The sequence below is a fragment of the Gardnerella sp. c10Ua_31 genome, from assembly GCF_055700915.1.
Genome location: NZ_JANUYG010000003.1, coordinates 57,672 through 255,369, shown reverse-complemented (window position 1 = coordinate 255,369; position 197,698 = coordinate 57,672). Strand labels below are relative to the sequence as shown.

Here is a 197,698-nt window from a genome sequence, read left to right as displayed (position 1 = left end):
ATTGTCTTGGAATACTATTTTTCCCACCCTCATTTATCACTTGGTTCTGATGTCGAACCCAATCCTGAGTACCATCTACGTTAATCCTAGTATGCCAATCGTTACCATACATGTCTTTACCAACATGAAAATGCTCATCGTTTGCCAATTCAGTTAGCATCTTCCTATTTTCTGGCGTATCTGGTAGGTGTCCTTCTCTTTCTTCAAAGATATGTTTTATCTGGGAATCATTCTCAGGCAACTTTATCCTTCCCTTAAATTCATCTGGAATATTATCAGGATTATCGCCATACGTTCCCTTATATAAATCGCTCTGTCCTGCCCCCATTAGTTTTTTCTCACTATGCTAGTCCAATCTTCATATTCAACAAATTGAGTTTTCAAATATTTCTCTTTAATTTCATCTGGAATTTTACTATACACAAGAACTACTTCAGGCTCCAATTCTTCCATCATAGAGTCCATACCAGCTTCAAAATAGTATCTGTTAACTCTGTTCTTCAATTGACCATAACTACCAACAGAAACAATTGAGTGCTTCTCAACACCTAAAAATGCGATCTTTTCAGGCAAAAATTTTGTAGTATATGTCCTATCATCACCCCATCTAACACATGGTATTACATAAATACCATGCTTTTGAAAGCAATATCCAATTGCTCTGTTTCTATAAATATTAGTAATCTGAAGAGATAAAGGCATGTCTCGATATATAGAACAATCAGGAGAAATAAATCCCTCATACTGCTTTAAAATTTCAACATATTCATTTGGATGAGCAAGCAAATCACTGAATTCTGTATCATTCTCATATTCACAGACAGCAAACGTTTTTATGTCAGCCTTGCCAATTTTGCTGAATGGCACAAGTTTATCCGGGATAATAAGATTCTTGGGTTTTTTAATTATTGGAATTTCAAAAATACCATCAAACTCAGCATCTTTAACAAGTTCTGGATTGCAACCATCAGACAGCAGACCTGCGTTACGCACACCACTATCAACCACTGATTTTTTCTTTGTTTTTCTCTTCTTTTTTGCCATAATATCTATTCCTCACTTCTCTTATATCCATACTTTTCTTTCTCACAATTAACATAACTAATACTAAAAAGACTCAGCCCTTCTCACCGTTAAGCTAACATCTTTCGTTTTTGCTACAAACTTCCTACTATCAGCCACATGAACAACTCCCTTGTTAATAAATGCTTTAAGTATAAATACCTTAACTATATAGTTAATGAATGCCTTAATTATAATTGGCAAATAAGCATATTAACAACCCAAAAGCGCGTCCAATACACCGTCTTTTATTTCATTATTTTGCTCAAAACTTCTCTAAAAAAATATCGTTTAGGTTCAACTAACAATAGCCTAACCAATAATAAATATGTTATTGCATCATGCAGTTGTTATTCATGTATCAGCCTATCTTATAGACTTAAATAACATGTATTTCAAAGAGAAGAGAATTAAGATTTTGTGCATCTTTATTTGAGCATATTTGTACATTTTATATGAACACTAACAAACCAGCTTTCTTTTGAATACACTGCAGCCATCACTTTCTCCAAGAAATTCAAAATCATTTTTCAGCGCAATATGTTTTGAGATTTCCTGATTCGAATCACACTCAATAACCAAGTTTTTCCCTATCTCTGAACTACGTTCTATAAAGACTTTTGTTAAATCATTGGCATATCCTTTTCCCCAGTATCTTTTATTAAGTATCCAACCAAGTTCAAAGGAGTCTTCATCATACTCATGAAATATTACATATCCGATAAACTTATGACTAAAATCTTCCACCGCATAAATCAAAGGAGGGTCAATCAGTGCAACACTATTTAGAAAATCCGCTGTTTTTTCCAACGAAAAAAGCGGTTCTACAAATTCCATGACATCTTCATCTGAAAGTAGATTATAGAGTTCCGTTAGATCATTATTAGTAAATTTTCTTATCTTTAATCGTTCAGTAATCATACTGCACCTCCTTCTCTCTTCCTATTGTTTTCTTACATTCTATGATACGTTAATTTAATTGTTTCAATATTGATGAAAAGTACTGGTAGCATAGCTACACTTTTTAACGATAGAAAAAGCTATCGTTAAAAGGTTTAAGATTGGCTTAATAGCTTGATTTCTGAGCATAAAAACAAAAAAACAGCCTAGAGATGATTCCCCTAGGCTGACTTTTGTAACATTTCAAACGCTCACATTCTTTTGGCTTTTACGATGCCCTTTCAATATTCACACTAATCTCTGATTTAAAAGTTACGCTGAACTTATCCTCGTAAACTTTTATTTTCTTGATGTACTTTCTTACCAGCTTCTCTTCATACTCACTAATATCGTGACGCTCACTTTTCAGAAAATCTTCCATTTCTCTGGTTCGTCTTTTAGCATCTTCTTGACCTGCTTTTTCTATAAGAAGCTGCTGTTTCTTACCTTTAAGCTCATCAATCTCATCAGCAGTTTTCGTGTAGTCTTTTTTAGCTTTAAGCAAGGTTAGTAGTATCGCTTGTTTATCTGCAATTCTTTTATCAACCGTTTCAAGCTCACTTAAGTTGTTGCCCGCGATAATTTCTCTAATATTGTTATTCAACATGTCTAATACTTCATCCGATATACTAAACACCTTGTTTATGGCTTTCACTGTAGCAGACTGCAGTTCGTTCTCTTGTACTGTCGGAGCATCGCAAGCACTAGGACCGTTTTCCACTCTGGTGCAACAACGCCAGACAACAGAATGCACTCCTCGGTTGTTCCAAGCAATTCTTCTGTAAACATCCCCGCATTTAGAACAAACACACAGGCTGGATAGAGCGTACTTACTGGAATAAACTCTCCTTTTTTTGTTCTCCTCACCGCTAAACATGTTGGCTCGTCTTAACATTTCTTCTTGAACTTTAAAGAAAATATCTCTTGGAATAATCGAAGCGTGACTATCTTTTACATAATACTGTGGTTCTGTTCCATCATTTTTTATACGAACATGGTTAATAAAATCTGTCGTGATGGTTTTTTGTAAAAGAGCATCACCAATATATTTTTCATTTTGCAAGATGGTTTTAATATTAGACAAGTGCCATTTTAAATGCCCGGCACCGTTTTTAATACTGTCTTTTTCAAGGCCCTCCGCTATGTCTCTAAGACTTGCTCCTTCTAAATATTCTCTATAAATCCTTCTTACGACTTTTGCTTCCTTTTCAAGAATTACAAGTTACTTGAAGATTATAATAAAAAGGATTTGTTTGATGGTGAAGATTTTTTGAAAAATAGGGATAAAACTAAATTAACTTCAAAATCTAAGGCATTAAAAATAAAAATATAAAAAAACTAATTATAGGATTGAATATAGCAACAAATGATAGATAGTAAAAATCTATCGTCTTTTTAGTTTAAGAAATTATAAAAAGCAAAGTACGCTTGACAAAAAAAGCAAAGCGAGCTATACATTATATGTAAAGTTAGCTTGCTGTTGGAGGAGGAAAATGAAAAATGCAATTTCTCAATTAAGAAAACAGCATAAAATAACTCAAGAAGAATTGGCAAATGAAGTTGGAGTAACAAGACAGACCATAACTTCCATTGAAACTGGGAAGTATATAGCGTCACTGCCGTTGGCTTTTAAAATTGCTAAGTTTTTTGATATGAGTATTGAAGAAATATTTAGTATAGAAGAGGATGATTAATATGAACAAATTAGAAAAATATAAAAAAGAAATAGGATTTAGAATTAGTATTTTAGTCTTATTATGTATGGTTGCCTTACTCGCAGTTATTATTGGAAATTTTTACTTAAAATATAAATTTCCATTAAAAGAAGATGTGACATATTATGTAGCAGTATTTTTTATTGGACTTGAACTTGTATCTGTATTCTACATGTCAATGCTTGGTAGAGCATATAGAAATAGAGATATATTGGAGAAGATGCATACTAAAGAAACAGATGAAAGAATGATATTAATAAGGATGAAGTCAGGATCAAATATAATACCTATATTTTCAATGGTTATTGTAACAGTTTCTTTAATTGTAGCATATGTAAGTTATGAAGCCTTTTTAGCGTTAATAATAGTTGCATTTGTACAAATAATATTTTCTAAATTATTAAAAGTATATTGGTCAAAAAAGATTTGAAAATATCATAGTAAAGGTATTAGACGATAGACAGTTAAAACTCTATCGTCTTTTTTTATACTCAAAATTAGGAGGTAAAAATGGTAAGGATAAGAAGCCACACTTAAAACAATTTAATATATAAGACATTTAGCGATTGAAATATAAGTTCAGTCGCTTTTTTAATTGAAATTTATAGATTAAGGAGAAGAAATTAATGGATAGAGAAATGATAATTTAGCTGCCTAATCTTCGATTGTCGCTTGCCCGTTCATGAGCATAGGTAAAAGCCAATCACGGAGAGCTATCAAAGCTCTATTTTCGCGTTGATTAGACGATATAGTCGTATAAGCAGGCATAGCAATTCTATTAAACACCTTAAGTTCAATCTCATTTGGAATATAAATGGGTCGATTATTAACTAGTGGTTTATCACAAGAAAGTACAGCATCACCACTAATGAAAAATGGGTATTATCCATTGAGATCTTTAGCTACTCCGACTTTAATGGTAGATTTCTTCTCTTCACTGATAATGTCACCAAGCTTTCCGTTTGACTCTCTACGAAAGAATTCGTCACACAACTTCGCCGGTAACGAAAGGTTGGTTATTCACAATCTAGTAAAAGATTTGAATTAAGCCAGTTGGCAACACCATCGTTGTTGTTGGAGTCGCAAACCTCGTCTGCAATCGCAAGCAACCGAGGACTACTATTCGCTACCGCTACACCGTATCCCCCTGCGCGGAACATGTCGATATCTATAATATCGTCTCCAAAAACGACTGTGCGACTAGGCTTTACACCCAAACGATTGCAAATAACGTTCAAAGCATGCCCCTTGTTTGCAAGAGGATTCGTAAGCATCCACAAAACATCTTCGCTAATGTGTAGCGAAAAATCGGTTGGAAGAATGCTCTGAAGTTTTTCCTTCTCACTCTCTCGAGGAACAATAATAATCTTGTCTGCTGTGCCACGCGGAACATTAGAAAAATCGGTAATAACAAAATCCTGCTCGTTCCAAAGCATACGAACATCAAAATTAGTGTAACGAACATCGTTCATAACAATGCCAATGCGAAGCGTAGGAATCTCGTTAAGCAAGCGCAAACACACACTACAAGCATGTTGAGAATCAAATCCAAAACGCGTAAGAGTATCAAGGCTTCTTTGCGAAGTAAGCTCACCTATCGTGCTGTGAGCACAGTCAAAATCAATAAGAGCACCATTAAGGTACGCGCAAACTTGAGCATTCAAATCGTGAATAAAATCAAAAGCACTTCCAACAGGTCGGGCCGTAATAATCGCAAGCGGAATTCCGCATTCACTCAAACGCTTAGAAGCGCTAACAGTTTCTTGGCTTAAATATCTGCTTTCAAAAGCATTAGCATCATGAAGCATAGTGCCATCAAGATCTGCTACCACAAGAGAAGGAGAAAAATGAAGCATAACAATAACCTAATGTATTTTAATTAGTCTAACATCTTCTAACATCTTAAAAAGCATAGCAAAATGTACACCTGCTCTGCTTATAAAACAAAAGCGCGCAATCTTTCGACTACGCGCTTAAAAGAATACTTAGATAAGTGAGAACTTAGTCATAAGATTCAAGGCAACAATAACAGCCACCCAAATCAAAGCTATAATAACAGTCCAACGATTCAAGTTCTTTTCTGCAACACCAGAGCTACCAGCGTTCTTCGTTAAACCGCCGCCGAACATATCGGAAAGGCCGCCGCCCTTGCCCTTGTGCATCAAAATCAACAATGTTAACAAAATGCTGGTGAGCACAAGCAACACTTGCAAAACAATTTTCACAGCGGACACAAGTAACCTCCTGTTTTTGGTACTCTGTAAAGCATAGTAAAAGCCATTGACCTATGCGCTAAATATATGTTGAATCAGAACTAAATAAGTGCTAAATCATTCACTAAATAAGCGCTAAAATCATTCGCGATTTTTATAAGACGCGAGTTTAACAATAGAAGCAAGCTCTTCAACTTCTAAAGACGCTCCTCCAATAAGGAATCCATCCACATCTGGCTCACTAATTAAGCTTGACGCATTAGAAGACGTTACAGATCCGCCATAAAGAATACGCACAGAATTTGCAACATTATCGTCAAAAGTGCGTCGCAAATCGTCCCTAATCGCAAAAGCTGCCTCTTGAGCAGATTGAGCTGTAGCAACCATGCCAGTTCCAATAGCCCAAACTGGTTCGTACGCAATAATCAAACGTGCTGCCTGCTTAGAGTCTAAGTCGCGAGTAACGTCGTGAACTTGACCAACCGCAAAATCAAGCTCTATACCTTGCTTGCGCTCCTCGAAGCTTTCGCCAACGCATAAAATTGGTTGCATTCCAGCTGCAAGAACAGCGCGCACTTGGTCAACAATATTCGCATCGTCTTCTGGATGATACTTTCTACGCTCGGAATGGCCTACAATCACCATTGAGCAGCCAAGACTTGCAAGCATATCTGCAGAAACGTCTCCAGTAAACGCGCCTTGAGTTGTAACGGAAACAGCTTGTGCTCCGTAAAGAATAGGAATATTACTGGATTCAACTAAAACTTGTACGCTTCTTAAGGATGTAAACGACGGCATAAGCGCAATATCGCATTTTTTGCAATCAAAGTGAGAATCGCAAAGCATCCACCAGAATTTTTGAATAAAATGAGTGGCTTCAAGGTGATTGAAATTCATTTTCCAATTACCTGCAACTAGCGGTTTTCTTTTACAAACCATAATCACCCTTAAGAATTGTTATAAAGATAAAATTAACATTATGCCGACCTCGATTTACAAAATGAATTCATAAAATCGAAGCCGGCACAATATCTTAAATTTATTTACTCAAGCACGCTCAAGCCTGGAAGAGTCTTACCTTCCAAGAACTCGAGAGAAGCGCCGCCACCAGTGGAGATGTGCGAGAAGCCATCTTCCGCAAATCCAAGGTTACGAACTGCAGAAGCGGAATCACCACCGCCAACAATAGTGAAAGTGCCGTTCTTAGTGGCGTCAACCAAGCCTTGTGCTACAGCACGAGTACCAGCAGCAAACTCTGGAACCTCAAACACGCCCATAGGGCCATTCCACACAACAGTCTTGGAATCAACAATCTTATCGTGGAACAGCTTTTGAGAATCAGGGCCAATATCTAAGCCCATCTTGTCTGCAGGAATAGCATCCGCTGGAACAACTTCTGGAGCAACTGGAGTGTCTCCTGCTGGGAAGCCGGCGTTCACAACAATATCGGTTGGAAGAACAAGCTCTACGCCATTCTTCTTAGCGGTTTCAATGTATCCCTTAACTTTCTCGAGCTGATCTTCCTCGAGCAAAGAAGTACCAACTTCGTGACCCAAAGCCTTGAGGAAAGTAAACACCATTCCGCCGCCAATAACAAGGCGATCAGCCTTAGAAAGCAAGTTTTCAATAACGCCGAGTTTATCGGAAACCTTAGATCCGCCAAGAACTACTGTCAAAGGACGCTCTGGATTTTCGGTTGCGCGAGAAAGTGCCTTAACTTCCTTTTCAACAAGCAAGCCAGCAGCAGCTGGAAGATCGGCAGCAACATCGTAATTTGAACCCTGGGCACGGTGAACAACACCGAAACCGTCGGAAACAAAAACTTCTCCAAGAGCAGCAATCTTCTTAGCGTATTCAGCGCGCTCAGAAGCATCCTTGCTGGTTTCTTCGACGTTAAAGCGCACGTTCTCAAGCAAAACAACGTCGCCATTGTTCATTGCAGCAACCTTAGCTTGAGCATCTTCGCCGTAAGTATCTGCAGCCAAAGCAACATTTACACCAAGAAGTTCACCTAAGCGAGCTGCCACTGGAGCCAAAGAAAGCTCTGGAACAACTTGACCCTTTGGACGGCCAAGATGAGCCATTAAAATAACCTTGGCACCCTGCTCGCGCAAAGCTTTAATCGTTGGCAAAGCAGCCTTAATACGACCGTCGTCTGTGATAGTCGTGCCCTTAAGAGGAACATTAAAATCGGCACGAACGAGTACGCGCTTGCCGCTCAAATCTCCCAAATCTTTAAGTGTCTTCATTGGTATCCTTTCCAAACCATGATTCAACCAATCATGATGGCGAATTTAACAAGAAAAAAGACGAAAGCAAAGCTAAAACGTCTATAAATTCCACAAACGATTATACCGCATATGCGCAACAAGCACGCACAAAATCAACAGAAATATGTACATAAAAATCAACACAAAAATCGCGCGATAAAAAAAATGCCGCATACTTTGTGTATACGGCATTTAATCAAAGTTAGTAGCTACAAAAGTTAATTCTAGAGTTAATTCTACATTCTAGATTTTTCGACTTTAGCGCAAAGTTGCAAAAGTCTACGAATTCGACCAGCAACAGCATCTTTTGTGATTGGAGGATCTGCCAAATGACCAAGCTCTTCCAAGCTTGCATCACTGTGCTTAAGTCGCAACTTGCCTGCCATCAAAAGATTTTCTGGAATATCGTCTCCAAGAACGTCGAAAGCGTGACGAACCTTTTCGCAAGCTTCTGCAGCAGCCTTAGCACTCCTGCGCATATTTGCATCATCGAAGTTTGCTAAACGATTAGCTTTTCCTCTTGCTTCGCCATCAGAACGCTTGCCAGTCCATTCTCTAGAAGACCTTGGAGCACCAATCAAATTAAGCATACGCTCAATTGCGTCTGAATCACGCAAAGTAACGCGCTCGGAGCTTTTAACTTTACGAGCCTTTGCGCTTACACCCAAACGTGCAGCCATAGCTTGTAGAGCTGTTGCAGCTTCGTGAGTTGGGCAAACAATCTCTAGATAGCTAGCTTTTCCAGGATCCGATATAGCACCGTGAGCTATAAACGCTCCCCTCCACGCGGCTTTAATTTGTGCAATGCTTCCGCTAACAATTTCTGGAGCTAAGCCTGCAACAATGTGCATACGTCGATCCAGAAGACCAGATTGCAATGCTAAAGCTGCGGCTCCTCGATCAACAAGAACCTCGTAACGAGTAACAACACCCGTAGGCGTTTGACGAGAAGCTTGAGAAATCTTAGCCTCCCGCTGGAAATAAGTCTCAAGAACGTCTACGAGCCATTGTGCTGCATTTTGCGAATCAAACTGTGCTCTAATTACAGCTTGATTATTAACTGGCCTTAAACCTCCAGCAAAACGCATCATCGCTGCAGCTTGAGCCATAATAACCGCTGGTTGGTCACTATTATTTGCGACGAGTTCGTTCTTTACGTCGTCAAGAAGAGCCAAGGGAAACCTCCTATTTTGTTCTTCTTAAAGTATGCGTTGGGATTCTTGCAAGATGCCATTGCACGATGCTAAAAACATCTACATGCTCGGCTTTCTGTAGTACCCAATGACTTGGACATTTTACCTTTTAATATTGCTTTTTATATTACATAACACCGTAGGAGAAAATGCATTATTTGTTAAATCATGCTCTAGATCTCATCTCTCTAGCAGACACTGTAACTTGCAATCCTCTAGATTTTAATCGTTTTGCAAGCTCTATGCTAATAGCTACAGACCTATGCTGGCCTCCTGTGCATCCAATTGCAATAGTTACATAGTGCTTATCTTCTTTTGCAAAACCATCGATTGCTGTAAGAAGAGCTTTCTCGTAGGAATCTAAGAATTCCATTGCGGCTGGGTTTTTAAGAACATAATCGCTAACAGCTTTATCTTTGCCAGTTAAATCTCTAAGTTCTGGAACCCAAAATGGATTTGGCAAAAATCGCATATCTGCCACAAAATCGGCATCCATAGGCATTCCGTACTTAAATCCAAAACTAAAAATATGCACAGATACAGTAGAAGACCCTTTTCCAAGCAAGCCTTCGTAAAGCTTTGTTGAAAGTTGATGAATACTAAGAGTAGAAGTATCGATAATAATATCCGCGCAATCCTTAAGATGACTTAAAAGCTCGCGCTCTTCTAAAATGCCATCAATAAGTCTCCCGCCGCGTTGCAAAGGATGCGGCCTGCGCACAGACTCATATCGCTTAATAAGCACAGAATCGGAAGCGTCTAAAAATAGTATTCGAGTTTTTACGCCCAAATCATCTATGTGACCTAAAACAGCAAAAAGATCGTCAAAATATCCACGCGATCTTACATCAATCACTGCTGCAAGCTTATGCACTTTAGAGCCAGAAGACGTCATCATATCTACAAGCGGAATAAGCAGCTTTGGAGGAAGATTATCAATAACATACCATCCCATGTCTTCCAAAGCATTTGCTGCATGAGATCTGCCAGCGCCGCTCATGCCAGTAATGAGCATTACTTCAAAATCGCTTGAAACATGCGCATCTTGGCTACTTAAAGAAGCATTATTTGATTGCAACTTAAAAACGGAATTATGAGATTGCATTTCTAGATTATTCTCATCGCTCATAATGCCTCCTGCAATGCTTTTTCCATGCGACTTCTTATGTAATCGTAATCTGTAGCCTTGATGGATTTATGTTTGATTATACAAGAATCATCGCTTGAATCATCGCTTGAATCATCATTCGAATGCCTATACTCAAAAGTCATAAGTTTTACTTGATCCAATGCCTGGTGTAAAAGCATTTCTTCTCCACCAATACCAATGCCATATTTTCTCCAAACTTTAAGCATCTGGCTTGGTCGAGGACTGTAAACAACGTCTAGCAAAGCTCCTAAATGTTTTATTGACTTTTCTTTGCAATATTCGCACAAAGCGAGCGCTAATCCGTCTGCTACATGAGCTGGAACAGTGCTTATAACAATATCTGCGTTTGCAATTGCTTCAATTGCATCCAACGAAGAAATAGATTCTAGAATGTGAGATTTATCACATTCTTCTATATCTTGTAAATCGTCAATTTGTAAATCGCGCGGTTGTAAAGGCTCAATCGCAGGGAATTCTATACCGCAAACAGGCTTGTAATCGCGCTTGTTTTTAATCTCAAAATTCTCTGGCTCTATTCTTCTGCTATTTGGAAAATCCGAGTTATATTTATCTACTAAATCGTTAAATCTACTAACGCCTTTAACAGTTTTACCATCGCTTTGCAATCTTGCAACAACACTAACTTTGCTCAATTTTGAGCCTTGCGCAATTTCTATTAAAGCTGCCATTGCAGAAGACGCTGTGTTTCCGCTGCCAATAATAACCGCACTTTTTGCGTTTAATATTTTAGATTTTAGAGCGCGCATTAACGCCATTACAATCCCATTTACGTCTGTGTTACAAAGCTCAATCGTCTCAGGATTTTCTATGCATGGCTTTTTACTAAACACAGCAGTATTTGCAACTCCAAGCGTTTTTGCCCAATAGTCGCAAGCTACACCTAGGCTCATAATCGTTTTTTTAAGTGGCATTGTAAGGCTTAAGCCTTTCCAAGAATCGTCAAGATTTGCAATAAAATCTTTTAAGTCTTCTTCGCTAACTTTTTCTTTACTATAATGCCAATTATTTAATCCCAATGCCTTATATGCAGCATTGTGCAAAACTGGAGACAGCGAGTGCGATATAGGATTGCCCAAAACCGCACAATTGTAGCATTTTTCAACCATTTTAACCTCTTTATTTATAAGTCTTTATTTGTGAGACTCTATTAACAAGTTTATGCGATTTTACAAATCCTTAGGATCTACACTAAATTTTAATTCGCCACTTTTTCGCATTGCAAAATGCTTTGCGCATTCTTTTTTCAAACGATTAACTAATTCATCTCTATATTCTAATGGCACTCTTACAACTGCCTTAACTCTATCGTTTAATTCTTCAAATCGTTGAGAATTTTGCTCGCGCAATGTTGAAGGAGGCTTCATTGGAACAATTCCAAGTAAAGGCGGAAGATATTCGGACTCACTCGAATCGCCAGAATCTTCGCTCGAATCGCCAGAAACCACAGAGTTATTATTTTTAGTTTCGACTTTTAACATTGGAAGATTGCTAGAACTATCTAAATTGCCATTTTTGCTTGCGACTTTTGCAATGTCTTCACTAATGTCTTCACACGCATAATCGCCCATTGCACCAATCGCATTAAGCGTATCTACAACAGCTTGCCTAAAACCCCATATTCTTGCAACGCAAACAGACGGAGGCAAAAGCGCATCTTCTCTTTCTTTAAGCTCTTGTTTAGAAAGAATCGAAGAATCCCACTCCTCTAACGATTTAGCGAGAACATCATAAGTTTCTCCCAAAATAAGCACGCTTCCGTCTCTGCTTTTTGGAGCACACATAGAAGCCGCTTTCATCCACGCGTTCAAAGTGTCTATTCGAGCATCTAATCCCGTGCTGTAAAGACTCGTCCACGCGTCTAAAATCGCAACAAGACCATATTCCCCGCAAGAATCTTTAGAATTGCTTAAAACACGCGGTTGTGATCCAAGCGCACTAATAACAATCATCGGCTTTTGCTCAACCCACTCAACAACACCGCTTTTTTGTTTTGCAGAAGAAACAATAATTGGAACATCCTTAAAAAACTTAAACACTTCTTTAGCTGTAAAATTAACGCCTATATGAACAGCTTCAATCGCTCCAGAATTACTAGAACAATTCGAGCATTTCCAACCTATTGCAATACTTCCACACCACGCGCATTTAGGAGCAGAACCGTCTAAGGGCAAGTCAAGCGGACCAGTGCAACGTTTGCAACGAGCAATACAATGGCACTTTTTACACGCAGCTTTTTGAATAGCACTGTCTTGGCATGTGGCAAGCAAAACAGGCATTTTAGCGTCTAAAGTTTGTCTAATCGAAGTTAGCGCAGTGTACGGTATTCTAGAACCTACACTCGGGTCGTTTATTTTAGTCAAATTATTTGAATTTAAAAGACGAACCCAAGGACTTGCATTTTGAACAACAGACTTAAAAGGCGTAACTTCTACTAAATGGCCACTAACCAAAGGAGCTAATTTTTTGTTTTCAACTTCGCTTTGACTAATAACGCTTCTTGCAAAAGACATTGAAACAAATACGCCATTATGATTTTTTGCGCGCAATCGCATAACGCCTCTAGCTTGTGCGTAAGGCATCATGCCGTCTGCATACTGATATGCGCTATCTTCTACAATCACAAAAAGCGCTTGCGACTCAACTGGCGCATACATTGCAGACCTTGTTCCTAAAACGCACGGAACAATGCCCTTTTCTATAGCTCTCCACGCTCTATATCTATCTGCTGGAGAATCATAAGCGCAAAGACGAGCAACATCTCCACTTAAAGCGCCATTAGAATTTTGTGACTTTTTATAAGGCTTAAGACCGTAAACCATAAGCGAGCGCATAACATCGCTCACTTCTCGAATCGTAGGCAAAACAACAGCAACTTGACGACCAGCGCTTATAGCATTTGCAATAATCCACGCTAAATCTTGCGCCCATCTAAACGCTCCTGGCAAAGCATCTACAAGAAAAGCTTTGTAATTATTCGTTGTACTTAACGTAAAGTCATCTTTAGAATGCAAATAATAAGGTTTTTGAACGTTTTCTAGCGCTTGTTTTAACAAATCCGCGTTTTTGTAAGACGCAAACATGCGAGCATCGGTTGTTTTTATAAGATTTTCCGATTCGCTATATTGATTCTGTTGCAAGTCATCTTTTGATTTTAGGCTTTTGCGAAAATCGCTAGTCCATTTTTGCCTTTTAGACATGTGAATATCGTCTAAAAAATTCTCTTTATCTACGCCAGCGATTCTTTTGGGCAAAGCGAGCCGAATAATATTCGCTCTAGTTCCACCATAAGCGTTAGCGATTGACGAAATATCTTGCATAAAAGATTTAGATGCAACTTTTTCGCTAGAAATAATTTTTTCAATAAACTTTAGGGAGGATTTTGGCGTTTCACTAGAATCGCTTCTGCTCCATATTATTCCGTTAACTCGTCTTGCGCCGAATTTTACGCGAACCATAACCCCTGGCTTTGCGTCTTCATCTTGCGATTGGCTAACAATGTAGTCGAAAGTTTTTCCAAGATGAGGTGCTTGAACGTCTAAAACAACATGCGCAATCGCACAGTTACTCGCTTGGATTGGTGTTGAACCACCCTTTTTGCGCCTGTGCGATTTTTTCGCTAAACCTTCTAAAGAAGGCTGCAACGAAGACTGTTCAAGCATTAATAATCCTTATAAAATTAATCCTTATAAAACTTCAAATCATTTTTTTAATGATTTTACCTCATTTTTAATCTGTTCAACACGATTCAACTTTTCCCAAGGAAACTCAACATCACTTCTGCCAAAATGACCATAAGCAGAAGTCTTAGAGTAAATTGGTCTAAGCAAATCAAGCTCGTCTATAATCGCAGCTGGTCGCAAATCAAAGACTTTGCGAACGATTGCAGAAATATCCGAACGCGTAATTCCGTTGGCTTCTGTTCCAAAAGTTTCTACATTTACGCTAACAGGCTCCGCAATACCAATTGCGTACGCGACTTGCACTTCTACTTTATGAGCCAAACCTGCAGCAACAAGATTCTTAGCAACCCAACGTGCAGCGTATGCCGCAGAACGATCTACCTTACTAGGGTCTTTTCCAGAAAAAGCTCCGCCACCATGATGAGCGGCTCCACCATAAGTGTCTACAATAATCTTTCTGCCAGTCAATCCAGAGTCTGCAGCAGGACCGCCTAAAACAAACGACCCTGTAGGATTTACAAGCATTCTATAATCGCTATAATCAACGCGATTTTCTAAGACTTTACTAAGAACAGGCTCTACAACGTTTTTAACAAGCTGTTCTCTAAGCCAATCAACGCTTACATTAGGGCTATGTTGAGTGGAAATCAAAACAGTATCTAAGCGAATAGGCTCTAACTTTTCGTTATACTCGATTGTTACTTGTGTTTTTCCGTCTGGTCGAAGATTTGGCACAATTCCAGACTTTCTAACATAAGATAAGCGTTGAGCAAGACGATGAGCAAGATAGATTGGAAGAGGCATATAAGTGTCTGTTTCGTCGCTAGCATAACCAAACATAACGCCCTGGTCGCCTGCTCCTTGATTTTTGTAGCGTTCTTCTTTAGACGCAAGATTTTCGGATTCTAAATCTAATCTAGAAACACCTTGATTTATCTCCGCGCTTTGCTCAGTTAGCGAAACCATTACTCCACAAGAATCAGCGTCTAAGCCAACCGAAGAACTGTTGTATCCAACTTCGCGCACAACTTTTCTTACGATTCCAGGAATATCTGTGTAAACTTCTCCCCTAACTTCGCCAAAAACAACAAATTGGCCTACGCAAGCGCAAACTTCAACAGCAACATGCGCATGGGGATCTTGACGAAGCATGTCGTCTAAAATTGCATCTGCAATCTGATCGCAAAGCTTATCTGGATGACCTTCCGTAACAGATTCTGCAGAAATAAGTTTAGACTCTTTCATAATTCCCCTTTATAACTTTATAACTTTATAAATCAAGCTAACTCTCTAATCAAGCTAACTCTATAAATCGCGCATTAAAACAATCGCAGCCGCATACCCACACGCGATTGTAAGCGCAAGGATAATACGGCTGCAATTAAACGAAAAAGAAAACTCAGTTTCCTTCGTTCACATCGTCTTCACCAAGATTCTCTACTAGCAAACCCTTATTAATCTCGCGGAATGCAATAGAAAGAGGCTTTTCTTGGTTCTTATACTCAACAAGAGGACCAACGTTTTGCAACAATCCCTCGTTAAGCTGTGTGAAATAAGAATTAATCTGCCGTGCTCGTTTTGCGGCAAACAAGGCAAGCGCATACTTGGAATCCGCATGCTGCATTAAATCATCAATAGGCGGATTTGCAAGTCCCGTAGGTGTTGGCTTAGTGCCCAATGCCATAATGTTCTCCATATTCTATGGTGCCACAATAGTTTCCAAATAATCAATTGTAAGCTATTGCAAGGATATTCAAAACACTAATCAAAATTAAACTAAAGTGATTGGAACTAATCTAAACTAATCTAAACTAAAACTAATCAAGATTAATCTAAATCGTATTCTTTAGCGATTATATTCCAAAGCTCGTCCGCAGCGCGATTAGCATCGTCATTAACAATCACAAAATCAAACTCACTAGACGCAGCCATTTCCACTTTTGCTGTTTGCAAACGCTTAGCTTGCTGCTCAGGAGTTTCTGTGCCTCTACCAATAAGCCTACGCTTAAGCTCTTCAAAGCTAGGAGGAGCAATAAACACGTACACAACTTCCAAACCAAGTCTAGAAGCCTCTTGCTTTACTCTTCTAGCTCCTTGAAGATCAATCTCTAGAAGCGTTGGAACGTTTTGAGCAAGATGATCCAAAACTGGTTTAAGAAGAGTACCATAGTGAGCCATACCGTGAACAAGAGCAGTCTCTAAAAATTCGCCGTTCTTCTGCCTTCTAGCAAACTCTTCTTCGTCAATAAACCAATAATGAATGCCATTAAACTCGTCGTAGCGAGGCTTTCTGGTAGTAGCAGAAACAGAAAGCCAAATATTAGGGTGTTTTTCGCGCAATACCCCCTCAACAGTGCCCTTACCAGCAGCAGTAGGACCAGTAAGAACAATCAATCGCCTTTTAATGGATTGCGTACTTTGTGTATTGTCTAAACTAACCATATTTGACTCTCTTAAATCATTTTTATGAATCCATTAAAGCTTGACGAATATCCCAAGCTATTCGTTCAGTTGCATTAGATAATGCACCAATATCTGGACCGTGCGAAGCAATAGACCTAGAAACAGTTACTAAAACGTTTCCGTGAGTTCCAGCAAAAACCGTTTTCAAATCGTTAGCTTCCGCACCCTGCCAGCCGTAGCCTGGAGAAAGAATAGGGCCAGTAAAACTCGTTAAATCGATTCCACCGCCATTCATCCAATCTCCAATAGTGGCTCCAACAATCAAACCAACAGAGCCCATGCCATTTGTATTGTTGTTAAAAGTTTGAGCAGTTTGAGCAATGCCATGAGCAACAGTTGTACCGCGGTAAGAACCAGTCTGGCGAATAGCAGTTTGCAAGCTAGCGCCTTCGCGATTAGACGTTAACGAAGCAATAAACACACCCTTGCCATTATTAAGAGCCTCATTAATCAACCCACCCATTGATCTGGCTCCATAATACGGAAGAAGCGTAATTGCATCTGTAAGAAGAGGAGCATCTGGCTTAAAATAAGCGTCTGCAAGAGCGGAGATTGTTGTAGACAAACCACCATGACCACAATCAACAATAGTGATTACATCCATTTGCCTTGCAGCGTACAGCACTCGTTCGAGCGCCGCGAAACCCTTAGACCCGTAGCGCTCGAACATGCTTGATTGGAATTTTACGGCAGCAGCTCTGCCGTTCATGGCTTGAAGCATACGCATGGATAACAATTCTGCTCCTTGAGCATCCATATTGTATCCCCAATTAAGCAGCATCTTGCGGTGCGGATCTATGCCAACGCATAATGGCCCATATTTTGCCATAGCGTTTTTTAGACGCAATCCAAAATCGGATCTTTGCGCGCGCAATTCCTGCTCTCGTATGCTTTCGGTCATGTATTAAGCCCGACTTTCTTCGTTTTCTGCCTTCTCGATTGCAAACAGTTGCTTTGCATGCTCCTGAATGCTCATCACTTGGTAATCGTTGTTCTTAACGGCTTCTATAGCCATAAGAACTGGTGCAAACTCCGTAATTGTAGTAAATTGCGGAAGGTCTGCTGCAACAGCAGCTGCACGAATAGCATAACCATCCGTACGCGACCCTCTTGAATTCGGCGTGTTCAACACCATATCAATCTTACCATTCTCAATCAGCTCAACCACGTTTTTGCCGATTCTTTCGCGCGAAGGCACGTCATTTCGCACATCCTTCGCCGTGTCGCCTTGGCTTGAGAGCTTGTCAACAATAACGGAATCAATGCCATAGCGTCTAAGAACAGATGCCGTACCTTCTGTAGCCCAAATCGTAAATCCAAGTTCTACTAAGCGCACTGCAAGTAACGGCAATTGCCTCTTATCTGCATCGCTTACAGACACAAACACGTTGCCGCTTGTAGGCAAACCGCCCTTGTATGCTGCAAGCTGACTCTTAGCAAAAGCATGTGGGAAGTCTCGGTCGAAGCCCATAACTTCTCCAGTAGAACGCATTTCTGGACCAAGCAAAATATCAACTGTTCTACCAACAGGCGTGCGGAAACGCTTAAAAGGCAAGACGGAAGCCTTAATAGCAACCTGCTGGCCTGGGTGAATATCTCCACCATCTCCCTTTGGAAGAAGAAGACCACGCTTTCGCTGCTGTTCGATTGTTTCTCCAGACATAATTCGAGCAGCAGCTTTAGCAAGAGCAACACCCGTAGCTTTAGAAGCAAACGGAACAGTTCTAGACGCTCTAGGATTTGCCTCAATTACGTACAAAGTGTTTGCCATAAAAGCGTATTGAACGTTAATAAGACCACGAACCGAGCATCCGCGAGCAATCGAAAGCGTGCCCTCGCGAAGGCGGCGAATTTGATCGTCGGAAAGCGTGCTTGGAGGAAGAGTGCAAGCAGCATCGCCAGAGTGCACACCAGCCTCTTCAACATGCTCCATAATTCCGCCAATATAAAGCTCATTGCCGTCGTAAAGTGCATCAACGTCAATCTCAATAGCGTCTTGCAGGAACTTATCAATCAAAAGCGGCGAAGGCAAACGACCAGAAACAACAGTGTCTGCTCTAGCTTCTTGCAAAGCGCGATCCACGTATTTTGCAAGCTGAGCATCGTCGTACACGATTTCCATGCCACGACCGCCAAGCACGTAGCTTGGTCGCACAAGAACCGGGTATCCGATTGCGTGAGCAGCATCTTTAGCTTCTTCGAGGCTTAAAGCCGTACCGTAGCGCGGAGCATTCATGCCTTCTTGGCGAAGAACCTCACCAAAAAGCTCGCGATTTTCCGCCAAATCAATGGCCTCAGGCGTAGTACCCAAAATTGGAACGCCTGCAGCTTTAAGACGAGCCGCGAGTGAAAGCGGAGTTTGGCCGCCAAGTTGCACAATCACACCTTTAACTGGGCCAAGCTTCTTTTCTGCTTGATAAATCTCAAGCACATCTTCGAAAGTAAGCGGCTCAAAGTATAGGCGATCCGACATATCGTAGTCTGTAGAAACTGTTTCAGGATTGCAATTGACCATGATTGTGTCGTAATCCTTACCCAGCTCTTGCACAGCATGAACGCAAGTGTAGTCAAACTCAATACCCTGGCCGATTCTATTTGGACCAGAGCCAAGAATGATCACAGCTTCGCGATTGCGCGGCTTAAGCTCGCTTTCTTGAGCGTAGCAAGAATAGTAGTAAGGCGTTACAGCGTCAAACTCGGCAGCACAAGTGTCAACCGTTTTGTAAACAGGATGCAATCCATACGCCCAGCGAAGCTCTCGAACCATGTTTTCGCCTTCGTCTCCAAGATTACGCAAATGCGCAATTTGAACATCCGAAAGGCCAGCAAGCTTAGCGCTCTTTAACACTTTTGGCGTCAAGTTTTCTGCTTCACGAACCTCTAAAGCTGTTTTATTGATTAACGAAAGCTGCTCAACAAACCATGGGTCGATTTTTGTTGCGTCAAAAATCTGCTCTGGAGTTGCTCCGCCCCAAAGCGCGCGCTGAATTTGCAAGTAGCGATGCTCTGTTGGCGTGTGTATTTCTTCAAGAAGTCTATTAACTTCTTCTTTACTCGGGCGCTCGCCGTCCCAGTTAAAGCATGCGTGGCGCTTATCGATTGAGCGCATTGCTTTTCCAAGGGACTCCTGGAAGTTTCCAGCCAAAGCCATTGCTTCGCCAACAGACTTCATAGAAGTTGTAAGCGTAGTGTCTGCTCCAGGGAACTTTTCGAAAGCAAAGCGCGGAATCTTAGTTACAACATAGTCAATCGTTGGCTCAAAGCTTGCAGGAGTCGAACGCGTAATATCGTTTTGGATTTCGTCCAAAGTGTATCCGAGCGCAAGTTTTGTAGCGATTTTTGCGATTGGGAATCCTGTTGCTTTAGACGCGAGCGCCGAAGAGCGCGAAACTCTAGGATTCATTTCGATTACGATTATGCGGCCAGTCTTAGGGTTGATTGCGAATTGAATATTGCATCCGCCTGTGTCAACTCCAACGCCTCGAATAATCGCAATGCCAATATCTCGCATCTTTTGATACTCGCGATCTGTTAGCGTAAAGCATGGAGCAACAGTAATCGAGTCTCCTGTGTGAACGCCTACAGGATCAACGTTTTCTATTGGGCACACAACAACAACGTTGTCTTTAGAATCTCGCATAAGCTCCAGCTCAAATTCCTTCCAGCCTTCAATGCCTTCTTCAATAAGCACTTCGTCTGTTGGAGAATAGTGGATGCCTGCTCCTGCAATGCGGTGTAATTCTTCTTGATTGTGAGCAATTCCAGAGCCTAAGCCGCCCATTGTAAAGCTTGGACGTACCACTACTGGGTATCCAAGCGTTTCAACAATTTTGTCTACTTCTTCGATTGAGTGAGCAATAAATGATTTTGCGCTTTCTGCTCCAGCTTTTTCTACGACTTTCTTAAAAAGCTCACGATCTTCGCCGCGGTCGATTGCTTCCAAAGATGCGCCAATAAGCTCCACATTGTACTTTTTTAGGATTCCTGCACGCCCCAAGTCCATTGCAGCATTAAGCGCAGTTTGGCCGCCTAGCGTTGGAAGAAGCGCGTCTGGCTTCTCTTTAGCAATAATGCGCTCCAAAATCGCCGTGTCTATTGGCTCAATGTATGTTGCGTCTGCAAGCTCTGGATCCGTCATAATCGTAGCAGGATTAGAGTTTACAAGGATTACGCGGATTCCTTCTTCGTGAAGCACTCGGCAAGCTTGCGTTCCCGAATAGTCGAATTCTGCAGCCTGACCAATTACGATTGGGCCAGAACCAATCACCATTACAGACTTAATATCATCGCGTTTTGGCATTATAAATTCCTTTTATCTCTTTATACCTACTATTTTTCGCTCTTATTCTTGTGATTTTGCATAAGTTCTACAAAGCGATCAAACAAGTATGATGCGTCGTGAGGTCCTGCGGCTGCTTCTGGGTGATATTGCACAGAAAAAGCTGGAATATCAAGGCATTGCAAGCCTTCTACAACATTGTCGTTAAGATCTATATGAGACACTATTACGCGACCAAAATGGCCATTTTCGTAAGGCGATTGAACAGTCTTGCCAATAGGAGCATCTACAGCAAATCCGTGATTATGCGCCGTAACTTCCACTTTTCCAGTAGTCACGTCTTTTACAGGCTGATTTATGCCACGATGACCAAACTTAAGCTTGTATGTTCCAAAGCCGAGCGCGCGACCAAGCAATTGGTTTCCAAAGCATATTCCAAAGAATGGGTAGCCAGCATCTAACACGTTACGCAATAATTCCACTTCGCGATTTGCTTGAGCAGGGTCTCCAGGACCATTCGAGAAGAACACGCCATCTGCGTTAAGCGCTTGAAGCGACTCAAAGCTTATTGAGGAGCTTACAACGTGCACACGGCATCCACGCTGTGCCAAACGGTGAGGAGTCATGGCTTTTATGCCAAAGTCAACAGCTACAACAGTGTAAAGAGGCTCTTTGCCTTCATAATCTCCGCAAGGCTCAATCGTATAAGCTTCTTGCGTGCTAACTTCGTCTGTTAGTCGCAAGCCTTGCATTTGAGGAGTTTCTTTAATCTCATTTACAAAAGATGCAACTGTGCGAATTGCTCCAGTATTTTTGTCTATAAGAGCATCATTAGAAAAAATGCCGGCACGCATAACGCCAACTGAGCGTAAATGTCGTACCAGCATTCTTGTATCAATACCACTGATTCCTACAATACCTTGTTTTTCTAAATCATCTTCCAAGGAACCAGTAGCTCTCCAATTGCTAACATTTGGACTTGGAGCTTTTACAACGTATCCTGCAACCCATATTTTTGACGACTCTGGGTCTTCGCCGTTTATTCCCGTATTTCCTATGTGTGGGAACGTTTGAACAACTATTTGTTGATCATAACTTGGATCAGTAAGTGTTTCTTGGTAACCAGTCATTCCTGTAGAGAACACGATTTCAGCGCGTGTAGAACCTTTTGCGCCAAATGGTTTACCAACGTAAACTTGCCCGTCTTCCAATACTAATACTGCATCATCAGTGCCGAATCCGGCGAAGGTGTCGTTATAGTCCACCTTAACCCCCTTATGGCTTTAGGTTATTCGTGGCAAGTCTACTCATATTGGCGGACGGCGACGCGCCGATGTATTACAAAACAAAAATCCGCCTACTTTTACAAGCAAGCGGATTTACATGTTTTACGACTATTTTGCAAAACTAAAATCTGGATCTAAATCTGACTTTACAAAATACTAATCGTTTTCTTGCGATTCTTGCGATTCTTCTGCTTCACCAGATTCACCAGATTCACCATTAAACTTAGCCAAGCAAGCGTCTTTGTCGGAAACAATTGCGCTTAAAAGACCATGAATAAAGGTGATTGCTTCATCGTCACTATATGTTTTAGAAAGAGCAATTGCCTCATCAATCGCAACTTTATCTGGCACTTCGTCGTTTAGAAGAATCTCCCAAACAGCAATGCGCAAAATATTGCGGTCAATAACCGCCATTCTTCCAACTTTCCAGCCTGTTGAATAGCGATTTAAGGTTTTATCAATCCTATTTCTGCGCTCTCCTACTCCGCGAATAATATCAACAGCATAATCCGGAAGAGGAGTTTGCGCGCCTGGCTCTTTCAAACGTTCGTCGAGTAAAGAAAGAATATTCTGACTTTTCTCGTCTGCCTCATAAAGAGTGTTCAATGCCCTCTTTCGAGCAGTGGAGCGTGCCATATTAGCGTCCTTTTTATAAGTTTCTACTAGTTTTCGCGACCAAGGTAAGAGCCATCACGAGTATCGACCTTAACCTTTTCGCCTTCACCAACAAAGAGTGGAACCTGAATTTCGGCACCAGTTTCCACGGTTGCAGGCTTAGTACCAGCGTTAGAACGGTTACCTTGCAAGCCTGGCTCAGTGTGCGTAATTGTCAAAATTACAGACGCTGGAAGCTCTACGCTCAAAGGAGTGCCATCATGGAAGCTAACAATGCAATCAGTTCCTTCAAGAAGATACTTGCTTTGATCTCCAACCAAATCCTTAGGAATGTACACCTGGTCGTAGGTTGTCATATCCATAAACACAAAGTTATCGCCGTCTTCGTAAGAGTATTGCAAAGTACGGTTATCAACGGTCTCGAACTCCATCTTCATGCCGGCGTTAAAAGTCTTATCGACAATCTTGCCCGAGAGCACGTTCTTAATGGTGGTACGAACGAAAGCAGGGCCTTTGCCTGGCTTTACGTGCTGGAACTTAACAACAGTCCAAAGCTGACCTTCAAGGTTCAAAACCGATCCATTTTTAATATCATTGGTAGTCTGTGCCACGAGTTATCCGTTTCTTTCGCTAATAAAGCTGCAATTTGCGCAGCTAAGAAATAAACCTTGCTTATTATGCCACAAAGCGTCAACTAATTAAAATAACAACTAAAATAACAACCGCATTTAACGCAATTATTCGTTACTCTGATCGTTTTGTTCCGAAGACTCTGAGTTTTGACTACGACCCATTGGAATATAGCCACCTTGATCATCCTTAGGATGCGGAGCATCAAAAGGATACCCATTGCCATCTCTACTTAAAAATCTATCGCTCACTTTTTTAATTCTATCTTCGTACTGGCTTATAACAGCTTTTATTTTTTGATAAGCCTGCTTTAACTCTGTATAATTATTGCTGCTTTTAGCAAGAGCATTCCCAGCATCATTAATAGCATTTTCTAGGCTTTTAGAAGCATCAGCTAAAATAGGCAAATTTTTAGCTTTTTCTACAAGCTCTCTAGCTTTTTTAACAAGATTTAACAATTGATCACCAAAAGCAGTTCTGCTAGTTTTTAGTAAATTCTTTGCATGCGTTTTAACAGAATTAGCATCTTTGTGCAAAGAATCCAATTTGTCTGAAAGCTTATTTTCAACTGTTGTAGAATCGTAAGAATCCGCGCCAAGTGGGCATGATGGAATATCATCGTTTAAGTCATCATTAGCGTAGCTTAAAGAAGTTTCAAAATCGTCCGCTGAGTCTTTAGCAGCATCAAAATCTTCATCAAAATCAGCAGCTTTTATATTAGAAGCATCTTTAACATCTTGACTTGATATAATTTTTTTAAGCTCTTCTTTAGCATTGATTACTTTTTTGCGCAATTGAACGCAATTTTTATAAGGCTCACTTGCTTTTAGATTAGGCTTAGAGTTATTAGCAAATAATACAAACCCTAATCCAACAACAACTCCGATTGATATAAGAGATACACAAACAATAACAGCAATAGCCTTTTTATCGCTTAACAAGGAGTTGTTTGAATCATCATTAGAAGATCCAAAAATATTTTCTTGCTCATACTCATCTTGATTATTAAAGGAAGCGATATCATCCAAATCTTCTGATTCTTGGTACTTATTATTGCTGTTTTCCATATTATGAGATTAATACAATCTTTTGATATTTTTACTCACATATAAAAGCATCATTATAAAACACTAATTTATAATTATTTTTACAAAAAAAGAACATAAACTAACATATTATCTTTACTTTATTCATAAAGACTGATATATTTAACATGTTCTAACAAGAACGAACATACGCATGATTTAACAGAGAAGAGAAACCATGAGAAAAAATATATTCGCATCTTGCTTATCTTTAGTAATAATTTTCTCACTAACACCAACTCAAGCCATTGCTCGCGAAAAATTAAACACTGGGCTAACGCAGTATAACAAATCTGTTGCATCTAATCCAAAAAACAAAGAAAACGCACTAAACACTTGGCATGAAGCAAAATATCAGGGATTCCTTGACCCAACTCCTACTGGACTAAAGTGGAAGTTTGACGAATCCACTAATACTCTTGAAATATCAAAAATTAACGGAACAGATTTTGCATCTAACTCAATTGAAAAGATTATTTCGTCTAATAAAAACAATCCAGATGGCGTAAATCTTGATACATCTAAAGTCAAAGTCATAAATATTGTTCAATCAGGCGATCAAACTGAAAATGCTGGAAAAATCCAACTTGGCAACGGTGCTAGCAATCTGTTTTCAAACTTTGCAAATCTAGAAACAATAAACAATTTGGATTTATTTGACACTTCTAATGTAGAAGATATGTCTGGAATGTTTTCTTCAACTCCTAAGCTAAAAAACATTAATGGAACTAAAGACTGGGATACAAGCCGCGTAACAGATATGAGCAGCCTGTTTGAAGATAGCGGAATAATCAGCATAAATCCAATATCTAACTGGGACGTTAGCAACGTTGAAAACATGCAGCTAATGTTTAGAAACACAAAAAATTTGCGCACAGTTCACGGATTAGACGAAAAGTGGAACACTAACAACGTTACAGACATGACTAGCATGTTTGAAGGCAGCGCAATCGAATCTGCAGACGGCATTAGAAACTTTAAAACGCGCAATGTTCATCATATGAACAACATGTTCTACCAAGCAAAGAATCTTTCAAACGTTAAGGGAATTACTTGGGACAACACCTACTGCGATGAAGCAACTGGAATGTTTGAAGAAAGCGGATTAACAACTAGCGAAGGCTTAGAAGTGTTTACAAACAACAATCTAGCTTCAATGGGAAGAATGTTTATGAACGCCAACAAGCTAGAAGACATTAAAGCGCTTGAAAACTGGGATATTAGCAATACTAACGACATTGGAAAAATGTTTACTGGAACAACCTCACTTAAAGAAGCCAACCTTGGAAAATGGAAAACTTCTTATGTTTCAAACATTGTTGGTCTTTTTGACAACAGTGGCGTTAAAAAGATAACTGGCTTAGAAAATTGGAATACAAAAAATGTTTGGAATATGGGAAAAGCATTTTCAAACACTACTAATTTAACACAAATACCAGGAATCGAAAATTGGAACACTTCTAGCGCAACAGACATGAACGATATGTTTGCAAACTCTTCTGTAACGTCTCTAGATATTTCTAAGTGGGATTTAACACAAGCTCTTAATATTCAAACCGGTTCATTAAACCAAGGTGTTAAAAACATGTTTGGCGGCAGCAAAATCGTTGATATTACCATTCCATCTGGCGTTAATCTCGAACAAACAAATCTTTCGGCACTTAATGACATTTGGAAAGAAGCAGGCACACAAAATGGAAATCTTCTTATTAAAGAAGGTGGATTCTCAAATAGTGCAAAAGATTTAATAGAAAATAACGCAAAACAAAGCAAAGAAAGCGGCTCTAGAAGATTCTTACGCGGATACTTTATGGCTACAATAAAACACGGCGATGCTAATATTAATTGCTTAGTTAATACGAATGGAAAACATAATTTTGTTGATGCAATTGTTAACTGTAAAGATTCAAATAATAAAATAACTGACTTCCGAAATCTAGGTATAGAAAAAGCAAACGCAACTTTATCTACAATTCTAGGCTTAAAAGACGAAGTGATTACAGATTGGAATAATGGGAACTCTGCTTTTAATACAGATTTAAGCAATCTTGATTTAAGTAAAGATTTTAATTTGACTGTTAAAACTAAAAGCATTCAAAAGGAAACTTCAAACGTTGTTGAGCCTAGTAGATCTGAATCTTCGGACCATGATTCTGATTCTGATTACAGTTTGAACAAATTATTATTCATTCCTTTTAATAAAGATGATTACAATTATAGTAGTTATAATCAAACCAGTGTTGATGCGAAAACATATACTGCAGAACAACAAAAGGTTGCAGAACCTAAAACTGCAGAATCTGCTAAATCGCAACAAGAAAATCAAGATACTTCTTACAAAGCAGAAATCGCCAACAAAACTGCAACAAATAAGAATCAAACCGAACAAAGCAGCAACTCAATCAGCAATAATGCTGATTACAAAGATTTGCAAAGCAATAATTCTAAAGAAAACAACTCTAAAGATAATGATTCAAGTAAAAGCGTAAACAAAAAGAAGGACGCACTAACAAATAACAGCTATATTGCGAAATCAGCCTCTTCAACCAATAATACGCATGTATTAGCTATTGCTATATTAGTTGTATTTGTTGTTGCAATTGCTGGAATTGCAACCTTTGTTTTAAAGAAAAACTAAAACATTTGCAATAGTTTTCCGCAAAATGTTGTACCACACACCGTGTTTTGCAACATTTTGCGGAAAACTTTAAGATCTTTTATTAAAACGCAATATATCAAGCGCCGTATTGAAGAAGATATTTAGCAGCGCAATCTGCCAACTGCTGATTCATTACGGGCTCCCCGTTTGAATTAATAATCCTCTTAGCAGCATCGAAGATTTCGCGCACGTTTGCAATTGGAAGCACTGGGAATCCAAACTCTTGCTCTACTGCTTTTACTGCAGAAAGATCACTGTCTTTTGTGCGCTCCATTCTATCTACTGCCAAAATCAAGCCAACAACTTGCACGTTTGCTTCTGCTTTAAGCTTTGGCAAAGTTTCGCGAACTGCAGTCCCAGCAGTCATAACGTCGTCAACCAGCAACACATTCATGCCGTCTTTTAGCGGCTTTCCAACCATCATTCCGCCGTCGCCGTGATCTTTTCGCTCTTTTCTATCAAAAGTAAAACCAACTGGCATATTGTAATTATTCGTTAAAGCCATAGACGTAGAAACTGCCAGCGGAATGCCTTTATAAGCAGGACCAAAAACTGTGTCAATATTGTTAGAAAGAATACCATCTTTGATTGCTGCAATAATTCTTTGAGCGTAATAATCGCCAAGAGAAGCAATTTTCATGCCGTCGTCAAAAGCACCAGCGTTAATAAAGTAAGGCGATTGGCGACCAGACTTAAGCGTAAAATCACCAAATTTAAGTGCGCCCGAATCAAGCAAAAACTTTGTAAAATCCTCGTGTAATTGTGCCATAATTAACTCTCCTTGTTAAATCTGTCTTGAATGAATTGTCTTAGTAAATTGTCTTAAATAATGCATTAAATGTCATCGCCAAGTTTTGCCTTCTTTAAGCAAAGACGCAAGCTTTGGCCTAGAATCAAGCAAATCATCCAACTCACGCGCAATGCGAATCGGAGCAGTTGGGTCCACAAGAGCGGCCGCCCCAACTTCTACAGCATTAGCGCCAGCATACAAATATTCCAAAGCTTTCTCTCCAGAATCAATGCCACCAATACCAATGATTGGAATATCTGGCATAGCTTGACGCACTCGCCACACAAATCCAAGTCCAATCGGGAAGATTGCAGGGCCAGAAACACCGCCCGTACGGTTTGCAATAATCGGCTCGCCTGTGCGAATGTCAATTCTCAATCCAACTAAAGTATTAATCATGCTTAAAGCATCTGCGCCAGCATCAACAGCAGCTTTGCAAATCGAAACAATATCTGTAACATTTGGCGTCATTTTTACAATCATCGGCTTATCTGTCATTGCGCGAAGTCGCTTAATTAAACGATGCAATGCAACTGGGTCTGTGCCAACACTCATTCCGCCATGAGTTACGTTTGGGCAGCTAACGTTAATCTCTAGCATATCTGCCGCGGAATCCGCAAGCTTTTCAACAACTTGCGCATAATCTTCGTCACTGTGGCCTGCAACATTTGTGATTACAAGCGCCCCAAGCTTTTTTAACTTTGGAAGCTCGTCTACTAAATAGTGATCAACTCCAGGATTTTGCAAACCAACAGCATTCACCATTCCAGAAGGCGATTCTGCAGTGCGCGGAGAAGGATTACCCTCCCAAGGAACTGGGGAAACACCTTTTGTACAAATTGCTCCAAGTTGGCTAACGTCATAAAAGTGCGCGCAAGCTGCAAGTTGGAACGTTCCAGACGCTGTTCCAACCATGTTTTTCCACTCAACTCCCGCAACTTTAGTTGAGTGCTTCCAAACGTGGCTTGTGTCAAATCCAAGAGTTGATGCATTGTTTTGCGCGCTATTTTGCGCATTTTCTAAAGCTTTATTCATTTCGTTACTCATATCTTTTTACTCCCAGCCTTTATTGTTTCCAGTATTTGTTCTCAGACTTTTATTTACTCCCAGCCTAATCTTTCAGAGTCAAATACTGGCCCTTCGTTACAAACTTTAAGTCTGCCTTCCAAAGTATCTACAACGCAAGCAACACAAGTGCCATAGCCGCATCCCATTCTTGCTTCTAGGCTTAGTTGGCATTTAACGTTACGCTCATGCGCCCAATGAGCTACAGCTTTCATCATTGGCATAGGCCCGCAAGAAAGAATAACAATAGGCAAATCGCCATTAAAATCAAAATGATTTTCTTGCTCTAGCTCATTAAGCAAAGTAATAACAGTTCCTTGCGCATTGCTAATGCTATAAACGTTATCAACGTATTCCTTCATAAATGAGTCAGCAAAATGATTATCTCTGTATCCAAGAACGGCCGTAACCTTGCAATCCTTATTTTTTGCAATCGCTTGCGCAGCACAAATCAAAGGAGGAACGCCCAATCCTCCGCTTACAAGAACATAGTGCGCTGGCTTAGAAATATCAAAACCCAATCCTAATGGCCCTAAAGCGTCTACAGTGTCTCCTGCTTTAAGCTGCGCAAACTCGGCAGTACCCTTACCAATTACAGCAAAAATAAGAGTAAAAGTATCTCCATCAACGCTTGCAACACCAAATGGCCTAGGAAGCATAGTTGTAGAATCTGGAGAATATAAGTTAACAAATTGCGCAGGAGTGGCCGTTTTAGCAATAGCATCATCGCGCAAAACTAAGCGATACACACCTTCGTCAAGCTTTTGATTATCAAGAACTTCTATTGGGCGCCTTCCTAAAAGACGGCTATATTTTGGCTTACTAGAATCTGCACCCGAATAGTCTAAAGAGCTTTCACGAATAGTAAATATAAAGCTTCTAGAAGATTTTCTAGTTTGAATAAACATGCCATCACTCATGTATTTGCCCTATCTTGTGTAGTGTGTAACTTTATTTGTTTAGCTTTATTTATTTATGTATTTTCGCTTGTAATTTGTAACTTGTTAGTTATAGATTATATTCACATTTATTTAGCTATATTCACTTATAAATCGCCTGCCTTAAATCATCTCGCATATTAATAGCAGCACAAGCAGAAGAATTTGCAACAATATCTAGAATGTCATCTAAAGAGATTGAAGATTCGTGCTTTTTATAAGATTCACTGTTTTTCCAAGCGCCAATAATTCCGCGCGAAGAGTTTACTATTGCGCCACTGCCGTCTTTATCAAACATTCCAGCAACATCTTTAGCTGTTCCACCTTGCGCTCCATAACCTGGAACAAGGAAGAAAGTATGCGGCATAAGTTCACGCAACCGCTTGCCTTCTTGCGGATGCGTTGCTCCAACAACCGCTCCAACTCTAGAATATCCGTGATTCCCAATGTTTGATTCGCCCCAATTTTCAATCAAACTTGCCATATGCTCGTAAACTGGCCTGCCATCTTCAACAACAAGCTCTTGCAACTCTTTGCTAGAAGGATTAGACGTGCGCAAAAGCACAAAAATGCTCTTATTGCGCGAAATTGCTTCGTTTACAAAAGGCATAACGCCATCCGACCCCATATACGGGTTTACAGTAAGCGAATCCTCGTGCCAAACATCCTTTGTGCTAGAGCTTTTTAGAAGATTAAGCAAAGACTCGTCAAAATCGTAAGAATCATCGCTAAAATACGAATCAAGATTAGCAAATCCTCGCAAATGCGCAGCATATTGAGCTGCTGTAGAGCCAATATCTCCTCGTTTTGCGTCTCCAATAACAACTAAGCCTTTGGATTTAGCATAATCACAAGTCATTGTGTAAGTGTCAATTCCAGCAGGGCCAAGCGCCTCATACATTGCAATCTGTGGCTTAACAGCTGGAACAATATCGCAAATCGCATCAATAATTGCTCGATTAAACTCAAAATAAGCAGCACCAAGCAACGTTTGCAAAGCTTCTTCACTCTCTACTTCTTGCAAAACTTCATTTGCTAAGCCGTTTAAAATTTGCGCAGGCAAAATACCAGTCTTTGGGTCTAATCCAACAACAGTAGGATTTTGCTTTGATGCAATCGCTTCTACTAACTCGTCCATTTTTCTCCCATTTTTACTATTTTTTACGACTTACTCACGCGACTTACACATACGACTTATTAAATACGCGACTACATTCTAGAAAACGCAATTTGCGATCCAATAATAGTTGCCACTGGTCTGCCCTTTAATTGCCACCCGTCAAATGGCGTATTTCTAGCTTTTGAATGGAACAAGCTTGAATCCACACTCCACTTTTCGTTCATATTAATCAACACTAAATCAACGTTTTCTGGGTGCTCTGTGCTGCTTAATCGCAATGTACGCCTAATCGCACACTTGGAAGACACGTTTAGCAAAGCAGAAACATCCGTAGGTCTGCGGCTCATTAGTTGCATTGGATTAACAGACATTAGCTCAATTAAGTGCTTATCATCCGTGTAGCCTGCATCCACAAGCACTTTTCTACAAACCGCATACGCGCACTCTAAGCCAATAATGCCATTAGGCGCGCTCGCAAAGTCGCCAGCCTTATCTGTAACTGTATGCGGAGCGTGATCAGTCGCAATCATGTCTATAGTTCCATCTGCGATTGCACCAAGAGTAGCCTGTCTATCTGCTTTAGACCTAAGTGGCGGATTCATTTTTGCGTTAACGCCATACTTAAGCACATCTTCATCGCAAAGAGCAAGATAATGCGGAGCTGTTTCACAAGTAATAGGCAAACCTTCCTTCTTAGCTTTGCGAATCGCTTCAAAAGCAGCTGCAGTACTCACATGCTGGAAGTGCACATGAACGCCACTAACTCGCGCAGCATCAATGTCGCGCTTAACAATCGCAAGCTCCGTAGAAGCAGGAATTCCGCCAACGCCTAAAATCTTAGCAACTGGGCCTTCATTTACTGAGCCAGAATTGTGATGCTCACAATGTTCAAGAAGAGGCAATCCTGTTTCTTTAGCGATTTTTAGAACGTCTTGCAAAATCGAATCTGTAACTGCAGCACCATCGTCACTAATAGCAACTACAGGATGCTTCTTCATCGGAGACGTTTTTTGACTATCTTCGATTCCAGGAACATACTTTTTCCACAAATTAACGTTGCTAGGATCAACGCCACTTCTTCCGCCCGATGCGCAAACGCTTAAATCGTAGCGAACTGGCAATTTTACGCCATATATGCAACCGTATCTTTGCAAGTAGTCAATCACATTTTCCACGTCGAAAGGAGCATCATTCCAAGGCTCGCCATCAACTGCTGGAATAGTATTCGGCATAATCAAAACTTGCGTATATCCGCCTGCGGCCGCAGCATTGCCGCCAGTCATCATCGTTTCTTTATCTGTTTGACCAGGATCTCTAAAATGCACGTGTGGGTCTGCAAAACCAGGAGCAACAATCCAATCACTCGCATCAATTTCTCCGCATATTCTGGCATTTGGCTCAATTAAAGCATCTTGCCGCACACCTTCTACGATTAAATCAATGCGCTCGCTAGTATCCCAAACTGCAATATTTTGCAAAGTTAAGGTTCGTGAGTTGTTCATATTGCTCCTAGTTCGCTCAAGGTTTTTAAGTTATTAGATTATTTTAGATTACTTTATATTTCAATTGCGTTAATCGCGCTTATTTTTGCGTTTTGACTGCATTCAATCTGCATTCAATTTGCATTCAATTTGCACCCAATCTGCAATCAATCTGTTATGCTTCTTCGTCGCAATACAAGCATCGATACACGTTTGCGTCAGAATCGTCCTTATAGAACTTTTTGACTAATGATAATTCACTATTTGTTATGCAGCGAATATTAGGACATTTAAGATCTTTAGGAGCATTTTTGTCTTCTTTATGAACACGAGGATTAGCGAGCGAAATTCCATTAGCATCGTAAGCTTGCGATTCGTCTTTAGGAACATTCACAAAATCTGTTGGTTCGTAGCCCAAAAGCTCGTCTCCAAGAACTGAGCTTTCAAGAGCCATTCGCATAAGCATGCCATTTTTAACTTGCTCAAAGTATGCTGCACGAGGATCCGCGTCAACATCAACCGCAATCTCGTTAATTCTAGGAAGTGGGTGAAGAACAGCAGTATTCGGCTTTGCTTTTTGCAATTTTTCTTCCGTCAAAATGTAAGTATCTCTAAGTCGCAAGTATTGATCCCTGTCTGTAAAACGCTCTTCTTGCACACGAGTCATATAAAGAACGTCTAAACTTCCAATAACTTCCATCAAATCGCGAGTTTCCTCGTAAGAGCACGATTCAGTTGCGTTTATGCGATCAATAACATATTGCGGAGTTTTAAGCTCATCTGGACTAATCAGCACAAAATGAACGTTTCCAAAGCGGCATAAAGTTTCAATAAGCGAGTGAACTGTGCGGCCGTATGTTAAGTCTCCGCAAAGCCCAACTGTTAAATTATTCAGTCTGCCAAATCGTGCAAGAATCGTTGCTAAATCTGCAAGAGTTTGAGTAGGATGCATGTGGCCACCGTCTCCTGCATTAATTACTGGCGTGCTAACAGCTTGCGTTGCTACAAAAGCGGCGCCTTCCTTAGGGTGACGCATTGCTACAACATCTACATAGTTTGATACCACTTTTAACGTGTCGCTAACTGTTTCGCCTTTACTAGCGCTAGAAAGTTGAGCGCCTGCAAAGCCAATCACCTTGCCACCTAAGCGAAGCATTGCTGTTTCAAAGCTTAATCGCGTGCGCGTACTCGGCTCATAAAAAAGAGTGGCCAACACTCTGCCATCGCAAGTGTGGGCCACTTCTTTTCTGTGCGAATCAATGTATCGCGCTTTATCTAAAAGCATTCGTATTTGTTCTGTTGAAATATCGTCTAAAGTAACAACGCTTTTGCCTGCTAACGATTGAGCAATTGCGCAACGAGAAAAAACTTGATTGGAAGAATCAGAAAATGCGTTCGTCATAATAAAACCGCTTACCTTTCGCTAGTTGGCAAACGGCCGCGATTGTGCGCGACCTACGTAATATTACTGATTAGCTTTGACGAAACCTATACTCGGAGTGGCGAACAACTATAACTTATTATGCAACATTTAATAAGTATTTAATCCAATAAATCTATTTGTTCCAATACAGTTTGTTGATTACATTTACCATAAGTAACCTTCAAAATATAAACTGTATTTTTTTCTAAATCAACTCTGTAATAAATAAGAAAATTCTTTACAACAATACGACGCACACCAAGTGAATTCCACGGCTCATACTTAACTACAGGCGCAAACTGAGGAAAAAGAGATAGTCTTTCAATATTAAATTTAATGATATTAATAATTCTGGCAGAAGTTTTCTTAGAAATATTAGATGCAATATAATCTCTTATATTTTTTAAATCATTTTCTGCATCTTGAGTAACAAGAATATCAAAAGAACTCATTACAAGCCCTTTTCTAACTCAGCAAAAACATCTTTATATGGTCTAGATAAACCAGAAGCTGACTGCTTGTAACTATTCATAAGTTTTGCAGCAAAATCAGTAGAGAATAATTCGTCATTTTCTTCTAAATTTTCACTACTGACTGTTTGCTTTATACGTGAAGAAACATCAGAATAAAAAACTGAAGACTTAGCTCTTTCTTTTACATCAATGCTTATCATTGAATTTTTCATTAAAAATCACCTCCCATCCTGCAATTATAACTTAAAGAACAGAATGCAACAATAAATTCGAAGCTACAAAATATGACTAGATTGCGACTGTAAACTTAGCGACAGTAGAACAGACGAGACATAACTTCGCGGCATTGACGCATAACAGCCATTAAATCGTTTTCAAAAACGCGACCCTGGTTTGGATCGTAGCCAAGATAAGTGGCGATTCCGCCTAAAGAATAAGAGTCTGTTGGAATAACATCCGCACGCTCAAGTGAGCCAGACCACAAGAAGTTCGCATTTCGCACTGCAGAACACATATGCCAGCAGCGCTCCAGCACGTTTGCATCTTCATCTTCAATCAAATGCAATTCTTTAAGCGCTTTCAACGCTTGCATTGTGCCAACCGTGCGCAAAGACTCGTATTTTCCAGCGTATTGCAATTGCAAAAGCTGAACAGTCCACTCAACATCGCTTAAACCGCCGCGCCCAAGCTTCAAATGTCTGTCTCTGCTAACTCCTCTTGGCAAGCGTTCTGCTTCCATACGCGCTTTAAGCTTACGAATTTCCGCTAATTGGGATTCGCTAAGAGGCTCCAATGAATAGCGCAAGTCGTTTACTACTCCACTTAGCAAGGCATCCGCCAACTCTTTAGAACCTGCAGCAAAGCGCGCGCGCAAAAGTGCCTGATTTTCCCACGTACTTGCCCACTTTTGATAGTAGTGCTCGCACGATTCTAGTGAGCGCACAAGCGGCCCATCTTTACCTTCTGGTCGCAAATCTAAATCAACCATGATTTTTGGCTCTAAAGTAAGAGTACCTTGCAAAATATTTCGCAATATGTCTACAGTAGTTTGCGCAAAACGGTGAGCAAGATTAGCTCCAGAATCATCGCCAGAATCGCAACCGCAAATATCTTGTGTAGGCTTATAAACAACCATCATATCTGCATCAGAGCAGAAGTTAACTTCCCTACCGCCATAACGTCCGAGGGCAATAATTGAAATCGAAGCTTTGCTCTCATCTAGGCACATTTTGCGAGACGCATCTTTCATAGCCCATTGCAAAGCAGCATCAAGAACAGCGTCAAATACGTCACTCATTGCTTGCATCGAAGTATCATCGTCAATAATCCCACACATCCAAGCAAGAGCTACTCGCTCAATTTCTTGCCGTCTTAAAGCGCGCAAAGATTGAGCAAAATCCGCAATACTGCTTGAATATCTTGCAACCATTGCTCGCGTTTGCATATCTAAGCTTTCTCTGCCTCTTGGCGCAAGCGTCGAGTCGTCTCCAAGCCAAGTTATCGACTGTATGGACTTCATCATTGCATCGCCTAAATAGCGCGAATCAGACAAAACGTGGCAAAGCCGTTGAGCTGCGCTAGGAGAGTCACGCAAAAATCCAAGATACGTGTTTTTCCCACCGAAGAGCTCGGAAAGTCGCCTAAAAGCAAGCAAACCCATGTCGGGATTTTGACCTTCTCCAAGCCATTTCAACACTGCAGGAAGCAAAATTCTGTGAATTTTAGCAGCACGCGAAAGTCCCTCAGTAAGAGCTTCAACATGCATTTGTGCAGCTTTTGCATCTGCAAATCCGATTGACGCAAAGCGAGCGCGAGCAGCCTCTGCAGACAACACAATAGGATCCGCATCCGTTTGCGCATTAATCGGAAGCATTGGGCGGTAATAAATATCTTTATGCAAGTGTCTAATTTCTCGTCGCGCTTTGTCGAATCGCGCAACAAGCTCTTCTGGCTTAAGTCTAACAGCTCTAGCAAGACGCCTAATTTGCTCGTTACTGTTAAGATCTTCTACACTAATGCTTCTTGCGCGATCTAACCCACCATTTCCTTGCGCACCTAAATCTGGGAATAAATGCGTACGTTGCATATTCCACATTTGCTGGCGATGCTCGAGCACGCGCTCAAAACGGTAGTGTTCTGCCAAAATCGCAGCTTGCGATCTAGAAACATAACCTCCAGCAGATAATGCGTTAAGCGCGCCTAGTGTATCTCTAACTCGCAAAGACGTGTCTTCGCTTCCGTGCACAAGTTGCAACATTTGCACAGTAAACTCAACATCGCGCAATCCTCCGCGACCAAGCTTCATGTCTAAATCTCTATGAGACGCAGGAATCAAAGACTCCACTCGCTGTCTCATATGTTGGCAATCTGCAACAAAGTGTTCACGACCAGACGCTTTCCAAACAAGCGAATCTGCCATTTGTCTATAATCTTTACCAAGTTGCATATCTCCTGCAGCTGGCCTCGACTTTAGTAATGCTTGAAACTCCCAGCTACTTGCCCACTTTTCGTAGTATTCTCTGTTAGATTCCAATCGCCTAACAAGCGGACCATCTTTGCCTTCTGGCCTTAGCGCAGTATCAATTTGCCACAATGGAGGCTCCGCACAACCCATAACAACCGATTGACACACTTTTTGCAAAACAAGCGCAATAGAAGAGCCAACTCGCAAAGCTTCATCTTGTTTAACGCCATTAGTTGGCTCTACTACATATATTAAGTCAATGTCGGAAACGTAGTTTATTTCTCGCGCTCCCAATTTTCCCATTGCTATTATTGCAAACTTGCAACAGCAAGATCCAGAAACTTGCCCGCGCGCAATCGCAAGAGCCGCCTCTAAAGCAGCATCCGCAGCATCCGAAAGTTTACAGCTTATATCTGGCTGCAATTCTACAGGATCTGCGCTTGCCAAATCGTATGCCATAATCGCAGCAATATGCTGGCGATATCTCGCTCTAAGCGCACAAACAGCTTGTGCAAAACCCATGGAGCTTATTGGAACAGTGCACGAATCGCAATTCTTGTCATCATCTTTTTCTTCATTTACTACTGTTGCACTGTACGATTGAACAGCTTCTAGTAAATCCGAAACACGCTCTTCTAAAGTCATATGTAGCAAATGATTTGGGTCATTTGCGGCAGCGCTTATTAAGTCTTCGCGTGTTCGCATTAGCATTGCAAACGCTTTAGATGCTCCAAGAACTTGCATTAAAGACGAAAGCGGACTTGTTATTAGTGAATTATTAGAGTTTTGAGCAATATTTTCAACAACTTTTTTATGCGATTGATATATGTCGTTAAACGCTAAAATTGCATAATCTGGATCTTCGACTCTGCTTATGCTTTCTAAAATTTTAACCGTGTTTATTGAATTATTTGCACAATTTTTGCAAACATCTTCTATAACTTTACGAGCAGATTCCGGTCGCGCAAACCCTGCTTTAACTAGGCTTCTATACGATAAGTCATTTTCTTGAGCAAAATTTAAACTATTTTTTGAACGATTTTGCAAATCATCTTTTAAGCCCACGTTCAAAATCGCGCTGAAGCCATTGCTTAAATCTCCAGCATTACTTGATTCTTTGCTCATAACGCCACTGTACATTGTGGTGTCGTACAACAATATTTTGCACGGCACCACAAGTACGATTTGCACAATCTACACGATTTTAGTAAAAAGTGGCTTAACGTTTGACCAAATGCTTCTAGTAACTCCAGGACGATTCATTGTGTACAAGTGTATTCCATCTACACCTTCCGCAACTAAATCGTTAATCTGTTGAGACGCAAATATGCTTCCAGCGTCTTGCAAAACTTCTGGATTACTTCCCCATCGCTCAATCATTGCTAAAACTGGCTCACTCATTTTAGAAGAGCACATTTTTGTCATTCGCTTAACTTGATTTGCATTTACAACAGGCATAACTCCAGCTTCAATCGGAACGTTAATGCCAGCTTTTCTAGCTAAATCCCTAAAGTGCAAAAAGTCATCGTTATTGTAAAAAAGTTGCGAAATCAAGTGAGTTACTCCAGCATCAACTTTTCTCTTTAGATTATCAATGTCTTCTTGCAAAGTAGCAGCTTCTGGATGTTTTTCTGGGTAGCACGCACCCAAAATAGGCAAATCTGGTCGCTGTGAGCGAATATACGACACTAAATCGCTCGCGTGATTAAACACTCCAGTAGCATTCTGACTTTCAATAACGTCTCCGCGCAAAGCTAAAACGCCACTAACGCCTGCCTTATCAAACATATCTAAAGCTTCGTCAACATCGTCATAATCCAAGTATCTTGCTGTTAAGTGAGCAACAGTTTTAATACCATACTCCGATCGAATAGTGTTGGCGATTCTAGCAGTAGCAGTTCGATCCGAAGATTTTCCCGTTCCGTAAGTTACAGATATAAAATCTGGATCCAAACCCCTTAAGCCGTCTAAAGTGTCGTAAATCGTTCCTATTGGAGATGTTCTTTTAGGCGGAAACACCTCTAGTGAAAACTTTGGTTTGTACGTCATTTTAGACCGCCACCCAATTCGCTTCTAACCTTTTTGGCTGCCGAAACAAGATTTTGCAAGCTAACCCAAGTTTCTGCATTGCCACGAGTCTTCAAGCCACAATCTGGGTTAATCCAAAGTTTGCTTGCTGGCATTTTGTGCAAAATCTCGTGAATCCTATTAACAATTTCTTCTTCGCTAGGAACGCGAGGAGAGTGAATGTCGTAAACGCCAGGACCCGCTTCTGTTTCAAAGTTCGCGTTATGAATAGCGTCCAAAACAACTAAATCTCCGCGCGAAGCTTCAAACGATATTACGTCCGCATCCATTGCATCAATGTCTAGAATAATGTCGTTAAACTCCGAGTAGCACATATGCGTGTGGATTTGCGTAGTGGCCTCTACAGCAGAGTGCACAAGACGGAAAGCTGCAATCGCCCAATCCAAATACTTCTTATGCCAATCAGAACGCCTAAGCGGAAGCTTTTCGCGCAAAGCTGCCTCATCGATTTGAATTACGCGAATTCCAGCACGCTCCAAATCTAAAACTTCGTCTCGAATAGCAAGAGCCAGCTGCTGCGTTTGCTCCTCGTGCGTAATATCTTCTCGAGGCCAAGACCAGTTAAGAATCGTAACAGGCCCCGTTAGCATGCCCTTCATAACATGATTTGTGCGGCTTTGAGCATATGCACTCCACTCTACCGTGATTGGCTGCGCTCTAGAAACGTCGCTCCAAACGATTGGAGGCTTTACGCATCTAGTTCCATAAGACTGCACCCAAGCGTTTTTTGTAAACTTAAATCCGTGCAAATGCTGGCCAAAGTATTCAACCATATCGTTTCGCTCAAATTCGCCATGCACAAGAACGTCTAAGCCAATGCGCTCCTGGTGTTCTATGCACTCGTCTATTTGCTTGGCAATAAACGCGTTGTATTCTTCTTTGCTAATTTCGCCTTTTCTAAAAAGCGCTCGAATCGATCTTATTTCTTTTGTTTGAGGGAAAGATCCGATAGTTGTTGTAGGCAAATCAGGCAAGCCTAATGCTTCTTTTTGTAATTTTTGGCGCTCCGCGCGAGATGGCTTTCGCTCAAAATCTTCTGGCTTAAGGCTTGCGATTCGCGCTTTAACGTTTTCGTCTACTTTTACTCTAGACCCATCAAATAATGCCTGATTTTGCGCTAATTCCTTGCTATTTTTAAGCTCATCATCATTCAAAACGCAAAGTTGAGCAATTTCGCTTACTTCCTTCAACTTTTCTACAGCAAACGCAAAATGCTTTAATACGTCTTCGCCAAGCTCTTCTCCATCCGTGCTAAATGGAACGTGCAAAAGCGAGCATGCCGTAGAAACAGCTATGCGATTAGTAACGTTTTTTTGCAAAGCATCTAGCAAGCCAAGACTTTGCGCGTAGTCATTTTTCCAAATGTTTCTGCCATTTACAACTCCTGCAAAAATAGTTGTTTTCTCGTTTACTCCATATTTTTGCAAAGCTTCAAGGTTTTCTTCTTTGCCTTCTACAAAATCTAAGCCAATTGCATCAAAAGCTAAATCGTTTAGTGTTTTGTACGAGTCTAAAATATTGCCAAAATACGTGTTAAGCAAAATCTTAACGTTTTCAGCATTCTCTGTGCTTTCAAGTCTGCTTTGAAGAATCGGCTTATATAAGTCGCTAAAAATCCTTAAATCGCCATCTTCTTTATCTAAGCACAAATATGGTTCGTCAAATTGCATCCATTTTGCTCCAAGACTTGCAAATCGTTTTACAATATCGCAATATGCGTTTGCTAATGCTTCAATCGTTTCTTTGTTTGCTTCTAATTCTTGAGCTTGAGGATTGCGAGCAAGCTTTAAGAAGGTGTATGGGCCAATTAGCACTGGCTTTGTTTCAATTCCTAGTGCTTTTGCTTCATTAAACTCGTCGAATGGTTTTGTGCCATCTAAATGCAAATTTTGCGGATTTTCTACTTCTGGAACAATGTAGTGGTAATTAGTTGTAAACCACTTCTTCATTGGAAGAGCTGTTACATCCCCTCTATCCCCTTGATATCCGCGCGCGATGGCAAAAAGCGTATCTTCTGCATTTTCAAACTTTAGATTCTTGTACCGTTCTGGCACTGCACCAAGCAGGATTGCTGTGTCTAGCATTTGATCGTAGTAGCTAAAATCGTTGCTTGGTATGAGTTCTATTCCAGATTCTGCTTGAATTTTCCAATGCTTTTTGCGCAAGTCTTTTGCAACTTGTCTTACTTCTTCTAGAGTTGCGTCTTTTTTCCAATAGCGTTCAATAATTTTTTTAAGCTCGCGATTTGCGCCGATTCGCGGGAATCCCTGTACGGATGTAAGAACAGTATGCATATATCCTCCAAATAATTAACAACCTGATTCAGCCTAGCAAACATTTGGCTTAATGAGGTCATTACCTATTTTGGGGTGTCGTTATAAGCTAAACTTATATGCAGATTTATGCATATGATTTATGCAGATTTATACAAATGATTCGCGTATATTTATGCAAATTTTATAAGGATTTTATGCAAATTTATGCGTATTTTACTACTCAAAATCCTTTGGACTTATAACACCCAATGCTTTTGCTCCGCGAAGTCCGCACGTTGCAAAAGGAGAGTCGGAAACTAGCACAACAATCGAAGCGTTAGAAAGCCCAAGTCTCATTGTTCCTAAAACGTCTGGGTCGGAATCTGGGGAAGAAAGCCATTGCGCAGCCATCGACATTGTTGGCTCATGGCCTATAATCATTGTTATTTTAGATTCACTCCTAATCTCACAAAGCTCATCCATTACAGATTGCATTCCGCCATCATATAAGCTTTTTCTTGATGCAACTATTGGCGAATCTCCAAACTTTTTAAGCATTTTATGCATTGTTTGCTCTGTGCGATTTGCACTTGAACAAACAATATAATCTGGAACAAGCTTTAAAGATTTCAATCCTTTTGCCATGATTTTTGCTTGTTTTATGCCTTTATCGCTAAGGTCTCTTCCCCAATCATCTCCCATTGTTGGCGGCACCGCTTTTGCGTGGCGCATTAGTAGCAGCACATATTTTGCATGCTTTACTTTTTTAACGATTTTTTTAATTGACGCCGCCATTTTAATCTCCTCAGTCTTCAGTTAAGCCTTATTAGGCTTTGGATTTGAGTTAGGCAATTGTGCGATTTGCAAATCTAAATCTCTAAGGACTTTTCTAAGTTTTCTATCAGATATATCTCTAAGAGACAAGTCTTCTAGCTGTTCTGCGCGCTCTTCGGTAGTTAAATCATCAATATCGCTAACAGTATCTTTTGTAGCACGCTCGCGCTTTTTTAGTGCATTAAATCCTTGAGCCATTGCGCGCGAAATAACCAAAAAACCAGTATGACCTATCATTGCGTGATCTGGTCTAACTGCTAAATCTTGAGCTTTCCAAGTTCTTTCTAACGTTTCTTGAATCTCTGGCTCCGTCCAAACTCCAGAAGCACGCAAACTTTGTGCCATTCTAGACATTTGCGTTGTGGTTGTTACGTACGCAACTAATACGCCACCTGGAGCAATAACTCTATAAGCTTGTTCAAGCCTGTTCCAAGGATCAAGCATGTCTAGCATAATGCGGTCAAAATAGCCTTCTGGAAGAGACTTTGCTACTGTGTCAAAATCTCCAGTTAAAAGATTCCACCATTTTGGACTTTCGCCATAGTAAATCGTTGCGTTTAGTTGCGCGATTCTAGCAAAATCAGGTCTAAGCTCTATTGTTGTAAGCTCGCCACTTTCGCCAACAGCGTCTAAAAGACTTAAGCTCATTGCGCCAGAGCCTGCTCCCGACTCTAAAACGCGCATTCCAGAGCGAATATCTCCTAAAGAAATCACTTGTGCAATATCTTTTGGATACATTATTTGAGCGCCTCTTGGCATAGATAAAACGTAATCTGCTAATCGCGGACGCATAACTACATAATCCCATCCGCCTATTGCGCGCGCCGCCATCCAGGGCTTGTTTGATTCTTTAGATGCGTCAAGTTGCTTATTACTGCGCTCAAAATCACGTTTTGTGCTAACTGTTGTTACTACAACGCCTTGAGTTTTGCCAATAACATCGTCGTGCAAAATAATGCCATGCTCGGTTTGTGTAACTCCGCCTTTAACAAGCTGTGCTGTGATTCGCTTGCCTTTTCTATCGGTGAATTGGATTTTTTCACCAACTTGCAAAACTCCTCTACGCGCATAGCTTTCGTACACAAAACACCTCGCTTATTTTTAGAACGACTTTTACTATTATAAGCTAACGGTTGTAAGTGGCATTGCTGAATCGATTGCAAAATCTGGAGCAGACGGACGAACTCCTGCTTCTACCAAATTCACGCCAAGCATTGCCACCATTGCTCCGTTATCTGTGCAAAGCTTAAGCTGCGGCAAACGAACTTCGATTCCGTGCTCTTTTCCTTGCGCAAGCAAATGCTCTCTAAGCTGCGAGTTTGCAGAGAATCCGCCACCAATCAGCAAAGTTTTAGAACCGTATTGCTCGCAGCCCATCATAGCTTTGCGCGAAAGAACATCTGCAACAGAGTTTGCTAAAGACGCACAAACGTCGTCTACTGGTATTTCTAAGCCTTGTGCTTGGCGAGCTTCTACCCAACGCGCAACAGCTGTTTTTACTCCCGAAAAACTAAAGTCGTAAGGATGCTCTTTGCCAGAACGACCTTGCGTAAGTCCTTGCGGAACCTTCAACGTATTTGGATCCCCAAGGCGCCCGTGCCTATCAATATGCGGCCCTCCTGGATAAGGGAATCCAAGCAATCTAGCTACTTTATCAAAGCACTCGCCAGCTGCATCATCTAATGTTGTTCCAACAACGTCTATGCTGCGCGCAATATCGTTCACGTGAAGAAGTGAAGTGTGTCCGCCAGAAACAATAAGCGCTAGAACGTCTTTAGGTACGTCTCCAAATTGCAATTGCGTTACTGCAATGTGTCCAATAACGTGGTTTATTCCATAAATCGGCTTTTTTGCGGCACTCGCTAGTGCTTTAGCGCCAGAAATACCAACAGCTAAACATCCTGCTAATCCTGGACCCGCGCTTACTGCTATAGCATCAATATCGCTTAAATCCATATTTGCATCTGCTAACGCTTTTGATACAACTGGCACAAATGCTTCTGCATGCGCGCGCGATGCGATTTCTGGTATAACACCGCCGTAGCGTGCGTGTTCTTGCATTGAGGATGCTACAACGTTAGAAACTAATGTTCTTCCTTTAACGATTGCGGCTGCTGTTTCGTCGCAAGTTGATTCAATGCCTAAAACTATTGGCTCGCTTGTTTTATTCATTGTTTCACTCATTGTTATCCTCACTTTTAGCACTGTTATAAGCTTCGCTAGATTCTTCTAAGTTTTTTGAGTTTTCTAAATTTTCTAAGTTGTCTAAGTTGTTTAAGTCTTCCATTTGCGCACACATTGTATATGCGTCTATTCCTTCTGGCATGTAGTATCTTTTTCGTAATCCCATTTTTGTAAAACCGAATTTTTCATACAGTTTTAACGCTGGATTATTGTTTACTTTAACTTCTAAAAGCATTCGTTTTGCGCCGATTGATTTTGCATTTTCAATCATAGTTTTTAGAAGATTGCTTGCAATTCCTCGCTTTTGATACTCTTTTGCAACGCCTATTGTCATTATTTGACCGTCGTCACCATCAAACCAAAATCCTGCATACCCAGCTACCGTATTTGTGTTTAGATCAACATCTGCATAATACGCGCGCATCGGTGCTTGTAACTCTTGCAAAATCATGTTCTTGTTCCAGCATCCTGGCCCAAACAAGTCTGCTTCGATTTTTGCAATTTGAGAAACTATTGCTTCATATTTTGCACAATCAATTTTCTCTATAGCTCTGCTTTTACTATTTGATACACAAGCTGGATATTTTGAGCGAGTTATGTCTACAATCATATGCGTACTTCGCTTGAATCCTATTTTTCCGCTACTTCTGCCACTTTTGTAGCAGCGCCAGACCCTAAAACATGCTTCAACGGGTTTGGAACAGATACGTCTGGTCTTCTTAAATAAAGTGGTTCAATAACGTCTTTTTGACTTGCGCACAACTTAAATATCTCTAAGCCTTTTACGCCTAAATCAAGAGCACTCACTTCGGTGATTAAGCATATATTCTCGATTTTCTTCCAATCTTCAGCGTATTTTTTAGCACCATGACCCGCAACGCAAACGCAATAATCGCAAATATTATTTGATTCAAAATATTGATTTACTCTATCAACAATATTTGCAGGATAATCAATATCCATTTCTATTACTTCGCAACCACTATCGTCATATAAACTCATATAAACTTGGCGTCTTCTAGCGTCATTTAGCGAAAGAACATACGTGTGTTTAGCTACGCAAGATTCATTATTTTCGACTATTTCGCTATTAGAGATAACGCCATTTTTAAGCGATTCTTCAAAAGCTCCAGAACGAATCATTAAACTTTGTGGAAGCAAGCTGCTGCATCCTAGAATCTTTGCGTTATTCGCAAAAGCAATCGCCTTAGCAGCAACTAGTCCAGCTCGTAAACCAGTAAAAGGAGCAGGGCCTACTCCAACTACAATCTCATCTATTTGATTAAGCTCTAGTCCAGCATTTTTTACAGCAGAATCAATGTTTACTTGCAATCTTTCAACATGAGTGCGAGAATCCGTTTCTATTATCGGATTATGCCCCACAACTCCAACTGTTGAACCGTACGACGTGTCTATAATCAGCGTATTGCTCATTTTCATTCCTTAAATTGACTAACCAATTTAGCTTACTCTTAATCAAGAATTTTTAAGCGATCACACCAGTCTCCCCCAACTGGAACAAGCGTTACAACGCGATTTCCTTCGCTCGTAAACTCATTTGATTCGCTTTTATCAATCGGCCTATCAATATGAACTTCAAGACGAACATTTGCAAGAACGCCTGCCATTTGCTCTCCCCATTCCATAAGCACAACAGTTCCATCTCCTGGCTCTTCCAAAGCTTCGTCTAATCCAAGTGATTCAAGCTCATCTAAAAGCCTAGAAACAGTGTCTTGCCCTGGAGCGTAATCTTTTCCACCAAGCCTGTATGCGTCTACGTGAATAAGATTTGCCACTTTTCCGTTAGAAAACGTGCCTTTAAGCTCTCTAGCAATAGTAAAAGTTGGGGAAACTATTGGCTCTTTTATTGCTAAGCCTTTACCAAATCCTTTAGCAAACGTTGTTTTTCCAGCACCAAGAGGACCAGAAAGCAAAATAACGTCTGTTTCATGCACTATTTTTGCGATTGACTCGCCAAGATCTTGCATACACGAATCACTTGGAATTACAAGCTTTTTAATATTATGATTTTCCAAAATCACACACTTTCAATTTGATTTAATTTAACGACCGCGCAAAGCAATCATGCTAATGCATTTTTCTAAAGCGTAATCAGCATCACTCGCTCCACCTTTGCATTGCTCATCTGCCCATGCTAAACACATAAAACACTTACGAATCCCATTCTCACTCCATCCACCTAAATCTCTCATAGCCATTTTTAACGCCCACGGATTCACTTTTGCTTGCGCGTTAGAAATTTCTCCGTTTTTAACTGCTATAGCTTTTGCGATTATGCGCATTTTTACAGCCAAAGCTCCAATCAACGCTATAGGGTCAACGCCTTGCAAAACCGCTCTTCTTGCAGCAAGAATAGCTTGACCCGCGTTTCCTTGTGCAGCTTTATCTGCTACAAAAAATCCAGTTACTTGCGGATCCGATATTAAGTATTGGTCAACTATTTTTAGCGTTATTGGGTTATCTTCAAAATCAAAACAAAGCTGAGAACAAAGAGACGCCAACTGGTCGGTTTTTCCGCCTAAAACCTCTACAATGCGCGCAGCGGCTGCAGGCTCCACTGTGCGATTTTGTCTTTCAAAAAGACTTAGCACAAAATTCAATCTTGCATCATCTTTTTTAAGATCTGGAACAGTTATTTTATTTGCTCCAGCTTTTTCTAGCTTTGTAACTATTGACTTTCCTTTAACGCCACCTTCGTGACGTGCAATAACCCAGCAATCATTTATATTAGATTTTGCATTAGTTTTTGATTTAGATTTACTAACACAAAACTCTATTATTGATTCGACTAAATCTTCATTAGCTTGTTCAAGATTATTAATAACAACAATTGTTCCACTAGAAAAAAGTGATGGACCTGTAGCAGTTACAAAAGCATATTTATCGGCATTCAAAGCGTCTAAATTTACAACATCTGCATCTGGGTATGAGCCTAATATGCGCGTTTTTAAGTCGCGAGCGTTCAAATCATTCAAATACGCATCCCCACCAACTACAATCGTAAGTGGCGCAAAGTTCTTTAACGTTTGCATACGTACCCCTTAATGCTAATGTTTTGCAACTTAATGCTAATGTCTTGCAAGTTAGCTAATCAAATCTACCATTAATTCGATTATTTTTAGCTATTTAACACATCTAATAATTGTACAAACTATGCAAAACTTAAGATGATTGACTATAAATTGACTATAAAAATTGCTCAAAATCATAACTTGCACAAAAATCATTCAAAAAGCTTAATCGAATCATCTACAAGATGCTTAAAGCGATTTGACTTTGCTTGAGCGTAAATCTTAAACGCATTATAAAACTCTTTATTTTTAAGATACTTATTAATAAAAAATACACACAAAAATACGCTAAATTCAACAAACCACGCAAGCCACGCACCTAATGGCCCAGAAACCCATGGAATAACTCCGATTTGTAAATCTCCAAGATTCCAAGCACAATTTGCCATAATGTTTGTTCCAATAGAAGAAATATTAGCGAAAAATAGCGCAATCGAGTAATTCCAGCACGAGCAAACAAGCGACAAAAGCCCAAAAATCGTTGCAAAATCAACAAAAGGAGCAACAATCAAGTTCGCTATAATAGATATAAAAGAAACTTGAGGTTGCATTAATATTTGCACAGGAAGAGTAAAACATTGAGCACACAATGTAATACTTAATGCGCTTGCAATACTAGACGGAATATATCTTAAAAAGATTCTTCTTAAAGGCATTCCACAAACAATTATTCCAAAAGTTGCACACACAGAAAGCGCAAACGCATAATCCCACGCAAACTTAGGGCAAACAAATAAAACACCTATAACAGTTACACTCAACGCGCTAGCGGATTGATACGCTCTAGAAAGTAAAAATGCGATTGAACAAATAATGCCCATTATAAGTGCGCGTAAAACCGAAGCAGATGGGTAAACAATAAGTGCTAAAGAAACATTTCCAAGTATTTCAAGAAACGCACACAGCCATTTTGGAGCAAGAAAATATAAGCAAACTTTACGAATCATTGCTGCAACAAGCAAAAAGTGGCCTCCAGAAACTGCCATTAAATGCATTATTCCCGAAATCTTAAATCTTTGCTTCATTGTATTCGCATAAGAGCTGTCAATTTGACTACTTTTGTCTTCATCTTCATTGTTTAAATGCTCTTGACCTAAAAGCCCTACAGTAAGTCCAGGAACAAGCATTTGACCCTGCTCACTCAAATTGCCTGTAACTTTGTAAAATTCTTTATAAAGATTGTTTAGAGCACTTGTTAAAAACCCAGATTTTTCAATCACTTTTAAGGAATGGACTTGATTCTTGCTCGATTTATCTTTTTTACTAGCTTTAGGAATTTGAATTTCTACATTATTTGCTCCAAATTTTGAGATACCAATCTTTGCAAAACTGCTAATCGTATAGCCATAATTAATTGCTTTACAATCTGGATTAAAAGCGTAGAGTTTTGCGCTTGCAAAACTCACATGTTTTTGCACAACATGATTTTTATCTTCTGTTTCAACACTTTTAACACTTACATTAGCTACACAATCTCCTCTAAAAGAAGGAGATGTTCTTAAAGGAGACGTTATTTTCATAGCCACTTTAACGCTTTTAGAATCGAGCCTTTTATTACCATCATAGCTTTGAGTGCTTCTAGCACTTTCGCTTTTAATAACAGAAAAAACAGGATCTAGCTCTTCTAAGCATTGCGTAATCGAACAAATCATAAATGAAGCTAAAAATGCGCACATAATCGCATAAAAAGTTTGCTTGTATTTGATTATTCCTAAGCGCCTCAAAAATTTAGATTTAAGCACACCATTAAAAAATGATCCATTGAAAAATGATCCATTAGAGAATGAAACATAAAAGCACAGAATAGCAAACGCAAAAGTGGCAAATATTGTATACGCTAAAACTTGATTACTTTTGCATATAAATCTTGCATACAAGCATCCAAACCACATTGCAAAAGCAATTGGAACAAGTCTAAAATCCTTGTTTCCATTTTCAAAATTCCAATAAAATTCTTCCATTTTACGCCTTAAAGAACAAAGTTATAAAATAAACCTATAGATAAGCGATTCTTAACCAACACAAATCATCGATTTAATCTTTGCAAAAGTTTTCGGACCAATTCCATTGACTTGCATCAAATCTTCAACACGATTAAAAACGCGAACTTTTTTACGCATGTCTAATATTCTTTGAGCCATTTTTGGCCCTATGCCTTTTATCGCTTGCAATTCTTCCGATCCAGCACTGTTTATATTTATGCATTCACTTTTATTTTGAATATTTTTGCTTCTATTTTGACTATATTCACTCTTATTTTTTTCAATCAAATCTTGATTTTTGCTAACACTTTCAACGCTTTCTTCATCTTTTTTTAACTCACTTTTATGATTAGTGCTCACTTTTGATTTATTATTTGATTCGCCTTTTATTCCGTCTTTTGATTTATCATTTGATTCGTCTTTACCATCATTTTTACCGTCGCCTTTAGCATCTGACTTATTGTAAAAATCAACTTGCTTATTAGAATGATCTTTTGATTTTGCGCTAGCGTTATATGCATAAACCTTGCTATAAGTTGCATATTGACTTATTAACATTGTTAAACTACAAGATAAACAAACAACTAGAATCAGCATTATTGCTAAAATATGAGCAGGCTTTATAGCCAATCTAACATGATTCTTCACTCTTGCTTCGTTGCGCTTATTAAAATCATCAACTTTTAATGAAGAACTATTAGCATTAGTAGCAAGGTCTTTCAAAGCGAGCGCACGTTCTTTAGTTTCGCTATCTAAAACGCAAGTTTTATAGTCTAAAATATTCAAATCATCTTTTGTATGCTGTAAATCTTTAGCTTCTCTATAAGAATCACTAATATCGCTGATTTCTTCACTAACATAATTGTTCAAGCCACTAATCGCATCAAGCCTTTCCAAAACATTACGACTCGTTTTATGCACCTTTAATCACCTCCTTTTGTTATTCATAACCATTCATAAAAAAAGATGCTTACCTCCACTATTAAATGAAGATAAGCATCTTTCAAGTAAAATTAACCAATGTGGTTAAAGGCTATTTTGCCTAGAAAACATTGAGTTTTCAGCTTTCGTCTGACACAATAGACACAATCTTTGGAGCCTTCACAATCACTTTGCGCGGAGCTTTACCACCCAAGCGATCAGCTACAGCTTCCAACGCAAGCTTTTCTAGCTCTTCGGCCTCAATATTCGGGTCAACTTCGAGCTTTGCGCGAACTTTGCCCTTAATTTGCACAACAGCTGTAACAGTATCTGCACCAATGTAGCGAGAATCTGCAACAGGCCAATTTGCGTGAGCAATCGACTTAGTATGCCCAAGCTTGCTCCACATTTCTTCGCAAATATGCGGAGCAATCGGAGAAAGCATAAGAACAAGCGGCTCAACTGCTGTGCGAGGCACGCTAGGCAAAGATGTTAAGTGGTTATTTAACACAATCAGCTTAGCGATTGCAGTGTTTGGTCGCATTGCTTCCATCTCTACAGTCACTTGCGCAATCGTGTTATTAACAAGCTTTAGTGTCTTTTCGTCGAGCGCATCTTCTGTTACTACGCAAGCGCCTGTTTCTTCGTTAACAACGTTACGCCACAAGCGCTGCAAGAATCGCATGCCTCCAACAACGTTACGCGTATTCCATGGGCGAGATTCAGAAAGAGGACCCATACTCATCTCGTACAAGCGGAACGTATCTGCACCGTAATTTTCGTACATATAGTCTGGAGTCACAATATTCTTTAGACTCTTGCCCATCTTTCCAAACTCGCGATTCACGCTCTCGCCGTGCCACGTAAATGTTGGCTCTCCAGCGCCGTTATTAGCGCCTTCTTCAACTTCGTCTGCTGGAACGTACTGTCCACGCTCATCCGTGTAAGCGTAAGCTTGAATCATGCCCTGGTTAAATAGGCGATGGAACGGCTCAGCAGAATCCACGTAGCCCAAGTCATAAAGCGCTTTATGCCAGAATCTCGAGTAAAGCAAGTGCAAAACTGCGTGCTCTACGCCACCAACGTAAAGGTCAACGCCGCCAGAAACATGCTCTTTGCCTGGACGGTTCGTGCCCATCCAATAGTCATATTCGTCGCTGTCAACCATGTGCTCTGCGTCATTCGGATCCAAGTAGCGCATGTAGTACCAGCATGAACCAGCCCAGTTTGGCATAGTGTTTGTATCTCGATAGTAGGTTTTTACACCGTCACCAAGATCAAGCTGAACTTTAACCCAATCGTCGTTTCTGCTTAATGGCGCTTCTGGCTCCGAGTTTGCGTCGTTCGGAGCATAAGTCTTTGGTTGATAGTCTGGAACATCTGGCAAAGCAATCGGAAGCTCACTATCTGGAACTAAGTAAGCAACACCGTCCTCGTCATAAACGATTGGGAAAGGCTCTCCCCAGTAGCGCTGCCTAGAGAACAGCCAATCGCGAAGTCTGTAAGAAACTCTGCCAACGCCTACGCCTGCTGATTCAAGCCAAGTCGTCACTTTTTTAATAGCTTCATCTACGCGCAAACCGTTAATAGACAAGGCGTCGCCAAGCTTATGAGTATGCTCCACAGAAGAATTGATAACAATTCCGTCATGAGAAACAAATGGAGCTTTGCCATCATAATCTTCTAACTTTTCGTCAGAATCAGGCAAAGGCTTAACCGTATAAATTACTGGCAAGCCGAAAGCTTTAGCAAAATCATAATCGCGCTGATCGCCGCCTGGAACTGCCATAATTGCGCCCGTTCCATAACCCATAAGCACATAATCTGCAACAAACAGTGGAAGTTTTGCACCAGTTACAGGATTAATCGCGTAAAGACCAGTAAACAAGCCAGTTTTTGCTCCAGCATCTTCCGTGCGATCTTTAGCAGTCTTTGCACGAGCTTGAGCTTGGTACTCTTCCAATCCTTCCTTAAGATTTGCGTAGCCACCCTTCCAACTTTCTGGAACGTTTGCACTCCAGGCTTCTGGAATATGCTCAAGAATCGGATGATCTACAGAAACAACAGCAAAAGTTGTACCAAAAAGCGTGTCTGGACGAGTTGTGTACACTTCCAAATCGCGCGTTTCACCATCTGCACAAGGCACATCAAAGTGAACGGAAGCACCGTGAGATTCGCCAATCCAGTTTCGCTGCATAAGCTTAACTTTTTCTGGCCAATCAATCGTATTCAAATCTTCAATCAAGCGATGAGCGTAAGCCGTAATTCGCATTGACCACTGACGAAGATTGCGCTGGAATACTGGGAAGTTTCCGCGCTCAGATTTTCCTTCTGCAGTAACTTCCTCGTTTGCAAGCACAGTTCCCAATCCTGGGCACCAATTTACAGGAGATTTAGAAATGTAAGCAATACGGAAGTCATTCAAAACGTCTGCTTGTTCTACTTTGCTAAGTTCTTCCCACTTTTTGCCTGCAAAACCAGGAATTTCGCGCTTTGCGCTCTTAAACTCATCAACAAGCTCACAAATTGGACGAGCAGAACCCTTTCCTCCATCTTTTCTTACAAAATCAGGGTTATACCAAGCATCGTAAAGCTTCGAGAAAATCCATTGTGTCCAACGAACGTAGTTTGTATCAATAGTTGCAAAAGACCTACGATCATCAAAACTCAATCCCATACGATGCAACTGCCTGCGCATATTTGCAATATTTGCCTCGGTAGTAATGCGAGGATGCTGACCAGTTTGCACGGCGTACTGTTCTGCAGGAAGTCCAAAAGCGTCGTAGCCCATAGCATGCAAAACGTTCTCGCCTTTCATGCGATGATATCGGCTTACAACATCTGTTGCTAAATATCCAAGAGGATGTCCAACATGCAAGCCTTTACCAGAAGGATACGGGAACATGTCCATCGCAAAGAAAGAAGGGCGGCCTTCAGCATTCCTGCCTTCGCCATCCTGCAAATTGCCCTTAACATTAGCAGCCCAGAATGCGCCTTGCTCATCCCAGGTTTTTTGCCAGCGCTGCTCAATATCTTGTGCGAGTTGCGCATTATAACGAAAAGCTGGCTCAGCGATTGTAGCTTTATTGTCAGCTGTTGAATATTGTTGATCGTTGTCTTCCATAAACAAGCACTATAGCGACTCATATCGTCAATTTGCAACACTTTTTACAACTTTTAAGCATATTTTATTGTGTTTTTTGAAAGTTTTAATGCACAATTCACAAAATACTATTATTTAGCGTTTTTTATAAAAATCATTACTACAATTGTTTTAAGAGTTTAACATAAGAATTTACTAGAAATAATATGATTTAACGAGGTTAGTTATGAAGGTATCAAAGAACACGCTTTTATTAATCGCATGCCTTGTATGGGGATTTGCTGGATTTAACATTCTTAAGATTGGTGTTAATGCATACTCAAACTTTTTAACTCCTATTAACTTCACTTTATCTTTAGCTGTTTTTGTAATATTCCAAGTGTTTATTTTTGGAAAACTTGTTAAAAAGCATGTGTCTAGAATCAACGCTTACAAAGAAAACAAGCAATTTTTCCTTAAATTCTTTGACGTTAAATCTTTTATAATCATGGCTTTTATGATGACTTTTGGAATTGTTCTTCGTGCAACAAATATAGCTCCAGAACGCTTTATTGCCGTGTTTTATACGGGATTAGGCTCTGCATTAGCCTTAGCAGGATTGCTTTTTGGATATCATTTTGCTAAAACTGTATGTCCGCGTTACAAAAACACTCATACTATGCAATAGCGCTTACAAACACTTGTAACGACATCAACATTACTAAGGAATATTTGACTATCACTCTACGTAAGGAAGTTACTATGAACCATGTTATGAAACGTTATATTAATACGTCTTTGTTGTATGCTGTCCTCGCCATGATTGGCGGCGTCTTTTATCGCGAATTTACAAAATTTAATGCTTTCCATGCAAAAACTGTGCTTGCTGTAGTTCATACACACTACTTTATGCTTGGCATGGTTGTTTTTCTGTTACTCATACTATTTGAGAAAAACTTCAGTTTTAGTAACGAAAAAACTACAAGAATCCTAATAACTTATCATATTGGACTCAACCTAACAGCAGTAATGATGATTACTCGTGGAATTGCACAAGTAATGCGTCTACATCTCAGTCCATCTATAGATTTTTCCATAACTGGTTTAGCAGGAATAGGACACATCCTACTTGGCGTAAGTATTGTACTAATCTTATTGCAAATTAAACGCAGCATCGCTCATTGTGCTAATACTTCATTAGAATAGTGATGATAGGAATAATTTAGTTTATTCATAAAATATTTATTAAGTGTGTAACTATAAGCCGCATATGCTACTACATTAAGAAGGTTGCTATGAGTAATAACGTGTATAAAAAGAGCAGATCATACGCACCAGAACGATTCTTTGAATGCGAAGGTCGTGGACTTAATTGGCTTCGAGAAGCTTACGACTATGGCGGGCCTAAAGTAGCTAAAGTTTTTGATTGGGGAAAAGACTACTTAAACATTGAACGCATTGAAACTACAAGCCCTACTCCTTTAGCATCGTTTGAATTTGGAGCGTCTTTGGCACACATGCACGATTTTGGTGCAAAATATTTTGGCGAAGCTCCTGCAGACTATAATGGCACATGCTATTTTGGACCATTAAGCGACCCTGTAAAAATGGATTGCGGCACTTGGAGTAACGTTATTGACTATTTGGCAGAAGGCAGACTTTTGCCAATGGTAAATCTTGGTATTTCTAGAGGAAGTCTTACAAAAAGCGATTTAGATCTTACAAATAAAGTTATTGGCGCTTTGCCAGATTTGCTTGGAAAAGCCGCTGAAGATAAGCCAGCGCGCGTTCATGGAGACTTGTGGAGCGGTAATGTTCTTTGGACTAAAAGCGAAGACGGAGAACACACAGAAGCTGTTTTAATTGACCCTGCAGCTCACGGCGGCCACCGCGAAGAAGATTTATCAATGCTTCACTTATTTGGAATCAGCTATTTTAAGCAGATTCTAGACGGCTACCAGTCTGTTCATCCACTAAAATCTGGTTTTGAAAATCGAATGACAATTTGGCAACTCTACCCTATTGCTGGTCATTGTGTTTTCTTCGGTGGAGGCTACGTTAGCGAATATCGAGATATGTGCTTGGATTTGCTTAATAGGTAAATTTGCATTAGATAATTTAATAGAAACTAATAGACAAGTAAGTACAAAACTAAAATTTACGAAAGGTTTTAACTATGATTCGCACGCATAAGCATATTTTGCGCAAAACTATTGCTGTTATAGCAGCTAGCACAATGCTTCTTGCGATTTGCGCATGCGGATCTAGTGCACAAAACGCGTCTCCTAGCGCAAAAGCTCAAGTGGACCACGGCAACGTTATAGTTTTTACACCCTCTGATGGCCTAAATTTAAGTAGAAAAACTCCATTAAGCACATGGGATAATCTTGTTCCAGAAATAGTAAAATCGTTAAAAAAGCAAGGATTTTCTAGCAACGCAATCACAACTAAGTCTTCTAACAGCTTGTACAATCAAAGTCAAGATATTCAAGATTATGTTGTAAACACTATTACATCACTAAATCCTAAAAACAGCGCTAAAAATACTAAAAGTAAAAGCGCAAAAACAAATGTTAAGAATCTTCAAGATAGCGCAAAAAAGCAGCTTTCAAAAACGACTATTGTTGTTGCTCCTTGGACTAATAAAAACGGTCACAACAATTATGGAGATTATGTAACTCAACCAGATTCAAATAGTGATCAATTAAATGACGATGATTTAAAGAATCAAGAAGAAGCAGAAAATAGACTTTCTAACGCTTTAGAGCTTGCTAAAAAAGCTGGAATGCACGTTGTTATGCTCTCTAGACTGAGTAAAGGATTTAAGCCAGATATTCTATTTAATCTTTCTTCCGCACAAAGAATTGGAGAGATTCAAGCCTACACTCTTGTACAAAAATTGGCTCTAAATCAAGCATCTAAAGATAATCCAAAAAGCGTGGAAGTGCTTTTGCCTTGCCATAATCAAAAGCAAAATGTTCATTTTCATGTTGGAATAAACAAACGCACAATAAACTCCGAGGATTCTTTGTATAAAACTCCAGATTTTGATGACGAATTTTCCAAACTTGCGTTTGAAGGAATCTGGAAAGTTCTAAAGCCATATTTTGAATCTGGACTAATGTTTTCTCCTTCTGGAAAGCTTAACAAAAATTCCACTGAAAACGATTGGGAAAACGTTGCTATAGATGCGGATAATTCTGATTCTGTTAAAGCAGAACTTGAATTTAGACTTATTGAAAAAAATAATTCTAAAGCAACTCCAACAAAACACGTAGATGGAATTATTGCGTTAGAAGATCAAGTTGCTATGCAAACAGAAAGCGCTTTAGAAGAGCTTGGATATAAGGGCAGCTCTGCAGACATTAATCCTTCGTTTACTCTTCCAGACATTATTGGAAACTTTATTGGAAAACGCAACTTGAGTAAAAAACGAGTACCTTTGCCATCTAATGTAAAAAATAATAAGCTCAAAAAACAAAAAGTAAACAAAAAAAGTAACAAAAATAAAAACACACAAGACAACAATCAAAATATCAACCAAGATAGTCAAAGTGAGTATGCAAACACTATTGTAAACGATTCAAAATGGCCTATTATTACAGGCTACGGAGCATACAAAGACGCTTTGCCTAATCTTGTAAACGGAAAGCAATGGATGACTTCTATAGAAAACATCCAAAAGATTTCTAGCGATGTTGCAAAACAGTGTAATTCGTTGAATACTACTGGAAAGATTACGCAACTAGAAGATGTAACCATTTTTGTAAACAATAGTGATTCGCAAAAAGGTGTACCAGTTGCAAATGAAGATATTCTTGCAATCAGCGCAACTAATCTTAAAGCGCTTTTAATAGACCCAGGCTATGTGACTCTTGCAGACGCTGGGCTTTAATTGATTTGCGCTAACGCATTACGCTAGCGCATTGCTCAAACGATTACGCTAATCAACTTAAGATTATGCCCTAGCTTGTGCTCTATTAACAGAGATTAATTCAATTATCTCTTAAGTCTTGGAGCATAAATCTTATTTTCAATAAGATCTTTGTAACGCTCTAGAACAACGCTTCTTTTTGCTTTAAGGCTTGGAGTAACCAATCCATTTTCTTGCGTAAATGCGTCTGGAACAATCTCAAACTTTCTAATCGACTGCGCTCTAGAAACCTTAGAATTTGCTTTTACAACACTTTGCTCGATTTCGGATCTTACAATTGAATTTTTTCGAGCTTCATCCAGCGAGCTCACAGGCCCTGCCCCTCTAGATATAAGCCATGAGTTTACTTCTGCCAAATCAAGCGCAATAATTGCCGATATAAACGGCTTTCTGTCTCCTACAACAACGCATTGAGAAACTATTGGGCAAGTCATAACAGAAGCTTCTAGAATGCTTGGAGAAACGTTTTTACCGCCAGCAGTTATTATTAAATCCTTTTTACGGCCTGTAATCCTAACAAATCCATCTGGTTCTAGCGTGCCAAAATCTCCCGTGTGCAGCCAACCATTTACTATTTGCTTTTCTGTTATTTCTGGATGATTATGGTATCCAACGCATACTGCAGGGCTTTTAATGCAAAGCTCACCTTCATCATCTATTGCAACAGACACACCTTTAACTGGAATACCTACTGTTCCAATCCTGTATCCCTTTGTAGGGTTTACCATTGATGGCGCGCATGTTTCTGTCATCCCATAGCCTTCAAGGATTGGAAGCCCAATTCCATTAAAGAAGTGAGATATAGACGTGTCTAAAGGAGCACCGCCAGAAACACCGTATTCAACACATCCTCCAAAAACTTGCAAAATCGACTTATATACAGTGTTTTTAAAGAATTCGTGACTTATTGCAATCAATGGAGAAACCATTGCACCATTTTGCTGCGCTTTTGACCATTGTTTAGCAACTTTTACGCTTAACGCAAACATAACGCCTTTTAATCCTCTGCCTGCTTTTTGAGAAGCCGCATTGTAGATTTTTTCAAATATTCTAGGAACACCAAGCACGAATGTTGGTCTAAAGCTTTTGAAATCACTAAGTATTGTTTTTAGATTACTAGATAATCCAAGTGTAACGTTTCCGGTAAAGCAAAAGAATTGCATATATCGCGCAAAAACGTGTGCTAGAGGAAGGAACAGCAAAAGTCGTGGACTACCATTCTTACTTTTTAACGCTATATCTGGCATAGAAACTATTCCAGACTTTGCTATAAAAACGAAGTTGCCATGTGAAAGCTCAATGCCTTTTGGCTCTCCAGTAGATCCAGAAGTATAAACAATTGTTGCTAAATCTTTACCTCTAACAGCTTTTTCTCTTTCGTAAAATTCTGCATCCGTAACGGTTTTTCCGTATTCAATAAACGTGTCGATTGCGTTTGAACTCAATACGAATATTTCTTCAAGACATTTGCATGACTTTTTTGCAATCAATGCATTCTCTCTAATTGCTTCGTCTTCAACAAAAATCATGCTCACATTGGAATCGTTAACAATGTTTTCTATTTGACTCACAGAGCTTGTTTCGTAGATTGGAACAGTTAAAGCTCCAATAGACATTATTGCCATATCTAGCAAAGTCCACTGCCAAGAAGTATGAGCAATTATAGATATTGAATCCCCTGGCATAACGCCGTGTGCTATAAACCCTTTTGCAACCGATATAACTAAATCTCTAAACTCTTTAGCGCTGTAGGATTCCCATTTTCCATTTTCGCCAAGATACTCAATTAAGGATCCGTTTGCATTACGCTCTACGCGATTTTCAAGAAGCGAAAAAACATTTGCATCGTAATCAATCTTCTCATCAAGATTGCGAGAATACTTTTGCATAGCCGCTCCTTAAATTGCGCATATTGTTTAAGCAATGATTCTTAACATTTTACTCAAGAATCTATACACACTATACGATACGTATTTTACTATTTTTCTTTTAAGTCTTCTTTTGGCTTTAACACTATTTTTTGTTTTTGAACCATCTTTTTTGGGTTTGCATATGTTCTGTTTCTTCGTTTTAATCCCCATTGAACGCAAAGATTATCGCAATGATCCGATCCGACTGTTACATATGCAAAATTCTGACCCTTTTTAACAATTGACCCAACAGGCAAATCCGTATATGCAGGCTCAAATGTAGATGTTAAAACACCATGACTTATTGTTACAACAGACTTTCCAGCGACTAGCCCCGCAAAGGCGATTATTCCGTCTTGTGGAGCGCGCAACTCATCGCCTTCTTTAGCTTGTAAATCAACACCTCTGTGGCCTGCAAGCCAAGGCTTGCTTGGAGCATCAAAATCCTTAATAATATTTGCTTCTTTTACTGGATATATCATCCTAGACTTGCAATATTCCTCCTTAGAATCCTCACTCATACTTGTAGCTAAAACATGCTTTTTAGAATTATTTTTACAAGTATTCGCGTATTGCGTATACGCATCTTGCTGATTCGCTTGAACGTATTCATATTCAACGCTTTTGCTAATACTCGTATTTTCTAGAACACGAATTAGTGTAATAAATGCAATCAAAGCAAAAAACGCTATTATGTATACAAAAATTATCTTATGTTTCAAAACATATTTTTTTATTCTATTAATTTTTTTGGTGATTCTTTGCATCATTTTTTTATCAATGACTTTTATATTAAATATTTTCCACATATTTTCTCTCCTTTGAATTTCACACTAAAAATGGCGTATTTTAAGGGTTTTTGCTAATTTATTTTGCGTTCTTAAAAGTTTTTCATACGATTCTTTTTTAGTAAAGATTTTTTAAGCAATGTGGTTAAAGGCTATAAAACCTTGATATTTCAACGTTTAACAATTTTCGACACGCCCAAACGAGCATATATTTGCATATTGCCAAATTCCGTGTAATATAAATGTCTTGTGCACGGCACAAAGCCAAGCATGGAAGATATTCCTGCGTAGCTCAGTTGGCAGAGCGTTCGACTGTTAATCGAATGGTCGCTGGTTCAAGCCCAGCCGCAGGAGCAAAATAAACCACCAGTTCGTCTGGTGGTTTTTTGTTTTATAAAAATTTTAGTCCATCAAAATCTAAGTCAAACTCTCGGGTTATAGGCCAAAAACCTATAAGTTGCAATGCGTTAACGTACTTGCTTTGGCGTAAACTGTAAAGGTCGTTTGCATAAAGCAAATCTTGGCAAATATTGATAAACAGAGGATAAATATGTTAGAAAACATCTCCAAAGTCATGAATAATGGCAATAAAAAGAAGATGATAGTTCTTATAACTGGCGTTGTAGTACTTGCGCTAGTTTTTTGCATAGGCGCATTATGCTGGAGCGTTCAGCATAATGCTCGCGTAAAAGAGGCTCGTAAAGCTTGCGAAGTTCAAGTTGCGCAAGTAACTAAAGCAAACAAATCTTGGAACAAACTTATTAAAAATTCTCTACTTGTGTCTTTTGCTAAAGAAGATTCCGAAAACGGCAAACTACTAAATAAGCTTATGAAGTTGCGCATTCCAGAAACAGTTGTGTGCAACGCAAATTCACCAGAAGCTTTAGGTGCGCAAAATGCTCAAGCTATTGCAGCAGCGCAATGGTATTCCGATAACGCTCAACGAATTCGCAGCATCACTTCTATTATGATTGATAAAGCTGCAGGCGATGAGTCTACTCAAGAAGACAAAAAGAAGGAAGAAGAAAGCCAAAAGCAATTGCAAGAGCTTACTGATTCTATTATTAGAAAAGCACCTAGAGTACAACGCAGGCCAAGACTTACCATTCCTAACATTCCTCCAGATCCTGTAGAAAAAGCGACGAGAAAAGCTCAAGAAGATGCTGCTGCAAAAGAAGCAATTAGAGAAGCAGAAAAGAAGAAGAATGCAGCTGAAAAGAAGGCTGCAGATAAGAAAGCAGAAGAAGATAAGAAAGCAGAAGAATTAGAGCAAATGAGAAAAGAGATTAGAGAAGCTGAAAGGAAGGCTGCAGAAAAGGAGGAAGAGGAAGAGAAAAAGAAGCAGCAGCAACAAAATCCTCCTGCGCCACCAACTCCTAATCCACAAGCTCCTACACCTGGAGCAGAAACAGGAAATCCTGGCGGCACTACACCTCCACCATCTAATCCTGGCGGCGGAACTAACGGCGGCAATAACGTAAATACGCCTCCACCAACTAATGACGGCGGAAACAAATAATAACCTCTGTTAATCAATAAAAAAAATGCGCTCAGCAAATCACTGAGCGCATTTTTTATACTCTAATCACTTTGTTAAATCAACTTGAGTCCACAAAATAACTCAGAATGGCTTTATTTCAACGTTTTCAGCAAGTCGCAAACAGTGACGACACACCAAACGACACACCTGAACTACTATGTTTAAGCATGTTTGAGCAGCTAAATGACGCTTAGAGCATTCTCCAACACGCCAAAAAAGCCTTAGTTCTATTATACCATTTTCACGCTTTGAAGAGCAGCTAAGACTATAAAAAATTACCCCCCGCATGGAGCGAGGGGTAATTGCTAATTTTCAACTTGTATTCTCAATCAGAGAATACTTTAAGCATAGCGCGCGCTACTTGCTTTCGCTAGTCTCATCTTCCAGAATTTTGCCGCGGCCATCCAACTCAACATCAGCGTCGGTTGTTGCGGCATGCTTGCCTGTATTGATAGCATCATCCGTCTGCCCATCAACATAAGTTTTTACACAAGCAAGTACAGATAAGAGGACTCTTATAGCTTTTGTTTTTGCGATTTGTAGATTTAATGCTGATACATTTTCGGCAAAGCTAACGCCTTCTATCCAAATAATATATCCGCTAACAATTCCGACAAGCGGCGGGTTAATGCCTAAGTTTGCTTTAGTTTGAGCGTATTCAAGCAAAATCGAAAGGGCTACTATCAGTACGTATGCAAATTTGTGGAATAAGCCGTCTCGCATTTTGCTACTAGACACTGAGCGCAAGTAGACTGCTTTTGCAAAACCACTAATATAGTCGAGCAACACAAGTCCGCCAGCAATTTCGAGCAATAAGATTTCAGTATCGTTCATTCTTTTCTTCTCCTATTTGTTATTTTGGTTGATTGTCTTTTGTTATCCATGCGCCGTTAAGGTGTGTAGTACAGTTGCGCGCGTCACCGTCGTAGTACATGCTGCCGTCTGGCTGTACTAGGATTGCGGCGCGACCGCCAGTTAGTGTGATTGTGGAAAGAACAGTAGGTTTGAAGCCTTCTGGTATGTACTCGTTTGCTTTTGCCCAGTGTGCGTCTCCAGCGTGAATGCCGCCGCACCCATTTACGGTTACAACGTTTCCAACGCGCGTTATGGCCATTCTGATATCCTGGCTGACTGCCCACGGAACGTGCACATAAACGGTGCTAATGTCTCCGTCGTGCGTGATTTCTGATACGGCTGGCACTTGTGGAGCTGCTTGAGGCTGCTGCGCTTGCCTATCGCTTTTTGCATACGATTGCCACGCCGTCGCGTCACCGTAGAATTTGTTGAGGTCAAGATTGCCACCGTATCCAGGCAATGCGCCACTACTCGAATATTGGCGCATCGCGCAATCATATGCGCCTTCATTCCAAGGCGTATCCTGATATCCTATGTGAGCGTAGTTCTTATATTGTGCTATCCAAAGTCCGCAATTTGTAGCATTGCTAACGGCTGCGAGCCTTCCATAATCGCGTTGGCTGCCATAAAGAAGTGGATGCACGCCAGTGAGATTGTAAACGGTTTGAGCACACTGCTGCAAATACGCGGTATCGCCATAAGCACTGTTGTAGTCGCTTTCAAAGTCCAGTGCGAGAACAGCGCGACCAACATAGTCTTTTACAGTGTTCATAAAATATTCTGCTTCCGCCTGCCAGCTGCCGCCACTAATATAGTGGTAAATGCCTAATAGCTTGCCACTATTAAGCGTCGCGTCGGCTTGTTCACGAAAACACGGATTTATATACCCTGTGCCTTCTGTGGCTTTAACGATGACAAAATCAGCTGGCACGGCGGCAATATTAATGCCGCGCTGGTACCAGGATATATCAATGCCGTTTAATGCCATATTTTTCCTCCTTGATATTAAAAAAGCCACGCGCTTGCGTGGCTAAAAAATTGAGTTGTTCGGGAATCCTGAACATGTTCAAAATCTAATCGTGTGCTAATCGTGCGTATTATAGTCGAGCGTTTTCGGATAAATTCGGATTCCTCGGACAGATTCGGACAGTTTCGGACGGAACGTATCATACTTTCTGAGTTTTGACCTTGTTGGACTCTTGTTGGACTCTTGTTGGACTCTTCTGAATTTTTGAGCTGCTTATAATCCGCATCCATGCTCTGCATAGGTTTAACTCATCGTGAATTCTTTCTTTAGATACAGTTTGAGGCCGCACGGAGACGGCCTCAAGATTAATAGATGCGCGTATCCTAACAGCTATCCGATGCAGAAGCATGGGAGTGCGCCGCCCTGAGCGGTGTTAGGCTGGGAGATGTTCGCGCCATCGTAGTCGACAACAGTCAGAATCCACGAGTAGTTATAGTACGTGCTACGCAGCCAATACCAGTTACCTCCAGAACCATTAACGTAATGCCTCATGCGACTGCTGTTATCACTAAAGCAAGCCCACTTCGAATAGTAACTAGAAGACTCTTTAGAATAATATATTCTGCCAAGCGCCTCAATCTCAGATGGCGGGAACACGTATTCATTCAAATAGAATGTGTTACCATACTCATTCGTCCAAGGCAATCGCATATTAAGCACGTAAGACTTCAAAGACGAAGGCATTGAGTTGTAGAACCTAGTAAAAACGCTCTCCAAATCAGAGGCAGAATAAGTGTTGCTATTGTTATCACTAAACTGTACTCCGCTAGTGCCAATCAGCATATTAGGTACCATAAGCGCCTCATTCTGGCCGTAATGGTTGAACTCTGCAATAGTCCAGCGGTACGTGTTACCGTCCACCGTCTCTTCAAAATAATCGCCAACGTTCACCATGTAACGCTTGTCGTCGCGAATCGCGCGCGCAATAATCTCCGCGCCCGACGAATAATTCTCAAACGGCTTCCAGCCTGGAAGTGGCTCAAAGCTAGGCGTAAGCTGCTTCGGCGACGTGTGCGAGTTGAACCATTCGCGATCCTCGCTAGGATTCAACCCAGTTTGCAAAGTAAGAGGCACGTCCAAGCTCACGCCGCTATCATCAGTCGCGCGAAAATGAATAACCGTTCGCGTAGTACTAGGGAATTTTTCATCAGGCGTTATGACGCGCAAGCCGTGATTAGGCTGCTTCTCAAGCCGCACGCGCGAATCGTCGCAAGATACGTCGTAAAGCTCCGCGCGACTCAAATCCATCGTTGGCGTAATCTGCAAGTCCGCACTCTGATTTTTTGCAAGAGTTAGCGAGCTAGCAGACGCTGTAAGAGACTTAAGCTTAATGTCACCATTACCGCCGCCGTAGAAAATAGGTTGAATAACAGTCATTACTTAACCTCCTGCTCAAGAACAGTGAACTTCAGATCTGTTGGTTTTTTGACGATAATCCGCAAGTATCCAGTATTAATACTCGAGTCATCGTCAGAATCCAGAAAAATAGGGGAGGCCGCGCCGTACGCTTTCACGTCCGCCTCATTTGCTGGCTTCAATCCAACAGTGCGCACAATAGGGGAGCCGGTGAGCGCGTCAGGGATAGCCACGGTTGTCATGTTGCTGTTAAAAGAGCCTGCACTAACGGTGAGCGTGTGAGATTTGATTTTTACCCACGCTCCGCTCTTGCCTTGCTCAACCGCCGTCTGCAGCGAGCTAATACTGTTCTCAGCGTTACTAATACGACTCTTGTTGTTATCAGTAGCCTCAACCGCACTGTTAGCCGTGGATTGTGCACGCTGAGCCGCGTTAGCAGCATCGTTAGCCTTGCTCTGAGCTTGCTCAGCTGTAGAGCGCGCCGTTTCTGATGTTGCGTTAGCGCTAGCGGCCGTTCTTCGAGCATCAGAGGCCGTCTGCTCAACATTTCGCAATCGCGTTTCAGATCCTTGCAAAGCCTGCATAACGCACTCCGCCGCATGCTTTGCCGAGTCCGCCGCCGCGTTCGCCTCGTGAGCCGCATCATCAGCCTTGCGGGTAGCCAGTCCTGCTGAAGACGCTTGAGCGTTAGCCGTACGAGTCGCCTCCAATGCGGCCTCTTTAGTCTGTTTCAATTCCTCAACGGCGGTAACAACCTTTGCCGCGGTCTCGCCAGCCTCTTTCACCTGGTCAAGCACGCTCTGCGCTTGAGCCACAGCCGTCGCCGACTCTTGAGCAGTGCGCAACGCGTTGTTAGCCGCCTCCACAGCCTGTTCGCTAGTCTGTTTTGCTTGAGCAACCTCACCCGACACATTCCTATAAGCTTGTGCAGCCTCATCGCACTTTTGAGCACTAGACGACGCACTAAAGCCAGCACGCTGAGTCTTAACAACTTCTTCCTTTAATGCCGCCAAGTCAGTCTCAGTTTGCTTGTTTGCTGCCTCTGTTTTCTCACGAACCGAGTCCGCTTGTTGCGCCGCGCCATTCGCGCGCTCAACGGCCTGCTGCACCTTGCTAGCAGCATCGTTCGCCGCGTCCTGCACGGTTTGCTTCATACTACTAACAGCAGCATCAGCACGCGCCGCCGCCTGGTCAGCAGCCTGCTTGCTCTCATCGCACTTTTGCGCCGCCTGGTCAGCCTTGTTCTTCGCCTCAGTTGCCTCTTGTGCCGCCTCATTGGCTTTGTTTGCTGCCTCTTGCGCTGCTGTTCGGATAGAGTCCGCTTTAGACGCCGCCTCGTTGGCGTTAGCTACAGCGCTCTGAGCATTCTTCGCAACAGTCTCGCTCTGCTCAATAACGCTCGTAAGCTTTCCACTAAGCGCATTCGCCTCGCTAGTCGCATCAGCACATTTCTGCGCCGCCGCCTGCAAAGCCTGCCTATAAGATACGCCTTCAGGCGAGCCAGCGTCATAAACAGGCCTCTCAACAATAGCCGTAAAGCTTTTAGAGCACACGATAGAGTCGCCGCGCTTAACCTCAAAGCCAAGCGTCACGGCGCCAGTCATGCGACACGCGTCGCGAGGAACAACACACTCGTAAACCACGCCCTCAGGCGACTGTTTACGCTCCATTCTCACGCGCCCACCAAGCAACACTCCAGGCTGCGGATTATACGCAAGCCATACTTCCACGCTCTCATCATCGATAGGTACGCCGTCATTACAAGGCTGCACGCATATTGTGCGACCGTTCTCATCGCCGCCATTCAGCCTAACGTCAGGAATAAAAGCGTTCGCATAGTCAAGCTGAATAATCGAGCGCGTAACGCTAGTAAAATCACTCATCTTTATCAGACTCCTTATTAGCTGATGCCGCCTCAAGCTCCTTCACTCTTGCAGAAAGTACTTTTGCGCGAGCTTGCCAGCGCGCATTATCCAAACTAAGATTCGCAATCATAAGTTGCAAATTAGTCAAAGTAATAGTGTTTTCATCTTCCATCATTAATCCTCCTTGCTTGTAGTGTTTTTAGTATCTTTCCCATCAATGCCTAACGCGCTCATAATCAAATCAAGCTTTTCAAGAATCTGATTCGATTGACTGTTTGACAAGTCAAGAATACAGGCGGAGGCGCAACAGTGCCCTTAGGCATCTCTGGCATAGGTGGAATTGATATATTCCTATCTTCGTTAATCATCAGTGACCCCAATCGTCGTTAATAACAAACCCATTCGCAAACCCGAACCGCACAGGCTGCCAAGTAGTAACTATGCCATTCTGATTTATGCTAGTAGGTAAATAATACTGTTGAACGCCCAAGCCGACACCACCGCCAGAAACACAACAAGAACTATCGATAACAGCATGTGTAAGACTTCGATTTGACAGCGATGTGTTGCCAAAAATCGTGAAGCCATCATCATTATTATCAAGCATCATTCTTATAAGCCCATTGCACACCCAGCCCATGCAGGTGTCGTAAGAATCAGCTTCAAAAGTGAGCATTGATGTACCATCATCACGTCGGCTGCGACCAATATGGCCGAGCTTTCCGCCGCCGTATGTAGAAAGATGCATGCCGCTTTCATTCAGCGTGAGCAAACCATTATAAATAGCATTATCCGTAATCGTCATTCCACCAATTTCGCCATGAGCCACGTGAATAGTGGATGCCGACAAATCCCACCAGTTAGAGTTCGCGTAATCCTGGATTCGCCCAGCACGAATAAGATTCGCGTCCAACGTGCCAGTCTTAATCAAATCCGCGCTAAGAGAACCAGTCTGCATGTAAGAAGCGTTCAAATACACGTGACCACCGCTCAAATAGATACCCTGCGTTTGACCGCCATTAGTGAGTTTGTTGAAAATAGCATCCTGGGTAAGTGACTCGTTGGTAATCTCAGCGATAGTTTTGCCACCAATCTTCACCGACGCTTGCAATGAGAACTCGCCAGTGTCAAGATTCCAAAAATTACGACCCTGCGCGTCGCTCAAAATACCAGTGTAGATCCGGTCTGCAAACAGCCCGTGGCCGTCGCAAACCTTCTTCCAATCCCAATCTCCATTAGACTTTTTAGAGTCTGCGATTCGCCAGAATCCGCCACCAATCTGAGTCACGGTAGTAGGATTCTTATCCTTGTTTTTGTCATACACGTACAAACCTGCGTTGGGCGTGAAATACGTGTAACCGCCGCGAGCATTAAGTACCGTGTTTACGTGTTCGATAAGGTCACGAACATACAAGCCGTTACCCTCAGCAACCGCATTCCACTCATCAGACTGAGCAATAAGAGCATCAAGCTTCTGCTCTTGAGCACGGCGCTTTTGCGTATAAGATTCGTGAATGTTGCCGAGCGTAATGCGAGTCGCGTCAACAGAATCAAGTAAATCTTCCTCAATTTTTAGCACGCGCCCTTCAACGCGAATAGGCGGGTTGAAAGTCGTGTCAACAATTTGCACTGCGTCACCAATGTTTACGCCGTCGGGGTCAAAACCAGCGCGCCCAAGATTCACAACCTCAGCTTCATAGGACACTTGAGGCTTTGACACTTCCTTAAGCTTCTGCTTGCCCAGCCTCAACAGTTCTTGAGGATTAGTCGCATCGTTAAATATCACTTCGCCTTCAGCGTGCTGAATGTCTCCAGCTGCATCGCGAATACCATAGAGCAGGCGCGCGTTTTCGTCCACTAAGTAAGGCTTGCCGTCGTTTATTGCTGTAAAGCTAACGCGCTTAGTGAAAGTCTCACTCTTGTTAGAAAGCCTCTCAAGCTCGCGTTTTTGTCTCTCTAAGCGTTCACGTTTGCGTTGAGCAATCTCAGCACGTTTTCTAGCAATCTCTTTAGCACGTTCAGTCCTGCGTTTCTCGCGCTCAGCCTTTCGTGCTGCCGCCAATTCTTGCTGAGCTTTACGCCTTGCCTCATACTCGGCTTTTCTGGCAGCCTTGCGAGCCTCCCACTCTGCTTGCCTCTTAGCTTTCTCAGCCTGCTTTTGCTCCCACTGCTTTTGTTTCTCAGCCTTGCGAGCCTGCCAATCCTGGCTGTTGAATCTTCTTCCACGCGGTCTACTCATCAGAACCACCTTCTAACTTAGACTCTTTCTTCTCAAGCTCAGCTTTCTCTTTGTCATAATCGCGCTCAACACCCTTACCCCAAACGTAAAGCTTTGTTATCACTTGAGCTGGGTCAATTACTCTCTTCACGTTCTTAAGGTCACGGCCGTATTCAAAACGTTTCGACGCAACACGATTACCACGCCTCTCAAGCAAGCTAATCTTTCTATGAGTAATAACGCCGTCTTCAACGACAATATGCGTTTCCAGCTCAAGCCCAAAAACTTTGCATACTTTCATAAGAGCATCAAGAGCATTAATATGGTAAAAACTCAAATTAGCACGGTGAGAAAGCGTGCCATTTTCTACAGTTTCAAGCTCCCAGCGAGTGCCATCAACAGCCGTTTGAGCGCGTTCAATAGCTGTAGTATCTTGCCTAGGGTCATACACAATGTAACTATTCACAAGCTCACACACGCTGTTAGAAGCATTAATAGTCACAAGAGGCACATTCTCCGAGCGTTCTTCTTCAACAGACTGAACAACATACTCATACGTATCGTTGCAATCCGTGTAAATAATCCTATCGTTTTTCGCAACGTTAGTATTTTCTACCATGAGTTCTAGAGTGTCTGTACCGTCAAGCGCGCGAGTACGCTCAGCCTTCAACAAGTGCGTAATCTCAGCTTTAGGTTCCTCCGTAGAGGATAAAACTATAAACTTAAGCATCAGCGCCTCCTAGAAAATAGTTTGAGGACGAAAAGTAAGAACGCCAGCGCAATCATCGCAAACAATAGTGTTTAATCCAGGACGCAACGCAAAGCATGTACTATCAACAGTTGGTAGAATGTGATTGCCGTTTATCATGTATTCTCTATGCTCAGGCGCGGTAGAGGCAATAAGAGTGCCATTAAGATGCACGCCAATATCGAATTCGAGGAACGCACCGCTGTTGTGAGTAATGCGCAAAATGTCAGTGTCAACGTTCATTTCAAAACGTGGCCAACATGGAATGTTGCCAGCAACGTTTATTTGCGTCTCCCTACTTTTAAGCTGTACTGTATTTTTACGACCGTAAGTCCACGGTTGCGCGGTAAGAATAAGAGTCGCCACAATTACGCGACGACTCTTGCCAGGGTATTCCAACTCGCTTATACGCCATCTTCCTCGCCACTCGCCATCAGTAAGATAACAAGACAATGTGCCGCGTCTGCCTTGCAGGCGAACCAGATTAGCGCGTACGGCTCTAATCTCATCAGGTTCGCCAACAGAAAAAAGACTTACGCTAATCTCAATAGGATTCATGTAGGCTCTTAAGGTTTCATCCTCAAGAGTAGTATCGAGCGCTCCGCTTAAGCCTGGCACGGTTACTGAGCTTGTTTTAAGCTCAGGCTGTGCAACCTTGACACCTCTCTCTTCAAGAGATAAACCAAGCTCACTGATAGGAGTGCCGTTAATGCGCACCCAATACTCGCCATTTTCCCATATTTTCATGTTTACCTGCCTAGCTTAGCGAGCCTATTAAGCTCATTGTTCATTGGTTTCGCTAACACTCCAGCCATGACTTCGCCGCCGCGTCCGTTCAGTTTCAGTGTCACGCCTTGGCTCATAACCTCGCCAAACGCCTCGTAAACGTCCTGCTTAGTTAAACCGTGCTGCGACGCGTCAACATCGTAGTTTGTGGCAATCTTAGCCAGCTGATTCTGCTGACCATTCCAACCACCGTCAGGCGGCACGACAGTAGTTTTCAAGCGGATAGTATTCGCATCATCGAACCAGCTGCCAGACTGTTTAGTGAATCCTGCGACCTGCTTTTGTACGCCTTGCCACGAGTCGCCAAGACCCTTGCTAAAGCCTTGCATGATAGCGTTACCAGCTGGAATGAGTAGCTTCTTATCGTAAGAGATTGGACCCTTGTGCTTGGCTATCCACGAGCCGATGCCGCCTACAAAGTTGCAGATACCGTCCCATGCAGCTTTTAAGCCTTTAAGCAAACCGTTAAGGATAGCCTTGCCAGCATTCCATAGCCATTGTCCAGCGCCGCTAAAGAACCCGAGGATTCTATCTTTAATGCCGGTTACAAAGTTGAACACCGCATCAATTCCAGCTTTAGCACCACTCTTGATGCCGTTCCAAATGTTAGTAAAGAAGCTCTTAATGCTGCTCCACGTGCTATTCCATATTTGGCTAATGCCATTTAAGAAATTGTTAATATAAACGTTAAGACAATCCCATGCTGCTTTAGCTGCTTTTTTAATAGAATCCCAATTATTGACGAAGAAATTCTTGATGCCATTCCAGCACGCGTTCCAAGCTTTCCCGAGACTATCGCAAATGGACTGTAGTGTAGACGTGAGCCAATTCCAAACAGCTTGAGCAGCGCCTTTAATCGTGTTCCACAATGCGTTCCATATGCCCTGCAATACAGCGCCGCCAGCGTTAAAAATAGCGCCGATACTATTCCACCCAGCTTGCAACAGCCCAGTAATAGCATCCCAAATAGCTTGCAAAATGTCTGGCAGTGCTCCAATAAGCGCGCCAATAGCCTGTGGCAAGCCGGCGATAATGCCGCCGATAAGCTGCCCTACGCCTTCAAGAAGGATAGGCAAACAGTTTACAAGAGCCACAGCAATATTGCTTAGAATCGTAGGCAATGCTGCAACAAGCTGAACAATCAGCGTTGGTAACTGTTGAGCCAATGCTGCGATTAGTTGAACAACGCCCTGCACAATAGCAGGTAATAATGTTGGCAACGCTTGAGCAATCGACGTCACCATCTGCACAATGCCCTGCATAAGCTGCGGCAAGTTAGTTATAAGCCCCTGAGATAAGCCCTGCACAATCTGTGGCATCGTTTGCGCTAACTGTTGGGCAATCTGCGGTATTTGCGCTGCCAAACCTTGGAAAAGACTGCTTAATCCTGCAACCATTTTCGGTAACGCCTGCGGCAATGCTTGAGCAATACCACCTATCGCCGCCAACAATGCTTGAGACAATCCTCCAAGAATACTCGGCAGCGCTTGACACGCCCCTTGGAATAAGCTAGCAAAACCTTTAGTAAGCCAGCTTGCTATCGACGGTAATTGTGCTACAAGAGATTGGAACAGTTGCTGCACGCCACCCATAAGCGACGGTAGCTGTCGCATAATAACAGGCGCTAATTGGCTGAATGCTTGAGCAAGCCCGTTGATAATCTGAGGCGCGCACTGCGTAACAGTTTGCGCAATCTGCGGTATAGTCGTAGCTAACGCTTGAGCAGCCTGCGGAATATTAGCAGCAAGATTCTTAATACCATTAGTCACGTTTGCAGCCATGTTTTGCACGCTTGACGCAAACTGCGATGGGTCAAGCTTCATCATCGCGCTAAATCCTGCGGTAACGCCGCTCATAATAGCCGCGTTAATGCCAAGAGCAGATGCAGCTTTACCTACGGCACTCAGGCATGTTCCCACGCCTTTAACAGCGTTGCCAAATATTTTAATGCCGCCGCCAGCAGCTCCAATAGCCGCCGCCCCGATAGCTTTAAAAGCAGCTTTGCCCTTAGCGCTTATTTGAGAAAATAGTGCTTGCAAAACGCTAACAGCTCTACCTAAGAGTGGAATCTTAGCGCACGCGGCGTTGATAGCAGACCCTAACCCATTCTTGATACCAACGCCAATCTTTACAAAAAGACCTAACAAAGGAACAAGAGTTTTTGACGCAATAAACGTTATAGGAGTAAAAGCTTTCCCTATAACAAACGCTGTGACCTGAGCGACTTTAGCCAAACGACTTAAAACATTCGACGCCGACGCAACCATTGACCCAATAGGCTGAGTTAGAAAATCAGGAATCTTAATGCCAGTAACATCTCGCACTACATTAGCAACAATCGCTCTAGCTTTGGTTGCTTCTTCCACTGTGACTTTGCTGTTAAAAAGTTTAATTCCACTAGCTTGTTTAGATATGATTTGAAAACCATCAACCATGTCAGTGAAACGAGCCTTAATAGTATTACAGCTAGCGTTCGCCTCATCTTCTAACAGTTTGAACGCGTTCTTAAACTCAGCTGGTATCTTAGTGCCGTTCGCCTCAGCCTCGCGCATCGCGTTAGCTAATTGCATTACACTATCGCGCACGTTAAGATTGCCGCGCTGCATATCATTGAGAATGTCAACAAGCTGCGCACCGTCTTTACCCATCTTACCAAAGTCAACGGCACTAACAGCTTGAGCGAATAGTTTAATGCTTTGCGCTCCAGCATCAAAGCGCCCTATTTGCTTAGCAATAGTTTGCAATCCAGAACCGAGTTTAGAAAGTCCAGCGCCCGACGCTTCTAGTAGGCTTCCAGCCATTTTGCCAGCCGCGCCACCAATAGCCACGAGGCCATTCTTGAGCTTAACCAGCGCGCCGCCAATAATAGGAATACGCCCAAGAAACGAGTCCGCGCCCTTCAAAATACCACTAAACGCCATCGCGCCAGCAAAACCGAGCATTTTAAGCCCATTTACAAGCTGATCAACGCTCAAGCTGCCAAGTTTGTCAAACAAAGCAGTCAAAGGCTTAAGAAACGCCTCAACTTTATCAGGAGAAAGCGCACGGTCTAAAATCGGAGCAAGCCTAATAAAAATAGACGACATCGCTGCGCCAACACTCGTCGCAAGAGGAATAAATCCTTTCAAGCTGTTAGCAAGCGTGGTTATGGCGCCACTCGAAGATATAGATGCTAAACCATGTCCTAATGCTTCGCTGATTTTAGTCGCGGTTTGATTCGCCGCCATCTGCCAATCGTTTTTAATAGCAGTAAGCGCGCGGTCTGCGGTGATTGGCATCATTGCGAACTGTTTATTAATTTTGTCAGCATTCTCAAGAACGGCGTCACGGAGCGCATCACCAGAGATTTGTCCAGCTTTGCCTAACGCTTTGAGTTGACCGACATCGACGCCAAGATGTTTAGCGAGCATTTGAGCAATCATAGGCGAGTTTTCCATAATGGAATTCAACTCATCGCCGTTAACAATGCCTTTGCCCAATGCCTGCGTAACCTGCCTCATAACCGACGCGGTTTCAGCGCCGCTAGCACCAGTCGCAATAAGATTCTTTTGCAACAGCGTGCTGAATTTTAGCGAAGTTTTATAATCAGGAATAGTCTTAGGCGCGAGCTGAACAAGACGGCTAGTAGACTCAACCATGTCTTTAATAGGTATGCCAATGCCATTGGCTGCCTTGTGTGTTGCTTCCAACGCTTTCTGCCAGTTGCCGCTAGTGCCAACAGCGACTTTAAGCATGGACGTAGTGCGCCCCCACTCGTTACCAAGATTGACGACACTGCCAGCAATGCCAGTAATCTTCTTGCCAAGCATTGCTACACCAGATAATGCTGCGCCAATCTTTACATACTTACCAAGGCTGCTGTTCACGCCGTTTGCAATCTTCCTGCCGAGCAAACTACCAGCATCCACTCCTGCGAACGCCTTCTGTAATACGCCGCCCATGTTGCGCACTTTAGGCACGACTTCAACAAATGCTGTGGCAACCTTGATAGCCATAATGTCACCTCTTCAAAAATTCTGCTAACGTGTCAACGTCAACAGCTTTAACATCACTATTCTGTTTTGAACTTTTACTTCCAGGCCGCGGAATTTGACTCTTAAATTTTGCGCCTTTACGAGTCGCGTCCTTTGTTTTGCTCCATGCGAGAAAACTCGTATTGTCCGCGATAAGAGCCAATAAATAAGTGTTTGTAGTCCACGCGTTACGCTCATCAAACACGCTCCAAATAAGAGCCTCATGCGGCAAATTAGCAGCCAAATCAGCCGCGCGCATGATGCGAATACTATAGCCAATCTCATCAATATCAAGCCCGTAAAAACGCTGCATGTCCGCCCGAAGAACGTCCGAGCGGACACGCAACATTTCCACGAGCGTCACGAGTTTGGGGCAACCTTAGTCATAAATTCTTGTATAAAGTCCGATACAGAGTCCAAGTGAACGCGACCATCATAAGTGTCTCTCAACTCATCCTTGACTTTGTTGTATTGCGACGAGCCAAGAACCCTCTTCAAAAATGCTGGCAAGGCAGAAGCATTGGGCTTTTTGCCGTTTGCTGGGTTCATTTCCCCTAACAATTCCAACACTTCCAAATCGTCGAACAGATCAGATTCGACAGTTAGTTCAATGTCTTTTACTGTGATAGTTTGCTTCGACTCTTTTGGCATAGTATGCTCAGCCATAATATTTACCTTTCATAAGTTTCCCTTTCTAAAATAAGACGCTTGCACTCTTAGAAAGGAGTAAGCAGAGTGCAAGCGAGAATTGAAAAAACGGCTAGCCTAAATGACTCGCACCATCAGAGCTTGCTGTAATTGGTTCAACATACTCGTCAACAGTTTTGCCACCAATCAACTTAGACGGATTAGCAGAAAGCGTTACAGAATACGTAATAGGGTCACCAGCAGAATACGTAATATCGTCATACTCAACAACAGACGCGTCAGGCAGAACAAGACGCTTCTTACGGTTGCCAGTAAGCATGATTTCAAACACGACAACATAATGCTCATCCTTAGGCATACCGTGAAGAATACGCAATTTGCCGCCAGTGTCGGTAACGCTATCAGAGCCGTAACGTAGCTTCATAGAATCCGCTTTAATTTCAAGCATTGCGAACTGATAAGTTTCAGAATAGGATGCGATTTCCTTCAAAACAGTGCCACCACCCCACTCTTTTACCTCAGTAGTATCAGTATCAGTACTGTTTGTTAAACCGTCGTCGCTAATATAGCCAAGGCACTTATAATCCTCAGCCAATGGCGTTTTAGCGTCCGTTGGCAGTGCTGTGCCAAGAGGCGCGTAGAATACGCCACCAATAACACAAGGCTTACCAAGCGACACGTTAGATTTATCATTCTTTGTTTGCTCAGTCATAATATCTCCTAATAAAAAAGCCACCAAGAAAGGTGGCTAATAAACAATTAATTAAAACTTCTTATTGTGGATTCAATTAGAAAGAATTAGTTGAATCAGGATCTGATATCGATTATGCGTAGGGTAGTCAGGAGAAGGAAAGTTAAAAACACTCTCCACGCTAATAGTAGCTACTTCAGGCAATTCAACTATCTCCATTAAGCGTGGGACAACAACGTCAGTAGTAATGCGCGAGCAGTCCCACCTTGTTGTTGCCCAAACTTGCACGGCAATAGTCGCATTGCTTGCATGGTACGAGCTAGAGCCTCCAGTCTGTTCTACGGTTATGCAACGCTCTTCGCGCTTTGTTGGCATAACCATACGAGCCTTATATCCTGCTAGACTCCTGCAAGCGTTCAACCAGTCCATGACCAGTTTCTCAGCGTTTACCACGCTTCGCCCCCTATCGCCTTAGAAAGCGTATTATAGCGAGCGTTGTCCAATCGCGTCTTAAACACCATCGTGGTATTACCAATATTCGTAGTAGCCAACGCAATACTACCAACTTCGGAATCTTGTGCTGGTAGTGCTACGTAGTGTGCTCCTAGTGTTTGGTGAATACTATTTGCACGGTTGGCAATATCTTCGGCAGCCTCGTTGATAGCTTGCTTGCTGCCTGGCTGCTGGTAGATTTCGCGTAGTGCTTTATTGTTGAGCACGATTTTTACGTTCGCCATAATTTACCCTTCTACTGTTTTAACTTCTACAATCACGTTCCAGCCAGTTGGCGTCATGCTTGTGACAGCTGGCTTTGGATCACCTATTACTTCGTAAGTGCATTCGTCTATTTTGACTTGTGCGCCGCGCAGTGAATGGTAAGTCCATGAGCGTGGCATGTAGAGTGTTCTCGCAACTTCGATACCGTCGGGACGTATAGAGTCCGTGAGATTGTTTTGTGAGCCGTCTATTACGAGCACGTTATCCACGGTTTCTTCGTTCGTTTCCCACACGGTTTCGCCGCTTGGTAGAGTGCCGTTAGCATGGCGACTGATTATTGTAACCGTTCCGCCGCGCATTGTTAGCCTCTATCAAGTTGGATAATGAACGCTTTTTCAACGCCAACACCTAGGTCTTCAAGCTCACTTTTAAGCGGATACAAGTCGCCAGTAGGATTAGCGAACGTGCCAGACTCGCTGAACGCGCCAACACCTTGGCTCACTTGAGTGTAGCCGTTAGGATTTTGCACGTCAGCTATCATGCTTCGCTTTACCATCGCACACACGATGCGAGCAAGCCTACTTTTAGGCTGATTTTGCCAGCTTGTGCAGCGAGCTTTTAGAATGTCGGTTGCGTCAAGAAGTTTAGAGGCTGCGACAGCTTGTTCGCTCTGTGTGAGCTTGTGCCATCTAGCCTCTAATTCTTCCACGGTTGCGAACGCTTCTTCAACGTCCGCCATTGTTACACGCTCCCAAACGTAGGTATATCAGCGTCAATGCGAGTCACAGTCTGCTCTCCAGTGTCAAGATTGCGCACTACATGATACGTAATATTGTCCTGATTCGTAACCGTGAACTCTTCCAAGCGTGGCAAGTTTTCTACAGGTTTGCGAACGCTAGGCATTGATTACACCCTTCAAGCGTGCCGCACCCTTAGCACCAAACATTGCCAAACCAGTGTAGAACTCGATTCGAGTACGCTGAGACGGCTTCTCCTGCAACTCACCAAAGTCTTTAACCATTACGCCACCATTGGTCAAACCAATGATGCCAGTATCACCTTCGCCTTGAGCGAAACGAACGGCATAGATACTACCAGTGTTAGAAGCAGTACCCTGAGTTTCATCAAGCCCAAGAACAGCCTTACCAGCTGGAGTAGAGCCAGCGTCCAAAATAGGAATACCATTCCACATCACAGAACGCTTGCCAGCCACATCGTTTTGCACGAAAACGTCAGCAGACACGTGACGAGCAGCAGAACGAATCTTAGCAATAATAGCCGCGTTAGTATAAAGCGCGCCATTAGAACCATTCAAACCGTTTACAGATGCGCACAATTCGTCCAGCTTATCGAAGAACTTAAAAATATCCTCTTTACCGTCACCCAGAATACGCAAACCGTTAGTGTCAGCGTCCAAAACCTGCTTACCAGTCAGACGCTTCTTCAAACCATTAAAGCTCTTATTATTCGTATCATTATCTCCATTGAAGAAAGAGTCCTGATATGCGTAAGACAATGCTTTAACTTTCATAGCGGTTTGTTCAGCACGCTGATCCTTCACATTAGAGCGAGTCTGTTGAATAAAATTATCAAGGTCAGCGTCGCCACCGAGAATGTAAAGACTCTCAGTGGTTTTCTTAAACGTACCAGTAGACTCAGGATAAGCCTCGTTTACCGCACGATAAGCCACAGTAGGCAATGTTGCCTCAGAGTTGAACGCGTAAGCATTACCCTGAATCTCCATGAATGGGATGCGGTCAAGAATAGGGGATTCTTGCACGAAAGTTTCCATAATGCCGCGAGCTAGCTGGTCTGTGCTAAGAACAGCGGACTCCGCTAATGTCATTGTCATAATAACTCCTTATTTTTGTTGTTAATTCGAGTACGCCGCCGTAATACGTTCTAGCGGCGTCATTTTCACGCTAGGAGGAACAGAACTCTTTGTTCCTGCCGTCGGCAAATTATGTTCTCTAGCTTTGAAGAACTTGGCAAGCGTCGCCGCGTTTTCCTCCAGCTCTTTGCCATCGCCTTTTAGGAGGCTTATGAGCTGAACATCAAGCTCAGTTTCGTGCGCAACTTTTTCAACCTGCGCATTATGCTCTGCTTCAGCTTTTAACGCGTCGTTCTCAGCTTGCAACTTTTCGATAAGCTGAGCATTAGCGGATTCCTGCGAATCATACTTTTCTGCTTTTTCTTTCAGCTCATCGTAATTAGCGTATTTTGCTTCTACTTCCTCAACACGCTTATTAAGCGCGCGACTGAACTCTTTAGACGTTTCGGACTGTTTACTTTCCTGCTTAGAATTTTCAGTATCGTTAGTAGAATCATTCTCCGCTGTTTGCTGAGAATCAGTATCAGACTGTTCACTGCCGCCAACCGCGTCCGTATTAGCAATAAAGCGAATGTAGAATGGTACTTTCTTCTTGTTCATTTGTTCTCCTTAGATAGTCGCGCAATTAACAACGCGGCGCGCGGTTTCCGCGAAAAATAGAAAAGCCACACAATCGTGTGGCTAATATTAAAAAAAAAACTATTTAGTAAAACCAGCGTTACGCCGTCGAATGGTAGCAAGCGTATTGTGGTAGTCTCTCGGATTGGCAGTATGCTCTCTAGCGTCCTTCCAAATGGCCTTATACTTTTCAGGCTCATACCCTTTAAGTTTCAGCTCTTTAGCACCCCACTGTGGAACGACTTCACAATCGCAATGTTCGTGATAATAGTTGATAAGCCCATCAGAACCAAGCTCCAAGCCTGCGGAATGCTGCGACCTATACTTAAAACCACGGCTAGCGAGCATAAGACAAAAAGCGCACGTATAAAAACCTCTAGGCACACGCGCCCAACGAGGCTCATCAGGATCATTCTTCATATTAGAACGCACCATTTGCCGGTTAGCAGTATGCATCATATCAGTCATAAACTGCTGCATATCATCAAGATGATTCAACGGCATTTTAGCCCACAAATCATTCATACTCATGCCAGCGCGATTCCTACCGTTTTTAACTTGCCTAAATGTTAAGCCGTTAAAATCAGTGTCAGCAAAGCCTTTAAGCACGCTCCACAAGGCGCGGTCAGGGTCAAACGCCTCCGCTTCGGCCAACGTGGAAAGACTCGTGCCAGACTGTTGATACAGTTCGCGAACATTACGATAATACGAGTCCGCTTCACTTGCCGCGTCTCTAACGAAATCTTCAACAATGTAGCGCATATCATCAGAGCGTGTAACAGATTCCATGGCATGAGGCGTAAAATACTCCTCAAGGTTATAACAGGCTTCTTCAATCAGCGTATCAAGACACTTTAGGTGTTTCTCGTACTCCAGATTGTACAGTTCCTGCGTTTGCCGCCAGTCCATTATCCGCCGCCTTCGTATCGTCGGTTGTGGTTTGTGCTAGTTTTGCCCTTAATTGGTCAATATGCTCTTGTGCACGCTTCTTAGCTTGATATGCTCTCAAGCTTTTACGCTGAGCATCATTCAAATCAAGCATGTCGTAAACAACCTCGCTATCCGCCGGTAACACTCCAGCACTCACGAGCTTCACGGCAGCGTCTGCGCTGGCAGCGCGCGACGGCGTGGCGGGGTTACGCCATTGCAGAACAATATTGCTAGTATCAGCGCTAACGGCCTTGTGAATAATGTTCAGCCATGCCGTACCAAACGCTGCTTGGCAGCTTTCAGCAATAAGGCACAACTCTTTTTGAGCCTTATCGATAGCCTCAGCGCTACTAGGATTGTCCGTCAGTACGCCCATCTCGTCAGGCGGCATGCTTGTTGCCGCTGCGAACATTGATGCCGTGTTGCGTAATTGGTCAATGTGCGGTTGGAAAGACGCTTGTTGGAATTGCCCAACAGTCGGCGTTTGCCCAGTCTTAGGGTTGTTCGGAATGACCATAAGAGAATCCAAGAGCAGCTTCCACTTTGGTACTTCGTTGCCATTCTCGTCAGAAAACATCTGCTTGTTAGCGCCAAGAATGTAGCGAGAACCAACAGAATACAAGTCCGCTTGCAGCTCACTACGGAGGAAAGTACGAACAGCTGAATCAGTGTAACTCATAACAGCGCGACTAATGCGACTTCTACCAAACGGACGCTTGCAATCAGGACGGTAAGCTAACACTTCACAAGGAATACGAGTGTAATAGTTCACATCTTCAGTAACGTGCCACAAATCAGTATTATCGTTGCGCTCAATACGCAAAACATGTCCGTCACTCATTAAATATATGATTGCTGGCGTTTCCATGCCGTCATCGTAAGTATCAACAAGCAGCGCGCTACTTAAGCAGCGACGACTATTATCCCAAATTCCACTAGCATTATCAGCAGTGAATACTTCAATAACGTTTTTCTTAATGCCATTTTTCTCCACTTTTAGCGCGGCAATAAAAGCACACGAGTTCACCAGTGCGCTAGTGTGTGCTTGAGCAGCAAGCTGAAACAGGTCATTTTCTTCAATCAACCGTGTAAGCTCATCAGGAACTTTGCCACTTGTTGAGCGGACGCCGTCAATAATAATACGGTTAGCGAGCACTTCCACAGCCTTCTCAGGCCACCCGACAACAATATTAATATCGCTTGCAACAGGCGGCAAACTATAGCCAATATCGTGCAGCTCATTCTTACCGTCATAATATGCGTTACGAAGCTTGTTGCGCTGCCTTTTCTTCGTAAGTCTATCTACCAAGTAAAGATAAACTTTCAAATCATCAGCTTTTAAGCCTTCCACAGCTCTAGGCAATACAAAATTCACACCACACCGCCTTTACCAAATATGCGCATCTTCAAACGGATCACGTTTACTCGTATAAGCACCATGCATCGCGTAAGTGCAAGCAACAAGAGGACTAATATCCACGTCAGAGCCAGTCTTATTCCAGCCAAACAAGCCGCTCTTACCGAGCGGACGTGTAACAACATGACTAACAGCATCAGCAAGCTGAGGCTGGTCTTCATCGCTTAAATGCGTCAACTGCTTAAGCGTCAACAAGTCAAGGAAACGGCCACACGCTTGCCCAACATCCTTAGTTTGCAAAATTGTTACCCAAACAGACGCTTCCTGCAAGTCTTGTACCAACGTCATAGCTGGAGATTGCGAGTCGATACAAACGCTAGCAGTCCTATCCCAACGTTCAGCAAGCCAATCAACAGCCCACTGCAAACCAGCCTTAGCAATAGGACGGCGCTCAACCATCTCAATATGGCAAGTATCATCATCAAACCTGCGGCAAGCGCCAATAGTCAACATAGTTCGCTCAGGATTCATATCCAACGCATACGAGGCTAGTCCGCCGTCTTTAGGTTTATTCACAGTACCCTCAGCCCAGAGCTTCAAATCAATAGCATTATGATTTGCCGTTTCATCCCACACTCCAAGAGCCTCGCGACGAAAACTATCGTCAGACAATTGGCGACGCATACGCAAAATAGCGTTCTCATTAGTCCTCAACGGGTAAGACGGATTAGCCTTAGCCCAAGCTTTACGGTCATCAAGGTCAGCGTCTCTATCCGCGCTAAACTCAACGTAAAAAGTATCCTTATCGTACCCCTTAATAGCGTTCATACGCTTCAAAGTAAACGCTTCGCCATTATCTTTAGGACGCGGCGGCGTTCCCATGTAAAGCGCTAATGGGTTAGGCGACGCGTTCATAGTAGGGATCATGTCGTCCATAGCAGACTCAGAAAGAATCTGAGCCTCATCAAACGCAATAACATCAACATGCGCAAAACCACGACCAAAACCCTGCTCACGCGCACCAAACAGAATACGCGAACCATTATTAAACTCAATCTGCTGCTGACCGTTAGCACGACGAACAGCCTTAACAAAACGCTTAAAAACAGGCTGCTCTGCGAGCGCGGTCATGTTTCTGAATGTTTCGTCGCTTGTTCTCGTGTGGTGTGCAGTCCACAGCATCAGCAAGTTAGGATTCATTGCACAATGCATGAGCATTGAAGTACCAATCATGAATGTTTTGCCAACTTGTCGCGGAATGCTTAATACTGCGCCGCCGACGCCTTCTGCATATTTGCCGTCTTTGCGTTTGCCAAACAGTACGCTTAATAGTGCGCTTTGCCAAGGATCATAATGTACCCCTAGTGCGTTTAATACTCGCTCATATCGTGGAAAGTCGGTAGATACGATACCTTCAGGCAAAATACAATGGCGTGCAATACTAGATAGTCGTGGCGTCGAAGGTGTCATTTGTTACATCCTCCGTTTCTAGTGTGCTCAAAGGGTTTGTTGAGTCGCTCATGCCTTCTATTTTCTCGGTAATGCCTATAAGCTCACGGCTTATGGCTGGCAATGCGTTCGCTGGCGTATCGGGACTAATCATTGCCTTGTGTAGTATGTCTCTTGCGTAGCGCAGTTCTTCCAGAACGCTAGCGTCACACATGCGTTCAAATGTTTCTTTTGTTAAGTCTTCGTCTTGTATGCTTGTTTTTACGCTCTTATTAGGCAGGTTTATTACTACAGGCTGCCTTATTTCTTCTTTTTTAGTGCCGTTTTGCTTGCGTTTTCTGTTTGCGTCTACGCGGCATTTATCCGAGCAGTATTGTGGCTTGCGTCCATGCCCGGTTGTTTTGAAAAAGTGGCCACAATTCTTGCATTGCATACGTTTCTCCTAGGCATATTGTTACGAATAACTTTTTGTTACGATTAGGACGTTACGAATAGAACCCTCGGGGAGATTTTAGACCTTTCGCCGGGGGGGCTTTTGCGGCGCGGCGGGGGGGTACCCCCCTACCTTATTAATAATGATTCTCATTATCTTTCTATCACCATTGACTTGTTTTGAAGTGTATTTTTTCGTGTGGACTTTGTGGCGTGCCGTTGACTTTAGCACGCGCGTAGTCGATGCTATGTGTGCTTTTAATACGGTTACATCTGCGATGTGTGAGTCTGATGTTGCTCCACTCGTACGGACTGCCGCCGCGTGATACTGGTGTTATTTCGTCTACTTCTGCGCTCATTGGGTGCGGTGTTTTCAGTGTCTTGTCTATTGGTTGCCCACATATGTAGCACGTATCGTAATAAGCTAAGGCTCTGCGTCTTATGTTGTCGCGGCGTGCGCCGTTGGTGCGTCTTGGGTTTGGTTTTGTCATGGCATTAAAAAAGAGCAGCCTAAGCGCGGCCGCTCTTGTGTATAAGTATATCGCTTTGCTTCCAGCATACCACATTGGCGGCGTGTCACAACACGCCGAAGGTTGACAAAGGTGCGAGGTGTGGTATTATAGAAAACGTACAGAAAACGAGCGAAAGCTCAAAACAAAAAGGAATGATTAAAATGCAGGATACTTTTGATATTTTCGACGAAAATGTTACAACCGCTCAGCCTGAGACTAAGACCGTAAAGCCTTCAAAGGGAGAGGCACGCGCGAAGGCTCAAGAGAAAGCGGATTCTATTACTAGCCAAGTCGCTGGCGTGCTTCATGAGGTTTTTCAGTCTGTTGATGGCGTTATTGGTCTTGTTGGTAGCGTGGCGCGTTTTAAGGCTATCAACGCGGACAAGCACTATAGTACGCGTAACATGTTGATGGTTATTGCTCAAATGCCGACGGTTGGCCGAGTGCGCGGGTTTTCTGAGTGGAAGAAAGCGGACGCGATGGTTAAAAAAGGAAGCAAGGGTTTGGCTCTTGTTTCGCCTAAAACTTATAAGTGCGCTTATACGAAGAGCGGCAAGATTGTTGGCGCGGTTGTGCGTCTTTCTAAGACTGAGAAGGCGCGCGTGGCTAGTGGCGAGCTTGTTGTCAAAGATGAGATTTGCGGCGCTGGCTTGGCTTATGTTTTTGACGCGTCGCAGGTTGACGGCGCGCCAGAGGTGCCTAGCGTGTCTATCTCTTGGGGTGTTGACGGTGCGGCTTTGGAGCGCTTGGTGGCGGAGATGGTTGACGGCGTGCGCAACATTTTGCCTTCTGATTCGCGTTCGGCGTTAAGTGATTATGCGGCGGCGGTTGATATTTTGCTTGGTAAGTCGAAGGCTCGCGCGCTTTGTGTGGCGGCTTGATATAAAAACACCGTAGCGCGTCATTGTACAGAAGGACGAAAAAGGAAAATAACGCCCTTTGCGCTACGGCTTTTCTAGCCTATCACGCGACACGCCGAAGGTTGACAAAGGTGCGGCATGTGGTAATATAGAAAATGTACAGAAAAGCGGAAACGCAAAAAAGGAGAACAAAATGATTAACACAATAGACGCTCTTATCCAAGAGGCAAAAGACGGCAAAAGTGAAGTTAATACACTTGTTGAAAGCTATTTAAGAAAAGATGACGGCGGCGCGTTGCGTTTATGCACTGGCAGCCGTCGCGACTGGCTCGCAAAAATTGACGGCACTAGCAAGACTTATGGACTTGCACGCACTTTTATCCCCGACTATAAAAAAGATGATAAAGAAAGATACCCGGTGGAAAATGGCATTATCTACGACTTTTCCACTGAAGTAAAGTATGGCAAGACGGAGCGCGCGCTCTTCATCATCGTGGACAATAAGCCTTATAAAGTACAAGAAGATGACGCAAAAAGCATCATGAAGCATAAGGAGGAAGCTCAGAAAGCGAAGGCGTGTGAAGATATGAGAGCTATCGCCATGAAAGCTGACGCAGAGGGGCTTGAGCCACGCGAAAAAGTGGACGACGCTTTGCAAAAGATAAACGCCGTGGCGCGTGCTTATGACGATATCTCAGGCGCGCACACTTTATACTCAAGCCAATACAACTTCGCACACTTTTATAAGTACACGCAAAGTAAGAGCTTGGAAGAAAGCGGGCTAGAGTATCCCGCACGCTTGGAAGATGGCGACTACTTTGTAAAGAATTTCTGCATTGGCTCGACTATAGAAAAGCTTTACAGGGATGCGCGACGTGAAGCAAAGCATGAAGCAAAAGAGAAAGGCACACCAATGCGTATCGTAAGCCTCGCAAAAGTGGTTGACGAAGTGCTTGCTGTGTACTCTTTTGACTGGCTCGCCGCATATAAGCAAGCCAAGAACGAGGAGTGACACGCCAGATTGTGCTTGCAATGCTTGTGCGGTACTATAAAAAATTAATCAAGGCATTCTTTCCCGCATACGCGGGGGTGATCCTTCTGTGTTTCGATAAAAGGGGTCCTTTTGGACGTCTTTCCCGCATTTGCGGGAGTGACCCTTCTATGTTTTGCATGGTTGGCTTTGTGCCTTGATAGTCTTTCCCGCATACGCGGGGTGTATGCCGTACATGAAAATGTGCGGCTTTTTTTATACACGAAAGGATAAAAATGCCCGACTATGATTTTCGCGCTAAAAAAGACGCGCCAATGTATTTGATGACGCGCGACGTTGCCATACTTTTGGATTTGAAAAAATCCGCGGTGTTGCGATACTTGACGACGGCGCGGCGTCATTATAAGGACGGGTGTGTTAAGCCGTTTGATTTGCCGCTGCCTGACGCGCTGGCAGGCTTTAATTTGCGCGCACCATTGTGGCGTTATGATACTATCCGCGAGTGGGCAATGCGCCGTCCTCAAGCGCCTGTAATACTGCCCAAGAGTGAGACGGACGGCTTAGCTTTGCTGCGCGAGTATAGCGAAGACGCGAAAGATTAAAAAAATTTTATTCACCCCCTTGCTAATGTTCCCACATTGTGATAATATTTAGTTATGAAAGGAGGTGAACATGGAAACCAAAGATTGGGTTGCGCTCGCGCTCAACATTCTAACTATCATCATTATGATTTGGTTAGATTTGCGACACGACAATAAGCGCAAGTAAAAAACGGGGGTTCCAACCACGCATATTGGCTAGAACCCCTAGTCCTCAATCTTTCCACACGATTATGAGTAGAGCAAGAGTATTAGGTATTATTTCGGCAATATGCGCTGTTACTGCGGTAACAAACGTTATTTTGCAAGTGCCATTCGCTGGTATTGGGTTCACTCTAGCCGCTGGCATTGCTGGCTTATCTGCTGGCTTAACGGGTAGTAGTAAGGAAAAATAAAAGGAGCCTATTATGTTAGATGAGAACGGTCAAACAGTACTCGTATCACTGCATGACGTGGCGCGGCTTCTTGGCGTGGGTTATGATTCTATGCGCCAATATCTCGTGCGCTCTAGGCGTGCAGCCTTAGAAGGTCAAAGCGCGAGTGAGTTACGTGGTTTAATCCCACTACCAACACACTCAGTCGGTGCACTAACAGCAAAGCCCGCGTGGGATTATGACATGATCCGCGATTGGGCAGCACGCCGCCCGCATCGCCCCGTAGAGCTGCCATCATCATGGCAAGAGCTGAAAGAGGCTGTTGGTAAAGCAGCTAAAACTGAGTCAAGTAATCAACAGTAAAAAGTAAGGGGTAGGCAAGTTTTTTATTTGCCTACCCTATTATAAAAAGAATTAGCGTGCGCGATATGATACGCCACAACGCGCTCTGACTGCCGCGTGTGCGCTCGCTTTCATGTCCTCTACGATGCTACTGCAGCCACACTTCTCGCACGTGTAGGTTTTATCCCATGTGTGAGCGGCGGCTGGAGCATTACACTTAGGGCATACCCCTATAGGGTGTTTGATTTCATCGGGGGTAGTGAGCGTATCATAGTCGCGTTCTATCGCACGCCATTCTCGCAAGTCATAGACTGCGGCTGGCAGCTGCGGAATTTTTTTCGCATTCTCCCCTAGTATGCGCAACGCTGGCATAAGCGGCAAGCATGCGTAACGCGAATCAACCTGACCAAGCACACTACAACATTGCGCGTGCATAAGGTCAAGTAGCTTCAGCGCGCGAGTATTCAACGGCATTGGCGGCACGCCGCGCGACGGCGTGTGACCTAGGTGCGTGAGCCTAACCTGTTTATACGCTATTTGACGCACGATAGTAACCTGCGCTGGCAACGCGCGGATTATTTTCGCGTAAGTGTGACGGCATTCACGGCAAAGTTTGCGCTCGCTACTATCGTGCATTCTTTTCCTTTCTTTCAACGATTATTATACGCTTTAAGCCAGCTTCATACGGTTCTATTCTGCGGCATCAATCATATCTTCCAAAGCTTCAATAATTTCGTCTGTAGCATCATAAACCATTCTGAACTGTTCCCATATTTTACTAGCGTTGCTAAAATTATTGTTCTCAAGAATGTAGAGTTTGTTGGTTATTGCTCTGTAAAATATGCTGTTTTTAGTGATAAGTTTTGGCATCGTGCCGTTATCTCTTGCATCTATTGCGCACGCCAGCGCTTTCTTCAAGTCTTCTACGCCGCCTTTTTTCTGCCAACGAAAAACGTATTGGATTACTTGTGCCCAGTCGCCTGAGTAGTAGCGGCTGATGTCGAAGCATTCGAAGTGCGTTTCGCCGTCATCGTATTTGTAGTATTCTGGTGTTTCCATATTGTCCTCCTATTTTGTGTGGTTTGGTTCTTCTAGCGGCATTCGCGGCGTGCAATACCCGTAGTCTTCTGTTAAGTATTTGCGGATCAGCTCATCGTATGCGTCTAAGTATTGGATTGCATTGTCTGGTACGTGTGGCGCTATCTCGCTATAGGCTTGACTCAATCGCTCTCGCACGCGCTCAATCGTCTTGTTTTCTGCGTAATGTTTACTGCCATTATTTCTCCAAAATGTTTATCGTCTTCCACTCACTATCTAGCACAGTTCACCACGCATTGGTCGTGCGCTCGCTTTCCATGATGCGTTCCCCTGAGTCTCGTAGTCGCCATGTGACTATTTGCGCGTGCGTGTTGGTTACGCCTTGCAAATAGTCGTGTACGATTTCACCGTTGGCGCGCACTGCGATAACACTTGCTCCGTCTAGGTCGCTGGGGTGCGTGTAGCCTAGTGCGCGCAAAATGCGTGTTAGGTCTAGCGGTGGTTGCTGAATATTTTCTTTTTCCATTCTTCTGCGGTTGTCGTGTTTTTAATGATTGCTTTTATGTGCTGCTCTGTTAATCCTGTTTGCTTGCATATATAGCTCATTGGCATTCCGTCCGCATGCCATTGGCGGATTAAATCAGCTATCTTTTTTACTACCATTTGCGCCTCTTAGTATGCTGATCGTTGCCTGTTAGTTCGTTCATGTACTGTTTTAAGTCACCGCTTAAGTCACTGCTTAAGTATGAGTCGTTACTTGTGCTTATGTGCTGATATAAGTGGGTTTGTATTACTGTTGTAAGTATTGCGTGAGTTTGCCCATACCCTGACCACATTGGGATTGCGGTTGTGACGTGTTCTCTGATGATTACTTGTGTTAAATATTGTTTTTTCATTTCTTGTTCTCCTTGTTTTCGTGTGCTTCTTCGCGCCAGCGGTTAGCGTCGTAGATCATGTTTTTAAGCATGTATAAAGGCATTGTCACGTATTGCTGCCCAATGCCTTGAAGGGTGCTGATGCCGACACCGTGTTTTTTGTGTATGACCGCATAGTAGAAAGCATTATCGTTATCTGCTTCGGTTTCCGCTTCGCGCATGTATTCTGCTAGTCGCATTCGTGCTTCGTTTTTACATTCGAGTACCATGCGATGCCCGCAAAACGTGACGCCGCTAATGTCTCCACGGTCGCATGTGCCGTTAAGCGCGCGCCGTTCGATAGTTTCATCGCATAGCTTGTCTTTTAAGTATTCGACGATGGCGGTTTCAAACGCCGTGCCCTTCTGTTTTTGTCTGCTCATTGTTTAGTCCTTGAGTTTAATCACGATGCGTTTTACGCCGTCCTCCACTGGTACATCGTCTGGGGGAATCCTTATTTCTTTTAGCGTTTGGAACTCGCAAAATTTTCGGAGGATTTCTTCAAGTTCATTCTCATCTTCTTTATTGTTTTCAGTATTGGGTTCGTCACTTGGCGCTTCTTTATTTTCTGCGTCGGGTGGGTTTGTTGCGATTGCTTTTATACGCTTATATTCTTCTTTTGAAACGTACGTAGAATAGTTAATCTTGTATGCAGCTTTATCTGGATCGCGATATTTTGTTAAAGTGAGTTGTGGTTGGATTTCTGGCTTGAGGCTGGTTTTTAGTATGTCTAGCACTTTTTCGCCATTCTTGGGGGCGATATAGTATTCGTTTACTTTCATTTTGTGTTCTCCTTTTTGTTTGGTATGAATTTTGCTTCGACTAGGTATTCGCTCATGCATGGTGTTAGGCGTGCGTCGTAGTGTCCGCCTCGTGGTTTTTTGAATGCTACGAGTCCTCCGTGTCTGATTTTGGAGACTAAGGCGTTTGCTGTGGAGCGTACGGGCGTGGTTGCGACTTGCTGCCAGCATTCTGGGTGCATGCGGCATGCTTTTGCCTGCTCGGCGTACTTGCTGCGACGAGGCTTGCAGCGCTTATGCGCCACGCTAGCGGCGGCGGAACGCGCGGCTTTGCGCTCTGGTATTACTACGGCTTGCGGCGGAGTGTATGGCGCTGGCTCATCAACTGTCGGATCGTATGACCTCAGTACGCCTGTGTTTACCTTAAATATGGTTTTGTCTACTGCTATAAGTGGTTCTGGCATTTCGCCTGTGAATAGGATTTTGAGTCGCTGTCTGAGTGTGAGTTTCATTTTGTGTCTCCTAGGATTCTGGGTCGGGTTCGGCGTCTGGTGTTCCCCATTCGTCGGCTTGTTGTTGCGTATTCCATGGATCTGATTGGGCGGCAGCTTGTGGTTGCGCGTATGGCGTGAATCCTGTTTGCGACGCTTGCGTGGGTTGTGTGTTAGCGAGACTTCCGTGTTTCAGTGCGCGCCCAACTTCGTTGACGGTTAACTCTAGGCTTGTGCGTTGCACGCCTTGCTTATCCGTGTAGTCGCGTTGCTCTAGAGTGCCTTTTACGATTACGCTCATGCCTTTGTCTAGTTCGGCGGCGGCGTGTTCGGCTAAGCCGTTCCATGCCGTGCAGCGGACTTTGGTTGTTGTAGCATCTACCCAGTTGCCTGTGGCTTGGTCTTTGACTCTGCGCGTGCTGTAGATTACGATGCGCGCGAGTTTGGTGCCGCTTGGCGTGGTTTCTAATTCTGGCTTGACGGCGAGGTTGCCTGTGATTGTAGCGGATATCATTTTTGCTCTCCTTGTTGTTGCGAGGCTTCTTGAGTTCTCTTGGTGCTTTGTTCGCGTATCCATTCGCGCGCTTGCTTCATTATTGTTTGCGGATTACTGAGGATTGCTTCCGCATCAGCGTAGGTCATTGCTGATGTTGGGGTTGGTAGTAAGTTCTTTTTAAGATAGTCGTCTGCTAGCATTCGACTTAAGAATCCTGCACTATGTAATAGCTCCATGATTCTTTCGCATTGTTCTCTTGTTGCTTGAGGTGCGAGTGGAGATTTTGACTGCTGACCTTGCTGATATAGTTGCCACGCTGTGGCTTTTGATTGCTGAGGCTTTGCCTCGTCTACGATTTCAGCCTCAACAGTTTCAGCATTTTGTGTAGGTTCTACATTTTTTTCTGTTTCTTCTACTCTTGCTTCCACGTCGTCAAGGTCGCTCATTTCATCTGGCGTGTAGTCAATTCCACATAGTGCTTCACTGCAAGCGTCGCGCGCGCAATCTGTGATAGCACGCTTTTTTAACATTGTTGCTGGCTGCTTAATATAGTTACTGTTGTTTAACAGTCCCATGCGCTGCGCCCACGCTCTGTCGCGTTTTGACACAAACGGGTGGTCTGGGTCGTCGCGTCTAATGATTGTGCATATTGCGGATTCTTTGCCAGGGGTTTCGTTTACTTCGATTCGTAGCTTGTGCCCTGCTTTGCGCACTTGTGCGGCTATAAGGCTTGCGCTCATTGTCGGCTTGCCTTTTATTACGTTGATTTCGCTTAGGCTTTGTATAGGCGAGATTCCAACGCTTTGCCCTAGTGTTACTGCTACGAAAACGTCGGCTGGCTTATTGCGAAAAGCTTCTGGCACTAGCGTGGATTGCGCATATAGGGCTGCTATGTCTTTTTGCTCGCCAATAGTGAGATCACTACTCATTTTTGCCTTCTTCGATTTGCATTGTAACTGGGTTTATAATGCCGTTAAGCTCGAGTGGCTCACTGTTATAAGAGCGGTCTAATCGCACTGTCACTACTGCGCCGCGGCCGTTCTTGTATTCAACACCTTGTGGAATTTCGCCATCGTGAGCGCGAATTAGCTTGTCTAAAAACTCTGGCTCTAATGCTTCGTCGCGTGGCATTATGGTCTCATACCATGCATCGCGGCCGTCGTCTAACGTCCATTGGATTTGTCTTAGGATTGCGGCGTATTTTCGAGGGTCGTTTACAACGTAGTGTCCTTCGCTGCCTTTGCTTATGCTGATTGTTCCTACGGTTTTATTGTTGAATCGTAGGTCTTCTGTTGTTCCTGCGTCGGCATTGTTTGCCCACACGTTTTTGGCGGTTTTGAGCGTATTGTCGATGCGTTTTGTCCACTTGGTTAATGTGGCGATTACGGCGTATAGCTCGCGTGGACTGAGCTGGCTTAATTGGTCTTCAAGGTCTGTGATTTCTTTACTCATTTTCTACTCCAGCTAGTTTGTCAATTATTCTTAAAACGCGGTCTTCTGCTACGCATTGCGCATGGTAGGCGTCTTTTGCGGCTTTTTTAAGCTGAACGTGTTCGTCGTCGAATTGGTCATCGAGTTTGCTCCATTTGCTAGTTGCTTCACGTTCTCTTGCTCGGATTTCTTCAAGTTCTTTCCATGCTTGCGTGAGTTCGGGCTGTGCTTCCATCTCTTTGTCAATTTCTTTGCACAGACTCACGTGTTTTAATACTGCTTCCGCGTATTGGTCTAACGCTTCGTCTAGTTCTTTGCTAATCATTTTTCCCTCCTTTAGTCGAGTAGTAGGTCGAGTAGTTTGTTGTAGGCTTTCTGGTATTTATCCGTGTAGTATTTGATAACGCCGTTTTCGTGTATTTTGTTGTGGCGTTGTTCTTTTAATGCTTTGCGCATTTTCTGCGCCGCGCTGAGGATTTGTTTCTTATTTTTCATTCTGACTAATGTTGTCTTTCAGTTCGACGGCTACTTGTAAGGCTATGCAAGCGTCTTGTATGGCTTGTAGCAGCTCATCACGCTTGGCGGTTTCATGCTTTTCTAGGCGGGTGAACGCGAGGAATTTTTTAGCATAATCCTTCTTTATGTATCGTATGAGAACGCGGATTTTTTCACTTAAGGGGTCTGTGCAAAACTCGTGGTCACTTAGTAGCTCATTGCGGATTGATTCTGTGAGTTTTGCAAACTCGTCGGATTTTTCTTCTATCGTGGATTCTGGATTGTCGCATGTTTCTACGAATGCTTTTAATGCTTCTTGAGTGCTCATAATGTCCTCAGATTGTTTGTGGGATTGGGATATTGTGTGCTTCGAGTAGGCGCTTCATGGTTAGGAGCGCGCCGCCGAGGACGCTTATTGTGTACTCGCATTCGTCTAGTAGATTGTCTGTTTCTTCCAGGTTGTAACCTAGGCCAAATGCGCATGTGCTTATTTCAGCGTCTCGCACTTGTTTTGGCGTGAGTAGCATGAGTGTTCCTTTCGTTTAAGGGGGCACGGTTGAGCGTGTGTTTAGGAGTTTGTTTTTGTTGGAGTATTCCTATAACCGTGCCCTTTGTGCGCGTGCAAAGAGTCGAACTTTGCGCCTCTAGCTTGTGCTTGAGTACATTGATGGGGTGAAACAATTTCAAGAGATTCCGTCTCAGATTTTTGTTTCGCTAGAGTGCCGTTTTACGCGCTTAAATTTTGTTAGTTTATTTTTTTGCCGAGTTGTTTAGTCCACCATGTTTTGGCGCTTTCTGCGTCTATGAGTAGTGTGGCGCCTCGCTTGCTGTCGCATGTGGCGGCTTTTAGCTTGCCGCGTTGGATTAGCTGTTTTACCATTGGTATGCTTAGCGAGTACATGTTGGCGAATTCTTTCACACTGTAGGCTTTTTTTACTTGCTTGTTGGTGTAGATTCGTTCGATTCGGTCGAGCTGTTCGTCGAGTTTGTCGAGTCGCTGGTCGTAGTGTTTGATGATGTCTCGGCTTGTGTAGTCTTGTGTGTCCACTCTTCGTATTCCTGGATTCTGTTTTGTTTAATGGTTTGTACTGTGCCTGTTAGGCTGATGAGGATTATTAGTAGGCCGACTGGTAGGCACATGTATTCTGGCGGTTGGATTAGTACGGTGGCGGCGAGTAGGATTCCGCCTATTGTGAGTATTGCGTATAGTGTGAGGCTGAGCCTGTATGTGATTTTTTTCATTGCTGTGCTTTTTTCTGTTCGATTTCGTATGTGGCGTTAGCAAAGCCGATAGCGGAGATGATGGCGCCTGCGAGCGCGGCGATTGTTGTTAGGTCGGCGGCGCCTTGGTGTGGAGCGGCGACGATAATGGCTGCCAGGAGGAGCATTATGCTGGCTGTTAGTGTTAAGTGTGGATATTTTCTAGTGAGCATTTTTAGTCTCCTTTTGTTTTTTGCATGTTTGCTAGTTCGTCTTCTAAGTGGATTTTTTGTTTGTATACGGTCATTACTGCCGCGTCTGCGGTTTGGTATGTTTCGGTTGCTTGTTTGAGTTTTTCTTTCACGGTTTTGAGGTTTGTTTTTGTTTCTTTTGTTACGTTTGCTGCGAGTTCTCTTTCGGCTCGTTCGCGGTCTAGTATGGCTTGTAGTCGATTGTTTTCAGCATTGTGACGGTTTTCTAATACTTGTGCGAAGGCTGCGTTTATGTGCGTGAGCTGCTGTTTTAGTTCTTTGATTTTGTCGCTCATTGTTATTCCACGTTTTTGAGGATTTTGTAGAGGAAGTATGCGAAGAACCCTGTCATGCTTAGTGAGACAACGGTTGTTTCTATTGCGTCAATTAGGTGGTTAATGTTTTGTGGTGTCATTTTTTGCTTCTTTTGCGATTAGGCGTTCTAGGTAGTTTCGCGTGGCGTCGAGTTTGTCTCTTGCATTTATGAGGCCGTTGCGTGAATGCTGGTAGCCCCAGTCGCTTTCTAATGCTTCAGAGATTTTGCGTGCTTTTCGTTGTTCGATGCCTATTCGCGCTTCGAGGTTGTTTTCTTTTGTTTTGAGTTCTTTGTATTGTTTGTTGAGTTTTTCTAGTTTTTGTTGTGTTTGAATGTAGTCTGGGTTTCCGTTGGCTAGTGCGTCTTCCATTTCTTTGAGGCCTTGTTCTGCTTCGTTGTAGTCGCGTGTGGCGGTTATGAAGTCTTGCGTGGCTTTTTCAATTTCTGGTGTCATTTTCTGCTTCCTCGTTGTCGAGTTCGTTTATGTTTTTCACGCTTGTTATGTAGATGATGTTTTTAGCGTGTTGATTGATTATTGTCGTGTTTGTTTCCTTATCGCTCATTAGCTTTCCTTTGCTATGTACATTGGGGGTATAAAATACTCAACTGGCTTATGCAATACAGCAGCTAATAGCGCTATATCTTTGAAACCAAGCGGAATCTCTCCCCTTCTCTTGCTTCTTAATGCGGTCTCAGACATTTTTGCTTTCTCAGAAATGTTTTTAATTCGCATTCCACTTTCTTGGATAGCCTGCTCTAATCTGGCAGCAATCCATTGAGTTGCTTTATTATCTTCATCTTCGTTTATGTTCATATAATCATAATAATGTCTTTTTAGACATAATGCAATGCGGCGGCGTGTCTATTTAGACATATTTATGTCTAAAACTGCTATACTTACAATATGAACAAATTAGAAGATAGAGCCGAGCTATTTGCTAAATCAGTCGGCAGCGAGATAAAAGCAATGCTAGTGGCTAAAAAAATAACACAACTAGAAATCTGCCGCGCATTAAATTGCCAACAAAGCAACCTGTCAAAATGGCTCAACGGAAAACCAAATATCCCTATTGAAGTTGCTTATAAAATCTGTGAGTACGCTGGCACCTCGCTAGCTGATATCGTGAGCATAGCAATAATGCGAGTAAAGATTCTCATTCCTGATGATGATATTGAAAATATTGCTGATGACATTGCAGCAAACATACAAAACTACACGCTAGCCACATATAAGTCACCGTATCGAGATGAAGAAAAACGAGGTGGTGAAGGACGATAACGCTAAATGACTTATATCAAGAGGCGGCAAAACAGAATATAACAATCCGCGAGCGCAACCTGCCTGATGGATATTATGGCGTTTATTACCAACCTAAGCGCTTAATAGTGCTTGATGATGGGTTGTTAGAGTATCAGCAAAAGTGCGCATTATGTCATGAGCTTGTTCATGCGTACTACGGAGATGATGGCTGTTTTATATCAACTAAAGCTGAAATCAGAGCTAGGAAGGTTACGGCTTTAAGGCTGATTAGCCTAGAGGATTACAAAGCGTTAGAGAAGATTTATTCAAATATGGATTATCTTATTGCTTGTGAATTGGAGGTGACTCTTGAGATTCTTCAAGATTATAAACGCTATTATCTTGAGAATTTATTTTGCGAAAGCACTTGTTATAAACCTGTATAACTTGTATATATCATGTATATTATTGAGTTAAATCAATACAACAATATTATTTAATACAATAACACTCATTGAGTTAAATCAATGACCAGAGTATTATTATAGATTGATAATTTAGTATAAAAAAATCCTCATGCTCACATCGGGAAAGATAGAAAGCATGAGGAAGAACCAAACAAGTTCCGCGACTATCTTACATTTAGCCGTGGAGGAAAGACGGCAACGATGGGATACTCGAACATTAAAAGGGTTTTTGCACTCGGCGAAACTGGTAAACTATCAAAATTACGCGGAGGAAAAGTAACTGTTAACCCATTCGCTTTTACAGTATTACTTTGCATGGCGGCAAACTGTTACGATTACCCAGCTACGGGAACGATAGCTAATAAATCTCTGGCTTGTAGGTATTATCAAAGAGGTTGGAGGCATATAGCAAAATCATTAGGCATGATTCAGCTGCCAAATGGAAATAAGAGATCCCAGCCAAATTTAGATGTTGCAAGTATAGTAAAATCTCGTGAGAATACGGCACAAAATCGTATTAGTCAAGCGTGGAAATTCCTGCAAGAGCAAGGTCTTATAAAATGTATAGAGCCAGCGTCATTGGGTAAAAATGCTGGCTATTTACTAACAATTGCAGATGATGAAGAGAATAGAAAAGTTGAGGATTGGGCAAGATACTGCCTTGGTATAACTGATACTCTAGGAGAACCCCAACAGCCTTCAAACACTACGCCTAAAGAAAAGCCTCAAGCGCCAGTAAGACACTTTATAGGCTTTAGAAGCCAAACGTGATAGAATGGTAAGTGGATTAAACCTCTGTTTCTCTCTCTGGATAATTGAATAGGTTTCTCAAACCAAAAGCGCGTTAGTAGTTTTTTGCATTTTCCTACTAGCGCGCTTTACTTATAAAAATAGGGCACGGTTTTTAACGCCGTACCCTAGAGTCTCCACTTACACATGGCAAGCGAGTTACACATAATACTACTCCCCAAACAGCCTGCCGCCAAGCGCCTCAGCTTGTTCACGTCGTCGTTCGTCCGCCGCGTGCTGATATACCATAGCAATCTTCGGATCTGAATGCCCTGCCATATCCATAAGCTCTTTAACAGTCGCGCCACTCTGTGCAAGCCACGTTAGGCAAGTGTGGCGCAAATCATGAAAATGCAAGTCGGGGCGGTTTGCCGCAAGCTTCGCCTTATCGTAGTAGTATCGTAGCGTGTTCGTGCGTATAGGCGTTGTTTTATCCGTTCTCGTAGGGAATAGCCAATCGTCCTTACTTAAACCCTGCTCTTTCACAAACTTTTTCAAACATTCAACCAGTTCGCCTGATATAACCTCGCAACGGTTACTGTTCTCAGTTTTCGGCGAGGTAGTTAAAACATTCGCGTTAGGAGTAGTCGCACGCGTTCTGCTAATAGTGACCGTATTGCGCTTAAAATCAATATCGCTAACTTTAAGCGCGCAAATCTCGCCAATACGAAACGCTCCCAGCGACGCTAGCAGCACGCTAGGCGCATACGCTTCTGGCATCTCTTCGTAAATTGTTTTAACCTCTTCAGGCGTAGCAATAACAACCTTGTGATTACGCTCTACTTTAGCCTCCCCAACAGTAAATGGGCTGATTTTCAAAATAGGAGGCTCCCCGTTCAAACTAGGACGCAAAGCACTGTTTACTATAGCGCGTAATACTCTCATCGTAGTCCTAACCATGTCTGGCCGCGATGAATCTAAACTGCCCCTAAAATCATTCACCATCTGAGCCGTAATGTCCGCGAGCGCAACCTCTCCTAATATGGGTTTGATGTGATTCTCGTACGCTTTGGTGATGCTGTATTTTGTGCTTGCTTTAAGAGGTTTGCCTTTAACGCGCCTATTCTCAAGCCAGCTTGGAAAATATGCGTTGAAAGTAGTGCGTTCTGCTATCTCGCGTCTTTTAACCTCTTGAGGGGGCACCCATATGCGCTCTTCTATCTCGTATTCTGCCTTGCGTAGCCAGTCTTCGGCTGCGCGCTGCTGCATGATAGGAAAACTCTTAGACTGCACTTTAGGCAATCCCTGCCACAAGCTGAACGCATACATTGGCGTGCGATACCGTGCCACTATCCTAGTCGGATTTTGTTTGTTTGGCCTATAGCTTAACGTCCCAAAATCTTTTACCATTTTCACTCCTTGTACTCAAATGCTTAATGTGCCAAACGACACACCAAACGACACACTTAGTATACATAATCCGCGCGTGTTTAAGAGGGTAAAAACAAGCTAGACACGCCGTAAAAATGGCGGAATATCAACGATAATCGTTGGAAAATCAACGAAAACTCAAAACGGCTTTATTTCAATAAGTTCAAATCAACTTGATCTAACGGAATAACCTTAGTGTGATACTTAATCTTGTATCCAACATAAAGCACAATGAACAGCGGAACAGACATATAAGTTATGCCAATCGCTTGCCAATTAAGCGTGTGGAACGATTCAAGATCTTGGCCAACAATAACCAAAATGCACAATACAAGAGCAACAATAGGACCGAATGGATACCACTTAGCTTTATAAACAAGGTCGTCCAAAGACTTTCCTTGAGCAATATACGCCTTGCGGAACCTGTAGTGCGCAGCTGCGATTCCTGCCCACGCAATAAATCCAGTCAAACCACTTGCAGCAACTAAGAACATGTAAATTTGCGTTCCAAAAATACTCATCAAGAATGTTAAAAGAGCTACAACAAACGTTGCAACCAAAGATTGCATTGGAACACCTCTTCTATCTACGTTTCCAAACATCTTTGGAGCGTGATTATCTTTTGCAAGAGCGTAAAGCATTCTAGTAGAAGCGTACATTCCAGAGTTTGCTGCCGAAATAACAGATGTAAGCACAACAGCGTTCATAATTGTTGCTGCAACTGCCAATCCTGCGCGCTGGAATACAAGAGTGAATGGGCTTATAGAAATATCGCTAGCTTCCGATCCAAGCAAACTTGGGCTTGTGTATGGAATAATGCATGCGATTACAAAGATTGCAAGAATGTAGAACAAAACAATACGCCAGAACACTTGCTTTACAGCCTTTGGAATGCTCTTATCTGGTGTTGCAGATTCTCCTGCTGTAATACCAATAAGCTCTGTTCCCTGGAAAGAGAAGCCTGCAATAGCAAACGCGCCTAAAACAGCTGGAATTCCGCCAGCAAATGGAGCATTCTTATGCGTAAAGTTGCTTAGCAATGGCGCTTTTCCACCTAAAATGCCAACAATCGTAAGCAAACCAATAGCAAGGAATATAATAACGGTTACAACTTTAATAATCGAAAGCCAATACTCGGTTTCTCCAAAGCACTTAACAGTAAGAATATTAATCAAAAGAATAATAACAAGAACTGTTAGGGAGAATACCCATATTGGCACCTTAGGAAGCCAATATTGCAAAACGATTGCTGCAGTGCTTATATCTACAGCAACTGTAATTGCCCAGTTAAACCAGTAATTCCAGCCCATTGCAAATCCTAAAGCTGGATCAATAAACTTTCCAGAATAAGATGCAAAAGATCCACTAATTGGCATATAAGTTGCCATCTCGCCAAGAGATGTCATAAGAAAATAAACCATAATGCCGATTGCAGCATACGCTAAAAGCGCTCCCCCTGGGCCTGCCATGTGGATTGTTGCACCGCTAGCTACAAATAAGCCTGTTCCAATGCTTCCACCCAAAGCAATCATGGAAATGTGGCGTGTTTTTAGACCGCGATGAACGGTTTGAGATTCTGTAGTTGATGAACTGTTGTTACTCATTGTTTCCTCCTTTTGACAATATTCAAACAGAGGCAAACAGGCAACAGTATGCATGTCGATAGCACTCCGCAGCAAATTGCCAAAATTGCTGCGACAGTCCTTGGCCTATTGAGCCAAGTCCCAGCTTGTAAGCTAGAAAGAATAACCTACAAACTTCGGCGCTCTCCCCTTTTGCAAACCACTTAACGCCTCTTTCTGGCTAATGATTGCTACTCTTGTTGAGCGCGACCTCTGGTCGATGTGTTTTATTATTAAGATAGGCAAAGACAAACTCTAGACACTAACCGATATTTATTCAGATTAGACTAGATTTTCTACTTATTTTGATTATTTTTTTCTGTATTTTTTATGGATTTATCGGAAATTTTACGACTATATGCATTATGTCTGCGATATTTATTTATTTTTATTGGCGATTTGCGATTCATTGCGCCAAAAAGCGTTAAATCAAACTTTACAGACATTAATCGCATCGCAACTACTAGCACAACAATAAGAGTATCTAAAATCATCTCTGTAATAACATCAAAACACCCTGCACGTTGCGCTTTTACAACAAATACTGTTAAAACACACCCAACTGCAGCAGGAAGCGCATACCAATGCTTATCTCGAACAATTACAGGAACTTGATTCAAAACCATATCTCGAATTAATCCACCACCAAGCGCCGTTGCCATGCCCAAAAACACAGACGCCATTCCAGACATGTGAAAATCCAGCCCCTTAGCAGTGCCATTTACAGCAAAAAGACCCAATGCTAAAGCGTCCAGAGTTAACATAAACCACTTCCACTCATCAATTTCTAGATGAGCGAAAGCAACAATAACACCAGAAGCTAGACCCGTAAAAACAAATCCCCTATCCGCAATTCCTACAGGAGGCAAAGCGCCAAGCAAAACATCTCTAACAATTCCACCACCCAATGCTGTAAGCCAAGACGTTGTAATTATTGCAAAAATATCGTAGTTCTTGCGAATAGCCCACATTCCGCCAACCATTCCACAACAACCCACAGCTATGTATTCAACAACAAGGAAGAAAACGTTGTCACCTAATGCCCCTTCCACAATACTTCCTTTCCATGCGCTAAACACTCAAAACAAAATCTAACCAACAATTAACCTATATCTAACCAAGCATACAATTAGCGCGCCACTTGTTATAAACATAAAATGTTATAAACATACAATGACGCGCTAAATAAAATATACTAACGTTTTTTACGACTAATTTTAAACGATTTCAATTCTTAACTAGTCGCACACCTTCCACATCCAGTTGTGAGTGTCTTCAACATCTCCAAGCTGAATTCCAAGAAGCTCATCGCGAAGCTCTTGCGTAAGGGCTCCAACGCCACCATCTGCAACCTTAAGATCGAACTCTTCCGACTTAAACCTGCCGATTGGAGTAATGATTGCAGCAGTTCCACAAGCAAGAACTTCCGTAACTTCTCCAGAGCGAATGTCGTCAAGCAAGCCTTTAAGAGGAATCATAGTTTCAACAACATCATGACCCTTCTCTTTTGCAAGTTGAATAATAGAACGGCGAGTAACGCCTGGAAGAATGCTACCAGTCAAAGATGGAGTTTCCAAATGACCATCCTTGTGGAGCGCAAACATGTTCATGCCGCCAAGCTCTTCCAAATAAGTCTTAGTTGCAGCATCCACAAAGCAAACCTGCTCACATCCGTGCTCAATACCCTTATATTCGCCAAGCAAAGAAGCAGCATAATTTCCGCCACACTTAGCAAAACCAGTTCCACCAGGACCAGTACGGAACCATTGATCTTCTACCCAAATGCTAACAGGCTTTAAGCCGCCCTTAAAGTATGGGCCAGAAGGAGAAGCAATTACGCAATACTCAACCTCGTGAGCTTCGCGAACACCAAGGAAAGGCTCGGAAGCAAACATGAACGGACGCATATAAAGCGTGTATTCGCGCCTGCTTGGAACCCAATCTTTATCTCGCTTAACTAAAGCTGCAACCGACCCAATAAAATCGTCAATAGAAAGATCTGGCAAATACAAACGCTTAGCAGAATTTTGGAATCGCGCAGCATTAATATCTGGGCGGAAAAGCCAAACAGAACCATCGGAACGCTTATAAGCCTTTAATCCTTCAAAGCATTCTTGCGCGTAATGAAGAACAGATGCGCCTGGATCCATTTTCAACGGACCGTAAGGCTCAACACGCCTATCGGACCAGCCTTCTCCCTTGGTCCAAGACATATGAACCATATTGTCGGAGAAAATCTGACCAAATGCTGGCTTATCAATAAGTTCGTTGCGCTTAGCGCTAGAAACTGGGTTGTCGTTAGGCAAAACGGTAAAGTTGCCAGCTAATTTGTTTAACAGAGCAGGATCGCTATGATCGTAAGAACCGTAGGCATCCTTAAACTCTGGAGCGACTTCTAAATCGGCCATTATGTCTCTTTTCCTATTTGCAATTACTGTATTTGTGATTGCTTTATAATTAATGCATTGCAATTGCTTTTAATGCAATTAATGGTATAGATTAGTACGATTCTCAATTAACGCAAGCCCGTATACAAATATTTTTTATAGAAAAACAAGCATTTAGGCTAAAGATTTACGATTTGCAACAAAGAATTAACATAATATACGAAAAAAATAAATTCGCAGCGTAAGATTTGTGCCTCTGGTGGGACTCGAACCCACAAGCCCGTAAGGGCGTCAGATTTTAAGTCTGATGCGTATGCCAATTCCGCCACGGAGGCAACAGTCATTAATTATGCCATATAAAACAATTAAAAACAACTCAGCGTGTGGCGAGTGTTCTACGACCCAAATCTAGAGTGATTCCATCCAGCAAGCCGTGCTCACTTGCAACAAAAGTTTCCAAGACGCCACCATGATCTTGATAAGCCTCTTTAGCAAGACGCTCAAGAACGCGACTTAGCACAACTGCACCTCCGCCAACAACATCAACTCTTCCAGGATGAATCGTTGCATACGTGCGGCGCCTCTCCCTAGACATATGCAAGAACCTATCGTTAACCGTATATGCCTGATCTAACGCGATTTTTACTCCATCAACAGCCTTATGGTCATAATGCTTTAAGCCAATCGCAAGAGCCGCCATAGTTGTAACAGTACCCGAAACGCCAATAATTGTGCGCGCTTTACCAGCATCAACATGCTTTAACGCTTCATCTATATTCTTGTCAATATCTTTAATTGCACAAGATATCTCTTCTTCGGTAGGCGGATCCGTATGCAAATGACGCTCAGTCATGCGCACAGAACCAATGTTCATAGAATATGCCGAATCAACCTTATCTTCAGCAATATTTACGCCATCTCCGCCTAAAACAAGCTCTGTGGAGCCTCCGCCTAAATCAATAACAAGATAAGGCGCTTGCAAGTCTTTTCTAGAAACAACACTTGTTGCTCCCAAAAAACTCAAAGCAGCTTCTTCAGTTCCACTAATCACCTCTGGATGCACTCCAAGTTCTTCAAACATCATTTGTTCAAACACATCTCTGTTTAGAGCATCCCTTGTTGCAGAAGTTGCAACAAAACGAATAGCATCCACCTTATGCTCGCTAAGAACCTTAGCAAACTCTTTAGCAGCTTCTTTTACACGCTCTAATGCATCGGGCGCAAACATATGCGTTTCGTCGATTCCCTGCCCCAAGCGTACAACCCTAAGCATTCTAGGAACAACATCTTTCATGCCATTTTCATCAACTCTAGCAATTTTTAGACGAATCGAATTAGTTCCACAATCGATTGCAGCAACACAAACAGACTTGCTACATACGCCTTCTCGATTAACTTTTTTACAAACAAGATTTAGCGATTCTTCATCTTCATTTTGAGCATAGTCATTATCTTCCCAAGGAGTAGTGCATTTGCAAACTTTTGGACTAAACTCACTTGCGATTTTGTCTAAAACAATATCTCCAATAGGATTAACGCCTCTGCCCATAACAAGACTTTGAGCTAGCAAAGCATGCAAGCATTTAACACGAACTGGCATTCCGCCTGCACTCATGTTTTTAATATGCTCTTCGCTATCGTTTAATCGATTAGCTAACTCTTTGCGAAACTCTAAATACGCTTTATGCGCATATTCGTATTTTTTAGCAACTTCTTCGTTAGTGTTTAACAAATCATTGCATTCCTTCATAAAGCCTTGTGCTTCTAGGTGCGAAGCAGCTTTAACAGCCTCTGGACTTGTTAAATAGCATGTTGTAGGAAAAGGAGTTCCGTCTTCTAAGCATGGACGCGTAATAACAGCAAGTGGCCTACCACAAACGCATCTAGCGCCAACAGCAACCATGCCCCTTGGAAATCTTCCTAATTGACGCTTTACAATGTTTTTGTCTGCTTTATTTGCAGGATTCTCTAGTAGCGAACTCACTAATAACTTTGCGTTTAGGCCCATGTTACACTCCATATGCATTGCGCATCTTAAAATCGTATATAACTCTTATTGTTAAATTCTATCTAGTTTTATTACCATTATTACTATGTTTTTTGTTTGTTGATTTTTCATTATTACTTTTAGATTTATTAGACTTGCTTGTGCTATTGGAGTGATTATTTTGTTTGCCACTTTGCTTAGTGGTATTAATCTTAGAAGACTTGCTACTTTCATCATTTTCTTTAGCTTTAAAGCTCATATCGTCTGGCTTGTCTGCCTTGTGAAGCGCGTAAAACAAGTCACTATACCACGGCAACGCTTTTCTATCTTCGTACAAAGAATCATCCTTATTAAAGGATTCTGGAACAGAACCAGTAATCACCTCTGGATGCTCTACTCTAACAGCTTGCTCCCCTGGAAATATAAACCCCAATCTTTCCCTTGCTTGAGCTGCAACATACGCCTTGTCTTTCCAACGCTCTACATCGTTATTAAGAGCTTGCTTTTTATCTTTCAAAGCAGACTCATCCCTTTGCAAAGCGTGCAATTCTGCCAAACTTAAAGCATAGTTACGAATTGTTGATATAAGACCAATACAGCAAAGAAATACAACAACTATCATGGAAACAAATACGATTGAACCAGAAAACAGCTTCTTTTTTTGAGGCTGATTTGATTCGTCAACTGTATTTGCAGTCATGCGGCGATTTCTTAAAATCATACTTCTAAATTACTTTGAATATTCGACGTGACGCACACGCGCTTATAAGATTGCGGCCAGCAGCACAAGGCCACTGGCCGCAATCAACTCTTAGCTTTATTATTAGGCTTATTATTAAGCTGTAGTCTTTAGAGTTTTGACTTTAGATTACTCCATTTGAGCTTTGCTCAAAATCGTATCTGCAGAATGTTGCAATTTTTGCAACTCTTCTTGAGTCAAATCAAGCTGGCATTGCTTAACAATTCCTTCTCTACCAACAATTGCTGGGTAAGAAAGATAAGAATGGTATTCTTCGCGATAGTTAGAAACAGGCATTTGCTCTTTAGAATCCGAAAGAACTGCATCCACTAAACGAACTGCAGCAGCAGCAATACCGTAGTTTGTGTACTTCTTTCCGTAGAACACTGTAAATCCGCCTTCGCGAGTTTCCTCATCAATAGCGTCTAAATCCATGTTCTTTTCTTTAATAAGCTCTGTTATAGGCTGCTCAAAGACTTTAACTGTGGACCACGCAACAAATTGCGAATCACCATGCTCTCCTAAGCTATATCCCTTAACAGCCTTTGGATGCACGCCAAAGAACTTGCCTACTGCACGATGCAAGCGCGCAGAATCAAGCAAAGTGCCAGTTCCAATAATCTTTTCGTAAGGAAGACCAGTAGCTTCCTTGTAAAGCTGGCAAATAGCGTCGCAAGGATTAGTTATGTCAATCAAAACACCGTGGAATCCAGAAGCCTTAATCTTTGCACCAACTTCTGCAACTTCCTTACGATTATACTTAAGCTCTGCAAAACGATCTGGATGAGGAACATCCAAAAGCTTTATGTGACCCAAGGCGCTTACAATTACCTCTACGTCTTTTAATGCTTCATAATCATTAACCGTAATATTAAGGTTAAAAGGCACATTATCCATTGAATCTTCAAAATCCAATGCGTCGGCATTCACTTTTGCCTCGTTTGTATCATAAAGATACAAATCATCAGCATGACCGCCAACAACAAGTTGATGCGCTACTGCTGCACCAACGTTTCCCATGCCTATAACTGCGACTTTTCTCATATGAAACATCTCCTTCCGTTTTTAGTTTTCCATAAAAAATAGCACTATTTTGATGAGAATGAAAGTAATTTTAGAAAAATTTATATATTTTTTCAAAAAATCGCTAAAATATACGAAAAACGGCCAATCGCATGAATGCGACTGGCCGAATTATGCTACAGTCTAGATCTTAAACAAGACTTACGTAGAACTTATAAAAGCTCTAGCATATTACTTCATATACTTCTTGCAAGCCTTGAATGCGCTGTAACCAGCATATTGAGCAGTAGAACCAAGCTCTTCTTCAATCTCAAGCAAGCGGTTGTACTTAGCAATACGCTCGCCACGAGCAGGAGCACCAGTCTTGATTTGGCCAGTGTTCTTAGCAACAGCAAGATCAGAAATGGTGGTATCTGGGGTTTCGCCAGAACGGTGGGAAACCATAGAAGTGAAGCCATTCTTGGTTGCAAGCTCAATAGCGTCGAGAGTCTCGGTAACGGAACCAATCTGGTTCAACTTTACGAGCAAGGAGTTAGCTGCTCCAAGCTCAATGCCCTTAGCCAAACGCTTTGGATTAGTAACGAGCAAGTCGTCACCAACGAATTGCAAACGATCGCCAAGACGCTTGGTGATTGCTGCCCAATCATCCCAGCCTTCTTCCTGGAATGGATCTTCGATAGAAACGATTGGATACTCGTTAATGAGCTTCTCGTAGTAATCAAGCATGTAAGCAGATTCGCGCTCTTCGCCGTCGAAACGATACTTGCCAGTTTCCTTGTTGTAGAACTCAGAAGAAGCAACGTCGAGGGAAATACCAATCTGCTTGCCCGGCTCGTAACCTGCAGCTTCGATTGCATCCATAATGTACTTCAAAGAATCTTCGTTGGACTTCATCTTTGGAGCGAAGCCACCTTCGTCGCCAAGACCAGTAGCCAAGCCTTCCTTCTTCAAAACGTTCTTTAAGGTGTGATAAACCTCAACGCCAGCGCGCAAAGCGTCGCTATAAGTAGCAAAACCGTATGGAGAAATCATGTATTCCTGAATATCGGTTGCAAAATCAGCGTGAGCACCACCGTTCATAATGTTCATGTTTGGAACTGGAAGAATGTGGCCATTTGTACCGCCAATGTAGCGATACAAAGGAAGCTCAGCAGACTCAGCAGCAGCATAAAGAGCAGCAAGAGAAACGCCAAGAATAGCGTTTGCGCCAAGCTTGCCCTTGTTTGGAGTGCCATCAAGCTCGATCATTGTTTCATCAAGAGCGCGCTGATCAGAGGCATCCATGCCAATAACCTTTGGAGCGATTACTTCGTTAACAGCCTTAACTGCTTCCAAAGTACCCTTGCCTTGGTAGCGAGACTTATCGCCATCGCGACGCTCCCAAGCTTCTGCCTCACCAGTTGAAGCACCAGAAGGAACTAAACCAATTCCTTGAGCGCCATCTTCGGTCTCCAAATAAACCTGAACAGTAGGATTTCCACGAGAATCCAAAATTTCGCGTGCATATACGCTTTCAATAGCTGCCACAACTACTCCTTATTTATCTGTTGGTTGTGTAACATATTTAAGATTAATGCGTTTTATGGACGTTATTTCGCAGCGTAAGTCGTTAAGCATACAAGACTATATAATCTAAGCTTTTGTTAATTTGTCCACACCTTTGTACAATAATAACAAACTGACACGGGGTGCAATTATTTGCTTGATTGTAATTGCTGAGATTATACCCGTCGAACCTGATATAGCTAGTACTATCGAAGGGAATGTCGAATGGTTAGCCATTGTAAGAGCATGCTAAAAAATGCATCTTCTTCACTACGTTTATGTGTGCCATGGCTTTCTACACTTGTCATACTTATTGGATGGTTTTTAGCTACACTTGGGCCTAAAGAGACTAGGCACATTCCATCACCTGCAGAAGTAATTAACGCTTTTCAAGAATTAAACTCAGAAGGTTTAATTTGGCCTTCGTTGGGAATTAGTTTTACAAGAGTTATTGCAGGATTATGTTTAGGAATGATAATTGCAGTTCCAGCAGGAGTTATTTCTGGTAGCACAAAGCTGGGCGACATTATTATTAACAAGCCTGGCCACATGCTACGGTCTGTTCCTTTTACTGCACTAGCACCTTTGCTTATTATTTTATTAGGCATTGGTGAGACTATGAAAATAGCTCTTATTGCTATAGGCGTATTTGGAACGTTCTACGTAAATATGAGGGATGGAGTTCGTAATATTGATCCCAAACTCTTGGAATTAGCTCGCGCATACAAAGTAAATAGCAAAACAGTATTTTTCACAATTCTTCTTCGAGGAGCGCTACCTAACTTTATGACTGCTTTGCGCTTTGCAATATCAGTGTCTTGGGTGGCATTGGTAACGTGTGAAACAGTCAACGCTTCAAAAGGAATTGGATATGTTCTTGCAAGATCACAAGAATTTTACAGACCAGATCAAATGCTGCTATGCATAGTTTTATACGCGATTGCAGGTCTACTTTCTGAAGGAATTGCAACACTTTTAGAAAAAATTTGCATGCCTGAGCGACGTTCATCCATCGTTAAAATCAAACAGAACTAAGAATATTAGCAAAATAATTAGGAGAATAAAATGGCTAAATTCGCATTATCTACAACAAGCAAGCGAGCATTAGCAGCTTTCTGCGCGCTTTGCACAGCAATCACCCTAGCATCATGCGGGAGCTCGAACAATAAAACACAAGCATCATCCGCAAAATCTTCCACAAATACTACTAAGCAAGTAAAAGAAGATACTGGAACTTTAAGAGTAGCATATTTGACTTCTGCAAATTATTTAACAACTCTTTCAAATAACACAAAGATGGCAGATAAGATCTTTGGTAAGGCAAAGGTTACATTTAGCGGGCCATATGTTCCTCCAGAAGCAAACACTGCAGTAACTTCTGGAAACGCAGACGTAACAACCACAGGATCTGGCCATTTTATTCATTTTATCTCCAAAGGCCAGCCATGGGTTGCTTATGCTATTAACTATTACAATGGAAACGCTCAAGGAATCGTAGCAGCACCAAATAGCGGAATCAAATCGCTTAAAGACTTATACGGAAAGAAGATTGGAATTATTGCTAAAGGTGGAAGTGGAGATTATATAATTCACAAAGCTTTTGAAAAAGCAGGACTTGACCCATCTAAAGTTCAAGAAGTAGAGATGAGTCCAAAGAACTTCCATGCAGCATTCACAACTGGTCAAGTTGACGCATTAGCAACCTTCGATCAGAACTTTGCTGCAGCTCTTGCAACTCCAGGATCAAAACTTCTAGTCACTGCAAAAGATTATGGAAATATTAACTTCGGAATCCAAGTTGCATCTGCTGAATTTGCTAAAAAGCACCCACAGTTATTAAAGAAAATGTATCGTGCTTTAGTAGAAGAAGGTAAAAGAGTTAAGAAGAAGCATTCGATTATTCTTGATATGTATAAGAAGTTTGGTGCATCCGATGAAACAATGAAAGAATTAGCTAAGTTTGACATTCCACAAATTCGACCAATGAATGCAGAAACTATGAAAATGCTTAAACAACAAGCTAAGGAATATGTTAAATACGGATTCATTAAAGAAGTTCCTGATTTCTCTAAAGCTGTAATCGACTGCAGCAAGTAAACGATTACTAATTGTAATTAGAATACGACTTTAGAATACGACTATGTTTAATAGCATTTTTCATAAGCGTAGCAATGTAGAAGTTTCCAAAGAATCTACTTGCAAATCGAATATTAACGATAGCGATTACTGCGTTAATATAGAGAATCTGGGCATTTCTTTCGCAAGTGCAAAAGATAAAAATACAGAAAATGATTTTGCAAATAATTCTTCTTTTGTATTGAAAAACATTACGATGAGAATTAAAAAGGGCGAATTTGTTTCGCTTATTGGTAGATCGGGATGCGGAAAAACTACGCTTTTGAAAATAATTTCAGGACTTCTAACTCCTAGCGAAGGCAGCATTCATGCCACAAGCCGTCAGGCTATTGGTTTTCAAGATGCACGATTAATACCGTGGCTTTCTGTAAACAAAAATGTTGTTTTTGGCATGGAAGGAAGTAAGCAAGATCTTAAGAATATTGCGCATTTAGCGCTTTGCCAAATGCAGCTTGTTGGTTACGATAATAAGTGGCCTTCTGAGCTTTCTGGAGGCCAGCAGCAGCGCGTATCTTTAGCAAGAGCTTTAGTTAGAAGTCCTGAATTATTGTTACTTGACGAGCCTTTTGGAGCTTTGGATGCTCTTACGCGTTTCGATATGCAAGATTTGCTCAATAATCTTCAAGCTAAATATGGCTGGACTACACTTATGGTTACGCATGATATTGCGGAAGCTGTAAGACTTTCTAACCGCATTCTTATGATAAAAGATGGCAAAATTGCTAAGCAATGGAACATTAATCGCGAAGATCTTGATGCTCAAAATCGCCCTGTAAATCATAGCGAAATCGAAGATGAACTTAGAGAAACTTTGCAATAAGTAACTCGAAAATAATGTGAATAAAGGCGACTGCAAAAATAGCGGCCGCCTTTATTTATAAACAACGCAATAATTCACCTTACCAAGCTAAATCTTCAAGAAGTTGGCGCACCCAATCGAGTATTTCGCGCTCACTCATTGCGCTAGTTCCAAGTGAAGATTCAAAAGGCGATGGAATAATAAGCGTATGAATAAGCGGACGATACTTAACTCCGCGGTAAATCCTTTGCAAACGCATCCACAATGATTCTTTTGGATCTAAACCAATAACACGAACCGATTTACCTTGAGAGCTAATTTGCGTAATACCAAGATCACGAGCCTTAAAACGCAAGCGAGCAACATCGCACAATATGCTAAACGCTTCAGGCGGCTCGCCAAAACGATCAAGCAACTCATCTCGCAACTCTTGTAAATCCTTATTATTGTTAGCGGAAGCAAGCTTACGGTACGCTTCTAAACGAAGCTTGTCGGAAGCAATATAATCAACTGGAAGAGAAGCTTCAACAGGCAAATCAATAGACGTGGAAATAGTTTCTTTATGCTCTGGCTCTTTGTATTTTTCAACAGCTTCACAAACCATTCGCACGTATAAATCAAATCCAACACCTTCAATGTGGCCACTTTGCGCATTGCCAAGCAAGTTTCCAGTGCCTCTAAGCTCCAAATCTTTCATAGCAACATCAAACCCAGATCCAAGAGCAGTATATTGAGCGATTGTTGCAAGCCTGTCGTGTGCTTGTTGAGTCATCGGCTTAGTAGGATCGTACAAAAAGTATGCGTACGCACGCTCACGACCTCTACCAACGCGCCCGCGCAATTGGTGAAGCTGACTTAAGCCGAATCTATCTGCGTGGTCAACAATAAGCGTATTAGCGTTAGAAATATCTAATCCCGTTTCAATAATCGTAGTGCAAACAAGAACGTCAATATCTCTATGCCAAAAATCACGAATAATAGTGTCAAGTTGCTTCTCACCCATTTTTCCGTGCGCAATCGCAACTCTAGCATCTGGAACAAGTTTTTGAATATTAGCCGCAACTTTACTAATATCTTCTACTCGATTATGCACGTAAAATACTTGACCACCTCTAAGCAGCTCTCGCTTAACACAAGCCGCCACTTGCGCGTCTTCGTAAGCTCCAACATAAGTCAAGACTGGCAAACGGTCTTCTGGAGGCGTAGCAAGAGTAGACATTTCGCGAATACCAGTAACAGCCATTTCAAGCGTTCGAGGAATTGGCGTTGCAGAAAGGCTAAGCACGTCTACGTTTGTGCGCAAAGCTTTCAAAGTCTCCTTGTGTTCAACACCAAAACGCTGCTCTTCGTCTATAATCACCAACCCTAAATCCTTGAATTTTATGTTTGGATTCAAAAGCTTATGCGTGCCAATAACAACATCAACTTCGCCCGATTCAAGGCCTTGAATAGTATTGTTAACCTCTTTTTCGCTTTGGAATCTACTCATTGCAGCAACAGTTACGGGGAATCCAGAAAAGCGATTAGTAAAAGTTTCGTAATGTTGTTGAACTAAAAGAGTTGTTGGCGCTAGAACAACCACTTGTTTGCCGTCTTGAACAGCCTTAAAAGCAGCGCGCACAGCAATCTCGGTTTTGCCAAAACCAACGTCTCCGCAAATCAGCCTATCCATTGGAATTGGCTTTTGCATATCTTGCTTAACTTCGTCAATAGTCGTAAGCTGATCTGGAGTTTCTTGGTATGGAAAATCGTCCTCAAGTTCTTTTTGCCATAGAGTGTCTGCGCTAAAAGCAAATCCGCTGCTAGATGCTCGTGCAGAATAAAGTTTAATCAAGTCTTGTGCAACTTCTTGAACAGCTTTTCGTGCTTTTTCTTTTGTAGCAGCCCAGTCAGCTCCTCCAAGCTTATTTAGCTTTGGAATTTCGGCACCAACATATTTGCTAACTAAATCAAGTTGATCTGTTGGAATAAAAAGCTTATCTGCAGGAGCATTGCGTTTACTTGGCGCGTACTCAATTTCCAAGTATTCGCGCGTAGCTTCTCCGTTTGAAGTTTTTACATTCCTCTGCCTCATGCCTATAAATTTGCCAATTCCATGCTGTTCGTGAACAACAAAATCTCCTGGCTTAAGGTCTAGAAGGTCGATTTCTTTTTTTCTACGCTTTGGCGACTTAAAACCACTTACAGAAGATGACTTTCCTGTTAAATCTCTTTCGCTAAGAATTGCGATTTTACTTTGCGCATCTATAAAACCGTCAACTATTTTCGATTGAACTTCCGAAAAATCAAATACACCACTTGCACGTACCGCTCTCGCAAGTCTTGATAAAATTCCACTTGAAGCAGCACTAATATAAACCTTGTATCCGTTAGAAATAAGACCATATATTCCGCTAGAAATCTTCTCACTATCTCCTCTAAATTCTTGAGGAGATTTAATGCACAAGTCTAAATAGTTATTTTTTACGACTTTATTTTCGTTTTCTTCTTTAGAATCAACGGTTGCTAACGACTTATCTGCTGAATCTATTGCAAAACTGTTTAAGTTAATTACTTGATGATTGTTGTTTTCAAGATTTTCTAAAACGCTGCCAAAATCAAGAAAACTAGCTTTATCGAATGTTATTGGAGCGCCAGCACCCTTGCCAGACGCAGCAACATGCCAACTTGCAGCCAAAAACTCGTTTGCTGTTTTAACTAAATCGTTAGCTGCGCGCTTGCATTTTTCTAAGTCGGAAACCAAAATTATTGCGTTTTTATCAAGCAAATTTTCCACGGGTTCCATGTTGTCAACTAATGCTGGAATCAAAGACTCCATACCCTCTACAGGTATTGCATTTGCGATTGATTCAAGCATATCTTGAGCATTTGGAATTTTACCAATCAAAGACCTTGCTCGTTTTTGAATATCTTTTGTAAGTTGCAATTCTCGGCAAGGTGTAGCCCAAACACTATTAATATTCTTCCCATAAGTGCGCTGATCAGATGCGTGGAATTGTTTGATTGCGTCAATCTCATCTCCAAAAAACTCAATACGCACAGGATGATCCATTGTTGGAGGAAAAACGTCTATAATTCCGCCTCGAACAGCAAATTCAGCGCGATTCATAACAAGTTCCACGCGATTATACGAGTTTTCAACAAGTCGCTTTGTAGCAAGCTCAATAGAAATCTCATTGCCACATTCAAAAACAAGCGGCTCTACGTTGCAAAGACCCTTAACAACTGGCTGAATAAGGGATCGAACTGGCATAACAAGAACGCGAATTGGGCTAAACATGCCGCTTTTGCCACTTTTGCTATCTTCCCCACTTTGCGGATGCTTTAATCGCCTAAAAACCGCCATTCTACTTGCTACAGTATCTGCTCTAGGAGAAAGACGCTCGTGCGGAAGAGTCTCCCAAGCTTCAAGATTAGCAATATCTTTAGGGTCCCCATTATAAAAATCGCGTATTGATTCAAGCGATTCCAAAGCATCTCTACCAGATGGAACCACTAAAACAACAGGCTTTTTAGTAGCCATTGCAGCAGCTACAGCAGATCTAGCTCCACTTGGACAATACACATTAAGAGGATTAGAAAAATCTTCTTCAAGCAAAGCTAAAGACTTAAACGAATCATTTTTCTTACAAATATCTTTAAGTATGCTTCCAAAAGAAGCATCAGAAATATTAAAATCTTTAGAATCTAGCATTTTGTTAGCAAAAGAATCATACTTATCTGCCATTAAAATGCTCCTGAGTGGCTGCAAGCCCGCGGAAAATCACACTTTCTACAGCATCTGCGCCATCTGCCAAAAAATTAGGAAGTTCAGATTTTTGCGCACCAGCAAATCCACCCAAAACCCAATTAACAGTATTATCGTGAGCATGAGCACCACGCTGAGCATGCCCAACACCCATTCTTACGCGCGCATATTGCGGAGTTCCAAGACTGCGATCTATAGAACGAATACCGTTATGACCTCCAGCAGAGCCTCCAGCTTTTACTTTAATGCGCCCAAAATCCAAATCCATATCGTCGTGAACAATCACAATATGATCCGTCTCAATTTGATAATAAGAGCTTATAGAAGATACTGCAGCTCCAGAATCGTTCATAAAAGTAAGCGGCTTAGCAAGAAAGAACTTTGCAAGCTTACCGTCTAAATTCATAACTCCCTTGCCAAGTTTAGACAAGCCTTTATGGTCAGAAAAAGATATTGACCACCGCTCAGCAAGCAAATCCGCAACCATAAATCCCATATTATGACGAGTACCTTCGTACTTAGATCCAGGATTGCCAAGGCCAGCAATAAGCCAAAAATCCGAAGCCATAATTCACACCCAATCTTATAAACTCAACAACAAAACGGGCGTACCGATTGAAGTTTGATTACACAACTACCCGATACGCCCTCATATACCGTACTTTATTTTAGCAAGACTCAAGTCATTGCGTAAACTACTTCAAAAATTCGTCCGTAGTTAATTCTTTTGCTTGAGGAGTTTTATATGTTACTTTGCCTTTAGAATCCGTATACGCACCTTCCTTGCTTAGGAAGTCAAAGTATTCTTGAGCACCCTTAATATCATTTGTGCCGAACACAAACTTGCCGCTTTTTATGTCTGCACGATTACCCCAATATTGCCCGTCAACAATCATCTTCATGCTTCGCTTAACGAATTTCACATCAAGATTAGATTCAGGAGCTTCTTTTACTAAAATGTTCGCAGCTTCATCTGGATGATTGTAAGCGTATTCATAACCGCGCTTAACGGCTTTAACAAAAGCGCGAACAAGCTTCGGATTGCGCTTAACTGTGTTTGCGTTAGTAATAACACCAATCGTATCTGGCTGACCAGGAACTCCATAATCTGCTGTCTTAAAGCAACGCAACTTTGGACCATACATTTGCGCCTGCACACCTTCCCAAGTACCATAAAAACCACCAAAATCAGCTTTTCCGGATTCAAGCGTACGGAACGTAGAAGTACCAACAGTAACCTTATCGAACTTACCTTTGCCACCATCATGCTGAATCATTCTACGAATCACAGCATCACCTTCTGCAGATCCAAAGGTTGCAAAAGTTTTACCATCAAAGTCTTTAGGAGAATGAATTTTAGTATTTTTATAAAGAGAGCACCAAATTGCGCTAGGCTTTTGCTGAACTTGCAAAACTTCCTTCAATTTAGTGCCTTTTGTACTGAAATCTGCAAGACTAGTAGTATTACTTAAAGCAAAATCCGCAGCACCCGAGTCAACAGCATGCTCGGCACCAGTTTGAGACACAGCCAAAATATTCACGTGTAAACCAGCTTGCTTAAACCACCCCATATGCTTTGCCACGTATATGCCAATATGATTAGTATCAGGTATCCACGAAAGCATAAACGAAACGTTTTGAAGACCAGATTTACTATTCTGCTTACTATTGTTTGATCCGCACGCGCACAAAGACAGAATGCAGCATGAGCTTATAAAAACTGCTATTACACGCATAATATTTTTATTAAATTTCAAACAAAAAGCTCGCACATTACGCCATAAGTCGCATATCATGAGTTCCCTAACTTTCTTAAATAACCGCTTTCTGGGAATGTGACACGAACTTGGCAGAAAACGGTATCAAGGGCCTAGCCCGCGCCGTTCAATGCCCCCAAAAATTAGAACTTTTGGTTTGCCACACATTGACTCACGAAACGAATAAATTATGCACTAATCGAAAGACAAATACGCATAAAATACACGCTTGCTAACTACATACTAGCTATGTGATATTTTCATACAAGAAAGTTTGTAAAATTTTACGTTGTTTGATTGGGGCAGCAGTCAAGCAGCTACAACAAGCATTATGGCTTGTGTACTGAAAGGAACGATATTCCATGACGCGCGCGCGCTGGAAAACACTACTGCACAATTATCTGCCAACAATAATTTCTACTATTACATTACTAATTTTTTGGCAGCTTTCTTGCGAATTCTATAAAATTCCAGAAAATTCTATTCCAACTCCTACAGATATTGCTAAAGCAACTTTCGATGTATGGCCACAATTATGGCCTGCAACCCTTGCAACTATTGAAGAAACAATTGTTGGTTTTAGTCTTGCCATTGTGTGCGGCATTTTACTGGGCGTACTTTTTCACGTATGCAAGCTGGTTCACGCAGCTTTATTCCCCCTTCTTTGTGCTGCACAAACGTTACCACTTATTTCGATTGCCCCGCTATTTCTTATATGGTTCGGTTTCGAAATGTCTGGAAAAATTGTTATCGCAGCTATTTTTAGCATGTTCCCTATTGCTGTTCAAACAATTAGAGGTCTTGATGCAGTTCCAAGTTTTTATAGCGATGTAGCTCTCACATGCGGAGCGGGACGAGTTTGGACGCTTTGGCACGTAAAATTAAGGATTGCAGCTCGACAAATTTTTGGTGGAATTCGCATTAGTACAGCCTACGTTTTTGGCGCAGCTACCACTGCAGAATATCTTGGCGCTCGTCAAGGATTAGGTATTTGGCTGCAAGCTGCATATAATTCTTTCCGCACTCCGCTTATTTTTTCTGCAACATTCGTAATTATTGCGTTTACAGCAATATTGATGGGCGTAGTTAATATAAGCGAGCGATTATTGCTCGGTCCTGTAGAAGACGACGAAGACCCAGATAATCAAATGTAAAAACGCATAAAGCCAACACATAAAATAATGCCGAACATAATCTAAACTATGCTCGGCATTATTTTTTATTAGTCTAAAGCTGCTTTAGGCGCTTATTTGACTTTTGCTTTTACTTTCCAGAGTCTTCTTTAATAGCATCGTTAATCGCATCGCTTAGCTCTTTTTGAGCTTTGCCATACGCTTGCCAATCTCCAGATTTCATTGCAGCATCCGAATCCTTTAGCGCTTGAGCTGCTCGCTTAAGAGCCATTTTTGCTTTTGCACTAAAATCAGCGCCTGCCTTAGCATTAGCATTTTTATTGCCATTTTCGCTATTCTTAGCCGAATCTTTTTGCTTAGGATTAGAAGCAATATTGTTTACGCCAGAATTATTGGAAGCATCGCCAGCATTTGCGCCAGAGTTTCCTCCAAATACTTGGTTTAATGCTTCATCCAAAGTGTCTGCAAATCCAACTTGATCTCCAAAAGCAACCAATACTTTCTTAAGCAATGGGTAGCTAGTAGATCCGCTAGATTGTACATAAACAGGCTCTACGTAAACCAATCCACCGCCAAGTGGCAATGTAAGCAAATTTCCACGCTTAACTTTAGTTGATCCAGATTCAAGCAAATTCAACTCTTTAGAAACATTTGCATTAGCATTAAAGTTGTTTTGAGCTTGACCAGGTCCTGGAACATTGGAAACTTTAGGTAACTCTTGAAGCATTAGTTTTCCATAATTTTCGCTTACTTTTCCAGCAACATTTCCAGCATCTGAATTTACAGACAAGAATCCAGTTAGGATCTCTCGAGTAGATCTTCCAGCAGGAATGTATGTAGAAACAAGCGAAAATACTGGCTTGTTTGCTCCTCTAGTTTGCAAGGTCAAATAGTATGGAGGTTGCAAAATATCTTCTCTCTGAAGACTTTGAGATTCTGTAGGATCTACTGGAGTCTGCCAGAAGTCTTCTCCCGAGAAGAACTGGCTTGCGCTGTCAACATGATACTTTGCAAGCAAATGCCTTTGTACTTTGAACAAGCTTTCTGGGTATCTAATATGACTCATCAAATCGCCAGAAATCTTAGAAATATCGTGATAATGCCCTGGGAATATTGATCTCCAAGCTTTAATCACAGGGTCTTTTTTATCCCACACATACAAGTCAACAGAACCGTCGTACGCATCAACAGTAGCTTTAACTGAATTGCGAATATAGTTTGCTCGCTGATTAGTCAAGCCTTTAATCGAACGAGATGTTGTTGTTGTAGAATCTTGAGTCACCTGCCCAAAATCAGTCATTTGCGAATATGGGTAAGAGTCGGACGTTGTATATCCGTCAACAATCCACTTAACTCGTCCGTCAACAACTGCTGGGTAAACGCGCCCATCTAATGTCAAGTATGGAGCTACTTTAGAAACACGAGTCTTAGGATCGCGATCATACAAAATCTGAGAATTTGCAGTAACTCTATCCGAGAATAAGATTTGATCTGATTCAAAACGAATAGCGTGTAGCAGCTTAGAGAAGAAGTTACCTACACTTGGTCCACCATTTCCCTTAAACGTTGTTAAAGCGCCATTTGAGCCAGTTGGATAATCAAATTCCCAAGGAGCAGAGCCTTTTGGAGAACCAACAATCGAATACTTTGGAGCATTTGGCGAGAAGTAGATACGCGGCTCATACTTCTTTAACTTTGTAAGCTTTCCTTGAGTTGGAATTCCATACTCCATAAATTGCGGCTGACCATCTGCAGTAACCTTGTTTCCATAAGCTGCAACAACGCCATACCCGTGCGTATAAACAGTGTGGTCATTAACCCAATTTCGATTATCGTTTCCAGCTAGATCAAGCTCGCGCGCAGCAATAACCGTGTCTTGACTCACTCCATCAATGTCGTACTTATCTACAGAAAGAGTATCTGCAAAAGTATAGTATTGCTTAGATTGCTGCAATTGACGGAATGTTGGAGAAGTAACTTGAGGGTCTAAAAGCCTGATTTGTGCAGTAGACTCTGCTTCTTTTGCAAGCGCTCCCGACTTTCCTTCCGAAGTAGCGTTATACGATTCTTTTTTAACATTATTTAAGCCATACGCAAACTTAGTTGCATCAATATTTCGCTGAATATAAGTGGCTTCTAATTCTTGAGCATTCGGCGCTACCTTAAAACGTTGCAAAAGAGCAGGCCAAGCAAAAGATAACACCATAGCGCATACAACTAAAGATGCAACAGCTATAGCAGGTGTGCGCCAAGCTTTAACAGCTACAACAAAACGCGTGCCAATTTTTACATTCCCATTAAGAGCATGAGATTTTAGCAGCCACGCTGTTATAACAATTCCAACAATTAGTGTTATTACAGCCATTGCAATGCTGGAAGGAACACCAGCATTCATATCTGTGTAAGATCCGCCAGTAATCTTAGAACCATCCAAATTTACAATCGCAAACACATCTAATATTTGCAAAACGGACCAGAAAATAACAACTAGCATAAACCATGCAGAAATTTGACGCCTTGCGCTTTTAGTTATGCTAAAAATGCCCTTTCCATCTACAGGAAGTGTAATTCTTACAGCTCCCATCAAAGCGTTTGTTATAACGCTAAATAGCAAAGAAACAGCAAGAAGAACAATAAACGCTCTTGTAAAAAGACGCAAGCCTGGCAAAGCAAACACGTAGAAGCCGTTATCAAATCCAAATTGCGGATCTTTAATACCAAATGATTGGTAGTTAAACATAAGCAAAATTTGCACCCAATGATTGTAGAATTGCATTCCAAACACAGCGCCTACAATCAAAGACACAACTCCTGCAACATGCATTGCAAGCTTAGAGCTTATTCCCTTTTTAGTGTCTAAAATATTGCCTTTTTCTTTAACATATACGCCATCTTCGCTTCCAGGGCGTTTTTTAATCGCAATATATGCAGACAAATACCCAAACGCAGCCATAAGCAGAGCATACAGAGCCCAAACGCCGATTTTTGCGGCTAGTTGAATCCAGATTACGCTCTCAAATCCAAGTTGCGCATACCACATGCAATCTGTAATAAAAGTAGAAAAACCAAAAATAATTGAGCATATAAAAGCTATTGCTACTACGATTGCAACAATAGCCCAACGCCATTTTCTTGATTTTCCAACAAACTTATTTACATCAAAATCTATTCTCATATAGCGATTATTCTCCTTACTGTTTGAGCTTGTATTATCGCTTTTATTGCTTTCACTATTATCGCTAATATTGCTAGTATTGCTTTCGCGATTTTCACTATTCTCACTATCTTCACTAGTATTGCTATTTTTGTGTAAATCGCCTTCGTTTTCTAGTTTTTTCTTAGCTTCTAATATGTCACTAAAGAGGTCACCTAGGTCATCATCGTCACTATAATAGTCTGCCAAATCTTTTATTTTTTTTGCAAACTTTGAAGAAGTCTTATCTTTGTTTTTACTATTAGACTCATCTTTAGACTCATCTTTAGACTCATCTTTAGTAACAACATTTGCATTGCTATTATCTTCATCAATGCTTTCTATAACTACATCTTGATCGTTGGAATCATCCGTAGAAGTATCGGCAGAAGTATTGGCAGAATCATTATTTTGATTGCTCTTTTTCTTTCCATCGCTTGTATAATCGGAACGCTTATGCACTTTAGTGTTTTTAGGTTTTTTAGCCATATAAGCGCCAAAAGCAGCCCATGCAACGCCAATGAGTATTTCTATAATGACTTTCAACATAAGGTTAATAATACTATACTAATTATTCCCAATCTACGTGTTGTGTTTGTTGTGTAGTCAAAAGTAATTACAAAAAAGCGCGCTCGCAAAAGTAGCGAACGCGCCTAATTTGATTAAATTAAATCATATAAGCATTTATGCTAAGCAACATCTGGATCGTCTTTAGCGATTGTTCCAGTAAGCTTTCCAATCGCTTTCATTACGTGGTAAACAACCAACACAACAACAGTGCCGATTGCAATACCGTTGAACTGAATTCCAGAAACAGCAAATTGGAAGTTAGCAATGCCAATAATCATAACGATTGCAGCAATCATAATGTTAACTGGCTTATCGAAGTTCACTTTGTTTTCTACCCAAATGCGCACGCCAATCATGCCAATCATGCCGTAAAGCAAAGTGGTTACACCACCCAAAACGCCAGCTGGAATGGAGTTTACAATTGCACCAAACTTTGGGCAAAGGCTTAACACGAATGCAAAGAATGCAGCGCACCAATAAGCGGCAGTAGAATACACTTTTGTTGCAGCCATAACGCCAATGTTTTCGCCATATGTTGTAGTACCGCAACCGCCAAAGCAACCAGCTATTGCAGTGCCTAAGCCGTCTGCAAACAAAGCTGTACCAATCTTGGAATCGTAGTCGCGGCCAGTCATTTGAGCTACAGACTTAACGTGACCAACGTTTTCTGCAATAAGAACGAGCACAACTGGCAAGAACATAAGCAAAACAGAGAAGTCAACTTGCGGAGTGTGGAACTTAGGGAAGCCAATCCAAGCTGCTTGCTCAATCTTGCTAAAGTCAACTTGACCCTGGAAGCATGCATACGCGTAGCCAACAAGAACACCAAGCAAGATGTTCAATCGCCCAAGAAGACCGCGGAAAATCACTGCAATAAGCATAACTGCAACCAAAGTTACCAAAGCAGTGTCTGGAGCCTTTTGGAAGTTACCCCAAACAGCCGGTCCCAAGTTAAAGCCAATGATTGCAACAATTGCACCGTTAACAACAGGAGGCATAATAATGTCAATCCACTTTGCTCCTGCAAAATGCACAAGCACACCGATTAGCGCAAGAAGAATACCTGTGCACATAATGCCAAAGCTTGCTACAGCAATGCCCTTATGTGCTGCAGTTACAGCCATAACAGGTGCTATAAGACCAAAAGAGCTTCCTAAATAACTAGGAAGCTTATTTGCGTTAATCAACAAGAACAGTGCTGTAGAAAGAGCCGTGAACATTAAAGTAGTAGACGGATCAAAGCCTGTAAGAATTGGCACTAAGAATGTTGCGCCAAACATAGCAATAACATGCTGAGCGCCAATACCAGCAGTACGAGTCCAAGTTAAACGCTCATCTGGCTCTACTACTTCTCCTGGCTTCAAAGTTTTTCCGTCTCCATGAAGCTGCCATGTAAACAACGATTTCATCGTTTTCTCCTTGCATAAAACAAGTTTATATATACGTTTGTGATTGAAAAACAACCACCAAAACAAGCGCCAGCTTAAAAAAAAAAAACAAGCACTACTCAAGCGCAGGTTTGGCAGATTTTGCAGAGGCTATACCAACCGCCGCCCCCTAGCCAAGTGGTCATTCTAATGTACTAATCACAAAGTGTCGAGACAATTTGAAAAATAATAAATTTATAAATTTGTTTTGTTGAAATATCAAGGAAAATCGGTGTGTCGAAAACGCATCAAACACCACTAATTATTACTCATAAAAGTTTATAAACATAAACTTTTGCTTATGTATTAGATTCGCTTATTACAATCTTAATTTTGCAAAACATTTTGAATGTAATCTTTTAATACAGTTGCATGATTTATACGCGGATCTTTCGCTGCATATAAAAACGTTACTTTTTTACTTTTTCTACATATATCTACGATTTGGTTTACACAATCTTGATTCTCATCTAACTCTTCAATATAACGATTAGAAAATTCTTTAAAGCGCTCAGGCTTATGGCTAAACCATTTTCGCAAATCACTTGATGGAGCAATATCTTTACACCACAAATCAAGATTTGCCTTTTCTTTACTTATTCCTCTAGGCCACAATCTATCTACTAATACTCGCAAGCCATCATCTTCATCAGATGATTCATAAATGCGTTTAATTTGAATATTAATATTGCACATAATTACCTCTTTAACTACATATAATGATTACACAATTATGATTTTTTTCAACAAGATTTAATTAATCACAATGTAAATGGAACTAATACAAAACTACGATAGATTTTTATCGAATATGTTTTATTATGTGATTTTTATATAGGCGTGTCGCTTGCCATTACAACAAAACGCTAGAAAATGTGTAAATATTTTTGATTTTTTGTTCGTTTTTGTCCGATTATGAGAGAATAATTGGCTAAATGGTTAATTTCTTTGATACATGGAAAAAGAAAATCTGCACAACAAACATGGCTCTTATAGCTGTGCTTACACTTCTAGCTTCCTTAATCGGCAGCTGGCTCAAGCAGTTCCCAGGCCTAAGCCTTTTGGGAGCTCTTATTATTGCGTTGCTTATTGGTATGGCTCTGCAGCTGCCTTTGCACGTATACAAGTTGAACAATGATTCTAGACGAGCAGGCGTTAAAGCATCTGCTGGCCTAATCGCAAATAAGCTACTTCGACTAGGCATTATTTTGCTTGGCTTTAAGCTAAATTTGCACGTTCTATTTACTCAAGGATTAAAGTGCTTGCCAATCGCAGCTGTACTCGTTGCTGTTATGGTTTGCGTTACATATAATATTGCAAAACTTCTTAAAGTAAGCCCTCAACTTGCAATGCTAACTGCAGGAGGCACAAGCATTTGCGGAGCGGCAGCTGTTATGGGGCTTTCGGGATCTATGCCAGTGCTTCCACAAGATGAGGACGAAAAAGAACAAAACGAGGTTATGGCTGTTGCAACAGTTGCAATAATGGGCACAATCTACGCTTTGGCAGAAATCTTTATTCTTCCTCACTTTGGAATGACTAAGCAGCAGCTTGGAATTGCATCTGGCGCATCGCTCCACGAAATCGCACACGCTGTTGCAGCGGGCGGAGCTTTTGGAAGCATTGACGTTGCAACAATCATGAAGCTTACACGAGTTCTTATGCTTGTTCCTACATCAATCTTTATTGCAATTTGGTGGAATGCTCGCCACAGCCAAGTAGAAGATAACGGAAAGCGCAAAATCAACTTCCCATGGTTTATGCTTGGATTTATTGCAGCATCCGTTATTGGTACGTACGTGCCTTTTGTTTCGTCTTACGCATCACTCCTTGTAGATGCAGGATACGTATTCCTTGGAATGGCTATGGCCGCTCTTGGAATCAACGTAAACTTTAGAGTTATATTTAAGCAAGGAAAAGCAGCATTCTTAGCAAGCTTCCTGGCATCTATTGTTTTAACAGCATTGGCCTGCACAGCTAGCGTTTTGTTCTTCTAATAAACAAACATAGTTAAAGCAAACGCAGTTAAAACAAACGCAATTAAAGCGCAAACAAAAAATCAGGGGATTGAATTTTGAAATCTCCTGATTTTTTATATTTCTTACTTACGTAAATGCTTTACATAACTCTAAAACAAATTATTCAATATGCACTGCTGTTCCGTCTGGAATATTCGTATAGAACCAATTAGCATCTGGAACACTTAGTCGAACACATCCGTGCGATGCAGAGGACCCAAGTTTTTGCGCTTCTTTTACAATATAATCGCCAAAATTAGCACGAGTTGGAACAGAGTGGAACAAATACTTTGCTCCTATAAAACCAACCCAATAGTCTCCACCCATTCCTTCGGTGCTATTGTAAAAGTGATATCCCCTATGCCCTATTCTAAAATCGCCTTTAGGTGTGGAGTTATTCATTCCAGAGCTAACAATCATTGTATAAACAAGATTATTATTCGCATAAATATAAACACGTTGTTTTTTAAGGTCTACATTTATTTGCAAATGATTTGCATCTATTCCAGAAAGATTTGGATATTGACCGCCTGTAGAAATCTTCCATAAGTTATAAAAATCAATTGCATTCGCATTTTGATTTTGTGCATTAGAGCTATCATTAGACTTATCTTTGGACTTATCATTATGCTCTAATGGCGTCTTTTTTGCTTTCGACTTTGCGCCAAAATTATCGCCTTTTTTACTTTTTACATTACTTAAAGCGGAATCAAGCTTGTGCGACTTAAAATATTGTGCTTTAAGATTTACAAAAATACGCTTATTCGCTTCTTGAACAACATGCGATACTTGGAATCCAACAAAACTAAAGAAGACCAAAACAATTAGAAAAGCGAGCGCACGCTTGTAGAAAATTTTGCGATTTTTTGGAGATTTTAAGCTAATAACATATTTCACAAATCGCGAAATAAGCGACTTTAACATGCTTTTAAAAGCATAAAATATATTCATACAATCTCCATAAGTAAACAAAATAAAAGGCGCCACTTCGATACTACACTATAGTGCCTAAGCAGCGCCAAATTACACGTTATTTGATTATTTATATGATTATTGTCTAACTAATCACACATTAAACTTAAATTCAACAATATCTCCGTCTTGCATAACGTAATCGCGGCCTTCAAGACGAAGCTTTCCTTCTTCCTTGATTTTTGCCATAGAGCCTTGAGCCTCAACAAAATCATTGTAAGAAACAACTTCTGCTTTAATAAATCCACGCTCAAAATCTGTGTGAATAACGCCTGCAGCTTGCGGAGCTGTCCAACCCTTATGAATTTGCCATGCGTGAACTTCTTTAACGCCAGCCGTCAAATAGGTTTGAAGCCCTAAAATATCAAAGCCCACGCGCGCAAGCTGATCCAATCCAGATTCTTGTAATCCTGCATCTGCAAGCATTTCTCTAGCATCTTCTTCATCAAGCTCAGTAAGCTCCGACTCAAATTGCGCGTTAAGGAAAATCGCCTTTGCAGGAGCTACAGATGCCGCTAGCTTAGACTTCAAAGAATCATCCGAAAGCTCCGAATCGTCAACATTAAACACATAAATAAAAGGCTTAGCAGTAAGCAAGTGCAAATCGTAAACGTCATCTTTATTAATCAACTTCTCGCTATGAGCCTGATCAATCGTCTTTCCAGATTCAAGAATTTCTTTAGCTTTGTTCACTGCGCCAACGTATTCTTGAGTAACTTTTTTGCCACGTAAATCTTTTTCTAACTTTGGCAAAGCGTTCTCGATTGTTTGCAAATCTGCAAGAATAAGCTCCGTGTTGATTGTGTCAATATCGTCTGCAGGATCCACCTTGCCATTAACGTGCACAATGTCATCATCGTTAAACGCGCGAACAACTTCGCAAATAGCATCCGCCTCACGAATATTAGCAAGGAACTTGTTACCCAAGCCTTCTCCCTCGCTTGCACCCTTAACGATTCCTGCAATATCAACAAATGTAACGGTTGCTGGAACGATTTTCTCGGTTTTAACAAGCTTTGCTAAAACAGGCAAACGTTTGTCTGGCAAAGGCACAATACCAGTATTTGGCTCGATTGTTGCAAATGGATAATTTTCCGCTAAAACGTTATTTCGTGTTAGCGCATTAAACATAGTTGATTTACCAACGTTAGGCAAACCTACGATTCCAATAGTTAAAGACATATTACCTACTTTAGACCAGCTAGCGGAAGTGACTACACTACTATACTCGTACTGTTTTATTTTTGTTGAATTGCGTCAACAGCGCTAATAACATCTCCCCTAAAACCACACGATTCTAGCTTTGCAACACCTCGAATCGTAGTTCCACCAGGAGAGCATACTGCGTCCTTCATAGCCCCTGGGTGAACGCGAGTATCCATATACAACGCGCCTACTCCCTCAATCATCTTTGCAGCCAAGCGATATGCACAATCTCTCTTTAGACCATACTTTACGCCAGCATCTGCTAAAGCTTCCATGTACATAGCAGTAAAAGCTGGAGCGCAACTAGAAACACACATTGCAATATTCATGTGCTCGCTATCTACTCGTTCAACTAAAGATATAGGCTCAAAAATCGCGTTAAAAGCTTCTAGTTGACTATCTGTTAGCGTATTTTCACTTTCTGCTAGAGTGACTCCTTGGCAAACTGCGATTGGCGTATTTGGAATAATGCATTGCACGTTAGCATCTTTGCCAAGTAGATTCTGGTAACGCTTAAGAGTCCAGCCTGCTGCAACGGAAATAATTGCGATTTTTCTTTCTACAATAGTTTTTGCAATAGGTTGCAAAACTTCTTCTATTTGATTTGGTTTTACAGCCAAAATTAAAACATTGCTAGAATCGCAAACTTCACACGCGCTTTTTAACGCTTTTACGCCAAATTTGCTTGCATTATTAGCAAGTTTTTCAAAGTGCGCCGCGCTTGCAACCATATCTTTGCCTTGTAAAACATTAGCGCGAATCAAGCCTTGCGCAATCGCTTGAGCCATGTTTCCAAAGCCAATAAATCCAACGGTTCCAATTGAGTTAGAACTCATTAACAAATCCCCTTAATAAATAAACACTAAAATAAACACTAACTTTTTATTAAGTATCTAATCATTTGTATATATAACTTGTATATCTAATCATTTGTTAGGTACTTTAATCAAAAGTTACTTATCACTTATATCACTTATATATAGACTCTAAATCTCCACGATTCCTTGCTTCTTCCAACAAATGACGGAACACAAAGTCGCCATGAACTCCATCGTGCTCAAACTCGTTAGTTGTCCAATAATGAGAGTTAGAAATATGAGACAAAGTGTCTAGCTGAAGACCAGAATCAACATACAAGTCGTCGAAGTAAACCGCTGCTTGCAAAGGAACTTCGTTATTTGCAAGCTGATCTAAATCGTAAATCTTGCCAAATTGCATATCGTTCATCATGCAATCAACTGCTGGCAAGAATGGTTGCAAAGCTTTTTGCTGATCAAACATCCACGGAAACACAGCTTCTCCAGTAAACAAAAGCGGACGCGCGCTACCAGAAAACTCTGGCATTGTTTCCCTAACCTGCTGAGCTGCCCACAAAATCGGGTGCTCTAATTCACCATCAGCATAAATAAATTCTTGCAGCGGCCAATATAGCGGACTAGAAGATGTTGCATCCATAACACCATAAAGAAACTCATCACTTAAATAGCCATCTGCTGTTCCACCACCATGCTTAAACGCCTTAAGAGAGCCATCTCCATCCGAAAAAGCGGAGTCAATCAGCCAATGAACCCTTTCAAAGCTTGGCTTCATGCCAAAAGACGAACCAAGAGTCTGGAATCGCTCAACCGTTAACTTTTCGCCATTAGGTAAGAAAACATCTCCTTGAGAAATCCTATCTGCAATAGCTGCAGCGCGCGCAACATCTTGCGGATAACGCTCGTAGAATTGCTCAGTTTTTCTAGCCATACGTGGGAATGTGTGCTCGTAAACTTCACGCGCACTAGCTGGAACATGAGGAATACCGCCCGTTGTAAAGCTTGCAAGTAAGCCCTGTGGGAAAAGAGACAAATACGTAAGCGTTAAGAATCCACCATAACTTTGACCCAAAGAAACCCACGGCTTTGCATTGAATTCAGTTAAGCGCAAATGCTCAAAATCGCGAATAATGGAATCTGCTAAGAATCGCTTTAAGTACCATGCTTGCCTCTCTACACTCACGCCGTCGTCTGCCATGCGCTTAATCGTAGAAGCATCTACCCTAGAAGAGCGCCCAACACCACGCTGGTCTGGAAGAACAACACGAAAATGCTTAATTGCCTCTTGAATCCAACCATCGCTAGACGGCGAAAGCGGACGAGGGCACTGGCCGCCTGGACCTCCTTGCAAAAACACTAGCAAAGGCAAATCGTCATGCACATGTTCTGGAGCGCAAATAACTCTGCAAAATAGGCGAATCGTCTCCCCTTTAATAGAATCGCCTGGAGTATTTTGCTCCCAGTCTAAAGGAACATCGATTGCGCGCTCTTCTACATACAATCCTGGTACGTAATACTTTGTTAGCAGTGCCATTGTAAACATTCCTTTCTGCACTCGCATGCAACATTGCAACAACAAATCACATACGCAAACTCGCACTCTTATATAAATCATACTAAAGTTCGATTGTTCTATAAAGTACCGTGTACTAGCCTAGTAGGTATGAAAATATCTCACACGTTTAACAAAGCCATACAACGCTTACGCACTGAGCTTACGCTAAACGATATATTGTGGGGCATTATTCCACTTATTCTTTTTACACTTTCAAACAATCGGTATACTATTATAAGCAATGTTGACGGATTCTTGACGCAAAGTTCGCTAATTACAACCTTGCTTATAAATATTGTTGTTGCATCATTACTTTCAGTACGAAGAATATGGCCCGAACACACAGCTGTTATTTTTATTGTTGCATGCATTTTGCAAGTAATATTTGGCCCTACTCAACTTCTTGCTGATTTCTTTGGCTTTGTGCTACTTGTTAATGCTATTGCACGCGGAAATCCAGAGCATTCAAAAGCTTTTGTTATTGCAGCTTACGTAACAACCGTATTATCTTGCGCAGTAATATCGTGGAATATTGTAATGGGGCCAATATATGGCAACAATCATTCAAAAGCTAGTTATTCTTGCAGCGTAAAAAATATAAATAGTAGTAACATAAAAAATTGCGTTTCAATTATACTTGATTTTGCAATTCCTACTATAATTTTTGCGATTATTATTACTACAATTACGGTTATTATTGGCTACTGGCAGCGCACTCACGTGCACACTATTCAACTTTTACAAGAGAACAATAACGCTATTCGCGCGTACCGAAAAAAAGCTCAGCATATTGCTGTTACTGCAGAGCGCGCTAGAATCGCTAGGGATATGCACGATATTGTTGCTCACACGCTTTCTATTATTATTGTTCAAGCAGACGGTGGTCGCTATGCAGCAACACAAGATATTTCTCTTGCTAAAAAAACAATGCATATTATTAAAAACGAATCAGAGCGCGCCGTTCACGACATGCGTCGACTGCTAGAAGCTTTAACAGACGCTCCATCCGCTCAATTGGATTTCAATCACATACCTTCGCTTATTGAGCAAGCAAAAATCGCATCTCCTAAAAATATTTTTTGGCACACTGTTGATGGCATAAATTCTTCTAATAAACTCAACAAAGATGCACAAACCGTTGCATACCGCGTTGTTCAGGAGTCTCTTACTAATATTCGAAAGCACGCAGGAAATGGCATCAAAATAGACATTCACGAAGAATGGAACGAACAAGGATTAACACTAAAAATCACAAACGAAGTACACAAGCTTGAAGTTAACCAAACGCAAAATAGCAATGCGCAACATAAAAATGGTTATGGTTTGATTGGCATGAAAGAACGCATTGAAAATCTTCATGGAACACTTGATTATGGAATACAAAACGATGGAACATTTAGTATTGCTGCTTTTATTCCATACTCTTACAGCACAGACCAATCAAACACTACTGCTTCTGTATTAAACAGTATTCCTAACGCTACTTATAAAAACGCAAAAGCTAATAATCCATTATCAGTGCAAGAAAAACCAGCAAATACAAGCGATAAAACCTCATCAAAAGTTTTGCCAGAAGCAAATGATTCACAAAATAGGATTGAAAAAGTATCGCAATGGTTTGAACAACATTGGCTTATTGGAGATGTTATTTATGCATCGCCTTGGACTGTTCTAATGCTTTTTATACCAACTTACGATTTTATTGTTGGAAATGTAATGCATTCACAATATTCCAGCTCACTTTTAGTACAAATACTTTATATAGTATTTACTCTTACAACCATGGTGCCATTCATGTTTCGCAGAAAAGCTCCAACTATGTGCGCAATTATTGCAGCAGTATTTTCTGCAATACAGCTTATATGCTTACCTAATATTTTATTCGCTAATTTCTTTATACCAGCCATTGTTTATGCTGCTGTGCTCTATGGTAAAAAGCACGCATGGCAGTGGGTTAGTGCTGTAGTACTCGCCGAATCTGCTATTTTTGCTGTAAAAATTGGTGTTGCATCAAGAAATATTCCGCAAAATGAAACTCCAATACGATTTTTTACTTCTAATGCGTACACAACTAATTTTTATGACATTATGCAAATGGCGTCCGTAGGATTAATTTTTGGTTTTATAGTTGCGTTAATTTGTTTTATTGCCATTGCATTTGCTTATTACCGCAGAAACGATGACAATAATTTGCTGATTCTAAAAGCGCGCAGAACAGAATTAGAGCAAGAGCAAAAACAGCTAGAAGTACTTGCAGCAAATGCCGAAAGGCAGCGTATTAGTGCAAACATTCAGCAAAAAGTTGCAGTTACATTGCATAAAGTAATTGATGCTGCAAATAGTGGAATATATATGCTAAATGAATACGAAAAATCAAATAGCAATGCAGAAAAGCCAAAGTCAACAAAACTAGAGCAAGAGAAAAAGCAAGAACTAGAGCAGGAACAAATTGAAGCAATTAGTAAAGCTTTTAAAAACATTGGAGATGAAGGTCGCTCAGCACTTAGGTACATGCGAAAACTACTTGGAATTTTGCGAGAAACAGGTTCAAGTGTTAATTCATCAAATAATAGTGCAAATATAACTGAGATTGCGGTTCGCCCCGCTCCTTCGCTTGATGAACAAATTCAACACAGACTTGCCAACAAGCACGAATAAATTGATAGTATGGAAAACATGGAAAATATGGAAAACAATGGAGTAATTCGAGTCGCAATAGCAGACGATCAAGAGCTTGTGCGCGCAGGATTTGCTATGGTAATCAACTCGCAAAAAGATATGCAAGTTGTTGCGCAAGCAGCGAATGGAAATGAAATTGTAGAAGTTGCGTCAAAGGAAAATCCAGACGTTATTTTGATGGACGTGCGCATGCCTAACATGGACGGTTTGGAAGCTACGCGCAAAATCTTGCAAGAAGATGCTAATAGCAATACGCACATTATTATTTTAACAACTTTTGATTTAGACGAATACGTTATGGCTGCGATTCATACGGGCGCATCGGGATTTTTGCTTAAAGATACAGAGCCAGAAACATTGCTTAATTCAATACGAACTGTGTATCAAGGAAACGCAATTATTGCTCCAACTGCTACAAAGCGCTTAATTGAGTCAATGATCTCTAAGCCTAACGATGAAGAAAAATCAAAAGAAGAGATTGCGACTAAAAACGAGCAAAGCGCAAACACGTACGATTCTTGCTTAAATGATTTAACAGATCGCGAGCGCGAAGTTCTTGTAGAGATTGCTCACGGACTATCTAACCAAGAGATTGCTAATAAACTGTTTATTAGCTTGCCAACAGTTAAAACGCATGTTGCGCATATTTTGGGAAAAATCAATGCAAGAGACAGAGTCCAAGCTGTTGTGTTTGCTTACGAAAACAGTCTTGTTTAACTATTTTTATAAAAATAAAAAACAATGCGAATGTTCTTATAGACAATAAATCTTTTCTATAAAAATAATGCGGCTGCAAATTAATCAATTCTTAATTGAATGATTAAAATTGCAACCGCATTTTGTTTTGCGTTTCTAGCGATTAGTCCTCCGCGAGCGCAACTACTGGCGAAGACTTTACTGCTCTACGAGCTGGAAGCACGCTGGAAAGAAGCGCTGCAAGTAAAGCGATTAGAGCAAGAACCGCGTAAATAGTCCAATCAATTACAAACGGAACTTTGCCAATTGCGCTAAATACCATATAAGATCCAATCCAACCAAACGCTGTTCCAACAATCAAGCCAGAAACAGTGCTTGTTAGGGAAATCAACGTTGCTTCCAACGCAAGAGATCTTCTAACCTGTCCTCTTGTCATGCCGATTGCGCGCAAAGTTGCAGATTCTTTAGTGCGCTCAATAACAGACAAGCTTAATGTGTTTGCAACGCCTATTAAAGCAATCACAACAGCTACTGCTATTAAGCCAACAAGCAACATCATCATTATGTCGATAGCACTCTCCCACTGCGCTCGTTGGAACACGCTTCCACCAGCCATAACCTCCGCATAGCTAGATGTAATATTTCTAATATTCTTAACAATATCTACAAGATTAGCTTTGCTAGAGTCTACCGAAATAAGCAAAATATGCGTTGTAGGCTTAAGGTAGTTATTGAAGTAAGATTTGCTAACAAAAGCAGTATTCCTTGAATATATATTAACATTTCTATACTTCTTAAACTGAACTTGCTTTACAGTAATGCTCTTATCGTTATTACTCGAGTCTGTATTCATTCCAGTAAATGGCGTAATACTATCTACACTATCTTCACTAGAACTGTACTTTTCTACATAAGCTTGCAAATCAAGGTTTCCTTTTTTAAGCTCAAAAGGCTCTCCACCTTCATTATTAAACTTAGGCAAAAGCACAGAATCCCTGTTTATATTAACGCCATCAAGATCAGTGTGCATTACATTTCTAAGTTGATCTGTATTATCAACTCCAGCTGCCATAGCGTACTCAGTTTTACCCTTAGCATTCTTAAAAGTCATAGGAACTGCAGGAAGCAACTCAGTATGCTTTATTCCACTAATCTTTGAAATGTCGGCAGCTAAAGATTCATCAACATTCTTGCCTTGAATAATAATGTCAACACTGTAATGGTCATCAACAACACCTTTAAGAGTTGCTTTACCGCAGATTGCGCCCGTTACTACTGTAGAAACAAGCGTTACGCCAATAAGCAAAGCTGTTCCAGTTGCTGCAACTCTTCTAGGATTTCTTTGCACGTTTGCATTAGCAACTTTAGAAGCTGGCCCACAAAGTGCCATGATTGCTCCAGTTGCCTTCATAGCAAACGGCATCCAGAATGTTGCTGTAATAATAATGCCAATAAAAACAAGCGCACAACCAAACATTGCTCCAAGCAAAGTCATCCAAGAGTCAGAACCAGCAGTGGGAGACTTCCTCGCAATCATGCTTGCTAAAGAAGTAGCACTTAAAGCCGCAGCTAAAATACCTACAACAATAAACAGAACGCCAAAAACAGCGCGAATAATGCTTGCACGCTTATCTTTAATCAAATCCATTGGTCGCAGCGCTTCCATAGGCGTTACTTTTGTAGCAGATCGAGCAGCACTCATAGATGCAAGAACTGTTACAATCGTGCCAATTGCTATTGGCCACACAACCGCTGGAAGCGAAACAATCAAAGGAATCTTAGATAACGGTCCAGAATTAATATTCACGTTACTAATTGCGCCCATAAATCCTATTGCGCAAAGCACGCCAACAGCCGCAGAAATAACTCCAAGTATTGCAGCTTCAAGCAAAACTGCTGCATAAAGCTGGTGCGATTGTGCACCGATTACGCGCAAAAGTGCAAGAGTGCGTCTGCGTTGAGCAACCAAAACTTGGAATGTGTTTGCTATAACAAGCGAAGAAATAAGCAACGCTAGAATACCAAAAGATAGCAAGAACATGGTTACAAAATTGGTACCGTTAGACACATTTCGAACAGCTCTTACGCCAACTTCATGCCTAGACATAAGAGAGAATCTCGAAGGAAGCAAAGAGTTAATCTTAGGAGATAAATCGTTTATTTTAGATTCATCAATACTCATGTACACTTTGCTTTGCACAACTTCATTGTCAAAATTCTTAAGATTGTTGAGTTTTGCACAAAAATCATTCGTTACGCCACCAAGATACGTGCCGCGATTTGAAAATGGTATTTGAGAATGCTCTCCATCATCAACAAGACCAACCACACGAACATCGTACGATTTTTCTTTATCTCCGCCAGTGTCATCTACTTTAACCAAAGTTATAGTATCGCCAACGTTTGCATGTATTGATTTAGCAATACTTTTAATAAGCGTGATTTCGCCTATTTTTTGCGGATCTCTACCTTCTGTTGATTTATACACAGGAAGATTTCCATACAAACCATTAGACCAAGCAATACTCGTAGCTGATTTATCACCTTTTTCCACTCTTACAAGAGCAGTCGCATCGTCACTACGAATGCCATTAACACCAGGCATCTTCGATATTTCGTCTAAATGAAGGTCTTTATAATGAATTTTACTACTCGGAGAACTGTTAGGATTCCTAAATGAGATTGCATAATTTGCGCTACCGAATTCATTTGTTGCGTTACGAACCATCAAGTCATCAACGCTGTTTGCAAAAAGCAAAGTAGCGCTCATAAACATGCTGCCTATAAGAATTGCAATTCCAGAGGCGATTAGCATGCGCACGCTTTTACGCATAAGTTTTAGTGCGATTTTCCACATTCTAACTTCACCCCTTTTATTGCAATTGAGCAGGCTGATTATTAACGCCAGCCTCGCTGCGTTCCATAAGCATCTTGCTCATTCCTTCTGCAGTAGGATTTTGCACGTCTTCAACGATTTGACCATCTGCAAACACGATTGCTCTATCTGCATAAGACGCTGCAACAGCGTCGTGAGTAACCATAATCACAGTTTGACCAAGTTCCGTTACAGACTTCTTCAAAAAATGCAAAACTTCTAAGCTGGAAGCAGAATCGAGATTGCCAGTAGGCTCGTCTGCAAAAACTACGGAAGGCTTAGAGATTAAAGCTCGAGCGATTGCAACGCGTTGGCGCTGACCACCAGAAAGCTCAGCAGGCCTATGCTTTAAGCGATCTTGCAAGCCAAGAGTATTAATCAAAGTATTAAACCATTGCTTATCTGGCTTTTTGCCTGCCAAAGTAAGAGGCATAAGAATATTTTGCTCAGCGCTAAACATTGGAAGAAGATTAAAGCTTTGGAAAATAAACCCAACCATTTCGCGGCGCATAAGCGTAAGCTGATTATCGCTCATACCTGTAATATCTAGGCCATCTACCAAAACTTTTCCAGAATTAACGCTGTCAAGACCAGCTAAAGAATGCATTAACGTTGACTTTCCAGAACCAGAAGGGCCCATAATCGCAGTAAACTTGCCGCGCTCGAAGCTAACGCTAACATCTCGCAAAGCGTGAACAATGCCTGCGCCCTTGCCAAAATCTTTAACAACATGCAAAGCTGCAACCGCAGTCTCGCCAATCAAACCTTCTTGAGCGGAATAATTCATTTGCGTAAAACGCGTATCTTGACTATTTTCAACACTCATTTTGCACCTCACATACTTCTGTGATTACCTTACAATTACAATTTACGTGATTAAAAACGCATTCTCTATAGTGCGTAAGACTGATATTTTCATTGGAATAATAGGGATTTTGATATTAAATTTTGATATAAAAATGCTCTTATGTAAAATCGTCATACTTTAGTATGAGAAGCTTGCATAAGATTGTTAATGCTACAAGCTCAAATTTGCATTTCACGCGATTAGTCAAATACAAAATAAGTCAATTTTTAATGCAAAATAAGTCAATTTGGCAACTACAACACCATCAATTAAAGAATTTTTCTTAACGTGATTAATATTTTTCCTTCAAAATAAGCATTACAAATCATGTGCTCGAATTTTTATAAATGTGCTTATTTATATCTAAAATAAATAAAAATGCATAAAATTAGTTAGTTTATGCTCATTTTAATTGTTTATTTGTTAATTTTAGTAACAAAACGCTTATTTACACACTCGCCAAATGTCATGCAATATTGTAAAATATTAATCGACTACCAAAAATTTGGCATAAGCCAACAAGAAACTCAAAGGAGATTTTCGCATGGTCTATAGAATGATTTTTAATCAGACTGCTTACTTTGGTCGTGGAGCAATCAAAGAGATTCCAAACGTTGCTAAAGCACATGGATTCAAAAAAGCATTTGTTGTAACAGATCCTGTTCTTGTAAAGACTGGAACCGTTAAAAGAGTTACCGACGTTCTAGAATCCGCTGGTCTTCCATACGAAGTATTCGACAACGTAAAGCCAAATCCACCTGTTGAATGCATTCAAGACGGTGTAGAAAAGTTCAAGGCATCTGGCGCAGACTTCCTTATTGGACTCGGCGGCGGCTCTCCGCAAGATACATGCAAAGGCATTGGAATTATTGTAGCTAACCCAGAGTTTGGCGATGTTCTTTCTCTAGAAGGCGTTGCAGATACAAAGAATCCTTCTGTACCAATCTTTGGCGTGCCAACAACCGCAGGAACCGCTTCCGAAACAACAATCAACTATGTTGTTACCGATACTGCAAAGCTTCGCAAGTTCGTTGCAGTAGACCCTCACGATATTCCAATCGTTGCATTCGTAGACCCAGATCTCACCGATTCCATGCCACGCTCGCTTAAGGTTGCAACTGGTTTGGACGCACTCACCCACGCAATCGAAGGTTTCATTACTCCAGGTGCATGGAGCCTTTCGGATTGCTTGTCTTTGCAAACAATTCGCATGATTGCACAAAACCTTGCAAAGAGCGCAGATGGGGACGTTCCAGCAGGCGAACAAATGGCTTACGCAAGCTACATAACTGGCATGGCATACTCCAACGTTGGTTTGGGCTTGGTTCACGGCATGGCTCACCCACTCGGCGGTCGTCTTGGTGTTGCTCATGGCGTTGCAAACGGAATTTTGCTTGCTCCTGTTATGGAATATAACAAAGATTACACTGGCGAAAAGTATCGCGATATTGCTGCCGCATTCGACGTTCCAAACGCATACACCGACGACCTCGAAACCGTGCGTAATGCTGCTGTAAAGGCAGTTCACGACTTAACTGTTAAGCTTGGAAATCCTACTAAGATTAGCGAAGTTGGAGCTAGTGAGGCAGATATTGAAGGCTTAAGCCACGACGCTTTGGCAGATGTTTGCACTCCAGGAAACCCACGCAAGGCCACTTTGGAAGATATTCGCAAGATTTACACAAGCTTGATGTAGTCTCTTTGCGTAGTCTTCTAAAACAATCAAATAATAAATAAATACGCACATTTAGAACAAACAATTTGTGGACGCAATTTATCTTGATTTAAGTTGCGTCCACATTTTGTATGTAACAAGTCATAAAGCCTATATCTACAAGCCTTATATTAATCAACAACTGGCTGAGTGCTGTCTCGAATAACAACATGAGCAGGAAGAACTAGTTGACTTTCAATCTCCTTGCCTTCTCGAATTGCAAGAATCATACTAACAGCATTTTTTGCCATAATATCAAAAGGCTGATTAACAGTTGTTAAAGAAGGCATCAAATATTGCGCAGGATAAACGTCATCAAAGCCTGCAACCGAAAGCTCTGTTCCTAACTTAATTCCGCGCTCGCGAGCTGCACGATACACATTTACAGCAGTAATATCGTTGCAAGCAAAAATTGCAGTTGGACGCTTGGCTTTAGGCAAATCCAAAAGACTACAAGCCATTTTGTATCCAAGCTCTGGAAGATAATCACCCTCTTTTACTAAGTCTTTATCAACACTCAAACCAGCTTGTTCCATAGCAGCACTGTATCCAGCAAAGCGAGCCACACCAGATTGAACGTTTAATGGGCCTGTAATAACTCCAATTCGCTTATGGCCCAAACTAATCAAATGCCGAGTAAGCTCGTAGGAACCTGTCCAATTATCAATAGAAATCGTGTGATCGTTGCCGCTTCCTATAGAAACTGGGTCAATAATCACAAGCGGAATATTGCGCATACGCAAAAAATCTTTATCTTTTTCTTCTAGATCAGACATTTGCGATATAACACCCAAAGGATTTCTATCTACTATTCCACGCAAGCATTCCTCGCGCTTTTTGCCATTGTTAGTTTGAGCAACCGTAAGCGCTAATCCTTCTTTTTGCGCCCAGTGAGACGCGTAAGTAATCATCTCAATCGTGCCATTATTTGCAACGTAATCTACGAGTAGCTCAACTGTTGGAGAAATTTTAGTGCTAACAAGAGAATAATCGCGCCCACTTTTAGCTAGAACTTTTTCTACGCGTCTTCTAGTTTCTTCCGATACTCCCGACCTACCGTTTATTACCTTAGATATTGTAGACGGAGAAACACCAGCTTCTTTAGCAAGTTCTGTAATTCTAGGCTTCGACGATTCAGATTCTTCTAAACCACTTTGTTTGCTATTTATGGCCATTTTCTCCCTTTCTAGATTCTACGCGTTTTTGCTTAACGCATTTTCCATCTAAATCATTTTCTATCTAAATCCTAATCTTAAAGAAAAATTCGCATACATACTTAAGATTATCCGCAATAATACAAGCTGCCAGAAAAACTGAAAAATAGAATTATTGCTTGATTTATCAAGGCTATTACAGGTTCCATAATACACTATTTCGCATTTAACGCGCAAAAAATGCGAAAATTTCTTACGACACGCCGAATAATAAAATTATTTGCCATTAGTCGCAAGCAAAACGCGGACTAAATGCGCGATTTTACTTACTAAAAAGCTCAATTTTTCAATAATCAAAAAATCAAAAATATGACATTTATCACATTGCGTCATCGTCGAAATATTCGCAAAAATCGCTTTACGAAAATTTCTACTCATACTACAACATTTTTCCATTATTTTGATATAAAATTACAAATGTAGGTCACAACGATCTTAAAGCAAAGGAGCACAAATCGTTATGAGTACAATTACATCAGTAAAAACCTATGATTTTAGATTCCCTACGTCGCAAACGCTTTCTGGATCCGACGCAATGAACAAAGATCCAGATTATTCATCCGCATACGTAGAAATCAAAACAAGCCTAGACGATGGCATTAAAGGCGTTGGATTTGTATTTACAATTGGCCGCGGCAACGATGTTGTTTGCGCAGCAATCGACTCCATGTCTCAAGTGCTTATTGGCAGGAATGTAGAAGAATTACTAGACAACATGCGTCTTGCATGGGATCTTTTTGTTCACGACTCACAACTTCGCTGGCTAGGTCCAGAAAAAGGCGTAGAGCATATGGCAATTGGCGCTATTTTGAGCGCGTTGTGGGATATTAAAGCAAAGAGAGCTGGAAAGCCTTTGTGGCGCTTACTCGCCGAGATGGATCCAAAAGAATTAGTCTCTACGCTCGACTTCCGCTATATGACAGACGCTTTAAGGCCAGAAGAAGCAATCGAATTCTTGCAAGATGGTCAAAAAGGCAAGGAAGAGCGAATTGCTGATTTGCTTGTAAACGGCTACCCAGGCTACTCCACTGCTGCAGGCTGGCTCGGTTACAGCGACGAGAAAATGGTTGCAATCGCTAAGGAAGAATCGCAAGTTAAAGGCTTTAAGCAAATTAAGCTTAAGGTTGGTCAAAATGTAGACGACGATTTGAGAAGACTCGCACTTGCTCGCGAAGCAATCGGCCCAGACGTTCGCCTTGCAGTAGACGCAAACCAAGTATGGGATGTTCCAACAGCAATCACTTGGATTAATCGCTTCCACGACTTCGACTTAGCTTGGGTAGAAGAGCCAACAAGCCCAGACGACGTTATTGGACACGCAACAATCGCCCGCGCAATCAACCCAATACCAGTTGCAACTGGCGAGCAAATGCAAAGCAGAATCATGTTCAAGCAATACTTGCAAGCAAACGCGTTTGGAATTATGCAAATCGACGCAACTCGAGTTGCAGGTCCACAAGAAGTTGTTCTCGAATACTTGCTTGCTCGTAAGTTTAACAAGCCAGTTTGCCCACACGCAGGTGGCGTTGGATTGTGCGAAGCTGTGTGCCACTTTGCAATGTTTGATTACGTTGCAGTTTCTGGCACAAAGGAAGGCCGCATGATTGAATACGTAGACAATCAGCACGAGCACTTTGTGCATCCAACACAAATCAAGAATGGTAATTATGTTGCACCAACTGCCCCAGGTAATGGCACTGAGATGACGCTGGAAACGGCTGAAAAGTACCTTTATCGCGGATAGTTATGCAATTGTGGCTAGCAGTTTACATTAAGCTGTTTATTTTAAATTGCTAGCCACTTTAATCAAGATTCATAATTTAATAATCAAAAAGCAAACCACATCATTTAACAAAGGAGTTCATTATGGATTTGCATTTGGAAGGCAAAGTTTTCATCGTAACAGGTGGATTCAAGGGCATTGGTAAGGGCATTACGCTTCAGCTTGCACAAGAGGGCGCAATTCCAGTAGTTATTAACCGCGCCGATCCTGCAGAAGAGACATTCCGCAAGGATATTGAGCAATATACAAAGAACTACGATGTTTATCTTCTCGACTTAAACGACACGGACGAGATTGCACCAATTATTGAAGAAACCTACAAGAAGTATGGTCATATTGACGGCATTGTAAATAACGCTGGCGTTAACGACAACAAGGATTTGGAATCCACTTCTTGGCGCGACTTCGAGAAGTCGATTCACGGAAACCTCACTCACTACTACGAGACTGTTCACGCTGCTGTAAAGTACTTAAAGGAAAGCCACGGCGCTGTTGTGAATATTTCTTCTAAGACTGCTCTAACCGGCCAGGGCAAGACCAGTGCCTACGCTGCTGCAAAGGGCGGAATCTTAGGCTTGACTCGCGAATGGGCTGCAGCACTTATTCATGACCGCGTGCGCGTAAACGCGATTGTTGTCTCCGAATGCTGGACCCCACTGTATGCCGATTGGATTAAGACCTTTGGCGACGAAGCAGCTCAGCAGGCTCGTTTGAAGGTTATTACCGACAAGATTCCTCTGGAGAACCGCATGACTACCACGGAAGAGATTGGAAACGAAGCCGCATTCCTGCTTTCGGATCGCTCTTCGCACACCACCGGTCAGTGGGTATTCGTTGATGGCGGCTACGTGCATCTTGATCGCGCTTTGTCTTAAATCACAAATGCAAATTTAAGATTCGGTGCAATTTAACTAGTCGATGGTGCGCAATGCAAAATGTGTGCTTGCGCACCATTGCACAAAATCATTTAAGAACTTAAAATCTTAAACTCTTTGAATTATTCTCACACGGGAGTGACGATGACTACAAAAGAAAACGACAACGTGGTTGTTAACAATAACAAAAGTAGCTCAAAAACTATAATTGCCATTGTATTGGTAACATCTTTGTTCTTCGTATGGGGTTTGACCATGAATTTGGTCAATGCTCTTAATTCCCCATTTGGACATTACTTAAATCTAAACAACACAGAAGCAGCGCTGCTTCAGGTTGCATACTTTGGCGCATACTTTGTAATGGCTATTCCTGCAGGTTTAATCGCAAAGCGCTTTGGGTACAAGGGCGGCGTAATTAGCGGTCTTGCACTCTTTGCAATCGGCGCATTTGCTGTAATTCCTGCAACCGCTACAGCAAGCTATGTTATGTTCCTTATAGCAATGTTTATTATTGCTCTTGGTGCTGCAACTTTGGAAACAAACTGCAACCCATACATTACAAAGCTTGGCGACGAAAAGGGCGAATCCTTTAGAATCAACATGGCACAAAGCTTTAACGGCGTTGGCAGCATTGTTGGCCCGCTTATTCTTGGCAACATTATTGGTAAAACCGTTAAGCAAGGCGAACCAGGATTTGAATTTGCTAAGTCGAAGTTCCTTAGCGATACTCGCATGATTTACATTGTTATTGGAATTGTTCTTATTGCGGTTATTGCAATCTTCTTCTGCTTTAAGCTTCCTACACCTCCAGGAGATGTTGAGGCAGATCAAGGAAATAAGGGCGATTCTTCATTCTTGCATCTTGTTAAGAAGCCATACTTTACACTTGGCGTTATTGCAGAATTTGTATTTGTAGGCCTTCAGGTTGTTGGAATGGCAATGTTCTCATCGTTTGCTCTTAAGCATTGGGGTGCTGGAGTAACAACTGGTATTGCGGCGTCTATGCTTGCAATCGTTTCCTTAATGTTTACTCTTGGTCGCTTTATTACAACGCCTCTTATGACAAAGTTTGATAGCGATAAGATTCTTGGAATCTACATGGTTTTGAGCGCAGTGCTTATGTTTGTAGCATTCCTTGGACTCGGCAAGATTTCTGTAGTGGCCTACATTATCTCCTACCTGTTTGTGTCTATTGGATTCCCAACCGTGTTCTCACTTACCTTAAAGGGAATTCATGGCTCTGCTGCAAAGACTGGCTCTTCCGCTTTGATTATGAGCGTTGTTGGCGCAGCTATAATCCCACTATTCCTTGGATTTGTACAAGATTTTGCTGGCATTGAGGTTGCAGTACTGCTCACCGTTCCAGGATTCTTGTATGTAGCTTGGTACGCATTGTGGGGTTCCAAGATTGGTCTTGTAGAAGCTAAGTGATTTGCAAATAACTACAAAGTCTTTATTTGAAAGTCTTTAGAAAGTCTTTAAAAAGTCTTTAGAAAGGAAAGTTTATTATGTCTCAACTTCGTATTTTAGATTCCCACTTTCATATTTGGGATCCAACAAAGCAAGTCTTGCCTTGGCTAGATGGCTTAGACAAGCTAAACCACACTTTTACTCTAGAGCAGCTAGAAAAAGAATATGCGGATTTGGGTGTTGACTTCCTCGGCGGCGTATACGTTGAGGTTGATGCTGCAGACCATGAGCTAGAAGATAGGCTTATTGGAGAAAATCCTAATCCTAAGATTCTTGCTAAAATGCTTAGAGTTACGTTGGATCCGTTTATGCGCGTGCCAATTCATGCAACTGGCATTCGCGAGCCTCTTCACATTCCAAGCGAGCCACGCGGCCGCTGCCTAGAGCCTTCATTTATTGGTGGCCTTAAGGCAATGGCAAAGAAGGGCATGCCTTTTGAGCTTTGCAATCGTGGCGAAGAACTTGGCGATATGGCTAAAGCTTTTGAGCAAGTTCCAGAAGTTACTGTTGTTCTAAACCATTTGGGCAATGTTCCAGGATTAGACGAGGATTCCTGCGCTGCTTTGCGTGCGTTTGCAAAGCTTCCACACAGCTATATTAAGATTTCTGGAGATAATCCAGTAAATCCAGATATTGTTAAGTTTGTAAAAGACACATTTAGCCCTGATCGCCTACTCTTTAGCTCTAATTGGCCAGTTGTTAAGTTGAATTCTTCGCTTAAGCAGCATCTTGACTTAATGGTGGAGCTTTTCGGCGACGACGAAGATTTCTTTATGAATAATGCAAAGAAGGCGTATGGTATTAAACTGTAATTAATTATGTTATTTGAATAGTCGATTTTAATAGTCGATTTTAGTAATCATTGCTTATGGGGTGTAAGATTTTGCCAGTTAAAGTCTTATGCCCCATAATTCAATACACAAAATAATTAAATAAAAGGACGAATTTTATGACTACTTCTAATAGCGCAAAGCTCGACTTGCATGCTTTTAAGGGCGTTTTTTGCCCATCAATAACTGTAAGCAAAGATGACGGAAGCATTGACTACGACTTATGGGCAAAGCACTTAGACCATCTGATTGATGCTGGGATTAATGGCATATTGATTTTTGGCAGCATTGGCGAGTTCTACGCATATCCGCTTAGCGTAAAAAAGGAAGCTGCTAAGTTTGCTATTGAACACGTTAATCACAGAGTTCCAGTTCTTATAGGCGTTGGAAACACAAATCTTAACGAAGTACTTGACTTTACTAAGTTTGCGCAAAGTTGCGGAGCAGACGCTGTTGTAGCTGTGTCTCCATACTACTTTGGACCAACTGCACAAACCGCAGAACACTACTTTGGCGCAATTGCGAGCGCAACTAGCTTGCCTGTTATTCTATACAACTTCCCTGCTCGAACTGGCAGCGATTTAACACCAAGCTTAGTTGCAAATCTTGCTGAAAAATACCCGAATATTGTTGGTATTAAAGACACGGTAGATACTATAAGCCATACTCGCGCAATGATTGAAGAAACTAGACGCGTAAACCCAGATTTTGTTGTTTTCTCTGGTTTTGACGAGTACTACACTCCTAACAGGATTGCTGGAGGAAATGGCGTGATTTGTGGACTTACTAATGTAGAGCCAGAAACTTTTGCAGCTTTGCATAAAGCGTATGAGGCTGGCGACTTTGCGCATCTTATTGAATGTGCTAAAAGAATTAGCCATTTGATGGCAGTTTACAATACTACCGACTTGTTTATTTCTGCGATTAAAGCTGCTGTAAATCTTAAGGGATTGCCAATTAGCACGCTTGTTCGCGAGCCTGCAAGTCAAGTTAATAGCGAGCAAATCGAAACAATTCGTGCGCTGCTTAAGTAACTAAGTCACTCGCAATAAATCAAGAATAAAAAGAATAAACCCGCACAACGTTAAGAAGTGCGGGTTTGTTTTGTGTTGACTTACGTTGATTTATGCTACGTAAGTTGCATCGCGAATGCTACTTTGTGTAGCGCTCGAAATCTTCTGCAGTATTCACTTGAACGCGCTGCTTAATAATGGACAAAATCCACTCTTTAGCTTGTGCAACTGGAACACCGTTCAATTGGCTACCATCGCGGAATCGGAAGCTCACAGCATTGTTGTTCACATCCTCTTCGCCAGCAATCAAAGTGAAAGGCACTTTAGACTTGGAAGCGTTACGAATCTTCTTGCCAAAGCGATCGTCGGAGCTATCCATTTCGCAACGAACCATATTCTCTTCCAAATCGCTAATAAACTTTTGCAAGTGCGGAGCGAACTCGTCTGCAACAGGAACGCCAGTCACTTGAACTGGAGCCAACCATGCTGGGAACGCGCCTGCATAATGCTCAAGCAAAATAGCAAAGAAGCGCTCAATAGAGCCAAAGAGTGCGCGGTGAATCATTACAGGGCGCTGGTGACTACCGTCAGCCGCAATGTACTCCAACTTAAAACGCTCAGGCAAGTTGAAGTCGAGCTGAATAGTAGAAACCTGCCAAGTGCGGCCGATTGCATCGCGAGCTTGCACAGAAATCTTAGGTCCGTAGAATGCAGCTCCGCCTGGATCATCCACAAGTTCCAAACCAGACTCTTTAGCGACTTCTGCCAAAGTGTTTGTTGCTTCTTCCCAAATCTCGTCGGAACCAACGAACTTGTGCTCATCCTTAGTGGAAAGCTCCAAGTAGAAGTCGTTCAAACCGAAGTCTTTAAGAAGACCAAGTACAAAGTTAAGCAAGCTCTTTAACTCATCGCGCATTTGCTCGCGAGTGCAGTAAATGTGCGAATCATCTTGAGTCAATCCACGCACGCGAGTTAAGCCATGCACAACGCCAGACTTTTCGTAGCGATACACGGTACCAAACTCAAACAAGCGCAAAGGAAGCTCGCGGTACGAACGCTGGCGAGACTTAAAGATCAAGTTATGCATTGGGCAGTTCATTGGCTTCAAGTAGTAGTCAGCACCCTGGCGAGTTACATTGCCATTCTCGTCGCGCTCTTCGTCAAGCTTCATTGGAGGATACATGCCATCCTTGTACCACTGCAAGTGGCCAGAAGTCTCGTACAATCCGCCCTTAGTAATGTGCGGAGTTTGCACAAAGCTGTAATGATGCTTTCTGTGCTGTTCGCGCGAATAATCTTCCATTGCGTTAATAATCGCAGCACCCTTTGGATGGAACACTGCCAAGCCTGGGCCAATCTCGTCTGGGAACGAGAACAAATCCATCTCTTGACCAAGCTTACGATGATCGCGCTTAGCAGCCTCTTCCATGCGACTTGTGTAAGCCTTAAGCTCTTCCTTGCTAGGCCACGCAGTTCCGTAAATGCGCTGAAGCATAGGATTATGCTCCGAACCGCGCCAGTAAGCTGCAGCTACACGCTCAAGCTTAAAAGCCTTAATATAACGCGTATTTGGCAAATGAGGTCCGCGGCACAAATCGCTCCAAACTTTATTGCCTTCGCGATCCAAATTGTCGTACATGCTAAGCTCGTGCTTGCTGATTTCGCCAGCAGCCGCAGGATCAAGAGCCGCTTCCTTATCTCCAATCAACTCCAACTTATAAGGTTGATTTGCTTCTTCTTCGCGCGCTTCATCTTCTGTTACAACGCGGCGGCTAAAGCTTTGAGACTCTTTAATAATGCGCTGCATATGCTTTTCGATTTGCTTCAAATCGTCTGGCGTAAATGGAGTATCAACATCGAAATCATAGTAGAAGCCGTCTTTAATTACAGGACCTACGCCCAACTTTGCGTCTGGTCGAATTTCTTGAACAGCTTGAGCCATCACGTGAGTAGCGGAATGACGCATGATTGCGATGCCATCTTCACTATCAAGTGCTACTGATTCCACGGTATCGCCGTTATGAAGAGGCGTGTACAAATCACGCAACTCGCCATTTAAACGCACGGCAATAATATTCTTATCTTCCGCGAAAAGTTCAACGCCAGTGAAGCTTGCATCCACCTCCTTGCGTTCCTCGTCTACAGTGATGGAGATGGTATTTTCAGCCATAATTGTCCTTTTCTATCGGGGTCTTGCGTTACTAATGTGCAGACCTGGACTTGTGTGGCGTCGATAAACTTACGCGATTAAAACATAATAAAACGCGCAAAAAACGACGTCAATCGCACGCATTTTTCACGCGCAATTCTCTGTTACTCTAGAACAACAGAGCGACTTTTTAACAATGATTTTTTGCAAAAACCAGAATAAATCTCATGTATTTTCAAAAAGATACTTTCACTAAGCTTTACAACCAAAAAGAAGCATCCAGCGCAAATCGCGATAGTTCCGCCAGCAGAAAGTCTTAAAATCACAGCTAAGGCAAGTCCTAAAAGCGCTATAAAAATAGAAGACAATACGCACGCAAACACAAATTTGTTAATCGAACGCATTCTGCTCTTTAGTGCTGCTGCAGGAGCTGCGATTAAAGATACCGAAACAACAGTTCCAACAGCTGGAATAATTACCGAAACTGTAATGATTATTAGCGCAAGAACAATTCCTTGCATTAATCCGCTTCTGCCGCCTAAAGCTTTGTAATTAGTGGAATCAAAAGAGCAATGAATCAAATTAGCACTATTAAAACTCCACAATCCTAGTGCAAGAGCAAATGCAATAATCGCAAAAATCACGTCTGCAGGAGTGCAATTAAGCAAAGATCCTGTTAAAAAACCCTCAATTCGCAATGGAAGCGGCGCAAACCACTTGTTCAAAAAGTAGCCGCTAGCAAAACCAACAGTAAGAGTTATTCCAGCAGAAGCTTGAGAAGATATGCCCTTTAGTTTAGAAAGAACATGCATCATAAAAGACAAAACAATACAAGCCAAAGCAGCGCCAATAAAAAGACCAATAGACAAAATGTTCTGGTCAATCGTATAAACAGATGTAACTACAACTCCGATTACAGCTCCTGGAAAAGCAGCGTGAGTTATAGACTCGGTGAAGAAAATACGCTGATTAAGCAAAGCCAAGGATCCAACAAAACCGCATAATGCTCCAACAGCGATTGCCTCTACAATAGGAAGAGCGATAATTTGCCAAATACTTACCATTATTACTTTCCACCAGCCTCTATTGCACTAGACTTTTTCTTTTTAGAAAACTTTTTAGAAAATACTAGTGCGCATGTAACTCTGTATAAGAATCTTAAAATCAAAACGACTACGAACATTGCGCAAATACTTAGTGCCACTGCAGCTTGCGGAGAAACTGGATGATCAAGCTCCAAGTTCATAGCATACATGCCTAATAAAACGCCAAAAACACCAACCGCAACGCCAACAAACGCCATACGCCCAACAGTGCGCGCAACCAATCTTGCGCTAGCTCCAGGAATAACAAGGTATCCAATAACAAGAAGTACGCCAACAGCCGAAGATGCAGAAACTACAACAGACGCAATTGCAACGTTTAGCACAATATCTACAAGTAAAGTATTAACACCCATTAAAGGAGCACTAGCGCGGTCAAACGCAACAATAATCTGCTTCTTCCAAGTTAGCGCAAGCAATGCGATTGCAAATAAACAAATAAGCATGGCTTGAGTCATTCTATCGTCTGTAACATCTAGCAAGCGTCCAAACATAAGCGCTTCAAGCTGGCCAGACATATCTCCCTTTTTAAGAGATATTACGATTCCAAGCGCAAAAAATGTTGTTAAAACTGTTGCAATTATTGACTCGTTGATTTTTTGAGACCTAGATGCCCACACAAGAGCGGCGACCAAAAAAATTGCACAAACCGAAGCTCCTGGAATGATTTGCCCAATTCCTCCATATAACGCTCCGACTACGATTCCAGGAAAAATCCCGTGAACCAAAGCCTCCGCATTAAACTCGGCGCATCTTAAGTTAACAAACACACCAACTATTCCGCTAGCAACTGCAAGAACAATAAGAAGGCAGAAAGGCCTAAAAATGTAGGGAGCGGACGCAATAAAGTCAAATCCTGGTATTGGCTCGAGGATTTTGCGCAAAGACTCAACCAATTCAGCTAGCATTGGATTCGTCTCCTAAAGCAGAATCTAACGAAGCATCTAGCGAAGCATTTAGCGAATCATTTAACGAATCATCTTTGTTTGCTAATTGATTCAAAGTAAGACCCGCACTTGCAGCTGGCATACTTCCGCCATAAGCCAAAGATATGTTTTCTTTAGTCATGACTTTTCTAAGAGGCCCAAAAGCCACTTGACGACCAGCCAAAAGCAACGCTTTTTCGCAAATCGCGTCCGCGATTACCAAGTCGTGAGTAGACACAATAAACGAAATCCCCTCTTCTTTAGCGGACTTCATAATGTTTAGCAATTCTTTTCGATTCGGCTCGTCTAATCCGTTAAAAGGCTCGTCTAAAAGAATCAACGTAGGTCGCGCAACAATAGCGCGCGCAAGCAATATTCGCTGACGCTGGCCTCCAGAAAGATCACCAAATCTAACATCTGCTCTATCTAGCAAACCAACATGATTAAGAGCGCTCTCAACAGCTTCTTTCTGACTTTTTTTAAGCAAACCAAAAAATCCAGTTTGCCTACTTAAGCCCATTGCTACAACTTGACGAGCGGTGATTGGAAAAGTCAAATCCAAATCAACTTGTTGAGGAACATAGCCTATTGAAACCGTTTTCGGCATTGTTAAGCTTCCACTACTCACTCGCACAATACCAATAATCGCCTGCAAAAACGTTGTTTTTCCAGAACCGTTAGGCCCAATCAAAGCTAAAGCTTGCCCAGCTTCTACACTTCCGTTAAGACCAGTAACAACAGTTTTATAACCGTACGCTAAGTCGCAATCTTTCATTGCGAGAACGCTCTTATTCACTATAAATTAACCTTCTTGTAACTACTTTTGTAGTGATTTACAATTTTCCGCCACTTCTGTAGCTACCTATTAACTACTTTTTTAGCGCATCTTTTACAGATTCTGGAAGGTCTGGAACTTTTCCATCCCAAGCCTTAACAAGAGTCTGAACGTTGTGAACAATAGAACCAATATATGTCTCGCCAGCAGATCCAACAGGGCCAAGAGAATCGCCGTAAAGCGCATCGTCTCCAATAATCGCCTTTACGCCTGCAGCAGCAGCAACGGCCTTAATCGACTTGGAATTGTTGGAATTTTCGGCAAAGATTGCTACAGCACCAGACTTTTTAACAGCTTCTGCAGCTTCCTTAATATGATCTGCGGTTGCGTCTTGCTGGCTGTTAAAGTCGGAAAGCGCTGCGCCAATAAACTTAACGTTGTAATCGCGCGAGAAGTATCCAAATGCGTCGTGCGAAGTAAAGAGTACGCGATGCTCCTTTGGAACACTGTTCAAAGCCTCGGTAGCCCAAGAGTCTAAATCGGTAAGCGACTTAACGAACTTTTCAACATGCTCGTCGAAGATTGACTTGCTTTCTGGAAGAGCTTTGCCAAGGAAGTTACCAATATTCTTGACTTGAATCATAGTGTTCTTTGTGCTGGTCCAAATATGTGGATCGTACTGAAATTCTGGCTCCTTCTCGCCTTCTTCTGGTGGGAATGGCCACTTTTCGGCGTGAACCTTTTCAATACCGCGGTCAATCTTGTAAGGAAGATTCTTTTCTTTAGCAGCTTGCGCTTTGGAATCCTTAATTTCGTCGGCAGTAAGAATGCCAGAAGTTACACCCATTGTGCCCTTAAATCCAGTTGCTTTTACGGCCTGATCTAAGAAGTGCTCAAGATCTACTCCAGAAACAAGCATTAAATCTGCTTTAGAAAGCGCTTTGGATTGCGCTGGAGTCATCTCATGCTCGTGTGCAGATGCGTTTGGAGCAAGCAAGCATGTAAGGTTGATTGTTGACTTTGCTTTGTTTGCTGGCGCGCCAATTACAGACTTTTTGCCTTGAGAATCGGTTTTATTAAGGCTTAATCCAGATTTTGCATCTGCAGTGGATGCGATTTGAGTTACGTAATCGCAGATTTGCGTGGTTGTTGCAACTACGTTTACTTGATTGCCGTTAGTCTTTTGATCTGCTGTCTTAGCTGTTGATCCACATGCGCACAAGCCAACAGTTAGCAAAGCGGCGGTGGCTGCAGTGGCAAAAATTCGTGCAGTTTTCACTATTTTCCTTTCCGGAATCTATGAATTCACATTATTGAAATTCACATTATTGCGATTTTTCTTGTGTTTTCCTAAGCACTTTAACTTGTGCTATCTTTTTTAATCTTGTAATTAGGAAAGATTATCGTTAGCAATAACGCTTTAAGCATAGAGAAAATAAAAAGCTTGGTCAATAAAATCACAAAAAATTATCTGAATTTTTTATAAAACAGCGTGTCGCAATTTTTTTGTTTGATATAATGCGATTTTTCTTGTGATTTTCTTGCGATTTGCCAATAAATGATGTATAGGAACGCAAAATTGTCACTAATATCAAGCAACAATCGCACACAATCAACGATCGCACACAATCAACAATCGCATATATTCACTAGAATCGTAAATATGACTCCACTTCTAAACACAGCCAGTATAGATGTAAAAGATGCTAGCAAATGCTTAAAAAAACCAAACGAATCAAGCAACAAGTACTCTAGAGGCGTTCTTGGATTAGTAACAGGATCAAACGCATACCCAGGAGCGGCCGTTTTAAGCACAAAATCGGCAGCATACAGCAATATTGGCATGGTTCGCTACGCGGGGCCACTTAGAGCGCAAAATCTTGTTTTACAAGCAGTTCCAGAAGCCGTTGTTTCGGATTGCCTGCAAGGAAAAGTCAACGCTATAACTGTTGGATCTGGAATCCCAGATTATGAGCATTGCAATGATGATTCAACAAAATCGCAAAGAGACTATATTTTAAACTTGCTTAAACCATATAGCGCACATAGTGCAGAAAATCAAGAAAACACAAACCTACCACCCGTATGCGTAGACGCTGGAGCGCTTGATTTATTGCCTGAAAAAGTTTGTGAAAAAGTTGTTTTAACTCCTCATGCTTTAGAATTAAGCAAGCTATTAAAACGTTATAACCTTGATTTTAGCGCGGAAAATATTGCAAAAAATCCTGTAGAATTCGCTCAAAAAGCGGCAAATCTTACTGGAGCAACTGTTCTTCTTAAAGGATCTACAACTGTTGTTGCATCTGCAGAAAGTTTGAATTTGCCAATATTTACTTGCACATATGGCCCATCTTGGCTTGCGACCGCTGGGTCTGGAGATGTTCTTGCGGGTATTTTAGGCGCACTTCTTGCGCAGAATAATTGCGAACTAAATCAAAATGCAAACTACGCATTAATCGCAGCTAGCGCGGCTGTAATTCATGGATTGGCCGCAAAGTTGACTGCAAAGTCGTACGCAAAAAGTGTTTACAATCGCGAAAATTACGAAAATTACGAAAATCACGAAGATATTGAGCATCCAATAGTCGCAAGTAATATTATTGATGCATTGCCTTATGTTCTTGGATCTTTAATTAATCTTGATTAAAAGAAGAAAAGCGAAAGAAGAAAAATGACAAACACAAATATAAATGCAGATACAAATGCAAATAAAAACACAGAATCTGTTGAAATTCACGACGTAATGTTCGATTATTGCAAAGTTTTGCTCGAGTGGAATTGTAGGAATTGCTTGCAAAAACAGTTCCCAGATTTAGTAGACACGATTTGCCCTAATGGCACTTTTGGAAAAGACGATTTGGCTGGATTCTATGAGTTTGAAGATCGCATGGACGGCGGCGAACTATTAAAAGACCTTTTGCCAGAATACGAGAGGCGATTTGGCAAGGATCTTAGCAACGCTTTTCAATGGTATTGCGCACACTACGATCAAGTTCTTACACGCATGATGCCTGGAATGGTTGATTTGTTGCATGATTTGCGCAAAGCTGGCTACGGCGTTTGGGGATTGACTAACTGGTCTAAAGAAACTTTCCCACTAGCATTGCGTAAATTCCCAGAATTGAACACACTTTTGCAGGGTACGGTTATTTCTGGCGTTGAAAAATTGCATAAGCCACAGCCCGAGATTTTTGAGCTTGCTATGAGCAGATTTGGGTTAAAACCGCAAACAACTGTTTTCTTCGACGATAAGCCAGTAAATATCGATGGCGCGCATAACGTTGGAATGCATGGGTTTGTTTTTACTACAGCGCAAAAAGCTAGAGAGGATTTGGCATCGCTGGGCGTTAGATTATAAGCGCTAGATTGTAGGCGTTAGATTGTAAGTACTAGTTTGTAAGCACTAAGCCAAAGTCGCAAGTTTGTAGGCGTTAAATATAGGCGTTAATCGCAAGATTATAGGCGTTAGTTTATAGTTGTAATAGTTGGAAATAGTCAAGTATAAAAAATAGTCAAGTATAAATCCCAAAAATCGGAAGGCTCTTAATAATGACGCTGCTGCAATTAAAGTACATTGTGAAAATCGTAGAGTGCGGATCTATGAACGAAGCTTCGCATGAACTCTTTGTTTCACAACCAGCGTTAAGCTCTTCCGTAAAAGAGCTAGAGCGAGAGCTTGGAATTGAGATTTTTACAAGGTCTTCTCAAGGAATTGCGTTAACGGTTGACGGAGCTGAGTTTTTAACATACGCGCGCCAAGTTTTAGACCAGGCAGATTTGCTTGAAGAGCGCTACAACAGCACTAAACCTAGAAAACAGCTTTGCAGCGTTGCCACCCAGCACTACATGTTTGCTGTTGAGGCTTTTGTAGACATGATTCGCAGCATAGATTCTAACGAGTACGAGTTTTCTCTAAGGGAAACGCGCACAAAGAACATTATTAATCAAGTGACTTCAATGCGCGCAGATCTTGGCTTGCTTTATCTTTCCGACTACAACAAAGACGTTATTGGAAAAATGCTTCGAGAAAAGCATCTTGAGTTTCATCCTCTTTTCCGCGCTAATTTGCACGTTTTTATTTCTAGGAATAATCCGCTCGCAAATCGCAAGAAGCTTACTTTGGAGGATTTGCGACCATATCCGTTTATTCAGTACGAACAGGGAGAAGACGGGAGTTTCTTCTTTACAGAGGAGGCAGTTTGGCCTCAACATCCGCCTAAAAAGATTAATGTTACAGACCGCGCAACCATTTTGAACTTTATTATTGGCCTTAATGGTTTTACAATTTGCACTGGAATCGACAATGGCGACTTGAATAACGAGAAAATCGTGACCATTCCGCTGGATTGCGAAGAAACCATGCTTGTTGGGTGGATTAAGAACGAGCGCACGAATCTTTCTCCTGCAGCGCTTGCATATCTTTCTCAACTCGAATCTGTGCTAATTAAACACGGGTATCAAGTAATAAATAGAGCTAAGTAGACGGCTACGCGTAGCACTGTGCGATAAAACCACGCGATAAAACTGTGCGTAGAAGTTTGTTAGCATAGCTACAGATTTTGCAATTAGCCCTTATTTTGGGTCATTAACACGAATGTGAGAATGATTGCAGGTGCCCCCTGTGAGATTCGAACTATTGAGGGATTTACCATCTAGCACTAGAAAGATGTAAAAAAAAACCATATGATAGAATCGAATTGAGAGCTGGGGCTCCCCCTTACCCTTGACCCTTCACGGGGTAGGTTTGGGGGAATGACCAGCTCTTTTGCAGGGTTATAGGCCAAATATTCGCTATTTCTATCAAACGACACAAAATAAAAGAGGGAGCCGAAACTATGTCAGCTCCCACAGGTGTGTGTCCGCAAACGCACACCGCAATTACATTTACATTATACTTCATAGTGCGTAAAAGCTAATTATCAAATATAATTTTTTAACTTTGTCATCCTTTTCTTCCAATCTTTCTTAATAACTGCTTTTACAACGTTTACATTACTTTTGGCAACAGAATTTATATAATCTGAAGTTATTTTTTCATATTCATTAATAAAAGACTTTATTTCTCTTTTAGAAACATGAAGAATTTTTAGAAAATATGACACAAGCACAATGTAATCACCAATACTATTGAAATTAACATAAGGTAAATGAATCTCATTAATCAAACAAGCTGTCATAGGACGAGACGGTTTCGCTTTTTTAAAACGCGTATCGAAAATGGCAGAATTATGAGCAATTGCATTCCTTAAATCTTTTAACAGATAAATATAATCATAAACAAGCTCACGATTCGTATCAGACGATAAATTCAATCCAATTTTCTTAGAAATATCTTCTCTAACCTCATATGTAAGACACGACAAAATATTTCCAAAATCTCCAAGCATCGTTATTTCAAATAATGCCCAAATTGGGACATCTGCATATTTATCATAAAAATGCGTAATTTTTGAATCTTTATTCTTATATGCACGCGCAAGGTTACGTTGAATAGAATTTTGTAAATCTAATTTCTTTTGCTGAGCTTTTCTTTTTTGATCATTGGTAAAATTCTCTGGAGAATTATTTGCACCACTAACCGATTTTGTCAACATAGCTTGGATACTTTCCGAACGACTTTTCCTAAGTATGCACTCCATCGCTATATTTTTTACAGCTGTTTCTATGAACATAATTTTTCCATAGAAAAGTGACTTCAACTCTGAATCGTATTTTATTGTTGCATACACTTCGCCATATGAAGAAAATGGTATTTGATGTCTACTTTGTGTATCGCTAAAAAAACGATAACCTTTATATCCATGAAAATATCCAGTATTTATTAGTTGTCTTTTTTGTGCACTACCAGAAATCATTACGCCACTATCTCTAAGATGTCGCATTAAAGAATCAACTGTTTTATAAGACATTACACACAATCTCCTTCTCTACAATTTTTACTTTACAGTAAAATTTATTTTACAATTTTACTATGCACGCTTGAAGGTTAGAAAGATGTGATTGGATATTAGGATTAGGCGGTTTTGCGTACTTAGTGAAGACTATCTCTAAAAAAGTTTAGCGCGCTGCGTCTTTTAAGCTGGTTGCTTCAGAAGGTAGCACGTAGCAATCGTCAAACACTGTTATTTTCTCAGTTTGTTGACTGAGTTAGTAACGGTGTTTAATAACTTGGCTTATACCCCAGAATATTCACAAGCCTAGCTTTACACACTTTACATATAAGATTTTATTTTGTGAGATTGTATTCAGTAATCAGTTTCGAGAGAATGTTTAATCCTGATTGCCGCTCGCGAACATCAATAGATTCAGCCAGATCTGCAGCACAAACTGCGATTGGCATAAAGGATTTTGTCAGCGTTTCTTCTGTGCATTCTGTAATATGCAAAGACATATTTTGGTGAATAAAATCAAAAACTTTAGAATCTTCAATAACACGAAGTTTAACGTTTGCCATTGAACTACTTACACCATCTTCGCTATTCTTAAGATGAAACTTATTTATTAGATCTTCTAGTTTGATGCTGCTTATATATCCTTCTATTTTGTCAGTTTGTGTAAGTTGGAATTGTGAGTGCATACCCCCTGTTGCAGCAGAAAGTATCAAGTGATCAGAAAGTTCTGCTAAACGCGATTTTCTACACCAATACTCCATTGTTTTCGCACGATTTTTAGATCGGTTAACCAAATCTTGCGAACTAATCGAACGCAAATATACTTCTATACGATACCTCTGCTGCCTATTAATCCACGAAACTTCGCAACCGCTAAGCATAAACAATGCAGCAAAAGCTAATGACGGAGAGTATGCTCTACCACTTTTAGAGTTTTGTTGCTTATAACGATTTACGGAATCAAGTGAAATTAAAATCTTCCTACTTCCAAATGTGTATGTTGTTAGTAAATGATTCGAGCACAATGCGCTAATTCTCTGTGTGCTAACTGATAGCTTGGCTGCAGCTTCCGCACGCGTAAGAAGAGTATCATTCACAAAAATAGACATAACACAAGTGTATCAAAATTGTTGCGTTAAGGAAACAGTTTTGATACGTGTACATTGTCATGTAGACGGTTTTGTATGCAACATAAACAATAAACACATGACTAATCCGTAGTTCAGTAGATAATAAACTCATGAACATTGCAGATCAGCATAAAAAGGCAGCAGAGTTTATTGAACGCTGGCAAGGTCGCGGCGACGAAAAGCAAGAAACACAGAAGTTTTGGCTTGATTTTATGCAAAACGTTCTAGATGTTCCAAACGCAATAAACAATACCGAGTTTGAGTATCGCACTGCTAGCGGCGGCTACATAGACATGTTGTGCACGGATTCTCGTTTTCTTGTTGAACAAAAAAGTAAGAATGTTGATCTTGATAAGCCAGAAGAACGTCAAGGTACCTTGGTTACTCCAGCTGAGCAAGCTGTAAGATATTCCTACAATCTTCCACTCACTAACTGTTCGCATAGTGTTTTGCTTATATGCTGAAGATGCTGGAATATCATCAGCTTCCATAGCTAGAATTAGCAAAGGTGAAAACGTGAATACAGAGACACTACTACGCATCTGTCAATACTTGGAATGCGACATCAAAGACATTTGCGAAGTAAAACAGGTAAAGAACAATGAGGTGAAATAATGAAGAACATTTTTGACACAGTAGCAAGCCTCCTGCTTTCAAACAATAAATACAAAGCCGAAGACGGTAAGCTTCTTAAAGCTGTTGTTTATAACGATGTTATGGCAATGAATGAGAATTTGCTGACGCTTCTCCTCTCTAACGAAGACGTAAAAGAAACCTTCTTCAAAGACATTCAAGGTACGCTTGTTTTTGATAAGCAAAAGTTTGCTTGGTTTATGGAATCAAAGGAATTCTTGCCTGACTCTTACACGGCTTACACAAACAAAATTGGGCTTACGCATAACGGCAGTTTCATATCGCAAACAAACGATGTTGTGCTCGACTTCCCTTACAAGGATTGTGTGCTGGAAGGCGGTCAAGATAAAGACGATCAAAAACGAAGCGAGATTTTCTACAACGAAACGATAGCAAGTGATGAAATCTCGCGCATGCTTGCACCTAAAGTCTTCACGAATGCTAAACGTTATACGGCGGTTAGCAAAAACAATATAGGGGGGGGGGCAGAAAAATATATTAGTGTTGAAGAAGAAGCAGGCATAACGCTTAACGATGATGATAATTTAATTATAAAAGGCAACAACCTTATTGCCTTAGCAAGCCTACTGAAACGCTACGAAGGCAAAGTAAAGTGCATATATATTGATCCACCTTATAACACTGGCAATGACAGCTTTAACTATAACGACTCATTCAACCATTCCACATGGCTAACGTTTATGAAAAATAGGCTGGAGTTGGCAAGAAAGTTGCTCCGTGAGGATGGCTCTATTTTTGTTCAGTGTGACGATAATGAATACGGGTATCTCAAAGTATTGATGGATAACATTTTTAATAGAGATAACTTTATTGCAACTTTAGTATGGCACGGTCGAGGAGGACGCCAGGATTCTAGTTTTATTGCACAAGTTCATGAAAGCATTATTTGTTATGCTAAAAATAAATCTCAAGCAAAATTCTACAAGAAGTCAATTGTTGATACAGACAGATATCCCTACAATGATGAGAGAGGCAAATACAAGACTCAACTTATTAGAAAATGGGGTTCTAATAGTAAGAGAACAGATCGTCCAAACTTATTTTATGGAGTTAAATTCAATGACGAAACTGTATTCCCTATTCTTCCTGATGGAGAAGATGGGTGCTGGAGATGGAGTGAAAATAAACTAATATTTGAAATTAACAATGGAAACGTTGAGGCACGTAAGCGCAAAGACGGAATTACTGAACTGTACCAAAAAATTTATCAAACCAGAGAGGACAAATCTGTTGTTTATACTTCATGGATTGAAAATCGATGGGTTAGTGAATCAAAAAATCATCTGGATGAATTATTTGGCTCTTCTCCGTTCGACTACGCAAAACCTGAAAGTCTTATTGATGAATTAGTTTCACTTGCAACAACTGTGAATGACCTTGTCCTTGACTTCCATCTTGGCTCTGGTACTACTGCTGCGGTTGCTCATAAAATGGGACGCCGATACATTGGTGTTGAACAAATGGATTACATTCAAGACATAACTGTTGAACGCTTGAAGAAAGTTCTTGAAGGCGAACAAGGTGGTATTTCTAAGTCTCAAAACTGGCATGGTGGCGGCTCTTTTGTTTATTGCGAGCTTAAAGAAGACGCTAACACGCTTATTAACACTATTCAAAATGCAACTGAAGATACTATTGAAAGTGTAAAAGCTGCCATTTACGCAGATGAGCGTATTGTACCTTATCTTACTAAGCAGGAACTCGCTGATGCGGATAAAGACTTTGAGAATCTAACGTTAGAAGAAAAGAAGCAGGCGCTCATCAAGCTTGTAGATAAGAACAAGCTGTACGTTAATGCTTCAGATATGGATGATGAAAGTTATCAAATCAGTGATGCCGATAAAGCTTTTACGAAGTCTTTCTATGAGGAGGCATGATCCATGGCTGAATCATTCTTATACGAAAAACTCGATACACTTAAAGAGATTAATGAGCTTGCACCTATGCCAGATATTATTGAGCATAGTTTATCTAGAAATATTGTTTTGCGAGAGTACCAAAAAGAAGCTTTCCAATATTTCGTTACTTACTTTAAAAAAGACGCTTTGCATAAGAATAAGCAGATTCATACTCTTTTTCACATGGCAACAGGCTCTGGTAAAACGGTGATGATGGCAGGGCTTATACTCTATCTTTACACAAAAGGCTATCGCAAGTTCCTCTTCTTTGTGAACCAAACGAATATTTTGAAAAAGACGGAAGAAAACTTTTTGAACACGCTTTCATCTAAGTATCTTTTTGCTGATAATCTTTCCTATCTTGGTACAAAAATTAAAGTGAAAAAAGTAGACCGATTTAGCGACACGGTTCTAGATGATGATATTGAGCTGCTATTTACTACCACGCAAAAGTTACATACGGATATGTGGTTTGCTAAAGAAAACGCGCCAACTTACGCTGATTTTGAGAATGATAAAATCGTTTTTATTTCGGACGAAAGCCATCACATTAATTCTTATACGAAGAAAAAGACTAGCACTGAAGAAGATGCTGATAAAAGCTGGGAATACACGGTTAATAATGCTTTTAGCTCCAATAAAGACAGTGTTCTACTTGAATTTACAGCTACAGCTGATCTTAAAGATAAAAACGTACTTGCAAAATATACTGATAAAATCATTTACAACTATCCACTAGAACGTTTCCGTGAAAGTGGCTACACTAAAGACTTCCAAAACTTTGCAACCGATACGAATCTCTGGGATCGCACGCTTATAGCTCTTATTCTTAGTGAATATCGTCGCTACCTATTTGCGGACTTAAAACTGAATATTAAACCAGTTATTATGCTTAAATCGCAAAAGATTAAAGAGTCTGAAGCTTTCCATGATGAGTTTTTCAAAAAGCTAAATCAGCTCACAAGCTATGAAATCATGGCTTTACGCAGCGCTAATATTCCGCTTCTTTCTAAGGCTATAGCTTATTTTGAAGAAAAAGATGACACCCTCGAAAACCTGGAGCATAGTCTTAAGAACTCTTTTGCTGAAGATAACACAATCATCATGAATGGGTCTTCAGACGATAACGACGCTAACCAAATTAAAGTGAACTCACTCGAAGATAAAAATAATCACATACGACTTATTTTTGCTGTTGACATGCTCAACGAAGGCTGGGATGTATTAAATCTTTTCGACATAGTGCGCTTGTATGATAGCCGACAAGGCAGTGGTAAAGCAGGTCAGATTGGCTCCTATACGATTAAAGAAGCTCAACTGATTGGTCGTGGAGCGCGCTATTGTCCATTCGTATATGGAGGCGATGTTGACCTTAAGTTTAAGCGCAAGTTCGATGGTGATCTTACGAACGATTATCGTATTCTGGAAACAATGCTTTTCCATAGTCTGAACGATTCACGCTACATTGCTGAGTTGAAACAGGCGCTTGTTGTTACTGGTTTGCAAGCAGAAAACCCAATTACTCGTGAATATACGCTTAAAGAAGAATTTAAGACTTCTGAATTTTACCAAAGATCATACGTCTACTCTAATGAACGACTGCCTCGAGGACGTGCGAATATTTCAACTATTGAAGATAGCTTGAAAACAAAAATATACCGTTACTCGCAAAAATCTGTATACGGGAAAGTAGTAAACCTTTTTGGTGAAACTGAGAATGTTAATAATTTAATTGCAAAACCAGTATCGAAATCTTTTAAGAATATTGATTACAATATTTTATCTGGCGCAGCATCCTGCTACCCAGAACTCTGCTTTAAGGTTATAAAAGATAAATATCCTAATGTTACCTCATTAAAAGAGTTTTTAACTTCGGATAGTTATCTTGGAAACTCTATTTTAGAGATTACACAAACTCAAGATAGTATAAGCGGTAAAGATTTATTTGAAGCTTGTAAGAAAGCTTTTTCGCAAATCGCATCATATATTGCGACTATTAAACAAGAGTTTATAGGAAGTACTGTGTTTAAGCCGCATATGCTTAAAAACGTTTTACATAACAAAAAGATATCGCTTAATTCAATTACTGCAGACGGTGGTCATGGTGACTCGCAAAACAACTGCGCTAACGATGATTATCGCATGAATCTTGTGGACGAACCGTGGTACGTTTTTACAGACAATTATGGTACAAGCGAAGAAAAACTATTAGTAAAATATTTTAAGTCAACTATTGAGCCGAAGCTTAAAGCAAAAGGACTTGAATACTATCTTATTAGAAACGAGAGAATACCTGAACTTGCCATTTATTCGTTTGATTCAGGTGAACGTTTTGAGCCTGATTTCTTACTCTTTATTCGCGAGAAAGAGCAAGCGGACGTTAAAACATATCAAGCATATGTTGAGCCTAAAGGTAGTCAACTTTTATTTGAAGATGAGTGGAAAGAAAAATTCTTAGGGCAGATTAAAAACAACTACAAGATTAACGATATTCTAGGAAGAGGATACAAGATTATAGGTCTTCCATTCTTTAATCAAGAAAACAGAATGTCTGAATTCGACAAAGCACTAAACGATTTAGTATCAAAATTATAGTGAAAGGTCTGTGTATATAGTATGTCTCCAGAATTAATCATTTCTTCTGTTTCAGTAATAGTTGCTTCAATTGCTATTTTCTTCGCTTGGAAATCAGCACGCGAAGCTCACATAGCTAATGATAAATCAGAAGTAGCAAACAAAATAGCACGACAAGCCCTAGATTTACAAAGACGTTTAGCTCCAGCACCTTGGAGTGAAATTATCCGAAGTAGCCCAATAAAAAATCTAATAAAAAATACGTCTGGGCATAATTCAATAATTACATCAATTGAGGCAATTCCTGAAAGCGCATCCTGGTTACTTAAAATTGACAGAAGTATGCCAATACGTGTAAATAACGGAGATTCTTTTCAATTAAAAATTGAACGAGCTACGTTTAGTGTAATAGAATCTATCAAAATAAAATGGCATTATGAAGATGACCCTGACTCTACACATGAGATTATTAGAAACGTGAATTGAGATAAAATTTCTGAAACCTTCATATTTAACAGAAACAAGTGTGTGTTAGAATTTCTATAATCCTGCACTATCGCTTGATATCTCATAGGCAGTGGTCAAATTGGTGGAATATTAATATAGCAGCGCGTCGCTTATTTTATATACTTAATATGTGCTATATGTATTTTGCAATCTTCATTATATAACCTTCAATCTTTCCAAGAGCAGCTATAAAGGTTTCAAATTTAAGCCGAACATGTGAATAAAGAGAATCCCACTGCAATATTCTTAAAATCAACACTTCCACACATAAACAGCTGGGTGCAAAGGGTGTGCACTTTTTAACGTTAACATCCTGTGCACTCGACCCCAGAGCGTAGGCATGTTCCCTCATACAGCCAAATCGCACTCAAAAACCGCGAGAACCCAGCTTGAAGCCGCTTCGTATTAAACCTTTTAACGATAGCCCTCGCTAAGCCTTGCTACACAAGGGCAAAAATGCCCCCACCTATTAAGCCCTAGACATCAACACAACACTCTCGACGCGATGAGTATTGGGATATATAACACAGAAGGAGCAGTTTCAGAGTTCAGAAGGAAAAGTTTCATTATATCCAAGAGTTAAGAAACTAGACCCCACTTCGTAGTATTGCTAGCTGTTGATTAAATGTTTTATACTCTTTCACTCCGCACACCTCATAAAAATGGTCAGGGCACCGTATGCTTCCTGACCTAATCTTATGCTGCAAGTTTATTTCGCAAGTTACGGCTTATCAAGATACACTACAAAACGGGGTTATAGGCCTTTCGGCCTATAACCCCTCTATCCACAGATAGAGGGGTTCAATTATTAAACATTAATCTTTTCGTTTACTTACTTGAAGCAAAACACCCATCGCAACTAATACACTTACCATCAACACTAAGCTACTAACGGTCGTTCCTGTCCGTGGTAAAGTGGCTTTGTGCTGTGGCTGCGTCTCTTGCTGTTGCTTTGACTGAGGCTGTGACTGCGGCTGCTGCTCTGGTCGTGGATTTGACTGCCACTCTGACTGCGGAGTCGACTGAGGCTGCTGCTCTTGCTGCTGATCTTGCTGCGGAGTTGGCGTCACTGGCTGAGGCTGCTGCTCTTGCTTCGGCTCTTGCTTCGGCTCTGGATTTGATTTTGTTTTTTCTTTTACTGTTACTGTCGCTTGTTTTGTTGCAGTTGCTCCTTTGCTATCTGCTACTTTATAAGTGATTTTATATGTGCCGACTTTGTTATTGTCAAAACCACCTTTATCTACTATTTCTACTTTTTCTTTTAAGTCACCGTCTTCTTTATCTGTTGCTTTTATTATTAGTGTTTTTAGATCTAAATCTTCTCCTACCATTATTTCTTTGTCAGCTACTTCTAATTGAGGTGCTTCGTCTAGGGTAGATAGAGGTTTTATGCTAGTAAATTTCCATGTTCCTATGAATGTTAAATCTTTATCTTCTACTGTTTGCTCTTCAGTATCATATCCTATGAATGTCCATTTCCCTCCGTCTACTGCTATTTCTTTTTGAGTTGGGTCAGCTGGAGTTATTTTTTCGCCTTTTTTATATGTATTTTCATCTTTTGGCAGTAAGTTTGTGACTTTATCTGGTAAGTTTTTGCCATCTTCTGATTTGAAATTATAGTTTACTTTATGTTTTAAACCAGCATTAAAGTCTACGACTATTCTTGTTTTTTTGTCATTACTATCTAAAAGACCAACTGTAAATTCCTGATTTTCTTTTTCGTTATAGTATGGCTCTTCTAAATTTTTTGATTTCAAAACATAATTACCTGGTTCTAAATAAAGAAGATTATTTGTTTCGTAATAGCCTTGATCGTTTATTGTAGTTTTTTTCATCATTTCTTCTATAGAATTAATAGCATCTTCTTTTTCATTCGCACGAGAATGATTAGGTTTAATAGCAGATTTAACTAAAACCTCTTTATTATCTTCTACACGGTAAAGATCAAAACTATTATCTAAAGGAGTTTTTTTATCTTCTTTAAATTGACGAACAACAATTTCTGTTGGTATGGCGCGATAAGTGACATAATAATGTTTTGTAGTCAACATATTTCTATCTTTATCATAGCCATAAGTTAAATAATGATTGCCCTTTTCTTTAGTTGTGGCGTCATCTTTTTTAAATTCTTTTGTTTTTGGCTTATCTATATCATTATCACAGTAAATATATCCTGGAATTGTTTTTGCTTTCAGCTGATCTAAAGTAGGTCTTTTTCTTGAGCTTTTTTCATCACCATCATATGACAATAAAGGAGTGGACAATCTAGCTTTATAAACTGGATTATTTCCAAAGAAAACTTTATCTGTTTTAACAATGTCAAGCATATCTTTTAGATCAAGTTTTTTAAAAGCTTCATTAGAAAAAGAATTTTTATCTTTTTCACTTCTTTCTTTTAGAGGTGAAGATAGCTTTTGATTTGTTAATTTTCTATAACTACTATCATCTACAAAGTGAAAATCTGCATCTACAGAAGTTACAAAAAATTTAAATATAGTATTTCCTTCTCCATATCTATTTACATAAAAAACTTGCGATAGTGCATCGTCTTTTTTAGTTACTTGATAGCTAACTCTAACAAAGGCACGAGTTTGCTTTGGATTTACTTTAAACTTAGTTTCCTCTTTTAAATCTTTACCAATAATTTTTTTATTTACTGAAAGCTCAAAAGGTGTTGCGTCGTATTTTCCGTCATTAAAAGTTATTTTGTTATCATTATCTAAAATATTATAAGCATGCCATACCGATCCAACTTGTGCTCTTGCACTCTCTACATTTCTTTTTGGTAAAAATATAAAGTAATCAACTGTTCCATCTTGTGGATACCAATCTACAAATCTCCATCCTATTAATGTTAATTGTTTGGTATCTTTTCCTTTTGGGTTAAAGTCTTTTCCTTTTGGAGTGAAATAAATTTTTACTTTATCGTCTTTTTCTGCTTCAGCTTTTTGCAATTCTTCATTTGAAAAAACTTCTGGATAGAGATTTTCTGAAGTTTTTTCAGTCATAAGGTCATAATAGCCTTCTTCATCTTTAGTTAAATTAGTTTTGTTTGCAGAACCTGCGGTACGGCTACTTTCTGAGCCATTCCTTAAATCATTATCTTTACCAACCGTGTCAGCGTGAGCAAGTGTCGCTTGAGATAGAGCCATTCCAGAGGACAAAATTCCAACCACAACAACTGCCACCACAGCAGAAACGAAATGTTGTCCGAACTTACGCAAACTATAACGATTAACTTTCTCAGATTGCATAAGCTATGCCTCTTTTCTTCAATTAATTAATCAATCACTTTTGATAACAACTATTATAAAAAAAAACGCGGCAAAAACCGCGTGTATTGTGCGCCAGACAGGATTCGAACCTGCAACCTTCTGATCCGTAGTCAGATGCTCTAATCCGTTGGGCTACTGGCGCATGTTCTCCAAAAACTTGGAACTTTAACTTTCCGTTGTTTTTGGCAACTTGACTAATATACAACCATCTTTACAAAAATACAAACCCTGGCGTGTCGCCAGCGCCAGGGTCTGCATCTAAAACATAAGAATCTAAAACATAAAATCCTTAAGCTCTATGCTCCAGAACCTCGTCTACCATTCCGTATTCTTTAGCTTGAGGAGCGGTAAGAATAGTGTCTACCTCAATATCTTTACGAATGCGCTCAACACTTTGGCCAGTGTGCTTTGCAAGAGTGGCCTCTAACCATTCGCGCAAACGCAACATTTCTTTAGCTTGAAGCTCTATCTCTGTAGCCTTGCCAAAATCCTGGCCCATAGCAGGTTGATGAATAAGCACGCGAGCATTTGGCAAAATCATGCGCTTACCAGCAGCGCCAGCAGCAAGTAAAATCGCAGCAGCCGAAGCAGCTTGACCCAAGCACACCGTTTGAACATCTGGCTTAATGTACTGCATGGTATCGTAAATAGCCGTCATGGCAGTCATAGAACCACCAGGAGAGTTAATGTACATCATTACATCTCTGCTTGGATCCATGCTTTCTAGAACCAAAAGCTGAGCCATAATGTCATCAGCGGAAGTATCGTCAACCTGAACACCCATAAAAATAATGCGGTCTTCAAAAAGCTTAGTGTATGGATCTTGCGTTTTCATACCATAAGGAGTTTGCTCACCAAATTGTGGCAAAACATAACGATTCGTAAACACACCACTGGTCTGACCGAATCCGCCCAAACGCTTAGCGCGAGCAACAAACTTTGCTTCTTCACTTGCCATTAAAATCACTCCTCCCCACGCATAGAAGCTGGAGTGGTAACAATCTTATCTACAAAGCCATACTCCAAAGCCTGCTGAGCAGTAAACCAATGATCATACTCGTTGTCTCGGTAAATCTCTTCAACAGTATGACCAGTCTGCTGAGCCGTTAGCTCAGCGAGAGTTTTCTTCATATCCATAATAAGTTCAGCATTAATACGCACGTCTGTAGCAGTGCCACCAACACCGCCAGAAGGCTGGTGCATTAGCACGCGAGCGTGAGACGTAATAAAACGCTTACCAGGCGTGCCAGAACTCAGCAAGAACTGACCCATAGAAGCAGCCATGCCAACGGCAATCGTAGCAACATCTGGCTCAATAAGCTGCATAGTGTCGTAAATAGCCATTCCAGCGGTAATAGAACCACCTGGCGAATTAATATAAAGCCAAATATCTTTCTTAGGATCTTGCGCAGCTAGCATAAGCATCTGAGCGCAAATAATATTGGCATTTTCATCCTTGACTTCAGAGCCAAGCCAAATAATACGATCTTTTAAGAGTTGATTAAAAATCGAATCCGTTGGATTTTGTGGCTCCCCTTCTTGCATAACGGGAGAAGCCGTAAACAGATCAGTCACCTTATCTCCTTACAAACATTTTGAATATATCTAGACTATCGTGTGCGCGTGACCGCAAAACAAGAATGCGAAGTAAAACGCTTAACGCAATTAGACACGCAATTAGATACACAATTAGATACGCAACTAGACACAATCACCGCAAATAGCATAAGACAAAGTAATGTAAACGGTGCGTTTACTAATTCCGCAACTAAAAGCCACGCCATAATCGGAGCTTTTCTAGAAGACGCAAGTAAAGAAGCAGCGCCAATAATAGATACAGAAATTGCATAAACTTGCGAAATGTCAAAAACTTGCAAAAAACCAGACGTTGAAAAAATAGCGTATAAAATCACACCAAAGCAAGCGCCAGTTGAAATGCTTGGCTGCAAAACGCCTCCAGAAGCACCATAACGTAAAACAAGCACAGTCATAAGCATTTTCATTAGTGCAAGAAGCAACAAAATAGTAACAATATGCGAGTTTTCTGCCATATACGGGAAGCTAGATACAGAAAACGCAAGTTGAGAAAGCGACCTACCATTCCCCATAATATGCGGAAACCAACAAGCCGCAACACCAATAACTAAGCCAGCTACAGGCATAAAACACAGCATTTGCATTCCGCGCAAAGCATGAGTTCTACACCAAATAATACCCAAGCGAAAAACGTAACCAACTAATCCGCACACTGCACCAACAACAACAGTTAAAACGCAAATTTGCCAAGAAATCGCGCAAGAAAATTGCGAAATATTGTAGTATCTAGAATGATGCAATAAAAATTCAACAACAAACGCAGCAACATAATTCATAACAAGAGCAAAAGGCAAGCAATGCAAACGCTCCGAGCGCGCAATATTTTTAAGTGCATTAACTATTACAGAGCCATTTTCGCGATTTAGCCACGCATAAAAACCAAAACCTTGAGTTTTACTAAGCAAACCTAAAGAAAGCACGGTGCCAGCTAAAGGCGCGTGGTACACTGCAGCCAAGCCAGCACCTGCAGCAGATGCAACTAGTATACGCTGAGTTTTAACAGACACATTAAAAATACTGCTGCAACGCTGAGCAATCATTGCAGCTAATTCTCTAGGAGCTACTTCCCTTCCGATTGAAATTCCAGAGCCAACAATGCCGATTTGCAATAAAACATGTGCAATAGTAGAAAAAATTGGCATTCTACTGCCACTAACGGCTTGTGGAATAGTAACGATTCGAGGAGGATTCTCCTTCTTTCGCAAAAAATACCAAGCCAGTGCAGCAATAGTCATAGCAATTGTGCCAGGTAGCACATATCGATACCAAGGAAGCCCTAAAAATACAGTATTTTTAGCAGATTCAATTGAGCCAAAAGCAAGGTATTGTACAGCGTAAAAAATAAGCGTAAGAACTGTTGCTCCTAGGCCAACAAGAACGCCAAGAACAACAGAAGACGTAACAAAACGCACTACTCGAATTGCAAAACTAAATAACTTGCAAGATTTACCGAATTTGCCAAATCTGCAACAAGATTCATGCTTAGTTTTAGCACTACTATCCATAATGTCTCGCAATTCTTAATATTTTCCTATAATAATCGTAATTCTATATAGTAATTATTTAATTAAATATAAGTAAGACCCAGCAGAGTTATACTCTACTAGGCCTTAAATAACAAGATTATTAGAAGATTCTAATTTAGAAGACTCTAACTACTTTTCAGCAGAAAGCTCATCGGCAACAGCTGCAGCAGCAGAAGCAGCCTTAACGCTTTCATCTTCTGGCTCTTCATCTTCCGACAAGAAAGCACTCAAATCAAGAGCTTCTCCGCCAGCAACGAACTTTACAGCGCGCATACCAGCAAGCAAGCCCTTAGAGCGAGCAACCTCTTGAACAGCAGAACCAAGCTGACCATTGCGAACAATAGCGTTAATAAACTGGCTTGGATCCATTCCGTACTGCTGAGCAACAGAAACCAAGAAGTTGGTAACGTCTGCTTGAGAAACAGAAACATCGAGGCTTTCTGCCAAAGCGTCGAGAACCATTTGGTCACGAAGCTCCTTTTCTGCAGCCTTTTCAGCCTCTTCCTTTTGCTTCTTAGTGGCCTTTTCTGGGTCTGGAGTCATGCCCTTAAGGTGCTCTGCAACAGCCTTATCTTTAACACCCTTTGGTACAGGAATTTCAACTTCTTCCTGAATCTTAGCAATAAAGGCATCGCGAGCAAGAGTTGCCTGACGGCCTTCATTTGCCTGCTCCAAAGACTTACGAACGTCTTCCTTAAGTTCCTTCAAAGTGTCGAACTCAGATGCTTCCTTAGCAAACTCATCGTCAAGCTTTGGCAATTCTTGAGCCTTAACGGAGTTGACCTTTACCTTAACCTGAGCCTTCTTGCCCTGGTTCTTTCCAGCTTCGAGAGTACCTTCAAAAGTGGTTTCTTCGCCAGCGGAAAGACCTTCCAAAGCCTCATCCAAACCATCAAGCATGGTGTTGGAACCAAGCTCGTAGCTTACGCCATTTTGAGAATCGGCAACTTCGTCGTTAATCTTAGCTTCCAAATCAATGTTAGCAAAATCACCCTTCTTAGCTGGGCGATCAACACCAACAAGAGTGCCAAAACGTGCGCGCAAAGCCTCAAGACGAGCCTCAACATCGCTGTCTTTAACTTCTGGCTTCTCTACTTCGATTTCTACACCCTTAAACTTGTTAAGCTTGAACTCTGGGCGACGCTCAACAGTTGCAACAAACTTAAGCTTAAGTTCATCCTTAGCAGATTCTGGAACTTCCTGAACATCAAATTCTGGCTGATCCATTGGGCGAATCTTCTTTTCTTCCAAAGCCTTAGAATAAAGCTCTGGAACAGCAGAATTTACAGCTTCACCGGCAACAGCTCCGAAGCCAACTCGCTGATCTACAATCTTGCCTGGTACGTGTCCCTTACGGAAACCTGGCACGTTGATTTGCTTTGCGATCTCTTTACGAGCCTGATCCATAAATGGCTCAAAATCTTCGAGATCTGCGGTAATGGTGAGCTTAACCTTAGTTGGCTCAAGATTCCTGACGCTGATTTTCACGCTTGCGCTCCTGAAATTACGTTTTCTAGCTTCTGCCATATGGCACAACCGTTACATAATAGCGCGAGTTACGGACTCAGCAATTAAATCGCTTTGCCACGTTCTTGCACCCTGCTCTACAAGAAACTCCTTAACATCAATATGCTCAATATTATCTTGCCAACAAAGATTGCGAATAATTTGCGGTTTAATAATGATTTCCGTAGGCGTATGCGTATCTTCTGCAATCTTGATTAAAGACTGCTTTACATTTTGTAAGCGCTCATATCTTTTGGGATGATGATCACGCCAATACTTCATAGATCGTGGAGCTGCTTGCGATTCTTGTGCGTCGCTAGAATCAGCAGAATCGCCAGCATCCGCAGAATCGCTAGAATCGCAGTAATTGCCATATTTACTACTTGAATCATCAAGCTTAGAAACAATAGCAACTTCCCCACTTTTAGCGCGACTAATCGCGTCTTCTATAACAACTTTCCACACATTTGGCTTGATTTTGCGCTGAATCGGAGCATAACGTTCAAACATCTTGTCTTGCTCGCTGCCCGTGTGAATCCTAACGCGTTCATTAAGAATGCGAATTGAGCGAAACTCCCTAGAATTACTTGGTTTTCGCTTTCCTGCTTCAATAATCGCAGCATCCGAAAGCAATAGAGTTGGCGCAATATCGTATTGACAAGCAAGCTCATCTCGCTTTTGCCAAAGCTCTTTTGCAATCATTAAGCCGATTTTATCGTGCATAAGAACGCTTATATGAGATATTCTAAGCCAAGGATTTGGGTGAGGAGCCTTCTTTTGAGCACCTTTACTTAATAAGTGTGCAAACTCTTGATTTGCCCATAAAAGCTTGCCTTGCTTTTTTAACTCGCCGCTCATTACTTCTTCTAATTCGATTAGCAATTCAACGTCTAAAGCAGCATAATTTCGCCAATCTCTAGGAAGAGGTCTATATGACCAATCCGCTGCAGAATGTTCTTTTGCAAGAGTCAATCCCAAATAATATTCAGTTACAGAGCTTAATCCAAAGCGCTTTCTACCAAGCAATTTAGCTGCGATTTCTGTATCAAATAAAGCACGCGGGCGCAAACCAATATCGAAAAATCCTGGCAAATCTTGCATAGAATCGTGAATAATCCAAGGCGCATCCCCTACTGCCTCATTAAATTCATGCCAATCAACGCCAAGTTTTCCTAAAGCTATTGGGTCCAGCAATCCAATTCCTGCACCTTTGCGTTTGAACTGAATCAGCCAATCTTCGTGACCATATCTAAAACCAGATGCGCGCTCTGCGTCTGCAGCCAAAGGCCCCGACCCTGCTGCCAACAAATTACAATATTCTTTATATGATTCAAGCGTATCAATAACTTCTGGAACTCCTTCTCTAGGCTCTTTTAAAAGCTTTGGTTCCTTATTCAAGAACGCCTCCCGATTGTACGCTTTAGTCAAAGTCTTACGCTTTTTGCATCTTACTTTGTAATGCTTGAATATTATTTTGCAAAATATCCGTAAAACATTCTATAGAACATTGCGCAAGATATATTTAAGCCGTGTTATAGATTATGCATCTTTTAACACGGCTTCAACTTTCGCACACAACTACGACTAATCAAAAATAAGCAATCAATCAAATAATCAATCTGCTTTATTGTTTACTATTTCTCCATTTATGTGCTTAACAAGCCTAGTTTTAAGGAATCTAGTAAGAGTAAATGCGACTGCCGAAACTAAAACTGTTGGGATAACGTAGAGAGCATGTAAACCTAAATCTCTTATTGGGAAAGTGGCAAGTTCTGTAGCAATAGTTATAGCAATAGATATTATCGGCACTTCGATAAGAAGTTTCTCATCGAAAGCTGCAACGATATTTACCGGCAGCAAGATTATCGGCAAAACAATTAAAATAATAATTGCTGTGCCAAAGCCAAACTGATCGTTACACCGTGCAAAAATAGCTAACGCTAATGCGAAAGCTAATGCAATCCAACAACCTATTCTGCGCTTCATTGCGTATCCTTTCTCTAAAAAAGGTTATTTGTATAATTATACAAAATCCTTTAAAAAAAAAACAATACAATACGCAAAAATTGTCTAAATTACAGTTACATTTTTGATGCAATCTAAACGCAGTCTAGTACACAACAAAACCGTGGTCTTTGAACTGGTTTACAACTCGCTCTTTAAGCGCCCTAGAAGGTCCTTTTTGATTCTCAAGAGGGTATGGAATCCTAAGCTCATGCCACTTTGGGCGGCCTAGTTGATGGAATCCAAGCACGTCAATATGCTCAACAGCATCACCAAATGAATCGCAAATCTCAGCAACTTTTTCAACATTTTCTTCGCTGTCTGTAAGACCTGGAACGAGCACAAAACGCACCCAAATCTTCTTACCAGCCTTCGCCAATCGCTGACCAAAGTCAATAGTTGGCTGAAGCAAGCCGCCAGTTACTTTTTTATACGTTTCTTCAATACCAGATTTAACATCTAGCAAGCAAAGATCAATGTCGTCAATCATTTCGTCCGTATAATTGCGATTCAAAAAGCCCGAAGTATCTAAGCAAGTATGCACGCCCATCTCTTTTGCTGCACGAAAAACCCTAGATACAAAAGCTGGTTGCATCATGGACTCGCCGCCAGAAAATGTGATTCCGCCGCCTGTTGCCTTAAAAAGACTTTGATAACGGTCTACTTTTTTAATCATTGCATCTAAGTAGACTGGCTTGCCGTCGCGCATTTTCCAAGTATCAGGATTTTGGCAATATTGACAACGAAGCGGGCAGCCACTCATAAACACTGTCATGCGAGTGCCAGGGCCATCAACAGAAGTATTGATATCCCAAGAATGCACAAACCCAATATCGCCAGTTTTAAGAGCAACTAAGCGGTCTTTTCTGTCTAATCCAATTGGAGATTCAAAACCAGAAAGACCACCCATTAAAGTTTGTCGGGCATACTCTTTTGACTCCTTTAACATGTGCTGAGTCGTAGTGCGAAATGCTGTGTTTTCAGCCATCATATGCCCCCTATAACCGTCTTTGGTATACCTTTTAAGTCTATTTTATTTGAAAAGCCGCCAGGAGCAAAACCTGCTCACCCCCGGCGGCATTCGCAATCAATCAGAATCAGTCAGTAACTGAACCCTGGTGGAATGTACGAGAAATAACGTCGAGCTGCTGCTCCTTAGTGAGCTTTACAAAGTTCACTGCGTAGCCAGAAACACGAACCGTAAGATGTGGGTACTTTTCTGGATGCTCAACAGCGTCTTCAAGCTGTTCCTTACGCAAAACATTGATGTTTGCGTGGTACAAGCCGTGGCCGTTGCCAGCGTCCAAAATACCAACAAGGTTGTTAATACGCTCGTCTTCGTCTCTACCCAAACCATCTGGAGTAATGGTGTTAGTCAACGAGATACCATCGAGAGCATCGTCATAGTCAATCTTGCCAACAGAGAACATGGATGGAAGCATGCCGTGAGAATCCATACCATTTTCTGGGTTTGCACCTGGAGCGTAAGGAGTGCCCTTCTTGTGGCCAGATGGGAAGGAACCAGTGTTCTTGCCGTACTCAACGTTAGAAGTAATAGTCAAGATGGACTGAGTTGGAACAGCATTACGGTATACAGGCAAACGCTTTACCTGACCCATAACAGTGCTTACAACCCACTTTGCCAAGTCATCAGCACGATCATCATCGTTACCGTAGATTGGGAACTCGCCAACCGTCTTGTAACCAACGATTAAGTCGTCGTCTGCGCCTTCGATGTACTCGTACTCGTGGCCTTCAGTAGTCTTAGCATCCTTGTTGTAGATTGGGTAAACCTTTGCATACTTTAGAGCAGCCAAGGAATCTGCAGCAATAGACAAGCCAGACATACCGCAACCGAGTGTACGATAGACTTCCCTATCGTGCAAAGCCATCTCAATGGACTCGTATGCGTACTTATCGTGCATGTAGTGGATTATGTTCAAAGCCTCAATGTAGGTTTCGGAAAGCCATTCCAAAGCCTTCTCGTAGTTGGCCTTAACCTTCTCGTAGTCAAGAGTTCCATCAGCTTCTGGCTTGATTGGGTCAATAACGCCCTTATCAATAACCTGCATGCCAGTCATCTCATCGCGGCCACCGTTAATCGCGTAGAGCAAAGCCTTTGCGGAGTTAACGCGTGCAGCGAAGAACTGCATTTGCTTACCAACGCGCATTGGGGAAACGCAGCAAGCAATAGCAGCGTCATCGCCCCAGTGCTCACGAATATCTTTATCGGACTCGTACTGAATTGCAGAAGTGTCGATAGAGATTCGTGCGCAGAAACGCTTGTAGGCTTCTGGAAGCTTTGGATCCCAGAAAATAGTGATGTTTGGCTCTGGACCTGGCCCAAGATGCTCAAGAGTCAAAGTGTTGAGCAAACGGAACGAAGTCTTAGTAACAAAGGTGCGACCATCATCGCTGAAGCCTGCATCGGACCAAGTTGCCCAGTATGGATCTCCAGAGAAGATTGCGTCGTAATCCTTAGTGCGCAAGAAGCGTACAATACGAAGCTTCATAACCAATGCATCAATGATTTCCTGAGCATCGGTTTCGTTGATTAATCCAGCCTTCAAATCGCGCTCAAAGTAGCAATCGAAGAATGCGGAAACACGGCCGAAGCTCATTGCAGCGCCATCCTGGCTCTTAACAGAAGCAAGATAGCCCATGTAAGTCCACTGAACAGCTTCCTTAGCGGTTTGAGCTGGGCGGCTCAAATCCAAGCCATACTCATTACCCAAGTTAATAAGCTGCTTCAAAGCCTTGATTTGCTCATCGTGCTCTTCGCGGAAGCGAATCCAATGCTCAATCTCGGTCTCAGTAAAGTCGTTGCGGTATGGAATAGAATCCTTATCTCGCTTCTTGAACTCAATAAGCATGTTTACGCCGTAAAGAGCCACGCGACGATAATCACCAATAATACGGCCACGGCCATAAGCGTCTGGCAAACCAGTCAAAATCTTGTTGTGGCGAGCAATCTTAATATTCTCGGTGTAAACACCAAACACGCCATCGTTATGAGTCTTGCGATAAACGGTGAAAATCTTCTTGATTTCTGGATCTACTTCCTTGCCAGCTTCCTTAATGGCCTGCTCAACCATTCGCCAACCGCCGTTTGGCATCATAGCGCGCTTGCAAGGTTCGTCGGTTTGAAGACCTACGATTACGTTATCTACTTCTGGGCTTTCAATGTAGCCTGCTGGCATTGCGTCAATTCCTGCTGGAATATGTGTTTCAACGTCGTATACGCGGCGCTCACGCTCGACAGCCAAGTAGTTGTCGTCGAGGTACTTCCACATATGCTTCGTTTTTTCGGTAGCGTCTGCCAAGAACGTCTCATCACCCTCGTATGGGGTGTAATTCTTTAGGATAAAGTCACGAACGTCAATATCTTTTTCCCAATTGCCGCTTGTAAAACCATCCCACGCTTTTGCACGAAGATCCTCTTCGCTGAGAACGGATGCATCCACTGATGCCATATTTGACTCCTTTCGTATCCACGACGCTTCTTCACGTCGCCTTCTCTACTATGTTAGAGCAATGTTTAAACAGTACACGTCGATTTTTGACATTTTTAACGTGAGTTACCTCACATTTTACTGTTTTTTAGCTTATTTTTAATAAAAATGCTAGTTTGAATCCTCAAACTAGCACATATACAACGCGTAGCGAACGGGCGGTTGCTTGCGACTTTTCCCAAGCTTCACCAATCCGTTCCCAGCCTCCGCCTATTCCCTAAACGCCGTTGTTACTGGAATTCGCCTATCTCTGCCAAACGCAATCGCACTAACTTTTGGCCCTAACGGATACTGCCTACGCTTCCATTCTGCGCGGTCTACAAGCCGAATAACTGTATCAACTGTGCGCTCATCAAAACCGTCTGCAAGCAAATCCGCCCTGCCGTGAGCAAGCTCGATATGAGCCTCTAACACTTTGTCTAGCAAATCGTATTCTGGCAAAGAATCCGAGTCCTTTTGCCCTGGCCTAAGCTCGGCACTTGGAGGCTTAACAATAGAGTTTACAGGTATAAGAATGCCATCTTTTGGAGCATTTTCTTTAGGATTATTTTCTTTAGAAAAATCTTCACTGCCAGCAATAGGCAACATTCCAAGACCTACGCCATTTTTAGCAGCGCGATTACGCCATCTAGAAAGCGCCCAAACGCGAGTCTTAAACAAATCTTTAATAGGAGCATACCCACCTACCGCATCTCCATAAATCGTAGAATAACCACATGCAAGCTCCGACTTATTGCCAGTAGCTAAAGCCAGCAAACCTTTTGAATTAGAGTACGCCATAACAATCACGCCTCTAACTCGCGCTTGCAAATTTTCTGCAGCAACACCTTGCAAATCAAGCTGATTTTGGAATGACTTAAAAAGCGGCTCAATAGGCTGAATATCGTAATGTGCTCCAAGGCGCTTAGCTAAATCGCAAGCATCGTCTTTAGAACCAAGCGAAGAATACATGCTTGGCATTGAAATTCCCCAAACGTTTTGCCCTCCGCAAGCATCCGCCGCCATAGTTGCAACTAGCGCAGAGTCGATTCCGCCAGAAAGTCCTAAGCAAACTCCCTTAAAGCCATTTTTACGCATGTAATCTCTAAGTCCTAAAACGCATGCGCAATAAACTTCTTCGTCTGGGTCTAATTTTTGAGCAATCGTCGAGCACTTTTGCACATCTAAATCTGTATTAAAATCAACAAAACTTAAGTCTTGATCAAACATCTTAGAACGCTCAATCAAAGACCCGTCTGCATTTACTACAAAGCTGCCGCCATCAAAAACAAGATCGTCTTGAGCACCAACTTGATTTACATAAACAAGCGGAGCATCAACCTCTTTTGCACGCTTTTGAGCCAGTTTTAATCGAATATCCGTTTTGCCTTCTTCGTATGGAGAACCGTTGATTGTTACTAGAACATCAATACCCTCTTTAGAAAGACGCGCAACTGGGCCGCCATCTTGCCAAATATCTTCGCAAATCGCAAATCCTAATTTTGCGCCTTTAACGTTTAGAATTCCGCAATCGTTTCCAGAAGAGAAAATTCTAAATTCGTCAAAAACGCCATAATTTGGCAAAAAATGTTTGTCGTAAACAAGTGCCACTTTTCCGTTGTTAATAACAAGCAAGCGATTTCTTGGCTTACCTAACTCATCGTCTACACCAACCGTTCCAACAACAACGTGTAAATCACCTAATCCGCTATCTTTTAAGCTTTTTGCAAGACTATAAGCAGCGTCACTAGCTGCTTTTCTAAATGTTGCACGCAAAGCAAGGTCTTCGATTGGATACCCAGTTAGTGTCATTTCTGGAAACACAACAATATCGGCGTTACCACTACTTGCGTCTTTGCAAAATCGCAATATTTCATCCGTATTTTTGCTTATATTTCCAACGCAAGTGTCAATTTGAGCTAAAGCTAAACGCAAAGAAGTCATGTTTTTATTATAAGCCATGTTGCATAAGCCGCATTGCATAAGTCATATTGCAATAAAAACGTTTTAGCTTTGCAAATAGAACAATCGCAAAACGCCAATCGTAAAAAACAAGCAAAAAACAAAAAATCAAGTCCTAAATGCAAAAAATAATTGTTGATTATCTTATTGATTTTATTAGTATTACTAACTCGTCATAAATTATACAAATAGAAAATAGGTAGCGAAGAGGCTGCAAAATCGCATATATTGATATTCCGTTGCTAAGAAACAAAATAATCAACGAACAAAAACATTAAAAGACAAGGGGAAAAACATGAAAATCACAAAGAAGAACACAAAGATTATTGCAGCTTTTACAGCACTAACTGCGATTTTGGGTCTTTCGCTAAGCGCATGCGGATCTTCTGCAAATGGAGCAACTAAAGACGATAAGGTGATTAAGGTTGCAGCTTCCCCAACTCCTCACAGCGATATTTTGAATAAAGTAGTTAAGCCGATTTTGCAAAAGCAAGGCTATAAGTTGGTTGTTAAGGAATTTACTGATTACGTTCAGCCAAATACTGCTGTAGAAGAAGGCGAAGCAGACGCAAACTACCATCAGCATTTGCCATACTTAGATAACTTTAATAAAGAAAGAGGAACGCATATTATTTCTATTGCTGGAATCCACTTTGAGCCATTTGGACTTTACCCAGGAAAGACTAAAACAATTAAGGACTTAAAAGATGGTGCAACAGTTGCTGTTCCTAGCGATCCAACCAACGAAGCTCGCGCACTTCTTCTTTTGCAAGACGCAGGTCTTCTTAAGCTAAAGAATCCAAAGGATGTTAACTCAACCAAGAAGGATATTGTTTCTAATCCAAAGAATCTAAAGTTTAAGGAAATAGACGCCTCTTTGGTTCCAACAGTCGTTAAAGACGTTGATTTAGCTGCTCTAAACGGAAACTACGCTATTCAAGCTGGATTTAACCCAACTAAAGATCCTCTTACAAGCGAAAAAGTTGGAGGCGTAGCCGCTAAGACATACGAAAACATTATTGCTGTTAAGAAGGGCTCCGAAAAACTTGCTAAAATCAAGGCTCTTGTAAAAGCGTTAAAAACAGATGAAGTTCGTGATTTTATAAAGAAAAACTACAACGGCGCTGTTCTTCCAGTGTTTTAACGTGATTACAGCGTTTAATCGCAAATAAAAAAAAAGAGACATGTGCCTCTAAAAAAACTAGAGGCACGTGCCTCATATTTGTTTTATAATTCGTTTTACAATTCGTTCTACAATCGGTGGAAAAATGATTCAGATTGAACATCTTTATAAGACTTATTCAAGCGGCAAAACTAAACACGAAGCGCTTAAAGACATTAATTTGACTATTGAATCGGGAGAAGTCTTTGGAATTTTAGGTTCTTCGGGAGCTGGAAAATCTTCGCTAGTTAGATGCATAAACCTTCTAGAAAGACCTACTAGCGGAAAAGTTGTAATAGACGGAAAAGATATTACAGATGCTAAAAATCGCGATTTATCTAATATCAGGTCAAATATTGGCATGATTTTCCAAAACTTTAGTCTTTTTCAGCAGCGAACTGTATTGCAAAATGTGACTTTTCCTTTGGAACTAAACCACACGAATAAAAACGAACGAGAAGAACGAGCAAAATATTTGCTTGACTTAGTTGGCTTAAAAGATTTAGCAAACCGCTACCCTATTCAGCTTTCTGGCGGCCAGCAGCAACGTGTTGCTATTGCGCGAGCGCTTGCTAACAATCCTTCGATTATGCTTTGTGATGAAGCTACAAGCGCATTGGATTCAACAACTACTGCGCAAATACTTGATTTGCTTAGAAGAATCAACCGAGATCTTAACGTTACATTGGTTATTATTACTCACTCTCTTGCAGTTGCACGCAATATTTGCGATAGAGTTGCAATGATTGATAGTGGAAAAATCGTAGAAATCGGCGATACTTCAACGCTTTTCAAGAATCCGCAAAGCAATATTCTAAAAACACTTATTGCAAACGAAAATGTTGAAAATCATAGAGATAACAGCAAAAACATCAGCAACAGCAACGAAAACAGCGAGGTGAAATAGAATGCCAGAAAATATTTCACAATTTATAGACGAATATGGAGAACTAATTATTGAAGGCACAAAAGACACAATTGTTATGACTTCAATATCTACATTATTTGCATACGTAATAGGACTTCCAATAGGAGTTCTTCTTATAACAAGCGCAAAGCAAGGAATTTGCAAAAACGCGCTGCTTAACACTGTTTTAGGAAGCATTGTAAACGTTGTGAGATCTATTCCGTTTATAATTTTGCTTGTTGCTATAATCCCACTTACAAGGCTTATTGTTGGAACATCTTTAGGTGTTCCAGGAGCAATTGTTCCGCTTGTTATAACAGCTGCGCCATTCGTAGCGCGAATTGTTGAGCAATCTTTGGCAGAAGTTGACGGAAGTCTTATAGAAGCTGCTCAAAGTTTTGGAGCAAGCAACACACAAATCGTGTTCAAAGTATTGCTTTTTGAAAGTTTACCTTCGCTAATTCGCGGAGCAGCATTAACGTTTATTACGCTTTTTGGATTCTCAGCAATGGCTGGAACAGTTGGCGCAGGAGGACTTGGAGATATTGCGATTCGCTACGGATATCAGCGTTATCAATACGACGTTATGAGCGCAGCAGTAATTTTGTGCATTTTGCTTGTGCAATTAGTGCAAAGCATTGGAGATTTAATATCCAACAAAATCAACCATCACGAGCGCTAATATTAATCAAAATAAACAGTGAACAGTCTTTAATGTATGGGAGAATCGCAATATGACACTTATTAATATGCATACGTCTGAAGGCGATATAAAGATTAATCTTTTTGACGATAAAGCGCCTATTACAGTAAAAAATTTCGTTGACTTGGCAACTGGCGAAAAAGAGTGGACTGATCCTTTTAGCGGCGAAAAGTCTAATGAGCCTTTCTACAATGGCTTAACTTTCCACCGTATTATTAAAGATTTTATGATTCAAGGCGGATGCCCTCTTGGAAACGGAATGGGCGGTCCTGGCTACGAATTTGACGACGAGATTGACCCATCTCTAAAGTTCGATAAGCCATATTTGCTCGCAATGGCAAATGCTGGAAAGCAACGCGGACGCGATGGCCGCTTGCATGGCACGAATGGATCTCAATTCTTTATAACAACTGTTCCAACTCCTTGGCTTGATGGTCATCACACGATTTTTGGAGAAGTTGTGGACGATGAGTCTAAAGCTGTTGTAGATAAGCTTGAATCTGTTCCAACAGATAGGTCCGATGCTCCACTAGAGCCAGTTGGAATTATATCTATTGATGTTATTAAGTAAAAACATTAGTTAAAATAAAGCAAAAATAGTATAAAAATTGCAATAATAAAACTTCCAGCCAAAGCATTATTTGACTGGAAGTTTTATTGTTTAGCTACGATTCAGCTACGATTTAGTTACTGTTTAATCGCAGTTTAATCGCGTTCCATTCTTCTAAGTCGCGGTTCCGCACTATCTTTTGCACCCGTAATTCTATAAACGTCAAAAACGCCATCAATCTTACGAATCGCAGCAAGAAGAGTATTCAAATGCTGAGGATCCGCCATTTCAAACGTAAATTGGCTTGTAGCAACGCGATCGTCTCCAGTAGCAATCGTTCCCGAAAGAATATTTACACCATGATCCGAAAGAACTCTAGTAACATCCGAAAGCAAATGCTGACGATCCAAAGCTTCTACTTGAACTTTAACAAGGAACAAACCTTTGTCGCTTGTCCATTGAACAGGAATAACACGTTCCGATTGCGACTTTTGCAAATCAATCATATTTTGGCAATCTGTTCTATGAACAGAAACACCCTGATTTCTTGTTATAAAGCCAACAATATTATCTCCTGGAACAGGCATGCAACAGCGCGCAAGCTTAACCCAAACGTCTCCAACACCCTTTACAGAAACGCCAAGAACGCCGTTAGACTTGCGATTACGCTCTGCTCTTCTAAGCGGAAGTGCCTCTTCTTGCGCTTCTTCTGCTACTTCTTCGCTTCCCGCATCTTTAACAAGACGAGAAATAACATTTTGTGTAGAAACCTGACCTTCGCCAATCGCAGCATAAACGGCTTCTACATTAGCAGTAATATTAAGCTCTTCTGCAACGCCTATTAACGCTTGCGGAGTAAGCAAAGTAGACAAAGGCAAGTTACGTTTACGCATAGCGCGCGTAAGCTCGTCTTTACCCTCTTCAATGGCCTCCGAACGGCGTTCCTTGCTAAACCATTGCCTAATCTTATTTCTAGCTCTAGGGCTTTTTACAAAACTAAGCCAATCACGCGAAGGGCCAGCAGTATCGGACTTAGACGTAAGAACTTCTACAGTGTCTCCGTTGTTAAGCTTTGTATCTAGCGGAACAAGCTTTCCATTTACGCGAGCGCCCATCATTCTGTGTCCAACTTCTGTATGCACAGAATAAGCAAAGTCAACTGGCGTTGCATCTTGCGGAAGAGCAACAATACTCCCCTTTGGAGTAAACACGTAGACTTCTGAAGCTCCAAGATCTTGCTTTAAGGATCCTAGAAATTCGTCGGAATCTGGCGTTTCGCTGGTCCAATCTGCAAGCTGCTGAATCCACTTTAAGTTATCTAATTCGCTAAGCTCTTTGTTCTCTTCTTGCTCGCGCTTAACATCACCCTTATCTGGCTTACTTAAAGCTCGCCCAGCTTGGCCGTTTGCCTTGTACTTCCAGTGAGCAGCAATACCAAACTCAGCACGCCTATGCATATCCCATGTGCGAATTTGAATCTCAACAGGCTTTCCACCAGGGCCTACAACAGTAGTATGCAAGCTTTGATACATATTTAGCTTAGGAGTAGCAATGTAGTCCTTAAATCTGCCTGGAACAGGGCTCCAACGCGCGTGAACTGCGCCAAGAGCCGCATAACAGTCTCGAATAGAATCAACGATTATTCTCACGCCTACAAGGTCGTAGATATTTTCAAAATCGTGACCGCGAACAATCATCTTTTGGTAAATTGAGAAGTAATCTTTTGGTCGCCCTTTAACAGAAGCTTTTACATGTTGCGCACTTAAATCTTCGTTGATTTCTTCTAGGATTTGACGTAAGTAGACTTCTCGCTGACCAGCTCTTCTAGCAACTAATACTACGATTTCGTTGTAAATCTTAGGGTATAAAACCTTAAAGCTTAGCTCCTCAAGCTCCGTTTTAATGGCATTCATGCCGAGTCGATTTGCAAGAGGAGCGTAAACATCTAGAGTTTCTCGAGCTTTTTTATGCGAGCTAGACGCCTTAACGTACCTCCACGTACGCGCATTATGTAATCGATCTGCAAGTTTTACTACCAATACTCGCACATCTCGGCTCATTGCAACAACCATTTTGCGGATTGTTTCTGCTTGAGCGCTTTCGCCGTACTCCATATTGGATATTTTTGTAACGCCATCTACAAGGCCAGCAACCGTGTCTCCAAAGTCTGCTCTGCATTCTTCTAGCGTGTAATCTGTGTCTTCTACAGTGTCGTGCAATAATCCTGCAGCAACTACAATAGGTCCCATTCCAAGATCAGCTAAAATTTGAGCTACAGCAAGAGGGTGAATAATGTACGGCTCTCCCGATTTACGCCTTTGACCAGTATGCTGCTTTACGGCTCTTTTATACGCCTTATGCAAAATATCCATGTTTTCATCGGGATGATGCCACTTGCACATTTGCAATATAGGACGCAATGGGTCTCGCATATCTTCGCTAATTTCACACCCGAGCATATTAGCGCCTTTAATATCTTCTTGAGATTCTCCCATTGAATGTCACCTCATTGCACGCCAGTAGAGCCAAATCCTTTAGTGGATCTATCGGAGCCTGGAAGCTGACTTGCTTCAACAAATCTAGCTTCAACATAGCGTTGAATAACAAGCTGAGCTATGCGATCTCCACGATTAAACTGCACAGTATTTTCTGAATCCATATTGATTAGTGGAACCTTAATCTCTCCACGATACCCAGCATCAATCGTTCCTGGAGCATTAAGAACAGTAACACCCTGTTTTACAGCTAAACCAGAACGCGGATGAACCAAAGCCACATATCCAGCAGGCAAGGCGATTGCAACGCCAGTCGGCACTAGAGCACGCTCAAACGGACGCAAGGTAACGTCTTGCGTAGTTCGCAAATCCGCTCCAGCATCTCCCGCATGAGCGTAAGAAAGATGCTCCATTGCAGCCTGGCTATCTGTTCCATCGTTCAAATATTTAATAAGAACTTCCACCTGCTCTGGGCCCGTATAGGTATCATCGTAAGCCATTAAGCTGCGCACTCCTTACAAATCGGTTGACCGTCTTGAGACATTTGAGCGAGCTGACTTCTGTGCTTTACAAGGAAGCACTCGGAGCAAATGAACTCATCACCTTGCATTGGTATTACTGTAACAGATGCATCTTCGTTGCTAAGATCTGCGCCTGGCAACTCGTAATCTTCTGCAATAGCGTTTTCGTCATCGTCTATATCGTTTGCGGAACTTTGAGAGCCTTTGCTCAATGCTTCCAACGACTCCTCGTCTTCGTCTTTACTACGAGGAGAATCATAATCCTGTGCCATTATGGTCCTTTCGTTTTTAAGATTACTTATTGCTTAAAACTACTTTTCTACTTTACTTATAGCGATTAGCACTATTTATAGCAATTAGTCTAAATCTACCTACGCGCATAGCATACATGAAAGCTACCCCGCATAGAATACTCGCTTTTTTATTAATAGAAAATGGCAAAGAAGGCATACTATGGACTAAAGTATGTTATAAGTATCGTTAAAAGCGAGGAAAGTGGTGCGCAATGCTTGAAAATCCGCCAAAAGAGGCGAGTTTCGATCATGTGGATAATAATGGCGATTTAATTTTTATTTTTGAAAACACGCCGTTAAAAATTCATGTTGACGACACGCTGGAGCGCGCAATCGCCGAGTCGAAAAAACTAACAAATGTTGATGGACGTAATCAAAATACAGTTAATTCGACTGGCAAGTCGGACGATTCTCCAAGCGCAACTACAGCAACACTGCCTATATCTCAAATTCAAGCTTTAATACGAGCTGGATTAGAACCAGAACATGTTGCAAAGCGATACAACGTAAGCGAATCTCAAGTTAGACGATTCTCAAGCGGAGTAGAAACCGAAAAGCAATATGCTATTGAGCAATTCTTGACTGTTCCAGCGCCTAAGCAAAGCAATATGCGAACTCTTTCGGATTTGATTGAACGCACTCTTGCAAAAGCGCATATTGGAATGGAAACAGTAAAGTGGCGTGCTACAAGACGCGGACTTGAACCATGGCTTATAACAGCAGAATTCAATACCGCTACTCGCACAATAAAAGCCGAGTGGACTTGGAACATGCACGACAACTCCGTTGCTTGCGCAAATCCTTCTGCAAGGTTATTGCTTGGCGAAGAAGTTATGAATAATGATTCTTCTAAAAAGTCACAATTTGGTGGAACTTATAGAGACACTGTAAGCATTAGCTTCCCGTTTGCAAACGAAGATCTTCCAGGAAACTCAATTCGTTCTGCAAGAATAGAGCGCGCTGTTTCTCAATGGGAATCAAGGAATAGTGAGAACCTTGCAAATGTTGCAAATGTTACAATGCAAGCGCAAAATGCAAATAACGAGCAAGACCAAAACGCACAAAACGCAAACGCACAAAACGCACAAGAACAATACAATGCGAATAATGCGAGTAAATCACTAGACCAAAATAATGCAAATTCTTTAGATTCTTTGCAAAACTACGAACAAAACAATAATCTAAGTACTTTAGTTGCAAATAGCGAGAACCAAGTGGATGCAAATGCTGTATCTAACAGTATAAATGCCGTACAAATCGCATCGAATATAGCAAACTCGTCCAATTCCGATTTGAACAAAGCTAGCAACAATGCAAATGCGCTTTTTAGCAATAACTCTAGCTATAGCTCTAATAGTGAATCGCGCAACGAAGAAGAAAAACAAGCAAATCAAGAAAATAAAAAAGATAATCACATTCAAGCAGACAAAACTGTTTCGATAGAAACGCCAAAGTCTGCGCAAACGCCAAAGTCTGCTAAAGCGCGCGCAAACGAACATTCTAAAGCCAAAAAGAGCAGCCGTGCAGCTGTTCCTAGCTGGGATGAGATTCTTTTTGGCGAAGGATGATAAGGATGATTTAGCGTAAATTAAGCTATATCAACTAAGCACGGAATATCCATTTCCATTGCGCTCATAGAGCCATGAACACTCGGCAAGTTCATGGCTTTTTCTGTTTCGATTCTAGAATCAACGATTGTTACAGATGACTTTGCTTGAACAAGAACATCTCCAATAACGCTTATCGCAAGCGAGCTGACTTCTCCAAAAACGCCATCTTTAACAGCTTGCTCTTTAGTTCTAACACGCGCTTTATCTTGCAAAACATTAGTCCACCTTAACGCAATATCTTCTGGATTTTCGCCGTCTTGCGCATAAAGCATAACAGACCTAGGCTCTCCCCCAACAAGCTTAACTCCTTTAGTAAGACGACTATCTTTTGCAATATCTATTTTCAAATCTGGATTTGACTCAATCATTCCATGATCTGCCGTAATAACGATTAGAGTTCCTTTTTGACAATTTTTTCTTAAAAGATTTAATTGTGCGTCTATCTGCTCAAAAATAGAAACCCAATTCTCGGATTCCCAACCATAATTATGCCCGATTTTGTCAATATCCCTAAGATACAAATACGTTAAACCAGGCGTTTTAGTGCTGTTTGCAGCGTTCATAATTCTCGCTCTAGCAGTTGTTCCGCTTATAAATTTAGCTCCTCTAAAAGCTGCTTGAGTTAAAGGAGAATCCTCAAATTTTGAAAGACTTACATGATTCGCTCTAACACCCAAGCTAGAAAGAGACTCGAATATTGTAGGCTGGCGCTGCAAATCTAATGGATTTGGAGCATCCCTAAATTGGATTAATTGAGATAATGCGCCAGTTTTAGGATTTTTTTGAGTGTATCCTGTCATTGCAGTAAGGCCAGGGCAAGTTCCAGTGCCAAAAGTGGCCATTGCTGCAACCGTAGTGCTAGGAACGCAAGTTGTTATAGGGCGCTGATTTGCACTGTTGTTAAGAAGAGCACGCAAATATGGAGCATGACCTTTTCTAATAGCAAGATTCCAATATCCAAGACCATCCACAAGCACAACAACAGCACTTTTTACTTTAGGAAACCCAAACAAATCTCGCAAAGAATCAGGATTTTTATGGATTTGTGTGCAAATTGGCGATCCAATAGAAGCACTAAGAGCTGGAAGAATCGAAGATAGATGAAGAGCAAATTTAGGATTATTGTATGCGTCACGGATTTTGCTACTTTCAACAAACTTCAACAAGTCATCCAATTGTGGAATCTCAATAGTCATAAGCTACATTGTAGTTAAAAAAGACTACATTAAAGTTAAATTCGAGTTAGCGCTAAAGTTAGATTCAAATTACAAGAAAGAACGCAAGAAAAATCGCAAGAAAAATCACCACTAAAATGGCAAGAAAATAAGCATTTAATAAACATTTGTGCATATAAATTGGTATTATAAAGGCTTGTAAGTCACTTCAAGGAGTTCAAAATTATGCCTTCACGCAGCAAGTCAACAAAAGCAGCCTTCGACCCTAGAAAGGTTAAAGAGAATATTGTTGAAACGCCGCTTAACGAAGAGATGAGCAAATCTTTTCTGGAATACGCATACTCTGTGATTTACGCACGCGCATTGCCAGACGCAAGAGACGGAATGAAGCCCGTACAGCGCAGAATCGTGTACCAAATGGGAAACATGAATCTTACGCCAGAGCACGCTTATATGAAGTCTGCTCGCGTTGTGGGCGAAGTTATGGGAAAGCTGCATCCGCATGGAGATTCCGCGATTTACGAAGCAATGGTGCGCTTGGCTCAGCCGTTTTCTCTTAGACTCCCATTGGTTGACGGTCATGGAAACTTTGGTTCCTTAGACGACGGCCCTGCAGCATCCAGGTACACAGAAGCACGACTAGCTCCAGCAGCGCTTGGAATGAATGCAGACATAAACGAAGATACTGTTGACTTTGCGCCAAACTACGACAATAAGCTAAAAGAGCCAACGGTTTTGCCTGCTGCTATACCAAACTTGCTTGTAAACGGAGCTTCTGGAATCGCAGTTGGAATGGCTACAAACATGGCTACTCACAATCTTGGAGAAGTTGTAGCTGCAGCGAAATACGTTATGAAGCACCCAAATGCAACTCTAGACGATTTAATGCAAATAGTTCCAGGACCAGACTGGCCGGGCGGCGGCATAATTATTGGGCGCAGCGGAATCCGCGAAGCATACGAAACTGGAAGAGGCGCTTTTACAACTAGATCAAAAACGCATATTGAAAACGTTACAGCACGCAAAAAAGCGATTATTGTTACAGAATTGCCATTTATGGTTGGCCCAGAGCGCGTGCTCGAACGCATATCTCAAGGTATAAAAGCGCGCAAACTAGACGGAATATCTGGAGCAATCGACTTAACAGATAGGCACAATGGAACGCGAATCGTAATCGAAATAAAAACAGGATTCGACCCAAACGCTGTTCTTGCGCAACTTTTTAAGCACACTCCGCTGCAAGAAAGCTTTACAATTAACAACGTTGCACTAGTTGATGGAAGACCTCACACAATGGGACTTCGAGAGCTTCTAGACGTGTGGATTTCGCACAGAAGAACCGTTATTAGAAGGCGCAGCGAATTTAGACTAAACAAAGCCAAAGAAAGATTGCATCTTGTAGAAGGCTTGCTTCTTGCAATGCTAGACATTGACGAAGTAATTCAAGTAATTAGGTCTTCCGAAGATGCAGAAACCGCTAAATCAAAGCTTATTAGCGTATTTGATTTAGACGAGATTCAAGCGCAATACATTCTTGACTTAAGGCTTAGAAGACTTACAAAAATGAGTCGAATCGAGCTAGAAGGCGAAAAAAACGACTTATTGCAAAAAATAGATGAGCTTAACGAGATTCTGAGCTCTGCAAATCAGTTAGACAAAGTTGTGATTGCAGAGATGGATTACGCTGTAAAACAGTGGGATACTCCTCGCAGAACGATTCTTTTAGACGAGCAAGAAGACGGCAGTTTTACGCCTGTTTGCACTAAAAACACTAAAGTTGCAAACAATGATTTAGCAATGGACGCAGTTATTGCAGCGAATAAGATTACAAGCACTCAAGCAGATGTAGCAGCAGCTGCACTGGCTGCCAAAAAGTCTGGAAGCAGCGATGCGTCTGCAATAGCTTTGCAATTAAGCGACGATCCATGCGCTGTAGCTTTGAGCACATCTGGGCTTATAGCAAGAACAAGCGTTGAAACATTTAATAGATGGAAATCACATTCTTCAAATGTTTTTGATACTCCATGCTTAAGCGTGTTTGAAACAACAACGCGCGCAAACTACGCTTTAATAACATCCGCAGGGCGATTAGTAATAGCGCATGTTGCAGATTTACCACACTTAAATCAAGGTAACGAAGACGTTTTAGAATCGATTTCTAATGGCGTTAACGCAAACGAATTGCTAACTTCTACTCAAAGCACAGACCCGATTAGAGGAGAAAAAGTCGTAGCTGCTATTGCACTAAGCGATGATTCTAAAACTCCTCTTGCAATCGGAACAAAGAATGGCGTTGTAAAACGATGGAATTTTGAATCGCCAACAACAATGGATTCCTGGAGCATTATTGACTTAAAAGATAATGATTCAGTAATCGGAGCAGCTCTTGCAAAAGACGAAGACAGGATTGTGTTTATAAGCAGCGACTCTTCCCTACTTACATTCGACGCAAAGCAAGTGCGCGCACAAGGGCGAAGCTCTGCTGGAATGGCAGGAATTAGGCTTAACGAAGGATGCGTTGTTTCTGCTTTTGCTGTAGTTTCTAAAAATGACGTTGAGTGGAACTACGAAGAAGGGCAAAACGGACTATTTTCTGCTTCTGGAAGCGTAGTGTTCACTCTTGCTGGAGACAGCGACGCGCTTGCTGGAACAGAAAACGGAGCAGCAAAGATTACACCGCTAGAAATGTACCCTACAAAGGGTCGCGGCACGGGAGGCGTGCGATCGCAGCGATTCCTTAAGGGGCAAAATACACTTTTGCATGCATACGTTGGAAACTATCCGCTTTACGCGACTACACAACGTGGAGCAAATGTAGAGCTACCTAAGCCAGATATGCGAAGGGATGCTTCGGGAACCGAGCTAGTCTCCCCTATTGCGCATATTGGTTAGTTACGTTGTGTAATTACACCATTTATGCAATTGTTTCGATGTATGCTAAAGTTGCAATTTTCGTAACTAGTTTTTGCGAGCATGCTTGGAATAGCTACGAAGTGATTTTCTAGCTCCTACAAGTACGAAAATTCCTGCAAACACAGATGCAAACAAAGAATTCATGGCCATAGCCACTGAAGAGCCAGTTTCAGGCAAATGCTTAGCAGAATTAGCGTGAATCTGCATTTTCGATGGCGCTTCATCTTGTTTCTTTACATCAAACGAATAATCTTGATTCTTTGTATATTCTTGCCCATGCGAAGGAACAGAATCTATAATAGGCGTAGAATCTGGAGCTGGAGTTTGCTCTTCATCTGTCTCTGGCGTCATATCTGGCGTTGGCGTTGGCACAGGCGTTGGAATCGGAGCAGGAGCTGGCTTAGGTGTATAAATAGCATAAACCGTCATGTCACTTTTTACTGGAGTTTGATCAGTAAATATTTTGCTTTTATCATTACCTGTAGAGTCGGCATTCCACTCTACAAAAGCATAACCTTCTTTAGATGGTGCCGATGGCATCAACTGACCTGCAACACTGTTTTCACTTATGCTTTTGCCTTCCTTAACTTGCACAGAAGCATAGTTAGAATTAGTGCCATTTACAAAAGTAACTGTGTAAATCGTAGCTTTAGGAACAATGTTGTATGTAAAACGCGATCTACCAATCATCCTAGGCGTATTATTAACAAAATCATAAAATATACACTGACCTTCAAGGGTGCCAGTCTTCACTGCTACATATTTGCCATCAGAGTTTTTCTTAAAATATGGCGAGCGGTCAATCGTTACAGGATTTCCATTCTCCTCAAAACCCTCCATAACACTGATTGTATGACCAGCGCTTTCTTGCGTAATTTTGATGGGAGTTTTGTATTCCTGTCCAACTTCAATAGTAAAAGGTCCAGGATTTTGATTGTCAAACGGTGAATCATTTTCCCCTGAGCGAAACTTATATTGTCCCAAATTACCTTTTACGACAATTTCAGAAATTTTATTACCCTGGAAAGCAACACTACCAACTCCAGCAAGATAATACGGAGTAGTATCTGTAGCGTGCTCTTTGCCTTTGTCATCAAGCACACCTTCAAACACAACTTTTTCAATTTCATTAGCTATAAAAGCTGCATTGCTTACTGAAACGACATTTTTTGGAATAACAACGGTTCCTTTAATCTTATTCCAACCGAACGCACCGTATTCTATGATTTTAAGAGACTGCGGAAGAGTTACACCCTCAATATAAGTTTCGCCATCAATGTGCTCATGCTTATTCCCAACCTGCTTTGCACTTCCAGTAAAAGCACATTCATGAATAACTTCAATACCTTCAGGAATAACTATGTGATGATTTTTCTTAAGCTTTTCCTTGCCTTTGGCGCTAAGTCCATCCACATATTCATTTACTGTTTGATTCGTTTCAGGATGATAAACATCTTTCCTGCCACCAACAGTTTTACCATCGGCAGAAATATTAAAGTCGTCCTTCGTCCAAGTTAAAGATTCATCATTTGCAGCAGTTGAATCAGTTGATGCTGCTCTGGATTCTTCAGATGCAGTTACGCTTCTATCTTCATGATTATTTGTTGGAAGATTAGTATTGCTTACATCTATAAGAGTTTGCGTAATCTTATTAGTTTCAAAATTTTCAGTATCAGTTACAGATTCAGAAGTTTTAGCAGATTTAGCAGATTTTGTAGTTTCGTTAGTTTTTTCAGTTTCGTTAGAATTTGAAGAGTTAATACTTTCAGAAGGTTTTACGGAAGTGCTATCTAAAGCTCCCCTCACCCCATTGGATGTTTTAGAATCTACGGCAGAAGAATTTACAGACGTATTAACACCAGAAGCAGTTGAAGTTTCAACAGCATTAGCACTTTGCGCTACGCAAAAAGCACACGCAGCAGTAGCAATACCCATCATAGCGCTAGTCAAAATTATATTAGTTCTCTTACTCATTTTTTCCTCTTGCAAAACCAACTCTTCTAAAATTATTAGCGATTAATATAATACATGTGCTTAACAGTATTAGTTTGAATCTTCACATATTCTACAACTTACACTTTCAATAGCAACAAAATGTAACTAAACTAACAATAATCGTAATAATTATTACTTACCAAACAGATCAGAATGAGTGCCAGTGCGAGTCAAATATAATATAAGTTCATCATCTGCTATTTCGTAAACAAGCAGCCAATCAGGAGTTATATGACATTCTCGGCAACCATCATAATTACCAGCGAGTTTATGATCCTGATATTTTCCAGGAAGACTCACACCAGACGCAAGAATATCAACAACTTCTTCAAGCAAACTAATGTTATATCCACGTTTAATAGCCAGCTTCAAATCTTTTTTAAACATGCGCGACTGCGCAATACGATATTTCTTATAAACGCTCATAGACATTCTCGTGATTATCGCTACAGTCAATCATTGTCAATATCTTGCAAAAGTTCAGCAAATGAACCGTAAGTTTTTTTATTAGTATTAGCCTTAAGCTGTTTTACTTCCTCAATAGCTTCAATAGTATCCGCATTAGGAATATCATATTTAATAACCGATTGCATATATTTAACTAAATTGTTTTTTACATTATCTCCGCGTGATTTAACTACATGCTTATACTGGTTGTAAATATTGCGATCCATAACAAATGAGCATGTAACAGTATCTTGATTAGGCATTTAATATTCCTCCCCAATTAACAACTCAAACAATAAAACCATCGATTTACAAACGACATAATTACTAAGTAGTATTACTAAGTAATTTTACATAGTAATACTACTCAATAACTTAAATTGCATCAACATAAATAATTAACTGTTTTTAATTTTCGTGAAGATGCCTTAAGTCTGCTTCCAATACCACAAGCCCAGAGAACAGCGAGGCAATTGCGGAAGCGAGAATTGTGGTTGCGGTTGAGCCAGTTTTAGGAAGATGCTTAGCAGCGTGCTTAGGTTGTTGTTCAGGTTGCTCTGGCTGCGAAGGAGCTGGAGCTGGTGCAGGTTCCGGCTCTGCTTCAGCAGGCGGCAGAATCGGATCTGGAGAAACAGGGATTTGCAATTCAGGAACTGGAACTGGTTCTTGTTCAGGCTCCGGAGCTGGCAGATTAGATATATACGAACTATGCACAGAAATATTGCCACGCACAGTAGTATTTCCAGTGAACTTAGTACCTTTACCATCTTTCTCAGTAAACCAACCGTTAAAAGTAAAACCAGGCTTCGTAGGATCTTTAGGCATCGACTGATTTTTCAGTTCGTCACCATCAATCGAACTTCCTTTTTGAACTGCCACAGTCGCATACGGCTTACTGTCATCGCCGTCGAAAAATGTTACAGTAGCAATTTTCTTTCGCAATATGAAAGTAACAACTTGCTGAGTAGAAACATTATCAGTTGAATGCACTGCAATATTAACGTTAGCATCAGTTGGAGCGTCAACGATATCTTCTGAGTTTTTTGGTTCAACAACCCACTCATAATTTTCATCATCAATTGCAGCTTTTGGCTTTACAATATAGTTTCCCGGAGCAAGATACACATCGTTGCCAGAAATATACCCAGCTGCCTCACTAAGCAAAGTTGTATTCGAATTCGTTATCATCGTTTGAAGTTCAGCTTTTGTAGGAGCTGTTGGGGTATTAGAAGATGAAGTAAGAGTATCACTTACAAGAGTATTTCCAGAATAAATAGCATACTTCTTACCACTCTCAATATTGTTTTGCAAATCTTTGTATCGCACAACAAGCTGCGTAGGAATCGGCCTAAAAGTCACATAATAATGCTTCGTTGTTACTTGATTATCATCCTTATCTCGAACAATACCGTAATCGTAGTTGCCAAAATTTTCAGTATTATCCTTGGTAAATTTGCCTCCATTAGGAGTATCAATATCGTTACTGTAATACAAATAACCATGGATGTTAGTGTTTTTAAGCTCTTCCATAGTTGGGCGCTTAATAGAATCTTTCTTGGGATCGCCTTCGTAGCTTAGTAGAGGCGTATACATATTTCTTACAACCTGATTATTACCAAACCTAACTTCGGAAATATTTTTCATGTCAGACAAATCGGATAAATCCAACTTGGTAAACGGTTTAGTAGAGAACCTATCAGTTTCAGCAGAACTACGTTGTGGAAGCTCATCATTCCCTTTAATGTTTGCTGCCTTGCGATATTGCAAATCATCTACAAAGTGAAATTGCGCGCCACATTCAGGTAAAAATGCGACATATCCAAAAATTCCAGATGAGTCTTCATGATTAAATCCTTCATAGCCAAAAATAGCTTCATGAGTGTTGTCACCCTCCATAACAACATGAATAAACGTTTGGTTCTTTCTCATATATACTGTGATATTTGTCTTATCAGCCAAATTGGATCCAATAAGCTTCCCATTTACCTCGAGCCTGTATGAGATCTTATTGTCGGGAGCTTTATTAAAGTCAAAATCTGCTGATCCATCTGAATTTTTTAGCTCGCGAGATGACCTGTATGGATAAAATTGGCCATCACCTGTATATACACCTTCTTTATCAACACGTGGAACAAATATGAAAATATCAATTCTTCCAAGCCTGCCACTATACGTGTTGATGATTTCATCAACAGTTTTAGTATCGCCTGTTGCTTGACCGTTCTCTACAGAAAACTTCTTACCATAAGACGTATAAAAAATCTTTTGAATAGAGGACAGAGGCCTAACAGATGTTGTTTTATCCTGCAGCTCTTTGACTTCAGCAGGCGTAATAACATTCGGGAACGGATTGATTACATTCTTGTCATTACTAAAATCGTATATGCCATCTTTATTAGGTTTAACTTCGCTTTGCTTATCGACATTAGCAGGCGAATCTGCTGACGCCCTATCATCTTTTGTTGCTTTAACTGATTTTTGTGTACTTACTTCATCGTTTTTTGGTTTACCCGCATCAGTAGGATCATTTCTTTTATCAGCTTTGTTATCGACAGCAGAACCACTATAGTCAGAGGAAGGTGTCAACCTAGTTTCACCGCTAGAAGAATCAGCATTATCAAAGTTAGATTCATGACCTTCAGAATCAGACTTCTGTTTTCTAATAATTTCTTGTGACTGTTTAGAAGCATGTGACTGCGCCAAATCGCGCGACTTTGCAGATATATCATTCTGCACATTTTCTTGTGATTTTACGGACTTTTGTGACTTTGCTAAATCAACAGGGAAAGTACCCCCCCCCCCATTAGAAAAATCAACACTAGTGACATTCTGCTTCACATCTGCTGCAGAATTATTTTCAGCAGCATTCGCAGCCTGAGCAATGCAAAAAGCGCAAGCAGCTGTAGCAATACTCATCATCGTCGTTGACAACACAATTGCAGTTTTTTTATTCATTTTCGCCTCTTTACTAAAAACTCATAAAATTACATAAATTGTACAAACAACCATTAAGCAAAGCTTAAATCCACAAAACTTATAAACACTTTTGATTATACAATAAATAAACATTAAATATAAGTAGACGCACACAATATTTGCTTGAAAGCAGATAATACGATAGCAACGAATTTCCCCCTGATATATAAAACATCAGAGGGAAATTATCAGCATTCGCTCAAAACATTCATAAATGCAATACTAATTTTTGCGTTTAGTTATTCCAGCAAGCAAACTAGAAAAACCAGCGAAAAGGGATATGATTGAAGTCACAAATGTTGAAGTTGCTGAAACACCGGTATCAGGCAAATGCTTAGCAGGAGCCTTAACATTATAATCCTCACCAGCATCAACAGCCTTAAAACGCTGAACAACAGAATACTCTGGATTCTCTGGAACAATCTCAGGAAGAGGAATCCACGAATCATCAGGCGCATCAGAAACATCAGGAACTGGAGTAGGCTCAGGCGCTGGAGTCGGAGATGGTGCAGGTGTAGGAATAGGAGGAGTTGGCTTCTTCTTCAATACAAAAGTAATAAATTGTAGAGAAGCAGTATTTCCAGTTTGAAGTCCAATATTAATATCTGCACTAGTTTTGGTATCCTGCTTATTTGAATCTACAACCCACTCGTACCCTTCAGGCGCTTGAGCTGTAGGTTTTACAGTATAGTTTCCTGGAATCAAATACACAGCACCGTTAGATAAGTAACCAGTAAAACCTTTAAGAAAAGTAGTGTCAGTTGACTTCATCATAGTGACTAAATCGTTTATACTACTGGCAACAATATCACCACTCGCAGCAGCAAATTGATTTCCAATTTGAGTATTCTTAGAATCTAAAAGCTCGTACTTTGCATTTGATTCAAATGTTCCATCAGACTTCTTATATTTGACGACCAACTGCGTAGGAATTGCTCTAAAAGTCACATAGTAGTGCTTTCTAGTAAGACGCTTAACAGGCTTGCCGTCCTTCATTTCGTACGCAAAAGAAAGATAGTGATTACCAGGATCTTCCTTAGTAGCATTATCGTTTGCAAACTCATGATTCTTGTTCTTAGGCTTATCAATGTCATTATCCCAATAAACATAGCCAGGAATTTTTGTGCCAGTAAGCTGAGCTAATGTAGGACGCTTTATATCAGTAGCTTTTGAATCTCCTTCGTACGAAAGAATAGGAGTTTTTAAATCTCCGCCAGTGCTGCGATAATATAAGGATGTATTGGTTTTAGTAACCTTACTGTCTATATCTTGTAATCCTTCAATCTCATAGAATGGCTTTGCAGACATAAGGTTAACTTTACTTTCATTTTTTTGAAGCGAAGTATGATAATCTGAATTTCCTCGCTGTTTTAACTTACCTTTCCCATCTAGACCTTTAGGATTCATAGCTCTATATTGCAAATCATCAACAAAATGGAATTGAGCGTCTGTAGACACTACATATTCAGCTATTAAACTAGTGCGCTTATATCCGCCAGTGGTCATAGATACGCCACCATTCATAAGCACACGTTCGTTAAGCTCATTATCACTCGGACAAGTTAGTTCAAAGTAAAAATAATTATCTGTCGAATTTTTCTTATCAACATTAATAAGAATTCTATTCTTAGAATCGTTTTTAAGCTCATGCCCATTTAGCTTAAAAGTTCCTTGATGAAAAACATATTTCACAGTTGAATCTGATCCGGAATAAACACTACCGTCAGACGCAATAATTCCATTTCGCGACTGATACGCATCAAAAGTATAAAGTTGTATAGGATAAGCTAAATCTGCAAATTTAAAAACTGCATATATTTTGAACGTTCCTTTACCTTTAGGTAAAACTTTAGTGTTACTTATATCAACAGGTTTAGCGTTTTCGCCACTCTCTGTAGAGTCAGGAATAAAGTATTCCTTGCTTATACTAACTTCACCTTTCTTAAACTCATCTTCAATTTCTTTATTAGAAATAAATTCAGGAAAAGGATTAGTTATTTTATTAGGATTTTTTACATAATCGTATGTGATACTGTCATCATCTTCGTCAACTTTCTTATAGTTAGCAGCAGTATCAAATACAGGCGTTTCCTCAGGAGCACTTCTATCTTCATCAACAGATTTAGCATGTTCTGAGGAAGTGCTATCTAAAGCCCCCCCCCCGAGTGTATTAGAAGTTGCGGCAGAAGAATTTACAGACGTATTAGCACCAGAAGAAGCAGCTGACATTTCGGCAGCATTCGCACTTTGCGCCACGCAAAAAGCACACGCAGC

General features: G+C 41.2%; 177 protein-coding genes, 3 tRNA genes and 2 riboswitches (1 of these 182 running past the window's edge). Of the genes, 44 read left to right on the top strand and 136 right to left on the bottom strand.

Features of this window, described 5'->3' with window-relative positions; translation table 11 throughout:
• Window positions 1–327: 327 nt before the first annotated feature.
• The 3 genes from NYP55_RS06255 to NYP55_RS06245 form a co-directional block, all read right to left on the bottom strand.
• The gene (locus tag NYP55_RS06255; RefSeq protein WP_004130968.1) at window positions 328–1,044 is read right to left on the bottom strand and encodes a DUF4417 domain-containing protein; all 717 of its coding nucleotides are present in this window, start codon (window positions 1,042–1,044) and stop codon (window positions 328–330) included.
• A gap of 480 nt (window positions 1,045–1,524) precedes the next feature.
• Window positions 1,525–1,983 carry a GNAT family N-acetyltransferase gene (locus NYP55_RS06250; RefSeq protein ID WP_115761908.1) on the bottom strand — a complete coding sequence of 153 codons (459 nt, stop codon included), beginning with the start codon at window positions 1,981–1,983 and terminating at the stop codon, window positions 1,525–1,527.
• Between the two features lie 247 nt (window positions 1,984–2,230).
• Window positions 2,231–3,217: a recombinase family protein gene (locus NYP55_RS06245; RefSeq protein WP_472781745.1), complete on the bottom strand. Its 987-nt coding sequence runs from the start codon at window positions 3,215–3,217 to the stop codon at window positions 2,231–2,233.
• 277 nt (window positions 3,218–3,494) lie between these two features.
• Here NYP55_RS06245 and NYP55_RS06240 point away from each other — a divergent pair, with 277 nt between their 5' ends.
• Both NYP55_RS06240 and NYP55_RS06235 read left to right on the top strand, forming a co-directional pair.
• Window positions 3,495–3,695: a helix-turn-helix transcriptional regulator gene (locus NYP55_RS06240; RefSeq protein ID WP_101889313.1), complete on the top strand. Its 201-nt coding sequence runs from the start codon at window positions 3,495–3,497 to the stop codon at window positions 3,693–3,695.
• A gap of 1 nt (window position 3,696) precedes the next feature.
• Entirely contained in the window at window positions 3,697–4,146 is a 450-nt protein-coding gene (locus NYP55_RS06235; protein WP_174191324.1) for a hypothetical protein, read from the top strand.
• 586 nt (window positions 4,147–4,732) lie between these two features.
• On the opposite strand, the gene NYP55_RS06230 is transcribed toward NYP55_RS06235, so the two are convergent.
• The 17 genes from NYP55_RS06230 to NYP55_RS06150 all read right to left on the bottom strand — a co-directional run bounded on the left by NYP55_RS06230 (window position 4,733) and on the right by NYP55_RS06150 (window position 24,583).
• Entirely contained in the window at window positions 4,733–5,572 is an 840-nt protein-coding gene (locus NYP55_RS06230; protein ID WP_472781740.1) for an HAD family hydrolase, read from the bottom strand.
• A gap of 129 nt (window positions 5,573–5,701) precedes the next feature.
• Window positions 5,702–5,950, bottom strand: coding sequence for a preprotein translocase subunit SecG (gene secG / locus NYP55_RS06225; protein ID WP_004115170.1), 249 nt, complete (start codon window positions 5,948–5,950; stop codon window positions 5,702–5,704).
• A 120-nt stretch (window positions 5,951–6,070) separates the two neighbouring features.
• Entirely contained in the window at window positions 6,071–6,868 is a 798-nt protein-coding gene (tpiA, locus tag NYP55_RS06220; protein ID WP_116285816.1) for a triose-phosphate isomerase, read from the bottom strand.
• Between the two features lie 104 nt (window positions 6,869–6,972).
• On the bottom strand, window positions 6,973–8,178 hold the full coding sequence (locus NYP55_RS06215) for a phosphoglycerate kinase (protein ID WP_472781739.1): 1,206 nt from the start codon (window positions 8,176–8,178) through the stop codon (window positions 6,973–6,975).
• Window positions 8,179–8,435: 257 nt separating this feature from the next.
• The gene (gene whiA, locus NYP55_RS06210; RefSeq protein WP_004130980.1) at window positions 8,436–9,374 is read right to left on the bottom strand and encodes a DNA-binding protein WhiA; all 939 of its coding nucleotides are present in this window, start codon (window positions 9,372–9,374) and stop codon (window positions 8,436–8,438) included.
• Window positions 9,375–9,558: 184 nt separating this feature from the next.
• On the bottom strand, window positions 9,559–10,407 hold the full coding sequence (gene rapZ, locus NYP55_RS06205; RefSeq protein ID WP_080649803.1) for an RNase adapter RapZ: 849 nt from the start codon (window positions 10,405–10,407) through the stop codon (window positions 9,559–9,561).
• A gap of 110 nt (window positions 10,408–10,517) precedes the next feature.
• Entirely contained in the window at window positions 10,518–11,669 is a 1,152-nt protein-coding gene (locus NYP55_RS06200) for a shikimate dehydrogenase family protein (RefSeq protein WP_472781738.1), read from the bottom strand.
• Window positions 11,670–11,729: 60 nt separating this feature from the next.
• Window positions 11,730–14,222: a primosomal protein N' family DNA-binding protein gene (locus NYP55_RS06195; protein ID WP_472781737.1), complete on the bottom strand. Its 2,493-nt coding sequence runs from the start codon at window positions 14,220–14,222 to the stop codon at window positions 11,730–11,732.
• Window positions 14,223–14,261: 39 nt separating this feature from the next.
• Window positions 14,262–15,488, bottom strand: a complete 1,227-nt coding sequence (metK, locus tag NYP55_RS06190) for a methionine adenosyltransferase (protein ID WP_020758630.1) — start codon at window positions 15,486–15,488, stop codon at window positions 14,262–14,264.
• Window positions 15,489–15,642: 154 nt separating this feature from the next.
• Entirely contained in the window at window positions 15,643–15,927 is a 285-nt protein-coding gene (gene rpoZ, locus NYP55_RS06185; RefSeq protein WP_004130985.1) for a DNA-directed RNA polymerase subunit omega, read from the bottom strand.
• Between the two features lie 143 nt (window positions 15,928–16,070).
• The gene (gene gmk / locus NYP55_RS06180; protein WP_004130987.1) at window positions 16,071–16,685 is read right to left on the bottom strand and encodes a guanylate kinase; all 615 of its coding nucleotides are present in this window, start codon (window positions 16,683–16,685) and stop codon (window positions 16,071–16,073) included.
• Between the two features lie 22 nt (window positions 16,686–16,707).
• Window positions 16,708–17,607 (bottom strand): orotidine-5'-phosphate decarboxylase, encoded by a 900-nt coding sequence (pyrF, locus tag NYP55_RS06175; protein WP_472781736.1) that lies wholly within the window; start codon window positions 17,605–17,607, stop codon window positions 16,708–16,710.
• A gap of 3 nt (window positions 17,608–17,610) precedes the next feature.
• Entirely contained in the window at window positions 17,611–21,006 is a 3,396-nt protein-coding gene (carB, locus tag NYP55_RS06170; protein ID WP_016635438.1) for a carbamoyl-phosphate synthase large subunit, read from the bottom strand.
• A gap of 29 nt (window positions 21,007–21,035) precedes the next feature.
• Window positions 21,036–22,250 (bottom strand): glutamine-hydrolyzing carbamoyl-phosphate synthase small subunit, encoded by a 1,215-nt coding sequence (gene carA, locus NYP55_RS06165; protein ID WP_472781735.1) that lies wholly within the window; start codon window positions 22,248–22,250, stop codon window positions 21,036–21,038.
• Window positions 22,251–22,427: 177 nt separating this feature from the next.
• Window positions 22,428–22,907, bottom strand: coding sequence for a transcription antitermination factor NusB (gene nusB, locus NYP55_RS06160; RefSeq protein ID WP_018615687.1), 480 nt, complete (start codon window positions 22,905–22,907; stop codon window positions 22,428–22,430).
• A 26-nt stretch (window positions 22,908–22,933) separates the two neighbouring features.
• A complete protein-coding gene (efp, locus tag NYP55_RS06155) occupies window positions 22,934–23,497 on the bottom strand; it encodes an elongation factor P (RefSeq protein WP_004130995.1) in 564 nt (187 codons plus the stop codon).
• A gap of 126 nt (window positions 23,498–23,623) precedes the next feature.
• Complete coding sequence (locus NYP55_RS06150; RefSeq protein WP_472781734.1) at window positions 23,624–24,583, bottom strand: hypothetical protein; 960 nt, start codon at window positions 24,581–24,583, stop codon at window positions 23,624–23,626.
• Between the two features lie 196 nt (window positions 24,584–24,779).
• Between NYP55_RS06150 and NYP55_RS06145 the strand changes: the two genes are divergently transcribed.
• On the top strand, window positions 24,780–27,239 hold the full coding sequence (locus NYP55_RS06145; RefSeq protein ID WP_472781733.1) for a BspA family leucine-rich repeat surface protein: 2,460 nt from the start codon (window positions 24,780–24,782) through the stop codon (window positions 27,237–27,239).
• Window positions 27,240–27,336: 97 nt separating this feature from the next.
• On the opposite strand, the gene pyrE is transcribed toward NYP55_RS06145, so the two are convergent.
• From pyrE to leuS, 21 genes are all read right to left on the bottom strand, one after another.
• The gene (gene pyrE / locus NYP55_RS06140; protein WP_472781732.1) at window positions 27,337–28,029 is read right to left on the bottom strand and encodes an orotate phosphoribosyltransferase; all 693 of its coding nucleotides are present in this window, start codon (window positions 28,027–28,029) and stop codon (window positions 27,337–27,339) included.
• A gap of 72 nt (window positions 28,030–28,101) precedes the next feature.
• A complete protein-coding gene (locus NYP55_RS06135) occupies window positions 28,102–29,097 on the bottom strand; it encodes a dihydroorotate dehydrogenase (RefSeq protein ID WP_004133050.1) in 996 nt (331 codons plus the stop codon).
• A gap of 53 nt (window positions 29,098–29,150) precedes the next feature.
• A complete protein-coding gene (locus NYP55_RS06130; RefSeq protein ID WP_004131005.1) occupies window positions 29,151–30,035 on the bottom strand; it encodes a dihydroorotate dehydrogenase electron transfer subunit in 885 nt (294 codons plus the stop codon).
• Between the two features lie 121 nt (window positions 30,036–30,156).
• The gene (pyrF, locus tag NYP55_RS06125; RefSeq protein ID WP_472781731.1) at window positions 30,157–31,191 is read right to left on the bottom strand and encodes an orotidine-5'-phosphate decarboxylase; all 1,035 of its coding nucleotides are present in this window, start codon (window positions 31,189–31,191) and stop codon (window positions 30,157–30,159) included.
• A 71-nt stretch (window positions 31,192–31,262) separates the two neighbouring features.
• Entirely contained in the window at window positions 31,263–32,675 is a 1,413-nt protein-coding gene (locus NYP55_RS06120) for a dihydroorotase (RefSeq protein WP_004131010.1), read from the bottom strand.
• A gap of 154 nt (window positions 32,676–32,829) precedes the next feature.
• Window positions 32,830–34,056, bottom strand: coding sequence for an aspartate carbamoyltransferase (gene pyrB, locus NYP55_RS06115; RefSeq protein WP_004131012.1), 1,227 nt, complete (start codon window positions 34,054–34,056; stop codon window positions 32,830–32,832).
• Between the two features lie 140 nt (window positions 34,057–34,196).
• Window positions 34,197–34,529 carry a type II toxin-antitoxin system RelE/ParE family toxin gene (locus NYP55_RS06110; protein ID WP_004131015.1) on the bottom strand — a complete coding sequence of 111 codons (333 nt, stop codon included), beginning with the start codon at window positions 34,527–34,529 and terminating at the stop codon, window positions 34,197–34,199.
• On the bottom strand, window positions 34,529–34,762 hold the full coding sequence (locus NYP55_RS06105; protein WP_004131017.1) for a hypothetical protein: 234 nt from the start codon (window positions 34,760–34,762) through the stop codon (window positions 34,529–34,531). The genes NYP55_RS06110 and NYP55_RS06105 overlap by 1 nt, the downstream gene beginning before the upstream one ends.
• A gap of 95 nt (window positions 34,763–34,857) precedes the next feature.
• Window positions 34,858–38,154, bottom strand: a complete 3,297-nt coding sequence (locus tag NYP55_RS06100) for a bifunctional [glutamine synthetase] adenylyltransferase/[glutamine synthetase]-adenylyl-L-tyrosine phosphorylase (protein ID WP_018615664.1) — start codon at window positions 38,152–38,154, stop codon at window positions 34,858–34,860.
• A gap of 54 nt (window positions 38,155–38,208) precedes the next feature.
• Window positions 38,209–39,063, bottom strand: coding sequence for a methylenetetrahydrofolate reductase [NAD(P)H] (gene metF, locus NYP55_RS06095; RefSeq protein WP_018615662.1), 855 nt, complete (start codon window positions 39,061–39,063; stop codon window positions 38,209–38,211).
• Window positions 39,060–41,396 carry a 5-methyltetrahydropteroyltriglutamate--homocysteine S-methyltransferase gene (gene metE / locus NYP55_RS06090; RefSeq protein WP_020757569.1) on the bottom strand — a complete coding sequence of 779 codons (2,337 nt, stop codon included), beginning with the start codon at window positions 41,394–41,396 and terminating at the stop codon, window positions 39,060–39,062. The genes metF and metE overlap by 4 nt, the downstream gene beginning before the upstream one ends.
• Window positions 41,397–41,594: 198 nt before the next feature.
• On the bottom strand, window positions 41,595–42,152 hold the full coding sequence (locus tag NYP55_RS06085; RefSeq protein WP_004131024.1) for a SixA phosphatase family protein: 558 nt from the start codon (window positions 42,150–42,152) through the stop codon (window positions 41,595–41,597).
• Window positions 42,153–42,173: 21 nt separating this feature from the next.
• On the bottom strand, window positions 42,174–43,274 hold the full coding sequence (locus tag NYP55_RS06080; protein ID WP_410294122.1) for a tRNA (adenine-N1)-methyltransferase: 1,101 nt from the start codon (window positions 43,272–43,274) through the stop codon (window positions 42,174–42,176).
• A gap of 36 nt (window positions 43,275–43,310) precedes the next feature.
• Window positions 43,311–44,375, bottom strand: a complete 1,065-nt coding sequence (gene tsaD / locus NYP55_RS06075) for a tRNA (adenosine(37)-N6)-threonylcarbamoyltransferase complex transferase subunit TsaD (protein ID WP_410294121.1) — start codon at window positions 44,373–44,375, stop codon at window positions 43,311–43,313.
• Window positions 44,368–44,985: a ribosomal protein S18-alanine N-acetyltransferase gene (gene rimI, locus NYP55_RS06070; RefSeq protein WP_102704562.1), complete on the bottom strand. Its 618-nt coding sequence runs from the start codon at window positions 44,983–44,985 to the stop codon at window positions 44,368–44,370. Before rimI ends, tsaD begins: the two co-directional genes overlap by 8 nt.
• A gap of 20 nt (window positions 44,986–45,005) precedes the next feature.
• A complete protein-coding gene (tsaB, locus tag NYP55_RS06065) occupies window positions 45,006–45,809 on the bottom strand; it encodes a tRNA (adenosine(37)-N6)-threonylcarbamoyltransferase complex dimerization subunit type 1 TsaB (protein ID WP_102704563.1) in 804 nt (267 codons plus the stop codon).
• Window positions 45,810–45,847: 38 nt separating this feature from the next.
• Window positions 45,848–46,411, bottom strand: a complete 564-nt coding sequence (tsaE, locus tag NYP55_RS06060) for a tRNA (adenosine(37)-N6)-threonylcarbamoyltransferase complex ATPase subunit type 1 TsaE (RefSeq protein WP_032839262.1) — start codon at window positions 46,409–46,411, stop codon at window positions 45,848–45,850.
• 27 nt (window positions 46,412–46,438) lie between these two features.
• Complete coding sequence (gene holA, locus NYP55_RS06055) at window positions 46,439–47,428, bottom strand: DNA polymerase III subunit delta (protein WP_102704564.1); 990 nt, start codon at window positions 47,426–47,428, stop codon at window positions 46,439–46,441.
• Window positions 47,429–47,619: 191 nt separating this feature from the next.
• Window positions 47,620–49,428: a ComEC/Rec2 family competence protein gene (locus NYP55_RS06050; protein WP_472781730.1), complete on the bottom strand. Its 1,809-nt coding sequence runs from the start codon at window positions 49,426–49,428 to the stop codon at window positions 47,620–47,622.
• Between the two features lie 51 nt (window positions 49,429–49,479).
• Window positions 49,480–50,370 carry a ComEA family DNA-binding protein gene (locus NYP55_RS06045; protein WP_016829571.1) on the bottom strand — a complete coding sequence of 297 codons (891 nt, stop codon included), beginning with the start codon at window positions 50,368–50,370 and terminating at the stop codon, window positions 49,480–49,482.
• Between the two features lie 139 nt (window positions 50,371–50,509).
• On the bottom strand, window positions 50,510–53,494 hold the full coding sequence (gene leuS / locus NYP55_RS06040) for a leucine--tRNA ligase (protein WP_472781729.1): 2,985 nt from the start codon (window positions 53,492–53,494) through the stop codon (window positions 50,510–50,512).
• Between the two features lie 205 nt (window positions 53,495–53,699).
• Here leuS and NYP55_RS06035 point away from each other — a divergent pair, with 205 nt between their 5' ends.
• The 4 genes from NYP55_RS06035 (at window position 53,700) to NYP55_RS06020 (ending at window position 57,347) form a co-directional block, all read left to right on the top strand.
• Window positions 53,700–54,140: a hypothetical protein gene (locus tag NYP55_RS06035; RefSeq protein WP_101889338.1), complete on the top strand. Its 441-nt coding sequence runs from the start codon at window positions 53,700–53,702 to the stop codon at window positions 54,138–54,140.
• Between the two features lie 74 nt (window positions 54,141–54,214).
• Window positions 54,215–54,658: a DUF2871 domain-containing protein gene (locus NYP55_RS06030; RefSeq protein ID WP_080649342.1), complete on the top strand. Its 444-nt coding sequence runs from the start codon at window positions 54,215–54,217 to the stop codon at window positions 54,656–54,658.
• An 89-nt stretch (window positions 54,659–54,747) separates the two neighbouring features.
• Complete coding sequence (locus tag NYP55_RS06025; RefSeq protein WP_004133024.1) at window positions 54,748–55,554, top strand: fructosamine kinase family protein; 807 nt, start codon at window positions 54,748–54,750, stop codon at window positions 55,552–55,554.
• Between the two features lie 74 nt (window positions 55,555–55,628).
• Window positions 55,629–57,347 carry a type 1 periplasmic-binding domain-containing protein gene (locus NYP55_RS06020; RefSeq protein WP_472781728.1) on the top strand — a complete coding sequence of 573 codons (1,719 nt, stop codon included), beginning with the start codon at window positions 55,629–55,631 and terminating at the stop codon, window positions 57,345–57,347.
• A 104-nt stretch (window positions 57,348–57,451) separates the two neighbouring features.
• Here the strand turns inward: NYP55_RS06020 and NYP55_RS06015 are convergent, their stop codons facing one another.
• Both NYP55_RS06015 and NYP55_RS06010 read right to left on the bottom strand, forming a co-directional pair.
• Entirely contained in the window at window positions 57,452–59,275 is a 1,824-nt protein-coding gene (locus tag NYP55_RS06015; protein WP_102704572.1) for an AMP-dependent synthetase/ligase, read from the bottom strand.
• Between the two features lie 89 nt (window positions 59,276–59,364).
• Window positions 59,365–60,105: a M23 family metallopeptidase gene (locus NYP55_RS06010; RefSeq protein WP_102704573.1), complete on the bottom strand. Its 741-nt coding sequence runs from the start codon at window positions 60,103–60,105 to the stop codon at window positions 59,365–59,367.
• A 260-nt stretch (window positions 60,106–60,365) separates the two neighbouring features.
• Here NYP55_RS06010 and NYP55_RS06005 point away from each other — a divergent pair.
• Together NYP55_RS06005 and NYP55_RS06000 are read left to right on the top strand one after the other, a co-directional pair.
• Window positions 60,366–60,438, top strand: a tRNA-Asn gene (locus NYP55_RS06005).
• A gap of 196 nt (window positions 60,439–60,634) precedes the next feature.
• Window positions 60,635–61,603, top strand: coding sequence for a hypothetical protein (locus NYP55_RS06000; protein ID WP_115757596.1), 969 nt, complete (start codon window positions 60,635–60,637; stop codon window positions 61,601–61,603).
• A gap of 378 nt (window positions 61,604–61,981) precedes the next feature.
• On the opposite strand, the gene NYP55_RS05995 is transcribed toward NYP55_RS06000, so the two are convergent.
• The 25 genes from NYP55_RS05995 to NYP55_RS05875 form a co-directional block, all read right to left on the bottom strand.
• Complete coding sequence (locus NYP55_RS05995; RefSeq protein WP_472781727.1) at window positions 61,982–62,458, bottom strand: phage holin family protein; 477 nt, start codon at window positions 62,456–62,458, stop codon at window positions 61,982–61,984.
• Between the two features lie 19 nt (window positions 62,459–62,477).
• Window positions 62,478–63,467: a GH25 family lysozyme gene (locus NYP55_RS05990; RefSeq protein ID WP_472781726.1), complete on the bottom strand. Its 990-nt coding sequence runs from the start codon at window positions 63,465–63,467 to the stop codon at window positions 62,478–62,480.
• A 369-nt stretch (window positions 63,468–63,836) separates the two neighbouring features.
• Window positions 63,837–64,883 (bottom strand): DUF6273 domain-containing protein, encoded by a 1,047-nt coding sequence (locus NYP55_RS05985; RefSeq protein ID WP_472781725.1) that lies wholly within the window; start codon window positions 64,881–64,883, stop codon window positions 63,837–63,839.
• On the bottom strand, window positions 64,883–66,745 hold the full coding sequence (locus tag NYP55_RS05980; protein WP_472781724.1) for a hypothetical protein: 1,863 nt from the start codon (window positions 66,743–66,745) through the stop codon (window positions 64,883–64,885). The genes NYP55_RS05985 and NYP55_RS05980 overlap by 1 nt, the downstream gene beginning before the upstream one ends.
• A complete protein-coding gene (locus NYP55_RS05975) occupies window positions 66,738–66,902 on the bottom strand; it encodes a hypothetical protein (RefSeq protein ID WP_472781723.1) in 165 nt (54 codons plus the stop codon). Before NYP55_RS05975 ends, NYP55_RS05980 begins: the two co-directional genes overlap by 8 nt.
• A gap of 61 nt (window positions 66,903–66,963) precedes the next feature.
• Entirely contained in the window at window positions 66,964–67,095 is a 132-nt protein-coding gene (locus tag NYP55_RS05970; RefSeq protein WP_472781722.1) for a hypothetical protein, read from the bottom strand.
• Entirely contained in the window at window positions 67,095–68,966 is a 1,872-nt protein-coding gene (locus NYP55_RS05965) for a phage tail spike protein (RefSeq protein WP_472781721.1), read from the bottom strand. The genes NYP55_RS05970 and NYP55_RS05965 overlap by 1 nt, the downstream gene beginning before the upstream one ends.
• Window positions 68,959–69,675 (bottom strand): phage tail spike protein, encoded by a 717-nt coding sequence (locus NYP55_RS05960; protein WP_472781720.1) that lies wholly within the window; start codon window positions 69,673–69,675, stop codon window positions 68,959–68,961. Before NYP55_RS05960 ends, NYP55_RS05965 begins: the two co-directional genes overlap by 8 nt.
• Before the next feature lie 9 nt (window positions 69,676–69,684).
• Complete coding sequence (locus NYP55_RS05955; protein ID WP_472781719.1) at window positions 69,685–70,440, bottom strand: phage distal tail protein; 756 nt, start codon at window positions 70,438–70,440, stop codon at window positions 69,685–69,687.
• Between the two features lie 2 nt (window positions 70,441–70,442).
• Window positions 70,443–74,474 (bottom strand): tape measure protein, encoded by a 4,032-nt coding sequence (locus NYP55_RS05950; RefSeq protein ID WP_472781718.1) that lies wholly within the window; start codon window positions 74,472–74,474, stop codon window positions 70,443–70,445.
• 4 nt (window positions 74,475–74,478) lie between these two features.
• Window positions 74,479–74,805 (bottom strand): DUF5361 domain-containing protein, encoded by a 327-nt coding sequence (locus NYP55_RS05945; protein ID WP_004575082.1) that lies wholly within the window; start codon window positions 74,803–74,805, stop codon window positions 74,479–74,481.
• Window positions 74,806–74,852: 47 nt separating this feature from the next.
• Window positions 74,853–75,158: a hypothetical protein gene (locus tag NYP55_RS05940; protein ID WP_472781717.1), complete on the bottom strand. Its 306-nt coding sequence runs from the start codon at window positions 75,156–75,158 to the stop codon at window positions 74,853–74,855.
• Window positions 75,159–75,252: 94 nt separating this feature from the next.
• Complete coding sequence (locus tag NYP55_RS05935) at window positions 75,253–75,852, bottom strand: phage tail tube protein (protein WP_472781716.1); 600 nt, start codon at window positions 75,850–75,852, stop codon at window positions 75,253–75,255.
• Between the two features lie 72 nt (window positions 75,853–75,924).
• Window positions 75,925–76,284 (bottom strand): hypothetical protein, encoded by a 360-nt coding sequence (locus NYP55_RS05930; RefSeq protein WP_472781715.1) that lies wholly within the window; start codon window positions 76,282–76,284, stop codon window positions 75,925–75,927.
• Window positions 76,278–76,568 (bottom strand): hypothetical protein, encoded by a 291-nt coding sequence (locus tag NYP55_RS05925; RefSeq protein ID WP_472781714.1) that lies wholly within the window; start codon window positions 76,566–76,568, stop codon window positions 76,278–76,280. Before NYP55_RS05925 ends, NYP55_RS05930 begins: the two co-directional genes overlap by 7 nt.
• Before the next feature lie 3 nt (window positions 76,569–76,571).
• Window positions 76,572–76,907, bottom strand: coding sequence for a hypothetical protein (locus tag NYP55_RS05920; protein WP_472781713.1), 336 nt, complete (start codon window positions 76,905–76,907; stop codon window positions 76,572–76,574).
• Window positions 76,908–76,909: 2 nt separating this feature from the next.
• The gene (locus NYP55_RS05915; RefSeq protein WP_048730460.1) at window positions 76,910–77,287 is read right to left on the bottom strand and encodes a Gp19/Gp15/Gp42 family protein; all 378 of its coding nucleotides are present in this window, start codon (window positions 77,285–77,287) and stop codon (window positions 76,910–76,912) included.
• Window positions 77,288–77,289: 2 nt separating this feature from the next.
• Window positions 77,290–77,451, bottom strand: a complete 162-nt coding sequence (locus NYP55_RS05910) for a hypothetical protein (protein WP_472781712.1) — start codon at window positions 77,449–77,451, stop codon at window positions 77,290–77,292.
• On the bottom strand, window positions 77,444–78,400 hold the full coding sequence (locus NYP55_RS05905; protein WP_472781711.1) for a major capsid protein: 957 nt from the start codon (window positions 78,398–78,400) through the stop codon (window positions 77,444–77,446). The genes NYP55_RS05910 and NYP55_RS05905 overlap by 8 nt, the downstream gene beginning before the upstream one ends.
• A gap of 21 nt (window positions 78,401–78,421) precedes the next feature.
• Window positions 78,422–78,979: a hypothetical protein gene (locus tag NYP55_RS05900; protein WP_472781710.1), complete on the bottom strand. Its 558-nt coding sequence runs from the start codon at window positions 78,977–78,979 to the stop codon at window positions 78,422–78,424.
• Between the two features lie 99 nt (window positions 78,980–79,078).
• Entirely contained in the window at window positions 79,079–79,786 is a 708-nt protein-coding gene (locus NYP55_RS05895; RefSeq protein ID WP_472781709.1) for a VG15 protein, read from the bottom strand.
• 55 nt (window positions 79,787–79,841) lie between these two features.
• Window positions 79,842–81,302: a phage portal protein gene (locus NYP55_RS05890; RefSeq protein ID WP_472781708.1), complete on the bottom strand. Its 1,461-nt coding sequence runs from the start codon at window positions 81,300–81,302 to the stop codon at window positions 79,842–79,844.
• A 12-nt stretch (window positions 81,303–81,314) separates the two neighbouring features.
• Entirely contained in the window at window positions 81,315–82,754 is a 1,440-nt protein-coding gene (locus NYP55_RS05885) for a phage terminase large subunit (RefSeq protein WP_472781707.1), read from the bottom strand.
• On the bottom strand, window positions 82,726–83,166 hold the full coding sequence (locus NYP55_RS05880) for a hypothetical protein (RefSeq protein WP_472781706.1): 441 nt from the start codon (window positions 83,164–83,166) through the stop codon (window positions 82,726–82,728). The genes NYP55_RS05885 and NYP55_RS05880 overlap by 29 nt, the downstream gene beginning before the upstream one ends.
• 163 nt (window positions 83,167–83,329) lie before the next feature.
• Window positions 83,330–83,656 carry an HNH endonuclease gene (locus NYP55_RS05875; protein ID WP_472781744.1) on the bottom strand — a complete coding sequence of 109 codons (327 nt, stop codon included), beginning with the start codon at window positions 83,654–83,656 and terminating at the stop codon, window positions 83,330–83,332.
• A 182-nt stretch (window positions 83,657–83,838) separates the two neighbouring features.
• Here NYP55_RS05875 and NYP55_RS05870 point away from each other — a divergent pair, with 182 nt between their 5' ends.
• The 5 genes from NYP55_RS05870 (at window position 83,839) to NYP55_RS05850 (ending at window position 86,864) form a co-directional block, all read left to right on the top strand.
• Window positions 83,839–84,558, top strand: a complete 720-nt coding sequence (locus tag NYP55_RS05870) for an ArdC family protein (protein ID WP_472781705.1) — start codon at window positions 83,839–83,841, stop codon at window positions 84,556–84,558.
• A 172-nt stretch (window positions 84,559–84,730) separates the two neighbouring features.
• Window positions 84,731–85,549, top strand: coding sequence for a hypothetical protein (locus NYP55_RS05865; protein ID WP_472781704.1), 819 nt, complete (start codon window positions 84,731–84,733; stop codon window positions 85,547–85,549).
• A gap of 254 nt (window positions 85,550–85,803) precedes the next feature.
• A complete protein-coding gene (locus NYP55_RS05860; RefSeq protein WP_472781703.1) occupies window positions 85,804–86,130 on the top strand; it encodes a hypothetical protein in 327 nt (108 codons plus the stop codon).
• A gap of 230 nt (window positions 86,131–86,360) precedes the next feature.
• Window positions 86,361–86,522 (top strand): hypothetical protein, encoded by a 162-nt coding sequence (locus NYP55_RS05855; RefSeq protein WP_472781702.1) that lies wholly within the window; start codon window positions 86,361–86,363, stop codon window positions 86,520–86,522.
• A 12-nt stretch (window positions 86,523–86,534) separates the two neighbouring features.
• On the top strand, window positions 86,535–86,864 hold the full coding sequence (locus NYP55_RS05850; protein ID WP_472781701.1) for a hypothetical protein: 330 nt from the start codon (window positions 86,535–86,537) through the stop codon (window positions 86,862–86,864).
• Window positions 86,865–87,533: 669 nt separating this feature from the next.
• Here the strand turns inward: NYP55_RS05850 and NYP55_RS05845 are convergent.
• The 19 genes from NYP55_RS05845 to NYP55_RS05755 form a co-directional block, all read right to left on the bottom strand.
• Entirely contained in the window at window positions 87,534–87,902 is a 369-nt protein-coding gene (locus NYP55_RS05845) for a hypothetical protein (RefSeq protein ID WP_472781700.1), read from the bottom strand.
• Between the two features lie 471 nt (window positions 87,903–88,373).
• The gene (locus NYP55_RS05840) at window positions 88,374–88,544 is read right to left on the bottom strand and encodes a hypothetical protein (RefSeq protein WP_472781699.1); all 171 of its coding nucleotides are present in this window, start codon (window positions 88,542–88,544) and stop codon (window positions 88,374–88,376) included.
• Window positions 88,538–88,777: a hypothetical protein gene (locus tag NYP55_RS05835; protein WP_472781698.1), complete on the bottom strand. Its 240-nt coding sequence runs from the start codon at window positions 88,775–88,777 to the stop codon at window positions 88,538–88,540. Before NYP55_RS05835 ends, NYP55_RS05840 begins: the two co-directional genes overlap by 7 nt.
• Entirely contained in the window at window positions 88,774–89,178 is a 405-nt protein-coding gene (locus tag NYP55_RS05830) for a hypothetical protein (protein WP_472781697.1), read from the bottom strand. The genes NYP55_RS05835 and NYP55_RS05830 overlap by 4 nt, the downstream gene beginning before the upstream one ends.
• Before the next feature lie 3 nt (window positions 89,179–89,181).
• Window positions 89,182–89,577, bottom strand: a complete 396-nt coding sequence (locus NYP55_RS05825; RefSeq protein ID WP_472781696.1) for a hypothetical protein — start codon at window positions 89,575–89,577, stop codon at window positions 89,182–89,184.
• A complete protein-coding gene (locus NYP55_RS05820) occupies window positions 89,574–90,047 on the bottom strand; it encodes a hypothetical protein (protein ID WP_472781695.1) in 474 nt (157 codons plus the stop codon). The genes NYP55_RS05825 and NYP55_RS05820 overlap by 4 nt, the downstream gene beginning before the upstream one ends.
• A 10-nt stretch (window positions 90,048–90,057) precedes the next feature.
• A complete protein-coding gene (gene ssb / locus NYP55_RS05815; protein ID WP_472781694.1) occupies window positions 90,058–90,540 on the bottom strand; it encodes a single-stranded DNA-binding protein in 483 nt (160 codons plus the stop codon).
• Window positions 90,537–91,451 (bottom strand): recombinase family protein, encoded by a 915-nt coding sequence (locus NYP55_RS05810; RefSeq protein ID WP_472781693.1) that lies wholly within the window; start codon window positions 91,449–91,451, stop codon window positions 90,537–90,539. The genes ssb and NYP55_RS05810 overlap by 4 nt, the downstream gene beginning before the upstream one ends.
• Window positions 91,444–91,974, bottom strand: a complete 531-nt coding sequence (locus NYP55_RS05805; protein WP_472781692.1) for a hypothetical protein — start codon at window positions 91,972–91,974, stop codon at window positions 91,444–91,446. The genes NYP55_RS05810 and NYP55_RS05805 overlap by 8 nt, the downstream gene beginning before the upstream one ends.
• A complete protein-coding gene (locus tag NYP55_RS05800) occupies window positions 91,967–92,278 on the bottom strand; it encodes a hypothetical protein (protein WP_102704616.1) in 312 nt (103 codons plus the stop codon). The genes NYP55_RS05805 and NYP55_RS05800 overlap by 8 nt, the downstream gene beginning before the upstream one ends.
• Window positions 92,279–92,289: 11 nt before the next feature.
• Window positions 92,290–92,448: a hypothetical protein gene (locus NYP55_RS05795; protein WP_472781691.1), complete on the bottom strand. Its 159-nt coding sequence runs from the start codon at window positions 92,446–92,448 to the stop codon at window positions 92,290–92,292.
• Window positions 92,438–92,776: a hypothetical protein gene (locus tag NYP55_RS05790; protein ID WP_472781690.1), complete on the bottom strand. Its 339-nt coding sequence runs from the start codon at window positions 92,774–92,776 to the stop codon at window positions 92,438–92,440. The genes NYP55_RS05795 and NYP55_RS05790 overlap by 11 nt, the downstream gene beginning before the upstream one ends.
• 7 nt (window positions 92,777–92,783) lie before the next feature.
• A complete protein-coding gene (locus NYP55_RS05785; protein ID WP_472781689.1) occupies window positions 92,784–92,975 on the bottom strand; it encodes a hypothetical protein in 192 nt (63 codons plus the stop codon).
• A gap of 218 nt (window positions 92,976–93,193) precedes the next feature.
• Window positions 93,194–93,496 carry a hypothetical protein gene (locus NYP55_RS05780; protein ID WP_472781688.1) on the bottom strand — a complete coding sequence of 101 codons (303 nt, stop codon included), beginning with the start codon at window positions 93,494–93,496 and terminating at the stop codon, window positions 93,194–93,196.
• A gap of 190 nt (window positions 93,497–93,686) precedes the next feature.
• Window positions 93,687–93,881: a hypothetical protein gene (locus NYP55_RS05775; RefSeq protein WP_472781687.1), complete on the bottom strand. Its 195-nt coding sequence runs from the start codon at window positions 93,879–93,881 to the stop codon at window positions 93,687–93,689.
• A 2-nt stretch (window positions 93,882–93,883) separates the two neighbouring features.
• The gene (locus NYP55_RS05770; RefSeq protein WP_472781686.1) at window positions 93,884–94,195 is read right to left on the bottom strand and encodes a hypothetical protein; all 312 of its coding nucleotides are present in this window, start codon (window positions 94,193–94,195) and stop codon (window positions 93,884–93,886) included.
• A 99-nt stretch (window positions 94,196–94,294) separates the two neighbouring features.
• Window positions 94,295–94,669 carry a hypothetical protein gene (locus NYP55_RS05765; RefSeq protein ID WP_472781685.1) on the bottom strand — a complete coding sequence of 125 codons (375 nt, stop codon included), beginning with the start codon at window positions 94,667–94,669 and terminating at the stop codon, window positions 94,295–94,297.
• Complete coding sequence (locus NYP55_RS05760) at window positions 94,653–94,778, bottom strand: hypothetical protein (protein ID WP_472781684.1); 126 nt, start codon at window positions 94,776–94,778, stop codon at window positions 94,653–94,655. The genes NYP55_RS05765 and NYP55_RS05760 overlap by 17 nt, the downstream gene beginning before the upstream one ends.
• Entirely contained in the window at window positions 94,778–95,029 is a 252-nt protein-coding gene (locus NYP55_RS05755; RefSeq protein ID WP_102704623.1) for a helix-turn-helix transcriptional regulator, read from the bottom strand. The genes NYP55_RS05760 and NYP55_RS05755 overlap by 1 nt, the downstream gene beginning before the upstream one ends.
• 90 nt (window positions 95,030–95,119) lie before the next feature.
• On the opposite strand from NYP55_RS05755, the gene NYP55_RS05750 reads away from it, so the two are divergent.
• The 3 genes from NYP55_RS05750 (at window position 95,120) to NYP55_RS05740 (ending at window position 96,693) form a co-directional block, all read left to right on the top strand.
• On the top strand, window positions 95,120–95,494 hold the full coding sequence (locus NYP55_RS05750) for a helix-turn-helix domain-containing protein (protein WP_102704624.1): 375 nt from the start codon (window positions 95,120–95,122) through the stop codon (window positions 95,492–95,494).
• Entirely contained in the window at window positions 95,491–95,901 is a 411-nt protein-coding gene (locus NYP55_RS05745) for an ImmA/IrrE family metallo-endopeptidase (protein ID WP_472781743.1), read from the top strand. The genes NYP55_RS05750 and NYP55_RS05745 overlap by 4 nt, the downstream gene beginning before the upstream one ends.
• Window positions 95,902–96,123: 222 nt before the next feature.
• Window positions 96,124–96,693: a hypothetical protein gene (locus NYP55_RS05740; protein ID WP_472781683.1), complete on the top strand. Its 570-nt coding sequence runs from the start codon at window positions 96,124–96,126 to the stop codon at window positions 96,691–96,693.
• 189 nt (window positions 96,694–96,882) lie between these two features.
• Here NYP55_RS05740 and NYP55_RS05735 read toward each other — a convergent pair whose 3' ends face one another.
• From NYP55_RS05735 to eno, 9 genes are all read right to left on the bottom strand, one after another.
• A complete protein-coding gene (locus NYP55_RS05735; protein ID WP_472781682.1) occupies window positions 96,883–98,061 on the bottom strand; it encodes a tyrosine-type recombinase/integrase in 1,179 nt (392 codons plus the stop codon).
• A 170-nt stretch (window positions 98,062–98,231) separates the two neighbouring features.
• A complete protein-coding gene (locus tag NYP55_RS05730) occupies window positions 98,232–99,686 on the bottom strand; it encodes an amino acid permease (RefSeq protein ID WP_472781681.1) in 1,455 nt (484 codons plus the stop codon).
• Between the two features lie 51 nt (window positions 99,687–99,737).
• Window positions 99,738–99,929: riboswitch (Lysine riboswitch) on the bottom strand.
• Window positions 99,930–100,000: 71 nt separating this feature from the next.
• Window positions 100,001–100,756: a trimeric intracellular cation channel family protein gene (locus NYP55_RS05725; RefSeq protein ID WP_032815160.1), complete on the bottom strand. Its 756-nt coding sequence runs from the start codon at window positions 100,754–100,756 to the stop codon at window positions 100,001–100,003.
• A 186-nt stretch (window positions 100,757–100,942) separates the two neighbouring features.
• The gene (locus NYP55_RS05720) at window positions 100,943–102,112 is read right to left on the bottom strand and encodes a branched-chain amino acid aminotransferase (protein ID WP_016829565.1); all 1,170 of its coding nucleotides are present in this window, start codon (window positions 102,110–102,112) and stop codon (window positions 100,943–100,945) included.
• A gap of 230 nt (window positions 102,113–102,342) precedes the next feature.
• A tRNA-Leu gene (locus NYP55_RS05715) sits at window positions 102,343–102,426 on the bottom strand.
• A gap of 41 nt (window positions 102,427–102,467) precedes the next feature.
• Window positions 102,468–104,099: a DUF501 domain-containing protein gene (locus tag NYP55_RS05710; RefSeq protein ID WP_415680653.1), complete on the bottom strand. Its 1,632-nt coding sequence runs from the start codon at window positions 104,097–104,099 to the stop codon at window positions 102,468–102,470.
• 58 nt (window positions 104,100–104,157) lie between these two features.
• Entirely contained in the window at window positions 104,158–104,799 is a 642-nt protein-coding gene (locus NYP55_RS05705; RefSeq protein ID WP_060785940.1) for an FtsB family cell division protein, read from the bottom strand.
• A gap of 147 nt (window positions 104,800–104,946) precedes the next feature.
• Entirely contained in the window at window positions 104,947–105,861 is a 915-nt protein-coding gene (locus NYP55_RS05700; RefSeq protein WP_472781680.1) for an L-lactate dehydrogenase, read from the bottom strand.
• A gap of 210 nt (window positions 105,862–106,071) precedes the next feature.
• Window positions 106,072–107,367, bottom strand: a complete 1,296-nt coding sequence (gene eno / locus NYP55_RS05695) for a phosphopyruvate hydratase (RefSeq protein ID WP_004111823.1) — start codon at window positions 107,365–107,367, stop codon at window positions 106,072–106,074.
• A gap of 147 nt (window positions 107,368–107,514) precedes the next feature.
• Window positions 107,515–107,621, top strand: a riboswitch (TPP riboswitch).
• A 10-nt stretch (window positions 107,622–107,631) separates the two neighbouring features.
• Here eno and NYP55_RS05690 point away from each other — a divergent pair.
• The 3 genes from NYP55_RS05690 to NYP55_RS05680 are packed head-to-tail and all read left to right on the top strand — an operon-like array spanning window position 107,632 to window position 110,341.
• Window positions 107,632–108,420: an ABC transporter permease gene (locus NYP55_RS05690; RefSeq protein ID WP_016800667.1), complete on the top strand. Its 789-nt coding sequence runs from the start codon at window positions 107,632–107,634 to the stop codon at window positions 108,418–108,420.
• Window positions 108,421–108,450: 30 nt separating this feature from the next.
• Window positions 108,451–109,482: an ABC transporter substrate-binding protein gene (locus tag NYP55_RS05685; protein WP_032839224.1), complete on the top strand. Its 1,032-nt coding sequence runs from the start codon at window positions 108,451–108,453 to the stop codon at window positions 109,480–109,482.
• Between the two features lie 43 nt (window positions 109,483–109,525).
• Complete coding sequence (locus NYP55_RS05680) at window positions 109,526–110,341, top strand: ABC transporter ATP-binding protein (protein WP_060785939.1); 816 nt, start codon at window positions 109,526–109,528, stop codon at window positions 110,339–110,341.
• A 79-nt stretch (window positions 110,342–110,420) separates the two neighbouring features.
• Here NYP55_RS05680 and mfd read toward each other — a convergent pair whose 3' ends face one another.
• The 3 genes from mfd to NYP55_RS05665 all read right to left on the bottom strand — a co-directional run bounded on the left by mfd (window position 110,421) and on the right by NYP55_RS05665 (window position 115,804).
• Window positions 110,421–114,047 (bottom strand): transcription-repair coupling factor, encoded by a 3,627-nt coding sequence (mfd, locus tag NYP55_RS05675; RefSeq protein WP_472781679.1) that lies wholly within the window; start codon window positions 114,045–114,047, stop codon window positions 110,421–110,423.
• The gene (gene pth / locus NYP55_RS05670) at window positions 114,037–114,636 is read right to left on the bottom strand and encodes an aminoacyl-tRNA hydrolase (protein ID WP_415702244.1); all 600 of its coding nucleotides are present in this window, start codon (window positions 114,634–114,636) and stop codon (window positions 114,037–114,039) included. The genes mfd and pth overlap by 11 nt, the downstream gene beginning before the upstream one ends.
• A 127-nt stretch (window positions 114,637–114,763) precedes the next feature.
• Window positions 114,764–115,804: an ABC transporter substrate-binding protein gene (locus NYP55_RS05665; protein ID WP_373271608.1), complete on the bottom strand. Its 1,041-nt coding sequence runs from the start codon at window positions 115,802–115,804 to the stop codon at window positions 114,764–114,766.
• A 383-nt stretch (window positions 115,805–116,187) separates the two neighbouring features.
• Here NYP55_RS05665 and NYP55_RS05660 point away from each other — a divergent pair, with 383 nt between their 5' ends.
• The gene (locus NYP55_RS05660; RefSeq protein WP_018642892.1) at window positions 116,188–116,979 is read left to right on the top strand and encodes an ABC transporter permease; all 792 of its coding nucleotides are present in this window, start codon (window positions 116,188–116,190) and stop codon (window positions 116,977–116,979) included.
• 109 nt (window positions 116,980–117,088) lie between these two features.
• Here NYP55_RS05660 and NYP55_RS05655 read toward each other — a convergent pair whose 3' ends face one another.
• From NYP55_RS05655 to NYP55_RS05645, 3 genes are all read right to left on the bottom strand, one after another.
• Complete coding sequence (locus tag NYP55_RS05655; protein WP_018642890.1) at window positions 117,089–120,700, bottom strand: UPF0182 family membrane protein; 3,612 nt, start codon at window positions 120,698–120,700, stop codon at window positions 117,089–117,091.
• A 140-nt stretch (window positions 120,701–120,840) separates the two neighbouring features.
• Window positions 120,841–122,130, bottom strand: a complete 1,290-nt coding sequence (locus tag NYP55_RS05650) for a uracil-xanthine permease family protein (protein WP_004132817.1) — start codon at window positions 122,128–122,130, stop codon at window positions 120,841–120,843.
• A gap of 345 nt (window positions 122,131–122,475) precedes the next feature.
• Window positions 122,476–122,844 (bottom strand): DUF488 domain-containing protein, encoded by a 369-nt coding sequence (locus NYP55_RS05645; RefSeq protein ID WP_472781678.1) that lies wholly within the window; start codon window positions 122,842–122,844, stop codon window positions 122,476–122,478.
• Between the two features lie 239 nt (window positions 122,845–123,083).
• Here NYP55_RS05645 and NYP55_RS05640 point away from each other — a divergent pair, with 239 nt between their 5' ends.
• Complete coding sequence (locus NYP55_RS05640) at window positions 123,084–124,145, top strand: YeiH family protein (protein ID WP_472781677.1); 1,062 nt, start codon at window positions 123,084–123,086, stop codon at window positions 124,143–124,145.
• A 141-nt stretch (window positions 124,146–124,286) separates the two neighbouring features.
• Here NYP55_RS05640 and NYP55_RS05635 read toward each other — a convergent pair whose 3' ends face one another.
• From NYP55_RS05635 to NYP55_RS05620, 4 genes are all read right to left on the bottom strand, one after another.
• On the bottom strand, window positions 124,287–125,117 hold the full coding sequence (locus tag NYP55_RS05635; RefSeq protein WP_472781676.1) for a L,D-transpeptidase: 831 nt from the start codon (window positions 125,115–125,117) through the stop codon (window positions 124,287–124,289).
• Between the two features lie 114 nt (window positions 125,118–125,231).
• The gene (gene ychF, locus NYP55_RS05630) at window positions 125,232–126,320 is read right to left on the bottom strand and encodes a redox-regulated ATPase YchF (protein WP_472781675.1); all 1,089 of its coding nucleotides are present in this window, start codon (window positions 126,318–126,320) and stop codon (window positions 125,232–125,234) included.
• A 56-nt stretch (window positions 126,321–126,376) separates the two neighbouring features.
• Window positions 126,377–127,180: a pyrroline-5-carboxylate reductase gene (proC, locus tag NYP55_RS05625; protein WP_102704638.1), complete on the bottom strand. Its 804-nt coding sequence runs from the start codon at window positions 127,178–127,180 to the stop codon at window positions 126,377–126,379.
• A gap of 133 nt (window positions 127,181–127,313) precedes the next feature.
• Window positions 127,314–128,693 carry an alpha/beta fold hydrolase gene (locus NYP55_RS05620; protein WP_180963154.1) on the bottom strand — a complete coding sequence of 460 codons (1,380 nt, stop codon included), beginning with the start codon at window positions 128,691–128,693 and terminating at the stop codon, window positions 127,314–127,316.
• Between the two features lie 129 nt (window positions 128,694–128,822).
• On the opposite strand from NYP55_RS05620, the gene NYP55_RS05615 reads away from it, so the two are divergent.
• Both NYP55_RS05615 and NYP55_RS05610 read left to right on the top strand, forming a co-directional pair.
• Entirely contained in the window at window positions 128,823–131,372 is a 2,550-nt protein-coding gene (locus NYP55_RS05615; protein WP_102704640.1) for a DUF7134 domain-containing protein, read from the top strand.
• An 18-nt stretch (window positions 131,373–131,390) separates the two neighbouring features.
• Window positions 131,391–132,110 carry a response regulator gene (locus NYP55_RS05610; RefSeq protein WP_060785931.1) on the top strand — a complete coding sequence of 240 codons (720 nt, stop codon included), beginning with the start codon at window positions 131,391–131,393 and terminating at the stop codon, window positions 132,108–132,110.
• Window positions 132,111–132,252: 142 nt separating this feature from the next.
• On the opposite strand, the gene NYP55_RS05605 is transcribed toward NYP55_RS05610, so the two are convergent.
• Together NYP55_RS05605 and NYP55_RS05600 are read right to left on the bottom strand one after the other, a co-directional pair.
• Window positions 132,253–134,946 carry an ABC transporter permease gene (locus NYP55_RS05605; protein WP_016635384.1) on the bottom strand — a complete coding sequence of 898 codons (2,694 nt, stop codon included), beginning with the start codon at window positions 134,944–134,946 and terminating at the stop codon, window positions 132,253–132,255.
• 16 nt (window positions 134,947–134,962) lie between these two features.
• Window positions 134,963–135,790, bottom strand: a complete 828-nt coding sequence (locus tag NYP55_RS05600; RefSeq protein WP_004132833.1) for an ABC transporter ATP-binding protein — start codon at window positions 135,788–135,790, stop codon at window positions 134,963–134,965.
• A 565-nt stretch (window positions 135,791–136,355) separates the two neighbouring features.
• Here NYP55_RS05600 and fucO point away from each other — a divergent pair.
• Complete coding sequence (fucO, locus tag NYP55_RS05595) at window positions 136,356–137,507, top strand: lactaldehyde reductase (protein WP_020757132.1); 1,152 nt, start codon at window positions 136,356–136,358, stop codon at window positions 137,505–137,507.
• 149 nt (window positions 137,508–137,656) lie between these two features.
• Here fucO and NYP55_RS05590 read toward each other — a convergent pair whose 3' ends face one another.
• On the bottom strand, window positions 137,657–138,700 hold the full coding sequence (locus NYP55_RS05590; RefSeq protein WP_248899109.1) for a LacI family DNA-binding transcriptional regulator: 1,044 nt from the start codon (window positions 138,698–138,700) through the stop codon (window positions 137,657–137,659).
• 499 nt (window positions 138,701–139,199) lie between these two features.
• On the opposite strand from NYP55_RS05590, the gene NYP55_RS05585 reads away from it, so the two are divergent.
• From NYP55_RS05585 to NYP55_RS05565, 5 genes are all read left to right on the top strand, one after another.
• On the top strand, window positions 139,200–140,483 hold the full coding sequence (locus NYP55_RS05585) for an enolase C-terminal domain-like protein (RefSeq protein ID WP_004130435.1): 1,284 nt from the start codon (window positions 139,200–139,202) through the stop codon (window positions 140,481–140,483).
• 122 nt (window positions 140,484–140,605) lie between these two features.
• Window positions 140,606–141,397, top strand: coding sequence for an SDR family oxidoreductase (locus tag NYP55_RS05580; protein WP_016635378.1), 792 nt, complete (start codon window positions 140,606–140,608; stop codon window positions 141,395–141,397).
• A 144-nt stretch (window positions 141,398–141,541) separates the two neighbouring features.
• Window positions 141,542–142,828: an MFS transporter gene (locus NYP55_RS05575; protein ID WP_004132838.1), complete on the top strand. Its 1,287-nt coding sequence runs from the start codon at window positions 141,542–141,544 to the stop codon at window positions 142,826–142,828.
• A 77-nt stretch (window positions 142,829–142,905) separates the two neighbouring features.
• Window positions 142,906–143,679, top strand: a complete 774-nt coding sequence (locus NYP55_RS05570; protein WP_016829550.1) for an amidohydrolase family protein — start codon at window positions 142,906–142,908, stop codon at window positions 143,677–143,679.
• A gap of 137 nt (window positions 143,680–143,816) precedes the next feature.
• Entirely contained in the window at window positions 143,817–144,731 is a 915-nt protein-coding gene (locus NYP55_RS05565) for a dihydrodipicolinate synthase family protein (protein ID WP_248899108.1), read from the top strand.
• A gap of 118 nt (window positions 144,732–144,849) precedes the next feature.
• On the opposite strand, the gene thrS is transcribed toward NYP55_RS05565, so the two are convergent.
• From thrS to NYP55_RS05540, 5 genes are all read right to left on the bottom strand, one after another.
• A complete protein-coding gene (gene thrS, locus NYP55_RS05560; RefSeq protein WP_472781674.1) occupies window positions 144,850–146,880 on the bottom strand; it encodes a threonine--tRNA ligase in 2,031 nt (676 codons plus the stop codon).
• 143 nt (window positions 146,881–147,023) lie between these two features.
• On the bottom strand, window positions 147,024–147,923 hold the full coding sequence (locus tag NYP55_RS05555) for a metal ABC transporter permease (RefSeq protein WP_020758592.1): 900 nt from the start codon (window positions 147,921–147,923) through the stop codon (window positions 147,024–147,026).
• A 2-nt stretch (window positions 147,924–147,925) separates the two neighbouring features.
• Complete coding sequence (locus NYP55_RS05550; protein ID WP_472781673.1) at window positions 147,926–148,870, bottom strand: metal ABC transporter permease; 945 nt, start codon at window positions 148,868–148,870, stop codon at window positions 147,926–147,928.
• A complete protein-coding gene (locus tag NYP55_RS05545) occupies window positions 148,860–149,663 on the bottom strand; it encodes a metal ABC transporter ATP-binding protein (protein WP_472781742.1) in 804 nt (267 codons plus the stop codon). The genes NYP55_RS05550 and NYP55_RS05545 overlap by 11 nt, the downstream gene beginning before the upstream one ends.
• 94 nt (window positions 149,664–149,757) lie before the next feature.
• The gene (locus NYP55_RS05540; RefSeq protein WP_472781672.1) at window positions 149,758–150,942 is read right to left on the bottom strand and encodes a metal ABC transporter solute-binding protein, Zn/Mn family; all 1,185 of its coding nucleotides are present in this window, start codon (window positions 150,940–150,942) and stop codon (window positions 149,758–149,760) included.
• Window positions 150,943–151,326: 384 nt separating this feature from the next.
• Between NYP55_RS05540 and NYP55_RS05535 the strand changes: the two genes are divergently transcribed.
• The 3 genes from NYP55_RS05535 (at window position 151,327) to NYP55_RS05525 (ending at window position 154,145) form a co-directional block, all read left to right on the top strand.
• On the top strand, window positions 151,327–152,310 hold the full coding sequence (locus tag NYP55_RS05535) for an ADP-dependent NAD(P)H-hydrate dehydratase (RefSeq protein WP_472781671.1): 984 nt from the start codon (window positions 151,327–151,329) through the stop codon (window positions 152,308–152,310).
• Window positions 152,311–152,334: 24 nt separating this feature from the next.
• On the top strand, window positions 152,335–153,021 hold the full coding sequence (locus tag NYP55_RS05530; protein WP_472781670.1) for an HAD family hydrolase: 687 nt from the start codon (window positions 152,335–152,337) through the stop codon (window positions 153,019–153,021).
• A 191-nt stretch (window positions 153,022–153,212) separates the two neighbouring features.
• Window positions 153,213–154,145: a LysR family transcriptional regulator gene (locus NYP55_RS05525; protein WP_016784841.1), complete on the top strand. Its 933-nt coding sequence runs from the start codon at window positions 153,213–153,215 to the stop codon at window positions 154,143–154,145.
• Window positions 154,146–154,582: 437 nt separating this feature from the next.
• Here the strand turns inward: NYP55_RS05525 and NYP55_RS05520 are convergent, their stop codons facing one another.
• Both NYP55_RS05520 and NYP55_RS05515 read right to left on the bottom strand, forming a co-directional pair.
• Entirely contained in the window at window positions 154,583–155,572 is a 990-nt protein-coding gene (locus NYP55_RS05520; RefSeq protein ID WP_472781669.1) for an Abi family protein, read from the bottom strand.
• A 317-nt stretch (window positions 155,573–155,889) separates the two neighbouring features.
• Window positions 155,890–156,663 (bottom strand): helix-turn-helix domain-containing protein, encoded by a 774-nt coding sequence (locus NYP55_RS05515; protein ID WP_472781668.1) that lies wholly within the window; start codon window positions 156,661–156,663, stop codon window positions 155,890–155,892.
• 131 nt (window positions 156,664–156,794) lie between these two features.
• Between NYP55_RS05515 and NYP55_RS05510 the strand changes: the two genes are divergently transcribed.
• From NYP55_RS05510 to NYP55_RS05490, 5 genes are read left to right on the top strand one after another with little or no spacing between them, the layout of a single operon-like run.
• Entirely contained in the window at window positions 156,795–157,148 is a 354-nt protein-coding gene (locus NYP55_RS05510) for a type IIL restriction-modification enzyme MmeI (protein ID WP_472781667.1), read from the top strand.
• A complete protein-coding gene (locus NYP55_RS05505; RefSeq protein ID WP_421780577.1) occupies window positions 157,129–157,299 on the top strand; it encodes a helix-turn-helix domain-containing protein in 171 nt (56 codons plus the stop codon). Before NYP55_RS05510 ends, NYP55_RS05505 begins: the two co-directional genes overlap by 20 nt.
• Window positions 157,299–159,215 carry a DNA methyltransferase gene (locus tag NYP55_RS05500; protein WP_472781666.1) on the top strand — a complete coding sequence of 639 codons (1,917 nt, stop codon included), beginning with the start codon at window positions 157,299–157,301 and terminating at the stop codon, window positions 159,213–159,215. Before NYP55_RS05505 ends, NYP55_RS05500 begins: the two co-directional genes overlap by 1 nt.
• Window positions 159,216–159,218: 3 nt before the next feature.
• Window positions 159,219–161,831, top strand: coding sequence for a DEAD/DEAH box helicase family protein (locus tag NYP55_RS05495; RefSeq protein WP_472781665.1), 2,613 nt, complete (start codon window positions 159,219–159,221; stop codon window positions 161,829–161,831).
• 21 nt (window positions 161,832–161,852) lie between these two features.
• Entirely contained in the window at window positions 161,853–162,296 is a 444-nt protein-coding gene (locus tag NYP55_RS05490) for a hypothetical protein (protein ID WP_472781664.1), read from the top strand.
• A gap of 836 nt (window positions 162,297–163,132) precedes the next feature.
• Here NYP55_RS05490 and NYP55_RS05485 read toward each other — a convergent pair.
• From NYP55_RS05485 to NYP55_RS05435, 11 genes are all read right to left on the bottom strand, one after another.
• Window positions 163,133–165,571 (bottom strand): SHIRT domain-containing protein, encoded by a 2,439-nt coding sequence (locus NYP55_RS05485; protein ID WP_472781663.1) that lies wholly within the window; start codon window positions 165,569–165,571, stop codon window positions 163,133–163,135.
• 89 nt (window positions 165,572–165,660) lie between these two features.
• Window positions 165,661–165,734: transfer RNA gene (locus tag NYP55_RS05480), tRNA-Arg, on the bottom strand.
• A 147-nt stretch (window positions 165,735–165,881) separates the two neighbouring features.
• On the bottom strand, window positions 165,882–166,550 hold the full coding sequence (locus NYP55_RS05475) for an ATP-dependent Clp protease proteolytic subunit (protein ID WP_016831437.1): 669 nt from the start codon (window positions 166,548–166,550) through the stop codon (window positions 165,882–165,884).
• Window positions 166,551–166,555: 5 nt separating this feature from the next.
• Window positions 166,556–167,167, bottom strand: a complete 612-nt coding sequence (locus NYP55_RS05470; RefSeq protein ID WP_032813113.1) for an ATP-dependent Clp protease proteolytic subunit — start codon at window positions 167,165–167,167, stop codon at window positions 166,556–166,558.
• 35 nt (window positions 167,168–167,202) lie between these two features.
• Complete coding sequence (locus NYP55_RS05465; RefSeq protein WP_472781662.1) at window positions 167,203–168,693, bottom strand: chloride channel protein; 1,491 nt, start codon at window positions 168,691–168,693, stop codon at window positions 167,203–167,205.
• Between the two features lie 150 nt (window positions 168,694–168,843).
• Window positions 168,844–170,202 carry a trigger factor gene (tig, locus tag NYP55_RS05460; protein WP_421781432.1) on the bottom strand — a complete coding sequence of 453 codons (1,359 nt, stop codon included), beginning with the start codon at window positions 170,200–170,202 and terminating at the stop codon, window positions 168,844–168,846.
• 51 nt (window positions 170,203–170,253) lie between these two features.
• Window positions 170,254–171,618 carry an HRDC domain-containing protein gene (locus NYP55_RS05455; protein WP_421779179.1) on the bottom strand — a complete coding sequence of 455 codons (1,365 nt, stop codon included), beginning with the start codon at window positions 171,616–171,618 and terminating at the stop codon, window positions 170,254–170,256.
• Window positions 171,619–171,834: 216 nt separating this feature from the next.
• On the bottom strand, window positions 171,835–172,206 hold the full coding sequence (locus NYP55_RS05450) for a hypothetical protein (protein ID WP_248899094.1): 372 nt from the start codon (window positions 172,204–172,206) through the stop codon (window positions 171,835–171,837).
• Window positions 172,207–172,330: 124 nt separating this feature from the next.
• On the bottom strand, window positions 172,331–173,212 hold the full coding sequence (gene pflA, locus NYP55_RS05445) for a pyruvate formate-lyase-activating protein (RefSeq protein WP_016831444.1): 882 nt from the start codon (window positions 173,210–173,212) through the stop codon (window positions 172,331–172,333).
• Window positions 173,213–173,321: 109 nt separating this feature from the next.
• Window positions 173,322–175,697, bottom strand: a complete 2,376-nt coding sequence (gene pflB, locus NYP55_RS05440) for a formate C-acetyltransferase (RefSeq protein ID WP_472781661.1) — start codon at window positions 175,695–175,697, stop codon at window positions 173,322–173,324.
• Between the two features lie 249 nt (window positions 175,698–175,946).
• A complete protein-coding gene (locus NYP55_RS05435) occupies window positions 175,947–177,659 on the bottom strand; it encodes an NAD+ synthase (protein ID WP_421782309.1) in 1,713 nt (570 codons plus the stop codon).
• 313 nt (window positions 177,660–177,972) lie between these two features.
• Between NYP55_RS05435 and NYP55_RS05430 the strand changes: the two genes are divergently transcribed.
• The 4 genes from NYP55_RS05430 (at window position 177,973) to NYP55_RS05415 (ending at window position 181,020) form a co-directional block, all read left to right on the top strand.
• Window positions 177,973–178,821, top strand: a complete 849-nt coding sequence (locus tag NYP55_RS05430; protein WP_016784798.1) for a MetQ/NlpA family ABC transporter substrate-binding protein — start codon at window positions 177,973–177,975, stop codon at window positions 178,819–178,821.
• Between the two features lie 124 nt (window positions 178,822–178,945).
• The gene (locus NYP55_RS05425; RefSeq protein WP_101896553.1) at window positions 178,946–179,746 is read left to right on the top strand and encodes a methionine ABC transporter ATP-binding protein; all 801 of its coding nucleotides are present in this window, start codon (window positions 178,946–178,948) and stop codon (window positions 179,744–179,746) included.
• A 1-nt stretch (window position 179,747) separates the two neighbouring features.
• Entirely contained in the window at window positions 179,748–180,428 is a 681-nt protein-coding gene (locus NYP55_RS05420; RefSeq protein WP_016831446.1) for a methionine ABC transporter permease, read from the top strand.
• Between the two features lie 52 nt (window positions 180,429–180,480).
• On the top strand, window positions 180,481–181,020 hold the full coding sequence (locus tag NYP55_RS05415) for a peptidylprolyl isomerase (RefSeq protein WP_016635598.1): 540 nt from the start codon (window positions 180,481–180,483) through the stop codon (window positions 181,018–181,020).
• Window positions 181,021–181,154: 134 nt separating this feature from the next.
• Here the strand turns inward: NYP55_RS05415 and NYP55_RS05410 are convergent, their stop codons facing one another.
• Genes NYP55_RS05410 through NYP55_RS05400 form a run of 3 tightly spaced genes read right to left on the bottom strand, consistent with a single transcriptional unit; the run spans window position 181,155 to window position 184,287 of the window.
• Window positions 181,155–183,494 (bottom strand): RelA/SpoT family protein, encoded by a 2,340-nt coding sequence (locus NYP55_RS05410; protein ID WP_101896551.1) that lies wholly within the window; start codon window positions 183,492–183,494, stop codon window positions 181,155–181,157.
• Between the two features lie 11 nt (window positions 183,495–183,505).
• Window positions 183,506–183,994, bottom strand: coding sequence for a dUTP diphosphatase (dut, locus tag NYP55_RS05405; RefSeq protein WP_472781660.1), 489 nt, complete (start codon window positions 183,992–183,994; stop codon window positions 183,506–183,508).
• Window positions 183,994–184,287, bottom strand: coding sequence for a DUF4193 domain-containing protein (locus tag NYP55_RS05400; protein WP_004574584.1), 294 nt, complete (start codon window positions 184,285–184,287; stop codon window positions 183,994–183,996). Before NYP55_RS05400 ends, dut begins: the two co-directional genes overlap by 1 nt.
• A 233-nt stretch (window positions 184,288–184,520) precedes the next feature.
• Between NYP55_RS05400 and sepH the strand changes: the two genes are divergently transcribed.
• A complete protein-coding gene (sepH, locus tag NYP55_RS05395; protein WP_472781659.1) occupies window positions 184,521–185,876 on the top strand; it encodes a septation protein SepH in 1,356 nt (451 codons plus the stop codon).
• A 20-nt stretch (window positions 185,877–185,896) separates the two neighbouring features.
• Here the strand turns inward: sepH and NYP55_RS05390 are convergent, their stop codons facing one another.
• Window positions 185,897–187,114 (bottom strand): alkaline phosphatase family protein, encoded by a 1,218-nt coding sequence (locus NYP55_RS05390; RefSeq protein ID WP_248901277.1) that lies wholly within the window; start codon window positions 187,112–187,114, stop codon window positions 185,897–185,899.
• Window positions 187,115–187,318: 204 nt separating this feature from the next.
• On the opposite strand from NYP55_RS05390, the gene NYP55_RS05385 reads away from it, so the two are divergent.
• Window positions 187,319–189,985 (top strand): DNA gyrase/topoisomerase IV subunit A, encoded by a 2,667-nt coding sequence (locus tag NYP55_RS05385; RefSeq protein WP_004132123.1) that lies wholly within the window; start codon window positions 187,319–187,321, stop codon window positions 189,983–189,985.
• A gap of 66 nt (window positions 189,986–190,051) precedes the next feature.
• Here the strand turns inward: NYP55_RS05385 and NYP55_RS05380 are convergent, their stop codons facing one another.
• The 5 genes from NYP55_RS05380 to NYP55_RS05360 form a co-directional block, all read right to left on the bottom strand.
• Window positions 190,052–191,980: an InlB B-repeat-containing protein gene (locus tag NYP55_RS05380; protein ID WP_004132122.1), complete on the bottom strand. Its 1,929-nt coding sequence runs from the start codon at window positions 191,978–191,980 to the stop codon at window positions 190,052–190,054.
• Window positions 191,981–192,133: 153 nt separating this feature from the next.
• On the bottom strand, window positions 192,134–192,427 hold the full coding sequence (locus NYP55_RS05375; protein ID WP_004132121.1) for a type II toxin-antitoxin system YafQ family toxin: 294 nt from the start codon (window positions 192,425–192,427) through the stop codon (window positions 192,134–192,136).
• A gap of 26 nt (window positions 192,428–192,453) precedes the next feature.
• Window positions 192,454–192,711, bottom strand: a complete 258-nt coding sequence (locus NYP55_RS05370; RefSeq protein WP_004132119.1) for a hypothetical protein — start codon at window positions 192,709–192,711, stop codon at window positions 192,454–192,456.
• A gap of 145 nt (window positions 192,712–192,856) precedes the next feature.
• Window positions 192,857–195,403, bottom strand: coding sequence for an InlB B-repeat-containing protein (locus tag NYP55_RS05365; protein WP_472781658.1), 2,547 nt, complete (start codon window positions 195,401–195,403; stop codon window positions 192,857–192,859).
• Between the two features lie 243 nt (window positions 195,404–195,646).
• A protein-coding gene (locus tag NYP55_RS05360; protein WP_020757906.1) for a hypothetical protein crosses the window boundary here: on the bottom strand, window positions 195,647–197,698 show its 3' portion. 54 nt of this gene lie beyond the right edge of the window; the window shows 2,052 of its 2,106 coding nt (coding positions 55–2,106); its start codon lies off the right edge, out of view; it ends in the stop codon at window positions 195,647–195,649.

Bases quoted from the DNA above. Each gene is read 5' to 3' on its own strand.
- NYP55_RS06255 (WP_004130968.1), bottom strand. From the start codon at position 1,044: ATGGCAAAAAAGAAGAGAAAAACAAAGAAAAAATCAGTGGTTGATAGT.
- NYP55_RS06250 (WP_115761908.1), bottom strand. From the start codon at position 1,983: ATGATTACTGAACGATTAAAGATAAGAAAATTTACTAATAATGATCTA.
- NYP55_RS06240 (WP_101889313.1), top strand. From the start codon at position 3,495: ATGAAAAATGCAATTTCTCAATTAAGAAAACAGCATAAAATAACTCAA.
- NYP55_RS06235 (WP_174191324.1), top strand. From the start codon at position 3,697: ATGAACAAATTAGAAAAATATAAAAAAGAAATAGGATTTAGAATTAGT.
- NYP55_RS06230 (WP_472781740.1), bottom strand. From the start codon at position 5,572: ATGCTTCATTTTTCTCCTTCTCTTGTGGTAGCAGATCTTGATGGCACT.
- tpiA (WP_116285816.1), bottom strand. From the start codon at position 6,868: ATGGTTTGTAAAAGAAAACCGCTAGTTGCAGGTAATTGGAAAATGAAT.
- NYP55_RS06215 (WP_472781739.1), bottom strand. From the start codon at position 8,178: ATGAAGACACTTAAAGATTTGGGAGATTTGAGCGGCAAGCGCGTACTC.
- rapZ (WP_080649803.1), bottom strand. From the start codon at position 10,407: ATGCTCATTACTGGCATGAGCGGCGCTGGCAGATCTCATGCAGCAAAT.
- NYP55_RS06200 (WP_472781738.1), bottom strand. From the start codon at position 11,669: ATGGTTGAAAAATGCTACAATTGTGCGGTTTTGGGCAATCCTATATCG.
- NYP55_RS06195 (WP_472781737.1), bottom strand. From the start codon at position 14,222: ATGCTTGAACAGTCTTCGTTGCAGCCTTCTTTAGAAGGTTTAGCGAAA.
- metK (WP_020758630.1), bottom strand. From the start codon at position 15,488: ATGAAAGAGTCTAAACTTATTTCTGCAGAATCTGTTACGGAAGGTCAT.
- rpoZ (WP_004130985.1), bottom strand. From the start codon at position 15,927: ATGGCATTGGGCACTAAGCCAACACCTACGGGACTTGCAAATCCGCCT.
- gmk (WP_004130987.1), bottom strand. From the start codon at position 16,685: ATGGTTAGTTTAGACAATACACAAAGTACGCAATCCATTAAAAGGCGA.
- pyrF (WP_472781736.1), bottom strand. From the start codon at position 17,607: ATGACCGAAAGCATACGAGAGCAGGAATTGCGCGCGCAAAGATCCGAT.
- carB (WP_016635438.1), bottom strand. From the start codon at position 21,006: ATGCCAAAACGCGATGATATTAAGTCTGTAATGGTGATTGGTTCTGGC.
- nusB (WP_018615687.1), bottom strand. From the start codon at position 22,907: ATGGCACGCTCCACTGCTCGAAAGAGGGCATTGAACACTCTTTATGAG.
- NYP55_RS06150 (WP_472781734.1), bottom strand. From the start codon at position 24,583: ATGGAAAACAGCAATAATAAGTACCAAGAATCAGAAGATTTGGATGAT.
- NYP55_RS06145 (WP_472781733.1), top strand. From the start codon at position 24,780: ATGAGAAAAAATATATTCGCATCTTGCTTATCTTTAGTAATAATTTTC.
- pyrE (WP_472781732.1), bottom strand. From the start codon at position 28,029: ATGGCACAATTACACGAGGATTTTACAAAGTTTTTGCTTGATTCGGGC.
- NYP55_RS06135 (WP_004133050.1), bottom strand. From the start codon at position 29,097: ATGAGTAACGAAATGAATAAAGCTTTAGAAAATGCGCAAAATAGCGCG.
- NYP55_RS06130 (WP_004131005.1), bottom strand. From the start codon at position 30,035: ATGAGTGATGGCATGTTTATTCAAACTAGAAAATCTTCTAGAAGCTTT.
- pyrF (WP_472781731.1), bottom strand. From the start codon at position 31,191: ATGGACGAGTTAGTAGAAGCGATTGCATCAAAGCAAAATCCTACTGTT.
- NYP55_RS06120 (WP_004131010.1), bottom strand. From the start codon at position 32,675: ATGAACAACTCACGAACCTTAACTTTGCAAAATATTGCAGTTTGGGAT.
- pyrB (WP_004131012.1), bottom strand. From the start codon at position 34,056: ATGACGAACGCATTTTCTGATTCTTCCAATCAAGTTTTTTCTCGTTGC.
- NYP55_RS06110 (WP_004131015.1), bottom strand. From the start codon at position 34,529: ATGAGTTCTTTTGATATTCTTGTTACTCAAGATGCAGAAAATGATTTA.
- NYP55_RS06105 (WP_004131017.1), bottom strand. From the start codon at position 34,762: ATGAAAAATTCAATGATAAGCATTGATGTAAAAGAAAGAGCTAAGTCT.
- NYP55_RS06100 (WP_018615664.1), bottom strand. From the start codon at position 38,154: ATGTACAGTGGCGTTATGAGCAAAGAATCAAGTAATGCTGGAGATTTA.
- metF (WP_018615662.1), bottom strand. From the start codon at position 39,063: ATGACGTACAAACCAAAGTTTTCACTAGAGGTGTTTCCGCCTAAAAGA.
- metE (WP_020757569.1), bottom strand. From the start codon at position 41,396: ATGCATACTGTTCTTACATCCGTACAGGGATTCCCGCGAATCGGCGCA.
- NYP55_RS06085 (WP_004131024.1), bottom strand. From the start codon at position 42,152: ATGGCGGCGTCAATTAAAAAAATCGTTAAAAAAGTAAAGCATGCAAAA.
- tsaD (WP_410294121.1), bottom strand. From the start codon at position 44,375: ATGAGTGAAACAATGAATAAAACAAGCGAGCCAATAGTTTTAGGCATT.
- rimI (WP_102704562.1), bottom strand. From the start codon at position 44,985: ATGATTGTAGACATAACTCGCTCAAAATATCCAGCTTGTGTATCAAAT.
- tsaB (WP_102704563.1), bottom strand. From the start codon at position 45,809: ATGAGCAATACGCTGATTATAGACACGTCGTACGGTTCAACAGTTGGA.
- holA (WP_102704564.1), bottom strand. From the start codon at position 47,428: ATGCAAACGTTAAAGAACTTTGCGCCACTTACGATTGTAGTTGGTGGG.
- NYP55_RS06050 (WP_472781730.1), bottom strand. From the start codon at position 49,428: ATGGAAGAATTTTATTGGAATTTTGAAAATGGAAACAAGGATTTTAGA.
- leuS (WP_472781729.1), bottom strand. From the start codon at position 53,494: ATGGAAGACAACGATCAACAATATTCAACAGCTGACAATAAAGCTACA.
- NYP55_RS06035 (WP_101889338.1), top strand. From the start codon at position 53,700: ATGAAGGTATCAAAGAACACGCTTTTATTAATCGCATGCCTTGTATGG.
- NYP55_RS06030 (WP_080649342.1), top strand. From the start codon at position 54,215: ATGAACCATGTTATGAAACGTTATATTAATACGTCTTTGTTGTATGCT.
- NYP55_RS06025 (WP_004133024.1), top strand. From the start codon at position 54,748: ATGAGTAATAACGTGTATAAAAAGAGCAGATCATACGCACCAGAACGA.
- NYP55_RS06020 (WP_472781728.1), top strand. From the start codon at position 55,629: ATGATTCGCACGCATAAGCATATTTTGCGCAAAACTATTGCTGTTATA.
- NYP55_RS06015 (WP_102704572.1), bottom strand. From the start codon at position 59,275: ATGCAAAAGTATTCTCGCAATCTTGATGAGAAGATTGATTACGATGCA.
- NYP55_RS06010 (WP_102704573.1), bottom strand. From the start codon at position 60,105: ATGTGGAAAATATTTAATATAAAAGTCATTGATAAAAAAATGATGCAA.
- NYP55_RS06000 (WP_115757596.1), top strand. From the start codon at position 60,635: ATGTTAGAAAACATCTCCAAAGTCATGAATAATGGCAATAAAAAGAAG.
- NYP55_RS05995 (WP_472781727.1), bottom strand. From the start codon at position 62,458: ATGAACGATACTGAAATCTTATTGCTCGAAATTGCTGGCGGACTTGTG.
- NYP55_RS05990 (WP_472781726.1), bottom strand. From the start codon at position 63,467: ATGGCATTAAACGGCATTGATATATCCTGGTACCAGCGCGGCATTAAT.
- NYP55_RS05985 (WP_472781725.1), bottom strand. From the start codon at position 64,883: ATGACTGTTATTCAACCTATTTTCTACGGCGGCGGTAATGGTGACATT.
- NYP55_RS05980 (WP_472781724.1), bottom strand. From the start codon at position 66,745: ATGAGTGATTTTACTAGCGTTACGCGCTCGATTATTCAGCTTGACTAT.
- NYP55_RS05975 (WP_472781723.1), bottom strand. From the start codon at position 66,902: ATGATGGAAGATGAAAACACTATTACTTTGACTAATTTGCAACTTATG.
- NYP55_RS05970 (WP_472781722.1), bottom strand. From the start codon at position 67,095: ATGATTAACGAAGATAGGAATATATCAATTCCACCTATGCCAGAGATG.
- NYP55_RS05965 (WP_472781721.1), bottom strand. From the start codon at position 68,966: ATGAGTAGACCGCGTGGAAGAAGATTCAACAGCCAGGATTGGCAGGCT.
- NYP55_RS05960 (WP_472781720.1), bottom strand. From the start codon at position 69,675: ATGCTTAAGTTTATAGTTTTATCCTCTACGGAGGAACCTAAAGCTGAG.
- NYP55_RS05955 (WP_472781719.1), bottom strand. From the start codon at position 70,440: ATGAAAATATGGGAAAATGGCGAGTATTGGGTGCGCATTAACGGCACT.
- NYP55_RS05950 (WP_472781718.1), bottom strand. From the start codon at position 74,474: ATGGCTATCAAGGTTGCCACAGCATTTGTTGAAGTCGTGCCTAAAGTG.
- NYP55_RS05945 (WP_004575082.1), bottom strand. From the start codon at position 74,805: ATGCAGCGTTTTTACGGGCTTGATATTGATGAGATTGGCTATAGTATT.
- NYP55_RS05940 (WP_472781717.1), bottom strand. From the start codon at position 75,158: ATGGCTGAGCATACTATGCCAAAAGAGTCGAAGCAAACTATCACAGTA.
- NYP55_RS05935 (WP_472781716.1), bottom strand. From the start codon at position 75,852: ATGACTGAGCAAACAAAGAATGATAAATCTAACGTGTCGCTTGGTAAG.
- NYP55_RS05925 (WP_472781714.1), bottom strand. From the start codon at position 76,568: ATGGCGAACGTAAAAATCGTGCTCAACAATAAAGCACTACGCGAAATC.
- NYP55_RS05920 (WP_472781713.1), bottom strand. From the start codon at position 76,907: ATGCGCGGCGGAACGGTTACAATAATCAGTCGCCATGCTAACGGCACT.
- NYP55_RS05915 (WP_048730460.1), bottom strand. From the start codon at position 77,287: ATGGCGGACGTTGAAGAAGCGTTCGCAACCGTGGAAGAATTAGAGGCT.
- NYP55_RS05910 (WP_472781712.1), bottom strand. From the start codon at position 77,451: ATGCCTAGCGTTCGCAAACCTGTAGAAAACTTGCCACGCTTGGAAGAG.
- NYP55_RS05905 (WP_472781711.1), bottom strand. From the start codon at position 78,400: ATGACAATGACATTAGCGGAGTCCGCTGTTCTTAGCACAGACCAGCTA.
- NYP55_RS05900 (WP_472781710.1), bottom strand. From the start codon at position 78,979: ATGAACAAGAAGAAAGTACCATTCTACATTCGCTTTATTGCTAATACG.
- NYP55_RS05895 (WP_472781709.1), bottom strand. From the start codon at position 79,786: ATGGAATCTGTTACACGCTCTGATGATATGCGCTACATTGTTGAAGAT.
- NYP55_RS05885 (WP_472781707.1), bottom strand. From the start codon at position 82,754: ATGACACCTTCGACGCCACGACTATCTAGTATTGCACGCCATTGTATT.
- NYP55_RS05880 (WP_472781706.1), bottom strand. From the start codon at position 83,166: ATGCAATGCAAGAATTGTGGCCACTTTTTCAAAACAACCGGGCATGGA.
- NYP55_RS05875 (WP_472781744.1), bottom strand. From the start codon at position 83,656: ATGACAAAACCAAACCCAAGACGCACCAACGGCGCACGCCGCGACAAC.
- NYP55_RS05870 (WP_472781705.1), top strand. From the start codon at position 83,839: ATGCAGGATACTTTTGATATTTTCGACGAAAATGTTACAACCGCTCAG.
- NYP55_RS05865 (WP_472781704.1), top strand. From the start codon at position 84,731: ATGATTAACACAATAGACGCTCTTATCCAAGAGGCAAAAGACGGCAAA.
- NYP55_RS05860 (WP_472781703.1), top strand. From the start codon at position 85,804: ATGCCCGACTATGATTTTCGCGCTAAAAAAGACGCGCCAATGTATTTG.
- NYP55_RS05855 (WP_472781702.1), top strand. From the start codon at position 86,361: ATGAGTAGAGCAAGAGTATTAGGTATTATTTCGGCAATATGCGCTGTT.
- NYP55_RS05850 (WP_472781701.1), top strand. From the start codon at position 86,535: ATGTTAGATGAGAACGGTCAAACAGTACTCGTATCACTGCATGACGTG.
- NYP55_RS05845 (WP_472781700.1), bottom strand. From the start codon at position 87,902: ATGGAAACACCAGAATACTACAAATACGATGACGGCGAAACGCACTTC.
- NYP55_RS05840 (WP_472781699.1), bottom strand. From the start codon at position 88,544: ATGGTAGTAAAAAAGATAGCTGATTTAATCCGCCAATGGCATGCGGAC.
- NYP55_RS05835 (WP_472781698.1), bottom strand. From the start codon at position 88,777: ATGAAAAAACAATATTTAACACAAGTAATCATCAGAGAACACGTCACA.
- NYP55_RS05830 (WP_472781697.1), bottom strand. From the start codon at position 89,178: ATGAGCAGACAAAAACAGAAGGGCACGGCGTTTGAAACCGCCATCGTC.
- NYP55_RS05825 (WP_472781696.1), bottom strand. From the start codon at position 89,577: ATGAAAGTAAACGAATACTATATCGCCCCCAAGAATGGCGAAAAAGTG.
- NYP55_RS05820 (WP_472781695.1), bottom strand. From the start codon at position 90,047: ATGAAACTCACACTCAGACAGCGACTCAAAATCCTATTCACAGGCGAA.
- ssb (WP_472781694.1), bottom strand. From the start codon at position 90,540: ATGATATCCGCTACAATCACAGGCAACCTCGCCGTCAAGCCAGAATTA.
- NYP55_RS05810 (WP_472781693.1), bottom strand. From the start codon at position 91,451: ATGAGTAGTGATCTCACTATTGGCGAGCAAAAAGACATAGCAGCCCTA.
- NYP55_RS05805 (WP_472781692.1), bottom strand. From the start codon at position 91,974: ATGAGTAAAGAAATCACAGACCTTGAAGACCAATTAAGCCAGCTCAGT.
- NYP55_RS05800 (WP_102704616.1), bottom strand. From the start codon at position 92,278: ATGATTAGCAAAGAACTAGACGAAGCGTTAGACCAATACGCGGAAGCA.
- NYP55_RS05795 (WP_472781691.1), bottom strand. From the start codon at position 92,448: ATGAAAAATAAGAAACAAATCCTCAGCGCGGCGCAGAAAATGCGCAAA.
- NYP55_RS05790 (WP_472781690.1), bottom strand. From the start codon at position 92,776: ATGAGCACTCAAGAAGCATTAAAAGCATTCGTAGAAACATGCGACAAT.
- NYP55_RS05785 (WP_472781689.1), bottom strand. From the start codon at position 92,975: ATGCTACTCACGCCAAAACAAGTGCGAGACGCTGAAATAAGCACATGC.
- NYP55_RS05775 (WP_472781687.1), bottom strand. From the start codon at position 93,881: ATGCTCACTAGAAAATATCCACACTTAACACTAACAGCCAGCATAATG.
- NYP55_RS05770 (WP_472781686.1), bottom strand. From the start codon at position 94,195: ATGAGCGACAAAATCAAAGAACTAAAACAGCAGCTCACGCACATAAAC.
- NYP55_RS05765 (WP_472781685.1), bottom strand. From the start codon at position 94,669: ATGACACCAGAAATTGAAAAAGCCACGCAAGACTTCATAACCGCCACA.
- NYP55_RS05760 (WP_472781684.1), bottom strand. From the start codon at position 94,778: ATGAGCGATAAGGAAACAAACACGACAATAATCAATCAACACGCTAAA.
- NYP55_RS05755 (WP_102704623.1), bottom strand. From the start codon at position 95,029: ATGAACATAAACGAAGATGAAGATAATAAAGCAACTCAATGGATTGCT.
- NYP55_RS05750 (WP_102704624.1), top strand. From the start codon at position 95,120: ATGAACAAATTAGAAGATAGAGCCGAGCTATTTGCTAAATCAGTCGGC.
- NYP55_RS05740 (WP_472781683.1), top strand. From the start codon at position 96,124: ATGGGATACTCGAACATTAAAAGGGTTTTTGCACTCGGCGAAACTGGT.
- NYP55_RS05735 (WP_472781682.1), bottom strand. From the start codon at position 98,061: ATGGTAAAAGATTTTGGGACGTTAAGCTATAGGCCAAACAAACAAAAT.
- NYP55_RS05730 (WP_472781681.1), bottom strand. From the start codon at position 99,686: ATGAGTAACAACAGTTCATCAACTACAGAATCTCAAACCGTTCATCGC.
- NYP55_RS05720 (WP_016829565.1), bottom strand. From the start codon at position 102,112: ATGGCCGATTTAGAAGTCGCTCCAGAGTTTAAGGATGCCTACGGTTCT.
- NYP55_RS05710 (WP_415680653.1), bottom strand. From the start codon at position 104,099: ATGGGCCTAAACGCAAAGTTATTAGTGAGTTCGCTACTAGAGAATCCT.
- NYP55_RS05705 (WP_060785940.1), bottom strand. From the start codon at position 104,799: ATGATTTTAAGAAATCGCCGCATGACTGCAAATACAGTTGACGAATCA.
- NYP55_RS05700 (WP_472781680.1), bottom strand. From the start codon at position 105,861: ATGAGAAAAGTCGCAGTTATAGGCATGGGAAACGTTGGTGCAGCAGTA.
- NYP55_RS05690 (WP_016800667.1), top strand. From the start codon at position 107,632: ATGCTAAAAAATGCATCTTCTTCACTACGTTTATGTGTGCCATGGCTT.
- NYP55_RS05685 (WP_032839224.1), top strand. From the start codon at position 108,451: ATGGCTAAATTCGCATTATCTACAACAAGCAAGCGAGCATTAGCAGCT.
- NYP55_RS05680 (WP_060785939.1), top strand. From the start codon at position 109,526: ATGTTTAATAGCATTTTTCATAAGCGTAGCAATGTAGAAGTTTCCAAA.
- mfd (WP_472781679.1), bottom strand. From the start codon at position 114,047: ATGGCAGATAAGTATGATTCTTTTGCTAACAAAATGCTAGATTCTAAA.
- pth (WP_415702244.1), bottom strand. From the start codon at position 114,636: ATGGCTTCGGATTTTTGGCTTATTGCTGGCCTTGGCAATCCTGGATCT.
- NYP55_RS05665 (WP_373271608.1), bottom strand. From the start codon at position 115,804: ATGCGTGTAATAGCAGTTTTTATAAGCTCATGCTGCATTCTGTCTTTG.
- NYP55_RS05660 (WP_018642892.1), top strand. From the start codon at position 116,188: ATGACGCGCGCGCGCTGGAAAACACTACTGCACAATTATCTGCCAACA.
- NYP55_RS05655 (WP_018642890.1), bottom strand. From the start codon at position 120,700: ATGTTGAAAGTCATTATAGAAATACTCATTGGCGTTGCATGGGCTGCT.
- NYP55_RS05650 (WP_004132817.1), bottom strand. From the start codon at position 122,130: ATGAAATCGTTGTTTACATGGCAGCTTCATGGAGACGGAAAAACTTTG.
- NYP55_RS05645 (WP_472781678.1), bottom strand. From the start codon at position 122,844: ATGTGCAATATTAATATTCAAATTAAACGCATTTATGAATCATCTGAT.
- NYP55_RS05640 (WP_472781677.1), top strand. From the start codon at position 123,084: ATGGTTAATTTCTTTGATACATGGAAAAAGAAAATCTGCACAACAAAC.
- NYP55_RS05635 (WP_472781676.1), bottom strand. From the start codon at position 125,117: ATGAATATATTTTATGCTTTTAAAAGCATGTTAAAGTCGCTTATTTCG.
- ychF (WP_472781675.1), bottom strand. From the start codon at position 126,320: ATGTCTTTAACTATTGGAATCGTAGGTTTGCCTAACGTTGGTAAATCA.
- proC (WP_102704638.1), bottom strand. From the start codon at position 127,180: ATGAGTTCTAACTCAATTGGAACCGTTGGATTTATTGGCTTTGGAAAC.
- NYP55_RS05620 (WP_180963154.1), bottom strand. From the start codon at position 128,693: ATGGCACTGCTAACAAAGTATTACGTACCAGGATTGTATGTAGAAGAG.
- NYP55_RS05615 (WP_102704640.1), top strand. From the start codon at position 128,823: ATGAAAATATCTCACACGTTTAACAAAGCCATACAACGCTTACGCACT.
- NYP55_RS05610 (WP_060785931.1), top strand. From the start codon at position 131,391: ATGGAAAATATGGAAAACAATGGAGTAATTCGAGTCGCAATAGCAGAC.
- NYP55_RS05605 (WP_016635384.1), bottom strand. From the start codon at position 134,946: ATGTGGAAAATCGCACTAAAACTTATGCGTAAAAGCGTGCGCATGCTA.
- NYP55_RS05600 (WP_004132833.1), bottom strand. From the start codon at position 135,790: ATGAGTGTTGAAAATAGTCAAGATACGCGTTTTACGCAAATGAATTAT.
- fucO (WP_020757132.1), top strand. From the start codon at position 136,356: ATGGTCTATAGAATGATTTTTAATCAGACTGCTTACTTTGGTCGTGGA.
- NYP55_RS05590 (WP_248899109.1), bottom strand. From the start codon at position 138,700: ATGGCCATAAATAGCAAACAAAGTGGTTTAGAAGAATCTGAATCGTCG.
- NYP55_RS05585 (WP_004130435.1), top strand. From the start codon at position 139,200: ATGAGTACAATTACATCAGTAAAAACCTATGATTTTAGATTCCCTACG.
- NYP55_RS05580 (WP_016635378.1), top strand. From the start codon at position 140,606: ATGGATTTGCATTTGGAAGGCAAAGTTTTCATCGTAACAGGTGGATTC.
- NYP55_RS05575 (WP_004132838.1), top strand. From the start codon at position 141,542: ATGACTACAAAAGAAAACGACAACGTGGTTGTTAACAATAACAAAAGT.
- NYP55_RS05570 (WP_016829550.1), top strand. From the start codon at position 142,906: ATGTCTCAACTTCGTATTTTAGATTCCCACTTTCATATTTGGGATCCA.
- NYP55_RS05565 (WP_248899108.1), top strand. From the start codon at position 143,817: ATGACTACTTCTAATAGCGCAAAGCTCGACTTGCATGCTTTTAAGGGC.
- thrS (WP_472781674.1), bottom strand. From the start codon at position 146,880: ATGGCTGAAAATACCATCTCCATCACTGTAGACGAGGAACGCAAGGAG.
- NYP55_RS05555 (WP_020758592.1), bottom strand. From the start codon at position 147,923: ATGGTAAGTATTTGGCAAATTATCGCTCTTCCTATTGTAGAGGCAATC.
- NYP55_RS05550 (WP_472781673.1), bottom strand. From the start codon at position 148,870: ATGCTAGCTGAATTGGTTGAGTCTTTGCGCAAAATCCTCGAGCCAATA.
- NYP55_RS05545 (WP_472781742.1), bottom strand. From the start codon at position 149,663: ATGAAAGATTGCGACTTAGCGTACGGTTATAAAACTGTTGTTACTGGT.
- NYP55_RS05535 (WP_472781671.1), top strand. From the start codon at position 151,327: ATGACTCCACTTCTAAACACAGCCAGTATAGATGTAAAAGATGCTAGC.
- NYP55_RS05530 (WP_472781670.1), top strand. From the start codon at position 152,335: ATGACAAACACAAATATAAATGCAGATACAAATGCAAATAAAAACACA.
- NYP55_RS05525 (WP_016784841.1), top strand. From the start codon at position 153,213: ATGACGCTGCTGCAATTAAAGTACATTGTGAAAATCGTAGAGTGCGGA.
- NYP55_RS05520 (WP_472781669.1), bottom strand. From the start codon at position 155,572: ATGTCTTATAAAACAGTTGATTCTTTAATGCGACATCTTAGAGATAGT.
- NYP55_RS05515 (WP_472781668.1), bottom strand. From the start codon at position 156,663: ATGTCTATTTTTGTGAATGATACTCTTCTTACGCGTGCGGAAGCTGCA.
- NYP55_RS05510 (WP_472781667.1), top strand. From the start codon at position 156,795: ATGAACATTGCAGATCAGCATAAAAAGGCAGCAGAGTTTATTGAACGC.
- NYP55_RS05500 (WP_472781666.1), top strand. From the start codon at position 157,299: ATGAAGAACATTTTTGACACAGTAGCAAGCCTCCTGCTTTCAAACAAT.
- NYP55_RS05495 (WP_472781665.1), top strand. From the start codon at position 159,219: ATGGCTGAATCATTCTTATACGAAAAACTCGATACACTTAAAGAGATT.
- NYP55_RS05490 (WP_472781664.1), top strand. From the start codon at position 161,853: ATGTCTCCAGAATTAATCATTTCTTCTGTTTCAGTAATAGTTGCTTCA.
- NYP55_RS05485 (WP_472781663.1), bottom strand. From the start codon at position 165,571: ATGCAATCTGAGAAAGTTAATCGTTATAGTTTGCGTAAGTTCGGACAA.
- NYP55_RS05475 (WP_016831437.1), bottom strand. From the start codon at position 166,550: ATGGCAAGTGAAGAAGCAAAGTTTGTTGCTCGCGCTAAGCGTTTGGGC.
- NYP55_RS05465 (WP_472781662.1), bottom strand. From the start codon at position 168,693: ATGGATAGTAGTGCTAAAACTAAGCATGAATCTTGTTGCAGATTTGGC.
- NYP55_RS05450 (WP_248899094.1), bottom strand. From the start codon at position 172,206: ATGAAGCGCAGAATAGGTTGTTGGATTGCATTAGCTTTCGCATTAGCG.
- pflA (WP_016831444.1), bottom strand. From the start codon at position 173,212: ATGGCTGAAAACACAGCATTTCGCACTACGACTCAGCACATGTTAAAG.
- pflB (WP_472781661.1), bottom strand. From the start codon at position 175,697: ATGGCATCAGTGGATGCATCCGTTCTCAGCGAAGAGGATCTTCGTGCA.
- NYP55_RS05435 (WP_421782309.1), bottom strand. From the start codon at position 177,659: ATGACTTCTTTGCGTTTAGCTTTAGCTCAAATTGACACTTGCGTTGGA.
- NYP55_RS05430 (WP_016784798.1), top strand. From the start codon at position 177,973: ATGAAAATCACAAAGAAGAACACAAAGATTATTGCAGCTTTTACAGCA.
- NYP55_RS05425 (WP_101896553.1), top strand. From the start codon at position 178,946: ATGATTCAGATTGAACATCTTTATAAGACTTATTCAAGCGGCAAAACT.
- NYP55_RS05420 (WP_016831446.1), top strand. From the start codon at position 179,748: ATGCCAGAAAATATTTCACAATTTATAGACGAATATGGAGAACTAATT.
- NYP55_RS05415 (WP_016635598.1), top strand. From the start codon at position 180,481: ATGACACTTATTAATATGCATACGTCTGAAGGCGATATAAAGATTAAT.
- NYP55_RS05410 (WP_101896551.1), bottom strand. From the start codon at position 183,494: ATGGGAGAATCTCAAGAAGATATTAAAGGCGCTAATATGCTCGGGTGT.
- dut (WP_472781660.1), bottom strand. From the start codon at position 183,994: ATGGCTTACGATGATACCTATACGGGCCCAGAGCAGGTGGAAGTTCTT.
- NYP55_RS05400 (WP_004574584.1), bottom strand. From the start codon at position 184,287: ATGGCACAGGATTATGATTCTCCTCGTAGTAAAGACGAAGACGAGGAG.
- sepH (WP_472781659.1), top strand. From the start codon at position 184,521: ATGCTTGAAAATCCGCCAAAAGAGGCGAGTTTCGATCATGTGGATAAT.
- NYP55_RS05390 (WP_248901277.1), bottom strand. From the start codon at position 187,114: ATGACTATTGAGATTCCACAATTGGATGACTTGTTGAAGTTTGTTGAA.
- NYP55_RS05385 (WP_004132123.1), top strand. From the start codon at position 187,319: ATGCCTTCACGCAGCAAGTCAACAAAAGCAGCCTTCGACCCTAGAAAG.
- NYP55_RS05380 (WP_004132122.1), bottom strand. From the start codon at position 191,980: ATGAGTAAGAGAACTAATATAATTTTGACTAGCGCTATGATGGGTATT.
- NYP55_RS05375 (WP_004132121.1), bottom strand. From the start codon at position 192,427: ATGAGCGTTTATAAGAAATATCGTATTGCGCAGTCGCGCATGTTTAAA.
- NYP55_RS05370 (WP_004132119.1), bottom strand. From the start codon at position 192,711: ATGCCTAATCAAGATACTGTTACATGCTCATTTGTTATGGATCGCAAT.
- NYP55_RS05365 (WP_472781658.1), bottom strand. From the start codon at position 195,403: ATGAATAAAAAAACTGCAATTGTGTTGTCAACGACGATGATGAGTATT.